Genomic DNA, 197,500 nt, shown 5'->3' with positions numbered 1-197,500 from the left:
TGTACTTGACTTACTATTTTAATAATTAAATTGGAGGTAATCGAATCTGCTACTTGTCGCAAAGGAAGATGCGTTGTAACTAAAGCCACTTTCATCTGTGGACAAGCCAGCATCATCACCACTATTTCCACATTATAAAATTGTGCAAAAAACTCAGTATGCCCACTGAATGGGATACCCGCACTATTAATATTGGCCTTATGAACAGGTGCAGTCACTAATGCAGAAAAATCTCCTCTGCCACATAAACGTGCCGCATGATTTAGTATTTCCACAACATAACCTGCATTATCAGGATTAAGGCATCCACTTTGCACAGGAGCAGGACAAGAAATAGACAGCACCGGTAAATTACCAGGCCTTGGCTCTACCACGTCCCCACTTTTATATGAAGTGAAACGAACATCTAGTTTTAATTCCTTTGCCCTAGCCTCCAAAACATCTCGATCTCCTAGAATTACTAATGGAAAATCATAACCTGCAAGAGCCAAACATAAGTCTGGACCAATACCTGCTGGTTCCCCACTACTAATAAGGAGCGGCTTCATGCTAATTCCTTATCAAGAATATTAACATATGCATCTGTTCGTATATGTTGCTGCCAATTTTGTACCGCTTCAGCAAATTTTCTTTGTTGTAAAAATTGCCTTACTTGTTGTACCTTAAACGCTTCTGAATCATCTTCTTGCTTACGCCCAAGAACTTGAATAAGGTGCCAGCCAAATTGCGATTTAACTGGAGGGCTTATTTCATTAATGGCTAACTTATCCATTGCTTTTTCAAATTCAGGGACTAATACTCCGGGTGTAACCCAACCCAAATCACCACCTTTCACAGCACTTGCGGAATCTAACGAATATTGTTTTGCCATCAGGGCAAAATCCTTTCCTGCTTTTATTTGCTGATAAATATTCTGAACCTGCTTCTTTGCATCCTCTGGAAGCATACTTGGATCAGGCTTTAAAAGAATGTGACGAACATGAGTCTTAGTAATAATATGGTGTTGATTTTCACCACCTATAGAAACCAGTTTTATAAGTTGAAAACCGTTTCCAGCGCGTAGAGGACCAACAACTTGGCCAACTTTCATTTTTACAACTTCTTTTGCAAATAGTTCTGGTAACTCAGCAAGATGCCGCTCGCCTAAATCACCACCCTCTAATGCAAACTCTCCACTTGAGTTCTCTATAGCAAGACGACTAAAATCATCTCCTTTCTTGATTTTTGTTAACAAAAGCTCTGCTTTGTTTTTAGCTTTTTTTACTTGTTCTGATGTAGGCTCTTCGCTCAAAGGAATGACTATATTTTGAATGCGGTATGTGAGTGTTGAACGATCGACAATTCCACCCTCAGCCTTTAAATATTGGTCGACTTGTTCGCTGGTAACCATTGCATCTCTACCAACTGCTTTTTGCTGCAAATGGCTTAAGAGTATTTCTTTACGAATATTTTCCCTATATTCATTCCAAGTCATACCCTGTCGGACAATTTCTTCACGTAGCTGAGTTAAGGTAGCATGATTCGCCGATGCAATTTTCTCAATTGCCTGATTTAATTCCGCATCATCTACAGCAAGTCCATTCTTTTTCGCCATTTGCAGTTGTAAGTCTACATCAATCAGATGCTGTAACACCTGTTTACGTAATACCGATTCTTCTGGTAGTTGCATTTTTTGTGCAAGAATTTGCTTTTTAGATAATTCAACTTGCTTATTTAGCTCACTCTCAGTAATAACACCATCATTGACAACGGCAACTACTTTATCCAGCATTTGTTTTGCTTGTGCAATACTTACAACTACAGAAAAGAAGATGCATATCAGTGCTATTTTCTTATACATAACTGAATCCTTATTTACTTTTTTCGAGCAATTTAGGTTATTTTTATCCAAAACTCAAGCAGATTTGTTCAATTTTTACCATTCCATTGTTTAACGACGAAATGGATCACTATATCCTGGGATATAGGTATTCAATACACTGCCTGGATCACTATTGGCTACTGATCCTAAGCCTTTTAATAAAATTTGCAAATAAATATTATTATTATATCGAGGTGAATAATTTGCGTCTAAGTTTTTAAATGTTCTTCCACCTAAAATTCGTACTGCCCAACAACAATTGTCATATTGCATTCCCAACAACGACATCATACTATAATCTTTACTAATATTGTGACTGTAAGCCCCTATCGCGCTCCACCTATCAGTTAATGGCCAAGAAATAGAACCCAAGACTTGATGCAAAGCATTATCAACTCCTAAATTATTTCTTACTGCAGTAACATCGCCATTCACTAAATAACTATACCCCAAATTAACAACTGCATTTGGCTTTGGCTGATAATGGATATTTAAATCTGCATTGTTCGTAGCAGAAGTAGCAGGATCCCAAACATAGTCGCCTAACAACTTCCAAGACGGGCCTAAAGAATACATGGCACGACTCGCAATAGGAGAAAACCCATAAAACGGTGATAATTGTCCTATTTCCAGAGGATTCGCGATGCATACACCAGAAGGGCTGCGACAAAGCTGTACTTTTCTATCCGAAAAGTACTTAACTTGTCCGATAGAAAAAACAGCTAACTCAGAGCCAGTTTCCTCAGATAACCACCGAGTAGTCAATGCATAACTTAGTTGATTCGCATCACCAATTCGATCAAAACCTGAAAAACGATTTGTTCTAAAAAGTTGATCAAAATTAAAAATCATGTTCGCAGTATCGTATATGGGCAGCTGGCTTTGATTATAAAAAGGTACATATAAATAAAATAAACTTGGCTCTAAGGTTTGTGTATAAGAGTCTCCACTCCAATTAAAATTACGCTCAAAAAACAAACCACCTTGAGTGCTGAAACGCGGAATAAAGCGATTGTAATCCGTATGCATATTGTTCCAATTATTTTGAACCTGATAATAGTTTTCTACAAATTCTACGGATGGAGTAACATATCCCCAATTAGTTCTTTGTGGTAATGAAAGCCCTGGATTAAGATGAAATCTAGGCCCTTGAGGCATTTCTATGGGAATACCTTGAGGCATTAATATCGGAACTTCTTGCGGTATTGATGTCGGCCAAAAAAACTGGTCATATTGTCCAGTCACATTTAAATTAGCCTGCAGTGGTAAATCATAATAATAGCCATGTGCATATAGTTGTGGGAGACGTTCATACTGATCTGCTATGGGCGTTTCATTAATTGGATGTAAGGTTTGAAAACTTTGTGCCATGCCTCTAAAAGTCCAATGCTCTGTGGCATAGGTTAAATCTGCTTGGCGTAATAATTGCCTCTCGGTAATAAGCGCCAAATTCGTACTAAAGTCCTGGAAATAGTAATCATCAGAAACCTGTTGAACATTCACATTTAATCGTAAATCAGGATTAAATTGCGTCGTATTACGAATTCCCCAAAACCAACGATTAGTTGACTCATTTCTGAACCAAGGGAACTCATCCACATGACTATTTAAAAAATTGCGGTACGCAGCATCATTTGGTAGAAAATCACCAGTAATGATACCCATACTTTTTGATGTTAAATATCGAAACTCACCTCCAATCATTACATTACGTTCTGTGTAAAGATGAGGGGTAAGAGTCAAATCATAATTAGGAGCGATATTCCAATAGTAAGGGACTCCAAAATCAAAACCACCGACATTAGAATATCCTGCCAAAGGCATTAGAAACCCCGACTTTCTTTCTTTAGTTGTTGGAAAGCTTAAATAAGGGACATAAAGAATAGGCCACTCACGGATCCGTAATTTAGCATTTCGAGCAATTCCTATCTTTTTTTTATTATCAATAACAATAGACTTAGCTTCAACATCCCACGCTTTGTCCTGTGGGGCGCAAGTTGTATAAGTAGCCTGACGTAATAGATAATCAGAATTGGCAAAACGCTGCATTAAACTTGCTCTTCCCCATGCAGGTAATATTGTCTCACGCTTATTGGTATTAAATCGATAAAGTACATCCTCTATTTGACCTGACTTATCTTGAGGATTAATTGATGCTTTGCGAGCAATCAATAGTTTATCCGGTTCAAGGTAATGCACATTGCCTAAAAACTCAATTTTTGTAATTTGATTGCTTTTAGGATCACGGAATACATAAGCTGTTTGTGCATTAACGATTCGCAGATTTTGTTGTACTTCTACATGACCGCTCAAAGTAGAAGGCTTATCTTGGTAAAAAGAAACGCGATCCGCCATGATCCGTATTTCATCAGATGAGGCAAGAGGCATAACAGTGATGGGTTGATAAGAACCATGACAAATGGGTGAGTTTTGATCCGTTTGCCAACCAAGACATTGAGCAAACTTGGCTCTTATCGCATTCGTTAAATCAACATCGCGGGCTATGACACATGCTTGTACTGGTTCATTAATTAAGGGAGCAGAATAGGCGAAAGTATGATAAAGTACCATAAACACAATAAGCACCATAGCCAGCATGCTCATCAAGAACCATTTGAATGAAATCTTGTTCACGAGTAATAAAATGCCTTATCATGCGCCAAAAAACATGTAACTAAATTGCTTTTGATCAGTCGGTGAGTTGTTTTTCATGTAAAACCTACCCCATTTATGGAAAAGAAGAGATCAAATTATAAGTTACAGCCAAAAATCGAGGGGAAAGTATACCATGCATACACGAGAAAACGCACTGAAAGAATGGCTGATTTACACGTTAAAAAATCAAGACTTTCACTTAGCATCTTTAGCAGGAGATGCCAGTTTTAGAAGATATTTTCGTCTTCACCATAATAACTTAACGTACGTGGTGATGGATGCCCCCCCAGGCAAAGAAGATCTTGAACCATTTATACACATTGCCCAAACGCTTAAGAAAGCTGGAATACTTACTCCTGAAATTCTTGCGGTAGATCTTGAGCAAGGATTTCTCTTATTAAGTGACTTAGGGGATCAACTTTTATTGAATGATCTGCGACCTGAAACTGCTAACAAGTACTATCATGAAGCTATAGAAACTTTAATTAAAATTCAATCTTGTTCTATTTACGATTCTAGGTTACTCCCTTTTGATAAGCCCCATATGCTTAAGGAAATGGATCTGTGCAATGAATGGTTTTTTAAAGCTTATCTTGCCTTGGATCTCAATCAAGATGAATTAAATCTAGTGCAAAAAACAATGGATTGGATTGCTACACAACTAGCTCAACAACCGCTTACTTTTATTCATCGAGACTACCATTCACGTAATTTAATGCTCATCAAGGAGCAAACTGAAATTGGATTGGCTGTTATTGATTTCCAAGATGCCATGTGCGGCCCATTAACTTATGATTTAGTTTCGTTACTCAAAGATTGTTATATTTCTTGGCCACGTAAACAAATCCTCGAATGGATGAGTTTCTTTTATACTCATCAGAGTGCAGCAGCCAATCATTACTCGTTATCTGAGTTCATTCGCGCCTTTGATCTTTGCGGATTGCAAAGACACTTAAAGGTTTTAGGAATCTTTTGTCGTTTATATTTACGCGATAATAAACCAGGATATCTTAAGGATTTGCCTTTAACATTAAAGTATGTTCTTGAATGTACAGAAATTTATGAAGAATTACATCCATTTTTTCACTTTCTACAAATGAGAGTTTATTTACCATGAAAACAGCAATGATACTCGCTGCCGGTCGAGGAGAACGATTAAAACCAATCACCGAGGTAATACCAAAAGCACTTTGCATCGTTAAAGGGAAACCTTTAATCGAGCATCATGTAATTAATTTGGCAAAAGCTGGATTTAAACGAATTGTAATCAATCATGCCTACCTTGGGGGAAAAATTCGACAATATTTAGGGAATGGGGAACATTGGAATGTTGAAATTTGTTATTCCGCAGAACCTCCAGGCGGGCTTGAAACAGGTGGTGGCATTGTAAATGCACTACCATTATTAGGCAATCAACCCTTCATTACAGTAAATGCAGACATCTATACCCATTTTGATTATTCTTTATTGCAACCAGAAAATGTTGATTCCATCCACGTCATTTTGGTTCCTAAAAATCCAGCACTTAATCATCATGGAGACTTTGGGATCATTAATGAAAACAAATTAAGCAACACTGCTCGTGAATACACTCTTGCAGGTATCTGCTGCTACCATCCCCAGATATTCACAAATTGCAAACAAGGTCGCTACTCCGTAACCCCATTAATTCGACATCGCGCCGAACAACATGAGGCCACTGCCCATGTTTATAAAGGGATATGGTTTGACATAGGCTCCCTATCAAGGTTATATGCAGCGAATCAGAATTAACTCAGTCTCGTGAGTCAGGTCTTTTAGAAGCGAGAAATAAGGCCTAACTCAAGCTGTATATATTGTTCAGCCCGTCACGCATGCCCAGGACCTTGTGGTTCCACCCCGGATTCTGGTTCTTCTTTTTTCCGAGATACAGCCTCTAGTTCCTCAGATTCGATAACTTTTTCAACTGCTTTTGCGGCAGCCGCTTTTCTGCGTTGTTCTTCCAATCGTTGCTCACCTGGATATTCACGTTGACGAGTAATAAGCTCCGTAGATACGTTGTTCTCTCGAACATAGTCTCGAAAGTCTTTTGCTGAGTCAGCCAGTAATTGTTCCACTTCCTCCACAGTAAGTTTTCGAATATGATTACCATCTTTATCAACATGAAACAAATAGCCATTTTCTGTGGCAATTTCATGTTTTTTTGCTAACCATGCGTTAAATAACTGATCTAAGTCGACTACTGTACTCTCATCTAGTGGCGCATCTGATCCGGGAACCGCATAACCACGAACAAAATGACCATCTTGACTAATTGCAAAGTCAAATCGAATTCCTTCATAATTTTTATCTGCTAAATTGCTTACTGCTTTTTCAGCAATACCTGTCTGCATATTCTTAAAGTTCGAAGTCTCAGGAAGATCACCAAGCCAAATATTCGCCCTTTGAGAAAACTTATATTCAACAAATTTCACAAACTCATCTACTGCTTTTTCTATTTCTTCGGCAGCCGCTTTTGCTTCGGGTGATTTATTATAGAATCTTGATTTTTGAACAATCTCATGAATTCGATCTCTTAAATAGTGAGCTAGTTCGGGAGATTTTTCTGCATTTTGCATTGCCTTTAATAGCTCTGCTTTGGGAGGTAATGTAAAATCTTTAGTAGTGCTTATTGAAGGTGCATTTGCGGACATAAATCATCTCTCTGGCGGATTCTATTATCGTATTGACCTAATTATAGCAAAATCATCTAAGTTACAGAATTTCTAGTTTTACTAGTCTGTTAAAAATTTGTAAAAATATAACCTATACTATAGGTTCACAAAAAGAAATTCGCTTTTTATAAAAGTTCGCTATTCTCTTCACTACCCTGAACATCACTGCCAATGGCTTAATGGGTTTGTTATATTTTCATGAAAGCGGAAACCCCATTTCTATTGTAGCATTAATTACAACAAAATGGGTCTTTCACTTTTGTAATGACGTCAACAAGCTCTTTAAATTAATAGCACTGGCCCGCCTTATATATTGGTATCAGATTTTAAATCCTGCATAAATGGTGATTTAATCTCATCAATTACCGATTTAAATGAACGATTTTTCATTGAATCAAAAGTAAATTCATCCACTAAAATCGCGTCCCAACGAGCAGCCTCCACTGCGAGCAAGGCATCCATTTCCTGTTGATTAATTTCACTCTTTGCAACTTTATCTTCTAATCGTGCTTTTAATTTACCAAATTTAACTCGTTTCAAGTCTCCCAGTTTTTGAGTAATTCCTTCTGTCTTGAGAATTAATTGCAAAGCATGCTCGACTCGATCAACCGGTTGTTGTGGGTCACCACTTAAATAAATCGAGTTTTTCACTCGATCCCGATATAGGTTATTCTGGGCTGCCAATTTTGCTAATCTATAATCCAGCTTATCACTTGGATAACGCATAGTTTGCCCCAATGGAAATGCCAAGAATCGTACTATAACTCCCAGAACTCTGGAGGGAAAATTATTACATAAATTAATCATCGCCTTTTGTGCATGATAAAAACAGTAGGAAACCGCCCATTGAGCATATAATTGATCATCGGGATGATCTCCATTGAGTTGTACGTTACGCAAAACGGCCATCGCCATATAGAGATAGGACATTCCATCAGCAAGACGAGCAGACAATCGTTCTTTACGCTTTAAATCACCACCTAATTTAATCAAAGACAAATCTGCAAGCCAAGCATAAGCATGACTTAAGCGGGCTAATCTCTTGTACTCACGTTTCATTTTTTGTTTCGGTACACTAATAAATAAGCCTCCTGTCCATGCAGAACATACGGTTTTAGCAAAATTTTGTAAAAAATATTGAATATGTTTCCAAATAATTTTTCTAAATGCTTCTTTATCCTGATTGGAAATAGCATAGAACTCATCACGAATATAAGGATGACATGCCATTGAACCTTGCCCAAAAATTAATAAATTCCGAGACATTATATTTGCCCCTTCCACGGTAATGGAAATTGGAACCCCTTGATAAAAATTAGTCAAGTAATTGCGAGGCCCCACAACAACCCCACGCCCTGCATGCACGTCCATAGCTGAATTCACGACAATTCGGGCCAGTTCAGTATTAAAGTACTTAGTAATTGCAGAAGCAACCGAAGGTTTTTTATGTTCATTTACAGCTGCTACTGTGAGTAAGCGGGTTGAATTAATCAAATAATTTAATCCAGCAATCTCTGCAAGTTTTTCGACGACTCCTTCAAACTGACCAATTTCCACGTTAAACTGGCAGCGAATACGCGCAAAAGCACTCGTTGCCAAATAACAAACAGAAGAAGAAGCGGCACCTAATGCAGGCAGAGAAATAGAGCGACCGATTGATAAACACTCAACCAGCATCTGCCATCCACTTCCTATTCTTTTTTGTCCTCCAATTACGGTAGATAGAGGCACAAAAATATCTTTTCCACGGATAGTACCATTCATAAACGGTTGATCCGCAGGTAAATGCCGATTTCCAATTTCCAGATTAGGAGTATCACGAGAAATGAGTAAACAAGTGATCCCCTCTACTCCTTCACCTTGCAATAAACCATTGGGATCCTTAACATTCACTGCTAAACCAATCAACGTAGCAATTGGAGCTAAAGTAATCCAGCGCTTATCTAAAGTAATGTTTAAGCCTAATACCATTTCGCCATCAACAGACTTGTGTACAACAATAGCATCAGACTGGATTGAGGTTGCATCACTACCTGCACCAGGTTCAGTTAAAGCAAAACAAGGAATATCAATGCCTTTTGCTAAACGTGGCAAATAATAAGTTTTTTGTTCTTCTGTCCCATAATAATTTATTAACTCTCCTGGACCTAACGAATTAGGTACCATTACCGTCACCGCCGCTACCCCAGACCGACTGGCAATTTTCATCACTACATCAGAATGCGTGCGCGCAGAAAAACCTTTGCCTCCGTACTCTTTAGGAATTACCAATCCTAAAAAGCCATTCTCTTTGATATAAGTCCAAACTTTTTTAGGTAAATCATGAGATTGACTGATTTCCCATTCATCTAACATACCACAGAGCGTTTGAGTTTCATTATCGAGGAATGCCTGCTCCTCTGTTGAAAGAGCGGTGCTTACATTAGATAATCTATCCCAATCTGGCTTTCCTGTAAAAATATCTTGTTCCAACCAAGTATCACCGGCATTAAGCGCTTCCTCTTCTGTTTTTGACAATTTAGGAATTGATTTTCCAGCTGTTTTATAAAGATAATCTGCAATAGCTGCACGCAAAGGTTCGAGATAAACTACAAGCAATGCCGTGATAATTATTAACCAAAGCAGAAAACCAATAATCCAAGGCAAACCAATAGCAAATGTTGCTATGACTAAATAAAAAACGCTGCCTAATTCCCAAACTAATGGATTCATTGCTCTATAGAGCACCACTAGCGTAAATATCAGGTAGAGCACAAAAAACAAAATGGCCATAATATCAATACCTTCCCTTGCTTTGGACGATAAAAGTGTAGTATATACTCTTTACTTTATAAGTAGCAATCGCGCATGAAACAACGCCTAATTTGGAATTTTGAATTTGCTCCGGAAAAAAACCTACCCTTAGCAACCTTTGTGGATATAAAAGATGAGCATCTAAAATGGGAAATTCGTTATTTTTGGCCAGAGAATAAATCAATAATTCTAAACACAATTGACCCGTCATTACGAAACATTACGCATTACCAACAAAAATATAAAGAAGACGATTATTATTTACTTCCAGGCCAAAACTATAATATTAAAAAGAGACGTAACCAATTACTTTATAAACCGCTACTCCAAAAAAAGATTCTGCTTTTGGTTTTGGCAGCAAAGTCCTTTTAAGTTCGCCTCAAAACTCGCCACATCAAACTGAATTAACCGACCCTCAGTTGCTGGAAATAACACAACTAATTGCAAAAGAAAGCATAGTGGTTTCTGTTAAAAAAGAAGCCTTGATTTACACCTTTCCAACTAAACCTAAAATAAAAATGGAACTTGCGCGTCTCGAGGTCCTTAACAAAATTTATTTTAGCGTATGTATTGAAGGAAGATCTCTTCATTTGGTAGAAACTATTTCCAAACACTTGCTAGGAGAACAAGTTTCCTGCGAATATGTAACTTTCCTAAAAAGTCTATTGAAATTATGCTAAGGACTCTATTTGATATCATCCTAAGTTTTGGAAAAATCGGACTCATATCCTTAGGAGGTGGTAACTCTATGTTAAAACTCATGGAGTATGAGGCTGTTGAGTACCGGCATTGGATAGGCCAAGAAGAATTTGTTGCGATGGTTGGCTCGACCTTTATTTTCCCTGGACTAACGGGGGTTAAATTATCTGCGCTTATAGGATATAAAGCAGCTGGAATCACTGGATTAATTATTGCCATCCTTAGTCTGAATTTACCAGGATTACTTATGGCTGTGGCCGGATACCATTGGTTGACCAGCCATAATGGCCCTGGGATGCGTAAAATCATGATTGGAGTACAATACGGGGCGCTTGCTTTACTCGCAGCAGCAAGCTACTCCGTTGCCCAAGGGGTTGTGGGTATGTATTTTTCCATTCCCATTGCTTTGTGCTGCATCCTATTTTTTCTTGCTTTAACCTTTTGGAATTTGTCACCATTTTATGGTTTCATATTATTTATTGGAGTTTGTTTTTTTCTAGTGCGCTGAATAGGATCTGTAAACGGAGCTAGGATTTTTAAAAATCAATGGAGTTACTTTTGGAAACGAAACTGGATAATCCGGAGTACTATATTAATAGAGAGTTTTCTATTATTGCTTTTAATCAGAGAGTCCTTATGTTGGCTAATGATGAGCGCGTTCCTTTGTTGGAAAGAATGCGCTTTCTCAGTATATGCAGCAGTAATCTCGATGAGTTTTTTGAAATTCGTGTTGCAGGCCTTAAAGAAAAAATTGCCATGTCTTCAGGAAAATTAACAATTGATGGTTTGCGTCCTGATGAAGCATTCAGTCAGATTAGTCAAAAAACTCATAAACTCATTGAACAACTTTACTCTATATTTAACAAGCAACTTCTTCCAGCGTTGAACAAAGAAAAGATTCACTTTCTTGAAACAGAGCAATGGACTGATGACATTCACTTGTGGGCAAAACATTATTTTAAACATGAAATTCAACCTATAATTAGCCCAATAGCTTTGGACTTAGCTCACCCCCTACCACAATTGATTAATAAAAGTTTAAACTTTATTATTTCTCTAAGTGGAAAAGACGCCTTTAATCGTAAAATTAACTATGCAGTAGTGCATGCACCTCGCTCCATTCCCAGAGTCATTCATTTACCTTCTGAACTATGCGGTGACGCCCATTATTTTGTATACCTCTCTTCTATTATTACCACACATGTGGATAGTTTATTCCCAGGAATGGAAATTAGTGGTTGTTATTCTTTTCGTCTTACGCGCAATAGTGACTTATTTTTGCGTGAAGAGGAAATTGATGATTTAGCCAAAGCGGTACAACGTGAAATTTTTTCACGCCATTATGGTCATGTAGTTCGACTTGAGATTGAAAAAAACTGTCCTGAAAAAATAGTTGATTTTTTACTGCAAAAATATCATCTTCGCCATGAAGACACTTATTATTGTGATGGTCCAGTAAATATTCAGCGTCAATTAACCGCCATTAACAGTATTAATAGACCTGAGCTGAATTATCCTCGTTTTACAGCTCAATATCCCCAATTTCCAAAAGCTGAACGTAATTTATTTAACGTACTTGACGAACAAGATATTTTATTACATCACCCCTACCAAAGCTTTGATGTAGTGATTGATTTTGTAAGACAAGCAGCAAATGACCCTAATGTTTTAGCAATTAGCCAAACTCTATATCGAACACGGTCGGAATCAGTTATGGTTGATGCTTTAGTTGATGCAGCTCATTCAGGTAAAGAGGTTACCGCAGTCATCGAATTGCGAGCTCGTTTTGATGAAGAGTCCAATCTGAAATTAGCAAACCGTTTGCATGCTGCAGGAATTCTGGTGCTTTATGGCGTTGTAGGATTTAAAACCCATGCCAAAATGACCTTAGTTGTTCGCAGAGCTCATGGAAAATTGAAACGTTATGTGCATTTAAGCACTGGAAACTATCATGAATACACTGCAAAACGATATACTGATTTTGGATTATTAACCTGTGAACCAACCATTGCTTCAGATACCCAAATTATTTTTCAACAATTAACCGGCTTAGGTAAAGTAGTTAAACTCAAATCATTAAGTCATTCCCCGTTTACGCTACAAAAAACTCTATTGCAATATATAGAACAATGCACTGCTACTGCCTTAAAAAAAGGAGATAGCGAAATCCTTCTTAAAGTAAATGGATTGGCAGATAAAACCATTATCCAGGCCTTATATAAGGCGTCCCAAGCCGGAGTCAAAATAAATTTGCTTGTACGCGGGGTTTGCTGTTTAAAACCAGGATTGCCGGGTGTCTCAGAAAATATACGTGTACTTTCCTACATAGGCCGATTTTTAGAACATCATCGAATATTTTATTTCCGAAGTGATGAGGAAGAATTTTATTTTTGTTCCAGTGCGGATCTCATGGAAAGGAATTTATATCATCGGATTGAAATTATGTTCCCCATTCTTGATGACAGTTGCAAAAAACGTATAAAGCAGGAGATTATTAAAAACTACCTTAAAGATAATAGCAACACCTGGGAGATGCAAAGCGATGGTAGTTATAAGTCCATCACTCAAGGAAATAACTGCGCCCAAGAAAAACTCATTGCGTTGTATCAAGATGAAGAAACTTCAATTTGATCATATGTCGCGCATCATCCATCGGGTGCTATATATCGTTGCTAATGCGTTCCACTCTTTGCTTGCAGCATAGGTAGAACTTAGTAGATGACCTGACACTATAGACACCAAGTTTTCTATCGAAAGCAAGTTAATTGGGCGTTTTTGCCTAATTGCAACGACGCGTTTGTTCCCAAAGGAATAGGGAAATTAATTGAGCCATGTCCTATACCGCTGATTTTGAACACTGGAATGTCGCTACTGTCCGCAAAACGCTGCAAAACAGGCTCGATGAGAGAGCTGCCATTAGGTTCGTAGCCCTCAAGAAAATCACCCAATAAAATCGCAGCAGCATTTGTAAAAATTGATGCTTGATTTAAATGCTCCAGCATGCGATCAACGCGATATCCTCGCTCTCCAACCTCTTCGAGTAAAACAATCTTATTTTTGGCATCAATTTGCCAATATGTGCCAATTCCTGATTGAATGATCGTTAAATTACCTCCGGTAATATGAGATTGAATAAACCCATTTTTTTGTGCGTGCGTGTTAAGTGGGATTAATCCATTGAAACTGACTGGTACGTCATCAAACAAAATTGACTTTACAGAAGCAATCGACTCCTGAGAAAACTTATCAGGCGCTGCAGCCCCATGAATGGTAGGCCATCCCCAATGCTGCTGTAAATAAAGATGAAGACAAGTCACATCACTCATACCAATAAATATTTTGTTATTTTTTGGAGGATGGGTATTAAGTAATTTCGAAATCAAACGCGCAGAACCATAGCCACCCCGTACACAAATTACCGCTTTAGTCTGTGTGTTTTGCAAGGCGTTTTTTAGGTGCTGCAAACGCATTTCATCCGTATTAGCGCATAATAAATCCTTGGCAAAAATATCTTCCTGCACCATACAGTTTAGTCCCCAAGATTCCAACAATTCTTTTAATTCAAATAACTGCTTGTCAGTACTACGAGAAGATGGCGCAATAATTTCAATCCAATCGCCAACACTTAAAACAGGTAGCTTTCTCATCTGGTCTCTTCTTTAAATAAATGTTTCTTTGCTTTATTTCACGCCTGTTCAATTAACCTCAATTCGGGATAGCGATGTTGTTAGATCCAGCGTCTATCTGGCTCTATACAGATCAAGAAGATACACGAGCATCATCTAGAACTTCGAGTCAGCATAACCACCTTTTTAGCCTGACCGTAATGTGGAATAATTTGCCTTCTTATCCTCGAACTCATTAAATTAATAAAGTTTTACTTGATTTTCCAGGTTCTTCACGCACTAAACGAGGTAGCAGATACCCAGGCAATAAATTTTGTAATTGTTTATAAATACCTTGTACCGTATTAAAAGGCAAATCAAAATGCGCTGCTCCTTTGACTTTATCTAGTACATGTAAATAATAGGGCAAGACACCAAATGAAAATAAGGTTTGACTCAAATCAGCTAAAACATGAGCATTGTCATTAATGCCCGCCAATAAAACTGTTTGATTTAACAAATGGCAATCTATAAGCCGTAGCTCATGAAGTACTGGTCGTACGGAATCATCAAGTTCTTGCGCATGATTACAATGTAATACAATAACCTTATTTAATTTAACCTTTTTTAATAATGAAAGTAAGTTCAAATCGATCCGTTCTGGAAAAACTACGGGAATACGTGTATGGATACGTAAAGTATGCAAATGAGGAATCTGCTCTAACTGCTCTATCAGCTCTCCAAGAACAACATCAGATGCTAATAAAGGATCACCCCCACTTAAAATCACCTCTGTGATACTCGTATCTTGGGCAATATAGTCACAAATATGTTTCAATCCTGCTCGCCCAGGGTTGTTAGCCTGATACGGAAAATGTCTGCGAAAACAATAACGACAGTTCACTGCACATACACCAGTCGTTGTTAATAAAACACGACCATGATATTTATGCATAAGTCCTCGCACTGAATTCTTACTATGCTCATCCAATGGATCACTACTGTATTCGTCACTCCCTTGGAGCTCATATCCAGAAGCCAAGACCTGAAGTAACAAGGGATCAAGAGGATTCCTTTTTTGCATACGGTTTGCAAATCCCAAAGGAATACGACTAGGAAATTGCTTTTCAGCATCTACATTCCCAGTTAATAAGGGTAACTCCAGATAAGTTAATAATTCATTAACTGAAGTAAATCCCTGGGCTAATTTTTTTTGCCAACTTAAAGAGGTATCTCGCATTAATAACACAGACTTGATAAACTGTGCGAACTTTAACTAAAACCAAACAAAATCTCAACTGTGGAGCACTAATGGCAATCTATAGCACCAATGAATTTAAAAACGGTTTAAAGGTAATGGTTGATGACGCACCTTGCACCATTCTTGATTGTGAATTCGTTAAGCCAGGAAAAGGTCAGGCATTTACTCGTATTAAAATTCGAAACTTAAAAACAGGCCGAGTTGTAGAACGTACTTTTAAATCGGGAGAATCCTTACCTTCTGCCGATGTTGCTGATGTAGAAATGCAATATCTCTATAACGATGGTGAACAATGGCATTTTATGGTTCCGGATAGTTTTGAACAATATGCGTTGAGCAAAGAAGTACTTGCTGATGCCGAACAATGGTTGAAAGAGCAAGACATTTGCATTGTCACTCTATGGAATAATGATCCCATACAGGTAACCCCACCTAACTTTGTTATTTTGGCAATCGTAGAAACAGATCCTGGTGTACGCGGAGATACTTCTGGAGGTGGTGGAAAACCCGCAAAACTAGAAACAGGGGCTGTAGTACGAGTACCTTTATTTGTACAAACAGGTGAGTTAATCAAAGTCGATACACGCAAAGGGGAATATGTATCTCGAGCTAAGGAATAATGATAGTTATTTTTAGAATCAACTTCAGGGTTAAAACATTTCCTAAACCAAACCCAAAGTGAGATTTTAAAATTCAAAACTCTTTTGGCCAATATTTTAAAATCTAATAGCCCACAAGCCTTATCAAATGTTGAATCTTCATAGTCCAACTATGAAGATCCACCGGTCTGTTTCTAATTCGCAGTCTACTTAATATTCGAGCAACAAACATGTGTGCAAGCATCTTATTGAAGAATATTAAGACATTTTAGCCAATATAGTAACATTTTAAACAGATCCTAATAAACTTGATAGGAATTATACATACCCCAATATCCTACATCCCCTAGATCATCATAGCCATAGTAATAGGCATCATTATCATTACTAAAATAATCAATATCCCAATAAGGGCTAGTATGATAATAACCAACAGAATAAGCATATTGTGGAGTATAAGTTGGGGTGTAATATACTCTTTCAGTAGCACAACCTGCTACTAACAGTAGGGACCCAACCATCATTAAAGCAAGAATCAATCTGTTCATAATCCATCCTAATTGTTGAAAAGATCCTGCTGATAATTACCAAAGATGCTCATGGTGTCATCTCTACCCAATAAACATCATTAGTTCCTGCCTCAAGCACATAAGTTACTGTGATAGCATTCAATCCTGACACTGGCTCATCAAAAGTTGAAGTCGGTGCAAAAATCTCGGCATCACGGTTAAAAAAAATGGCGTGCTTAAAACTAAAAAAACAATTAGTTTTTCCATCCTACCTCCTAGAGATTTTAATCCAATGCATGTAAGTTAATTATATATTATGATTAATTTTTATACAAAATGATGCGATTGATTTTTTGAAAGATTTTGAAAATACAGGAAATGACTTTCTGTACTCTGAGCCCGTAACTGAATTTACAATGGAGGTTTATGCAGAGCTTAAGGCTTCCTACCAGGTACATAGGCTTGCGCACCACTCTCCAAAACAACCCCCCTATCTGACACTATTGAATGGTTCAGGCAGGATAAGTCATTTCCTATATGTATAAATAATAGACTAAAAGACCCGTTGTGTGAATTTTTTGCTCAACCTTTATTTATTTTTAATTTTCGATAAGTGGTTAGCAGAAGCTTGCACTGTAGGCATTATGATCATTTCTTCAATATCTACGTGCAGAGGGCGAGTAATACAATACACTATTGCATCAGCTATGTCTTCCGCCAACAGAGGTTGAAAATCACTATAGAATTCCTTTGCTTTTTCCTTGTCTTTCCACCGCACCTCGCTAAACTCAGTTTCTACCGCCCCCGGAGCAATTTCAGTAACACGAACAGGACTACCAAGCATGTCTAATCTCATTGTCTTTGAAAGCGCATGTACTGCGTACTTGGTTGCACAATAAACATTGCCATTTGGATAACATTCATGGCCTGCAATTGATCCAATATTAACAACATGACCATACCCCCGTTCAAGCATACCAGGAATCAAAGCCCGACTCACATAAAGCAATCCTTTAATATTCGTATCAATCATAATATCCCAATGCTCTTCAATACCTTGTTGTACAGGAAGTGTATCTAAAGCCAATCCAGCATTATTAATTAAAATCTCAATCGACTGCCATTGGCTTGGCAAGGAATCAAGTTGTTTCTTGACTTGCTCATGCTCACGCACATCTAAAGGCAAAATGTAATGTTCCTTGCCATAACGGTGATGCAATTCCTTAGCTAATTGTTCGAGACGTTCTACGCGCCGCGCACATAATATGAGACGCGCACCATATTTAGCACACAACCGGGCACAAGCTTGGCCAATTCCACTTGAGGCACCAGTGATTAAAATAATTTTATCCATTAAATCATTCATCGTTTACACCTTTATTTTCAACAACAAAATTAATTAAAAAACTATTTACAATTCTACTCTCTTGGTGAAAGACCTTAATTTTCTATTTCACGGCTCGAAAATCAAGATATACTGACTCAAACGAGGTCATTAAATTATCTCAAGTTTTATCACTTAAATTCATAAAAAATACAATTTAGTATCCAGTCGCAAATATAAATAAACAGATTCTAATGAGGTAATTATTTAATTTGAACTTGCCAACAACTTTATGACTTCCTCATCTGTTGTTTGTGAAAAATCATTGTACCACAATCCTACAGCATAAAAATTAGCTGGTTTAAGTGGACAGATGATTGTCTCAACTAAAGGAGCTAGCTCATCACAAGTTGAACGTGCCGCAACAGGAACTGCAATAATAATTTTTGCAGGATGTTTCTGTCTCAAAGCTGCAATAGCCGCGCGCATTGTATAACCCGTGGCAATACCATCATCCACAAGAATTACCGTTTTTTCCATAACTTCTGGAACGTATTGCTTGCCACGATAAACGAACTCGCGACGTGATAATTCATCCTGTTCTGATTGTATCACTTGATTAATAGCGTCTTTGTTTAAATGGAGAGTACTTAAAACTTCTTCATTTAAAACGACGATACCTCCAGAAGCTATAGCGCCCATAGCAAATTCTTCATGGCCGGGGACACCTAATTTTCGTACAATAAAAACATCTAGCTTTAATGACAGTTTCTTTGCAATTTCATAAGCAACGGGGACCCCACCCCTAGGTAGCGCTAAAATAATTACATCAGTCCTTTTTGCGTAATCTTTTAACAAATCAGCCAGAACAATACCTGCTTGATAGCGATCACTATAGTTCATGCCAATTCTCCCAAACAATCCTTATTCTGAAGTTTAGCCTATTTGTTTTGCTGTGCTATATTTTAACAATTAGCTATTCTCACGGAGGAAATAGCCATGAATGTTACAGAAAAAATCATCAAAGCTCACTTGCTTGATGGTGAAATGAACGCTGGAAAAGAGATTGCACTAAAGATAGATCAAACTCTTTGTCAAGATGCAACAGGCACATTAGTCATGCTTGAATTAGAAGCAATTGAACTTGAACGTACGCAAGCTGAAATTTCGGTCCAATACGTCGATCACAACTTAATTCAAGAAGATAACAAAAATCCAGATGATCACCTCTTTCTTGCAAGTGCAGCAAAACGTTTTGGCCTCTACTTTAGTCGCCCTGGAAATGGAATTAGTCATGCAGTACACATGCAAAACTTCGGGAAACCAGGAAAAACTTTAACAGGTTCAGATAGCCATTCCTGTGCTGCTGGTTCACTAGGCATGATAGCTATTGGTTCTGGAGGGCTAGAGGTAGCCATGGCTATTGCAGGCTATCCGCTTTATATAAAAATGCCGAAAGTTCTTGGCGTCCATTTAACGGGAAAATTACCCAAATGGGTTAGTGCTAAAGATGTTATTCTGGAAATGTTGCGCCGATATGATGTTAAAGGAGGGGTAGGTTACATCATAGAATACTATGGTGAAGGATTAAAGCATTTAAGTGCTATGGATAGACACGTCATCGCCAATATGGGGGCTGAATTAGGAGCAACAACCACTGTATTTCCTTCAGATGAAATCACTAGAGAGTTTTTGCAAAGTCAAGATCGTGAAAAAGATTGGATAGAATTAAAAGCAGATAAAAATGCATCTTATGATAAAGATGAAGAAATTGATTTATCCAAGCTTGAACCCCTTATTGCAAAACCAACCAGCCCTGGAAATGTAGTGCCTGTTGCAGAAATTGCTGGAGAAGAAATTTATCAGGCTTATATAGGTTCATCGGCAAATCCAGGTTATCGTGATTTTGCGATTGCCGCAGAAATCGTAAAAGGTCGTACTGTACATCCGAATGTGTCCTTGGATATTAATCCAACTTCACGAACTATTTTAGAAGAGTTAGTTCGTGATGGACATTTAGGAAATTTAATTCATGCTGGTGCTCGCATTCATCAGGCTGGATGCAACGGCTGTATTGGTATGGGTCAAGCACCTGCAACAGAGAGAAACAGTTTACGCACTGTGCCAAGAAATTTTCCTGGGCGCTCAGGAACAGATGAAGATAAAGTTTTTTTATGCAGCCCTGAAACAGCAGCAGCCTCCTCCTTAACAGGTGTTATTACTGATCCCAGGACTTTAGACATGTCTTATCCTGAAATAAAATTACCCCATAAAAGAATACTCAATCCTGGATGTTTTGAAAGTCCATTGCCTTTAGAAGAGGCTAAATATATTAAATTGGTAAAAGGTCCTAATATTGTCACCTTGCCGGATTTTGATCCTTTCCCTACTTCATTGAAAATACCTGTATTACTTATAGTGGGAGATAATATATCAACCGATGAAATTTCTCCTGCTGGTGCCAAAGTGCTCCCCTACCGTAGCAATATTCCTAAAATCAGTGAATTTACTTATCAACATGTTGATTCAGACTATGCAAGTCGTACGAAAAAATATAAAAAAGGTCACGTTATTGTAGGCGGAGATAATTACGGTCAAGGCTCAAGCCGAGAGCATGCCGCTTTAGCACCTCGTTATTTAGGCTTAAGAGCTGTAGTTGCAAAAAGCTTTGCGCGTATACATTGGCAAAATTTAATTAATTTCGGTATCTTGCCTTTAGTATTTAAAAATACCAAAGATTACGATGAGATCCATTTAAATGATACGATTGAAATCAATGACTTTCCTAATATCTTAGATAAGGAGTCATTTAAGATAAAAATTAATGATAAAGAAATTGAAGTCGAACATACCCTTTCCAAACGTCAAATTGAATTACTTTTGAAAGGAGGTTTAATTAACTGGGTTAAAGAAGATTTGAAAAAGAAACAAAAAACAAAATAGCCTTCGTTCGTTTTAAGAATCGAACCCTGGGAAAAATGGTGTATGCGAGGCATAAAAAACGCAGGACGAGCCAACATACAAGTATTTTGCCGCGTCCCCCACAGCATATCTCTCTGGGTTCGCGGCCCATGATAATAATTAATCGAAAGAGAGTTGCGGTCCTAAAGGAACAATCTGTGTTGGATTAATCGTTTTATGACTGTAATAATAATGCTGCTTAATATGTAAAAAATCTACAGTTTCATGAATTCCGGGATGATGATACAGACGTTTTAAATAAGGTTGCAACGCGTGATAATCACTAATTCGTTGTTGATTTGTTTTAAAATGACCATAATAAACAACATCAAAACGTATTAATGTTGTAAACAAGCGCCAGTCCGCTTCTGTAAGTTGATCACCTAATAAATATTTTTGATGGCACAAACGTTTATCCAGCTCATCAAGTAAAGCAAATAGTTCGACGTACGCTTCTTCATATGCATTTTGCGTTGTTGCAAACCCACAACGATATACCCCATTATTAATTGAATTATAAATTCGGTCATTTAAGTAATCTATTTCTGGCCGCAAAGATTCAGGGTAAAAATCTTGTAAATCACCTGTTAAATGATTAAATGCATGATTAAACTGACGAATAATTTCTGCTGATTCATTACTAACAATCGTTTTTTCTTTTTTATCCCACAAAACAGGCACAGTAACTCTACCGGTATATTGACTGTTTGCTTTGGCATACAGCTCATACAAATAATTAAATCCATAAAGGATATCTCCAGTGGCACCCATCCCTTTTTTAAACTCCCAGCCCTTTTCAAGCATGTGCGGATGCACTATAGAGACCTCAATATAATCATCTAATTGTTTCAGCTTTCTAAAAATGAGTGTGCGGTGCGCCCATGGGCAGGCAAGTGATACGTACAAATGATAGCGTCCTTTTTCTGCCGCAAAACGAGCGTTTGATTCATTACTAATTGTAAAGTGGAATTGGGCAGGCTCTCGCCTGAACTTCCCACCAGTCTTTGACGTATCGTACCAAACATCATGCCAGTGCCCATCAATCATCAATCCCATAATTTGTCCTTATGAATTTTCCTTTAAGCAATTATAGATTATGTCCTATAGTTAAGAGTGAACCCAATTAAGGAATGTATGAATAACTCAACGAATCCTTTTCTTTTAGGAAATTTTGCTCCTGTTCTGGATGAATTAGACATAAAAAAATTAGAGGTCATTGGGGAAGTCCCTCACGATCTACTGGGAATATATATGCGTAATGGGCCTAATCCTGCATTCCCGCCTATTTCATACACTTATCCTTATGATGGAGATGGGATGATTCATGCGATCTATATTGCCCAGGGCCAAGCAGCCTATAAAAATCGATTTGTTGAAACGAAAGGATTAGCTAAAGAACGAAAAGCAGGAAAAGCACTTTATAGTAGGGTCTGTTGACAATTCACCTGCCGCCTACGTGCCGCGGCTTGTCCTCGGCATCCAGTAGATGGTCAAATTAAAAGCTGAACAACCTAATTGATTGATTAATGGAAGCACACTCATAATATAACGGCTCAGATACCAAGTATAAAACGAGTTTGCAATGCTTAGACTTATGCTCGATGACGAGCGTTGGTCAAAGCTGAGGGAGATCATGCTGCAGAACATACTATTGCAGATAAGGGTTATGATAGCGAAGAGGTTCGAGATACCATTCGAAAAAAATCATCCATTCCCGTGATTCAAGGAAAGAGCAATTCTAAAACTGGTAATGCAGATATGGATTGGGGTATTTATAAATACAGACATCGAGTTGAAAATTTTTTTGTCAGAATAAAACACGTTCGTGCAATCGCCACAAGAGTTGATAAATTAAAGCGAAACGATGCTTCTGTTGTTGCTATGGCATGCGCATTTTTATGGCTACCTATGTAGCGCAGCTTCCGGTATTATCTCAGTGTTTGTACAACAGTCAAGGAAGTACGATGAGTCTGGCTTATGTTTCTATTCTTGCGAGTCAGCATCATGGTACTCTTTACGTAGGCTCTACGTCAGACATCATTAAACGGACTTGGGAACACAAAAATAAAGTCAGTCCTGGTTTCACTGCTCAGTATAACGTACATATGATGTTCTATTATGAAGCATATGAATTATACGTTGAAGCAGCACGACGTGAAAAACGTTTCAAAAATTGGCCAAGACAATGGAAAATAAATTTAATAGAGAAACTAAACCCTCAATCGCGTGACCTGTATGAAGAAATGTGCCAATGATTTAGATCGAATGGATGCCGCGGACAAGAAGCGGCACATAGGCGGCAGGTGAATTGTCAACAGACCCTAGTGTTTTAAAGCCTAAACCCATAGATCCTTTATGGACTGATCCAGGGGATCAGCACATTGCGATTAAAAATGGAGCATTCATATCATTCGTCACCACAATACATACCTCGCACTCAATGAAGGCTCCTCCGCATACGAGATGAATAAGCACCTAGATACCCTTGGAGAATGGCAGCCTTATAAAAATCACCCCCCTATAGATGTATGCGCCCACACCCGCAGGGAGCCCGTAACCGGTGAATTATGGTTTGTCAATTATACATTAGCGCCACCTTATTTAACTTTTTATCGCTTTGATAAACAAGGTACATTAATTCAAAAAAGAGACATTGAAAAATCTTATTGCTCTATGGTGCATGATTTTATTTTAACCCCGAATTACGTACTTGTTTTTGACTGTCCTGTAGTCTTTGATCTACAACAAATTATGGGTGGTGGCGCTGTATTGAGCTGGAAACCAGAGCTTGGTGTGCGCATTGGCATCATGCAGCGATCAGTGGGGAAATGAAATGGTTTCATACTGAACCTTTTTTTGTTTTTCATTTTGCTAATGCATACGAGCAAGATCATAAAATCATAATCGACTATGTGAGGCATGAGAAAATAGCACTGCCAGCCCAAGAAAATCAATTAACTCCACCGCGATTAAATCGTATCTGCCTTAACTTAAAAACTGGAACAATAAAAAACAGTGCGTTAGATGAACGCCTTGTTGAATTTCCACGTATTAGAGAAGATTATGATACGTTGCCTCATCAATTTATTTATACACCATCAAAAACTGGGAATCATAAAGGAGCATTTAATACATTAATCAAGTATGATGTAATCCACCAAAAATCATGGACCCATGATTTCGGCACTCACGCAGAAATTGATGAAGCAGTTTTCGCGCCTACCTTATCCAATCAAGCAGAAGACGATGGCTATTTGCTTTTATTTGTGTATGATGCTGCCACAAATCAAAGTGAATTCCTTATTTTAGATGCCGAGAACTTTCAAGATGAACCACTGGCACGGATTAAAATGCCACGCCGTATTCCTCACGGATTACATGGTTCGTGGATGCCAGGAGCTTGGTAATTATCCATGGTAATCTGGAAATGATGATCCCTCATCTTATTAAAGGAATCAATCTTTCATTTTAATTTCCAGCACCCATGATATGATGCATATTATTTAAGTTATTTTTAATCGTTTCATGACAAAAATAATTTGCCTTGGGGGGATAACCGTCGATCGAAAATTAACCCCTACCCATCAATTACAATTGGGAACGTCGAACCCGGTTGCAGCGTTGTCCACATTTGGTGGCGTTGCGCATAATGTAGCTAAAAATCTTGCTCTGTTGACCAATAACATTCAATTATGCAGTGTCGTAGGTGACGATCCAGAAGGAATAGATATCCAAAAACATTTAAAAAGCCTAGGCATAGCAATCAAAAATATTCTTACTATCCCTCAGCAAAAAACCGCACATTACGACGTCCTTCTTGATCACGAGGGTGAATTATATATTGCTTTAGCAGACATGGAAATTTTGAGCATATACCTTTTCAGAAATTTACTCAACCCTGGGAAGAATGGTCTCATGGGGATATTGTATTTTTGGATACCAATTTACCAGAGCCTATTATTGAGCATGCCATAAACATAAGCCGTATCCAAAATATTAAGCTATGTATTGATCCCGTCTCTGTAATCAAAGCAAAAAAATTATCCTCCACTCTCGAACACGTTTTTTTATTAAAACCTGATCGTTTTGAAGCAGAGACATTAACGAATAGTTCCATTCACTCAATCCCTGATTGCATCAAAGCAGGAAAAATATTACTCGATAAAGGAGTGAAAAATTGCATAATTAGTTTAGGAAAATTTGGTTATGTACTCGTTAATGAAAAAATTCAACAACATTTTCCAACATTTTTTATTGAATCAGTAGTTGATGTCAGTGGAGCTGGTGATGCTTTTCTTGCTGGAGTTCTCTATGAGTTAAAACAAGGAACTCCCATAGTAGAGGCATGCCGCACTGGAGCAGCAATGGCTGCGCTAACGATACAATCACCCTACACTGTAAATGAGCAGATCAATCTTGAAATGCTTCAACAAATTCAATTCACATATAGACTAAGAGAAACAAATCATGCTGCAATTTTTTGATTATTCCCCCGAAGTTAAATTTGCTATGGAACATAAAAAACCGATATTAGCATTGGAATCTACTATCATTTCCCATGGAATGCCTTATCCTGAAAATTATGAAACAGCACAAGGAGTAGAACAAATTGTCCGTGAACAAAATGTAACTCCCGCAACAATTGCTGTGCTTGATGGAAAAATAAAAATCGGCTTAACAGCTCAAGAACTACAACTCTTTTCATGCAACAACGAATTATATAAAGCGAGTCGTCGTGATTTGTCATTTATAATAGCCAACGAATATTCTGCGGGTACTACTGTTGCTGCAACCTTATTTTGTGCGGCTAAAGCAGGTATTAAATTATTTGCTACAGGAGGAATAGGTGGCGTACATCGCGGCGATGCCCAGGATATTTCTGCTGACTTAATCGAAATTGCAAGAACGCCGATTGCAACAATTTGTGCAGGAGCAAAAGCAATTCTTGATTTACCCCGAACATTAGAGTTTTTAGAAACAATGAGTGTTCCGATCATTGGTTACCAAACTCAAGTTTTACCTGCTTTTTATAGTGACTCAACCCCTTATCAATTGCCAACATCAATAAATGATATTCCATCACTTGTTAAAATACTAAAAACCCATTGGTGCATAGATGCAGCCACTGGGGTATTAATCGCAAATCCAATTCCAGCAGAATTCAATATTCCCAGTAATGAGATTGAACCAATTATCATCAACGCGTTACAGCAAGCAGAGAGAAATAACATTAATGGAAAAGCGTTAACTCCATTTTTATTAGCTGAGGTTTCGAAGCTTACTCAAGGAAAAAGCTTACATGCAAATATTGGTTTGATTAAAAACAATGCTCTTCTTGGGGCTCAACTTGCGCATGCTTATTTTCACTCCTAAATGGTAACAAAAGAAAATAAGCTTCAACACTAAAGCTTATTTTCCTAGTAAAGATTTTCTTTGTCAGGAATTCAAAGAGGATTGCTGACAACTGTGTCGCTTTTCTTCGTAAAAATCAGGCCATGCATTAATAAATAACCTTAAATTAACATTGGGAACAAGTATTTTACCTCTAATATCCATCCGAGTAACTGGATCAGGAATAGGCTGAATATTGCTCCACACGGGAAGATCACTTTGTTTGGAGCGTACCCATTGTTCTATTGAGCTTTTCTCATAGGAATATCCACTAGGGCTTAAAACAGGATTTTCCATAATTCCAAATTGTATAGGATCTTGTATATCCTCTTCTACTTTCGCTAATTTAGCTAAATACTCATCGGGTTGAAGTGAGTTTGCAGCAACATAATTAATAATCGTTTTCAGCTTTGTATTGGGATAAAAGTCACTACCTTCTTGTAAAGTTGGCTCCTCTTCCAGTAAATGAACTCGTTCGTATGTAATACCATTCGAAACAAGCGTCACAGGATCTTTCATCAATTTTGCTTCTCCAGTTTTTTTAGTAGCAAGAGGGCATGAAAGAGCCATAAGTATTCCTTCTGGCAAAGAAATAATTGTTGATTCCAAAGGTGACGATCTGGACTTACCCGTAGTCACGTAAGTCGTGTATGCTGTTGTTTGTGTTTCTTCTCCCACTTTTGGATTTATTCTATTATCTGGCTCATAACCATTTTCGGATAAAAGATTTAATAACCCAGGAAGATGGGGTGTTGTATTTTCCTCTGTCAACTTGATGATACCACCTGCAGACTCAGCAATGGTCTCAAACAAGTCGCTTCCCGGACTTTCGTTATTACGTATCCATCCCCTGTCATTGGATAACAAGTAACGTTCAGGCGTATTCATTTTCCATTTGGATGATGATTTGTTATAACTTATTGATTGAACTGTGAGTAATCCTTCTACTCGACTCTCACGAATCAACCATAATTTACCCCCATTTGCTTCTAATTCATCGACCTTGGAAGAAAAGGAAGGCTGATTTTTGAGCAGTTTGACTTTACTCACAAGAATTTGATTTGTTTCTTTAGGCCCCATTTTACCATAGATGAAAATATCAGCTTCTTCTAGTTTAGATTGCATTTTCTCTCCCCATAAAATCTAAATAGCCTTCTTTGCTCAGAAGACTATCTATAAAAATTAAAAAGGTGATTTTACATTGATCACAAAGGATAAACAATGAGAAAAATGCACAATAATAACATTTGGAGTTTAATTAGGAATCATTTAGTAAGAAATCAATATACTTACTCCAGAAAATAATAAAGGATTATTTTCTTTAGTGAGTTAATCCAACTTCAGAAGCACGCAATTCCTCTGGATTCTCTGATGAGTGGATTCTTCCTTGCCACCAATATTTTAACTGTTGAAATCCATGGAGCGTCGCTTTGTATAAATCGGGAAGAACAGAAACAACAGCATCAAAAAAATCAGTAAAACCACCTTTATTAAAACCATAAATACAACGATTAAATTCAGCGCCTTTTTTACTTAAAGCAATGATATCGTCCTTTTTAGAAAAGAATTGATGTGGATTAAAGCCCAATTGAAACTTAGTATCATAATCTTTTAATTCCTGAGCAAAAATACCTTCGATATCATCTGCGATAAGATGTTCTACCTGGGCTTCTGTAAGAACAGGATACAGTGTTGCCATCATATGCCGCACCGTCTCGTTCTTGGTTAACTGCTCAATAGAACGATCTTTACGTTTGCCAGGGCCTTGTCCAAGGCTCCAATTACATGCCCCAACCAATAGAGTTAATGATTCATAGTATTCTGTATATGCTGTCGCACGTTGATTAATATAATAAACTGTAGCCCCCCAACCTATCCAACCCAGGAAACCAACTACAGGTAAAAATGACAACGCAGTCGCTACTACACCAAAAGCAATACTTCCTAAGATTTTTTGATCGGTACTATGGAGTTGTGCGGATTTATCTTTAAACAATGCGATGCATTTATTTAAAAACTCGATATGTGCGGAATTTGTAGAAAGAAAACTCTGTCCCTCTTTAATTTCAACAGCAAGTGCATTACCATTTGCGGCTTGAGCTGTTCTAGGAATCACAAAATAATTTTCTGATTCTCTTTGTAGCTTATAAGGATCAGTGTTTATACCAAGTACAGGTACTGAGGTAGAAACAGATTGTGCTTTAATCCCTAAAAATTCAAATACTGATGCCATTTTTGCTTTTATCCTTGATTAAAAAAATTCATTCTAAATTTTATTGAAATCAATGACAATATTTGTTTGCTCAAAATTTGCATTATAAAAAAAATAGTTACCCAGAAAGATTATTTTTTTAGAATCAAATGCTTAAGAAATATCAAAATGATTAAAAATCACATAGCTATATTTGCAAATAATCACGGATTCTTACATCTAGAGTTCCTATTTATTGACCAAAACCTTTAAAACATGTGGCTCCTAATGATTGCATGGCGCTGCATTGTATTATTGTAGTTGTAGCTGCCGCATTATTCATGATTTGGATTACAAAAGATCGGCCATCACTACAAGCGATATCCCAATATGCTGCACCCGACATATCAAGTCCTTGAAAAAAGGATCTAGTAGGAGTGCATGGCAATCCAGCTGAATTAATAATATTACCCAAAATCTGAACCTGTTGATCTGACGTTCTACTCGACAAAATATCACTCGCAATATTTGCATAGGTAGATGAAACTAATCCTAGTAGAGAAATTGTCATTATCAACTGTCTCATGCTGCATCCTTACGGTTAGTCACAACAAGATATTGGTCATAATGTTATTGTAGGATAGGATTAGATTTAAATACAAAAAACAATCAACAAGGAAAATTATTAAACTTTTCGAGTGTCAAAAATAATCAATATGAGCTATGTGCAACTTTCAAAGTTTATCCTGGAATATGGCGATAAGTAGAATTTAGTCAAAACACACGTAACTTAACGTCATTAGTGTATACTGGAGAGACATCAAATATCTCGATGTACCGTGAGGAAATTTTATGCCAGGACAGCCTTTTAAAATCCCCCTACCACTTATTTTGGGAAGTATGATTTTCTATCTTATATTGCTCCCCTTTATTCAATATCCTATAACCACATTACTTAAACCCATTCCAATTATTTTACTTCTGTTGTATACCTCGCAAACCACTTTAGAACAACCAATAAAGCGCTTACTAATTGGAGCATTGAGCTTTTCATTCATGGGTGACATAGTTTTAACATTACCCATAAAAGCTGCGCTCCAGGCAGGAATCTTAGCATTTATGGCCACACACTGTACTTATATTTCTCTCTTTTTAAAAGAAGGACAATTTCACAAGAAAAATTTCTTTTCGTTTTTACCGATACTTGTATTCGTTCTTATTGGCGGATATTTTCTTTGGCCCTATTTAGGCGAAATGAAAAAGCCGGTGTCACTTTATTTATTTCTTCTTACTTTTATGGTTTTTTGTTCTTTTCAAGTAAAGCAGCAATCACTTTTGATTCGTCTGGGTGCTTGTCTCTTTTTGCTCTCAGATTTCACACTGTCATTAGATCTATTTGTCCTGACACCCAGTAAGTCGTTCGCTGTTTTGATTATGTTTCTTTATTACTTGGCGCAATTCTTATTAGTGGTGGGAATTACTCAAGGAAGTTTTCAAAACATCAAACAACATCGCCCAACCTATTCATAAATGGAGAACAATTGTTTGAACATTAAATGCGTGCCGACAAAAAGCCGGTGACAGGCTTAGCCCCATTGCCATTGACTTAAGGGGCTAGGCAGTGTTGAGTCTGCATCTACCTAGATCCCTGCTGGCGCACACAGACATCAACTTAAGGAAAAACTGACGCCTGTGTGCTTTCGCAAGGACAACTACAAGCTATTTAGGTCAATCGACCTTCAGACTCCCAATCATTATCCCATTCTTTTATAAGAATCGTGACCAATGAAACGAGCCCCTGGCCCTTCACGAGTAATATCATTTGCTTGCTTATTAAGTATTGAGATTGTATCTATGATTTTTTGATCTTTATCAAAATGCCCACTGACACTTAAAACTGATTCACACATGGGGTAAACCACACTAAAAGATAATGCATTCCCCGTCATATAACCCGTAATAGGTCTTTTTTGATCAATTGCTTGAGGGCAAGTTTTAGAGGCTACTGCTGTGGTGAAATAGCCCTCAATTTTATTATCGGATAAAATATTGAGCTCCAAAATTGACCCTCTTTCGTTTTTAAAGGTAATACTCTTCTCAGTAGCAAAAGCAGATTGTGCGAACAGCGAATAAAGTGCTATTATGGCACAAATACATGATTTAAAATTCATGAAACACCTCTGTTGTTGTTTTTGTGTTCTTTATTGTAGACGCCGGCTATTTGACATGTTACTCGATGGCGGTCAATAAGCTCTCAGAGAAGTGCTATAGCTTAACAACTCATCCCGCCTGTCTATAGAGTCTATTTTGACACTGCATGTTCTTTATGCTTAATATACCTCTCCAAACAAAATGCATCAAAATCGCTCTCCGCGGTATTCGTGGTAAGCAAAAAGCTCAGGATGGGTGTGAAATGCGCAATTTGCTATTCATAGGATTGATTACTTTATTTTTAATTTCCTGCACTAAAAAAGAGAATAAATCGTTTAGTGGTTACATTGATGCAAATCTTGTTTATTTATCTGCCGATTTTGGCGGGCGTTTGACTCATTTGCCTGTATCAAAAGGGCAAATGGTTGAAAAAAATCAATTTCTATTCAAGCTTGAACAAACCAATGAACTTTATAATGTTAAAACAAGCCAATTAGGCACTAAAGAACTTCTTGCTCAACGACAACAAATTCTAACTCAACTCAATTATAATGAAATTAACTATCGCCGCATTGTAGACATGCGTCAACAAAATGCTGCAAGTCAAAATGATCTTGATGCAGCACAAAGAGATTTAAATATCTCCAAACAACAACTTGATGACATTAACACTAAAATCAAAAGTAATCAGGTAGATGTTGCAGATAAAAAATGGCTAGTGAGCCGTAAAGAAAACTTTGCACCAGAATATGGAATTATATTTGATACCTATTATACTCAAGGCGAATTTGTTCAAGCAGGTATCCCTGTTCTTTCATTAATCACCAAACAGAATATTAAAGCTATTTTTTTTGCTCCTGAGGAAAAGTTAAGTCAATTACGACTTAATGAACACATTCAAATTAAAACAGAGCAAGATCCTCATTTTGCTACAGGACATATTTCCTATATTTCTAATATTGCTGAATATACTCCCCCCATCATTTATTCCCGCGAAGAGCGTCAACGACTTGTTTTTCGAGTTGAAGTCCAGATTAATTCACCTGATTTAGAAAAAATACATCTAGGCCAGCCTGTAACTTTGGAGCTAGCCTGATGAGTGATCTCGCTATTGATGTTAAAGAGTTAACTAAAAAATTCGATGAAAAAACTGCGGTCGATCATATCTCTCTTCAAGTAGAAAAAGGTTCCATATTCGGTTTTCTTGGCTCTAATGGTAGTGGCAAGACCACAACCATTCGCATGATTTGTGGCCTCTTAACTCCTACAGATGGTGAAGGTTTTTGTCTTGGTTACAATATCCGTACGCAAAGTAACCAGATAAAGCAACATACTGGATACATGCCACAAAAATTCAGTTTTTATATCGGACTAACGGTTTATGAAAATCTTCGCTTTATTGCCGATATTTTCCAAATTAAAAACTCAGCCCAAGAAATAAATGACATGCTCAAAGATCTTGGGCTTGAAAAATACCGCAAAACCCAAGCAGGTCGGTTATCAGGAGGATGGAAACAACGTCTGGCCTTGGCTTGTAGCATACTCCATAGACCAAGACTACTTTTTTTAGATGAACCTACTGCTGGTGTTGATCCTAAAGCTCGCAAAGAATTTTGGGATTATTTGCATCTGCTTACTGCACGAGATGGGACTACAATTTTAGTAACTACCCACTATATGGATGAAGCTGAAAAATGCACCGATCTTGCCTATATCAATTTAGGAAAGCTACTCTATACAGGTACTACAAAAAACTTAATACCCTCATCAAAAGTCAAAACCATTAACTTAGATGCCGCTAGAAATGAGCAAAATTTATTAATTAAAAAAGTAACCCAAGCGTACCCTGAACTACTGGCTTCTATTGTAAATAATGAATTGCGAATTTCATCACGAAATCATCAAGAATTGAATAAGTTAATTCAAGAAAACCAAAATTTATCCTTTAAAGAGGTTACTCCATCTTTTGAGGAAGTTTTTATTGGGTTAATGCAATGAAGAACTATAAAAATCTTGTACAAGGAATATCAATTGCTCGCATCGCAGGCTTAATCCGTAAAGAATTTATTCTCATTACCCGCGATCGCGGTACCATCGCCATGTTGGTTATTCTACCCATTATGCTACTTATTCTCTTTGGTTTTGCTATTGAATTTGATCCCAAACATCTGCCCACTACCATTGTAAGTTATGATAATTCTCCTTTAACCCGCAGTTATGTCAGTGCCCTCGAAGCTTCAGGCTATTTTAAAGTAACTCATGAAGCATCTAGCGAAAATCAAAAAAATCAAGACCTTGCTAATGGAAAAATAAGCTTTGCCTTTACTATTCCACCTAATTTTACCCGCAAATACATACGTGATGAAAATCCTCAGCTATTAGTAGAAATTGATGGCTCTGATCCAGGCAGTAGCGCCAGTGCGCTTGGAAATGCATTGCCGATTTTGAATCAAACTCTAAATAGTTTTAATAAACAAGGTTTAGGTGCTCCAACACCGGGAAATTCGCAACGGAATGTGAATCTTACGATTCATCGACTTTATAATGAATCAAATACAAGCTCTTATAATATTGTTCCCGGTTTAATTGGCGTATTACTGACACTAACCATGGTCATGCTCACCTCAACGGCGATTACTTCAGAAAAAGAATCCGGTACGATGGAGATGCTACTCAGTACGCCATTAAAACCTACTGAGATTATTTTAGGTAAGGTGATTCCTTATATTGTTTTGGGTTATTTACAGCTCACAAGTATTTTAATTTTTGGCAAACTATTAATTAATATCCCTACTGAAGGAAGTTTACTTTTACTTTATGTTGCATCAGCACCATTTATTGTTGCCAATTTAATGGTGGGGATGATTTATTCCACAATCGCACGTACTCCTATGCAAGCAATGCAACTTAGTGTGTTTTATCAACTTCCGTCCATGTTTCTATCGGGTTATATTTTTTCTTTCTATGGCATGCCAGTATGGGCTCAAATGATAGGATATTGCATTCCAATGACTTATTTTATTCGTATTACACGTGGAATTTTACTCAAAGGTAATACTGTTAGCCAAATAATTCCTAATATTTTACCTATTTTATTTATTGCCTTGATCCTGGTGCTTTTGACAGGAAAAATATTTAGAACAAAACTCGATTAAATAAAGTGAAAGAATAATGAAACTAAAAATTATCGTGCTCTATTTCTTCACGACGTTGCTGGGAGCATGCTGCAAAAATTGTATCGCTCCTGAAAAAGTTAATTATCCTAAAAGCACTCGTAGTGGGATAAAGTATGCCAACGACGAAACTATTTTAAGTCAAATTGCATGGTGGAAAAAGTTAAAAGATCCTGAACTCGATCAACTAATACATCAGGCGCTTACTTCTAACTATCAGATTCAAAGTTCTTATGCAACGATTGAGCAAGCACAAGCTCAGCTTAAAGCAGCTCAATATGCATGGATTCCAACTCTTGATGGATCTGCAAGTGGCTTTGCTGGCAGGACGTGGAATTCACATATTACACCTCAAGGAAAATTGGCAAAAACTCCTTTATTTTCAAGCTTATCCAATTTGAGATTTAAAGAATACAATGCTGGTTTTGTACCGGGATATACGGTTAATCTATTGAGCAACATTAATAACATTAAAGCCGCCCAAGCTTCTTTAGACCTCCAAAAAGCTCAAACTCAGGCAACAAAACTAGGGATTATTAGTCAGATGAGTGGTGCTTATTTCATGCTCTTGAGTCAGCGTGAGCAATTAGCGATAGAAAGAGCACTGTGCCATGATTTAAAAAAACTACGCCAACTAGAGCAAGTTCGGTTTCAGAAAGGGGCGAGTAACCTTGAAACATTAACAAACCTTGATCAACAGCTTGCACAAGAAGAAACAAAAATTCCGCAAATCGAAAATGTGGTAGCACAAAGCGAGAACACCATTCATTTCTTATTGAATGGAAATCCTGGACCAGTTAGCACAAGCCGTACTTTGCTTTCGCTTAATTTAGATAACATCATTCCCAAACGCTTGCCCTCATCCGTTTTAAAAAACCGTCCAGACATTATGATTGCCTTAAACAATGTTAAAATCGCCTACTCACAAATTGGCGTGGCTTATTCAGTTTTTTTCCCAACAATTTCATTAACAGGCTTAGTTGGAGGCACTTCTGTTGATTTAACCCATCTTTTAAAATTAAGTACTAATATTTGGATTGCCCAGGCTGCAGCGTCAATGAAAATATTTAATGCCAGCTCCTATCAGAATATCAAATCCGCTAAAGCGAACTTCAAGGCGACTTACTATGATTATCTAGAAACACTACATGCTGCATTTGCTGATGTAGATAATGCGCTAATGACAGAGCAAAAAAGCAGATTATCTTATCTGCAAACACGTAGAGGATACTTAGCTGCCAAAAAAGGATATGCTATTGCATTAGCACAATACAAAGCAGGAGCAAAAGATTACCGCAATGTAGTGAATGCAAAGATAAATTTAGATCGCAGCAAGCTTAATTTAGTACAAGAAAAAGCCCAATTACTCGACGGTATGGTACAAGTTTATAACGCAGTTGCAGGTGGCTATGATGCCACCTAAGTAATTGCAAAGAAACAACAAACCTTAACTGCTAAAACTATTTCCTTAAACATGTTCGTCTAATGCTTTCTCAATAACCTTAATAACTTTTCCTGCATCTGGAGAAGTGGTCGAATAAAAATAATCAATCAGCTTACCCTTCCGGTCGATAAGATATTTATGGAAATTCCACTTTGGTGCGGTACCAAATCCCAACTCCTTTCTTGCCCAAAGATAAAATGGATGTGCATTTTTTCCTGAAACCACTTCCTTGGCCGTCATTGGAAAGCTAACACCATAATTTAATTGGCAAAAGTTAGAAATTTCTTGTTCTGTTCCTGGTTCTTGCCCACCAAAATCATTTGAAGGAACTCCTAGTATAACCAAACCCCGGTCTTTATATTTTTCATAGAGTTCCTCTAGGCGAGCATATTGCGGAGTAAATCCACATTTAGAAGCAGTATTAACTACCATTAAAACTTTTCCTTGAAAAGAGGAAAGAGGTAATGGCTCGTGTCCTCGTAAAGTATGAAATGAATAATCATACGCATTATCATAATGCGGCGTATCAGCTGAAGCGATATGGGTCATCATCCACCATCCTAGTATTATATATGGAAGCACTTTTCAACAAGCCCTACTGTTATTTAAGTCCAGAACTAAATCCGCCCGGAACATGAATTAATAATATACTATTGACCTTGTAAAGCAAGAATGAAAAAATTATCAACAATTTAGGATGGTCAATTTGCATTACCCAAGGAAACAAGAGACACTTTTATGTTATTTTATTCTAAACTGCATCAAGATTTCTTTTCAGCAGCCCCAGACTTTATCTCTATTTATCATTTAATCAATAAAGTTTATCATAAAGAATGCACTCATTTTATTGAATCATTATCCACTTTAGAAAAGTTACTCACCGAAAAGCGTTTACGAAAAGAAGAACCTATCTTACGTTTTTTAGTTGATACACATGGTGTTGCATGGTTTGCTCGAGAAAACCAACCAGGTATTAGTGCCCCTAAACATTTCCAAATGACTGGAGAATCTCAAAATAAGGCCAAATGTCTCACCGCTGGAAATATAAAATTTACCAATTCAAAATGTCGTGTTTTAAAAAGCATTAATCATAGAAGCGGTGATTTTCAACCTTCTTTTTATTCACTGCGTATATTTTTGGCCATACTTGTTTTAAATGAAACAATTTTACCTTTTAAATTACCCAGAGTCATTGTTGTAAAAGAATTAAATACTCAAGGTGAAGTGATATGCAAACACAGATGGCTCGTTGCAAAAATCAAAGAATGGGTAACCACTTTTAATCAAAATAAAGAACTGACTCACAGGCTAAAAAACCAATCCGTAGAAAGAAAAATAGTCCACTATGAGAGTACAAATGATGAATTGTGTTATCCAGTTTAAAGCGAAGGCAACGATACAATTGGGGGGGCTTGCTCTCTTTAAGTCATCTCTATCTGATGTATGATTTTTTGTTGTATTTCAGATGCATGTACTTCGTTCTCGTAATGAGTTCGAGGCCAAAAAAATCCCTTTAATCCATCGTGCTTGTTTCTTGGTACAATATGAATATGAAGATGAGGAACACTTTGGCTAATTGTATTATTTATGGCAATAAAGCTTCCAGCAGCGTCCATGGCATTTTCAACTGCTTTACCGATTTTTTGCGTTAATAAAAAAAGAGACGATACCAAAGATTCAGGTAATTCATAAAGTGTTTTAACATGTACTTTAGGTACTAATAAAGTATGGCCTGGAAATAATGGGCGAGAGTCCAAGAATGCAATAAAACTCTCGTCTTCAAAAACAAAAAACGCTTTTTCTTTTTTCGCAGCAATTAAATCAAAAATACATTCCTTTGCCATCTATATTCCTACTTTTGCGTAATTTAGAGAACACCGAACCATTTTATTTAACACTTCTTTTAACACAGCATTGCTGTTATTAGTTCAGATCCTGAGTTACTTTAATTATCTTTTAATAAATATCCTTATAGTAGTACTCAAGTGAAATCATCCGGGTAGGTGATTTCAATGCTACACTTTATTATCAGCTTTTTTAAAGATAAATTGGAATCAACAAAATGAAAAAATACTCTCTATTTTTATTACTGTATATGATTCAATATAAAAGCTTTGCTAACGGCCTAACTCTTGAAAGTTCAGCATTTCAAATGAACTCAATAATCCCTGTTCAATATACCTGCAAAGGAGCGGACCAATCACCCCCGTTAGCATGGCATAATGTACCTTCAAAAACAAAATCACTTGTATTACTCGTTGATGATCCAGATGCTCCTGGTGGGGTTTGGACCCATTGGATTTTATTTAATATTCCTCCAACGATACACCGATTAGATGCTGGAAGCCCAATTCCTCCTGGTGCTACAACTGCAAAAAACAGTTGGGGCGAATTAGGTTATCGTGGTCCCTGCCCACCTCTTGGGGCCCACACTTATCATTTTAAATTATACGCATTAAACACCGTAATAGACTTAAAGGATGACACAAGCCGAGATGCATTGTTGAATGCAATCACCGGACACGTTATTGCAAGCTCGGACCTGGTAGGAATTTACCAATCTTTTGAGTAAATCAGGGTAAAACAACCAAAGCCAACAACAAAATATAATGATACTGTTCTAGTTTTTAAGTAATTGAAACTCAGTCAATGTGGTATATGTGGATCGTTCGTGGCCTAGTTTACTTTCAATAAAATAAATCGTGTTAACAGTCATCAGCGGGATATGCCCTAATTTAATTTGCGGTAATAATTTCTGTTGCTCATGCTGAAAATTATGCACCCTGGCTAAAGTCATGTGACCACGAAAGGGTCGAGATTCAATGGGATAATTTAAACAGTGAAATGATTGAGTAATAGTACTTACAAATTGAGCTAAAAGATCATGTGGTTCGACAATCAAAGAAAGAACTTTAGGATGTCGTAACGAAGGGAACCATTCAACCGGCCCTAATTTTAATTGGAAGCATGGAATATTTTTTAATGCATTTGATACTTTTTTGCTCACTAAAACCAAATCTTTTAATCGAAATTGGCCTATAAAGTGCAGCGTTATATGCAAGTTATCAATATCAACCCAACGAATATAATCTTCTGGCACTTCTTGCTTTAGAGATTGCAAAATAGTCAGTAAATGCAGGCGCATTTCTTTTGAAGGTACAATTGCGAAAAAGACACGCATCGTATTCACTTTATCCATTAATAAATGTTTTGTCCCGGGTGGAGCTTAATTTATATTATATAATGGGCGTATGGGATAGAAAATAATGTCATTTTTTATATCGAACTAAGTCCCTGAATGCGAAGCATCTTTGCTTTCACTGGAAGAACAGTTTGATATGGAATAACGTTCGTGTCGTGGCGCCAATGCATGGAAATGGCTTGACATTGGACCTACGTTATATAGATAAAGCATAACCAAAATGATAGCATTACCCTTTTTATTCGAGAATGAATGAAATACCGTCCCGATATTGATGGGCTAAGAGCCATTGCTATTATACTGGTCCTAATTTATCACGGCGGCCTCCACTTTTTTCCTTCCGGATTTATAGGTGTTGATGTTTTTTTCGTTATATCTGGTTTTCTTATCACCAGTATTATTCATGAGTCACTCAATAATCATTCTTTTTCCTTTTTAAATTTTTACAATCGCCGGCTATGGCGATTACAACCTGTATTTGTTTGTTTACTCTTTTTGACAATGATATTAACTGCATTATTCTTTTTACCTGATGATTTAATGCAGTACAGCAAAAGCGCGCGTAAAACATCTCTATTTTTATCCAATTTATTTTTTGACAAAACCACTACGGGTTATTTTTCACCAGAGACACACCAGCTTCCGCTATTACACACCTGGTCTCTTTCCATAGAATGGCAATGTTACTTGCTTCTACCTTGCCTTATTTATGGTTTATATCGCTTTATACCTAAAAAATATTTGCCTGTTTCCGTATACACTCTTACTTTAATTGCTTTTCTCTATTCATTACATAATGCTAAATCCTTACCAGCTCATACCTATTATTTATTGCTAAGTAGAATCTATGAATTTTTAATTGGGGCGTGCATTGCGTTGATTCCAGCAATTACTCTTACATTGCATCGATATCTCTTAAATCTCCTTGGCGGTATTGCATTATTCTCGCTATTTTATATCGCAAATCTTAATCCAGTTTTAACCGGATACCCTGACGAACTTGCGCTTGCGGTGTGTCTTGCAACAGGAGTACTTATTGCTTTAGGAAGATTTTTTCCCGAGTGCTTTTTGACCAAATTACTTTCCACTAAACCTATAGTCTTTTTAGGATTATTATCTTACTCTCTATACATTTGGCATTGGGTTATTTTTTCACTCTTGAGATATCAAGGCATTGTAGAGACTCCTTTTATCCAACTTTTTTCCTATATACTTACCTTTGTATTAGCATACGTCTCTTGGAAATATATTGAACAACCTGCAAGACATTTAAGGCATACCCCTTTACCCTATACTTTGGTGTATTTGGTGTTTATTCCAATATTAGTTATTCATCTTGCTTCTTATTTTGTCAACATCAATAAGGGTTTCCCTAATCGCTTTGATGGCGAATTAGCTTCTATTTATCAACAACTCGAACAATACGAAAGTAAACTAAGACCTAAGTGCATCAGTGATAAGCAACAAGAAATCAATTGGCAATGTCTCGTTGGTTCTAAAAAAAGCGACAGTAAAAAAGCCTTAATGATTGGTGATTCCTTTTCCAATCATTATTGGGGATTTATGGATGTGATTGGAAAAAATGCAAACATCACCATATTAATGCAAGGCGTATCATCCTGCGTCACCTTACCAGGAATTTATCTTTATGACTGGTGGCATTTTAGAAATCAAATTTACCAATCCTGTTATGAACTCACACAAAAATATTATCAAATGATTGAAAAAAATCATTATGATTATGTGATTATTGGGCAACTATGGGAAAATTATTTATCTGCAAGTGTCATAAATCATTTAGGAGATAAACGTTCATTAGCATTAGGCCAAAAACGGCTAGAAACCGCATTAGATAATGCAATTGCAACAATTTTAAGATCCGGGGCAAAACCCGTATTAATTAAAGCGACAGCGCAGATGCAAAAGAACTTCCATGACTGTTTCTTTAAACATATAAAACTAAGAAAGCCTTATAATCCTGCTGAATGTAATTTTAATTTACTTACAACGGATCAAAGACTGAGCCAATTGTTTCAGAAAATGAAAAGTAAATACCCTCAACTAATCATTTTGGATCCTAAAAAAGTACAATGCATACAAGAAAAATGTAAAGCAGACATCAACGGGATCCCTGTTTATCGTGACGTAGGACATATAACTGATTATGCTTCATATCAGCTTGGCACCCTTTATTTGCAAAAATTTTCTAATCCATTGGGATAATGGATTATTATTTTATTTGGCCGCAATCCATTTCCACATGAGCTTCTTTTTAATGAATTCCACTAAAAATAAATAAGTTACTGTGGCCGTGATAAGAAATAGAAAATACGTGGGCGGTAAAGGAACAAATCCCAAAAATTTCGCAATTGGAGTAAAAGGTAACATCGCTGCAAAAAAAACAATAAATAATACCATGATGATTAAGGGAGTGCTTGGTTTACTTTTCCAAGGACTTTTCGCAGTACGAATTACAAACACAACCAACGTTTGAGTCGCTAATGACTCAACAAACCAACCGGTTTGAAAGAGAGGCTCTGTTGCAGCAAAAATCTTCAGCATGACAAAAAAAGTTATAAAATCAAAAATAGAGCTTATAGGGCCTATGTAAAACATAAACTTGCGGATAATTGTTATATCCCAATGTTTCGGTTTACGTGCAAAGCTAAGATCTACATTATCCGTTGGAATCACTATTTGAGAAATATCATAAAGAAGATTATTTAAAAGAATTTGCGTGGGTAACATCGGTAAAAATGGCAAAAGAAGAATTGCCCCTGCCATACTTAACATGTTACCAAAATTTGAGCTGGTTCCCATCATAAGATATTTCATCACGTTCCCAAATGATTTTCTCCCCTCAAGAATTCCACTTAGCAATACGCTTAAATGACGTTTCAATAAAATAATATCAGCCGCCTCACGTGCTACATCTACAGCACCGGCAACTGAAATTCCTACATCTGCGCTATGCAATGAAGGAACATCATTAATTCCATCTCCAATATAACCCACTACATGCCCACGTCCACGAAGGACACTAATAATTCGTTGTTTTTGCATCGGAGAAATGCGTGCAAATACATTTACTTTTTCTGCAATTTCGCCCAATGCCATATCACTAATATGCTCTAATTGATCTCCGGTCAAAATTTGACTGGAATCGATTCCTACTTGTTGACACACATGCTGTGTCACTAAGTCATTATCTCCCGTTAAAATTTTTATCGTGACACCTTCTCTAAATAATTTTCTGATCACTTCAGGAGTATCTTTAAGCGCTGGATCAAAAAAAGCAAGAAATCCAGCTAACACCATCCCCTTTTCATCGCTCGCAGCATAGGAAGACTTGGGCTCTATTTCACGATAAGCAACAGCCAAAGTTCGATACCCCTGCTTACTTAAAGATAAAAATGTAGTCTCAATTTTTTGACACCATAGTTCATCCAGTAGATGAATTTCATTCTCTATATGATAATGAGTACAATCTCGTATTACGTATTCTGGCGCACCTTTAATAATTAGAATATGAGTTCCTCCTTTATCCACTACAACGCTTGAGCGACGACGTTCAAAATCAAAAGGAATTTCATCGATTTTATGGTAAGGCTGCAGATCAGGATGATCGTGTTTTAAGATTGCAGCATCTAAAGGGTTAAGATTGATATTTTTTAATACAGCAAGATTAAATGGATTGGGGATTTCCGTGCCAAAAAGACTGTTTAAATAAGCCAATAACATTACATTTTCTGATTTATTACCAAAGGGATCTAAATGTTGTTCTAAAATCATTTCGCCACGAGTCAAAGTTCCTGTTTTATCGCTACACAGAATATCAATACTCCCAAAGTTCTGTATTGCAGACAAATTTTTGACGATTACTTTTTTTCTAGCCATATGCACAGCCCCCGCCGCAAGAGTCACGGTAGTAATCATCGGCAATAACTCGGGTGTAAGTCCAACTGCTAAAGCGACAGCAAATAAGAGTGATTCAAGTAAAGAGCGTTTCAGATAAATATTAACGGCAAATACAAAGATCACAAGAAAGAACACTACTTTCATGATGAACAAACCAAAGCGTGTAATGCCTTTTTCAAACTCAGTATGAGGCGCAACTTTAGCAAATACTTTTATGATATTGCCAAATTGTGTGTCTTGTCCGGTTGCTACTACAATCGCTGTTGCTGTGCCGCTAACTACCGACGAGCCTGAAAAAACAGCATTTGGAGCATCTTCTATATTTTGAGAAGTGTTATTTTCATAAATCGCCTCTTTTTCTACAGGCAAAGATTCGCCAGTAAGAGCGGCTTGTTGAACATGTAAATCTTTAGCTTTTAATAGTAAAGCATCCGCGGGTATCAAATCACCAGCGATAAGACGGATAATATCTCCTGGAACTAATTCACGACAGGGTATTTCGTTCCATTGTTGATCTCGTAATACATTTGCAGTCGAAGCAATATGTCGCTGTAGCTTTTTGATGGCAACAAGTGAACGATGGCTTTGGAAATAATCGAGGCCAATACTCATTATAACCATAATAATGATAATCATTGAACTAACAACATTTCCAGTAAAGGCCGACACCACGGCTGCAATCAACAAAATAGCAACAAGCGGATTAGTTGAATGTGAAATTGCTTCTAAAATAAGGAGACGATAAGGACGTTGAGCAATTTCATTAAATCCAGATAACGCTTGCCTTTTTTGTACCTCTAAATGAGTTAAACCATCCAATGAACTATTTAATTGAGTGAGTACCGCTTGCTTATCCAACGTAATTAACGACTGCAAATCCATATTATCATCCTATATTGTGCTGACTTGCATCAATTTGTATCGTTCATTTTATCATTTGAATACAATTTACAATTTGTTGAGCCAAGCATAGATTTTTGCGCTAAATAATCGCGGGGCGAGTGGTTCACAATGACCTCCTGTCCCTTCTTTAGCATCAAAAAGAATATATTCTTTTTTACACTGTAGCTGATCATAGAGTTTTTTTGCCTGTCCTAAGGTGATGTATTCTAAAGTATTATCACAAACCAGCATGGGACATTGAATCTTTTCAACTAAGCCCTTTAATGTGTAGGCACGTGTTTTATGGAGCATTTCCTCAATAGTTTTAGCACCAAACCGCCACTTCCTACTTTCTAACATGAATCGTAAATTGTCATCAGATTTCATAAGATGAATTAAAGCGTGCTCTAAAGAAGCATTTTTTAAATCTGGAAATTGTGTCCTAAACGAATTAAATTTTGTTTCTAGATTAGCACTCGCATCAAATATACCTGGATCCACAATACAAGCGGCAATTCGTGTTTCTTGGGTTACTGCACGCGCAGCGAGATAGCCACCAAAGCTCCGACCTATTAGGAAAATTTTACTGGGATCGATTTCAGGGCGGCTGATAATAAAATCAACAACGGCAGCAATCACTTGCTCCCAATTGGGAATAAAAGGTATTTTATTGAAACGCAATATACTGCCTTGACCAGGGCCTTCAAAAGTTAAGCAATGAAATCCTCGTTTTAATGCTTCAGTAGCAGTGCCATAGCATTCTTCTTTAGTACCATCCCCACCTCCAGTATCAATTAGAATGGGCCTGGGATGATTCGAAGAAGATTCATGCAGATAAAGATAACCAGGCAACTTAGCATTTGCAAAGGGAATTTCTACTACTTCTACAGGGGTTTCAAAAAACTCAAGCGCCTGATGGAATGATTGAATGCTGTATTGTAATGCGTGTTCAATCCGGGGATCCGTAGGCTCATCTTCTAGGAAAAAAAATGCGGTTCGGTAATAAGTACAAGCGCGTAAAAAAGCCAATTTCGCGTCAAAACAAAGTCCTTGGTTACGATACCTTTCAGCCAGATTATAATTCTTGTCAGCAAATGCAATCCAATGTGAATACCAGCTTTCTTTATTACCAGGTTCTATTTGACTTGCTATGGCAAGACACTCTCCTATTTCCGCTCCTTGGTAGGTAGTAGCTCCTAAGCTTCTGATTAACTGAGCATTAAATAGAGCCGGTTTCATGATATCATGCATGATAAAGTTTCCTTGTTCTTTTTAAAAATCAAACTTGCATTTAGATCAAATAATAGAACCGCTGAATTTTTATAGTAGTGATTAAAGCTAAAAAAGGGAAGTAGGTTTTAAGTCCATTGGATGAGAAATCTCCTTAGGCTTTTCAAGAAGTTGTTTTTTGTTTCCCTGCGCTAATAAGCCATGTTCTGCAATAATAGCATGGATCGGAATAGCGTTTTGGCGCCATTGGCCTACCTTTAAAGGTACGGCAGAAGACTTAGCGTCAAAAGAAGGTACCGCACTCATATTGGATTGCTTTCTTAGGAGCAGTTGACAGCGTATTTTATCGGTACAAAGCTGTTCATCCTCTTGAATTTCATGGCCTCTTTTTTGCGTCAGAAGCTCCACTTCAGATCTATAGAAAGGGGCAAGCATTCTAAGCTTAAGCACCAAGAGAAATGCTTTCCAAGGAGTTAATTTTTCATAACCATGATGGCTCGGATCTTGGGTTGTTTTTTCATATTCGCTGGGAGATAACATCTTAATGTGTCGTAAATTGGAGCGAAAATAAATGTGCCGATCGGGACCTAAAATAAATAAAGGCTGCGTTTGACGTTTACTGTAATCAATGGCGGGCAAAAAAGTTATTCCACCATATTCCAATGATCGTCGTCTTTCACCAGTTATCAGCAAACGTGCAATATCCCCTAAAGAGTTATCCATGCCATTAATTAGCAAGTTTCTATTTTCATCATTTCCATGATTAAAGTAAGTTCCATCGCCATAAGCTTTGCAATCTTCCCTAAGCATCTGGAAGTGGCCTTCTTCCGGATGAGGGGGCTGGAAGGAATTAGTAACCATCACCCCTTTTTCATTGTCTTCATTATGCATGTTATTGACAAGAATACTCCCCCATACCCCAAATTGCTGAGGCAATTGCTCTCTCATCTTCCCCAAACGGCTCAGATGACCACCCGCAAAATGATCGGAATAAAAATGCATGGCAAATAAATCACGAGCAACCGCCAAAGCATGGTAACGATGTCCTAATTCAGAAAGTATTTCCTTCTCATTTTTTTCTGGAAGCGCATATTTATTTGGATCTTTTTCAATCTTTTTCAATACATGAGTCAATGTACTACGAACATTTTTAGGGATTTGTTCATTCTCCTTGCCAATTTCACCTTGAGCAATTTTATGGCAGTAAAAAGCTATTTCAGCCATACGCAAAGCAGAATAATGTCCAACAATGTATCCACGAAGTGACCATGGTGAAAAATGATCTTCATTGCTCGATAACTTGGTACCATAATCTTTTACACTAATCGTATAAAGCAATTGTTTTAATAGACCAGGGATAAATCGTGATTCATCGATTGCGAAAATACGATGAATAGTCTGTTGGGTTACCGAAGGTGAGGCCAGATTATCATAGGCCTGTCTAAAAGCATGCGTTTCAATAGAAGTAACAGGCGCATTAAGTAATTGATCATTTTCTTCGAGGTTATCTCCACCTTTGTTCGGGATTCTCAATTCCGACCACCATCCTGGTTTAGTATAATAATCACCTGCCAAAGCAATCACGTCACCCGCACTTAATTCTAAGTCAAGAGGAACCGGAACATCATCAATTTTTTGCATGATTCTAAGCCGCAAATTATTGCTGCTACCGGTTGCTAAACTTTTACTGCCTTGCAAATAAGGATTTTTTAAAGTTTCGATGCGTATTTTATCACCCGCATCTTTATGCTCATTGGTTTCCATATAAAAACCGGATGGAGATAAAATTAAAGAGAGTATAACTGATAAAAATTAAGTGAATCTTATGCAAGTTTAAACACTTTTGAGAAACCTCTGTACTGGACAAAAAATTAAGGAATAAAGGGGAATACAGAAGGAAGGCAAGGTAACTCGCTGATATCAAACTAAATAAGTATACTTCGATTCGCGAAAAAGGAGTTATACATGAATGAAATCAGCGAGTTGAAGTTGATATTAAAGCAGCAATTAAATTGGCACAAGTCACGAATTGATTTTTTTGCTCAAGCATTAGTTGGCTTATTTATCTGTCGGACGATAAATTTCAGAGAAATTGCGGTAAGCATGCCATCTGAAACGGAGATTGATTCGCGCTATAAACGAATTTATCGTTTTTTTTCTGGTTATACATTTGATTTTACATCAATAGCGCGGTGGTTATTCTATTTGTTTTTTACAAATAACGAGAAACTGTATATTAGCATTGACCGAACGAATTGGTTTTTTGGTAAAGCGAAAATAAACATATTTATGCTTTCTGTCTGCTATGAAGGGATTGCTATCCCACTATTTTGGACTCTATTAAACAAAGCAGGCAACACGACAGCAAAGGAACAAATTGCTCTTATCTCGCGATTTATCAATCTCTTCGGCAAAGAACGTATACAAGGTGTTCTGGCTGATAGAGAATTTACTAATAAGACGCTCATTGGATGGCTGATTGAAGAGAATATTCCCTTTTATTTACGCATCAAAGGGAATATGGATATCTGTATTAGACGTAAAAAATTTAAAACCTCCGCCCAGCTATTTTCACATCTTCAGCCTTTTCAACAGCAGGTTTTTGGCATGAGAGTACATTTATTCGGACAACCGCTTTACTTGGCCGGGAGTAAAAATTCTCGGGAAGAGCTCTTGATTGTTGTAACAAACCAACATCCCAAAAATGCAATTGCATGTTATTTGCGCCGCTGGGAAATTGAATCTTTGTTTCAATCTTTAAAAGGACGTGGGTTTCGATTTGAGGAAACGCATGTGACTCAAATAATACGTATTGAAAAAATCATTGCCTTTCTTGCCATCGCCTTTGCATGGGCCCACAAAGTAGGTGAATGGCGAGCTATTAGAAAAGCCATTCCCATTAAAAAATCCGAAAGCAAAAACGGCCTCAGTATAGTTTCTTTCGATATGGATTGGATCTTATTAGAGATTTAATAACCAGACCAAACTACAAAAATAATAAAATCAAAGAGTTTAGACATATTATTAATCAATTAATTCCTGATCCAGCTTGGAGAACCACTCCATAGGGTTTTTTGTCCAGTACAGAGTTGAGAAACATCCATTTTGTCTTTGGATTCATCAACTCTTGTATCATTTCTCAATATTGGCTCTAAATAGCCACGGGTGATTCTGACATCACATAGACAATCCAAGGTTCGCTCGTTCCAATTTTATTGTAAAAATTTTGCGCGGTATTATTGCTAATCTGAGTTAGCCAATAAATCTTACTCCATTTTTGAAACTTGCTCATTTGCTTTAATTCATCCATAAGCATTTTTGCCACACCTTTGTTCCTATGAGCGGGGTTAACGTATAAATCATGTACATAACATTCTGGAGCGATACTCCAGGTACTTAAATGGAGTATTAATGTCAGAAATCCTACAGGAACATCTTGGGCGTCGCAGCAAACAATACACCTCATATGTCCATCATTTGAGAGCAGCTTACCCAAGGTATTATCCGTTACAGCAGGAAGCAAAAACACATGATAAAATTCTAAATATTCTTGCCACAGTCGTAACCAACTCCTTTTATCATTAGATTGTAATCCTCTAACCGTATATTGATTCATGAAACCTTCCTCTTACTGAAGCAAAAATATTCTATGAGCTCTTACCAATAAATGGAGCAAATAAGAAGCAACTCATTGCCAGGGTTTTTCACTTGATGTTTTTTAAACGCCGCAAAGTAAAAAATATCATGTGCACTAATGTAATGGCACGATCCCTCATAATTTAAAATGCCACACCCTTGTAAAACGATCCAAATTTCATTTTCTTGATGCGAATCCAATGGCGTTTCACACTGACTTAAGACCTCAAAATAAGTAGTATGAAAAGGAGCTGGCACACGAGATAAGGTGAAATTAATAGGATGCACATTGACACCAGGAGCTATGTTTTTGGAATTTGAAAAAAACATCGCCAGATCGCCTTTGCTTTTTTTTAAATCAAGCCATTGAGACATATTTTTGCTCCTCATGGTTATGAGATAATTTTCGCCCCCAATCTAATACAGTACTTTCGTTTTCTAGATCATAAATGGGTAATTGGGCAATGCTATTAATAATTTTTGCGCTTCTCCATGCCATAACACTTAAATTTGGTTCAGCAATTCCATGAGACTGAGCGGCAGAATTTTGGACATAAATGCGATTTTGTCTAGGGCCATCCCAGAGAATAGAAAAATCCTGATTGACACAAAACCTTCCATTCTCTAAGGGTATCTTGTCAGCAAGGGCAGAAAGATAAGAAGGAAAACTCCATTGATAACCCGTACAGAGAATCACAATGTCTGCGGGAATATATTTTCTTTCCATGGTAGATAGATCACGCAACAACAGCTGATGCCCATCAGCTTCCCTATTCATATGGATTAATTCATGTCGAGGCCAAAAATTAAAAAATCGCCCCTTATTTTCCAAAAACTCTAAACTATACAGTTTTTGATAAATCGCTTTTAATAAATGAAAAGAAATACCATCACTAGCAAGTAGTTGTTCCTGTAATAAAACGGTTTTTTCCTTCTTAGGTAGATGAAAAAAATACTCCATATAATTTGGTGTAAAAAACTCATTTACAAATGAGGATGTGTCCATGGGTAACAATTGACTTCGCCTTGAAATCCAATTCAATTCCAATGGCAGCTGATTTTCTTGAGACAAAATATGATGGACTATTTCAGCACCACTTTGTCCACCTCCAACAATAGCGACCCTTTTACCCTGCCAATGCATCGGTTTTAATAAAAAATCTTTATTATGCACTACAGTTTTATCCATATAATTCTTTACGCAAGTAGGGATTTTTGCCTGTAACCCATTACCCAATAAAAGATGCTTGCCTCGGATCGTTCTTCGGTTCGTACTCATCACGAAATGCGATTGATTAAAACTAATATCTTCAACCTGTTCTTTAAAAAATAAGTTAGGTAACGAATTACTTACCCAATTTAAATAGTGGCTAAACTCTGTTCTTAATATATTTTTAAATTGGGCATTAATAAAACGATACAATCTTTTATGCTTGGCTAAATAAGCAATAAACGAATACGGGTTAGTAGGATCAACCAGAGTAACGAGATCATTTAAATAACTGACTTGGATTTCTGCATGAGAAAAAAGCATTCCTGGATGCCAGACAAACTCTTCATTCTCATCAAAAAAAATACTGGAAATCGCTTCCGTTGTGGACAGTAACGCGGCAACACTTAAGTTAAATGGACCAATGCCCACGCCAAGTAAATCGGAAATTTTATTATGATGCGTTTGGTTCATAATTGGCTTCCTCCTTGAATATTCGAAACTCTTGATGAATGTGCTGGATTCTCAGTTTAAATTTTTGTAAAGAACGAGTTGGGGGAACAAAAAAATCATTCATCACCGGTAAATCCTCATATCCTAAACCACCCCAAAGTGTTTGTCCTAACTCGGGCATGTATGGATAGATAAATACAGTCAATCCTTTTAACCACCAAAAGTAATTACCTGATTTCTGATTCAATCCTTTACCTAATAAGAGCCAATCATCAATAGAATGAACTGCCATATGGGGTAAAAAGCAATTCGGTTGTAATGAATTTGCTTGAATCGCGAATAACTCATAAAGTTGTGTTTTTAAATATTCATCACAAAAGTAGGATTTCACATCAGCTAAGTGCTCTATTCCCTGAATGATGAATGTTTCAATCCAATCACTGGTTTTATTGTAATAAGAAACAAAATCATTGATCACAAAATTACCTGTTTGATGACGAACATCTAAAGAGGAAAGATAAAGTCGAATTATATCGCTAGAGAGTTTTTTTCTATGGATTGCATCCTCAACACCTATCATATGTTGCCGACTTGTTGAAAATTTGCTGCCTTCAAGATAGTAAAAATAATTAACAAGGTAATAATCAAAAGACTTATATTGCGGGCATCCGTGACTAATTCCCAATACACTACTTAAAAATGGCAAAGCATTATCAATACCAAAACTACAAATAGTAACTACATCTGCATCATGTGCAAATGCATTTTTATTGATGCCCATTAACTTCCCGGAAAGTTCTCCAAACATTAAAAAATAAGCAAATATAAAACCATAACTAAATAATGTCCTATCATGATTCGTATGAGTAGGATCAGATAATCCCCAATCGCAATGAGTTGTTAGACGAAACAAATTATTTTGTTGCATTCTATAGTTTTCGAACATCATTTCTATATATTCATTTATTCCTTTGGACCGCAAATCCACTTGATGAGGAAGGTGTAAAAAAATATTTTCTACCGCTTTTTGTGGGGTATTATTTTCTTGGATTATTTCTTCCGGACGAAAATGTGCGCCGCAATTTTCACAAAAATAACTTGTGGTGCTGTTAAAACAAACAGGACAGTTTCCATGCAACCAATAGCCTGTCAAATAACGTTTGTTCTCTTCATTCCAAGGGATATTTTCCTTTAATACGGATGTTGACTTATTATTTAAAAGTTGTTGAAAAATCTTCTCATGCCACTCTTGATAAGAAAAACTCCACTGTACTGCCAGAGGATTAATGAATTGGTCTACTTCGATATTCATTAACTTTAGATCTTCTGCGATTAATGGATGATAGTAGTTTCCTATTTCTTCTGGGCTTTTATTCTCTTCTTCAGCTTTCCCGGCTGCATAAGATTCATAGCTATCAGTACCAGAAATTATCCAGGCACAATGTCCACGAGTACGTAGGTATCGAGCAAGAATGTCAACACTTAGAAAAGGGCCCCCAATATGTCCTAAATGTAAGCGCCCATTCGGTGTAGGCACCGATGGAATAAGTAGATAATTTTTCTTATTTTCGCTCATTGATTTGCTCCGTAATTTTTATCCTTAAACGATCTGCCATAAGCTCAAGCGAGTTTTGCCAGCCAATTTGGGAAAGCGCAATGACTTGTTCCTTATTTCTCGCTAAAACAGCAGCCACGAGGTCCTCATTTTCTTGTTTAAATTCTGCCAGTACTTTTTTATTATTGTGGTGAAATCCCATACATAAAAAACGATAACGAGCAGAATGGTCATAAAGCATGTCTTGAATTTTAAGTAACCAAGGAGACTGGCAGGCTTTGATCAAAGTAAAAGTAAATTCTTTTTGAAACTCATTCCATTCTATTGGATCCAATGGATTTACTGCCTGAGAATCAAGATATTTGGCATAGCGATGCCAACAAGAAATCACTTCAGCTTCCCAGAATGCATCGCCATGCACCATTGACAATTCTAAGGCCCGAGCTTCAAGCTCCATTCTCAAAGCATAGAGATCATATAATTCTTCTAGAGACAGCAGAGGAACAGAAAAACCGCATAACTCTTCTAGATTAACGAACCCATTCGCAACTAATCGAGATAATGCCTCTCTTAACGGACTGTATCCCACATTATATCTTGTTTTTAACTGCTCCATTTGCAGCTTTTGACCTGGACTATAATAACCACTCACAAGATCTTGACGAAGTTTTTCTAAAACGATGCTTGCTTTTGATTGTTTTTCACGAATACGTATCATTTTTATTATGCTTCATTTAAAAACTGAGCATAGTATTAATTATTTTCGAAAATTTGTAAATATTCGAAAATTAAACCTATTAAAGAGAGACCGCATCAAGCAGCCAAGAGAATAAGAACAGATAGTGCAAAATAAAATCGGCACGTCGCGCATAAAGCGCGACACTTAGAGAGCCAGGGATTTTACAGTCAATAGAATTTCATAACCGTTTTAAAGAGTTTTATGCGCCTGTATCTTTTCAGGAGTCACATTTTCTGTAGCTGGCTTAATTTCTTTTGATTTAAAAAGAGAATATTGGGCATGTAGTGATAAATTTCTTTCTTGAATATGATTCAACTTCTTAACGCTCATGCGTTGCTTATCCATAATGAGTTCATCATTACCAGCTTGAGCTACATGAAACTGAATTTTGTGTGTGTTTTTTTGTACTAATTGTTGCTTTAAACGAGAGACTTCCTCTACTAGTGTCTGCACTTGCGATTGGGCGGTTTTATTAATACGGTGCAATTCAATCTTTTCTTCAATTCCTTGAATTACATTTTGCAATTTTTCTGTCTCTCGATCCACAACACTCGATTTACATAATTGATCCATTTTTTCCTTGTCTAATCCTTTCCAACGACGAATCAGGTTTTCAATTCCAGGACGCTCAACAAACCAATAAATACTAAATGCAGCTAAACCGACAACAACACCCACAGCAATAATTGGCCAAGCTGTAGCTGCTACTACCGGTAAAAATGCCCCGGCGATGGTCAAAGCAACAGCTTGGCCTGCAAAAAAACCACCACTAAAAAAAATAATTCCTGCAAGCCCTGCAGTTATCATTTTTCCGGCCTTTAGATAAGGATTTTCTAATGCTAACTTCAGTTGGGAGCGTGCTTCATTTAAGTCTTCATGTCTTTTTAATAACATTTTTGCAATCGCAAGGTCTTGTTCAAGTTCTTGCCATGTTTTAGAAGCCGATTTTGAAAGGCGCGCACGAATTAATTTTATTTGTTTAAATTCATCCAGCAAAACATCAAGCAACTTTGGCGCATCAGAAGATTTGACGCCCAAATTTTTAGAAATTTCAACTAAATCAAAACTGTAAAATACAATTACGGAGAGTATTGAAAATAACGTCCCTGCTACAAAAAAAACGAGAGTAGGGACAAAGGAAAACATCCCCATAATCGCGGTAACACCATCAAAACCTTCACAACCAAAATAAATGGTTCCCGCAAGAGCTAATAACCCTAATTTTGCTTTTGAAAGGGTGCTATTTTTTTTAGGCTTTTCTTTTTTCGTTAAAGAATTATTTAAGGATTCCTTTAGGTCTTTTAACAAGGATGTCTGTAACGATGCAATTAAAAAAAATACCTCATCACTCCCAGTGACCGAGTGCGATTGTTCAAGCCATTTCAATAAAGAAGCTCTATCAATTGCCGTTTTTTGTTTAAATATTTGAGTAAAATTTTTGTCGATCTGACTCAACTTGAAAATCAATTCTTGGCTTGTTGTACTTAACGAAATAGTCATCAACTCACCCCCTCAAGATTATTTACTCTGTCAAAGTTAAATTGACATGATACTGAGAAATTATTAACCAAATATTAAGTAATAGCCCCCTTAGAAAAACTAAGGTTGATTTAATTGAAAAAATACTGGGTTTATGCCCAAATACAATGTCAGTTTAAGCTATAATTTGGATGACTCATCAACGACTTGGATTTATACCAGCCAGCCTCTGGATATCAACAGAGATCCGGATTGATGTTGCTACAGAATATGTTCAAGACAGCTATTATATGCAGAGGTTAAGACTATTTTTCGGAGACTTTCAATGATCATTTTATATTCTTATCCGGAGCTTTTTGGTGTTCCTGACAATAATCCTTTCGGTCTAAAAGTCGATACTTTTCTTAGATTAACTAAAATAGATTATCAGCACGAGCACATCATTAATACCCAAAATGCACCAAGAAAACAATTACCATACATCGAAGATAATGGAACAATTATTGCTGACAGTAACGTTATTCTTAATTATCTTTCCCAAAAATACATTAGCTTAGATAAAAATTTAACTGAAAAACAAAGGAACACTCATTTTTTAATCACTAGAATGTTAGATAATCATTTGTATTGGGTTATGTCTTATTCTCGCTGGCAAGATGAACAATTTTGGCCTTTATTCAAAACGGCATTTTTAACTCAATTACCTGAATTATCAGAATCAACACTTGAAACAGTAAGGAAATACAATATTGAAAAATACTATTATCAGGGTATAGGGAGATATTCCAAAGAAGAAATATACCACTCTGGAATTGATGATTTACAATCAATTGATTTTCTTTTACAAAATAATCTGTATCTATTTGGAGACAAAATTCACTCTGTGGATGCTTGTTGTTATGCTTTTTTAGCCAATATTTTATATTTTAAAATTGAAACACCATTGAAGAATTTTATCCTACAAACACCACTGAAGGATTATATTGAGCGGATAAGAAACTTACTCGGTTATTAGCGCAGCACAATAGGCATCAGCACCATCCCGCTCTATTATTGAAATTCTTTTTACGGGATAGGGCAATGTGAGTTCCAAGGTACTAAAAATTTTAAGGACTTACCCTGCAAGCGTGTACAGTTTATAAACTGGCTCCCAAATATTAGCAGCAAGCTCCTTTTCTAATTCAGATTCCTTAATCCCCGCAAGATTTTCCAATATTGCCTGCGTCCCCACAGCTCTTGCCACATCAAGGCTGATTGACCGAAGATTCGCTAAGGGAGGTAACAGATTTGCCGTCTTATCATTCCTTGCTGGTGAGCAACCGGCAAGAGCGAGCGCAGCCGCTTTAATCATCCCATCAGAGACTCTTTTTGCTTGAGAAGAAATAATACCTAAAGCTAAACCTGGAAAAATATATGAGTTATTTGTTTGATCAATAAGAAACTTTTTTCCCTTAAAGGTCACCGGTTCGAAAGGACTCCCAGTTCCTACCAATGCACGACCATCCGTCCAATTAAATAGATCTTGTGGCACTGCCTCACTATGCCATGTAGGATTGGAGAGAGGAAAAATCACCGGGCGTTCTGTATATTTTGCCATCGTTCGGACTACTTCTTCAGTAAAAGCACCTTTCTGGGTGGAAACACCTATGAGTGCTGTAGGTTTTACATTGCGAACAACATCAAGCAAATCTATTTCCATGGGGTTACTAACTTGCCACTCTTCTACCTCAGAACGCTTACGCGCAAATAACTCCTGCTCCGGACTTAATCCCTTTCCCCCTTCCACAAGTAAGCCATATCGGTCTACGGCATAGATCCGTTTGCTCGCCTCTTGATCGCTCAAACCTCCATCTTTTAAAGCGGCATGAATCAATTGGGCGATACCATGACCTGTTCCTCCAAAACCGAGAAAAACGATTTTCTGATCTTTTAACGGAATCCCTGTTACATTAATTGCTGAAAGAAGAGTGCCTGTTGCCATAGCAGCAGTACCCTGGATATCATCATTAAAGGTACAAAGTTGATTACGATAACGTCCCAGCAAACGAGTTGCGTTTGCTCCAGCAAAATCTTCCCACTGCAAAAGTACATTGGGCCAACGACGTTTAACCGCAGAAACAAATGCATCAACAAACTCATCATATTCAGCCCCACGAATACGATGGTGCTTCCAACCCACGTAGAGAGGATCTGCCAATCTTTCTTCATTATCTGTACCTACATCCAAAAGAATCGGTAAACAATATTGTGGAGGAATACCAGCCAATGCCGTATAAAGGGCCATTTTACCAATGGGAATCCCCATACCACCAGCCCCCTGATCACCAAGACCAAGAATGCGTTCACCATCGCTTACGACGATACATTTAATTAAATCATAACGTGGATGAGAGATAATTTTCTCGATCAGATCTTTATTAGGATAACTTAGAAAAAGCCCCCGCGCTTTACGAAAAATCTCACTGAATTTTTGACAACCCTCTCCAACAGTTGGGGTATAGACAATAGGCAGCATTTCTTCAATATTGTGAACCATCAAGGAATAAAACAATGTTTCGTTATTATCTTGAAGATCACGCAAAAAACTATATTTCTCTAAGGGAGTCGGCAATTCGAGCAACCCTGCATGACGTCTTTTTTGTTGGTCTTCCAACGTACTCACTTGGGGTGGTAATAAACCGTGTAACGCAAATAGATCTCTTTCACTATTTGTAAATGCAGTCCCTTTGTTTAACCGAGAGTTATTCAGAAGATCATAACCTGTTAATTTAGTTTTGATGCTTCCATCTTCTAAGTATTGTGTTTCTTGAGTTAATTTACCCATTTTAAGATCCTTTTATATCATTCAATTTTTAACAAACTCAGAACTGCCTCATAAAACCAGCTTATACAGGCAAAGGGATGAATTCATCCTCATCTCCAGGTATTTTTCCAAATTTTCCTGTTTTCCAGTCAAACTTAGCTTGCTCGATTCGTTCTTTAGAACTGGCCACAAAATTCCACCACACGTAGCGTCGTGTTTCAAGCGCAGTGCCACCAAGAATAATAATATGAGTATCATCAGCAGCAGTTACTTTAATTTCCGTATCCGTTTTGAGAATAAGCATTTTGACACAAGGATAAGAAGTGTTATCAATGATGATTTTACCCTGCAAAATAAAAATCGCCCGTTCCTCAATCGTCTTAGGAATAATCAATGCCGCATTTGCCTTAAGCTGACACTCCACAAAAAGAGCATCATTTAACGTGAAAACAGGCGATTTTATCCCGTCCCATTCGCCAGCAACAACGCGAAGGCTCATATTTTTACTGTCATTATTGGTAGGAATAATACTTTTGTCATAATGTGTAAATGACGGGCTTACGTCTTCCTTAGTAAGTGGTAAGGCCAACCAACACTGAATACCAAAAAAAGGATGGGGATAAAAGCGATCTTGATGTGGTGTGCGTTCTGAATGGGCAATTCCTCTTCCAGCAGTCATCAAATTAACATCACCAGGAACAATAAGTTGATGGCTCCCAAGTGTGTCTCTATGCTCCAACCTTCCAGAAAATAAATAAGTCATCGTGGACAAACCAATATGCGGATGAGGTCGTACATCGAGGCCTTTACCCGACAGAAGTTCATTAGGACCTGCCTGATCCCAAAAAACAAATGGTCCCACTGTTCTTTTTTCTTTTGATGGCAGTACCCGTCCGACTTCAAACCCACCAAGATCAACTGTCCGTGGAATAAGTTCCATTTTTATCGGCTTCGTGCAGCTTTTAGTCTCACATACTGGGTCTTTTACATTAAAATAGCTCATCTTTTGCTACTCTCCCTAAATAATTTAGACCACAATATTGGGTTAATCCACCGCTACTAAATCACAATTTTCTATACCACTCATATCGATCCACTCACTAAGCATAGCTCAAAATAAGATACTACTGGGTTTAAAAAAGTTATGTGTTGCTTTATATTATCCTTTTTGAATGAACCTTTTTACGCAATAATGACGCTCATTTAATGCAAATAAATAGGACGGTTATGCAGCACTTAAGAAACAGATTATTATTTCTTATCTTTACTTTAATGAGCAACTCCCTTTTTTCTGCAGTTTCGACTCCTATCGAAATAATACTTGAACCTAATAAACCCACTATTTTAACCAATCCCAATACTAGAATAGCGATGCGATGTGAAATCCATGTTGCTTCAAACACAAACAATCTCAGAATCAATATCATCAGTGGACAAGGTGTATTCAATGGCACCACATTTAAACAAGGTGATTTTATGGTGTGGACCATTCAAAATTTGCAACAAATCTCATTTACCGCAGATACCGGTACCAAAGCCCAAGTCACTTATTCAGGATCGTATACCTTGAGAGCTGTGTGTATGTAATAATTATCAAAACTATAGCATCAGTTACTAGTTACGCCCTGCCAAGTAATACTCTATGGATGGAAATACGTGTTTTTATTGTTTCTAGGTGCTGCAGACAAATGCAATACCTCCCAGCTAAATGAAACATCAATGACAGGTCATTTCAAGCAACTCAATCTTTATTGATTTCTTTAAGTTCTTAATATTTTCTTAAAGTTTATTAATTATAATGTTTGACCATAGTGACAATATTTAATCCAAAACTATAATTAAAGTAGTATTTATTCTTATTAGAGAGAGCACAATGCCGAAATACGTAAAAGATGTAGAACTAACTCAAGATGGTATGCGTGCCATTTTTGAACGCATGGGACAAGATATTACCAGCGGTATCATTTACAATGGAAATCCTGACATACGAGTAGATGTACTAAATCAGCAAGGATTTATGCCCATATTAACAGGAGTGAGTCCTACACAGGAATCTGGCCACTGGATCATGTTAATTAAAGGACAAGGCAATAACTACTACCTTTTCGACCCTCTGGGTGAAGGTTCGGGAAACGGATATAAGAACATTCTATCTCGAAAACTCCCCGAAGACGCTACCCTTTCTGTGATACCCAATGGCGCTGGACTCAACATGGGCTTATGCGGCTATTGGGTTGCTTCTGCAGGGGTAAGAGCGCATACAGCATTAACAGGCGATAATCCGCCAACCCTGGAAAATTTAGGCCAAACCATCACTCAAGAAATGCAAAATGAACTCGATGGCAATGGCTATGGAGAAATTACTGGTTGGCTACGAGCTGTTGCCAACGAATTCCCCGTAGATGGTGGCGCACACACCGAGGCAGCTGCTTTAAGACGCGCTACAGAAAAAGAGTTACGCATAGAAATCCCGGCGCTTATTTTAACTGGAAAAACATCAACTCCTAAAGAAATACCCACACAGCCAACGGCATCACAAACCGCTCCTACATCTATTCTAAACAGCACTTTAATGGAAAATGATCTCGATGTCCGCAATGTTGTAGAATATGTCCATAATGAATATTTAAGACATCCCTACCCTGGACCACTAAAAAATCCCAAAGATCCCACTGAAGGACGACTTCCTCCAAACGAAGGACCTGATCGAACAACTCATGGCCTTGCTCATACGGTACGAACCATGGCTTGTGCTGAAGTAATGATCGAGGAAGCACGTAAAGCAAAATTCAGAGGAGAGGAACTAGGAACCGCGAAAAATGGTCAGAGCTTAGCTGATGTCACACCAGAAGAATTGAAAAAAATTCTCATCGCCCAAGCATTCTTTGTGGTAGGAAGAGATGATGAACGTTCAGGATATGATAAAACGTGTGACCGAGATTTTTATGACGAATATCATGAGCAAAGTGAAGCTGCTTTTAGGAAATACGTTGAAGACAATAAGCTCATTGGCAACATCTTCAAAGATCAAGAAGAAGTAGAACATTATGCTGAAATTCTTCGCGACAATCCCCATAATTGGGATGGGACCCCTGCACATATTTTAATCCATCAAGGGCATATGGTGGACTTAATGAGAGTCAAGTCGCCTCCCGAAGTAGTGGTAGAACGCGCCTACAATACACTTAAAAAGTCGGTAGGTTCTCTAGGAGCCGAAGTCGTTCTCAGAACGCACCGACAATTTTTCTTGGCTACTGGATCCGCAGTTCCCGCATTTAATCCTCAGGCAAAAGAAAACCTCAGAGCGGAAGAGCCTTACGAGAATATGGTTTCTCAAAAATACGTTATAGAAAAAGATAAAGTGATCAATACATTAGCTGAGGCACGACGCGTAGCTCCTTATTATAAGCTTAAGGACAATGAGCGTTTTGTAACGATAAGAGAACATACTGCGATTGAGGAAAATAATATTCATTCTGAGGAAGCTAGAAAATTATTTAAAGAAGGAGGTGCTTATGAAAATCCTTATAGTGGTGAAAAATATGTGATACAAAAGGGCAAAGATGTAAATTCCATGAGTGACATTCGCATTACAAAATCGAAAAGTCCCATGACAGAAGACGAACGCCCTGTAACTATAAAAGAATATTATAGCCTTCCTGAAATCCAAGAAAAATTTCCTGGTTATAATGTACAGTTAGCAGAGAGCCCCGCAACTGATTTTGCAAGAACATGTGAGCAGAAACCCTCCCTATGTCTAGGAGCCATCAAAGAAGCGCGCCAACAAGTAAAAATGGATGCAGTAAAAGAAGCGTTGCAAGCTCCTTCAAACAAGATCAGAAGACAACCTAATGTGGATGAAATTGCCGCAGCACGGATTATCCACCAAATCATGGCTAATCCTGAAGTGATTCAAAACGATCATGTTCTTTTAAATGGCCAAAAATTGGAAGAACAATTTTTCCGAGACTTGTTAGCTAAATGTGACATGGCCATTGTTGGATCCTTATTGGATGATACCGATATTAATAATATCGATAGGTTAATGCAGCATGAGAATGATACTGAATTTCATCCAACCGATCCGAAAGATCCTGCAAAAAAACTTGGAGAAACTTGGGATAAAGTAGTTAGACAAAAAGACAGCAGATATAGAGATCAGATAAAACATGATTTAGTTTATCTCATGCAAAATGACGGTTGGTACTACACCCGCGTCAATGCAATTGCCCAAAATAGAGATAAAGGATCAACATTTAAAGAGGTAGTGATTACTGCATTGCTGACTCCATTAACCAGTAAATCACTGGTAGATACCTACGGTAGAGCTTCTTCACCACAAACGTTGTACCGCGGTTTAGGTTTTTCTGAAGAGTATCAAAAGAAACTGATTAATCAAGCCAATGCGATCATTGCAAATTCGGCAAAACATCTCTTTACTGATTTGTCTGCGCAAGACTTTATGCAAATCAAATTAAATGACTTTAGTAATATCTCCGCCAAAACGAATGCAAGTAACTCTACAAATATTGAGGTCCCAAGAACAACCTTTGATTCGAATACCATCTTTGAAATCAATGATCCTGATCGTTTACTGCAAGCAAAACAGGTTGGTACTCATATGCCCGGAACTGAAGATGAGTTTTCATTTTATTTACCGGATGATGTTGCCTTAATCCCTACTAAAGTAACTCTTGATGGTAAAAATTCTAAAGGAATGGATCGATATATTATCACGTTTACAACGATTAAAAGTCCTGACTTTTCTCGACGACACGAAAGTGGTTATGCGGTTGAGACTCTTCTGAAGATGCAAGCAGCACCGTTGGCCTTGATCAAAGATATCGTTGAAAAAGCTCAAGAAGCACCTGATTTAGAACAAATATTTAATTTACAAATGCGAATCAGCAGACAGGCGCAATCATCCATTAACGGTAGGTATAAAACATTCCTTAATGAACAAGTAAGCCCTGCGTTGGAAAATTGCCTTAATGCACTCTTGGAAGGGAATAACCTCAGTAAGGCTCTTGCCTCCATCCCCAAATACGAGCAATGGGCAGATTTTACTACTCCAGAAGCCAGACAAATAAAAATACAAATGGTCGTCATTAAGGAAATGGTTGAAAGAAAATTACTACTCGAGCAAACGCTCGCTGGTGTGCATCAATGTGAGAGTTCTTTGGCGAAAAAAGACATTATTGCTGCGTTACAAGCACTTAATAGTATCCCGTCTGATAAAGAGATGAACCAAGTATCATCCATTAGTCACAACGTAAAAGAGCAAATCCAACGAGCAAAACAAGAGTTAATCGGAAATTTAGAGCCTTTACAACACGCCGTCATTACTCCTGTACTCACGAATCCTGAGCAAGTAAGGAAACGTTATGAAGCGCTTATAGCCAGCATAACACAGCGCATTACAACTCTAGATAAAGCAGAGCTCGATGATGTGACTTGTATTAAAAAGGAACTCGCTAATTTTAATGTCCTACAAGAAGAAATAAAATTGTTACGCAATGAAAAAGTTCGGCTGTATTCTGAGACCGGTACCGTTGACTTTGCTGATATCGAGAAATTAGAAGAGCAACTACGAACAATTCACAATAAATTATATGATGCCTATATCATCCAGATAGCAGAAGAAATCAACTTGCTTGAGGAAGAAAAACCTAAAAATCTGACTGCTGTGAAAGAAATGATTTCTAACTTTAATGAGCGACTTGCTGAAATAGAGCAATTGCATCAAGAAAAGATAAGAAAACATGGCACATCAAAAGACCCTCTTGATCTGTCCGATATTGATAAATTAAAAAATCAATTACAAACAATGAATCAATTTTTAGTGAAAGCAATGATCAATACAATGAGGACTTCTTTAAATCAATTAGAGGTAAAAACATTTGATGAGCAGACAAAAGAAGCGCAGCACAATTTTCAAATCCTCGAGAAGCTTGCAACTACATTAGATGATTCTGATGCCGCGCAAAAGCAAAAAGCAGATATAGTAAAATTAAATGAGTTTTTCGTAGAAAAACAAAAAGCTTATCCTGCAATGCTACAACTGCAATTCAAGAGTGAGGCTTTAATTATACGATTACGTGAATTATGTGATGCTCACCAGAATAATTTCGCAAAATCAAGAAAAACAAAAACTGAAGAACTTACTAAAAATCGTTGGATGTTTCAAGGGTTTACTGATTTCATACGCCTCACAACGGACGAACGGGTGACGTTAGCTAATAAAGAGAAAGTATTGGATAAATTTAAGGAAGATTTAAATAATGATAAGTATGACATACAGAAACTTATTAATAAATTAGCGAAGAAAAGTCCCGAGGAATTAGAAGAAGCAATTGGACTTTCTGCGGAACACGCTGAAAGAGTACATGCACTTTTAAATAGTCTAAGCCACAGCACAACATTTGTCGCTAAAATTGAAGAACGTTCAAAATTGCTCGACGCGGTCTTAGTTGAACTCGGTAAAATATCCATACAACCTGAGCCTACTCAAGTTGATCAAGAACCATCGCAACAAAATATCGTGGGATTTTAATCTCTGTCATTGCTTGCGCGTTTATGCGTTTAATCCGCATAAATTCGCAAGCAAAACCCCGACAATCTTTTCATCATTGCTTCCTAGATCTAGATAAAACTCAAGTAAACTTACACCTTGTCCACTTAAAGATCAATCACACCAAAATTATTATAATATATTTACATACTGTGTTAATATGCAGCACAACTGCAAACGCTATTCTTAAAGCAGCATCACAGAGAGAGCAATATGCCTAAGTATGTAAAAGGGGTAGAGTTAACCCAAGAGGGTATGCGTGCCATTTTTGAACGCATGGGACAAGACATTACCAGCGGTATTATTTATAATGGAAATCCTGACATACGAGTAGATGTACTAAATCAACAAGGATTGATGCCCATATTAACCGGGGTGAGTCCTACACAAGAATCTGGCCACTGGATCATGTTAATTAAAGGCCAAGGCAATCATTACTACCTTTTCGACCCTTTAGGTGAAGGTTCAGGAAAAGGATATAAAAACATTCTCGCTCGAAAACTCCCCGAAAACGCTACACTTTCTGTCATTCCCAATGACGCCGGATTCAACATGGGCTTATGTGGCTATTGGATTGCTTCTGCTGGAGTCAGAGCACATACAGCCTTAACGGGGGATAATCCCCCTGCTCTAGACAGTCTAGGCCAAATCATCACTCAAGAGATGCAAAATGAACTCGATGGCAATGGTTATGGGGAAATTACTGGTTGGTTACAGGCTGTTGCCAATAAATTTCCAGCAGGTGATGCTCAAACCGATGCTACTGCTTTAAGACACTCTACTGAAAAAGAGTTACATCTCAAAATCCTTGCGCAATCAACTATCACTGCGGGTGAAAACGTAGCTACAGAATCAACCTCAAAACCCGCTACAAGCACAGAGCCTTATCTTCCTCCTTGGAATGGTTTTTCCTTGTACACCGATAGCACAGTAAGAATGGCGGCGAAATATGTGTTTAATAATTATTTAGGAAAAAAATACACAGGCACCGTAGAAGCAACTCCCGCACAGATGGGAAAAAACGGAGACAAAATTGTAAATAGGCCTGTTCATGGCCTTGCTCATACTTTACGAACAATGGCTTATGCCGAAGTAATGGTTGAAGAAGCACGTAAAGCAAAACTCAGAGGGGAATCTTTAAAAACATTCAAAGACAAGCGTACTATAGCCGATGTTACCCATGATGAATTAAAAAAAATCATGATTGCCCAAGCATTTTTTGTTGCTGGGCGAGATGATGAAGAGTCGGAAAATAATTATGAGCGATATCATGAACAAAGTAGAGATGCATTTTTAAAATATGTAAGAGAAAACGAATCCCTTTTAATTCCACATATCTTCAACGACCAAGATGACGTGAATTTTTATGCAGATGTTATTGAAGATAAAGATCACAAGTGGGAGAACTCTCCAGCACACGTACTGGTCAACAAAGGTCATATGGTCGATCTCATGAGGGTAAAACAACCTACAGAATCTTATTTAGAAAGTTATTTTAAATCACTTCAACCCTGGATTGGGACCATAGGAACTGAGGCTGTTTTTGCCAAACAAAGAAAATTTTTCGATGCCACCTATGAAATGGTTAGCTCTTTTGACTGCAACAACCGTGAGCCACATTTGGTCACGAGTACTAATGAATTTCGCTATGTCATTGATAAAAATGGTAACCCAATTAGAGAAACTCCAAAGGAAGGAGAAAAAAAGGGTAAAATAAAATTTTTCCCTCCCACATACAAATTACAGGAACAAGAAAAATTTAAATTCGGAAAAGGAGGCTTGGGACGGTATGTCATTGGTGAAGATGGTCAGCCAATCCGAAATAAACCTAGAAAAGGCGAGACTCAAGGAACATTAGCATTTTTTCCTACTTCGTATCAGTTACAAGAAAACGAACGCTGGATGCGCGTGGATGAATACCTACAACTTGATGAAATACAGCGTCAATTCCCGGGCTCAGGAAAAAAACTCGAAAGAGGACTGCCAAAACTTAGTGAATATGCATACTTGCAACATACAAATTCCGATGAAAGAGCTCAATGTGAAAATGATGTCGATTTTTGTTTAGGGCAATTACAAACAGCGAACAATCAGTCAAAAATTTCGCCGATAAAGGGAGCCATTCAATTTAGTAATAAATTGGCCAGAAGAAACGCCAATGTTGATGAAATTGCAGCATCACGCATTATCCAACAAATTCTGGCTAATCCTGATGTGATTCACAACGATCACGTTTTTTTAAATGGTCAACGCCTTGATGAATCATTCTTCCGTGATTTATTAGCCAAATGTGATATGGCTATTGTAGGTTCATTGTTAAATAGCACCGACATAAAAAATATCGACCAGTTAATGAAACATGAAAAAGATACTGAATTCCATCCAACGGCCCCCAATGAGCCCCCAAAAAAACTTGGAGAGACCTGGGAAAATACAATCAGACAAGGTGGAGGAGTACTCCAGATCGAAACGGATTTAATTTTTTTAATGCAAAATGATGCCTGGTACTTCAGTCGTGTTAATGCAATTGCCCAAAACAGAGACAAGGGCTCAACATTTAAAGAAGTGCTAATTACTGCCTTAATGACTCCACTAACGAGAAAATCATTGGTGGATACAAATATCTCTCCACCACCAAAAACACTATTTCGCGGATTAAATCTGTCAGAAGAGTTTAAAAATAAATTAATCAATCAAACCCATAAGATCATAGCTAACACTACAGAACATCTCTTTACAGATCCCTCCGCAGAAACCTTTAAACAAATTAAGTTAAATGATTACAGCTCTATTTCCGCCAGAACAAACGCAAGCACATCCACAAATATTGCGGTTCCCAGAGATATGTTTGATTCAAACACCATCGTTGAAATGCTTGATCCCGACGGATTGCTGCAACCGAAACAAGTGGGAACTCATGTGGAAGGCTCCGAAAGTGAATATTCCATATATTTGCCAGAGGATATTGCCCTAATCCCAATTAAGCTTACCCTTGATGGTCAAACCACTACCGGAAATGATCGCCATATTTTCACCTGCGTGGCAGTACAAAGCCCCGATTTTTCGCCACGACATCAAAACGGCTTTGCACTTCTTCCTTTTATAAAAATACAAACCGCAACCGTAGCGAAAGTAATAGATGATGTAAACATAGAAGCCCAGGGAAACTTAAATGAAACGCTAAAATCACTGCGGCTTAAAATGGTAGAGCAATCTCATTTACCCATCAGGGGTGGCTTTTTAGATAGAGTTCTTCACTACTTTTCAGGAAAAAACGATCAAAAAATATCACTGGAACGAAAAAACTTTCTTAATCAAAAAGTGATCCCGGTATTACAGGAATGTCATATCGCACTTAGATTAAATAATACGGAAATGATGCAACGAGCTTTAACAAAATTTCCCTCAGATAAAGAATGGTCTCATTTTAAATCAGATACCGCAAAAGCAGCTAAAATGGAAATGGATAGTCTAAAACCGCTTATTGAAAAGAAAATTGCCCTTCAAAATCAACTGATTCCTTTAATGAAATGCCAAGATGCCTTAGAAAAACAACAAATCACTGAAGCTTTAAAAGCACTCGAAAGCATTCCCTCCGAGCATAACATGAGCAATATGCTATGGATAAGCAGCAACATAAAAGAGCAGATTCAACGTACGAAACAAGAAATATCTGCAAACTTGGCTCCAATGCAACATGTGGCCATGCCCCCCGTGCTCACTAATGCTGAGCAAGTGGGAAAACGTTATGAAGCACTTATAATCAGCATCACCAAGAGAATTGCAGATCAAAACATGGTAAAACTATCCAACTTAGTCAGAGTTAAGAAAGCGATCTCTGATTTTAACGTCCTACAAGAGGAAGTAAAATTGTTGCGTCATGAAAAAACGCTGCTGCAATCTCCAGACAAAGCAGTTGAGTTTGATGATATCGAAAAACTAGAAGAAGAACTACACATACTTCATAACAAATTATATGATGCTTATGCAGTCCACATAACAAATGAAATTGACCTACTGGAACAACAAAAACCTAAGAACCTAGCTGATGTAAAAAGGACTATCTCAATATTTAATGAAGTTCTCGCTGAAGTAAACCAATTACATCAAGAAAGTGTAAAAAAACACGAAACCTTCAAGGAACCTCTTAATCTATCAGATATCGATGGACTAAAAGGTCGATTGCAACAGGCGAATCAATCCTTAATTAAAATGTTAATAAGCAATATTAAAGTCTCTCTCAACCAAATGGAAATAATGACGTTTGACGAGCAGAAAAAAGAAGCCCAACAAAATTTACAACTGCTTGATAAACTCGCAAAAACGCTGGATGATTCGACTACAGCACAAGAACTAAAAATTGAGATCGGGAAACTAAATGAATTTTTTATGGAGAAACAAAAAGCCTACCCAGCAATGGCGCAATTGCAATTTAAGAGCGAGGCCTTAATTATACAGCTGCGTGAATTATGTGAAATGCGCCAGGTAACATCGAGAAAAAGAACTGAAGAACTTTCTAAAAATCGTTGGATGTTTCAAGGATTTACTGACTTCATAGGTCTAACCACAGACGAACGAGCAACCCTAGCGAAAAAAGGAAAAGAATTAGACCGATTTAAGAAAGGTTTAAATAATGATAAATATAATATAAAGGAATTGATCAATCACTTAGCAAAGAAAAATGCTGATGAATTAGAAGAAGCATTTGGAATCTCTACTGAAAATGCCGAGAAACTCCACGAACTGTTAAAACACCTAAACCGCAATACAACATTTGTCGCTAAAATTAAAGAGCGTACAAAATTAATCGATACTCTTTCAGTTGAGCTAAGTAATACATCCATGCAATTTGCCCTTACTCAAGCTAATCAAGAAATACCTGACGAGCAATTTTTGGATTTTGACTATTTAATTATATAACTTTGATGAAGTGTTGTTTAGGAGATGTTGTGATAAACCCACTGAGAACTCGCGCAAATGGCTTCTTGAAAGAAGCCGACTAAATTAATTCTTAATCAACTTAACGTTAGCTTAATAATATTAGGTTTATAATAAAAAGTGTCATTGTGGGTTTGATAGATAGAGAGTTTCAATTGACGATTCAAACATTTTTTGAGGAAAATCTAAATGCCTGAATATGTGAAAGGGGTAGAATTAACTCAAGATGGTATGCGTGCCATTTTTGACCGTATGGGGAAAAACATTACCAGCGGCATCATTTACAATGGAAATCCTGAAATACGAATGGATGTATTGGATCAACAAGGATTTATGCCTGTATTAACTGCTGTGAGCCCAATACAAGAATCCGGCCACTGGATCATGTTAATTAAAGGCAAAGGCAATCAATACTATCTTTTCGACCCCCTGGGTGAACATTCAGGAAAAGGATATCAAAACATCCTATCCCGAAAACTCCCTCAAGGCGCTACACTTTCTGTGATTCCCAATGGTACGGGTTTAAACATGGGATTATGTGGTTATTGGGTTGCTTCTGCAGGAGTAAGAGCACATGCAACGTTAACAGGTGATAATTCTCCAACATTAGAAAATCTAGGCCAGACCATCACTCAAGAAATGCAAAATGAACTCGCTGGAAATGGTTATAGACAAATTACTGCTTGGCTACGCGCTGTTGCCAATGAGTTTCCCGCCGGTGATGCAAAAAACGATGCAACCGCTTTAAGACTAGCCACTACTGGAAAAACCTCTGCGCTTGTAGAAACACCCACGCAATCTACTGTGACACAAGTAGTTTCTGAGTCTGCTTTAGAAAGTGCCTTATTGGAACATGATGAGGATGTCCGTAGTATTGTAAATTATGTCCATAAAGAATATTTAAGGCACGATTATCCTGGACCATTGGTAGATCCTAAAAATCCCAACGGAGAACGACTCAAGCCCAATGAAGGACCGGATAGAGGCACTCACGGCCTTGCACATACGGTACGCACCATGGCTTGTGCTGAAGTAATGGTTGAAGAAGCGCGTAAAGCAAAATTCAGAGGAGAAAAGTTAGGAACAGCAAAAAATGGTCAAACTTTAGCCGATGTTACACCAGAAGAACTCAAAAAAATACTCATCGCTCAAGCATTTTTTGTGGTTGGAAGAGATGATGAACGCTCAGGATATGATTCTAAGTATAAGAGAAACTTCTATGAGGAATATCACGAGAAAAGTGAACAAGCATTCAGAAAATGCGTTGAAGAGAATAAACTTATTGGTAAAATCTTTAAAGATCAAAAAGAAGTAGATCATTATGCCGCGATTATTCTGGACAAACCCCATAATTGGGATGGAACTCCAGCACATGTGTTAATCCATCAAGGTCACATGGTTGATTTAATGAGAGTCAAAGCACCTCAAGAAGTCGTACTCGAGCGTGCCTACTATACACTTAAAAACTCTTTAGGTTCACGAGGAGCCGAAGTTGTTCTTAAAACACATCGAGAATTTTTCTTGGCCACCGGAGCTGTTGTCCCTCAATTTAATCCGGAAGCTAAAGAAGATCCCAGCAGAGGCGGGCCGTATGAAAACCCTTATAATGGTGACAAATACGTTATCGAAGAAGGAAAAATTCCAGAGTCTAAGAACATCCGACGTGTAGATTCTAATTATCGACTGAAAGAAAATGAACGGTTCGTATCCATCAAGGAGTATTATGCTATTCCTGAGATACAGAAATCATTCCCTGGTTACAAAACCTATTTAAAGCCATCACCTTATTCATTTCCAACTGATTTTGCCAAAATATGTGAGCAGAATCCTACATCTTGCTTGGATGCCATCCGACAAGCACGATCAAAAATAGTCATGGGTGTGATTAAAGAAACGTTGCAGTCAGAGCCCGAGAAGGCAAAAAGAGTATCCAATAGAGACGAAATTGCTGCTGCGCGTATTATCCAACAAATTATGGCTAATCCTGATGTGATTCAAGACGATCACGTTTTTTTAAATGGTCAAAAACTCGAAGAGTCTTTTTTTCGTGACTTATTGACCAAATGTGATATGACTATTGTAGGCTCATTGTTAAATGATACCGATATCAATAATATTGATCAGTTAATGCAACATGAACAAGATACTGAATTTCATCCAACAGACCTTAATGAACCTGCCAAAAAACTTGGCGATACCTGGGAAAAAAATATTAGGAAAAAGGACAGTAGAGAGAAAAATCAAATCAAGCTTGATTTAATTAATCTCATGCAAAATAATAACTGGTATGCCAGCCGGGTCAATGCCATTGCCCAAAATAAAGATGAAAAATCTACCTTTAAAGAAGTCTTACTTGCTTCATTATTAACTCCACTCACCAATAAAGCACTGGTAGATACAAAAAACCAGGAACCCTCACCGCAAATCCTGTTCCGCGGCTTCAATATCCCCAAAGAATTTCAACAACAACTGATAAAGCAAGCAAACACCATAATTGCGAACACAGAGAACTATCTCTTTACGACCCTTTCTAGCCATGCATTTATGCAAATCAAGTTAGATGAAATTGCTTCTAAAACAAAGAGTTCAGAACCAATATTTGATTCAAATACGATTTTTGAAATCAATGATCCAGAACAATTACTTTCAGCAAAACAAGTTGGGGCTCATGAGTCTGTGACTAGAGATGATCCTTTTTATTTACCAGAACATGTAGCCCTGGTTCCGACTAAGGTAACCCTTGATGGCAAAACATCTACCGAGATGGACAGATATGTTGTTAGTTTTATTGCGGTAAAAAATCCTGATTTTGTACCAAACCATGAAGTTGGCTTCGCTGCTGCGCCTATTTTTAAAATGCAAAGCGCGAAAGTGATGGATGCAATAAATGCTGTCCAACCAGAAGATGAAGAAACTCATAAAAACTTAAATGAATCATTAAAATCACTACGACTTAAATTGGTAGAGCAATCTCACTTACCCATCAGAGGTGGATTTTTAGATAGGATTCTTCACTACTTCTCAGGAAAAGATGATCAGAAAATATCACTGGCACGAAAAAATTTTCTTAATGAAAAAGTCATTCCTGCATTACAAGAATGTCATATTGCACTTAGATTAAACAATATAGACATGATGCTACGAGCTCTGGAAAAATTTCCAGCAGATGAAAAATGGGCTGATTTTAAATCCGATGCGGCAAAAAATGCTAAAAAGGAAATGGATAACTTAAGACCACTTATTGAAAAGAAAATAGCGCTACAACGTCAACTTGCGCCATTAGTTAAATGTCAAGATGCATTGGAAAAACAGCAAGCTACCGAGGCTATAAAAGCGCTCGAAGGCATTCCTTTAGATAAGAATATACCCTCAATAAGTAAAGAATTAAGGGAGAAAATCCAACAAACAAAACACGTTGTGATCGACGATTTAGAGCCCTTACAACGCCCAATTATTACCTCCCCCCTCATTAATAGCGAGCGAGCAAAGATACATTACGAAACGCGTATATTGAGCATGGCTCAAAGAATTGCAACTCTAGAGACTGCCAAACTCGATGATCTGAACTACATTAAGAAGAAACTATCTTATTTTAATACCCTGCAAGAAGAAGTAAAAGTGCTGCGTAATGAAAGAGCTCTGATGCATATTGGAACCGGAAAAATTGATTTTACTGATGTCGAAAACCTAGAAAAACAACTACGAACGATTCATAGCAAGTTATATGATGCCTATGTAGTTGCAGTAGCAGAAGAAATTAACAATCTTGAAGAAGAGACACCGAAGAATCTGATAGCTGTCAAAGAAATGATTTCTAGTTTTAATGAGCGACTTGCCGAAGTGGAACAGTTACGTCATGAAAAGACAAGAAAACACGAAACATCAAAAGAACCTCTTAACCTATCCGATATTGATGCATTGAAGGATCGATTACAAAAGATAAATCAATTCTTAACTAAGGCATTGGTAAATAATATAAGAGTCTCTCTCAATCAAATGCAAGTAAAAACATTTGATGTGCAAGTAAAAGAGGCTCAACTCAATTTACAGCTTCTTGATAAGCTCGCAAAAACATTAGATGATTCGGATACAGCGCAAAACCATAAAGCTGAGATTGTAAAATTAAATGAGTTTTTTGTGGAGAAACAAAAAGCCTATCCTGCAATGGTGCAATTGCAATTCAAGAGCGAGGCTTTAATTATACGATTACGTGAATTATGCGAAGCCCATCAAAATCATTTAGCAGAATCAAGAAAAACAAAAACTGAAGAACTTACTAAAAATCGTTGGATACTCCAAGGACTTACAGATCTTGTAGGACTAACCACAGACCAACGAACGAACCTAAACCAAAAGGGGAAGGCATTAGATCAATTTAAAGAAGATTTAAATAATGACACGTATGACATTCAGAAACTTATCCATACATTAGCCCAAAAAAGTCCGAAGGAATTAGAAGAGGCAATTGGAATTTCGACGGAAAATGCTGAAAAAATACATGCTCTTTTAAAAAACCTAAACCACAGTACGACATTTGTCGCGAAAATTGAAGAACGTGCAAAATTGATCGACACTGTTTTAGTTGAGCTCGATAAAATATCCATACAACCTGAACTTACTCATGTGAGTGAAGAGCCACAAAATACGCTCAATCTTTGATCTGTTACTCCTGAACCTTCCGCTTTTGCGGAAGGCAGCGAAAATTCTAACTATTTGTAAGAACTCACCCCTCCACAATAACAGGGGGCTATTAAAGAGCCAGGATAAAATTTAGAGCAAAAGCTATTACCCGGAACGTTTGCCTAATTAAACTACAGCTACCGTACTCTTCTCATCAGATAAAGTCCCAATAATGCAAAAATGACCGTTGGCCCCAAAGCGGATAACTCTGGTGGTAATTGAAACACCGTACTTAGTGGGCCAAAAAAGCGATTTAAAATATGAAAACTAAACCCTACTGCGGCACCCACCAATAACTTCGACCCCATAGTAGTTGAGCGTAATGGACCAAAAATAAACGGAATAGAAAGAATCATCATAACCATAGTTGTAAATGGTTGAATAAGCCTTTGTAAAAAAGCAAACTGATAATTATGTACATTTTGATGATTCAGTTTTTGTTCCCTTATGTATCGATTCAATTCACGTAAGTTCATTTCATCAGGATCGATGCTGCTAATTGTCAAAATCTTAGGTTTTACCGATACATCCCAAGGAAATGAGGCAAAAGTTTGTGCTTTCGTCTGATCGTCAGCAAACTCTGTTTGTTGTACATCATAAGCTATCCATCCCGTTGGAGTATGTCGAACTTCACGAATAAAACGCGACATTGTCAAATGATGTTGATTATCAAAACGAAATTGATAAATATTATTCAGGACATTATTGGAAAGCACTATTCCTACTGAAATAAAATCATTGTTATAACGCAGCCAAAATCCTTTTGACGTGCGCAAGGTTTGACCACCACTAATCGCTGCCGTTTTATAATCATTTGCATAATGAGATAAGTATGGAACTAAGGTCTCGCCTAAAACTGTAACAAATACAATGAGCAATACGGACGCCTTTAATACTGCCCAGGTAATCTGGCCTATGGACATACCTGACGCCCGCATAATGACTAATTCACTATGATTCGCTAAGATACCTAAACCGATTAAAGTACCAAGAAGACTTGCCATTGGAAAAAATAAATAAACTTGATAAGGCATTTGCAGCATCACAAAAAAAGTAGCTTGCACAATCCCAAAATCGACTCGCCCCAAATCACTTATTTGATCAACAAATAAAATAAAAATTTGGAGACCAATCAGCATTAAAGTAACTAAACCAATGGATCCGAGAACGGTTTTCGCAATATAACGATCTAATATTTTCATAGTCATGCCAGTTTTGCCTGATTACGCCAGATCAGCCATAATCCAAATGCAATTATGCACAGGTGTACCCACCATAAACCTAACCATTGCGGCATTTTTCCAGACACCATAGCATCTCGAGCAATGAATAATAAGTTAGCATATATAATATAAATAATAATTGCCGGTAATAACTTGGCAAATTTACCTGATCGAGGATTAATACGGCTTAAAGGAACTGCGATTAAAGTCAAAGCAAACACCATAATGGGTACAGAAAAACGCCATTGTAACTCAGCTGCTTTAGCACGATCGGGATTATTGAATGGAAATAAATTGGCAGTACTTATAGTGCGAAAATCTTCAGATATTTTTACCACCGGATGAGGTAGTCGTGCTTTATACTGACCAAATTCAGCAATTTGATAATCAGCATGGCCAGGAACTCCCTGGTATTCCTTACCATTTTGGAGAATAATATAATCTTCACCTGTTTTTGGATCAGTTTCTGCAAAAGCTTGATCTGCCCATAATACATCCCAGCGTGTTTTCTCGTCTACTGTAGTTCGTTTTGCAAGAAACACTTGTTCGGCCTTAGTATGGTCTCGACTCATGGATTGCACATAAAATACCTCTTTGCCTTCGTTAATAGCATGAAAACGCCCCGGCATAATAGTTTGCACTAGGGTCTGTATTCCAGTGGAGCGTAATAATTTTGCACGCTCAATGTAAATTAAAGGACTTCCCCAAATCATCACGATAGCTACGATAAAAGCCACAACAGTAGCCATAATGAGGCTATGTTTTAACAATTTATGTGGGCCATAACCACAAGCACGTAATACGGTCATCTCGCTTTCAGCATACAAACGACCATAAGCAAGTAACATGGCGATGTAAAAACCCAAAGGGATAAGCAAACAAAGCAAAGTAGGTAACTCGAGCATCATCAGTTTCATGATGATAACCCCCGGAATACTGCCAGAGGCCGCTCGATTAAGATATTGAATCAACTGATTACTCAAAAAAATCAACACGAGTATGGATGTTAGCGAAATCAAAGTGATCAACACTTCTTTGGCCAAATAACGAAAAATAATCAATCATTGCCCCTATTTTAGTAATTCCCTCCTCCTTTAATGAAGGTCGTCCGATAAAGAGGTAACCACTCAAGTATCCTGTAACTTATCTCCTTAAGAAGGAAGGACATTGAGTCAGATCCTAGATTTTGCGTACCATCCATAGAATATACGGCAACTTCTTTTCTCCAGACTTATTGAGAGATTACCTAAAGATGAGATAACTTTATGCATTTTAACCCAGAAAAAGCGCTTGAATCTACTAAATTAACGTGAGTTCGACATAGAAATAACTTTAACGTGGCGAGGAGTAGCAGAATGCAATCCTATTCTGAGCCTTCTACATAATGCACCGAAAGTCATATTGACTACGTTTTCAATAAAAATATTTGGAATTGAGTTTAACCGTTATTTCTTCAGAAAACATGTGTGTTGGGACTAAGTGACTACACAGAAAGAATAACTGCAGCCCAAATATAATGAGTTGAGCTGCTCTTAAAGAAATAGCACATTAATGCTTTGTTTCAGCAGCTGTTTTTTTGGCTTCCTGCACAAAACCTAACATCGCTTTCTCAATAATTTGAAAAGATTTTTGGAGGTAATCCAAAGTTTTGTGTCCATTTTCAACAGCCAAATTAATATGTTTCTCTAATAGTTCCTCTGGCTTTTTAATACTTGCGATTTCTTCGGGTTTAAGATAATTAATACCTTGTAATGTTTTAACATTTAATTCAGCCATCGCTTGAAAAGGCTCTTGCATTTTCTTAGCTATTTCAGTCCATTTGTCAAAGTTTTGTTGATACATGATATTCTCCAATATGTTGCAATGCACAATTTTATATTAGACTATACACTGTTGATTTGTCAATGGGTTAAAACATATTTTTTTGCAATGCACCATAAAAAGGATCATTAAGACTTAACCTTTAAATATACTTTGCCATTGTTGCATCATTTTTTGCATTTGTTGATTCCAGGTTTCAGTTGCCTGGGCATAAGGATTATTTTGCAATGGCTTCTCCATGACTTGAAACATTTGCTCCATCATCTGTTTTAACGAGGCCTGCATAGGATGATTTGCTAATGATATAATTTGTCGTAAAATTTCAGGGGATAAAAATTGAGTGGTTCCCGCCTCCATCTCAACAATAATCTGCAATAAAATGGAGTTAGTTAAATCTTTTCCTGTGAGAGAGTCTTCTACTTTAAATAATACATTATCGATAACATAATGTTGCAACTCTTCAAGAGTAATATACTGGCTAGTCTCCGTATCATAGAGCCGACGATTTTTATATTTTTTAATTAAACGAGTCATATTTCTCTCATATAGCGAAAAAGATCTTAGTTGCATTTATTCATAAAGAAAATACTGAAATTCTAATACATATGAAGGCCACCATTGATACTCAAATTAGCCCCAGTTATATATCGACTTCTTTCGCTAATTAAAAATTCAACTGCCCAAGCGATTTCCTGAGTTTCGGCTAAGCGCTTTGCAGGAATTTGGTCAATAATTGCTTCGAGGATATCAGGTCTAATCCCCTTCATCAGTCGCGTATCAACATACCCTGGAGAAAGACTATTCACAGTAATATTTTTACCCATTAACTCTTGTGCTAAGCTTTTCGTAAATCCATAAACACCTGCTTTTGATGCTGCATAATTCGCTTGGGAAAATTGGCCTTTTTGCGCATTCACAGAAGAAACATTAACGATTCGACCGTATTCGTTTTGTCTCATGTTTTCAACTACATGGCGAGTCACATGAAACATTCCATCCAAATTAACAGTAAGCACTTCATCCCATTGCTCTTTAGTCATTTTAGTAAATACAGCATCTCGAGTAATTCCGGCATTATTAATCAATACATCAATATTGCCGTAGTCTTTAATAAGCGAAGAAATAACATTGCCACATTGCTCATAATCCGTCACATCCATATGGCGAAAATGAATATTCTTATACCCTTGTTCCTTTAATTCATTTTCCCATGCTTGGCCTTGCTTTTCCGAAATCAAATCAAGGGCAAAAACATGGGTATATAATGGATCTAATTCTTGGGCTATCGCAGTACCAATATCACCGGTACCACCAGTAATCAACGCCATATTATTTTTGTGCATACAATTCTCTATTCTTTAAAAAAGGACGGGCTAAAAATAACTGATATCCTGGCTTTTAAACCAGGACATTATCATTTACATATACTGACCACCATTAATATCCAAATTAGCTCCGGTGATAAAACCACTTTCAGGGGATACTAGAAAAGCGACGGCATCAGCAATTTCTTTAGGCTGACCCAAACGTCCAACGGGGATACTCGATATTATTGAATTTAGAACATCTTCTTTTAAAGACGAAAGCATAGGCGTTTCGATGTAACCTGGAGAAATCGTATTCACAGTAATGCCCTTACTTGCTACTTCTAACGCCAAGCTTTTGCTGAAACCATATAAAGCAGATTTAGTAGAGGCATAATTACATTGACCAAATTGTCCTTTTCGTCCATTGATAGAAGAAATACTTACGATACGACCATAACCTCGATCAATCATTATGGGAATAATATTACGAGTCATATTAAATACACTCGTTAAATTAGCCTCAATAACGCTATGCCAGTGTTCAGGAGTCATTTTTCGCAAACTACAATCATGAGTGATGCCTGCATTATTCACCAAAACATCAATACGCTGATAGCGTTCCATAACAAGAGAGATTAATTTTTCACAGTCTGCAAATTGAGCTATGTCTCCATAAACGATATCAAGATCAAAACCTAGCTTTTTTTGTTCTTCTTGCCATTGTTTCGCTTCTTCATGTTTCCCATTCTTAAAATAACATGCTACAACCTGGAAGTCGGAAGCCAATCGCTGGCAAATAGCGGTACCGATTCCTCCAGTTCCTCCAGTTACTATTGCTACGCCTTTCATCATAAACAACTCCCTGTTATTGCGATAATAAATAGTGTTATAGAAAATTTAAACTAAAAACCCATCACTTTTAAACGATTGAAATGATGGGTAAGAAAAATGGCAAATTAATTACTTGTAAACAGGAACATATCCCTTTATTTGTTGCGCAAATTGCTTTAAAACTTCAAGACCAGACTCTTCTGCCTGCCGACACCATTGCTGCAAGGCGTCAACTAACTCTTTTTGAGTAGATGCTGTTTTTAGCCAAATGTTTTGTAATGACTGCTTGTAGGCATAAACAACACGCAACTGTTCACGAGCTTCAAGCAAATTTGATAAACGAATTTTTGCTTTCGTAGTCAACAAGCAATTTTCACGCCTCAAAAGACTTCCGGCACGAGAAAAGAGCTTTTTATCTGCTTTACTTTCAACACCAGTACTTTTTTCTTGTTGAAGTATTGGTCTAATCACGCCTTTATAATAATTTGACATCACCTGGAATCGGTTAGAAACAACTGCTTTCACTGTATCTAAATCGATCTGTAACTTACCTGCGTCCATGGCAAGCTTAGGTGGCAATTTTTTAACCTTAGCCAAACCTAAAAAGGAAAGAATGCGAATATACATCCAACCTATATCAAACTCCCACCATTTTACTGAAAATTTTGCTGATGAAGCAAAAGTGTGGTGATTGTTATGCAACTCTTCTCCACCGATCCAAAAACCCCAAGGAAAAATATTTCTTGCCGCATCAAAGCATTCAAAGTTTCTATATCCCCAATGATGCCCAATACCGTTAATGACTCCAGCAGCAAAAACAGGTATCCACAACATTTGGATTGCCCAAATAGTAATTCCTGGCGCACCAAATAAAAACAAGTCCATTAAGAACATGAGCCAAATTCCTTTGGCAGAATGACATGAATAAACCTTGCGCTCTAGCCAGTCAGTAGGCGTGCCGTGAGAGTATTTAGCAACCATCTCTCTATCCTTACGCGCTGCTCTATAAAGCTCTGCACCCTCCCAAAATACTTTTTTAATACCAAAAACCACAGGACTATGGGGATCCCCTTCTACGTCTGCTGATGCATGATGTTTGCGATGAATAGCTACCCAATCTGCTGTAACCATTCCAGTAGTTAACCATAACCAACAACGAAAGAAATGGCTGACAATAGGATGTAAAGTCAACGCTCGATGTGTTTGATTTCGGTGAAGATACAACGTTACTGCTGCGATAGTAATTTGCGTCAAAATCAATGTCGCAATGACATATCCCCAAAAAGACAGGTTTAAATAACCAAAAACCATAATTACCCCACTAACATGCAAATTAAAAAAACTCTTCCCTTAGTTGAATCATCAATAAATGATCATACGTCCTTATATTATATATGATACTAAGAATAACACAATTTTGCGCTTTACATTGCAACATTTAATTAAGTAGCCGATAATTATAATAATCAAGATTAGGAATAATGATATGAATGAGAAATTTCCGTTTGCAAAAATTTTTGAGACCCTAGTCCCGTTCGTTATAGCCGGGATGGCAATTGCATTGTTCTTAGGCCTATTATTCATGTTCTCGTATGTTTTAATTTGGGGCATTATCATCGGCGGTACCCTGTGGGTCATAGCGACAATAAGACAAATTCTCTTTTCAAACACCAAAACGACCACAGATGTAGTCAAAAAAAGTGAAGGAAGGATTATTGAACACAATGACAAAAAATAATGCCAGAACTGCCCGAGGTTGAAACTACAAAAGAAGGAATTAAACCCCATCTACAAGGACAAATAATTAGCAATATTAGCGTTCATAATCCGAGGCTTAGGATACCTGTACCTAGTCACTTAAATGAACTGTGTGTTGGTAAAGAAATTATTGCAATTACTCGTAGAGCGAAATATATATTAATCCACCTATCTCAAGGGTATCTGCTCATTCATCTAGGAATGTCGGGGCACTTAAGAATGGCGGAAGGCGGTACCCCCCCTAAAAAGCACGATCATATTACCGTAGCTCTAACGAATAATCTTTTATTACGCTTTTATGATCCCAGACGATTTGGGCTATTTCTTTACATCGATAAAGATCCATACGAACACCCACTTCTCGCTCATTTAGGCAAAGAGCCTCTTTCAGATGAATTTAACGGCCATTATTTATTTCAAAAAGGAAAAAATAAAAATAAACCAATTAAATCATTCATCATGGATAATGAGGTTGTCGTAGGTGTAGGAAATATCTATGCCACAGAGAGTCTTTTTTTAGCTAAAATTCATCCAGGCACCCCCACGAAAATACTTTCTGAAGAAGCTCATCTCAACTTAGCCACGCACATTAAAGAAGTACTACAGCAAGCTATAGCGTGCGGAGGTACTACTTTAAAAGATTTTTATGCTTTCGACGGCAAACCCGGTTATTTTAGCATTTTACTTAAAGTATATGGCCGAAAAAATCAACCGTGTATGCAATGCCAGCATCCAATCGAGTCAGTTATTCTTGGAGGGCGTAACTCTACTTTTTGTCCTAAATGCCAAAACTGGGGCCTCTAACAAGAAAAACTAGACTCCATTCACCGTTGTCAAATAGGTTTTTTATAATACTAAAAAACGTTCTGGGCAATCCATTCAACTTGCGTTATATTAGCGCTAACTTACTTTATCCCAACGATAATGAAAATAAATCAATTTAGAACTGCCTGGGTTATTTGTGCTTTAATGTTTTATACGGCAGTAACTAGTATTCGCTGTATCTTTAAGTATTTTCTTAGTACATTAAACCGCTCGTGGACTGATAAGGCACTACACCATTGGGTTGATCAATTATTAAATGAAGTACAAGTTGAATATAAAGTTATCAATCCCTTAAATATTCAGCCACAAGCAGGAAAAGCGACCATTATAATGTGTAATCATTCGAGCGCCTATGATATCCCACTTGCTTTTAAGGCCTTTCCAAACCACTCCATTCGCATGCTTTCAAAAAAGGAGCTCGCAAAAATTCCTTTAATGGGCAAAGCAATGGCAGCAGCAGAGTTTCCTTTTATAGACAGAAAAAATAAATACCAGGCTATTAAGGATTTAGCTTTTGCCCAGCAACTCATGGAAAGTGGGATTGTCATGTGGATTGCTCCTGAAGGCACTCGTTCTAAAGATGGACAACTTGGCCATTTTAAAAAGGGAGGTTTTATTACAGCAATTCAATCTAAAGCCACAATTATTCCTATAGGAATCCGTGGAGCAAATAATATTCTACCCGCCCGGAGTTTTAATATCCATTTAAAGCAAAAGGCAGAAATTCATATAGGCAAACCAATAGATGCATCTCAATTTACTTTAGGAAATAAAGAGGAATTGATTAAACAAACTTTTATTACAATCAAAGAGTTAATTGGTGAAAGTAATACACCATAGTATGCACTGGCATTAAGTGAAAAGGCATAGTTACCCTGCAAATCCAGATGATCTGGTTCGATGTCACATCCCTTTGCTGTTGGAGGGAGAAGAATTACAGAAATATCCTTAATACCTTACCCCATACCCTCTTTGTTGGTTCACAATTGATGCGGCCAAGCCGATATTACGTGGATCAGATGCGGCAGTTAATACATTGCTTTGCTTATCCCACGTAATCGCTTGCATATCACCATAATATTGTCCTAATGGCATTAAGTGATATCCCATTGCTTTCAAACCTTCTTGAATTGCAGGGGGAAATGTATCCGGTTCAAACTGCAGAATATCAGGTAAATACTGATGGTGGAAGCGCATAGCAGAGACCATACTGATAGCTCCATATGCGTCTTTAAACACCAAGGATGCAATTAATATCATAGTAGGGATGCGGCTACCTCCTGGAGTGCCTAAAATCGCAACTCGTCCCGGTAACTCAAGGAAAGTAGGCGCCATACTTGAAACAGGTCTTTTGCCAGGCTCAATAGAATTTTTATCAGCCCCAACGATACCAAAAACATTTTCTTCGCCTACTTTACTTGAAAAATCATCCATTTCATCATTCAACAAGATGCCAGTACCTTCAGCAACAACGCTCGAGCCAAAAATGTAATTTATTGTCATCGTTGCAGCAACACGATTTCCTTCTGCATCAATAATCGCGATATGTGTTGTACTTGTAGAGCCGAGTGATTTAGTTGTGGCTTTTTTTGGTTGTTTTTGTAACACTGAGCTCGCAGTAGCTTTAGTTGGAGAAATTAAGGCGCTCAATTGTTTACCATTCTCTGCAGAAATTAACTTCTGAACAGGAATATTCACAAAATCAGGATCTCCTAGAAACTCTTCCCTTTGCCAATAAGCCAGTCGCATAGATTCAACCAGATAATGTATCCATTGCACTTTAGAAAATGAATCAAGAGAATAGTGCGACAATATATTCAACATCGTTAATAAAGCAATGCCGCCTGCCGAAGGTGGTGGCGCGGTAATAATAAGCATATTATGGTAAGCCCCTATTAAGGGTTCTCTGACCTTAATCCGATATTGGGCTAAATCAGCTAATGTCCAAATACCACCTGCCGCATTAACACCTTTAACTAATTGTTCCGCCACTTCACCCGTATAAAAGCCCAGCTCTCCGTTTTTAGCTATTAACCTTAATGTTTTCGCCAAATCTTTTTGTACTAAGCGCTCACCGATTAAATAAGGTTGTCCCTCTTTTAGAAAAATTGCTGCGGTAGCTGGATATTTCTTAATTTGATTCAATCTATCTTCATTCTTTAAGAACGTATAAAGCTGCTTATCCACTGCAAAACCCTCTTCTGCCAATCTAATAGCAGGGGCAAGAGTTTTTTCCAAAGATAATCGTCCATAGTTTTTTGCAATATATGCTAAAGCAGCAGGTTCACCAGGAATTGCTGCGGCCAATCCCCCATTAAGTGATAAACCCGGGATCACACTGCCATCGGGTGCCAGATACATGTCCTTTTTAGCAGCCATAGGTGCTGTTTCACGAGCATCAATAAAAATATTCTTATGTTCTTTCTCTTGATGCAACAACCAAAATCCTCCACCTCCCAGCCCAGAATGATAAGGTTCAACTACAGCCAACACCGCGGATACAGCTACAGCTGCGTCAAAAGCGTTCCCTCCCTGAGCTAGAACTTCAAGCCCTGCATTGGTAGCTAATGGATTAGCACTTGCAACCGCATAACCAGGAGGTTGTGCGTTATATTGCCCCGCAAAACTATTTGTAGAGGCGTAAAGTAAATTAGCACTGAGTACAAGACAAATGCTCTTATGAACTTTACGTAGCGTGATTTTCATTTTGTCTCTTTTTTAATTCTCTAACGACGCATGCGGGAACAAACTGAGAAATATCTCCATCTAAAAACGCAATTTCACGCACTAAAGTAGATGAAATAAACATTAAATTTTCTGATGGCGTTAAAAAGATAGTTTCTATTTTTTTTGATAATTTTCTATTCATTCCAGCCAATTGAAATTCATATTCAAAATCGGATACCGCTCGTAACCCCCGCAGAATAATTCCAGCATTTTGTTCTAATACAAAATCAATTAATAAGTTCTCAAAACCTAGAACACAAACTCCAGGCAAGTGTTCAAGAGACTCTTTTAATAGATTGATTCTCGTCTCCATAGGTAAAAAAGGACGTTTTGACCTATTGCTTGCTACACCCACCACAATTTCAGGGAAAATTTTAGCCGCTCGGCTGATAATATCAACATGTCCATTCGTAACAGGATCAAATGTACCAGGATAAATTGCTTTTAATTTCATTATGGTTAAGACTAATTGCATATAGCAACAGTCTAGCGTATTGTTAATCGAAAAACTACAAAAAAGGACTTGAGGTGATCAATGAATAATTTAAAAAAATTAACAATAATTCCTATTTGTCTATTAACCGCCTGTGCTCCTCCTCGGCCAGCAGCGGAATTACCTGAAAATAAGGTCATGCCAGTAGAGCAACGTAAAGAAAAAACCGAAACTATTTCCTCATGGGAAATTCGGGGTGCGATGGCTGCTAAAAGTAAATCTAAAGGGTGGTCAGCTACAATGAACTGGGTTCAAAATGGCCCCAATACGTATCAAATTCGTTTAATGGGTCCTTTAGGAGGCGGAACGGTACTAATCGACAAAAAAGGGAATACAATCACTTTCCAAGATGGCCCCAAAAAAATTACCTCACACAATGCTGACGAATTACTTGCCGAGCAAACTGGAATTAAACTCCCTGTAAACAATCTTTATTATTGGGTCAGGGGATTACCGGCACCCGGTTCTATTGCAGCAGAACATCGAGATCAATATAACCATCTAACCCAATTAAAACAAAGTGGATATACCATTAATTTTGCTAAGTACACTTCTGTCAAAGGCACTGATCTTCCAAGTATGATTCACCTACAAGGAAATGGAGTGATGGTTAAAGTGGTTATTCAAAATTGGACTGTATAAACTTTTTCAGTTATTTGCTAGTAGATGAGCCCTATCAAAGGCTCATCCTATATGTTATTCTTTGTCTGATGTCAATTCCTAGATTAGTTAAAAAATACAAAAAATTATTGCATTCAAAGTTGACATGTTTCAAAAACCACTGCAAAATACGCAACACATTTGTAGGGATGAACGTAGTTAATGCACGGAGTATTTTTAGAATCTACAAATTTTAGGGGTGTCGCCAAGCGGTAAGGCACAGGGTTTTGATCCCTGCATACCTAGGTTCGAATCCTAGCACCCCTGCCACTTTCTTGTTGATTCAAGTAAACAGACAGCAGAAGATAACCTGGAAGGATGCGTTCTTGTAATGCTCAAATAATAATAATATCTTTTTGGCTGTCTTCTGCTATGTGTTTAAGTTAAATGATTAACCTAGATCGAAGGCTTTATACACATGTCCACAATGATGATTTTTTCCGGAAATGCAAATCCGGAGTTAGCACAACAAATTTCTTCTCATTTAAAAATACCTATTGGCCAAGCAACTGTTGGTACTTTTAGTGATGGAGAAACAATGATTGAAATTTTAGAGAATGTCCGTGGTAGGGATGTTTTTATAATTCAATCCACCTGCGCCCCATCAAATAATAATTTAATGGAACTATTAACAATGGCGGATGCATTAAGAAGATCATCTGCAGCGCGAATTACAGCAGTGGTTCCATACTTTGGTTACGCGCGTCAAGATAGGCGTGTCCGCTCTGCGCGTGTTCCTATTACGGCAAAAGTCGTTGCTGACATGATGGCATCCGTAGGTATTTGCCGAGTTCTTACAGTTGATTTGCATGCTGATCAGATCCAAGGCTTCTTCTATATGCCCGTTGATAACGTCTATGCTACCCCGATACTTCTTGATGACATTACAAAACAAAATTTAAAAAATATAATGATCATTTCTCCCGATGTAGGTGGCGTTGTTAGAGCTCGAGCTGTGGCTAAACGACTTGATCATGCGGAGCTATGTATTATTGATAAACGCCGTAGTGGTCCAAATAAATCTGAAGTAATGCATATTATTGGTGATCCTACTAATAAAAGCTGTATTATTGTTGATGATATTGTTGATACTGCTGGTACTCTTTGCTCTGCGGCTCATGAACTCAAAAAAAATGGAGCTCACAGTGTAAGGGCATACATTACTCATCCTGTATTATCTGGACAAGCAATAAATAATATTAAAAACTCTTGTCTTGATGAAATAGTAGTAACTGATACCATCCCTCTATCTGCTGAGGCGCGAAAATGTGAAAAAATTCGTGTTGTCAGTTTATCTGAGATGCTTGCACAAGCCATTAAACGAGTCAATATAGAAGAATCCGTCAGTTCCATGTTTGCTGAATAAAGTAGCGTCTGTAGCCTTGAACCAGGCTACGGATTTCTCAAGCCTGTCATTAATACATAGCTAAAAATAAATCAAATATTATCATTTTTATAGTATAAACGATTATGCTTATGCGATAGTAAGCATTCACACAATTTGTTACTTTGTTAAAACAACCTAAGAGAGATTGAGTTTCGAGATCAACTCTAAATGTTTACAAAACGCCGACTCCTGTTGTTGCAGAAAGTGATACTCCTCTAAGATGCAGCAATTTTGCTTAACGGATCGGACAATAGAGCACAAGTGGCGACGATTCTCTGAATGCTACATACGTTATGTGAGGGCGATCAATACAACAATACAATGGATAAAAAAAGGAGCTTAAGAGCTCCTTATGAAACTTAAATATAAACTAATCACGAGTACCTACATACTTGTCATCAAAATAACGGCGCAATTTAGTTCTTAAGGTTCCTCGACTAATACCTAGCATTATTGCAGCTCGGGATTGATTATACTTGCAATGCTCCATAACAGCACGAAATAACGGGGTCTCAATTTCTTCGAGTACAAACTGGTATAAGTCAACAGGATCAGTTCCTTTAAGTTCTGAAAAGTATTTTTGCACTGAAAGAGTTACGCTTTCAGCCAGAGAAGCGGTGTTATCCACTACTTCATTACTGATTGTTGTCATTATTATTAGCTCCTCTTTTTAAAAAAAGTATATTACCGAATCAAGCCTCTTGAAACAAGAGCCAATGAAAAAATCCGCATTAAAAATCAATAATCAATATTAATTACAAATTTAAACAGTTCCAATTAGGTGTAGATTTGCTTTTGCAAGCTACACCTAACAAAACATTTTAATATTCCTCTAGAACTTCATCATTGAAGGGTCATAAGGTTTGCCATTAATTATAAATTTACCTTGCTCTAGAGAGACTTCGATGACGTAATCTGTACCTTGAACAATAATTAAACCAGATTGCTGTAATGCATTTAATTGCTTTTGAGTTTGCATATCAGCTAATTGTTCTGCAGTTGGTGCTGGCTGATTCGTTTTACCTGTAGTTTGATTCGCATTTTGACTGGCCTGCAATTGCTGTACTAAGGTTTGTTGTAAATCAGGCTCTTTAGCTAACTGCTGCATAATTGATTGTTTCAAGATTTCTTTTACTGCTTCAGCAGGAACTTGTAATTTAGCTTTACCCTCAATTTTTTGCATTAATTCGAAAGGATTAGAATTCTCTCCTTTAGGTAATGTAACATAAAGGTTTCCTTCAATCTTTCCTTGAGGAATTTTGAAGCTGAGTTGAGAGATTTCAAACTCTGCTCCCTTACTAAATAACTTTGGTAATTCAGGCAACAAAGCGAGCATTGCTTGTTGGCGTTGCACTTCATCACCATTTTGCATAGCCCGTGTTTGTTCATTGATCTTAGCTAATACATCAGCATCAAGATTTCTTAACGCGACTTCTAAATCTCCAGGACCATAATTTTGGCCATTGGCTAACATGGATTTTAAGCTGACATTAAAATGTGTATTGAAGAGGTGTTGCTCAATATCGCTATCAGATTTAATGACGAGCCCATTGATCTCAAACATCTTTTGATCTTTAACAAAAACATCAAAAATTGGTAAACTAAAGTTTGCATCACCCAAATACAATCCGGCAGAGGTTTCGTGCAAATCATAATCACTACTCACCTTGCTTAAAGTGATTTTCGTATCATCTTTAATTGCATTTAATCCAGCTAAAACAACATTACCTTTAACCTTTGTCACTCCCGAAGTCATGGTAGTACTGGAGTCCATCCCTAACCATTCAAAGTTACCAGAGCCATCTTTTGCAACTAATTTAAATGTAGGAACTTTAAAGTCAACCGTACTTTCATTAATGTAATTAACAAAGATACTTAAATCCAATTGTGGTTTTATTGAGTCTTGTGTGAATTGTGCATTAAACTGATCGTTATATTGGGGTGGGAATGGGAATAGCGCTTCTGCATATCCTAATCCAAAGCGTATATGATTATTAGCAAAAATAACCGGACCATGATGAATTGTTAATGGCATTTCAGTCCTGTAATCTTGGGCAGGAAGCGTTTGAGATTGGCCATTAGCATCTGTTACAACACGCTCAGGAACATGTAAACGCCATTTAATTTTAGCTTCGGAATTAAACATTCCTCTGTGGTAATTTTCAATTTCAGCATACAAGCCGTTTGATTGATCAATTACTTCAATAGTCTTTCTGATTGACTTTTCAGTAAGAACACCCATGCCATAATATCCGCCTAGAATTAGAACGGCCAGGATAATCACTAATCCTGCAATTTTTTTCATTCTGTTCTCCATGTTATTAATTCACTACAACAAACTGCAGTACGCAGTATAACAGCAAATAACATAGGAGTGCGATACGCTTATAAAAAAACAGTCCTAGTAAATTTTGCGGCAATCAATAAACTGGATTAACTATGCTTTATTGATTTGCAATTAGTTTCCTTAACCATAAAAGCCAATATTAGTGCAATCAAAGAACAAAGTGGCAATATTTTTAGACCCGCCTGAAAATCTGACAAGAGCAGCGTTTCAACATTATAAGCACGAGCTCCTGACACCATATCGACTAAGCGCCCGACTAAAGGTTGCAATAAAGCGCCAACAAAAATTGATATCATATTAGTGAATGCAATTGAAGTGCCAATAACATTCCTGTCGTGGATCTCAGTTGAAACCGCATAAGCAATAGCAACCCCTGTATTCGTGAGACCAAAAGCAAAAAACAGTAAATAAGCTGAGTTTTGACTCAAATTTGTGCTATATACAAATAAACTTGTGAAAATGATACCAAAAATTGCGGAAAGAATCATAAGTGGCTTGCGACGACCCATTCTATCTGAGAGCCACCCTGATAAAGGACCGCTAATCCCCCAGCCAATAAAAATTAGTCCTGTAGCGAAAGCCGCTGCATGCGCACCGAGTCCTCTGCCAAATTGCAAATAAGCAGGGCCTATGGCTTCTCCAATCACTGCCGTTGGACCAAATAAGAATCCGGCATAAAGCGCGTTATACCAAGTTTGTCTGCAAGATAATACGATTTTTAAACTCTGCAAGATGCTTAATTGATTTATGGAACGCAGCTCACTTCTATGTTCCCCGGGTTTATCTTGTACAAATTGATAGAGCAATGCTGCTAGAGCAATAAATAGGAATGCAATAATCAACATACTATGCCGCCATCCTACATTACTCACTAAAAAGGATACAGGGGCCTCTCCTGCTGCAGCACCTAACATACCTAATGCTTGGGTTAAACCTGCAAGTAAACCTAACATTGTAGGAGGAAACCAAGAGGTCGCTAATCGTAACGAACATACAAAAGCAAACGCAGCACTAAAGCCAATGAGCATTCTACCGATTGAGCCCATAAACAGACTTCCTGCTAACCCAAAAACACAGCAGCCAAAAGCAGTAACCAACGACATCACCGTAAGTAACCAGCGGATACTTAAACGATCGACAGTAAGACCTACAGGAATTTGCATCAAAATATAGGGTATATAAAATGAAGCGGTTAATATTCCGAAACCTGCTTCATTGATTCCAAAATCAATTTGCAAGTATCGGTGCATCACCCCAGGAGCGACACGAGCCATATAATCTGAGAAATAAAAAGCAGCAGCCAATCCCCAAACTAGCCAAGCAAATCCTAGATAACTCTTACGGTTATAAATTTCTACTTTAGATTCATGCATTTTGTTCATAAATTCTCTATTTTAATAAAAATTCTAATTCGCTTTGTTTCATCGAAGGGTTACTAACCGCATTGGTTTATCAAAAAGCAAAGCCCCGTATCAGGGCTATTTACATTTTCTACGAATGCTAGAACATCGACTGTAGTATAAATATCAATAAGCCCCAATATTTATACAAAAATGAGCAAAAAATTTGCAAAGCAAGGATCACATTATACTGCTGTTGTCATTTATTTCAACACATGGCTTGATTTCTTTTGTCAGAACCATTTCCTAAGACACAGTTATATACTAAGTGTTACTCTGCATAAAGATTATGGTTATAATGATTGTGCTTATTTAATTTTTTTAAGGCTTAAAATGAATGCTCTTAATCTTGCAATAAAAGAAGCCCTTCTTTCAGCAGGAAATTCGAAAGAAGTGAATAAAGCTTATCTTGAGTTTATTAAAGCTAATTTCATTATTCCAATTGAACAAAGCACTGATGAAGAACAACCTAAAGTGCTATTTTTGCAAGAAAACGGCCATGTTTTTTTGCCGGTATTTACTGAAATAAGTTATCTTAATTCGTGGGCTTTAGAAATAGCTGAAGAAATTAAGCTACTTAAGTTATCTGGAGTTGATTTACTTAAAGGACTCGGTGACGATGTCACTGTCTGCCTCAATATAGGCAGTGAAATATACAAAGAATTCAATCCTTCTGAAATTACTCGCATGCGTTCAATTGTATTAAAATTATTTAAAAAATAACTTTGTATCTACAATCCTAATCTTCCTACTTCTCTTTTTTAAAAGACAATTTCCTTCTCCCTGTCGGGAGAAGAGAAATGAGACTAATTACAAAACTACATAAATAGGCGAGTTATGTTTCTATAGCTATTCTTCTAAAATTAGGCGACCAATTCAAATAACTGGTATCCAACTAATGCAGACGCAGCTATAGCTCCACTAATTTCAATAACCAGTGATAAAAAGCTATGCTTATGACAATACACCTGGTCATTTGCAGCTACTTCATTAGCTACTGAAAGCACTTCTGGCGTTTCAGAATTTAACGCAAAAAGTGGTTGCTCTCCTTGCATGGCATCCCACCATCCTTCTAACCAATGCTCCGCTTGTTGACTCCCTCTATTGAAGGGATTATCTTCTTCGGCTACATTAGCAAGAGCGCATTCATACCCAAATGCGTAACTGTCTTCATAGCTTGGATGCTCAATGTTAAAACGTAATTTAATATGTGGTAGTAAGGCTGTTATGTCGTTCATGGTTGTACCCTCTATTTATGTATTCAGTATGCTTATTAATACTGTCAATAATTTCTACATTTAAAACAATTTTACGACTTTAAATTAACGCTTATTTACCAATTCAAAACATTTACTAATTTTTGACAATTTTTTATTTAGCTAAGAAATAATAGTTATTATTATATTTCTATAATAATAGATGCAACTTTTGTGCCAGTTTTTTTTGTCTCTTAAAAAAACAATAAAATTAGTAGAAGGACAACAAGGGGGATTAAAAATACATATGTGATGTAAATTTACTTTTTGCCGGCAAATTTTGCCATTAGGGTGCTAAACGATGGTATCGCCATTGCTCATCTTGCCGAAAATACTGAATTCTATCATGTAACCGATTATCCCTTCCTTGCCAAAACTCAATTTGGTCAGGAATAATCATATATCCTCCCCAATAAGCTGGGCGTACGATAGGTTGTTGTCCATGCCTTTCTATCAATTCATTTAAAGCATTTTCTAATGATTGCCTATCTTTAATCTCATGGCTTTGGGGTGAGACGATCGCGCTGAATTGGCTTTTAATTGGCCTGGATAAAAAATAGAGATCTGATTGCGTTTCTTCAACTTGTTTCACTTGCCCGCGAACCCTAACCTGCCTGGCCATTTGCGGCCAATAAAAATTAAGTGCAGCATGGGGGTTCATTTTAATTTGCACTGCTTTTACACTTTGATAATTTGTATAAAAAACGAAATTCCCATCATTCAACCCTTTTAACAATACAACTCTAGAATCGGGATAGCCTTGATTATCAACTGTAGATAAAACCATCGCGGTAGGATCATTTTTCTCATTCTTAAGCACATCGTCAAACCATTGCGTAAATTGTATTATGGGATCATCAGGGAGTGATTCTTCGCTTAAATTCAACTCGCCATATTCGCGTCGGATATCTGCAATGCTTCGAAAATTTGTCATGAAATACCACTTAACGTACCCAGGTATACATATACCTGACTTTTTGGTTCTCAATAAATAGCCTAGACAGCATGCACCCGTCCAGGCTATTTCCTTAATTATTTCCAGCCAGTTACTTCTGCTACTGCATCCCCTAAATCAGCTGGAGAACGCACTGTTCTCACACCAGCAGCCTCTAATGCAGCATATTTTTCAGCAGCTGTTCCTTTACCGCCTGAAATAATTGCCCCGGCATGTCCCATCCGTTTACCCGCTGGAGCAGTCACTCCTGCAATGTAAGAAACTACTGGCTTACTTACATGTGACTTAATGTAGTCAGCCGCTTCTTCTTCTGCTGAGCCGCCAATTTCACCGACCATGATAATGGCTTGTGTTTGAGGGTCTTGCTCAAATAAAGCTAAAGCGTCAATGAAATTAGTGCCAGGAATTGGATCTCCTCCAATACCAATACAAGTACTTTGCCCGAAACCTTTATCTGTAGTTTGTTTTACTGCTTCATAAGTTAATGTACCAGAGCGAGAGACAATTCCCACTTTTCCGGGCAAATGGATTGAGCCTGGCATAATGCCAATTTTACATTCTCCTGGAGTAATAATGCCGGGACAATTTGGGCCAATTAAGCGCGCCTGAGTATTATTTTCCAGATATACTTTTACCTGTAACATATCTAATACAGGTACACCTTCTGTGATACAAACGATTAATTGAATCCCAGCATCGGCAGCTTCTAAAATTGAATCTTTACAAAATGGAGCCGGAACATAAATCACACTAGCCTCCGCTTTTGTCTCTTGCACTGCTTCTCGCATCGTATTAAATACGGGCAATCCCAAATGCATCTGGCCACCTTTACCGGGTGTTACACCGCCAACCATTTGCGTACCATAAGCAATTGCTTGTTCTGAATGATAAGTTCCTTGCTTTCCAGTAAAACCTTGACACAGTACTTTAGTCTGTTTATTAACTAATACACTCATTGTTAACCTCGAAAATTAGTATAACGATTCATCGCAATTCTTTGAAAAGCTATATTTGCCACATTGAACTGTTTATTCCATCTATGCTCAAATCTAACTTTTCCACAGATTTTCTATTGTGATGAATGGTTATAAATTAGTAATTAAGCAACAGCCGCAACAATCTTCTTTGCAGCATCAGTTAAACTGGTTGCAGCAATTACATTTAAATCACTTTTGTTTAAAATATCAGCGCCAAGCTGTGCATTATTACCCTCAAGTCGCACAACTACAGGAATTTTCACATCAACTTCTTTCACTGCAGCAAGAATACCATCAGCGATGAGATCGCAGCGGACGATACCACCAAAGATATTAACCAAAATACCTTTGACTTTTTCATCAGATATAATAATTTTCAGTGCTTCGCTTACTCGTTCCTTGGTAGCACCACCCCCGACGTCCAGGAAGTTTGCCGGATCGCCCCCATGAAGCTTGATTACATCCATAGTCGCCATGGCAAGACCTGCACCATTGACCATACAACCAATAGAACCATCAAGTGGAATATAATTTAATTCCCAGTCACTCGCACGATTTTCTCGTTCATCTTCTTGTGATGCATCACGCAGGCTCTTCAATTGAGGTTGACGATACAATGCGTTACCATCAATATTAATTTTTCCATCCAAACAAATTAATTGCCCTGATTGGCTTACTACGAGTGGGTTTATTTCCAATAGGCTTAAATCGCACTCAACAAACATTTTGCCTAATCCCATCATTAAATGGGTAAACTGCTTGATTTGATCATCGTGCAAACCTAATTTAAATCCTGCTTCACGGCATTGAAAAGGCATAACACCCACTAGAGGATCTACAATTATTTTAAAAATTTTCTCAGGGGTCTTTTCAGCAACCTTCTCGATCTCAACTCCTCCCTCTGTAGATGCCATGATTACTACTCGACGGGTAGCGCGATCCACAACTGCGCCAAGATATAATTCTCTTCCAATATCACAGGTTTCTTCAATAAGCACTGCATTAACGGGTTGACCCTGGGCATCAGTTTGGTAAGTAACCAAACGAGTACCTAATAAGGATTTCACTGCAGCGGCTAATTCATCTTTATTGGCTACCACTTTGACTCCGCCAGCTTTCCCTCTTCCACCCGCATGAACTTGTGCTTTAACAACCCAGCGATTTGTTGCTAGTTGAGACGCTACTTGTAATGCATCATCGACATTATAAGCAACTTGGCCATTTGGAACTGGTAAATTATATTTTGCAAACAATTGTTTGGCTTGGTATTCATGTAAATTCATTGCAATTACCTTTCTAAAAAAAGCAAAATTCATCAACACATAAGTGTTAATGAAAACTTAAACATTAAGTAAAAGACGAGCGGGATCTTCCAATAGCTCTTTCACACTCACCAGAAATTGGACTGAATCTTTACCATCTATTAAACGATGATCGTAAGACAGTGCCACATACATCATAGGACGAATCACGATTTGTCCTTTTTCCACCACCGGTCTTTCCTCTATCTTGTGCATTCCCAAAATACCTGTTTGTGGCGGGTTAATGATTGGGGTAGCCAATAAAGAGCCAAACACGCCCCCATTTGTAATGGTAAATGTACCACCTTGCATATCTTCCATGGCTAATTTGCCTTGTCTGGCTTTTGTTGCAGCATCATTAATAGCGAGTTCAATATTAGCCATGCTCATTTGATCCGCATCACGAATTACGGGCACAACCAGTCCTCTATCTGTAGATACGGCAATACCTATATCATAAAACCCATGATAGACCACATCTTGCCCATCTATAGACGCATTTACAGCAGGAAAACGCTTTAATGATTCAACAACGGCTTTAGTGAAAAAAGACATAAAACCAAGTTTTACGCCATGCTTTTTCTCAAAACTATCTTTATATTGAGCACGCATGTCCATCACTGCTTTTAAATTGACTTCATTAAAAGTAGTCAGCATGGCTGCATTATGTTGTGCTGCTAATAGACGCTCTGCAATTTTTGCCCGTAATCGTGTCATTGGCACACGGCGCTCTTCACGTATCCCCATCTGTGCTGAGGTTGTTTGTTCTTTTTTACTTTCTGTAGGTTTGGTGGACTTTTCTCTGTTTGATTCTATGTAGGAAAGCACGTCTTCTTTCGTAATCCGACCATCTTTTCCACTACCTTGAATTTGTCCTGGCTGAAGATCATGTTCTGCCAGCATTCGTCTTACCACTGGACTTGTTGATTTATCTTCTTTGGCGCTAACCGTTTCCTTTGCAGAGTCAACCTGCTCCGCTTTCATTTCCTCTTTGGATTCAGCCTTCTTTTCTTCTTTAGATTCAGCTGCATCGCCTTCCTTTATTTTTGCGAGCAATTGTCCAGAATGTACTGTGTCTCCCTCTTGAAACATGATTTCACTTAATATCCCATCAACGGGAGCTGGAACTTCAAGAACGACTTTGTCTGTTTCTAGATCCAACAAATTTTCATCACGTGAAACTTTATCACCTACCTTTTTATGCCAAGCAGCTACTGTTGCATCAGCTACTGACTCAGGCAAAACAGGGACTTTGACTTCAATCGACATGGTTATACCTTCTTATTTTATTAGGGTTTATTTAAAATTCGACTTTCTTACCCAAAATTTCTTACTTTTCTATGCTATGCTGCTCGCACATTTTATGTATGCGAAACTTCATTCCCTTAAAAGCTAGAAACTTTGACCCAATCCAGCAAATTATAAAGATGCCCCTAGATTCATTAACAAATGTGTAGCCAGAGCAGGTAATGCCCTAACCCAGCTACGATAAATACAAATTTACCCCAATAAAGCTTGCTCAACTAAAGACTGCTGTTGCGCGGCATGCAAGGCGGGACTTCCTACAGCTGGCGCTGCAGCAGACTCTCTACCTGCATAATGCAATGTTTGATCCGCCTGCAAGCAATCTTTTATATTATGTTGAGAGGAATACCAAATCCCCTGGTTTTGCGGTTCTTCTTGACACCAGATTACTTCTTTTGCTTGAGGATATTTCTTAAGCTCCGTGATAAGTGCTTTCTTAGGGAATGGGTACAACTGCTCTATACGGACCAATGCAATATGGTTCAACTTCTTATCACGACGCATTTGTAAGAGATCATAATAGACTTTCCCACAGCACAGCACTATTCGAGTCACTTTTTTTGCATTTAAATCATCAATTTCAGGAATAATGGTATGGAATTTTCCTTTAAATAAATCCTCTAGAGGAGAGACTGCTAATTTATGACGTAATAAACTCTTTGGCGTCATCACAATTAAAGGTTTTCTGAAGTTACGAATGACCTGTCTTCGCAATAAATGAAAAATCTGTGCAGGGGTTGTTGGCGTACATACCTGTATGTTGTGCTGCGCACAAAGTTGCATATATCGCTCTAAACGAGCCGATGAATGCTCAGGACCTTGTCCTTCATATCCATGCGGTAATAACATGACTAAACCACATAAACGGCCCCACTTTTGCTCGCCTGAACTAATAAATTGGTCGATAACTACCTGAGCACCATTTGCAAAGTCACCAAACTGAGCTTCCCACAATACTAAAAAGTTAGGATCGGAAGAAGAATATCCATATTCAAAAGCCAAGACTGCTTCTTCAGACAGCACTGAATCAATTACAGAAAAAGGACGACTAAGTTCATTAGTTATGTGTTCCAAAGGAATAAAGGTATCACCAGTTTCTACATCATGTAATATAGCATGACGGTGCGCAAACGTGCCCCTTCCAGAATCTTGGCCTGAGAGGCGAACACCATAACCTTCCTCGACGAGGCTTGCATAAGCCATAGTTTCAGCATATCCCCAGTTCATGGGTAACTCACCGGCGGTCATTTTATCACGTTCATTTAATAAACGCTGTACCACTGGATGTAATGAAAAGCCTTTAGGAAGTTCATTTAATTGTTTCGCCAATTTCTGTAAATTGGTTTTAGAAATTGTAGTATCCGCTTTATCTGTCCATTTTGCATCAATGTAAGGCGTCCAATCCATTGCATGTTTGCCTTCATAATCGCCGTGTACCAAATCAACAACCGCTTTACCTTTATCTAAACTATCACGATACGAATCTATTAATTTTTCAGCATCCTTACTTGTTAATAAATCTTCTTTAATGAGGTGATCTGCATAGATTTCTCGAACAGGCCGCATTGATTTAATTTTTTTATACATTGCAGGTTGCGTTACGGCTGGTTCATCCGCTTCATTATGCCCATGTCTTCTATAACATACGAGATCAATAACGACATCACGTTTGAACTTCATCCTAAAATCAAATGCTAACTGTGTAGCAAAAACCACGGCTTCTGGATCATCGCCGTTTACATGAATCACGGGAGCCTGAACCATTTTAGCAACATCAGTACAGTATAAAGTTGAGCGTGCATCTAAAGGATTACTGGTTGTAAAACCTATTTGATTATTAATAACAATATGAACTGTACCTCCAGTGCAGTATCCTCGAGATTGAGAAAAATTAAACGTTTCCATTACGACACCTTGTCCAGCAAATGCAGCATCTCCATGGATAACGATTGGTACTACTTTTTCTTTTTGGTCTAGATCATTACGTCGTCTCTGGCGAGCACGTACGGATCCCTCTACTACAGGACCAATAATTTCTAAATGAGAAGGATTAAATGCCAATGCTAAATGAACTACAGAACCTGAGTTTGTTTTTATATCGGATGAAAAACCTAAATGATACTTTACATCACCTGTTCGTTCCGATTTAATTTTTCCTTCAAATTCTTGAAAAAGGGCATTAGGCTCTTTACCCAATACATTCACGAGAACATTTAACCGCCCTCGATGTGCCATACCAATAATCACTTCTTTTACATTATCTCTTCCGGCACATTGAATAATTTCCTTCATCATAGGAATTAAAGAATCCCCACCTTCAAGCGAAAATCGCTTTTGTCCAACATAACGAGTCCCCAAATATCGTTCCAATCCATCTGCGGCAATAAGATCTTTTAGGATTTCGATTTTTTTCGACGTATCTAAGGATGGACGTCCTCGCACCGACTCCATACGTTGTTGCAACCATTCTATTTCTTTTGTATCAGAAATATGCATGTATTCAATACCTATGCTGCCACAGTATGTTTCCCGCAACGCTTGATATATTTCATCCAACGTCATTTCAGGTCCATTAAATGTAGTTCCAGCAAAAAACTTTCGATTTTTATCGACATCGGACAAATGATGATAATCCAGCTCCAATGCGGGAACGGGTAAACGTTCCGCCATTTCTAGTGGATCTAACTTGGCAGCATGATGCCCCATTGATCGATATGCATTAATTAAGTGGGCAATCCGAAATTGTTGATTGTCAGTTGATTGAACAACAGGTATTGCTTTTTTATCTGCATTCTGCAAAAAATATTCGCGAACATCTCTATGAGAAAGCTCTTTTTCGGCATTGTCCACTTTAGGTAAAGCACTAAATACTGCTCGCCAATCAGCCGAAACCGAGTTAGGATCAGCGAGATAATCCTCATAAAGACTATCAATATAAGCCATACTTCCACCAGATAAATAGGAAGATGCCCATTCATTTTGCAGATTGGAACTGCTCATTTTTTCTCTCTCCAAAGGGGTATTGATCACTACCACCATTAAAATTGGCTATTCCACTCATCCACGTGGATAAAACGGCTATCCCTGCAAGCAGGGATTCGTCCTTATCCTAGTTCCGAGTCAAAAACCTAGAATAATAACTCTTATGCTAGAGATTCGAGTTATTTTGAAATTGCATTTCCATTTCAATCCAGCATAGGTTTCATAATTCTTTACCAGGTACCCAAAAATAAAACAATATATTAAGTTTCTTGTTTTAACATCTGTATGCGAATCTCTCCAATCGCCTTTGACGGATTGAGTCCCTTAGGACAAACATTCGTACAGTTCATAACAGTACGACAACGAAATACACTGAAAGGATCCTGCAATTTATCCAAACGATGTGTTGTTGCTTTATCTCGACTATCAGCTAAAAATCGTTTTGCCTGTAACAATCCAGCAGGTCCTACAAATTTTTCCGGATTCCACCAAAATGAAGGGCATGAACTCGTACAGCATGCACATAGAATACACTCATATAACCCATCAAGTTGTGCTCGTTCCTCTGGAGACTGTAATCGTTCTCGTGCGGGAGCAACTTCGTCATTTTGTAAATAGGGTTCTATTCGTTCATATTGTTGATAAAATTGGGACATATCAACAGCTAAGTCTCTAATCACTGGAAACCCTGGTAAAGGACGAATCACTACTTTATCTGTCTGTAATTGAGAGATATGAGTAATACATGCTAAGCCATTAGTTCCATTAATGTTCATGCCATCAGAACCACATACCCCTTCACGACAAGAGCGTCTGTACGTAATGGAAGGATCCTGTTCTGCCTTCAAACGCTCGAGCAAAGTAAGTAACATAGGATCACTTTTGGCTGGAATGTCCAGCTCATAATCTTTCATATATGGCTTAGCATCCACCTCTGGATTATAGCGATATATTGATAGGGTCAATTTTCTACTATCTGCCATGTAATGTATCCTCTTTAATAAACACGTTCTTTGGGCATAAAAGGCTCGACATGCTTAGGTGATGCATTAACTGGTCGAAAATCAATCGTCTCACCTTCCTCAAAATAAAGTGTATGTTTAATCCAGTTTTTATCATCTCTACTTGGATAATCTTCTCGACTATGTGCCCCCCGACTCTCAGTGCGTACCATAGCAGAGTGTGCCGTAGCATATGCAGTTGCCATTAAATTATCCAATTCCAACGCACTTACTCGTTCCGTATTAAATACTTTGCTTTTATCCGCTAATTTGGCATGTGCTAAACGCTCACGTAAAGCTTGAAGGCGTTTTAATCCAGAAGCCATAACATCGCCTGTACGGAACACACCAAAATCCTCTTGCATCACACGTTGCATCTCATCATGTATTACTGCAGGACTTTCACCCTCTTTTGAATTGTTCCACCGGTTATATCGTTCTAAAGACGGGGCCAGATCATCATCACTAATATAGGCCACATCAGGTAAGTGATTTGATTGCCATAATTCTTCAACATGTAAGCCCGCTGCTCGTCCAAATACAACCAAATCAAGTAAGGAATTACCACCAAGACGATTCGCTCCATGTACTGACACACAAGCACACTCCCCTACTGCGTACAAACCTTCGACTACATGTTCTTTACCTTTGGTTTTGGTAATAACTTGTCCATACATGTTGGTAGGGATACCACCCATACTATAATGACAAGTAGGTACGACAGGAATAGGCTCAACAATCGGATCGATACCCGCAAACTTCATCGATAATTCACGAATTCCGGGCAAGCGAGACTTAATAAGATCCGCGCCTAAATGATCTAATTTTAATTTAACATGATCAATGCCCTTAGGATCAAATCCTTTCCCAGCTCGAATCTCTAAAGCCATAGAACGTGCTACAACATCTCGGGAAGCCAAATCTTTAACTCGAGGAGCGTAACGCTCCATAAAACGTTCACCATCTTTGTTAATTAAATAACCACCTTCACCGCGACACCCTTCAGTGACCAAAACACCTGCCCCAGCGATTCCCGTAGGATGAAATTGCCACATCTCCATGTCTTGTAAAGGAATGCCGGCTCTTAATGCCATACCGTATCCATCGCCTGTATTAATAAATGCATTCGTAGTGGATTGATAAATACGACCAGCCCCACCAGTAGCCAAAATACATACTCGTGCTTGAAAAAAGACGACTTCTCCTGTTTCAATACACATTGCGGTTACACCAGAAATACGCCCATGAGCATTTTTGACTAAATCAAGAGCATACCACTCGCTAAATATGGACGCTTTTGCTTTTAGATTTTGTTGATAAAGAGTATGCAGTAAAGCATGCCCTGTTCTATCTGCCGCAGCGCATGTGCGTGCTGCTTGTTCACCACCAAAGTTTTTAGATTGCCCCCCAAATTGGCGTTGATAAATTCTACCATTATCCATGCGAGAGAAAGGCAAACCCATATGCTCCAGCTCATAGACAGCTTCAGGACCTGTTTTACAGAGATATTCAATCGAATCCTGATCACCAATATAATCGGCTCCCTTTACCGTATCATACATGTGCCAACGCCAATCGTCATCATGTGCGTTTCCTAATGCACAGGTAATGCCACCTTGCGCTGAAACAGTATGTGAGCGGGTTGGAAATACTTTTGATAAGAGTGCAACTTTTAAACCCGATTTAGCCATTTGCAGTGAAGCGCGCATTCCAGCCCCACCTGCACCTATAATTACTGCATCAAATTCATTACGTGCAATTGTCATGCTACCGCCCCCAAAGGATCATTAAGCCCCAGATAAATTGACTAAGGAGCCATAAAACAACTATCATTTGTACTGATACACGCAGAACAGTACATTTCATATAATCTGTAGTTACAGTCCAAAGACCTATCCAAGCATGTAAAGAAAGAGCAAATAAAGCAATTATGGATGCGATCTGAACCACGATATTAGAAAACAGAGCATGCCATTGAGCAAAACTCAATCCAGGATGTGATAATAAAAAACCGATTATAAAAATAGTGTACACAGCAAAATAAACCGCCGTTACTCGTTGAATTAACCAATCTTTTAACCCATTACCTGTCAAGCTAGTGACATTAGTTACCATATCCAGATTCCTAGAAAAATTGTCAAAATAACGGTAAGAGCAATGACTAAAATAGCCGAATTCCGGCCGGCATTCAGGTGCTCACCAAATCCTATATCCATCAAAAGATGCCGTATCCCTGCAAGCAGATGATAAATCATGGCCGTACCAAATGCCCAAACCACCATTTTATAACATGATTGAGATAATAAATTTTTCACGTGAAGAAATGTTTCTTCTGATTGTACTGATTGCCCCAGAATAAATAACATAATGGGCAACAATAAAAATAAAACTACCCCTGAAATCCGATGCAATATGGAAGCGATTGCCATTGGGGGGTATTTCAAACTCACCAAATCTAGATTAACCGGTCTTTTTTTATTCACTGTAGGTTTCTTCCTTAATTTAGAGAAAGTTATTAAATAAAGTACAAATGCGAGTATAGCACTCTGTTTTTATCACGCAAGATTAAGTCTCTATCGAATTTGAATAAAAGTAAACAGTATCTGTATTTTGGACAATTTTTATTAGTGTCTGTTGCGCCAGGATTAGCGTTTTGCAGAGCAAGATACTTTTCAGCCCAGAGAGAAAAACACGCCTAGGATGAATATGCGTCACAAAAAAATAGTGGTTTAGTTGTATTAAAATCACAACCTGTATTTTGTAGTACAACATCCGCTCAGCAAGCGAAAAATAAGAACTCTTATCTCTTAGGAGACGGGTTTGTATGGGGTTGTTTGTATGTATCTCGTGGTGACTCAGGAGGATATCCGTATTTGTCTGCATTTTGTTTCACAATTTGTAAATAGCGTTCCCCCCACTCACCAGGATCAAAGTTAGTAACTACCACATTGTAGGACAAGTTAATAATGGATTCAAAGGCCTTTCGTTGTGGCAGCAGATGTCCTCCAAAAGATACTTGAACTTCCGTATCAGTGGTAATACCTTCTTTTTTCAAACGTTCAACTAAAATGTAAATCATTTTTTCTATAGTCATATAGAGTCTATGCATCGACATGCCCGCATGATACATTTCTGAACTTTTAGAAGTAGCTAGTTTTGATCCAGAATCATGAATAGGATATACGAATTCATATTCATCTGTCCCCGGAATGAGCTCTGGCTTTATAATCACAGGAGGTGTAACACTATCAAGAAACGGAGACACAATATATAACTGAAAATCAGCCCAATGCCACCAAATTTGATAGACGCGCTCAACTAAAACTACAGGATCATTTAAGTCAGCTTCCATTTCTAATCGACGCATACCAATATCGATGCCGATCGTTGGAGTTTCAGGAGTATCAGTGCTATCAGCCATTTATTTGTCACATAAAAATCAAGCTATAAGACTATATTAGCTCAAATTTCGCCAAGGGGCACGCAAGTTAAAGTCGCATAAGTAAAAAAACTGTAAAAATCGTCATAAAGCAATCTTTTTTCTCGGTGGAAAAAATTTACGAAACATATTGATAATATTCAGGCTCTTGAGCACGACATTTAAAACAAGAACTTTTGCATTGCTCCTTTGCCTCACACCTACGTATCACTCCTTTACCGATCCATAGATTAAGCATCGGTTGCAATGCCTGGAAGTCCAAATGGAATTCTCTAATTAATTGTTGTGTACTTACTACACCTTTTCGTCGAATATAATCACGTATTTGCAGCAGCATTAGCCCTCCTCATACTTCGCTTTTTAGAAATAGGTATGACGATAATAAGAAATAGAACAAACAAAAATCCAATAATCCAAGAAATACTTAATCCTGAAGACTGAAGCCACTTCGCTGTTTGATAAAATAAAACTGCAGCCATATAAGCAACAACAAAAGACCAAATTACAGAAACCCACATTAACTTTCTATTTGCTTCTTGCCTAATTACTGCCATAGTTGACACACAAGGAATATAAAGAAGAACAAAAAGTAAATAAGCAAAGGCGCCGATTTGACCATCAAAACGTTGAGCCATAACTCCATATACAGATTGAGATACTGGACTATCTGCCGCACTTGCAAGGACAGGGTTTGCTAATGCAGAGCCTAATTGTGATAAATTCTCTGGAATAGACCAAAAAGCCGCTTTTATGCCTATCCAAAGATCAAAATGTGCTGCAGCCATCTCACCTACCTGACCTACTTGAGCATACAGCGAGTTCAAGGTACCCACTACTACCTCTTTGGCCAGCATTCCAGTTAACAATCCTACTGTTGCAGGCCAATTATCTTGATGTATACCCATAGGAGCAAAAAAAGGTGTAATCCATTGTGCCATCAAAGACAACAAGGATTGGGTGCTTGCCTCACCTGAATTAATCCCCCCATCGATGGTAATAGCATTTAACCCTCCCAGAAGCACACAAACAGGTAGAATTAATTTTCCTGCCCGCAGCACAAAAAAACGTAACCGCATCAATGTTTCTTTAATTAACCGTTTCAATGCAGGTTTATGATAAGCAGGTAACTCCAAAATCAATGGTGATGCATGTCCTTTTAACGTGGATTTTCGCAATATGAATCCAGTTAAGACCGCCATTAAGATGCCGATAATATATAAAGAAAAGACAATGTTTTGACCACCTGAAGGGAAAAATGCAGCAACAAATACCGCATAAATGGCCAAGCGAGCACTGCATGACATAAATGGGCTCATCATTACAGTTAATAATCTATCACGTTCTGAATCTAATGTACGTGCGGCCATAATGGCGGGTACGTTGCAGCCAAAACCCACGATCATCGGCACAAAAGATTTACCCGGCAACCCCAGAGCACGCATCGCTTTATCAACAACAAAAGCTGCTCTTGCCATATATCCTGACGTTTCCAATAATGACAAAAAGAAGAACATTGCGGCAATGACAGGAATAAATGTTAGTGTTGTATTAATTCCTTTGCCCACCCCATTGGCTAATAAGGCAATTAACCAATTCGGAGCATGGATTTGTTCTAATAGCCAAGCGCTTCCCTGTACAAATAGAGTATCTGTACTGATATCAAAAAAATCTTGAAATGCACCTCCAATATTGATTGCAAATAAGAACATTAAATACATCATGGCAAAAAATATAGGTAGCGCCCAAAAGCGATGCAATACAATTCTATCGACTTTTGCAGTAAAATGCTCGCTGGCATCACTGCGTTTTTTCTGAACAAGGGTGACAATTTCGTGTATTTTTTGATATCGAGCATCTGCTAATAAGATATCTAAATTAGCTTCCTCTGGATTCAATGACGCTAAGTTCTTAGACAACGCCTGGCCCAGGAGCAATACGTCTCCTTCTGCAATCCGACGCGCGTGATAAAAAGCACGCGACTGGCTATAACCCTCATCAATTAACTGGCGCTCCAATGCGATTAATGTTTCTTGTATGGGTTTGGACAAGGGAAGTGACCAAGGAATAAGGTTTTTTGGTAATTGCAGCAGCGCTTGTTTGAGTAAAGGAATACCTACCATTTTATGTGCTTGAATTGCAACTACAGGACAACCTAATTGTTGCGATAAGGCATTAATATCTATCGTTATGCCTCGTTGCAGAGCGATATCCATCATATTGAGTGCAAGTATTACGGGGGTACCTAACTCTAGAATTTGACTGGTTAGATATAAGTGTCGCTCAAGATGGCAGGCATCGATCACATTAATAATACAATCTGCTTGCATGGAAACAACTGCTTGGGCTGCAATTCGCTCATCCTGACTGACTCCATCAGCATTCGCGACTAATGAATAGACGCCAGGCAAATCAGTTATGCTGATGCGTTGTCCATCGAGCAAGAATTCACCTGTTTTCTTTTCAACGGTGACACCCGGCCAATTTCCTATACGTTGACTATCTCCAGTTAATGCATTAAACAAAGTGGTCTTACCACAATTAGGATTGCCAACGAGTAACACATGCGTCATACATACTCCAAAACCAATTGATTCGCCTCTTCTTTACGCAAAGTTAAAGCCGTTCCTCTGACCTCAATTTGTATAGGGCAACCTAAAGGAGCAATACGAACAACTGAAAATTCGGTACCGCACGTTACACCTAAAGACAAAAGCCTGCGTCGATACTGCATATCCGTTGAACCAAAACTTGTTAATCGTACTTTATCACCTTGGACTAGCTCTGTAATTTTTATCATGTGCGAACAAGAAAATAACGAAATATGCTAATTTTAGCACAAATGGAATCGAGAATCATTCTCAGTTAAGAAAAAAGTGATATATTTTTGACTTTGAAACGTAAAATTTTTGATCATACTGTTGGGGTGGCTGTAAAATAATAATCCAATGACAGTACTTTTACTTTAAGAATAATATCTTGTTAAGGGGCATGGCGCTAATCCATACTGAATGAACCGCATTACGATTCAGAGTCATCCGAAATCAATTCTTGTAACTCTCGCTTGGGATGACGTGCCAAGTAATCTACAGACTGCATTTCCAACAAACGACTCAGAGTTCGTTTAAAGGTCTCTACCATTTCACCCTCAACATATAACTGCTCTGCTGTGACTTCGGCAGATAAAATAATATTAATACCACGATCATACATCACATCAATAAAATGAATGAACATAATGGTTTGTAATGTATGATTTACTGTTAAAGCAGGCACGTCACTGACAAAGATAGTGTCAAACTTATCTGCTAACTCTAAATAATCTAATTGGCTACGCGGGAGGTTACACAAAATATCAAAAGCGAACCAAATTGATTTTATCCCGCACTTCAGATAAGGAATTGTCCGCTTTTGAATTGTAATAATCCCATGTTCTTGAAATTCACTGTTTAGTAACACAAATTGTTTTTCCATTGCTTGACTGGTGTGCTGATTTAGTGGACATAAATAAGCATCTAATAATGGCGCACGCCCAATTCGATAATCTCTTTGCTCATTCAAATACAGAACCTCACAATTTTCTTTAATAGCAGCAATAGCAGGTAAAAATCGTTTACGATGAACACCATCTCGATACAAATCATCTGGAGGTATATTTGATGAAATTACTAATATTACCCCATGCGCAACTAAAGCCTTGAGTAATTCAGCCAAAATCATCGCATAAGCTACATCATGAACCATGAATTCATCAAAGCAAAGTATCCGAGTATTTTTGGCAAGCTTTTTAGCAATCTGAAGTAGCGGATTTTTTTGTCCCTGTAACAATCTTAATTGTGCATCAACTTGTTGCATAAAATGATGGAAATGAAAACGCGCCTTCTTTTTTTCCTCAAGAAATTCATAAAAAAGATCGACCAAATAAGTTTTTCCTACTCCAACAGGACCATAAAGATATATACCCTTGACTCGAGATTTCCTCCAAGGGTAGAACCATGAGGAGTTTGATTTTTTTATTTCCTCAGTAAGTCGCTGAAAATGCTGCAATATATCTCTTTGTAAAGGATCATCAACAATTTCGCCCCGGGCTACTGCCGTTTCATATTGATTTATTAACGTCATTAGAGGACAACCTGAGCGGTTATATATTCACTCAACTTTGTTTTGAGCTCTATCAATTTTCCATGAAAAAAATGGCTTGTATTGGCAAAACGAATTACTGGAACTTCCGGATCTAATTGCGATGCAAAATCAAAAACTAATGCAGGAGGAACGACCTCATCCTCTTCACCTTGAACAATAACCCAGGGAAAAGGTGCCGGATTAAATTCATGATAATTATAATGATGTATGGGTGGCGCTATCGAGATTAATAAATGTGCATGAACTTGTGCTGCAGCTCGGTAAGTAACATAAGACCCAAAAGAGAAACCCGCAAAAATTAATTTCTTTTCCGGTTGCTCTTTTTGTAACTCACGAGCCAAAGCAAGCATATCCTCACTTTCACCTTGTCCAGCATCATAAGATCCTTCAGACTGCCCCACTCCTCTAAAATTAAAACGCAAAGAAGGAATACCTAAATCTTTGAAAACACGCGCTAGAGTGGTAACAACTTTATTGTTCATCGTGCCGCCCTGCAGGGAATGCGGGTGTCCTAAAAAAGCAATAAACCCACTATCCTTTTGATCAGGAACGGTCAAAACCGCTTCTAACTTACCGATAATACCTTGTAACAATAGGGGATGTTCACCAGGGATAGCTAATTTTTCAATGATTTGCATAAAAAACCTGTTTACATGACGTAGTTTATTTTTCGCAACTATAAGATCCGTTGACAATTTGGTTCTCAACGTCCCGAGACAAGCCGTGGGACGTCGAGTCTTGAAAGACGACTTATCAACAGAGTCCAGATGCTTGTTACCTGAAACAGGAATAATACCTCAGAATGACAAAGGAACAAAATAGGTCCCATATTTAACCCTACTTCTCAACGTACCGAATTTAAACTATGATACGTACTGCGTTGACCCCTTGGCAGCGACTTTAAATTTTTAACTTTTGGAGGACTTGATCCATGCGACAGGTACCTGTAGTACATTTAGCTTTCCCTAATCATGCTTACTCCAGTTTCTTAATGAAGGAGTAGCACAAATGAAAATTCATGATTTCAAACGTAAAAAGGAAGAACAACAAAAAATCGTCATGGTCACATGCTATGATTATCCTTCTGCCTGTATTGTTTCTGAATCTAATATAGATTGTGTACTTGTTGGTGACTCAGTAGCGATGGCTGTACATGGCCACGAAACAACCATTATGGCAACAATAGAGATGATGGTGCTGCATACCCAAGCCGTAGCTCGAGGTTTAACACAGCAATTTTTAATTAGCGATCTGCCGTTTTTAAGTCATAAAACTTCATTAGCTCAAACGGTAGAAAATGTGAAAAGTCTATTACGTTCAGGAGCACATGCTGTAAAAATCGAGGGGGCTGACGCAGATACCTGTCAAACCATTTCCTATCTAGTCAATGCAGGTGTTCCAGTTATGGGTCACATTGGTTTGACTCCTCAATCGATTCACCAATTGGGTGGCTATAAAATACAGGGAAGAAATCCAGAACAAGCAGAAACGCTGATTCAACAGGCACTTCGTTTAGAAGAGGCTGGATGTTTTGCTGTAGTAATTGAGTGCGTTCCACAACCATTAGCCCAAGCCATTACCCAGTCCTTACGCATACCCACTATTGGCATTGGGGCCGGTTCTGATACTGATGGTCAAGTTCTCGTTTGGCATGATATGTTGGGCTTACAAACTGATTTTAATCCCAAGTTTGTCAAACGATACATACAAGGTAAAGAAATGTTGCTGAATGCGTTAAATGCTTATGCACAGCAAGTACAACAGGTCAGTTTTCCAGCATCTGAACATGCATTTTAATGTACATGAGTTACCCCATAAAAATGCACCGCATTTTTGTATGGGGCCATTCAAAACAGTTCAATACAATCAACTCGATTTTTGTTGTATTGAACGCACATAATTAGGAGCATCATGATGCAAATTTTTCATAATCTTGAAGAGTGGATTGCATTTCGTAAAACCTTATCTACTGAATTAAGCCTAGGTTTTGCACCTACCATGGGTAATTTGCATGTAGGACATGCATCTTTATTTTTAACGAGTCAAAAAGAAAACAGCTACACTGTTTCCAGTTTATTTGTTAATCCCACACAATTTAATCAAGCTGAAGATTTTAAATTGTATCCCCGCACTTTAGAAGCAGATCTGAAGATGATGGAAGACTCAGGAGTCGATTTTTGTATTCTTCCGGATGATAAAGCAATGTATGTAGATGGATATAATTATCAAGTACATGAAAAACAACTGTGTCAATTAATGGAGGGGAAACATCGACCCGGACACTTTAACGGTGTTTTAACGGTTGTCATTAAATTATTTAATCTTATCAAACCACACCGGGCGTATTTTGGGGAAAAGGATTATCAACAATATCAACTGATCCACGGAATGGCTAAGGCCTTCTTTCTGGATGTAGAAATCAAAGTATGTCCAACCCTGCGTGAGTCCAGTGGCTTGGCCTATAGTTCACGCAATAATCGCCTTACCAAGGAGCAAAAAATTACAGCGGAAAAATTTGCGGCCTTATTTCAACAAAAAGATAAATCGTGCACCCAAATCATTGAAGAATTAACTCAAAAAAACATTGTTGTGGAGTATGTTGAAGAACATCAAGGTCGTCGATTTGCTGCGGTGCGAATTGGTGATATTCGCTTGATTGATAATTATTTAATCTAGAGATTGAGTGTAAAACTCAATCTCATGTTTGTAATTCATCTCCACTTTCGCCATCTTTGATGAAGAATGTGCGTTATCACTTTTCTTTTTTCTCTTCTTTTTGGTTAAGGTTCTCATCGTCCAGGCAAATCGCATCGATAGTCTCTGTACTTGTAATACACTGCCCTTTATTGCGCAGATCAAAATGCCATTGGTGTCTTGGACATACCCAACACCCTTGACTATCCAACCAACCTGAACTGAGATCTCCTCCCAAATGAGGGCACCAACGTAATATCGAATAACGTTTCCCCTCAAACTCTACTACAATTCGATCTTTATTATTTGCATGAAAGCGCTCAACCAAGTCACAAAACCGTCTAATTTCAATCGCATCCAAAGCCACAAATCCGTGTGTGACCACATCATAGAGATCGGGATTTCTTTTCAGCTTCACTCTAAAAGTCAGTACAAAATCAGGCCAATTCATCTCGTTACTTAAAACTTTATTGACTTGCCAAGCAGGAGCTTCAATTTTCCAATAATTATTGGGATCTAGAATCTCATTTGTTGTGGTAATCGTTTTATTGGTTAAATCGATGCGATACATGATATCCGAATAATCACTAATCCCCCAATATAAAATGGCATGAACCTTGACATTGACTAAATGTATATTCTTCATTTTTTCCTCAAGATCGTGTCTTAAATCGACAAACACTGCTTGAGGGTTAACTTTTTTATTCTCTATTTCCCTTTGTTGAAAGTAGTCTTTATATTCATTGGCATAGGATTTGATATAACTTTCATACTGGTTTTCCTCCACCCTATTTTCATCAAGGTGAATAAATTTCCCTAAATTTACATCCAGAATATCACCGGGCATGATTTCAGGCCATGTGGTATCTGTTGCTTTACAGTGCTTGTCCAAATAGCGAAGATATTCGGGAGCTTTGGGGAAAATATTAATTTTTTCAACATTAATATGCATTAACATTGGATCGAGAAAACAAGGAGGACCCGCAGAAGGAATATAAAACGCTGGATTTACGGTTTCAATTGCTCTTGCAACAATAGAAAACTTATTCATTTTCTTTTTCAAAGAAACTCTTTGATAATCTTTTAAAGGCATGTCATAGCAAACAGGATGCCATATAGCCCCAGAAAATTGAGCTGCAAAAACATCTATTTTTCCATGCATTTTTACAATTTTTTCTAATTTTTCATGTAGCTTACAATCATTTATATTTAAAAAACTTTTTGAATCCGCTTGAACAAGAATTGCGGAATCACAATCAAGCTCTGCATCAAGTACAAAGAGCCTCAGATTCCCATCTTTTAGTGTAAACTCTTCTTCATAATTTAAAGAAATAATGCCATCACATTGATAATTAATCGCTTCCAATTGCTCTTTAACAATACAACGATGAAAATTAGCCAATATGAATTTAAAATTTCTCTTTTTTATCATTTTTAGAAATTCAATATCAAAATGATCTTTGTGCTCATGGCTGACATAAATGTATTTATCTTTATGAGTTGATTCAAAATGATTTAAAACATATTCAAGCATATGGATATTTTTTGGAAATTGAAACCATGCTGAATCAAATGCGCCATAAGGTGAAAGCCACGGATCCATGATGATGACTGACAATTCAGATTCAACATAAAATCCTGCGTGGCCTAGGTAGGTTATCTTCATTTAAGATCTCTCAGTATTGTATTTACTAGGTTCTTCAATCCAGATTCAACTGACGTTTTAGCAAAAATACCAAGCTCTTCTCCCGCTAAAAATGGATCTCCCAATGAGTATTCAACATCCCCAATTTTTGGAGGTTTATGAATAGTGACTAGTTCTTTTTTCAATTCGTGACTTAACAAATTAGCTATTGTCTTTATTTTAATATTTTTTCCACTGCATACATTATAAGTTCGGGCAGCATGCTTAGAAGTTTCCATCGCTTTAATAAAAAATAAAATAACATCCTCTACATATACAAAATCTCTTGATTGCTCACCCGAACCATAAAAGGCACAGGGATTATCATTCAATAAATTATTTAAAAAGATTGAAATGACACCAGAATAAGGGCTATCTAATTTTTGTCTTGCTCCATAGACATTAAATAAACGTAATGCAGTGAAAGGAAATTTATATATTTCACTGATAAATCGACCATAATATTCACCTGAAAGTTTCGTATTTGCATAAATAGATATAGGCAACAAAGGAGCATCTTCTTTAATTGGGAAATGCGAACTATTACCATATACCGCACAAGAAGAAGCAAATACAATAGGAACAAATTTAGAAAATCGAGACAATTCACTCGCGGTTTTTAAAATATTCACCGTAGCAGATAAATTTATTTCATGAGCTTGCAAAATGTCTTCATTGCATAAAGGGACTGAAACCAAGGCGGCAAGATGAAAGCATCCATCTACCTGCTCCATTAGTTCTTTGACTAATTGGTAGTCACAGATATCCCCTTCAATAAAAACAACCTCCTCGGGAAGATTCTCTTTGCAGCCTGTTGAAAGATTATCGAGGACATATACCTTGGAAGATTTCACTAATTGGTCACACAGATGTGAACCAATAAACCCTGCACCTCCTGTAACAAGATAAGTATCCATATTATCCTCGTAGCATGATCACTTTATATTCAAGATCATTGAATCCTTCATTTAAAAAATACATTCCTAATACACAGACACAAGCTAAGGAACCAGTAAATCCATATCCGTAATAAAAAGGTCCCAAAGATACAGAGATTAAGCTAAATACTAAATTTAAAACAAAATAGCTAATGGAAACTACAAAAACATACCATCTTCTATCCATATAGTACAAAATATCAATAATAGCTAGAAGAAAAATTTGCAAACTTGTACCTATCACTGCAACATAAAGCAAATTGTAGTAAAGCAGCGAAATATTTAAAAAAGCCAAAATTTTTTCGCCAAACTGCAGCATAAGAATAATTACTAATGCTTGAATTTTAACTATAGAATAGATGAGTTCAAAAGCATAAGTAGCTACTTGATTACCCGCAATCTTTATATAAGACAAGGATTTCCCACTTCGTATTGCTTCATTAAAACGAAGATAATAATCCGAGAAATTGGTCTCTATTAGTAAAAGAAAAACGGCCATTCCTGGCAACAAACAAAGATAGGCAATAAAGATTGGGAGATCGTAAATTAATGAAGCTCTAAAAGGACCAATCACTGCATAACTCGTATTATCATTATACCAAAATATAAATTTATCTACCCATACGCCTAAGTTGAAAAATAAACCGTTAAAAATTAATATCTTATACATACTATTTTTTTCAGAAAATGAAAATCAATAATTGAATTGGTGGGATACTCTTTGTACAGCACGATGAGTAAATTAAGCAATAAAACGGTTTGTCCCACTAAAAAGCTGAACATAAAAGCATCAAGACCGTAATTACGTAACCCATACGCCAAAAGAACGATAATCGAGTAACTCAATAAAAACGCTTTGAGGATAATCGTATAATCTTTTACTGCGGTGAGAAGTGTAATCACAGCCCAAATATTTGATAGAACAACAAAACTACCCATTAATAGCAAGCGATAGGCAATATCTTGTTGCGAGAAAAAAAGTAATACAAAAAAGAATGAAAAAATACCAGCACCTAAAGAAATAATAAGTATTAATCCATTCAAGTTAGAAATAAGGTAGGTGGATCTATTTAAAAATAATTGATCCGCCGCATAACGAGAAAAACTATTACCTGCAGAACTACTAAAGATTAAACTCCCGGCAATTAAGTAAGTAATCGATATTTGAAATTGCGTAATTGCTTCTTGTTGCGCGGGTATCCTAGCAATAATAATTGACAGAGAAATAATACCTAGAATTGAGATCAGCCATGGTCCACCGCCAATAACTCCTGCAACCGTATAAGCAGCTATTGTCCGTGTAATACTTTCGTGATTTAAAATTTTTCGTAAAGAGAATCCAATTCCCGCCATTTGGTTGCTATCCTTTATTCATCGTACTTTCGTAGATTTCTTGATATTGTGCAATCATAACTGTTTCATTATAGTAGGTTTCTACGCGTTTAATCGCAGACTGACTCATTTCATTCCATAATTCAGGGTTATTTAATACGTCAAGAATCGCAACTTCCAAGTCTTTAGAATCAGAGACTCTCACTATCTTACCAGCGGGGCCTAAAGCAATGTCTTCTTCATTCATACCTAATACCATTTCTTTACAAGCCCCAACGTCAGTAGCCACTACAGGAACCCCAGCAGCAAAACTTTCCAAAAGCACATATGGCATACTTTCTCTAATAGCTGGTAAGACTAAAATCTTGATTTTTGGTAGAACATCTTCCATTTTTTGATGAGGGAAAAATTCAATAACATCTTGCAGCAATGTATTTTCGACTAGCTCAATACATTCTTGAGCATACACCGGATCCTGGTCAGTTGAACCAATGATCCAAACCTTTAAATCCGGCATTGCATTATGTAGATTAGGCACTGCTCTGATAAACCCCTTCACATCTTTCATAGGAACAATACGGCCAACAAAACAGATCGCTGTAAGTTTTTCCTCCAAAGGGCGTCTTAATTTCCTAAATCGATCGATATTAATCCCATTAGGTATAATGAGTGTCTTCTTTGGATCAGCACCATCATCTATCTGTATTTGCTGTGCATGACTAAATAAACTGACTATTGGATCAGCTACGTGATAAGTTAGCTGTGCCAATGTCTTAAAATAGCGATCCCATAAATTTCGTAAATAACTTGTTTCGGTCAACGCCCGATCAGGATCATCATGAAATACCTGGCTTAAAAAAATATCAATTTTACGTTCTTTAGTATAAATACCATGTTCGGTTAAAATTAGAGGATAGTTGAAATGTCGATGAATAAAAAAACCAAGTAATCCCGCATATCCCGTTGAAATAGAATGCACTGCTCTAACTTTAGGAAAATTGGTAAGAACATGGATCAACTTCCATAAAGGTTTATGGATATTTTTTACTGTCCAAAAATAATCAATAAATGAAGAATCTTCGCACTGTTCTGCGTATTTGTCTTCAATAAAATTCCAACTGAGCTTGCTATACAAAAACTGCGCATAATCAACTCCTGAAGGATCATTAAGAATATTACTGACATCAGCAATTTGATCTAAATTTTCAGCGGTTGGGCATTTAAACAGCTCATGCATTTCTCTCAGATATACAAATCCCTTTTCATTTCCAACTAACCTTTTTTTGGGCGAAGGCGGCTCATCTTCGTCAAAAAGATAATGGACTTGAAAATGAGTGACATTCTTGGGAATATTATAGCGAATCCCCTCTTGATAATTCTCAGGAGAGCCACCTAAAAATATTAGGGCAAATGTGTATTGAGGAAAATTTTCTATAATCTGATGTACCCAGGTGGAAACTCCTCCCAAAATAAATGGATAGGAACTCTCAAGGAGTAGGGCGATATCAACTTCATCAGCCTGTTCTGCTAAATAAGTACTCATTTTCCACACCAGAATTCAACCACTTTATTAATTTTTAAAATATAACGAAACGAAGTATCCAAACATAAAGATTCTTTCACTGTATTATAATCCCTTTTGTTGTATGCGAGCTCTGCTAAATATGGATAAATTTTACTTTTTGGGGCATTTAATTCTGAGGCCCTCGATAAATAACTAAGCCCTTCTTTTAATTGCTTATTTTCCATATTTATCCTTGCTAATAAGATTAACAAAGTTGTATCTTCTGGTAGTGATTCTAATGCAATATTGGCGTAAAAATTACTTTGTTCCAATAAGATGGAGCGAAATTCCTGATCAGCTAAGTTACGATACACCAATTCCCAATATAATAAAGCGAGCTGCTTGGCTAGAAAGGCTATTTTATCAGGATCTGCCGTTTCTTCAGATTTTTTTATAAATTGATTAATTTTCTTTTGCAAATAATTCTGTTGATTCTCAAGCATGGAAAAAGCGCAAATCCGCAATTCCTCTAAATCATCCGATACTAAAGAGCTATAAATGCGGTTCGTATCTCTCGGCAATCCTTTACTAACGCTATAAAGTGCTTTATTGCGCTCTTCGGTCGAATAATTCGAAGAATGCAATCTGACATCAGCCCAACTTGTTCCATGCGCTACTACTTCAACAGGATTTTTTCGCGCATATTCAACTTGAGGATATAAATTAATTATGTGGGGTTGAAAATCTTCACCAAACTTTTTAAGAAGGAAAACAGCAACAACAACTACAATATTTCCCAGAAATGGAATAAAAGTTCCAATACATATTAATAACAATGAAAATTCTTTTTTCCTTTTAACAAGATCTAACTGGATTAAGTTTATCAATAAAAAAGTAATTAATAGACTTATGCCTAAATTCAGAAAAAATACATTCAAGAACAAATCGGTAGTTGGACTTTGTCGAAAAAGAGCGGCGAACAATCCATGTAATGAATCCATCTGATTAACCAATGTCCTCTCCATTGATAAAATTTAAGAAATACTGCATCACATAAAAAGGAGTGTCTGCATAAAGCTGCATCGAACGTATTCTTATCTCTTCATTATTCACGGAGAAGCCTAAGTCCATATGCAAATAATTTTTAATTCTTGCTATATAGCCATAAATTCCTGCTGAAGAAGTAAAAGGCATTAAAGTAATTAATACATCATATTCACCCAATTCTAAAGACCAAAATGAGTCAAGAATTCGGTGCTGGTTTTTTAAATTATAGATGACATTATGAGCTCTTAATTTTTTCGAAACCATCACTGCAACAAGTGCACTATCAATTTCTAAAGTTTCTTTCAATGGGATTAGTCTTATTAATTGTTTTGCAAAATCAACGGAACAATCAGGATAGTTGCGTAAAAAATCAGTAACTTCAGAAGAAACAATAACTTCTTGACTGAAATAATGAGCCAAGATACTCAATATTCTGAGCGTCTCTTCGTTTAAATTCCAAAAAGGAATTTCTTTAATCACTAATATACCTATAAGTCCATTTTCTCTAGTGAGTAAAGGCACTGCCACCAAATAAAGACAGTCGCTTGCTTCTTCGATTTGATTAATACTTACAAAAGAAATTTCTCCTGACTCCATGCATCTCTTGATGAGTGGATCATGTGTCACTAATTCGCCCACTAAACCAATTTCAACAAAAGGTTCCGGATTTAACCATTCATTTTGATACAAAAAGATTCCACCTACATTGACTTGGCAAAATTGCGAAATAATTTGCAAAAAAGAATAGGCTACGTCGGGAGACAACAGTGTGTCTGCATTTAAATTTAACTTTTGTAATTCTCTAAACGCTAATCGTAGTGTCATAGGTTTAGAAATAATGTTTTGTTCAAGGTAATCAGAAGAAAGTCGCAACATATAATAAGAGCGAGACAAACTCTTTAAACGTTCTTCACTATAAGCCTGCAGTACATCTGTATTTTGTATTCTTCTTACCCAGCTCGAGCTAAATAAAGTGCAGATTAGCGTTAAGAATACTCCACTGAGCAAATAAGACTGGAAGTCAGTGAGTGACATATCCCCTGCTATAAGTTTGGTATTGGCATATATAGCAATTACCGCAATTGATAACAAGCTCGGACCAAAGCCATATTGAAATGCAATTATTACTGAAGCAATCCACGGCCAAGGAAAAATTTCTCTAATAAACAATGGATTATTTGGATTCGTTACATAACACAACCCTAAAATGAGGAGAGAGATACCAATGGCCTCCCCCCACATCCATACACTGTGCTCTCGCCAAATCCACAATTGCTTTAATAATGGTTTTATATTCATCAAGAGATCTTTAAGCTAAAAAGCATATTATCAATTAATCGCTGCGCAATTACCGCTAATCCTGAGCGACTAGTACCCATTTTACTCCCAACAGAACTCCAAATCATTTGTCCAGTGGGAACACTGAATATCTGCAATGAAACTCCTGCTATTGGTTCTCCATCTAGCCCCACTTTATAGTCCCATTCATTTACAGCACCCATTACTACATACTGTAAATGCCGTTCTCTCGCCCAACTTAAAACTGCATTAACGGAGGGAGTCGCATTAGGACAAACAATTAATTTATTACAGTTTGCATTAGAAGGATAGAATACTAATGTGTGTACGCCCTTTGAGCGAAGTACGCCCGTGGTAATATTCATTGCTCGATAGCCCGCTTGCGGCACTTCGGTATTATTAGCAAATACCGCAATCCCCCATCCAGCATTAGCGTTCACCGGAACAACTTGGGAGGAATTAATTTTTGTACATCCTACCATGACGAACAAGCTCATGAGGGCTAAAATTTTCAATCCATATTTCATTCTGACTCCTTCTCTAATAAGTCACTTTTAACATACAACCAAAATAATACAGCCTCAATGAATTTCGTGAAGCAAAATGCATTAAAGATATATTTGATAACTAATTTTTGCTAATTGGGACACTTGAATTCCTTGCCCCTGGTTCGATCCCCATTCATAATAAATTACCAAATGATCCCGACCAAACACCATGCCCGCTATGCCCAGATTGTATAATTTTCCAAGTCCTACTACAGAACTTTGGGAAATAGTAGCCGCAGCAAAAGGCCGCCACCGATGAGTATAATTTTCTATGTAATTTTCACCAAATGAAAAAGTCAAACCATATTCGGTAAAATTAGCAGGAATTAGAAAGTTCACATCAGGTATAACATTCTCTGGAACTAGTGTAAGTATATTCCCCCTAAGTAATTGGGTGGTTTTATTGTAATAATTAGTAACTACTCCATAAGGAGCCAGGGTCCAATCAGGATAGGAACTCCAAAGTTTATGCTCATGACGCAGGGTAAATTGAGTTCCCTTCGCAAGGTATTGCCCATCCTGTGTATAAAAAAAGTTTTGCCTTAAATTTCCTGAAATAAAATCTTGTTTGAAAAGGCGATAATAAAAATCAAAATTCACATTGTTTTTTGTACCGCCAACGAGCATACCTGCAGTATCATCCGCAGGTTGATGATAGCCTATTGTGGTGGTTAATTCCAAATTGCTTAGGGCAGTATAGGATCTTGTTACTTTAGCAGTGAAAAAAGAAGTCAGATTATCACGATAACCTAAATCAAAATCTAAATACCCTCGTCGCTGCTTCGTGTTTATTTTTACTCCCGCTCGCTCATCCTTGCTAGGAACGGTTCTTAATACCTGATTACTTGTCGTACTTATATTATTATTTTGATTCACTGTAACGGTATTTCCACCTGGTAAATTACGAGTAAACCATATTGAATTATATGGGGTTAAGCTTAGGCTAGGCATGTAAAAATAAGTGTAGGAGGTGTTTGTTCTTGGCCCCACCACATTTCCATACTGATAATATTCTTGGCTGACATATAAGTTATCTGAATTATTAAGCATTAAAGGAGTAAAAAAATTATCATATAAATCTTGATCTTTTCTGTATCGTTTTAATGCCAAATAAGCAGATGTTTGCGCGTAAGGTAATGCATCAATTTCGGTCGCAGCTTTTGTGCGATCTCTATAGGAAATTATCGCTTTTTTATCCCGTAATATCTTGCTCATTGCAGTATGATCATGCCGAATAAGAGCAATGCTTAAGCGTGCCCATAAAGGAGGCTCTATATTTTTAGCTTTATAATGTGAGTAGATTGCTTCTGCTAAAGCAATATTATTGTGTCCTAAAGCCCAGGTTAGCATCAATAATTCAACATCTTCATTTTCATATTTTTCCAGCATGGATAATGCTACAGCAGTTGGGTCGCCAAAAGCATTCAACATTGATAATTTGGTATAATCAATTAATTGAATATAAATTGGAGGTTCTTTTTGATTTTTAAGTAAATTCAAATAGATTGGCCAAGCATAGATGCTCACTTGTGTCGATTGGGTGTCATAAAAAGCATTTTCGAGAACATCTTTAAATAAAATGAGCCAATAAGGATTATTTTCATACTGTTTAAACTCATCATAAAATAAATTTAGAACAGCTTGAGTCATCAGTCGGTTATCAAACCGAGCGTAGGCTTGTGCATATGGCCCCCATAATGCATGGGTCTTAGGCAACTCGTGTTGCCATAAAGGTAATGCATGCTTAAGAAGTACCATATTATTCGTTTCAATTAAGAAATATAAAAAATCAGCAAATACATCCGGATCTCGTGGAAGATAGTGCATGGCTTCTAAATAAGTTTGCAAAACGGAATTTTCATTACCAAATTGCTTTTCATAGATAACCTTCGCATTCCAAAAAGCGCCTTCGTATCGTAGCAAATTAAGAATTGATGGTGGTAATCGTGCTTCATATTTTGGAAAATCGATACTCTGCTGTTTATTCATTAAAGAAAAAAATTCTGAAGCAAAATAATACTTATTAGGGTATCGTGTGATCGCTTGTTTGGCATATTGATACGCTAAATCCGGATTGCTTTTTCTCGTAATGTCAATAAGGATAGTCAAATTGTCACTATTTGTTTTTTTGTCCTTTAATAATTGTTGGCTCGCGTATAAGGCATCTTGAGGTTTATTAGCCAGGAACGAGATCTGTCTGTAGGCATCCCAAAATTTTAAGCTTTTAGGGGACTGATTTTGTCGTGCCTGAATCATCACTCGCTCTGCGTCAGAAATATTTCCTTGATTAACATAAATTTGTGCCATTTTTATAGCAATTTCTGGGAGCATGCCCTTCAAAGCGCTTAATTTTTTTAGTATCTGTAACTCTTGCCCGGGTTCATCTGTTATTTGGTAAACTGTAGCAAGTGTATTTAAATACATGGTTTTCGGTATCGTGTTTTTATTTTTTTCAACAATATCGATAAGTTCAGGGACTTCCCCTAAATGAAACAAGACATTAATGTATTCATTCCAATTAGCTTTCGATGTATTACCTCCTTTTATATCGGCTAAAAGAAATTCCGATAATATCTTATCTGCATGAAGTTTTCTTGCCAGATCTTTTCCTTTGAGTTCTGCATTTTTATCATTAAATTTTTTCCATAAATATACATACTGCTCCAAAGCAACATTAGGCTCCTGATTCCAAATCGCGACTTCTGCAAGCCTCTCTCGCCACAATTTATTTTGAGGTACTTGCTTTACTGCCGACATGGCAACTGCATACGCTTTTTGAGCGTTTCCGCTTTGTAGATAAACAGTATAGGCTAGCTCATAAATATTTTTCTCATATTTAATCATCTGCACACAGTGTTGCTCACTATCTGCTTTTTGAGGAAGCACAAATTCAAATAATGTTTTAGAATCTATAGATGGCACATGTGATCGGACATGTGATCGGGCATTTTCATGCGAACCATCGCTGTAAGTCCCAACTGAATAAATAAGAGAATGAAGGAAAATGAATGTAGGGTATTTTTTCCAACTCATTCTGTTGAACCTCGAAAATTGAGTTGTAATAGCTGATTAATATATTGCTCTGCAACTTTTTGTTGTCCAGCCCCAAGAGCTAATTTAGCTAAGTAGATTAAGGTATTTTTGTCTTTTCCTAATCCATCAATGTTTTTTTGGGCGAATTCCAAAGCTTTACTTTCGGTTCCTCCTGCTCTTAAACTATCCAATGCTTTGGTGTAATAGAGTCTCTTTTCATCTATTGATGTGCTTTTTTTCATCGCCATAAGAAAGTAATCCGCACTTCCCTGATAGTTTTTAACATACAAAGCAACTTTTCCTGCCTTAGCATAGAAAGCCACTGATTGATTTTCACCTTGTAGATTGATTTTTTGATATATGAGATCGGCTAAATCTGGTCGCTCAAAAGCAAGGGCGTTGTCAGCAAGCTCTAGCAATTCTTTCGAAGTCAAAAGCGGTGAATGGATTAGAATATTTTGTAGAGACCGTAACATCATCTCTTTTTCTTTACGCTGTGGATTGTTTTCTTTTAACTGAAATGCTTCAACAGTGAGAATTTCATAATATAACCAAAGAGCGCGCCATTCAAAATTGGTGTTAGGCCTATAGTTAATATATGGGGTAATTGTTTTTTTAGCCTCTTCAACCTGCCCTATTTGGAATTGTTGTTGAGCAAGACTCATCCTTAAATCAACATTCGTCGGATTATTTTCTACTGCATTTTTCAAATAACTTATAGATACGGCACTGGGCTTATCTGTTTTGAGCAGTGTGTCCATAAACAATTTTTGCGGAAAAAGAAAAATCAAAAAACCAATAAACAATAAGATAAAAAGCAGCATTTGCCACCAACTAAAAGGCTTTTTTCGTTTATTGGCATCTAACGGAGAGTTCATATCTCAAACCTTCGGTAAATTCATAACGTTTTTGATCCTCTTTTTGGGATTTAGGAGATACGATTTTTTTTCCATCCCATAATGCGCAATTGCTCACATTTGCAAAAGTAAATTTTGGTGGCAAATATCCCTCTAAGGTGAAATCAATTTGATTTTTCTTTCTCAAAAAGCGAGTAACTCTAGCTGTAGAATCAACTAAATAAGGGAGTGTAGGTGGTTGAGAAGAAAAACGGATAAATGATTGTCCACCAGGTCCTAAATGAATGTAACGATCGTCATTGTAAGAGCTGTATCCTATAACATTACTACTGCCTATCAGATCAGGATACCCCATTGACTCTGGAATTCGTATTTCTCTTAACGAATCACCAGTAATAAAAGACCAACCGTCTTCAGTTTTTGCAATCATTAGACTTTGAAAATCTTGAATTTTGTTAAAATAATCAGAAACATAAATATTCATTACTGGAGTGGACAGAGCCCACTTATAAATTTCATGTAACGCTTTTATGCCGGATGGTCTTTGGAGCGTATAAAAATGGAAATAAATATCAATCGGTTTTAAACGGCGCGGGTGATCGGTAAGTTTTAGCGCAGGAATAATATTAATTAAAGAATAAAATCTGGTATTCAGGGAAATTGTTTCATTGTCATTACCTATAGGTGCAAATACTTGAAAATACGATCCCTCAAAAAGGCCTAAAGCAGACACTCGTGTGAGAGATTTTTTTGATTTTGTAATTAATTTTCCCGGGTTTAAATTAGCTAAACCTAACTGATAAGTATATTCTAATGCTTTTTCAGGTATGTCTCCCTCTCCCGACCATAGGAAAACTTTACATTTTTTTCCTGGTGGCGACAAATTTTTATTGATGTATTCGACCGAGCCCACGATTTCTGTATATACATTAAATTTATAATTAGGAATTTTTATTGTATAAGGATTAGGCTTTGTTCCTTTATATTTCTCAGCTTTGGACCAAGTAAATGGATGGCTGTAGGTATGACTTGCTATTTCAACATTCGGAAGAGCAAAAATTTTTCGCGCAATTTTTTCTAACTGTGCTGATAATTGAGGATGAAGTCCATTGGGTGCAATTTCTCCTTGGATAATGGATACCGTTGTAGGAATAATATATCGTTTTAAAAACTCTTTACTCAATATTTCTCCCGTATAAGGGGCATTATACCATTCACCTCGGTTAGCAAAACCATCACCATCAATATGCACCATCATTAATCGATTACCATTTTCTGAGGTAAGATCCGGGGTTGGCCGTTCGGGAAGTTTCAATGCTTGTCTAAAAAACTTGAACGGATCAATAGTCCACAGAAAATAATCCCCAATATTTTGGAGTAACATGTTATTAGTTAAATAATATCCACCCCACGGAGTAATCGCAGCGACATCAAAAACGTTACCCATATCGTCTTCTGCCTTGAGTAGACTCTTTCCGTTTAAAACACGCAATGATAAGAAATCATCTCCAGTAACTACAGGAGCAATTTCATAACCCATTATAGGGGCTTTATATATAATTTTTACCTCATTTGCCGGCATAGGGTTGTAAGTTTCCATTACAGATAAACCAAACATTTTTACATGTTGATCTTTTGGAGGAAAACCGAAGCTGTTTAAAATGACCACAGGTATTTTTTTCTTTAACAAATCCTTGTACCAATTAGTCAATTCCATCTGTCTTCCAAGTAAATTCCCTCCTGGTGCTACCACGATGCCTGCATAATCTTTTGCAGAAAGATTGTGGGGTAAAGGATCTGCAATATTACGTAATTCAGTCACATATCCCATGTAATTCAGAGGCATACTTACCGCAAACGAAAGATAAGAGCCTATCTTCCCATCCACATTATTTGTTGTTCCTTGATAAAATAATAATATCTTGCGGGGTAATGGCTCGAAATCAAATAAATAAATCTGATTAAGAGCGCCATCCGTAATCCAAGGATTAAATCCTAAATCAGCGATTCTCTTAGCAGCTGCTTTTGCTTGATCTTCTTCATTAGGGGGTAAGTAATCAACAACAGTAACAGGAACTCCCATTTTCTTAACTGCATCAAGCTCTTTTAACAGGTTTTCTCTGTTCTTTTCAGGAACCTGAAAATATTTTTTTGTTAGGTTATCCCAGCCATTAAATAAAGATTCAGCGACAACTTGATCTACTAAAGATTTAATTTCGGGTAACACTTCAAAGCCACGATTTACTATAAGCCTCGCATTGGGATATTTGGATTTAATTGCTCGAATAGTAGTGATAATCCCTTCTTGTTGCTTTTTCATTTTTTGAGGGTCTTCTGATGCTATTCGATAAGAATCCAGCGTATCTAGAAAAAATCCTCGATACCCCTTTTCCCAAAGAGGAGTAATTATTTGATTAATAAAAAATGCCTGCCAAGCTGGATTTGACTGATCTAAAACCAAAGACTGCCAATTTTTGTTTTTCGCAATGACCCAACTTTTATCAATAGGCTTTTCATACTGATTCAAACTTATCGCTTCTCCGAGTGAAGCATAGGCATAAACGTTTCGCCCCCCCATTTCTAGCAACTGAGGATCTAAACCACTACCAGGTTCAATAACCACATTTTTAAAAAGCCTTAATTTGGCCAAAGGCGGATGAGATCCATAATAGAAGGCCAAGTTATAGTGTGAAGAGAACTCAGCGAGACTGGCACTTGAATAAATAAATAAAATCAACAAAACTTCAAAATGGAAGCGATTGAATAAATAAAGGAATTTTTTTTTAGTAATTTAATAAAGTCCATTGTCCTTAATCTCTGATTTTACTCCCGTAAGTTCAACCTGTATCTTTATTGCTGATCTTTATGGTGCTTCATTATGAGAAAAAAGTCTATTGAATCATAAAAATTCATTAAAATAATAACGTTAACACTCCAGTGTCCAGGACATTGGCCTTAAATTATTGAAGTTTCTTCTTCAAAATTTACATTCTATAACACCATCCACTTAGTTTTATCCATCAGAGCAAGCTCGCTCGATAAATCAGGTATTTAGATCTCACCATCCTCACGTCTTGCCTAAAGCTTAGGGGATGACGCTCTATTCAGTATCTATGCTAATTCTGGAATTGTTTCTTCTCTTTCTTTTACTACAGGCGGCACCCTAGATTGCTGATTTGAGAAGCGTGATACAGTAGATTGTGCAGGAATGCCAGCCCAATGGGTATTTTGAGGTAAACGCTCACCTTTCATCAATAAAGAAAGACTTCCTAATGTAGAATTCTCCTCCATTAGTGTATTATAAAGAATGATGGAGTCGGCTCCTACGTTACATCCAGAGTTAATTGTTAAATGAGAGACTTTAAATACGCGATCTTCATAAAGATGAGTTTGTATTCTTGCTCCGTCATTAATGCATACATCATCACCAATAGTAATTAAATCAAATTCTGCAAATCCTTCCGTACCCACATAAACTCGTTTGCCTGCTTTAGTTCCAAAGCAACGTTCAACACAAAGCGCAAAAGGAGTCCCTAACACTTTTTCAGTAAAGTGTGGGTTAATAAAATAGCTATACGAATATTCGATTACATCATTTTTCCAAATAAAAGGATCCCACAAAGGCTTAGTCAGGGGCTTTAATTTACCCAACATCATCCACTTCAAACCAATTAAGAGACTAATCAGACTGGCAATAAAAATAACTCGGCTGGAGGTAATACCAGTGCCGTAACCAACCAGGAGTGAGCAATAAGCATGTAATCTATAACATACAATAAATTGAATAAAATAATCAGTGAAAATGCTGTTGGTAAAATAATTCTGATAAACTCAATAAACAAGCGCAGACAATAAAGCTTGAGGGGAGGATTAAATCTCTCTTCCTCTGAAAATCCAACCACTATTTCCCGCCGAGGCAAAAAAACAGCAGGAGAGCCCAACCAGGAAGAATGAGGTTCTTTTGCTTGCTCACCAGGAGGAAGCACAGAAAGACACCCTAACAATGCACCATTACCAATTGATTGACCAGCAGGCAACAAGCTGACATTCCCCACAAACGCTTCCTGTCCAATAGAAACTGGAGCAAAAGAAATAAAACCGTTGTAGACATTAGGCCAAGCTAAAGCTACCGAACTGGCGGTAAAGCCCCCATCCTTAATGGTAAGAAGATCTGGCACAAGATGAGGAGTTTCCCCCATTTCCACATTTTTGCCCAATTTTGCTCCAAGCAACCGCAAAAGGACCGGTAGATACAAAGAGTCTGCCAAAACGTGTATTTCATTCACATCGAAAATTTTCATAAACGTCCAATGGCGGAGATAATACAAACTTTTTAAAGGATAATGTCCTGGCTTTACCTTATGCAAAATAATCTTCTTACACATTAGGGTACAAAGATAATAAGCGCTTAAAAATAAGATACTTCCTAAAGGGATAGCAAAAAATATGGTGGTAAAATAATGCCCCTGATCATAATAATAGCTAATGAATGAAATTGAGGGGATAAGACACAAATAATACACCATGATAGCAAAGACTATGCCTAAATAATGAAGAAGGCCAAAAAGGATATCATTCATCAGAGTTGGCGCTGCAACCTTCACTTTGCGTTGGGTAATATGATCGGCAGGAATCGCACTAGATACTGCTGGTGATCCTGAAAAATAAGACTTTTGCGGGAGTACTCCCCGATCAGGGAGCATCGACATATCATCCAAAACAGCATCACTTTCAATTGTTGTATTGATTCCAATTACCGAACGCGGGCCCACGTAGCAACGATCACCTATAGCGATGGTTCCTATTTTTAACCAACCATCTTCGACTATATAACCATTTAATTTACTATCACTACCTATCGATGTATTCTCTCCTACGCTGAGTAAATCAGGAGTCCCCACGTACATAGATCCTATATAACAATTTTTTCCTATTTTAGCGCCTAATAATCGATAATAGATATTAATTAAAGAGGAGCCCACTAAAAATTTGGGTAGAAACAAATTATGTTGCAATCGTCGTACTAACCACCAACGGAAATAAAACCAACCCCATAAGGGATATTTTCCTGGTTTTACTTGCCCTAATAACAGCCATTTCAAGCCTATGGTTATGAATAAAGAAAGAAAGGGCATCGCTAAAAATAAAGCGAAAAATAGAAGTTCTGACTCTTTTGAAATAATTGAATATTTAGAACTAACCCAACTATAACACAGAATCACTGCTAATAATTGCAAAGTCCCTAAACCATATTGCAAGAAACAACCAAAAACTTGCCCCAATCCACACAAATAATAGTTCCACGCCGGAGCCTTGTACTTTTCATTAATTTTATGTTTTTTATTGGAATTTGAATGATTCGTTACCTCATCCTTAAATTTCTGTTCTAGCTGCCTAATTGTAGGATTTTTGTATAAATCCAAAATTGATATATTTTGTAAAGTAGATATTTTGCGCAAATTAGAGATGACTTTAGCTGCATAAAGCGAATGTCCACCTAAATCATAGAAAAAATCATCATCGATTGAAATATTCGAGCAGTTTAAGGCATCTTCCCATACCAGTGCAATTTCTTTGGCAAGTGGAGAACTAGGTGTATTTTTTAATTTTTCGGTTTTCAGTTGTACCGGTTTTGGCAACGCTTTTTTATTTACTTTGCCACTTGCCAAAACCGGAAAGGTTTCTAAAATTTCGATTATTGATGGAATCATGTAATCAGGGAGACAAGATCTTAAAAAAGCCTTGAGCTTATTGGCATCAAATCGCGAATTTTTATCAAGGATTAAATAAGCAACTAAAGTAGGCTGTTCTATTATTTGCAAAGAGACTACTGCTTGTTTAATTCCAGCATAGCTCATAATGACTGCTTCAATTTCATTTAATTCAATACGAAATCCACGCAACTTGACTTGATCATCTACGCGCCCAGCAAAACGTAACTCACCCTGAACTGTTTTTGAGACCAGATCACCTGTTCGGTACAAGCGTTGTGCTTTATTTTTTGGATTCAACACAAATTTTTCTGCTGTATTCTCAGGTCGGTTGACATAACCACGAGCCAAAGCAACTCCAGCAATGCATAACTCGCCTTCCACGCCAGTCTCTACTTCCTGTAATTGCTCATCCAAAATAAGTACTTCATAGCCAGGTAAAGGTCTGCCTATGGTAATTTCCTTTTCAGGATGACATTCAGCATAAGTAGCAATCACTGTGGCTTCAGTAGGTCCGTAGGTATTAACGATCCGCAACCCATCTCTACTCCAGCGTTTGACCAAACTTGCAGGACAAGTTTCCCCACCTAAGATTAACAGCCGTAAACTTGGTAGTTGTTCTTCTAATGTAGCTAATAAAGTAGGTACCGTTGAAAAAACACTAACCCTATGTTGTTCTAAAAAGGAAATCAAACCCAACCCAGCGCGGATTTCTTTTGTAGTGCATGCAACCAGAGCAGCACCATTGGCAAAAGCCATCCAAAATTCTTCTAAAGAGGCATCAAAAGCCAAAGAAAAACCTTGATACACACGGTCGTTGCTGTCCATATTGTAAAGTTCACTCGCAACTTGGACGTAATGACAAATACTACGTTGGGTAATTTCTACCCCTTTTGGTTTTCCAGTAGAGCCTGAGGTATAAATGATGTAACACAAATCATCAGCACTTCGTTCACCATGGAGATTTAAGCGTGTTGTAGGTTGTTTCGAGATTTCCTCACTAAGCGTATCAAGCGTATAACAAACCGGCCAAACCAAATTTTTATTTGCTACTTGCAGCGATGTTGTTAAAACAGCACCAAATGCCAAATCAGAGAGAATATAGTTAATTCGTTCGTCAGGATAATCCACTTCGATAGGAACATACACTGCCCCTACTTTTAAAATAGCTAAGATGGCAATATAGCAGTCTACAGATCGCTCTAATAGGAGCCCAACAACATTCCCTTGGGTTATTTTTTCTCATACAAAAAATGAGCCAATTGATTTGCACGACATTCTAATTCTTGATAAGAAATAAAAGCATTATCACAAATTAAAGCAATGTTACTCGAATAATGATCAACGGAACGTTCAAAAAAATGATGCAATTGCATAGTGTTATAACCGGATGAAAAACTCAAAAGGGCTGCTCCTATTTATTGCGTCATTTTTTATAGTTCCTTGGTTTTAATGTTTGTTTGAATTGCATGAAGCACACAAAAACATATTCCAATCTCTATAATTTGTATCAATAGTATTAAGACTTACAGAAGTATTAAGACATACAGAAACGCACAGAAGCAAAATTGTTTTTGCGGATTATAATTCTTTGTCACATGACAATCGACCCTATTATAATAATTTTTTAATAATGTTCGATACCGTTCTTGTTAGCGACAGCAAAGAGATTTCATGCCTTTGCTGTCGAATCCACACTATTTAGCAAAAATTTCTTGCAAAAATTGGCTCATGGCTTGCCAAGAACGCTGCGCGGCAACTTCATTATAAATAGTGCCTAGTTGGGTATCATGTGCATTTGGATTAGTAAATGCGTGCTGGACATGTCCATACATATGCATTTGCCAATCCACATTGGCCTCCGTCATCTCGGTGCAAAATGCGTGTACCTGTTCAGGCTGGACCATAGGATCATCATAACCATGTAACGCTAAAATCTTCGCTTTAATGGGCTCTGATTTAAGAGTCCCTGGTTTATGTAATAACCCATGAAAACTCACCGCGCCCTTAAGATCCGCTCCAGAACGTGCCAATTCAAGCGCGCATAACCCCCCAAAACAAAAACCTATTATTGCCACTTGTTTACTATCCACTTTAGGGACACAACAAACAGCAGCTAAACCGGCCTTGATTCGCTGACGCAACAAAGATTGTTGTGACATTAAAGGACTCATTAAGGCTTGTTTTTCTTCTACAGTAGTGCCAAGTTTTCCTTGACCATACATATCTACTGCAAAACCAATATAGCCCATCTCTGCCAGCATTTTTGCTTTATCGCAGGCGAATTCGTTACGACCAGACCAATCGTGGACAACTAATACTGCAGGCCGAGTCCCAACAATAGATCGATCATATGCTAAAAATCCCAGAAGTTCCTGTTCCCCATCGCGATAAATATGATTTGAAGTATGCATATCCAGCTCCACTGAAGTAAGACGAAATAAATAAAACTAAATAGTAGATCGTAAGTTCATCATAAGAATAGCTATTCTGTTAAAAATCCGATAGCTATTAATGCAGAATAAATTTAACGTATTTTTAGTTTAAAGAGAGTGTAGTTTATATGAAACGCCGTTCTGAGATAAAGCATGAATATTTGTTTCAGGATTATAAGCTACTTCCCATTTTCGACTACAATTAAAATAAAATCTAACGGGGAATTAATCATGATCACTTCATCATTAACCCATGTACGAGATTTATTACATGCCCAATTGTGTTATCAAGCGTTTATTACACCTATTTTTCTTCCTTTGGAAAAACCTTATAGAGATTTTGCCAAACGCGCGTGTGAGTTTATTGAGGGGAAACGTACGGAAGTTATTCATCAAGAGTTTCCACGCCATTATGTATTACATCGCTTTGAGCCTCAAAGAGAGACAAACAACAGAAAAGTATTGATTGCTCATGGATGGATATCACGCGCAGCTTACATGGCTCGCTTAATCGACTCGTTATATCAACAAGGATATGAAGTATACGCTCTTGATTTTCCTGCGCATGGGGAGGCTAAAGGCTTGCAGTTGCCATGGACAGATGCCGTAGCCATTTTGAGAGATACGATTAATCAATATGGGCCGTTTTATGCTGTTATAGGACATTCGTTCGGTGGTTCCATGTTACTTAACACCTTGAATGTGTCAGGCCAACTTCCCGATTGGCAATTAAAATACAAACCCGAATGTGCCATTTTAATTGCATCACCAACGCAAATGCGAAGTCCTGTAAACCGCATCGCCAAAAAATTTAAGCTGAGTGGACATGGATATCTTCAACTAAGACAAGTTATGCGTCAACAGGCACAATTTGATCTAAAGCTGATACGATTAAACCATTTTATTTCGCAAAAGCCTCATATTCCTTTTTTGTGTATCCATGGGGAACTCGATAAAACGATCAGCATCAAAGAGTCTATAGAGTTCTGTGAGAAGTATCCTGATGCCAAACTATGCTTACTTCCAGAGGCTAATCATATCAGTGTATTAGTGGATAAGCGCGTGGAACAACTCGTTTGTGATTTTTTAGAAAGACCTCTGTGCCATTGACTTAAGAACGTACCCTTAATCGACATATCGCGGCTTGTCTGCGGGATAATAGTGACGAGGGATTTCTCGATCCCGCGTGCGAACCGCGGGACAAAGGAATAAGGGTCGATTCATTATGCCAACACCAGTGTAACTGAGCGCTTACGAATTACTGAAACGCTAATTTTCCATATACTGCTTCAGTTTTTTCATAGCATTCTTTTCTAATTGTCGAACACGTTCAGCAGATACACCGTATTTTTTAGCTAAATCATGTAAAGTCAATTTGTCTTCTGACAACCAACGTTGCTGCAAAATATCCTGACTGCGCTCATCTAATTGTTCCAATGCAAACATCAACTTTTCGCGCCCCAGATCACTGACGCTATCATTTTCCAATAATACAGAAGGATCCTCATTTGCATTAAATAAATAACGTTCAGGAGCTGTATAAAAATCATCATGATCATCTGCATCTGGAGCATCGTAAGGGGTGTCCATTGCATTCAAGCGTTGCTCCATAACAAGCACATCTTCACGACTTACGCCTAGATCATTCGCTACAGCAGTCACCTCTTCATGGCTCATCCAGCCTAAGCGGTTTTTCATTTGGCGAAGATTAAAAAATAGCTTACGCTGTGCTTTAGTTGTAGCGATTTTAACAATACGCCAATTGCGTAAAACAAACTCATGGATTTCTGCTTTAATCCAATGCACTGCAAAAGAAACGAGGCGTACACCCATCTTAGGGTCGAAACGTTTTACCGCCTTCATCAGGCCAACATTACCTTCTTGAATGAGATCATTCAAAGGTAGACCATATCCTAAATAACCACGAGCGACCCGCACAACATAACGCAAGTGAGCAAGCACTAAGCGTCTTGCGGCCTCTAAATCCCCTTCAGAATGAAAACGCTCAGCACAAGCAATTTCTTCCTCTAAAGAGAGCATAGGAATTTGATTGACCCTGTGAATATACGCATCAATACTGCCCACAGGTAAATTTATTCCGGTAAGTTGCAAATATTGGCTCATGCTTCTTCCTCTAAAATTTCGCTGTAAAACAAGTTTATAAAAGAACTCATATTTGAGGTTCTATGGAGGCCAACTGTCGCTTCACTGACAATCTTGCCCCCATCCACCCTAGTATAATTGCAAATAAAACAAGTAGCAAGATCTGACGCATTGACAGTCCTGCTAGCGGATAGTGCATTTGATAAACGACTGCCAATTGATTAAGAGCAGCACCTAAACTGAAGATAAAAATATTAACTAAAAAAATGGCAAAAATAGCGCCGATTGCTCCATACCAGATTCCAGAATATAAAAAAGGTCTCAGGATGAAAGGATCCTGGGCACCGATTAGCTTTAAAACCTGAATTTCTTCTTGTCGACTATGAATCGCCAAACGTAAGGTGGTACCAACGATCACAATTACAGCCATTGCCAATAAGGCAAGTAATGAATCAGCAAATGTAGCAGCAAAGCTCAAAAGCGCATGTAAACGGCTTATCCACTCCATATCAACTTTTGCATGTTCAACTTGGGTTATCGTTTGCAACTGTCGTGCCAATAAGTCCAAGTTAGCGGGGGAGTTAGCCACCAAATCAGGTATCACATCGATCACTGCAGGTAGAGGATTTTCAGGGAGATAGCGCATAATATCCTGCATCCCTTCTTGTCGTGTCAATTCCGACAACCCTTCTGCGGAAGATTTTAAGGTTACTTGTGCTACTCCTACCGTTTTACGCACTTCCTGGACTACAGTTTGTTGCTCTGCTTCAGATAAACCAGGTTTTAAATAAAGGGAAATATGGCCGCCACGCTGCCAGTTTGCTGTTAGATGAGCTAAGTTATCGGAAATGATCCAAAAAAGAGCAGGTAAAGCTAAGGTAATAGCAATCACAATAGATGTCATCAAGGTCGCTATAGGTCTACGACATAATAAATTTAAACTTTGTATTGCCGCTTGCAGATGATAAGCGAGGATTGTTCTCATTCGCTTTAACATATCCGGCCTCCTTTAAGCATCACAATTTGATGTTTCATGCCGGCAATTAATGCCAAATCATGGGTAGCAATTAAGATACTCACTCCCACTTGATTAAATTGTTCAAAAATCAACATAATTTCTGCTGAAAGTTTAGGATCAAGATTTCCAGTAGGTTCATCAGCTAATAATAATGCCGGCTTATGAACTACAGCACGGGCAATACCCACACGTTGTTGTTCTCCGCCAGATAAGTGAATAGGCAGCATTTTTTCCTTGCTAAGTAGACCCACCATATCTAGGGCTGCGTGTACTCTTTTGACTATCATAGGAGAAGCCATGCCTTGAATTTGCAAAGGCAAAGCTACATTATCAAAAACAGTCCGATCATTGAGTAAATAGGGTGATTGAAAAGTAATCCCTAATTGACTGCGATGAGCAGCTACCTCGCGTTTTTTTAAATGATTCAAACGTATGCCATTCATTGTTAATTGGCCAGAAGTGGGCCTTTCCAATAGAGCGATCAGTTTAAGCAACGTACTTTTTCCTGCTCCTGAATGCCCAGTGAGAAAAATCATCTCCCCTTTATGTAAGGTAAAGTTAACTTGGCTTAAAGCTTCAAAACCACCTGGATAACGTTTACTGACTTGGTCAAATGTGATCATTAAATAATGCACCAACAAATTGCGCAGCATCGAAGGGTTGAAGATCTTCTATTCCCTCACCAATCCCTATATAACGAAAGGGTATCCCTAGTTCATTAGCAATAGCAAACAAAATTCCGCCTTTAGCTGTACCGTCCAACTTGGTCATGGTAATGCCCGTTAATCCAACCGCGTCATTAAATTGCTTTGCCTGAACTAATGCATTTTGCCCTATAGTTGCATCTAATATCAACATTGTTTCATGAGGCGCTTCAGGGCAAAGTTTTTGTAATACCCTTTTTACTTTTTTCAATTCTTCCATTAAATTGCTTTGAGTATGTAATCGTCCTGCCGTATCTGCAATTAATACATCTATTTTTCGCGCTTTAGCGGCCTGCAGCGCATCAAAAATGACTGACGCACTATCAGCCCCTGTATGTTGGGCAATAACAGGAATATCATTTCGCTCCCCCCAAACAAGTAATTGTTCTACCGCGGCAGCTCTAAAGGTATCTCCCGCAGCTAACATCACTTTTTTACCCTGCTGTTGAAATTGTTTTGCTAATTTTCCTATGGTAGTTGTTTTGCCAGCTCCATTCACGCCAACCATTAAAATAACAAAAGGAGAATGATCTTCCGTTTCTAAAGTGAGCAATTGTTTTTTTTGATTTAAAATCGCTTGTAAATGAGATTTAAGTGCGTCATAAACCGCATCACCGTCAGATAATTGCTTGCGTGCTAATCCTTCTGCCAATTGCTTTAATACCATTTGTGTGGTTTCTATACCCAAATCAGCACTGATTAAAAGAGTTTCTAGCTCATCCAGCAAATCTTGGCTGATTTCTTTTTTTCCTAACAATAACCGGCCAATACCATCACCTAACTGATGACGCGTTTTACTTAAACTTTTCCTAAACCGAGCAAAAAATCCTTCTTTTACAGGCTCTTGCTCTTCCTCCACCTCCTTCACAGGGGCTTGCGGTAATAGCTCTTCTTTGTGCTGGGACTCATCAGCTTCTGAAGAGGTAGGAGTGTGACTGCGTTTGAACCATTTAATCATATAGTGTACAAATCCTAAAAAATGTGAAATTCTATCATCTTTTTTACTTTGAGGTTAAGTTGTGCGCAAAATACTCTTTACGCTACTCATGGTACTATCTTGCCAGACCTTTAGCCAAGTTCAAGAGTTTATCTTGAATAATGGATTAAAAATATTGGTCAAAGAAGATCACAGGGCTCCTATTGCCGTATCAATGATTTGGTACAAAGTAGGTTCTGCCGATGAACCCGGTGGAATTACAGGTGTTTCTCATGCTATAGAACATATGATGTTCAAAGGAACAGAAAAATACCCCTTAGGCATCTTTTCCAAGACGATTGCATCAATTGGAGGACAAGCCAACGCCTTTACCAACAATGATTACACTGCTTTTTTTGAAAAAGTAGATGCCTCGAAACTCGCTACTAGCTTTGAGTTAGAAGCAGATCGGATGAATCATTTAACTCTTGATACAAATGAATTTGCTAAAGAAATTAAAGTAATCCAAGAAGAACGACGCATGCGTACTGATGATAATCCGCAAGCCTTAGCCTTTGAGCGCTTTCTTGCAACTGCTCATTTCAGTGCCCCATATCATCATCCTGTTATAGGTTGGATGAGTGATCTAAAACAGATGAATGTTGAAGATGTAAGAGAATGGTACAAAAAATACTATGCTCCTAATAATGCTACTTTAGTTGTGGTGGGTGATGTTAATCCAGAACAAGTTCGTGTTTTAGCTGAAAACTATTTTGGTGCATTGCCTCGAAAAGCTATTCCTGAACGAAAAGTGCAAAAAGAACCTCCTATGCTAGGTAAAAAAAGCGTTCATGTTCAGGCATCAGCGAAATTACCTTTGCTGATGCTTGGCTATTCTGTTCCAAGTACAAGTACAGCGCATAAAGCATATGAACCTTATGCATTAGAAATAATTGCTGGAATATTAGATGCTGGTGAAAGCTCTCGCTTTGCTAAAAACCTAATTCGCGGCAATCATATTGCTGCCGGAGCAGATACCTATTATAACCCTTATACACGATACCAAACGCAATTTATTATCTATGGCACCCCAAGTCAAAATTATAAAGTAAGCGACTTGCAAAAAGCATTCCTTAATGAATTGGATGATCTGAAGAAAAAGCCAGTGAATCAAGAAGAATTGCAACGAATTAAAAATCAGATTATTGCGCAAAAAACGTTTGAAAAAGATTCAATTTTCGGACAAGCCTCAGAAATAGGTCTTTTAGAAACAATCGGTTTAGGTTGGCAGAAAGCAGGGGAATACACCAACGCAATTGAAGCGGTTACTCCAGAACAGATTCAGCAAACTGCACAGCATTATTTTCAAGAAAAAATAAAACAATTGCAATATTAGAACCTCAAAAACACAAGGTAACACCATGAGAATTTTTAGCGCATGCATTATGGCATTAATGATTAGTTTGTCACACACAGTGACAGCTAATACGTTTAAAACAGAGAAGTGGAAAACTAAAAATGGAGTCCAAGTGGTTTTCTACCAGGCGATGGAAGTGCCCATGTTGGATATCAGCTTAGCTTTTGCTGCAGGATCTGCAAATGACGGCCCTCAATATGGATTAGCTGCATTGACGAGCCAGATGATGAATCAAGGAAACGCAGGGAAGGAGGCAACTACCATTGCTGAAACTTTAGCGGATACTGGAGCTCAATATCATGTTGAAATTAATAGAGATATGGCTGTTTTACATCTTAAAACCCTAGTCAGCAAAGATCAGCTTATGCAAGCCAGTACCACTTTTACGCAGATTATCAATCATCCAGACTTTCCTGATGAAGCGTTCAGCAGAGAAAAAAAACAACAGTTACTGGCTATTGAACAACGCCAAGAGTCACCAGAAGAGGTGGCAAATCTTAATTTTTTCAAAACATTATATCAGCAACACCCCTATGCACACTCAGTCAATGGAACCTCTGAAACTGTTAAAGCAATCGATAAAAACCAGCTTATAGAGTTTTATAAGCGCTACTATGTAGGTAGCAATGCTGTTTTAGTCATGGTAGGCGCCATTACAAGTCAAACTGCTCATCAACTTGCAGATCAATTGACGCAAGAACTTCCCAAAGGTCAACCCGCCCCAGCAATCCCCAAAGCACAGCAACTGACTCAGGCTCAAGCAATCAATATCCCATTTCCATCATCACAAACGATCATCAGGCTTGGTCAAATCGGTATTGATCACCACAACCCGAATTATTTTCCTCTCATAGTTGGAAATTATATTTTAGGCGGAGGGCTTTTAGTTTCTCGACTCGCTATTGAAATCCGAGAAAAGCGCGGCTTAACTTACGGAATTGATAGTCAGTTTATACCCATGCCAGGAATAGGACCATTTCTAATTAGCTACTCTACCAAAAATCAACAAACCAAAAACTCCCTGGAGATTATTCAAAAAACTTTAGATAGCTACATCAATGATGGCCCTAGCAGTGAAGAAATGGAAGCAGCCAAACAATACCTCACAGGGAGTTTTCCACTTTCTTTATCCGGGAACAGGAGTATCGCCACTATTTTATTACGCATGGCGTTTTACCATTTACCGGATGATTTTCTGGATAATTACACAGCTCGTATTAATTCAGTCACCAGCGAGCAAGTAAAGGAAGCCTTTAAAAAGCAAGTTCATCCTGATAAATTTTTACTCATCACCGTAGGGCAATCATGAAACAGAGCGTGCGCATTATTGGTGGAATTTATCGAGGGAAAAAGCTGTGCTTTCCAGATGAAGAAGGATTACGCCCTACCCCGGATAGAGTGCGTGAAACATTATTTAACTGGCTAATGCACGATATTAGAGAAGCGCGCTGCCTGGATGCTTTTGCAGGCAGCGGAGCCCTGGGCTTGGAAGCATTTTCAAGAGGTGCGGGACATGTTGTTTTTCTAGAGCAATCCCCCAAGGCATTTACAAATCTACAAAAAGTCATTGATGCATTTAACAGCCCCAAGCTCAAATTATTAAGAGCGGACGCACTGTCCTACCTGAAACAAAGCCAAGAAGAATTTGACCTTATTTTTCTTGACCCACCCTTTGCGAAAGACTACCTGCCACAGTGTATTGCAGACATCACTCATAGCCAGATTATCAAAACAGGGGGGCTTGTGTATTTAGAATCAGCGGCTGCGATTCATCTTGATGAACGTTACTGGCGACAAGTTAAGCTAAAACAAGCAGGACAAGTAGCTTACGGATTATTTGAAAAGCTATAAATTTTTATTGTTCATTACCTAATAATTCTAAGCTTAGTCACGTGTCATGAAAACTGCTTATTTTATGGGTTTTGAGATAGTTTCTATTTAAATTCATATAATTCACCCTCGATAGGCTTGACAAGGAGGCTAGCTCCTGTTTCAATCAAACGAAGATTTCTAAACAATTAAAGAATTGAATGAACAATAAGCTTCTCATGCTGTTTATTGCCTCTGTCTTGCTTGTAGGATGCAAGACAACTGGTACGCTTTTTAAAAAGCCACCTGTCAATAATCCTAGTGATGATGCCACAATTAAGTTAGCGGAAGCTGCCGTATCTGTAAGTGATTCCATGCACGAAATGGCACGTGTTGAAAAGGTGATCATACCGCCTCATAAAGACAATACTCTGACCATACCTAATGCCTATAACCTACAGGCTAGAGCTAGCGTAGACTGGTCAGGTCCAATAGAGGAGCTTACGGCTCGTATTTCCAAATCGGCTCATTACAGATTTCGTGTACTAGGAAAAGCACCATCTATTCCTGTTTTAATTAGTATAAATATAAAAGATCAAAGTTTAGCTGAAATTTTGCGTGATATTGATTACCAAGCTGGTAAAAAAGCAGATATTCACGTTTACCCTAACAGTCAAGTAGTTGAATTACGCTATGGCAAAATTTATTCGTAGTATCACAGTTGTATTATCCGCATTGCTGCTGGCATGCACCTCTTCAAAATACATGGGTGATACTGGCTCATTGGCTGGTATACAAGCCATGGCTAATGTCAATAAAAACCAGAGAAATAAGAAGCTCAAAGGTAAATTTCGCCAAATGGCTATTAAAGAAACTGCATTAAGCCTTGGAGCACAAGGAGGCTTAGCATGGAGAGCGAAAGTTATTGATGAACACCTTATTAGACAATCTCGAAGACTGGACGCTATTTACGATTTTAATTCACTAACATTAGAACATAACATTTTACCTCCAGTCTTATTGGAAGGAAGAAATACGCTTAATCTTGCCGATACTCAGACCATCCGTATTTCTGATCGTACTTATAAAGTTGCAAAGCAAGCCCATTTTGTAACTACCCCCCCTACTTGGCGCCAATATTTATGGTTGGACTATGTAAAACCAGAATATCCCAACTATACTTTACTTCCCAAAACAAAAGTCGAAAAGAAAATATGGTGCATTTATGCTGCTAAGGGTTGGAGACAAGGGGTGGATCAGGCCAATACTATCCTTGAGGAAAACATAGCACGAATTAAAGAAGATTTTGGCGGGATGATTTTATATAGGAAATTATTAGCAATGAATATGGTCTCTCCTCCATATGTTTCTCATACGGATTTAGGAGTAACAGGTGATGCATCAGAAATTCATATTGATGATAGAGTATTAAGAATAACTGCATTACCCGCACTTAATGTAAATAGTGAACAATGGCGAGCAGCTGTTTCTAAAGACGAAAATGCTCTAGAACACTTCAAAAACATGGAAAAATTAGCAAATCGGTCTAAAATTATAATAACAGATAAGTCGTGGCAACCTATGATTGCCCCAGTAAATGACAAAAATAACATTCACTAATGAAAACATATGAGTAACAATATTCATTTAATGCCTGATGAGCCTACTCGTTTCACTCCATTATTTATGGATAGAATGTTGGAGCATACTGAACGATTGAATGCTTCGGACATTACGATTCAAACGGGTGAACCCATTTATGCGGAGGTTTATGGTAAATTACTCCGCATTACTAATCGACGTTTATCAAACACAGAACTTGGCGATTTAATTAATGCCATTTATGGACCCAATGCGACGACTCAGCTTCTTTCAGGTAAGGATATAGATACACACTATGAATTCCGCCCTAATCGAGGTGTTAGATATCGTTATAGGGTGAATGGGACTGCCTGTTTGGTAGAAGGACATGATGCAATCCAAATCACTTTAAGAACCATTCCAACTACGCCCCCAAGATTAGAATCGATGCATCTGCCAGAAAATGTTCTTCAAGCAATTGCGCCTCAAGAAGGAATTGTATTTATCACCGGAGCGACAGGTTCAGGTAAATCAACATTATTAGCCTCAATTATTCGACAGCTAATCGAGTTTGAAGACTCTCATCGTAAAGTATTGACCTATGAGTCTCCTATTGAATTCGTCTATGATGAAATCGAAACAATATCCTCCGTAGTGAGTCAATCCGAAATTCCAAGACACTTACCCAGTTTTGCGGATGGTGTACGCAATGCATTGCGTAGAAAGCCTCGCTTAATCATGGTAGGAGAGTGTCGGGATGCAGAAACGATCAGCGCCGCCTTAGAAGCAGCGCTTACTGGACATCCTGTGTATACAACTTTACATACTTCAGGAGTCGCAGAAACCATGCGTCGACTCGTCACCTCATTCTCTGGTGAAGAGCGTCTTGGTAGAACAATCGATATCTTAGAAACAATAAGATTATGTATATGGCAAAAATTAGTGCCTACTGTGGATGACAAGAGAGTTGCCTTACGAGAATATTTAGTATTTGATGAAGAAGTGCGCGATATTTTGCTTGAAGGGGATCCGAATGATGTCACATCTGCCACGCGTAAACTAGTTCGTCAAAAAGGCCAGCTGATGACTTGGGATGCAAAAGCTAAATTCGAACAAGGTATTATTAGTGAACGCGTATATAAATTAATTATTGCTGGTGCAAAAGAATACCAACAATAACTCCTTCATTAACGACCGCGTCTAATACTAACTACCTAAACACATAATGCGACCAACTTAAGAAAAACAGATTCCTATTGTTCTGCTGCCAGACTTACGGCTTTCTAGACTACACGTACTTAAACTCATCCCCTACTTTTATTCAAGTGTTGCTAAGTTGACTATAATTATTAGAGAGTGATGTTTTGTATATGGAATGATATGAGCGAGCCTATAATACTTTTAGATACCTCGTTAAGGGATGGAGGACATAGAACCAATTTTAATTTCACAGACACCGAATTAAAAGAAATTCTTCAACCACTTGATGACTCTGGCATCGAATACATTGAAATTGGCTATCGTAACGGCTCTTTAGTACCTATGGATATAGGTAGAGCGGGATGGTGTGCCAAAGAATATTTATTTCTTTGTAAGTCATTAATTAAACGAGCAAAAATAGCCGTAATGATTTATCCCAATAATGTAACCCAAAATGACTTAATTGAATTAAAAGAATGCGGTATTGATTTATTAAGGATTTGTATTCCAAAGGGTGAACTTGAATCCGCTCTGCCTAAAATAAAAATGGCTAGAAACGCAAATATGAATGTTGCAATTAATTTAACCCATAGCTCTTGCTATGAAGAAATTGAGCTTGATGAAGTAATGCAACAAATCAATCATTACAATCCAGATATCATTTATTTCGCTGATTCTAATGGCAGTTTATTGCCACAACAGGTTAAATCACTTTATGCAAGATACCTGAACATCTACCCAACTATCTCTTTCGGATTTCATGCTCATGATAATCTTGGTTTAGCTCAAGCCAATGCATTAGCAGCTCTAAGTGCCGGAGTACGTTTTATTGATGTGACACTTGCAGGAATGGGAAGAGGCATAGGAAATTTAAAAACAGAGTTTTTTGTAGCCTATTTACATTCAATTCAACTAAAAAAATACAATTTAGAAAATATATTAAAAGCAGCAAATTTTGTGCGTCATTCATTAAGAATTGGTCAAGAGCCTATTGAGATGAGTGAATTTTTGCGTGGAATCTCTAATCCATATTAGTTGCACAAATTAACGCCATCATTTTATATGAGATTAATTCTAGAATTATGGAGATTTCCTACGCATAGAAGGTTCTTCGGACATTGCACTTTCTAAATGATGCTTAAATTTACTACCCGGTTTATCTATGTAGCCTTGAGCTAATGCTTTTAAATCCGAATTTCCTGGATTTTTTGTGATAGCTTTTGCCAGTTCTTGAACTTTTTTACTTTTCATATCATCGCTAAAATCTTTATACCGCTCCTTGACCTCGTCTTTGTTCACTTTATCAAAGCCGCCTTTGCGATTTGCTTCTTGGCAAAGAAGTATTCCTTGAATGTTGGATCGAGCATTAGCAATCGAGCAGTTGTCGTACTTTTGTGGACTTTGTTGTATGTGAGAAACAGGTTCTTTACCTTTAGTGACCCGCTGAATATTACTCATTATGTCATCATGTGAGTGTCCTTTAAAGTGGCCATTCATCATCTTGTTGATAAACTCGGGGGTAATATCGCGCTTATCTACCTCATAGATTTGGGTTCCAAATTTACCTGATTTCTCAGCACCTTCTCCCCGGTTGGTAAACACTAAATACGTTTTATTCGGATCATGTGCCACTGGCGCAAAAGACAACCCCATAGCATGGCCTTTACAGCTTACAGGAACTGTTGTTACTTCTCCTGCTTGAATTCGTTTAGAGAGTTCCTTTCCCGCCTCAGGCGTTCCGGTAGGATTGCTACCTTGAAATTTAGATACATTATTTGTAAAGTTAAATGCATTCGCAATTTGTGTAAAGTCATCTTTAACCGGTTGGTTGGCACAAGATTTACTGTAGTCATTGACTGATTCTGTCATCAAACTATATGCAGGGCCTATGTGTGCCCGTTGAGATGGAGTACCATCTTTACTCGTCATTTCTATACCTAAGACTAAACCATACTCCTTGACTAGATGCAACTTTTTGGGATCTGAGGGCGTATAAGAAGAGGGAGCACTGATAGTGTGATTAGCCAGTGCTTCTCGTCCACGTTCACTGTCTATCGCAATATCAAATTCTGCTGTGGCTTGTTCATCATAGCGAGCGCCAGAATTAAGCAAGGTATTTGCCAGGCCAAATTGTTGATCTTGCAATGCCTTCACTAATGCGGTCTGACCGCGGGCATTTTTTGCAAGATTCAATGCGGTAGGAAGATCTTGATAGCCACAGTCCTGAGCAATACTTTTTAACGAAGTTTGTAATTGATCAGATTGCTGCTGTAATAGCAAGTCATTCTTTCTTTGCAAAAATGCAAATAATTCGAGCATAAATCGTTCTTGCTCTACTTTTGCATTTTGCTCTTTAAGCTTGTCATTAACAATATCAGTATGACTTGTTATCGTGCTATTTGGGGCGGATAATTCTGGCATAATATTTAAAGTTCCTCATATCTTATTTTGAAATCGGTGGTGGTGAACCGCCGCCGCCACCGCCTGGTGCGCCTGCATGTTGTGTCGATTCCACTGAGCCAGAAGATGGTCCAGGATTTTGGGCACCGGTGCTACTACCACCACTACTTCCGGCCTCTCCACCATCTTGTATACCTTCCCCACTCGTACCGCCACCGCCCCCAACGGCTTTACCCAGGGCTCCTTTAACTTTACCAACAGCCTTCATACCAATACCACCCATGGTCTTTTCCATAGAGCCTTGCGCTGATTGCGTCTCCTTACCCGCCTCTTGCACTTTACCCTTTACTTCCTCACCCCATTGTGCACTTTCTTGACCAATACTTTCAGGAGTACCTCCTATCCAACGCAAGACCTTATCTGGTAAATAAGTAATCAATGTAAATGACTTTTGAACGATCGTTAAATACAGTGACGTATAGATAAGTATGGAGAAGAAATAAGCATAAACACCACTCCAATCCGAATAATCACCTCCCCCGCCAACCGCTTTCCACACAGTACTTTGAGCATCAAGCGTATTTAGGGATTGTTTTTGCAACACTTGCACAAATCCAATCGCCTGATCGAACCCCGCATTCAAAATCCAAACACCTACATAAGTCAATGCGATGGCCGCAATATATCCAATAATCATCATCGCAGGTCTTAAAAATATATTGAGCAAGAGCATAATAGCGGCCTCGCCTTTACCAAAGGCATCATGTCCCTCAGGATGGGTAACCCCCAAAGCAACAATCGGCGCTGCAACCATCGCTTCAATCACAACTATCAACCAACCTAGTCCGCCAAACACAAATATCACATAGGGTAATACAGGAACATAATAGGCCGTGATAAAACCGATACTCACCATGATTCCTACCCAAGCAATGACCAGCGGCATGGCAAGAGTCAAGAGTGCGAATATAAATACACCAAATATAGGAATTAAAGCACTGCTAACTGCCAAACCCAACAAATACATCCATAAATTACCAGCAAAATTGATGTATTGGCTACCCATGTTAGCCAAAGCGATTACTGGGTTAATTCCTGGCTGGGCAATAATGTCAAGGCCTGCCTTAAAAATTTCTGCCAATCCTTTGAGTGGAGTCTCTAAGAAGGCTGCGATGACAACTCCAATAATCCCCCCGAACAAGTCAATGAAGAGGTTATATATAGTTACTATAATCAGATTATAAACAACCTCGCCTATGATTCGTCCAATACAGATTGTGTAAAATGGTTTTACACCACCGCAAGAAAATGATTGTCGTTGCAATTTGTAGGGTTGAGGATTTATATTAAAATTAGGGATTTGAGCAAAAGTGACTTGTCCCGCCCCTGGCTGACCAGGCGTTTGCATCTTCAATGAATTATTCAAAAATCCAAATATGGTTGATGAAGCATCCCCGCTCACTAACGGCAAGTTTTGTGAAGGAGTAGGTACCCCAGTTTTAGAAGTATCTGTAGTTATCAGAGATTCTAAATGAGTTACAGCCGTCGCATTTTGATTAAACCAAACACACAAAGTAGAAAAATCTTTACCTGAGCTTCCACCTCCTTGAGTACAGGTAGATGCGCCGGACTCTGGGTCAGTCACTTTAAATGGACTCGTTACCCAAGTAGAATTAAAGGCACTGTTATTCAAACCTGTATTGGAATCAACTTGGCCTGCATTAGCTGTTGAAGAACCTTGAATGGTTATCAGGTTAAAAAAGTAAGCACCAGCCATGAGCCATCCCTGACTTGTTGCCTTAGAGATGAAGGCAGTAGCAGCTTGTTCATCACTACTGGAGTTAATCATACGCGCCAAATTAATGGTGGGCATCATAATCCCATTATAATCATTAATCGCGTTCATTAACTCTAACCCTGTAAATAAAGTGCCGCCTGAAGTGCTTGGCAAAGGTCCCCAAGAAACGCATTTGTCTTGCTGGGAGGAACACGCATTCCCATTTTCTGTATAAGGTATGCCAAATTGCTGACTGGCCCAATCGGTAGCGGTCTTATTATTGCTGTTGTTATTGCTTGTAGACATTAGTGGATCATTACTAATGATTGACCGAGCGGTGCCAGACAAATCAGAGTACATTTGCTGAATAGCAATAGCACGAGACATTAATGTTAAGGTAACCTCTGAAGGAGATAGAGTCGTTTTGTTTATCGTAGTATTATTTGTATTATTTGAATTATTTGTCGGAGTTGAAGAGGCATTAGGATTGATTCCATTCAAATTGTAACTTGACAAACTACTGAAAGCCGGGTTTTTAGTAATACTTTCCCAACTGATACTACCGCAGATCCCATTCAAGAAAAAATAAGGGGAATTGGTGTCAAAATTAGGCATGTCAACAGTCCATGATTGACTTGCCGGATTTGGATTTTCAGTTTGCACTGTTACTGCATTGACTGTACTTAAAAAGTCAGGAACCGTCGTCTTACAAAACGTATCCATAGCAGAGCCTGAAGTAGCACTATTGCAAGGCCCAGTATTTTTTGATTGCTGATCGAGATAGGTTTGTCTCGTATTTTGGAGTTGAGTTTGTAAACCTAACATGCATACTTGTCCTGCAAGTATGGTTTCTGCACCCGTAGCAATACCATTAATTCCCGAGCCAGGATTTGACGTGAATTGTGAGGCAGGATTTATCTGCTGTGCTTGAATAATCACACCACCACGATTTAAATAACTGAGTGCGGCATCCCAAACTTTGTCTGCGGCTCCTATTCCTTGTACTACAACCCACATCACAAAAATCTGCATCATGCAATAACCGGATGCTTTGGGAATCAATAATGCCAAACCGATTGTAGAACGAATTGGAATCCAAATGGAGGACCACTTTTGGCCAAGCATTTGACCTTCATGAGCAGTGTTCATGGTGGCAACTATGAGCGTATATAAAATTACAATCCCGCCAAGCGCCAGAACCGCCGCATTGAATACGCCAAACATAGCGCCCATAATCTGGCTTCCGGTACCGCTTAAAACCCCATCAACAACACCGAATAAATTGCCCAGAAATACGACTGAATAATCACTGGCAGGAGGTGCAAAACTCAAAGAACCATCTGCTAAAACCAAACCAGGAACTAAAAAGAGAAGCAGAGACACTGCCAATTTAATCATTTCTTCTCCCCCAATAAACCTCTTCTATACCATTCATTAAAAGTACATCCAAGCTTTCGATTTTTAATTTGAAAGTACCAAAAATGATAGCGGAAGGCTAAAACCAATGCGATTAAAGTAACTACAAGACTCACGACAAAAGCCTTTATAGACCCCGAATAAAGCTGATAACCAGCATAACCCAAAATTAAAACTGCGAGAAACATCATAAACATACTTAGGCGAAATAATGCTTTTTGTTTGGACAGCAAAATTTCATCACTGAGCCCAAATTTCATTGTAGCATCAGTAAATGACTCTTCCGTTTCAATATTTTGATGAGGTACAAACAAGTGTTTAATCCCATTCCCCAAAGATACAGTAATTGCTTTTATTCGCTCCCAATCAAACCAAATGCGAATTTTAAATATTTGTGAGAATAAAGTTCCAATGCGTGAACGATGGTGTTTTTTCATATTTTTTACTTCTTTCTTTTACCCTTCATAATATACTATAGTAGTAAGTATAGAGTTCGTCCATTCCATATTTACAGTAAAGAAAGAGTAAAAAATGCCTGATTTAAGCCATGAAGCCTCAGCCAAGTACTGGTTTGAATATATTGATCCTATGATCTATAAAGTTATCACGTTTATGGAGAGCGTTGAAGACTGGACTCTGGATGGAAATCCAGAGTTTGAGAAAGCTATGGAGCAATTAGGCAAAGAACTTGATGACATAGAAAAAATCGATATGGGCCTCTTAGCAGAAGAAGAAAAATTTATCCGCATTGTGGGAAATATCAAATCCGGCAGGGGACTTCGTTTACTCCAAGCAATTGATACAGTTCACCCCGGTAGTGCTTCGCGTATTTTAATACATGCGGAAGAGACTAGCACTGGAAGCAATGATCCCGCGGGAGTTTTTCTTAAAAGAAACATTGTGTTTGAACGCTTAAGGTTGTTGTCGCGAGTTTTTTGTCAGTATCGTCTAAAACTTGTTTTACGTGCACTCGAAGGGGAAGAATAAATGAAATTACCATCTAAATTTGCATTGTTTAATCTGCTTTGCCTTACGACTTTTCCTGCCGCAGCAGATAATGCAACGGGCTTGTATAATTCGCAACAAATGTCCAGCAGCATGCAAGAAGTAGTTCAATATTTGCAAAATTGGGGGCAATACATAGGTTATGATATAACCCAGTCTCCGACCAACACAATTCAAAACTTTAGCCTTAGCCAAACCCTTCTTAACTTAACATCAACACAACTCGCACAAGTTTCTCTATTTTATACCTACTTAGGGTCAATTCCGTTTAATAGTTTTAACAGCAGCTCTTTAGGACAATTTGTACCTACTGATGCTGCAATTGCGGGAACGATAAATCCTTATGCTAATGCTACTTTCCAAGATTATTCGAGCCAATCTACAACTGGGATAGGTGTCAATCAACTCATTGATCAAACCGGTCAAGCATCAACGCAAGGAACTGCAAACAGTTCAAGTCAAATCTCCGATCCAGTATCTCAATCCGTATTAAACATTTTGGGCACACCCGATTACAGCTATTGTATGAGTTATGATGGAAGTACATGGGATCAAAACTGCAATTACCTTACTGAGACACTTGTTTCTAACAATGTCATAGGAACTATTCCTGATTCAACTACCTTTTTTTCTTACAATTACATTCAGCAATTTTTAGGACAACTTAACAGCAACTCATTAACAGCTCCTTTAATGTATACAACTCAAAGCGAAGAAACATCAGGAGGACAACAACAGCAAGGTGCAACACAAGGATTAACTGCAGATAACCAGGCACAACAAGCAGCCAATTTTATTCGCTATGTTTCTGGCAGTGTTGCTCCAATAAAATTACCTAACTGGAAAGATTATGATAATCTGTATGGTCAGGCCATAGCTACTTCTACTAACAGTACAGTTACACCTAACCAACAACATCAGGCTCAGGATACCCTATCTCGATATCTTGCAAGTTTACGTACTTATGCTGCTCAAAATTCCGTAGGAATCAGTAACTTGTATTACATTTTATCCAAAAGGTTACCCCAAACTCCAAAACAACCGCTTGCTAACTATGTTCAAATTCCTAGCTCTCCACCAACCAGCCAAGCTTTGAATGAATTTAATATGGCAACATGGAGAATTTTTAATCCTGCGAATGTGACTCAATCAGGCCAAACTGGTCAACCAGGTAATACTCAATGGATTAGTCAGATTAACAATGCGTCTTCTGTTACTGTAGAAAAAGAAATCGCCATTTTACTTGCTGAGATTAATTATCAAATGTACTTAGATCGCCAAGTCCACGAACGTCTGTTGCTAACCAACACTATCCTATTAATGCAAAGCCTTCGCTCAACTGCACCTTCTGCTGATTTTACACAACAGCAACAACAATAAATATTCGTAACTCTTTCCTGGGTAAATACTTTTTTGCCCAGGACATTTCACTCGTATTAATTTAACCTCAATAAAATTAATACGTTCTTAGCCAAAACATCAATAACCTCCCCACTTTGAATCTCATTAGCTTAATAAAAAAGGTGCAAAAAATGCCATATATGATATTATTTCAAGCAAAATCGTAACGTCCTGTTTTTAAGAAAAAAATGCAGCACTTTGCATTTAAAAATTAAACAATACATGTTTCGGAATTATCTGCAGACAAATAGGTATAACGACATCAACTGCAGAAAATCATGGAGTATCGGCTATAAGAATAATCATTAAGCCTCAAACCTAGAACTAGCAGTTGGCTCCTGGTGGCGAGTTAAAATTTCAGCAGGTTCAGTGCTTTTAGCTCGCACAATAGGACCCAGTCGCTATTTCCAAGTTAATCATTAACCTTTAAATTGGCGAGCCTATATGTCTAAAACTTACGTTTTTTATATTGACGGAATGACCTGCATCAATTGCAGCAACGGTATAAAACATTGCTTAAGAAATAAATTTGGCGACAAACTACAATACTTTCATGCAGCGATTACAACAGCTGATCCTAAAAAAACGATTGTAACCCTTGATAACGATGAAGATACACGTGCACATCAAATAATTTGGTCAGAATTAAAAGAAGAGATTGATGATATTGGATTTAGCTGTAGAGAATATGAATACACCCCTGAATCAACTGAAAAAATAACGAAGCAAAATGCGCCCCAAAAACAAGATCAACAAACATTTTCTTGGAACTCCCTCATTACAAAAATAAAAACGCTTTTAGCCTCACATTGGTTTCTTGGTGCCATAGGATGTATGGCAGGACTTGCTGTGCTTATTGCTTGCCTTGTTACAGGAGGCTCCCTTGCTGTTATGCTTCCAATAGCCATTTTCAGTACTTTAGCTACTTTGACATTAGGAGCAAATTCTTATTATCAAGCTTGGTCAAAATTAACTAAAACAGGTATCTTAACCATGGATAGTTTATTTGCCCTAAGTTCACTGTCCATTTTGGTTGTTTCCATTGCCTCATTGTTTGTCCCCTGGCTGCCCATGATGTTTGAAGCCGGACTACTCATCTATGGTTTTAGACACATAGGAATTGCCATAGAAGAAACAATCAAAGAAAAAATAAGCACCGTCCGCTTTCAAGATAGAGCACCTAAAATTGCAAGAAAACAAATTGCTCTTGATATTGAAGAAATCAACTTACAGCATATTCAAATCAATGATGTGCTTGTCATTCATCCCGGTGAAATTATTCCACTTGATGGTGTCTGTCTGAATGAAAGCATTGTTTACGATACAATTATTACAGGAGCAACCCTACCTCATTATTTTTCAGCTGAAAAAAAGGTTTTGGCAGGGATGCGTGTAGCAGAGAATACAAATCCGTTAAAAATCCGAGTTACTCATACGCATACAAACTCTTATCTAAAACGGCTTGATGATTCAATAGAGCAATCCGTATTAGAAAAAGCGCCCATTGAAATAAAGACAGAACAATTATTGGCTTACTTTATTCCTACAGTAATTGCATTAGCAGTTATCTCCGGAGTGATTATGGGGATTTTTTTTCCCGCTGCTGTAGCTATTCAATGTGCAATTTCTGTCTTAGTCAGTGCGTGTCCTTGTACTTTGGGTCTTATTACCCCCCTAGCAGTAAACACTGGCATGCATAAAGCGGCAGAAAATGGCGTGCAATTCAAAAGTGCAAAAACATTACAACAAACGGAACAAATCGATACTGTAATTTTTGACTTGAACGGCACGTTAACCACCGGGATCCCTAAAGTAAAAAATCTTTATTTATTGGATAACAGTAAATTATCAGAAGCAGAGTTTCTTTCCATTTGCGGATCTTTAGAAAAGAAATCAAGCCACCCCACAGGCAAAGCAATTTATTCTTTTGCTCATCAGGAAAGCAAACAAAAATTAGATGTAACGGAGCTTGATGAAACTTATCATTCTGGAGTAAGTGGAGTAGTGCAAGATAGCCACTATACTATTGGTAGCAAAGCGTTAATGTGCGAGAAAGGAATTTCAATACCGTCAGAGTTGAAACACCCACCGTTAGCAGCGGGAGATCAACTCGTTTATGTCGCTCGCAACCAAGAAATCATTGGGGTTATGGTGTTAACCGATCCTTTACGTAAAGATGCACATCATACCATTAATGCATTGAAGCACATGGGAAAAGAAATTCATTTATGCACCGGTGCTGATGAAGAAACTGCTTTTCGTTATGCAAAAGCTCTTGGTATAGAAAAAGTTTATGCCAACTGCATTGCAAGCTCTATGGAAAACAATCATAGATCAAAAACAGCCTATATTCAGGCTCTAAAAAAACAAGGGCGAAAAATCGCCATGATAGGCGATGCAGGAAATGATGCTGAAGCTATCGCAGCCTCTGATCTAGGCATTGCCATAGCCTCCGAGGGCAGTGATGAGTTAACCCAACAAGTAGCTGGCATCGTCATTCACAATGACACGTTACTACCTATTGCCTCAGCTTTTGCAATTTCACGACAAACCGTAGCTAATATCAATCAAAATTTAGCGATGAATTTGATTTATAATAGTGCTGCAATCCCTGCTGCAGCAATTTTTACTCTTAACCCCGTTGTCTGTGTCGCATTAATGATTACGCAAGCCTGTATTACCTTTATGAACGTTTATCGTTTCAAACAACAGCCGCTAGACCATTTGCAACAAAAAATAAAAGAAGATGCCCCAGAACTTTCATTCGAAGGATCTCATTCTAAAATGAATAAACATACGCCCAGACATAACAACGAATCAATTTGTATTCAAGAACCGTCTGCGTCCCAGAAACCATCAACGAGCAAATCCACAACCCATCCTTTTTGGAGCGGTTGTATGTCGAGCATCACCGCAAACAACACTTCCGATAACGTGGAAAAAAAACCTCAGCTGGTGGTATCTAATTAAATATCAATGCGTTTTTTATCATCTTAAGTAGTGAATCTGAGTTTATTGAATAAAAACAATATTCATAAACTCAGGTTCCAATTCAAACTGGAAATCCATGAAAAACTTCAGGGGTGTTGTCTCTACACTTTAGTGTTTTCAGAGTTGTCTAAAACCAAAGAAAGCTTTTCCAGAACCTCTGTAACAGAAATTAATTGCATAGGCTCATCACCATGCACATGTTGTCCCCATACCTTTTCGATACATTTGCTTCCTAAAATCTTTTCTGCTGCTTCAGGATAATGATTCACTACTAAATGTTGAAAAAGATACGGGCCGGAAATAAGAGGATTGGTTACAGCATGCAATGCGACAACAGGAGTATTCACTGCTGTAGCCATATGCGAAGGCCCTGTATCAGGACACAGGACAACTGTTGCTTTACTGATAAGCGCTAACAATTGTTTTGGCTTGGTTTTGCCCACAAGATTCATTGCAGGAATAACCTGGATAATTTGCTCTGCGAGACTTTTATCAAAATCACTGGGGCCACCGGTAATGACCACTTGCACATTCCAACGAGTTTTGGCTGTTTGTAAGACTTCGATATAACGCGCAACCGGCCAACTACGCTCTGGTTTACTCGCTGCAGGATTAATGACCAGAATGGGGCTCTCTTTGGGCAAATGATGTTCAGCCCATTGATAATCAGCAGGAGAAATAGGTAAATCCCAGCGAATCACACGTTCCTGTATCCCTAACGCTTGAGCAAATTTTAAAAACCCATCTAAAGTATGTTCCAATCCTGGCTGAATTCGTTCATTAACAAACAATCCATGGGCATCATTCGCTCTATGAGGATCATAGCCTATTTTACGTTTCGCTCGAATCAGTGGATAAAGTAAGTTTGTCCTAAGACTTGCTTGTGGTGCTAAAAGTACGTCAAAGCTACGACCTTTCATTTGCTTTTTAAAATACCAATAATCTTTAATACTTTTAGGCTTATCAATTAAAATGAACTCAATACCCTCCATCCCCTCCACTAAGTCAAAAGCAGGTTTGGAGATAATCCAAGTCAACTTGGTTTCTGGGAAACTAGCCTGTAAAGTTCTAATAAGAGGAACAGCCATTAGAACATCACCTAAGGCAGATAATCTTACAATACAAATCGAATTAATCATATAGGTGGTCAGTCTCTATCAGAGAACGGGCGTATCTAGCGGATTGTGATAAAGCGTTTCTGAGCAATGCCTTATGTTGGTTTTTAGAAAAATTCTCTCACAACCTACGTTCAACTCCAACCGTTCGAATATACATGGAACATAGAAGGCTAAACAACACAGCCATTAACTTAAGTGCCCCAGTCGATGTCCCGTAGCTTGTCCTCGAGATCTAATGGTGGTGAAGGATTTCTGAATCCCGCAAATAAATCGCGAGACTTGGGAGTAAAGAGAAATCCCTTGAGTCAATGGCAAGTGGGCCTAACCTATTATTTAATCATTCTGTAAAACAAATCGTGAACCACAATAAGGGCAAACTTCTACCCCTGTTTTTTCAATAGGTAAGTAAACCTTTGGATGCGCATTCCATAACACCATATCTTTTGTTGGGCAACTTAGTGGTAATTCATCACGATGTACTACATAATTCTTTTGAGTACTCGCGGGTATGGATTTAGTTTCTGACATAATGGTCCTTTAAAACGTTTTTTTAGAATTATCTAATATTTCCCTAATTTTCGCTAGAATCTGATCGTGAAAAGCTATATTTTGCGGATCGTAATATAATGCTTCTTCCCAATGCCTTAACCAGGTTAATTGACGCTTAGCTAATTGTCGTGTAGCAGCAATTCCTTTCTCACCCATTGTAGAATAATCATAAGCATCTTGCAGATATTCTAGAACTTGTCGATACCCTACACAACGCATCGCCGGCAAATTTATAGCTAATGGCCATTTTTGCTGTAACTGTACGACTTCTTCAATAAGCCCTGTCTCTAACATTTGCTTAAAACGTTGCGCAATCCGTTCATGTAACCAGGTTCGATTTTGGGGAAAAAGGATAAGATTGATAAAATGATGTACCTCTTTTTCTTTTTGCTGCTCAAAAAATGCAGATAAAGTTTTTCCGCTTAAATAGTATACCTCTAATGCGCGTTGAATTCGTTGCGTATCATTAGCGTGAACCCGTTTAGCCGTATCAGGATCAATGTGCATTAATTGTTGATGAAGTCTCTCCCAACCGTGCAAAGCAGCTTCATTTTCTAATTGCTCTCGTACAACAGGGCAGGCTTCCGGTAACACCGCCAAGCCTTTTTGCAGTGCATTAAAATACATCATAGTTCCCCCAACCAATAAAGGGATTTTACCCTTACGCGAGATCTCCTCACATAAAGATAACGCATCGCTGCAAAATTGAGCTGCGGAATAGGACTCTACTGGATCCTTAATATTAATTAAATGATGAGGAGCCAGCTCTAGCTCTTTAGAACTCGGTTTAGCAGTTCCAATATCCATTTCCCTATAAATCATTGCCGAATCGACACTAATAATTTCAAAAGGATAATGTGTTACTAACTCACAAGCTAAAGCAGTTTTCCCTGCCGCAGTAGGTCCCATTAAACAAAAAATCAAATTAGACATCTAATAAATTCCGACAATCTTCAACAGTTAGTGCTCTAAACAATCCAGCTTCTTTATTTTTCTCAGCATGTACCTTCAATAACAATTCATTTAACTCCATTTTCTCCTCGGAACTTAATAATCTAGGATCAAAAACTTGAGATTGAATCATGAGATCAGTCAACTTAGAAGAGTTTATTACCTCCAACCCGGTTAGGGCTTCTATAAATAAACGTAAATCCAAATAGGGCATACAAAGAGGAATACTCCGAATTAACACATCCTGATCACCCAAATGTTCCACATGTATTCCTAATTGATCTAAAGATTGAATTAAATCTGGCAGGTTTGAAACAATTTTGTAAGGAAAAGAACAACGAATTGGGACCAATAAAGGCCTACTTGCTAATGGGAAAGAAAATCCAGCCAGTTGTTGCCGTACTTTAAATTGCTGTAAAGCGGAAAGATTAACAACATAGGGCTGTTGATGGAGAAAGACCAAAATATAGTGGTTATTTAAAATAACCCACCTTTGCTCAACTGAGTTAACTTGCTCGCTTATTAGAGCGAGTTTGGGATAAGGCTCATAAATCTCTTTTGCTTGGTTGACTGCCATGTTTAAGTCACATACAGTTTCGTGATTTGTCTTTTTTTGGGTTTCTAATGCCGCAGCTAGTTGTGAGGTAAAAAAATCGAAAATTAGCCGGGGCTGCTGAAAACGCACTTCATGCTTGGTAGGATGTACATTCACATCAACTTCAGCATGATTTATTGTTAAATACAACACACATGCAGGAAAGCGACCAGGATGTAATAAGCCATCATAAGCCTGTTTTAATGCATGATGAATTAATTTATCTTTTACCATTCGTTCGTTGATATAAACCCATAAGCGATCACTTTGACTACGCTGAAATTTCATGCCACTTATCCAACCACGCAATTTCATTGAGCCGTGATCCACATCAAGATAAATTGCATCTTGAACAAACGCACTACCCAATATACGCGTCATTCGTGATAATAACGATTGTTCACTTATCACCGCTGGAAGATAGAATACCTGCTTGCCATTATGTTTTAGCGTTAACGCAATTTTAGGCGCGCTTAAAGCAAAACGTTTGACTACTGTTTCTATTGCCTGAAACTCGAGCTTTTCGCTTTTTAAAAAACGTTTTCGTACTGGTGCATTAAAGAATAAATCAACAACATCTACGGTTGTTCCTACTGCACGGGCACAAGGAGCACATGTTGTTTCTGTGCCGATTACTCGCAGCATCATCGCTGTTTCTTGCAGCGCAGGCTTAGAGCTGATGCTGACCTTAGCTATTGATGCAATACTGGCCAATGCTTCACCACGAAACCCCATGCTATCAATTGCATATAAATCATCAAGCGAATTAATTTTACTCGTAGCATGTGGCGCAATAGCCAAAGGCAAATCTTCAGCTACAATTCCTACACCATTATCGCTAATTTTAATTTGATTAAGGCCACCATAATTCACTTCAACAGTAATTGCCGTAGCCCCCGCATCAAAAGAGTTTTCGAGTAATTCTTTTACTACAGATGCGGGGCGCTCTATTACTTCTCCAGCAGCTATTTGATTTGCTATCAATGGTGGTAACTGTCGAATTCTCATGCCCATGCTGGAGGAATCACCAATTTCTGGCCTGGTCTAAGCCTACTAATGCCTCGCAAATTATTTGCTGATTGTAACGCCGCGACTGAGACACGATAACGAGCGGCTATCGCAGGCAAAGTTTCACCTGTTCTAACTAAATGAATCTTATTCGTTGCCATTGCTTCAATACGTGATCCATGTGGCGGATTCTCCCAGAAATATCCTTTAATCCCTTGAAAAATGGCTTGACTCAAACGAGCTTGATAAGCAGGGCTCGTGAGATTTCGCTCTTCAATAGGATTCGAAATAAATCCTGTTTCAACTAAAATTGAAGGGATATCGGGGGATTTTAAAACAACAAACCGAGCTTGTTCTACTTTTTGGTTGTGTAGAACAGTAAAATTACCCAATTGGTTTAAAACGCGTCCTCCCATTTGCAAACCGGCATTAATCGTAGCGGTTTGTGATAAATCAATTAATACAGAACGCACCACCCCATTCTGATCATCTAAATCACCTAAATTCACGCCACCTAATTCAGAATAGTTTTCCTTTTCAGCAAGCCAACGCGCAGCTTCACTCGTTGCTCCTCTTTGTGATAAAGCAAATACTGAAGCGCCATGAGAATGTGGATTATTAAATGCATCTGCGTGAATGGCAACAAAAATATCACCATTATGTCTTCGGGCTATATTCAAGCGTTGACGCAGGCCTACATAGTAATCTCCGGAACGCGTTAAAACGGCTCGCATACCAGGCTGCCTATCAATCAATTGCTTTAATTTTAAAGTAATTGCTAATACCACATCTTTCTCACGACTATTGTGCGGGCCACGAGCACCTGGGTCCTTACCACCATGACCTGCATCTAAAACCACAATTACATCACGCAATCGAGTAGGTTTATTACTGACCTTGATAGGTGCTTGATTTGCCAAGATGGGTTGTACTGGCGGTCGCGATGCGCTAACGTTTTGTTTTATAGGTTGTTGAAGCTGTTTTGTTGGCGTCTTTGGAATCATGGGCAAAACTTTTTTAGGAATATTCGCAGCAACCGGCGCGACAAAGCGACCGCTGTGTACTAAATCAACTCGTATTCCCCCATAAGTCCCATTAGGACGCCAGGGAGAGGAGCGTAGTAGTACTTTTTGATTTACTTCAAAAACTAATCGTAACGTTCTAGGCTCAGAATGTCCGCTACGCACTTTTCTCACTAAACCATTAATCAAACCCAATTGATTTAAATCCACGGCTAATTGAGTCTCTTTTAAATCCAATACTACTCGCTCGGGTTGACTTAATGAAAATAGCTTATGTGTAAAAGGTCCGGCGATTGTGAAATATAGGGATGTTTGGTTTCCTTGTTGTTTTAAAACAATCGCTTTAAGTTGAGCGCTCGATGTAACAATAGACCAAAGACATAATACAACAAAAATCCATAAGCGAACGATCATGTTTCTCCTGCCAGGCGAGCTAAAATTTTTTCACCAGCTGCGCTCAATGCTATTATTTGCACTTCACGTCCAGCCCCTTTCATGTTTAACTTAAAACGAATATCTATATAAGGCAATGCTGATCCAGCATTTTCTGCCCATTCAATACAGCAAATACTACCAGGTGTAAAATAATCTCGAAATCCTAAGTATTCTAATTCCTCTTCATGATGAATTCGATACAGATCAAAATGATGCACAAGCAGGTTATGACATGTATAACTTTCTACTAATGAAAAAGTAGGGCTTTTAATTGCAGATTGCACGCCCAAGCATTTTAACATGGCACGAATGATCGTGGTTTTTCCTGCACCCAGATCGCCACTAAAAGTCATGATTAAAGAAGGACAAAGACATGAAGCCAAACGAGATGCAAAACGTACGCTCGATTTTTCGTCTGGTAAATCCAGTATTAGCTCATTAGATTGATTTGTATTCATCATTCGGAATAGTTCAATACAGATGGGATAGCATCTAATAAATCACTAGCGAGTAACCCCGCTCCACCTAACTTTTCCCCTACACGATCTCCCGCAACTGCATGCACCCAAACACCATATTGTGCAGCTTGTGCCAGAGAAAAACCTTGGGCGCAAAAACCAGCAATAATACCACTCAACACATCACCCATACCCGCACTTGCCATCCCGGGATTTCCCCGTGGACAGACGAAAGTACTTTTTTCAGCTGTCTGGATCACTGTACCCGCACCTTTTAATATGACAACACCACCATAGTGTTGTTGAATTTTTTCTGCTGCTAGGTACCTATCCTTCTGAATCGAATCAGTAGAACAAGCTAGAAGGCTCGCAGCCTCTCCTGGATGAGGCGTTAAAATCCAATTATCGTCAGTTTGCGGATTGCTCGCTAATAATCTCAGTGCTGAGGCATCGATCACCATAGGTAATTGCGAAGTAATTGCTGTTAAAAACAGATCAATCGCCCAGTCACTTTCACCAAGCCCAGGCCCTATAACACAAACAGAAGCATTTGCTAAAAGTCGTTTTAAGTCTTTCGCTGTTTTAATACCGCTTACCATCGCTTCAGGAATTAAAGATAAAGCACTCGTTGCGTATTCAGGCCAAGTTGCCACAGTAACTGCTCCGGCGCCCGTTCTCAGTGTTGCTTTTGCAGCAAGACTAACAGCTCCAGGCATACCTGGTCCTCCTCCTATTATTAAAACATGACCATAAGTTCCTTTATGTGAGTTTTTTTTACGCTTAGCAAGAGGCAAAGATAGAGTAGTAGAATTTAACAAACGTGCCGCAGGGGCTAATTGATGCGTACAGGCCTCTAAACTTAATGAACAGCAATAAATATCTCCGCAATGATCCGGACCCTCTGCAGTATACATACCTAATTTTTGTGCGATGAATGTTAGAGTGGCATCAGCTTGAACACAAAATTTTCCACCTGCCCTGTATCGGCGTTAAGGCCTGATGGAATATCTAATGCAATCACCGGAAGACCGCTTGCATTGATCTGATGAATTGCGGATGCAATATTCCCATGCACGGGTCCTCTTAAACCTATTCCAAGCAGCGCATCAACAATTAACTCCGCCTCGCTATCTAAGGGTTCCTCTGCGGGTTGACAATCAACTCCTGCATTGATTGCCATCAAAGCTGCATGCTGAGCGGCAAGAGGCAAATCTGCCAAAGCCTTGCATTGATAGACAGTAACCATTAATCCATGTTCATGTGCTAATCGTGCAACAACATATCCATCACCAGCATTATTTCCCGAGCCGCAATACACAGCAAGATGTCGAATATGAGGATAAAGTTTTATTATATGCGAAAATGCCTCTTCACCAGCTCGAGACATAAGTGTATTTTCGTCCCATTGATACTGAGAAGTAGCCTGTTGTTCACAGGCTCTGATTTGCTCACAACGATAAAGAGCATTTTCTGACATGCTACTTCACTAATTTTAATGAAGGCTTACTTTTAGAAGATACTGAGCCTTCAGCATCTGAAGTTGACGAACCAGAAGATGCTGGAGGCGGTTCCTCTTCATCTTCAAGTGCAAAGGCGATACCTCTGCCATTTTCCTTGGCATAAATCTCCAATACGGCTCCTGGTGGAACAAAGATTTGCTCCGTTTTTCCTGAAAAGCGCGCGGTAAAAATTATCCGATCATTCTCCAACAATAAACCTCGAGTAGCTGCTGGAGAAATATTCAACACAATACGATCATGATTTACGTGCTCTCTTGGGACCTGTACACCTAAATATGCTGCATTTACCAGGATATAAGGCGTTAATTCGTTATCGACTATCCAATCGTAGGCAGCGCGAATTAAATAAGGTTTGTTTGATGTCATAGTCATATATTTATGCCGCTCGTAATTGTCGCTCAACATCAGTCAAACTTGTTTGAAACGACTCCCGTTTGAACAAGCGCTGCATGTAAGCAATTAGTCCTTTAAATTCTGGTGCAACATCTATCCCTAATCGAGGTAAGCGCCACAATAAGGGGGCTAATGCACAATCCAACAAAGAAAACTCATCACTGAGGAAATAAGGCTTATCTGCAAAAACTGGCTCAAGAGCTACTAAACTTTCAAACAAGTTCGTTCTTGCTTCGTCTACATTATTATTTCTTAAGATATTATTCATTAAATAATACCAATCATGCTCTATTCTGTGCATCATTTTTCGCGTTTCTGCACGAGCAACAGGGTAAACAGGTAATAATGGTGGATGAGGAAAACGCTCATCTAAATATTCCATAATAATACGTGGTTCATAAAGCACAAGCTCTCTATCAATTAATGTAGGAATTGTTCCATATGGATTAACTGATAAAAGATCAGCATTTGGTTCAGCCTGCTTGGCTGCAAGGATCTCTACATTAACCCCTTTTTCAGCCAACACGATACGAACTTGATGGCTGTAAACATCATCAGTATCAGAAAATAAAGACATTATAGTGCGCTTCGCAACAATTGCCATGAGCAACTCCTATCAATTCATAAAATATATACTAGTATGCTAAGAATAAGCAAAACCATTACTTTACCACATTTTTGCCTTTTTGGGCTACTTTATGCCGATTTTTCGCCAATAAACTATTTTTAAGCGCCAAATGACGAGAAATAAAATGACTAAAAACCCAATTACGAAAAATCCCATATGGTAACGTTCCGTTTGTGTAGGCTCACTTACATAGGTAAGGAAGGTCACCAAGTCTAATACACTCTCATCAAATTGTCCTGTTCGCATTTTATTGTGTAACGTATCTAGAATATTGGGCATCGCAACATCAGGAACAAGGGAATTATTCGTTCCAAAAGGTCTAGAATCATCGTTGTAAAAACTGATTAAATAATTGTAGAGCCATTCTGATCCTTTTGCTCTAGTAACTAATGATAAATCTGGGGGTACTATCCCAAACCATTGCTTTGCATCTTCAGGTGGCATAGCAATCTGAATTGGATCATTAATTTTTGCTTCTGTGAAAATAAGATTATTCTTTAAAAGACCTTCATCAATTTGCCCCGCAGAACGCATTAAGCCTAATCCTTTGGCCATGCGGTTATACCTTAAATATTTTAAAGAATGGCACCCGGAACAATAATTCATAAAAAGTTTAGCCCCTCTTTGTAAACGTTCCTTGTCTTGTATGTTGATTGAAAATGAAGTTGCATACACCTGATGCTGAGACCAGACTCCTATTATTAACAAGACTATAGAAAAAAGTGTCTGTGTACGCATCAGCACTCTCCTGAGCGAAGTGGCAATGGGTGAGTGAGCTCCATACGAGTATAAAAGGGCATAAAAATAAAATAAGCAAAATATAATAATGTAGCCAACCGAGCAACAAATAAACGTAAAGGAGTGACTGGAATCGTTCCCAAATAACCCAGTACGATAAAGGCAAGCACACCTAAAAAAAGCATTAGTTTGGACCATATCCCTTTATAACGCATGGAGCGTACTGGACTACAATCAAGCCAGGGCAAGAAAAATAATAATAAGAGTGCCCCCCCCATGCATATAATTCCAAGTAATTTATCGGGTATCGCACGTAAGATTGCATAAAAAGGAGACATATACCACATTGGAGCGATATGATCGGGAGTGACAAGCGGATTTGCAGGCACAAAATTATTATGCTCCAGGAAATATCCTCCCATTTCAGGAGCCCAAAATACTGCGGCAAAAAACAAAATAAGAAATGCAAGTACCGCGACTAAATCTTTAATAATGTAATACGGATGAAACGGAATTAAATCAAACTGCTTTTCTTCATCCAATTTATTTTTAAATTCAATTCCGTCTGGATTATTAGAGCCTACTTTATGTAAGGCAACAATATGTAAAAATACAAACAAAAACAGCAATAATGGTATAGCAATCACATGTAACGCAAAAAAACGCTGTAATGTTGCATTTCCCACTGCATAATCGCCTCTAAGCCAAACGACAAGGCTTTTACCTATATAAGGGATAGCGTCAACTAAGGAGGTAATGACTTCAGCCCCCCAATAAGACATCTGTCCCCAAGGTAAAAGGTAGCCAAAAAAGGCGCCAGCCAACAGTAAAACATATAAAAACATTCCCAAAAGCCAGACTAACTCTCTAGGTTTTTGATAAGAACCATAGAGCAAACCACGAAACATGTGTAAATAAATGACAATAAAAAACGCCGAAGCACCTGTTGAGTGCATATAACGTAATAACCAACCAAAGTTAACATCACGCATGATGTATTCAATCGAGGAAAATGCTTGCTCAACGCTAGGTGTGTAAAACATAGTAAGCCACAACCCAGTAATAAATTGATTTGCTAAAACTACGATCGCTAATGCGCCAAAAATATAAAAAAAATTCAAATTTTTAGGAACATAGTAAGCGCTGAAATACTTTCTCCAAGTACTTGCTAGAGGAAAACGTTCATCAATCCAATGAAAGAGTCTATTCATTTAATTAGTCTCTACCTTATTACAAATCATAAACAAATGATGCGGGCATAAAACATAAACGTGTATGGATTGATCTCCGCCTGTACGGGAATGACATACAACACCCCCCCTTAATTACATACCTCATGAACAGTTAATTACCTCAACTTAGAGAAAACTGCTCTCTTTTCTTCTGTAGCCCGAATTAGTGAAAGACATAATTCAGGAAGTGTGGCGCAAATTTCGTGATTACAACCGGATTTAATCCGAGCGGCACGTACTTAAGTCGATGCAATTATGTGAACAGTTATCATAAAAATTATGCTTTATCCTCACCAATTACAATAGTGTGTTTATCAATAAAATAATATGGAGGGACCTCTAAATTAATCGGTGCAGGAACATCTTTAAAGACTCTACCCGAAAGATCAAACGTAGAACCATGACAAGGACAAAAAAAACCACCTGGCCAGTTAGGCCCTAACTCAGTAAGATTTGGTTTGTATTTAGGTGAGCAACCTAAATGGGTACAAATTCCTATAAGCACTAGATATTCGGGATTAATAGAACGATATTCATTTTTTGCATAATGAGGTTGCTGAGGGGTCAATGAATGAGGGTCTCGGAGCAAAGAAGTGTTTTTAGTGATTTGTTGTAGCATTTCCGTAGTTCGCCTAATGATCCATACTGGCTTGCCACGCCATTCAACAACAGCTTGTTCTCCGGGTTCCAATTTGCTTAAATCGACCTGCACAGGGGCTCCGTCAGCTTGAGCTTTAGCACTAGGTAACCAAGAGGCAACAAAAGGAGTTAAGGCACATAGAGCCCCAATACCCCCTAATACACTGGTTGTTGCCACCAAAAACTGGCGTCGTTCAGTATCTACCACATCATTTTTATCCTGATTATGTTCAGGATCAGAGTTGTCATTCACCATATGCCGCCCGTTTTGTATCGCATCACCCGCTACACTCTATATCGTGACTGGGGTGTCCCGCTCCGTTAGTTTACGTGAACACTCTCCTTCTCCTCCCTTTACTTCCCTCTGTTCTGTTTCGAGCTGAGTCGATGTTGCCATATGTTTCACTAGATCTTGGATTAAAACAAAAAACCCCGCCAATGCGGGGTTTCTTTAACCAATAAACAATTAACGTTTTGAGTATTGAGTTGCACGACGAGCTTTGTGCAAACCGACTTTCTTTCTTTCAACGCGACGTGAATCACGCGTCAGTAAACCACGAGCACGAAGCTTTCTACGCACAGAATCTGGACTTGGCTCTGCATCTTCTGCCAATCCCTTTTCGTCATAAGAAACCAATGCTCTTGCAATTCCTAAACGTACAGCACCTGCCTGACCAGAGATTCCACCACCAGTTACTGTGATATAAATATCAAATTTATCGACAAGGTCAACAGTTTCCAGAGGCTGCATTACAACCATGCAAGAAGTTTCACGGCAGAAATACTCTTGTAAAGTACGACCGTTGACTTTGATGTCGCCTTTACCTGGGCGTAAAAACACGCGAGCTGTTGAACTTTTTCTACGACCAGTGCCGTAGTATTGCTTCACTTCAGCCATAATACTTATTCCTCAATATCAAGTTGTTTGGGTTGCTGTGCAGCATGTGGATGCTCATTGCCAACATATACTTTCAGCTTACGGTACATTTCTCTTCCCAAAGGATTCTTTGGTAGCATACCTTTAACAGCTAATTCGATAATCCTCACTGGATTTCTTGCTTGTAATTTCTCAAAACTATCTGATTTTATTCCACCTGGATATCCAGTGTGACGATAGTACATCTTATCTGTAAATTTACGACCAGTTACAATAACTTTTTCAGCATTTGTAACGATAATGTAATCGCCAGTATCAACATGGGGAGTATACTCAGCTTTATGCTTGCCACGTAAACGACGAGCAATTTCAGTTGCTAAGCGACCCAAAACTTTATCGCTGGCATCAACCACTAACCAGTCACGTTTGACTTCATGGCTTTTGGCACTAAATGTCTTCATTAAATGAACTCCGAACCGCCTAAATTGGTAATCTTCTATCATGGACGGGCGATTTTAACCAAAACAGAATCATCCTACAAGTATAAAGGACAAAAATTTATAAACAATTATTAAAATCCGTGTAAATAGGACAACTTTCACACCGGATCAATTAACAACTGGCGAACAATACTACCAGAAATTAAATGTTTTTCTATGATTTCATCAATATCAGCAAAAGATGAATAAGTATACCATACACCTTCGGGATAAATCACGATACAAGGACCCGAACTGCAGCGACCAAGACAGCCTGTTTTACTGATGCGAACTTTTCCTGGACCATGCATTTCCAGTTCTAAAAGCCGGGACTTTATATAATCAAAGTACTCTTCTCCGCCAGAGTTGGCGCAACATTGTTTGCCTACAGCCTTTTTGTTGGTACATAAAAAAATATGTTTCGAGTAATAGTTCAATGAATTATTTTCCTATAGATTCAATTTTGCTTTTTAGCTTCAAACCTGGCTTAAAAGTCACAACTCTTCTAGCCACTACGGGAATTTCCTCTCCAGTCTTTGGGTTCCTACCTGGCCTTTGTGGTTTATCTCTCAGTGTAAAATTACCAAATCCAGATAATTTTACATGATGTCCATGCTCAAGAGCATGTCGTAATTCTTCAAAAAAATTTTCGACCAGCTCTTTTGATGCCGGTTTGGACAGTTTCAATTCATCACACAAGGTCTCTGCCATTATAGCTTTGCTCAATGCATTCACGATTACTCCCTCAATATGATTGAAAATTTATTTTCTAACGTATTGATTATAGCATCAATTAAAGAATTAATCTCGGTATCAACCAAAGTACGACTTTCGTCTTGAATAGTTAGAGAAATAGCCAAGCTTTTCTTGCCTACGGGAACACCTTCCCCAGTATATACATCAAAGACATCAAAAGACTTTAGCCAATTTTCTTGTACAGTAGCTCTTACTACTGATTCGATTTGCATGACCTCGATTTCATTATCGACTAAAAATGATAAATCCCTGCGAATTTGAGGATATTTTGAAATCGGTTTATAACGTGGCGATTCGTGTCCTATTAAGGCCTCTAAGTTGATTTCAAAAAGAAGAACATCATGATTTAAATCTAAGGCATCGGCTAAGCGAGGATGTAAAGTTCCTATCCAGCCCGAAAAAACACCATTTATATTGATTTGAGCACACTGTCCAGGATGCAATGCTTCATGAACGCTGGCAACGAACTCTACTTGCTTCAGTTTTAATGAGGCGAATAAAGATTGCAGATCTCCTTTTAAGTCAAAAAAATCATACACTCGCGTTGCTTCACTCCAATTAACACTCCCTTGTTCTCCCATCAACAAACCTGCAACACAAGGACGCTCTTTTAGCTTCTCTTGCTGAACATCAAAAACCACTCCAATTTCAAAAAATTTAACCTCATTTTGTTGGCGATGTACGTTATAAATCAGTGATGCAATTAAACCAGGCCACATTCCAGCACGCATTTGCGATAACTCTGAAGAGATAGGATTCAGAAGTTGCATAAATTCTTTATGAGGATAAAGCTCATGTTGTAATTCGGGGTCAACAAAACTGTAACTGATCGTTTCATGGTATCCTTTACTTGCAAACCAGCGAGCAAGTATCGTTGCTATTTCTTCATTGCCACATGTTTTCCCTGCCTGCACCAATGTATATGTAGGTTCAGCATGTAAATTATCATATCCATAAAGACGAATTATTTCCTCAACCAAGTCTTCATCTCGCTGAATATCAAAACGATGAGAAGGAATACTCACCTCTAGAAAATTAATTTGCTCTCGTATCACCGTGATGCCTAAACCATCAAGAAAACGCTTTATTTCCGGTAAAGAAATATTGAGTCCGGTTAGCTTTTTTACTTTTTCCGTGTTGAAGGAAAAATGCACTTTGCTCGGCAAATGTTCTTGACTAGAGGCTTCAATAATGGGACCTGCTTCGCCACCAACAAGTTCTAAAATTAATGCGGTAGCTCTTTCTAGAGCTTTTATTTGCAGGTTAGGATCGACACCACGCTCAAAACGTTGCGATGAATCACTAAATAAACCAAATTTTCGAGCCACTCCTGCAATGACTGTGGGATTAAAAAAAGCACTTTCTAAAAATACATCAATGGTATGGGCCTGCACAGAGCTTGCTTCGCCACCCATGATACCCGCCATAGCCAAAGGCTTATCTTGATCTGCAATCACTAATACTTTTTCATTCAAAGTTAATTTTTGCCCGTCAAGCAACTCTAATTGTTCTTGCTGATTACTGTAGCGTACGTTTATTTCGCCGTTGATCGCACTCAAATCAAAAGCATGCATAGGTTGCCCCAATTCAAGCATGACATAATTCATTACATCCACAACAGGATGAACGCATCTAATGCCACTTCGTCGTAAACGTTCACTCATCCATAAAGGCGTGCTTGCTTGAGTATTTATCTTGCGAATCACACGACCACAATAACGTGAGCATGCTTCAGGACTGTTCAACTGTATGGGAAAGATATCATCAATACTGGGAGTAATCGTAGAAATCTCTTTTTCTAATAAGGGGAGTTTGTTCAATACAGCAACTTCACGTGCAACACCTAACACACTAAAACAATCTGCACGATTAGGCGTTAAATCAATATCTAATATATGGTCATCAAGAGTCAGATACTCACGCAAGTCCATTCCAACAGGCGCATCACTTTCTAACTCCATAATCCCATCAGATTGTTCCGCCATTCCCAATTCACTAACAGAGCAGAGCATTCCTTGTGAAAGCTCTCCACGTAACTTTGATTCTTTAATATTAAAACCACCGGGCAAGCGCGCCCCAACCGTGGCTAGAGCGACTTTTAGTCCGGCTCTTACATTCGAAGCACCACAAACGATTTGTAACGGTTTTCCTGTGCTGCCATTTACTTCGCATAAAGTCAATTTATCTGCATTAGGATGAGGCTTGGTGCTAAGAACTTCAGCAACGATTACTTGAGAAAACTCTCCGGCTACAGGACTTACAGCATCCACTTCCAAACCAGCCATAGTGAGTTGACTCGCCAATTCTTGTTCAGTTAATGAGAAATTAACCCATTCACGTAACCACAATTTACTTAATTTCATCTAAAGTCCTTACTGCATGATTGATTTTACTCGAGATATTTCAATTCGCCCCACGAATGCGCGGTGATCGAAGCATATGAACAATCCCTATGCCTCAAAATTGACTTAAAAAAGACAGGTCATTTTCAAACATCATACGCAAGTCATCTATTCCATAATACAGCATGGCTAATCGATCCATTCCCATACCAAATGCCCATCCCTGATATTCATCGGGTGAGATATTTACTGCTTTTAGAACATTAGGATGGACCATACCGCACCCTAAAACTTCTAACCATCCAGTAAATTTACAGGAACGACAACCTTCACCGCTGCATTGGGTACATTCAATATCAACCTCAGCTGAAGGTTCTGTAAAGGGAAAATACGATGGTCTAAACCTCAATGCTAATTGGCGACCAAAAAAATCAGCAAAAAAATCTTGCAGCAGACCTTTTAAACTCGCTAAAGTGGCATGTTTGTCTACCAGAAGCCCTTCAACCTGATGAAACATCGGCGTATGAGTCAGATCCGAGTCACAACGATAAACTCGTCCTGGGGCGATTAACCGAAACGGTGGCTTGCGTTGCTCCATTGTACGAATTTGTACTGGGGAAGTATGCGTCCGCAAGAGGCGACCGTCGCCAAAATAAAAAGTATCATGCATAGCACGGGCCGGATGATGCCCTGGAATATTGAGTGCCTCAAAATTATAAAATTCAGTTTCAATTTCGGGTCCATCAACAATATCAAATCCCATACGACTAAAAAATTCATTAATTCGATGCTTTACTTGGGTTACTGGATGTAAAGAACCATTCTCCTTCTTACGACCAGGAAGTGTTACATCAATCCGCTCATCTGACAATTTTTCTGCAAGTTGTTTTTGCTTCAGCTCAAGCATCTTCGTTTCAATCAAAGCGCTGATTTCACGTTTTACTTGATTCACTAGCTGACCTACCTTAGGTTTTTCTTCAGCAGATAAATGAGCAAGACTTTTTAAAATTTCAGTGAGCTTTCCTTTTTTGCCCAAAAAATCAACGCGAATTAACTCTAGTCCAGAGACATCCTGAGCATTTTTAATCGCTTCAGCAGCCTGTTCTTGTATGGTGATGATATCCTGCATAGTTGTACCCACAAGTAAAAAGGAGGCCTCAGCCTCCTCAAATAGTTCATTTTGCTAACAGTACCTTTATTTATGTATTGTTCTTGGATTATAGCGACCAAAAACAGAACACATTACAAAGGCTATTTTGCTAATGCAGTCTTAGCTTGTTCCGCAATTGCAGCAAAAGCTACTTTGTCATGAACGGCCAGATCAGCCAATACTTTTCTATCCAATTCAATTGATGCTTTTTTCAATCCATCAATTAAGCGGCTGTATGATAAACCGCATTCACGAGCTTGTGCATTAATACGGGTGATCCATAAGGCACGAAATTGACGTTTTTTCTGACGTCTATCTCGGTATGCGTATTGACCTGCTTTAATTACTGCTTGTTTGGCCATGCGATAGGTTCGACTACGAGCACCGTAATAACCTTTTGCTTGATCCATAACCTTCTTGTGACGCGCTTTGGCGATCACACCACGTTTAACTCTTGGCATTTTTCATTTCCCCCTTAACTACCGTGCAACATACGTTCAGCCAAACGTGCATCGCATGGCTTTAAAGTTCCAGCTTCGACACGTAAATGTCTTTTTTGCTTGGTAGACTTTTTAGTGAGGATATGATTTCTATAAGCACCGCGACGTTTAATCGCGCCACTTGCTGTTTTACGGAAACGTTTTGACGCTCCGCGATGTGACTTCAACTTCGGCATAACAATATACTCCGCATTTACTCAGCTTTTAGTTTTTTTGGGCGATAATACCATCAGTAGCTGTCTTCCTTCACGTTTTGCATGCTGTTCCACAATTGCAAACTCAGCTGTATCCTGCTGAATACGCTCTAGAATTTTCATGCCCAGCTCTTGATGAGCCATCTCACGACCACGAAAACGCAGTGTAATTTTGACTTTATCACCATGATTTAGGAAACGGATCAGGTTGCGTAGCTTGACCTGATAATCTCCATCTTCCGTTGTTGGACGGAATTTTAATTCTTTAACCTGAATTTGCTTCTGCTTCTTTCTAGCTTCAGCTTGTTTTTTACTCAGCTCAAAGAGAAACTTGCCATAATCCATAATACGGCATACAGGAGGTTTAGCTGTTGGAGAAATTTCCACCAAGTCCAATCCACCTTCTTCCGCTGCGCGCAGGGCTTCACGTGTGGAAACAATCCCAGCCTGATTACCATCGACATCAATTAAGCGTACCTCAGGTACATTGATCTGTTCATTAATTCGTGCGCGATCACTTTCACGCTTAGTTGGTGCACTAATGGTTTAACCCCCCCTGCTCATTAATTATTAATTGACCCTTTATGCATAATTTCTTGCATCAAGGTATCACAAATTGTATCTATTGTCATCACACCCAAGTCTGCACCCTCTCGTGTACGTACAGCAACTTGGCCTGATTCAACTTCTTTATCCCCTATTACTAATAGATAGGGGACTTTTTGTAATGTATGCTCGCGAATTTTAAAACCAATTTTCTCATTTCTCAAGTCAAAGTTGGCACGAATTCCTTTTTTTTGCAAAATTTGTGTTACTTTTTCAGCATACTCGCTCTGTTTCTCAGTAATTGTCATGATGACTGCTTGTACAGGCGACAACCACAAGGGTAATTTCCCTGCATAATGTTCGATCAAAATCCCCATAAAGCGTTCAAATGACCCTAAGATAGCACGATGCAACATGACTGGAGTTTGTTTGCTACCATCTTCGGCAATATAAATAGCATCCAAACGCCCTGGCATCGAAAAATCAACTTGTATCGTGCCACATTGCCAAATTCTACCTAAGCAATCAGATAGAGAGCATTCAATTTTGGGTCCATAAAAAGCCCCCTCACCTGGCGCATCGATCCACTCTATATTTCTGTCTTTCATCGCTTGTTTTAAGGCCGCTTCGGCTTTATCCCACACTTCATCACTGCCTACTCTTTTTTCGGGTCGTAATGCCAAGCGATATTTAATCTCAGTGAATCCAAAATCAGTATATACTGACTGAACAAGCTCTAACATCATAGCTACTTCAGATTGAATTTGGTCTTCCGTACAGAAGATATGAGCATCATCTTGAACCATATTACGAACTCGCATCAATCCATGCAAGGATCCTGATGGTTCGCATCTGTGGCAATTACCAAACTCTGAAAATCTTAGAGGTAAATCTCTATAACTTTTTAATCCTTGATTAAATACTTGAACGTGGCAAGGACAATTCATTGGCTTCACCGCATAGTGACGATTTTCTGTCTCAGTAACAAACATCTCATCTCTAAAATTTGCCCAATGTCCTGACTTTTCCCAAAGCACACGATCTACCAGCTGTGGTGTTCTAATTTCTTGATAACCGAAATCAGCTAAGCGATCACGCATATAACGCTCTAGTTCTTGATAAATAGTCCATCCTTTGGGATGCCAAAAAACCATTCCAGGGGCAATATCTTGAAAGTGAAACAACTCAAGACTTTTACCCAACTTGCGATGATCGCGTTTTTCAGCCTCTTCGAGGCGGAACAAATAATCCGCCAGTGCCTTTTTATCCGCCCAAGCAGTACCATAAATACGCTGTAACATTTCATTATTGGAGTCACCACGCCAATAAGCTCCAGCTAATTTAGTCAATTTGAACGCTTTTAAAAAACCCGTTGCAGGGACATGAGGACCACGACAGAGATCTTCAAAATCACCTTGTTTGTATAACGAGAGCACTTCATCTTTAGGAATATCAGCAATAATCTTCGCCTTGTATTCTTCACCAATGCTCTTAAAATACTGGATTGCTTCATCACGCGGTAATTCTCTACGCGTCACTGGGTGATTCGCTTTTGCCAACTCAACCATTTTAGCTTCAATTAATTCCAAATCCTCGGGAGTAAAGGCTCTTTGAAAAGCAAAATCATAATAAAAACCATCTTCAACCACTGGACCAATAGTTACTTGAGCTGAAGGAAAAATACTTTTAACAGCTTGTGCTAATAAATGAGCGGTAGAGTGACGAATAACCTCAAGACCTTCTTCTTGTTTTTCAGTAAGAATCACTAATGCACAATCATTTTTAATCAGATAAGAAGTATCAACTAATCGGTTATCAACACGGCCAGCCAAAGCGGCCTTAGCAAGCCCAGGACTTATACTATGAGCGACATCATATACAGTTAACGGCGCTTCAAACTGTTTTACACTCCCATCAGGCAATTTAATGTTTGGCATGATTTTATCCGTAAGCATCTAAAAAAAAACCCTGCATGGCAGGGCTTAAAACTTTTAATGGATTTAGCTTCAGGCATCACTTGGTAGAAGTGACAGCTTCTGAAATACTAATTCAGTTGCATGGTAGGCACGAGTGGGATCGAACCACCGACCACCACCATGTCAAGGTGGTGCTCTACCACTGAGCTACGTGCCTATAAACTGACCTGCATCGCTATTGTCAGGAAGTATATAATAAGGTTACGTTACAAAGCAAATGATTTCAATGATTTGTTCCTCGTTTTGCTCAAGAAACAATCAGCTCGCGTCTGTATAAAGGAACTTGCAGTAAAAACTCACTCACATTATGCTTCACAACGTCTTTAAAACATTTATTGTAAGCGAACACTTTTCTTTGGCGCTCCGTGCTCGTTCCCGAACTCATAATCGCTTGCAGTGTTGCAAAATAGGTTTGATAGTTAAGCTGCTCGATATACGGTTTTAATTTTTCGATCCACTCATTAATGTCTTCACGCATTAATTTGATTTTGCCCTCTGTGTTCATCACTAACTCCGCATCTAAACCATAGCGAATGGCTCTCCACTTGTTTTCCCGAGATAGCCAGTAAGGAGGATAGGCTACTGACTCAAGCCAGCTTCCATTATCAGCAAACCAATGAGCAAGAGTATGTATCAAAGCAACTAGAGCCAAAGTTTCTGCAAGTGTCGCGGTGCCATCACAGACACGAATTTCCAATGTTCCAAAATTTGGGCTTGGCCTTAGATCCCACCATAAATCTTTGAGCGACTTTATAGAGCCACATGATTTTAGTGTTTTATATAAATGCTCAAAATCTTGCCATGAGCGAACATGGTAAGGTTGGCCAGCTGTAGGAAGGGCTTCGTACGTAGTCGGACGACATGAAGCAAGCCCCGTATCTATTCCTTGCCAAAATGGTGAACTTGAAGAAAGAGCTAACAGATGGGGAAGAAAATACATAAAAAAATTATTAAACCGTATGCATTCTTCGCCACTCGACATCCCTAAATGGACATGTAGACCATAGACACTCATGCGGCGTGTAAGCCATTGATTACGATCAATTAAATCTAAATAACGAGCAGTTGGCGAAATCTCCCAATCCGCATATTTAGAAAATGGGTGAGAGCCTGTTGTTGAGAGTAATATTCCAAGTTTTTTTGATACGTGTTGAAGTTCAAATAATGTTGCATAAAGATCATCTTCAACTTCCTGAACAATCTCACATTTGTTCGTGTTTACTTCAATAGTGCTTAAGTAAAATTCTGGCTTAACTTTTTCAATATGAGACATCGCTGCAAGAATGTCTTCTGCTCTGGAACTCAGATTGTAAGTTTCTGCATCGATGAGCTGCAGTTCAATTTCTACGCCTAAAGTGAGGACGCCCCCACTATTAAAACAAATTTCTTCTTGATGGTCTGGTTGAGCAATATCTTCAGCTAATTTGGATAAGGATTCGTTGAGTTGACTTCGCATAATTAATCCTTCTTTATATTATTAGTGGATGCCATTGGCAAGTCACGCTCTTCGATATTTTTGAGGAGCTCTATATAGTTAGATTGAATAGTCAGGTACAATAGATAATTCCTTGAATATTCATATCTATTGATATAATTCGTATACAAATTATTTAAGGATACTAACGGTTAATATACTTTTTTTCAACCTTCAATCTTTGAAAGACCTCCATGAATAATATTTTAAAAGACCCTAATGAAAAAAAGAACAGCATGAGATGCAATCGGAACAACGCTCCAAAAGTATCATTCTTGCTTTACGTAAGATCATGCAACAAATGGATTTTCATTCCAGAAGGTTAAATAAATGCTATGGTTTAACCGTACCGCAAATTGTATGCCTGTATGAAATTTATGAAAATGGAATAATGACCATCTCCACTCTTTCTAAAAGAGTATATTTGTCAATGAGCACTTTAGTAGGAGTAATCGATCGATTGGAGGAAAAGGAATTTGTCCTTCGCACGCGAGATATTAAAGATCGCCGCATTATCTATATTGATATAACTGTAAAAGGCAGAGAATTTGTAGGAGCAGCCCCATACCTTCTCCACAATAGATTAAATGAAAACCTGCAAGCTTTAGACGAAAATGAGCAGATAACTCTTGCTAACTCCATTAATTTACTAGTGAGCTTATTAAAAGATATATAATAAAAAATTTATTCCCTCTACTCCAATGAATCTCTTTCTTTAAATCGATATATTTGAACCATATCATTTTAAACTCCCTCACCACCACCCATTTCAGAGAAAGGCCCGAGTGAAGGAACTCACTCAGGCACTTAGTGCAAGGTTAAGTGCTATGTTTCTACCACTTTCTCTTTTATTTGGACTTTATATGTGCACTTGTTCCATCATGCGTCACATATTTTCTTTGGACAGTGTGGAAACCATTTCATAGGTTTCAGGCGCACATTATAGTGATTTAGCCATCTTTGTCAACTTTTAATTTCTAAAAGAAATCAAAAGTTTCCAAATATTCTTTTTGTTTGCGAATAAATTTCATTTTGTTATACTATTGCTATTCTAAATTTATGGCCCCGCAAACCTATGGAAAAAAACCACCTAGCGAAACAATTCGCTGATCGTTTACGTGATGCCATGATTACAGCTGGGTACAACTCCCAACGATCTACCTCTGGAGTATGTATCCATAAACTTTCTGAAATTACAGGTTATTCACTACAAATATGTCGTAAGTATCTTCGTGGAGAAGCCATTCCTGAACCGATAAAACTAATAGACATTGCCGCAAAACTTCAAGTTTCTCCTGGTTGGTTATTATTTGGTGATCCTCTTCATGATCAAGAGATCTCGCAAGATAAAATTTCTATTAACAAAACTTTGCTTCACTATATCATCGCAAAATCATCGTATCTCTATAACAGTTCTTTATCAGAACCTGAAATATCTCGTTTTTTACTGGAACTAATTAATGATGTCAGCCTAATTAATGCCGATGAAAATCAATCTAAAAAAATTATTGATTTAGCGTTAGCCTCGGTAAAACATTTTTCTAAGCTTTAATATTTCTCCATTTGGCCCAATAGTGCTATTATTGCATTTTAAAAAAACACTAAATTCAAATGTTACTTCATTATTTATTTATCATAGGTATTTGCGTTGAAGCAATTACGGGAGCATTAGCTGCAGGACGAAAAAAAATGGATTTTTTTGGCGTTATGCTTATTGCAAGTATTGCTGCATTGGGCGGCGGAACGGTACGAGATACACTATTTAACACCTACCCCTTAACTTGGGTTATCCATCCTGAGTACCTCATATATACCTCTTTATGTGCTTTTCTAACTATATTTATTGCCCATTCCCTAATTCGGATTATTAAAATCTTTTTAATACTTGATGCATTAGGCTTATCTACTTTTGTCATTATTGGCACTCAAAAAGCGCTTCATCACGGGTTATCACCCAGTATTGCCATTATTAGTGGCATGATAACAGGGATCTGTGGGGGGATGTTACGCGATATTTTATGTAATGATATTCCCTTAGTATTGAGAAAAGAGCTTTATGCAGTAATTGCACTCGCTGGCGCATTACTTTTTATCACGCTTGAATATTTTAATATCCCGGAAAATATTAATGTAATTATCACATTTGCCAGTATTTTTACCGCGCGCCTATTAGCGATTTTCTTTCATATTGAAATACCTGTTTTCGATTATTCAGAGAGCATCAAAAAGCGCAAACGAAAATCATGATTTGGTAGCAAAGTAAATTTCAGGCCTCGGTCTTACGGACCGTCACCTAGGTTTTGTTGGCACAATTACGAATAGCTCATGAAGATTACTCGAATGGTAGGAATCGAGTTTAGGTGGTGAAAAAATTTTTCCAAGCAAGCACTGCATACATCACAAGATGAGCATGATTAGGGGGATTTTCTCTCAAGATGGGTCAATACACGGTCGATTCCTGATTGGTGACTGGGCACTTACCCAATGATACATTGTTACCGTATAAATGCCGTGCATCCTTGCTTACGTTTGAGATAAAGCGCAACAAACGTTACTTATACCTCTTTCACATCGACAATACTTATTTCTTCCGCAGGTACATCTGCATGCCCCATATGCTGCCCTGTTTTTACTTTGGCAATAGCGTCCACAACATCCATACCTTCAACTACTTCACCAAAAACACAATAGCCAAATCCTTGCATGTGATCACCACTGTAATTTAAAAATGGATTATCAACAACATTAATAAAAAATTGAGCTGTTGCCGAATGGGGATCCATGGTTCGAGCCATCGCAATAGAACCTCTCTTATTGGGTTTCGCATTTTTTGCTTCATTTTTGATAGGCTCTTGGGTTGCCTTTTGTTTCATATCTGAATCAAGCCCACCACCTTGAATCATAAACCCCGCAATAACACGATGAAAGATTGTGTTATTATAAAAGCCACTACGTACATAATTAAGAAAGTTCTCTGCTGTTGCCGGAGTATTCTCTGTATCTAACTGGATATGAATATCACCTTTAGATGTACTAATTACAATCATTATCGCTCCTGTTATTTTTAAGTTAATGCAAAATAGCATGTATTTAGGAATATAAAAATTTACAGTACTTTTATATCTCACCTGATCTTGAGAATGTTAACTTAGCTGCTTGAAATAACATTCGTTAACGCTACAAAAGGCATAGCTATATCGCACTCTCATTAATTATCAAATCACGCATTTTATCACAAACATCATGCATGACATGAACATTATGAATACTTGCTAATGCCGTAAATAAATTCGTTTTTTGCTTCGAAAGTTGATGCAAATAAGCACGTGAGTAATGGCGACATGTATAACAGGTACATTGTGCCATGATTGGCGACATATCATCAGCGAAGCATGCTTTTTTTATTTGAATTCGCTCGTTTTCATATTCACTGACAAAGCGCATCCAGTTACCTTCGCGCACAAGCTCCCCACAATACAAAGAACCATGGCGCGCATTACGAGTTGGCGCCACGCAATCAAACATATCGATTCCTTCTGCCACCACCTCTAAAAGATCCTGGGGGGACATTCCTACTCCCATGGTATAACGGGGCTTATTTTCAGGTAAGTAATCACGAACCCAGCGAATGACCTCCACTGTAGTAGCCATATTAAATCCTATAGTTTCGCCACCTATAGCAATACCTTCTGGATTCATTGAAGATACAAAATCGGCACTTTCACGGCGCAGATCTTTAAAAGTCCCACCTTGGATTATGCCAAAGAGGGCTTGCTCATACCCATATCGTGAATGGGGATATTGACGATGATAATCCATTGATTGTTTTAACCAGCGATGCGTACGCGTCATGATTTGACTCACTTCATCCCTGGTACAACTGTCTGGAGTACATTGGTCAAATGCCATAATTATATCTGCACCAATAATTTTCTGAGTCTCTAAGGACATTTCTGGAGTCATGTGAATCAAGCCCTGACTGCCAGGCAATTTAAAATGCGCCCCCTCTTCATCAATAGTACAAATTTCATTATTCTTGGATAAACTAAAAACCTGGAAACCACCACTATCGGTTAACATAGGGCCATGCCATCCCATAAAAGGATGCATCCCTCCTGCTTGTTCAATAACTTTCATTCCTGGAGCACATAACATATGATAAGTATTACCCCCTAAAATGATTTGGCTATGTGCCTCACGCAATTCAATCGGGGTCATATTGTTGACTCCCGCTCGCGTACCTACTGGCATAAAAACTGGAGTCATAAATTCACCATGAGCGGTAACAACCCGCGTCACGCGTGCCTGAGTAGCTGAGTGTTTGTGTAACACCTGGCAGGAGAAAGTTTTCATTTGATAAAAATAACTCAAAATATGCGATCATATCTAAGTCAAACTTAGATTACCAGCGTGAGGCATATTAAAAATTATGCAATTTATGATATCATGCGCAAAATTGATGAAAGCACGGCCTTATTCATCTACATTTGTAACCATTCACCACAGCTTCAAAGCATAGAAAAAATCTGCTTAGATACAGGCTACAGTGATGAAGTTACCCAAATTCTAATAAGGATTCCAATATGCCCGGCTCAAACTCTAATTTATTTATGATTGATCTTGAAGGCACTGAGCTTTCTGATATTGAACGAAAAATTTTGAAACACCCTAATGTGGGAGCAGTCATTCTTTTCACCCGTAACTTCGCTAATCCAGAGCAATTAGAAAAACTCACTTCGGAAATTCACGCAATTAATCCACATATTTTTATTGCTACCGATCATGAAGGTGGATTTATCCAGCGATTTTTACGCCACGGATTTCGCTCTTTACCCGCCGCTCGTGTGTATGGTGATGTATATGACCTATCTCCAGAAGCAGGGATTAAACTTGCAAAACAGTATGGGGAGCTCATGGCCAAGGACTTATTGACTTGTGGTGTTGATTTAAGCCTAGCACCCGTTCTTGATTTACACGACATAAGTCCTATTGTTGCACGCTTAGATCGCGCGTTTCATCAGGATCCTGATGCAGTTGTAGCCCTAGCAAACGCGTTTATTGAGGGAATGAATAATGTAGGAATGCCTGCTGTAGGCAAGCACTTTCCAGGACATGGGAGGATCAGTTCCGACTCACATACCACCATGCCAGTCTCTCTTACAACTTTTGATGAATTGAAAATTAAGGATTTAAAACCTTTTATTGAATTAATAAAAAGAGAGCGCTTAAGCGCGATCATGCCAGCTCATGTGACATATAAGGCGGTAGATGCCAATAAACCAGCTGGCTTTTCATCAATTTGGTTGCAAGAAATTTTACGCCATGACCTAGGATTTACTGGTTTGATTTTAAGCGACTGCTTGAGTATGACAGGCGCAGATATAGGTAATTTAATGACACGGGCTGAAGAAGCGCTTAATGCAGGTTGTGATATGTTGATTGTCTGCCATCAACCACGACATATATTATTGGAATTATTGCAAACCCTAACACTTCCTCAGTCGGAGGAATCTGCTGCTCGTATTTCACATTTCAAAAATCAAATGCTGCGATTTTCTCATTCTGAAAAAAATCAAGTGGTACCTTATCTATCGCACACGTTACTCGGGCAGCAGGAACATCTTGCAGATTGCACGAGTCAAAATTTGCAGTTTAATACTTCAAAAACAATTTAGTGCTTGTCTTGTAAAAGCACGAGCACATTCATTTAACGTGTTTGCCTGAAGAAGCTTAATGCTCGACATCAAGTAACGTTGCAAAACCCAATAAAAAATTACTCGTGATAAATACCTTATAGCTTAGAAATTTTCATGGAGAGCGCTTTTTCGTGTATGCCAAAACAAAAAGCATCCCATCAATGCTATAAATACAAAATACAGTGCACTCCAACCAGGCATTGAAATTCCTAACAACCGCCAATTGACCTCAGCACAGTCACCTGTTCCTAAAAACAGAGTTTTAACCACTGTCTGCCAAGGAAAATAACGAATTAAAACATCTAAGCCCGGCATACACGCAGGTGCCTTTCCCACCGGTAAAGACTGCAGCCATAATTGGCGTAACGAAAAATATAAGCCCGCACATGCGATGATGATTTGCAAGACACAAATAATATGAGCCTTTTTTAACGTGTAAAAACTTACGCCCAGAATCGCCAATAATAAAAAAACACAAATACGCTGCATCATGCATAATGGACAAGGCATCAATCCAACAACATATTCAAAATAGAAAGAGGCGAATAGTACAAATGCGGTCAATGCTGCATTGAATGTTTGAAATTTGCGATAAGTATTTTTTCTCATGATTTTGGCAACATATAGGATATGGCAGCTTTAAGATCATCTTCATTACATTTAATACAAGTGCCTTTTGCTGGCATAGCATTTAAACCTTTAAGTGAAGATGCAACTAAGTCATCCAACGTTCTCCCTGTCAATCTGGGCTTCCAATCTTGTTCATTTCTAAATCTAGGTGCTCCCGCCAGGCCATCCTTATGACAGACAACGCAGTATCGTTCATATATTTCTTGTCCAGGTTCTTCATCCCGCGTAGTTTTATTTTTTGATTTGACTTCATTTTGTACAGATACTTGGCCTATAGGTTGAATTCTTAATTGAATTTCCTGTTGCTGCGTTTCATTACTAGCATACAACATCAATGAAAAACAATACAATGAAATCAAAAATCGTAACCTCATGCCCCTACACCATCATGATAATAAGCAATGATAATACAGAGAAGTGATTTTTTTTTCCAGCCAATGAAATTAAAAGAATAGAAAAAATCATTCGGCATAAATGCATGAAATGTATTTATGCCGAATGCGCCTGACCTAAACCAGAACCATAATAGTGTGATCGCGTAAATCGATTTCACCATGGTCTACATCATCAACATCCATAATCTTCAGATCCATTGTTTCCAAATTCACATTCTTATCTCCTCTTTTGGCTCTGCTAAAAAAGCCACAATTAACAGAACCTGGTAAGCCAATAGTTGGTTTGTGTTCTGTTATAGCTCGTTCAAGCTCAAGCATTAATTTCAGACCGGTATGAGGATAAGGCTGGTAGAGATCTTCTGGGCGTAGTTCTTCCGAACCAACTGACAGTGGATTTTCATTCACGTTTTCTTCAATGTGTGGCGTATCAAGACCAGCAAAAATTTTGGTCGTATATTCTCCAATGGATTTTGCTTTTACCAAGGTGCAATTCATTTCTCTCATCTTCCAGGAGAGCTCATCAAACTGGAGTAAATCTAAACACTCACTTTTTACGACATCAATTTCTGAAAGCATATCGACAATTCTCTGATTTTGGAAAGGAGATAACTTCAGAACCAATTGATTTTCTAATAATGTCGACTCGACAAAATTCACTAAAGGTTTTGAGTTTTTATCTTGATGAAACTGCTTGGCAATAGGGCCGCCATGATCAACTATCAGTTCTTCGTATTCTCTTACAAGCTTGGTGTACTCCGATATACTTTGTGGGAGATAGACCTTTTTCATATAATCATAATAAGGTTTTGACCAGGAAAAAGATTCTGATTGCATACGATTCAGCATCTTATTATGTTCCAAATCCAACTGACGCAAACCATCCTGAATTCTATTATGCTCACTGACTGAATTATCGTAAGCATCTTTAGTGTATATTTGAACAGGAAGAATTGATGATAATACTGGAATCAAAGGGGTTTTTAATTTTTCTTTTAAATCCATGTGTGCTTTATAAGTAGTTGATAAATTGAACAGTCGAGTCAATTCCACTTCACGTGCGTCCCAAATCAAGCGGCTCTCAGAGCTTAATTTTTTCTGATCAATGGAACTGGGAAGATTATTAGCTATCAACCCGGTATAAATCGCACCAGCATCAAATAAATCGCCTTTAAGATAGCAAAAATTCATTAATTGAATGTACATGTCATAATAAAAAACCCGTAGCGTAGGATCTTCTTGCTGCATGACCGAGAAATTAATCAGGGCGGAGAGATTGTTAAAATAATGGGTCATCTTATCGAGATTTTGGAATTTTTTCCGTGAATCCCCAGGCTTATTTTCTTTGTGATAAATAATTTCTTCTGGAGAAATTTTTGTAAATAACAAGCGTGAATGATCCCTAATGGATTCACTTAAATTGTCTAAAAACTGCTGAACTTGTGATGTGATTTCAGTTCTGTCTTTTTTATTATGTTTATATATTTGATCGAAAAAATTATTAAGCTCATTTTCCATCTCTTGATACACATGACCATCTAAAATTTTTGGCATATTGATTTCTCTATAGAGTTTATAACTATACAATTAATGACAACAAATGACTTTTATCTTTCAAAAAGCGAAAATATTGTACTTATGGATTTTAATTAGATCAATGAGCAGATAAACTATTTTTACGAGGATAATTCGAAAATTTTTTTCAATAAGATGAAATTTATGTCATCAGCGACACTTGCAGCAATTGATTACTCTTAAAAATTCGACAACCCTTCGAAATGTAGGTTATATTTCTATGGGGATTATTGATTATTAATGGATGATACAAAAGGAAATGGACATGACAAAAAATGGTATGAACATGCCAAATACCCTCAGGCATAACTGGGGTTGGCTCCTAGGATTAGGTATATTGCTTGTTTTTCTAGGTTTTATTGGGTTAAGTATGGTGATTGGTTTAACCCTTGTAAGTATGTATTTTTTTGCCGCACTGTTAATTGTTTCTGCATTATCTCACTTTATAGATATTTTTAAACACCAAGATTGGCAGGGAATCTTCTGGCAAGCAATAATCGCATTTTTATACCTAATTGGTGCAGTGATTGTTTTTTATGATCCTTTTTTAGCCTCCACGCTCATTACCGCCTTATTAGCCATAGTCCTTATTATTATTGGCATCACACGAATCGTTTTAGCACTCTCGTTAAAAAGCACGCAAGGATGGGGTTGGTTGTTGTTCGCAGGGATTACAGCCATTATCCTTGGGCTATTAATCCTCATTCAATGGCCAATTAGTGGTCTCTGGGTTATAGGAATGTTTATTGCTATTGATATGATAATTAACGGCTGGACCTATATTTTTATAGCCCTTGGAGTACGTGCATCCTTATCATGAAAAGAGTATGATACTGCATTCGACCTGAATGCAGTATTAAAATGAATTCAAGAATAATACGTATAGCGACACGTCAAAGCCCACTCGCTTTATGGCAAGCAAATTATGTACGACAACTTTTATTAAACAAATGGCCAAAACTCAATATTGAATTATTGCCTATGACCACATCTGGAGATAAATTTCTCAAAGATAAGCTTTTGGCTGTTGGAGGAAAAGGCTTATTTGTCAAAGAATTAGAAGAAGCATTACTGGATCAAAGAGCAGATTTTGCCGTACATTCATCAAAAGACATGCCTGCAGAATTTCCCCACGGGTTGTGTCTGGCTGCAATTTGCAAAAGAGATAACCCTTTTGATGCCCTTGTCAGCCATCATTTCACCAGCCTACAGACACTACCTGAGCGCGCCATCATTGGTACAGCAAGCCTTAGAAGGCAATCACAACTATTAGCTTATAGGTCTGATTTAGGTGTGAAACCTTTGCGAGGCAATATCAACACACGACTCGAAAAGCTTCGGTCTGGAGAATATCAAGCGATCATCCTTGCTGCTTCTGGTCTTGAGCGCATGGGGTTCACTCATGTGATTACAGAGCAATTATCCCCAGAAATTATGTTACCTGCATGTGGGCAGGGGGCCTTAGCCATCGAATGCAGAGCAGATGATCAGGAAACCCTGGCGCTTGTTGCTGAATTAAATGATCCTATCTCATCGCTTTGTGTACACACAGAACGTCAAGTTAATGCCCAGTTAGGAGGAAATTGTCATATTCCATTAGCAGTTTTCTGCACGCCTATTGAAAAGAATCAACTTTTGCTGCAAGCAAAAATTCTAACAATTGATGGCTCTAAAACTATCGCAGACACCCAAATGGGATCTTTAGAACAGGCAGCAAATATGGCTGCTCGCTGTTCCCAATCCTTAATGGCACAAGGAGCAGCCCGTCTTCTTGCATCGGTTACACAATGAAGCGATCGCTAAAGGGTTTGCGCATTTTAAATACTCGGCCTCAAGCGCAAGCACATAAGCTCACCCAAAGTATCCGTGCTTCAGGAGGTATAGTTATTGAGCTCCCTGCCTTAGAAATTCAAGCATCAAATCGAGACTGGGTTTATTTGCTACCAGACTTAAACAACGTGACTCATGCTATTTTTATTAGCGCAAATGCGGTTCATTATTGTTTTACTCAATTAAAACAAATGGAAATAAACTGGCCTACTTCAATCCAGGTAATCGCCATTGGCCAGGGAACCGCAGCTTCGCTGCAACAATTTAACATCCTAGTGAGTGCTATCCCCGAATTTCCTAATAGTGAACATTTATTATCATTAGAGACGTTGCAACACCTTGAAAAGCAAAACGTGCTACTATTTAAAGGAAGCGAAGGCAGAACACTTATTGAAGAACAACTGATGCAAAAAGGAGCAAATCTAGTTATTCTAAAGGTATATCAAAGAGTTATGCCAAGACTAAGCCCTATATTCGTTCAATCGATATGGCGTGATGACTTAGTGGACATTATACTGTTAACAAGCGAACAGTCTCTGCTTAACCTTTTTAAACTATTTAATAAAGAGGCCCACGATTGGCTAAAAAATAAAACATGGCTAGTTATTAGTGAGCGTATCGCTCAAATTGCCTCTTCATTAGGAATACATAAGATTAATATAAGTCACCCTAATCAGGTGCTAAATACACTGCTTGACTACGTAAACAAGGATTAACTATGGCCAGTAGCAATGAAGAACAGATGCAAAAAATAAAAAAAACATCCAGTATGGAACAAAATAAACAGCCAAAGTCTCCCAACAATAATACTTTTGCTTCGAAAAAAAATTTCATCATACTTGCTGTAGCAATCATCATTGCCTTAGGAGCTTTAGCTCTTGCGACATATACGCTTTTTTTAAATAACCAATTGCAGAATCAATGGACTAATACAAGCACTAATCTTTCTGAAGAATTAAAACAATTAGAACAAAAACAAAATAAAATTCAAGAAATAACTGATGCAAAAACAAAAAATACTGAAGAAATTCAAACCCAGTTCCAAACACAGTTTGATGCACTAAGCAAACAATTACAAAATGCGATGAGTCAAAGATTTTATCAAAATCAAGATTGGCTTTTTCTTAAGGCTCGCTATTATCTTGAGTTAGCGCAAATTAATGCCCATTGGAGTAATAGCTCTGATGCAACAGTTGCACTATTGGAACAAGCCGATCAGTTATTAAAGCAATTTAACGAACCGAAGATCTTTGCGATAAGACAAGCAATAGCGAAAGACATAGCACAGATTCAAGCAATTCCTGCTGTAGATGTCGCCGGCTTACTCAGTCAATTAGATGCAGCCCAAAACAGCATTAATAATCTCAGCATTCCTTTGCCTGAAAACGAAAGCAAATCCACATTGGATCAATCACAAACATCATCCAATAACTCCTCCGCCTGGAGCACGCATTTACAAGAAAGCATGAATATTTTAGGTAAATTGGTGGTAATACGTCGTCATGATCAAGAGGTCAAACCACTTTTATCTCCTTTACTAGAGGCTGCACTTAAAGAAAATCTACGCCTCAACCTTCAAGAGGCTCAATGGGCTGTTCTTAATCATGACACGTTTGTTTATCAGCTTGTCCTTAAACAAGCAATTAACACGCTTAAAACAAATTTTAATGAAAACACACAAAATACAGCCTCCCTCATCAAAAAATTAACCGAATTACAGCAAATCAGTATTACTCAAAAAAGGCCTCCCGTGAGCTTAGCACTTCCCATGCTCAACGAGTTGATTGAAAGTAAAAAAGAAACAGCAACACCATCCACGAATAATGAACAAGGAGGGAGTCAGCCATGATGCGTGTTTTTTTTGCCTTCTTAATCTTGTTGGCCGCAGTAATTCTAGGCATTCAACTTAATAAAGATCCTGGTTATGTCTTAATTGCAATAAACCATTGGACCATAGAAACTACAGTTTGGGTTGCTATTTTCACCCTAATTGTTTTATTTATGATCCTTTATCTGGTTTTACGTATATGCCAGAAAATTACTCATACTCCCAGCAAATTAACTCGGTGGCATGCAAAAAAACGATTTAAAAAAGCACAAGCAATTACTCGAAAAGGCTTAATTGAATATAGCGAAGGTAATTGGCTAAAAGCAAAAAATCATTTAATCCAAGCGTTACCCAATTCAGATACTCCTTTACTTAATTATTTAACCGCGGCACGAGCAGCTCAAAATATGGGTGATAATCAATTACGTGATAATTTCTTACGAGAAGCACAGCAGTCCATGCCCGAAGCCAAAATTGCCGTTGAATTAACCCAAGCAGAATTGCAATTATCGAATCATCAATGGGAGCAAGCATTGGCAACATTAAAGCATTTACATGCCATAGCACCACGTCACTCCTATGTGTTAATGCTCATGATGCGACTCTATCAAGAAGTAAAGGATTGGCCTCAGCTCATCGCCCTTTTGCCAAATCTAAAAAAGTATAAAGTCATTAATCAACAACAGTTTGAGCTAATACAACAAGATGCTTATTTGCAAAGACTTGTTGATCTTGCGAAACAGAATAAATCCAGTGCTGTAAATTCTTTTTTTCAGAGTATCCCCAAAACTTTGGTGCATAATCCCGAAATTATTGCAGCATATACGCGTTTTCTATTAAAAAATAATGAATTCACCTCAGCAAAAAATCTATTATGCCACACACTACGTAAGGGCTTTAATTCACAGCTGATTGAGCTTTACGCCATGTTGCCTGCCGATGAACATCAACTGACTTTTGCAGAATCCCTATTGAAAAGAAATCCCAACTCAGCAGCTCTTTATTTATGTCTAGGCCAGCTGTGCATTAAGCTCCAACTTTGGGGAAAAGCAAAATATTACCTTGAAAAATCCAATGAGATAGAGCCTACCGCTTTAGCCTACGAGGCCAAAGGAAAGCTGCATGAAAAACTTGGAGAGGAAGCTCTTGCTTGCAATAGTTACAAGAAAGGCATAGAACTTATCACTAACAAAGTTGGTTGATTATTATGCCAGTATATCACGCATTCTCATCTATCATAGGAATATCACTTCGAACCATTTTTGAGGCTAGAGTTCTACGCGTAGGATTTACTGTTGCCGTGCGAATTGGTGTTTTATCATCCTGCTCTAAGTTAGGTCCTCCATCTATTGATTACCCTATTCCATTAAACACTCGTCCCAGAATATTAGGAGAATAAGTTACTTTCATCGGATAGCCAAGAAAGGTAACAGAAGCAGCTGTGGATGGCCCTTTCGTCCCCCCATACACTTGCAAAGCCACGATTTCTTTTTCTAAATGGGTGATCTGAGAAAGCAATAAACCTTTTGAGTATGAACCAAAGCTAAATCATCAAGCCGCGGCACTGAAATTGCAGCTGCCGCTGGCATCGAAGGAACAATAATTTTAAGAATGTCTCCAGTAATTTCATGAACATTTTTATAATGCACATTACTCATTGCATTTCTCTCGCTATTGTATTGAAGCGTCTCTAATAGTGCAGCATTATAGGTAAATTACCCATTACAAATAGTATGGGCTATTTTAGATTTATTTTTATTCTTTATTGTTAATTTTTAAACATATCTTGTTTCATGCTCTATACTAAGACAAGATTAAGGAATTATGAAAATGGATAGTACATTACTTGCAGGAAAAAAAGCCTTAATATTTGGGATTGCCAATGACAGCTCTATTGCTTTCGGTTGTGCCCGAGTATTGAAAAGGGTGGGCGCTGAGCTCGCAATCACTTATTTAAATGAAAAAGCAAAGCCTTTCGTCGATAAAATCGCAAACGATCTTAATCCTTCCATTTATTGTGAATGTGATGTCACCAAAGACGATGATTTAGACAATTTATTTTCGGCAATCGACAAAAAATGGGGAAAAATTGATATAGTCATTCATTCCATTGCTTATGCGCCAAAACAGGATTTACAAAAGCCTGTATATGAGAGTTCTAAAGAAGGATTTCTCATGGCCATGGATATTTCTTGCCACTCTTTTATTCGCATCGCCAACCGTGCCAAACCGCTCATGAACAATGGGGGTTCATTATTTGCTATGTCATTCTATGGCGCTGAAAAAGTAGTTGAAAATTATAATCTGATGGGGCCAGTCAAGGCAGCATTGGAGGCTTCTGTGCGTTACATGGCTGTAGAACTAGGTCCGCATCAAATTCGAGTAATCGCTCTTTCTCCCGGACCACTCAAAACACGCGCAGCTTCAGGGCTTGAAAAGTTTGATCATTTAATCCAGCATACAAAAGAAAAATCCCCACTTAAATCGTTGGTTGCTATCGATGATGTCGGTGCAATGGTTGCGTTTCTTGCCAGCAACTATGCAAAAAACATTACCGGCGATGTCATCTATATTGATAGCGGATATCATATTATTGGTTAATTTTTTTATGGTTCATTTTTGAACTAATGCGATACAAAATGCTGTAAAGCACTGGTACTAAAAACATAGTAAGAATAGTCCCTACAGTTAATCCAAACATAATGGTCACCGCCAGATAAACCCAAAAAACATCTTGCAATAATGGAATTACGCCAAGTATTGTAGTCACCGCAGCATTAACGACAGGTGCTAAACGATTTAATCCAGCAGAAATAACTGCATCATTAGGTTTCATGCCACTGGCAATATTTAAATTGACTTGATCCAATAACACTACTGAATTTTTAATCATCATACCGGACAAACTCATCGCTCCTAACAAAGCAATAAAACCAAAAGGAACTCCAGTAAGGAGCAAACCTAAAGTTATGCCAATCATCGCAAAAGGAATTACTGCAATAATGATAAGAGGCGGACGATAAGCATTAAATAGCATCACAATAATCAATAACATAATAATCACTACGGGAAAAAGCCCCGGTATCAATGCATCCGCAGATTCTTTGCTGCTCTTATACTCCCCATCCCAAGTAATGTATATCCAGAAGGTAATTTAATCTTCTCAAACTGAGGCAAAATACTATCACGTAACGTGTTTGCAGTAACTTGATAGGGTGAGCATTGTATTGTAATCGCTCTTTTGCGATCCCAACGCCAAATAATTGGATCTGTCCTGACAACCTTAATATCTTTTACTATTTGAGAATCTGGGATTGCCTTAGCTCTCCATTATGAATTAACTTGCAGTAAGGGCAAATCAACAGCCGCTGTGTTCTTCTCATTGATTGGTTGACGCAGGTTGATAGGAATCAGATTATCTTGCTCACGAAAAAGTCCCACAGTAATCCCATCACTAGCCCTTAGGAAAGATTGTACTAAATCAAGCCGCAAAATTCCCACCCATCTCGCTCGGTCTTGTTGATAGTCAGGGACAATTTGTAATATCGATTCCCGCCAGTCCGTTCGCACATCAATTGCATGGGGATTTGCTCTTAGAATTGCTACCGCTTGATCAGCAAGGCTTCTTAGAACAGTTACTTGCATTTGCTGGCCCACTAAATCGAGCAGCAATTTTCCAGTTATTAAAAGCACCAACGGCATATTTTCATGTATTGAGGATAATTTGTCTCATTCCATGTCGGTAATGTAGCAACTAAACGATCAACATCATGCAAACTTCTCATATTTACAATGAGCTGTGCATAAGAAGAATAAAGTATTTATATGCTTTTCAACATAGTTCAAAAACGATTTGATTTATAAGTGCTAAATTCTCTTTAGGGTCAGTTCTGCGCTGAATCTTTCTTGCATGAGGCCAGCCCCCTAAAGGAACAAGTTGGATTAAACAAGCCCTATTTTTGTGCGGATTTCGTTATAAAAAACCAGGATTATGACATGCATCACTACAGTCTGTTGCCGTGCGCTCTACCTGAATCGTCACATGTTGAATATTAAACTGGTGACGTAATTGTTTCACCCACTCAGCCCTTGATGAGTCAGAAAGTGGTTCATCAGGCATATGCAAATGAACAGACATCGCATTTTCCTGGGTACTAATCGCCCATATGTGTAAGTCATGAAAATCGTTCACTCCAGGTTTATTTAACAAGAATTCACTAACCTCGGTCCACGAAATATGCTCAGGAACACCATCAATAATTAATCTGAAGCTGCTTGTAAATAAAGACCAAGTTCCTTTAAGTATTATAATTGCGATGAGTAAACCCACTACAGGATCTATCCAAAGCCAACCAGTCCAATAGAGTAATGCGGCCGATAGTACAACACCTACTGAAACCAAAGCATCATAGAGCAAATGAAGATAAGCGCCTCTAATATTTAAATCTGAAGAACCACGTATAAATAATAATGCCGTAGTCGCATTAATCACAATACCAACAGCAGCAACGAGCATGACCGATACCGCCTGAACCTCTGTGGGAGAAAATAACTTGTATACTGCTTCTGTAGCAATAATGCCGCATGTAAAGACTAACAAAATTCCATTTGCCAAAGCAGAGAGTATCGATGTCTTTTTTAATCCATAAGTTGCTTTCATAGTGGGAGCACGCTTCATCAGAACAGTAGCAACCCATGCCAGCATCAGACCTAATACATCACCTAAATTATGGAAAGCATCTGCAAGCAAACTGGTTGAGTTAGCTACATAGGCAAAAACAATTTGCAGCACAACGAACAAACCATTGGCAATGATGGAAATAATAAACGCTTTATTATAAGTTACTACGTCTTTGTTATTCCCATGATGATGGTGATGATGATGCGATTCACTATGTGCGTGTATGCTCATGATGTGCCTTCATTATTTAAACTTTCAGAATAATAATTGATACCAATTTTAATTCGGTTGCGTTCCTTTTGTTTACGCCATGCATTTGTATCACGTAAAGAATAAACACAGCCACAGTACTCTTGCTTATAAAATTCTTCACGCTTAGCAATTTCATACATACGCTCTGAACCACCGTTTTTACGCCAATTGTAAGTCCAATACTCTAGATCAGGATATTTACTGGCAGCTCTAACCCCACAATCATTAATTTGATTCATATCTTTCCAACGCGAAATTCCTAAAGAACTACTAATCACAGGAAAACCATGTTCGTAAGCATATAAAGCCGTGCGTTCAAAACGCATATCAAAACACATAGTACAACGTTTTCCTCGTTCGGGTTCCCATTCCAAGCCTTTAGCGCGCGCGAACCAATTGTCCTTGTCATAATCTGCATCTATAAAAGGAATATTGTGCTTTTTTGCAAAACTAACATTTTCATTTTTTCTAATTTCATACTCTTGTACAGGATGAATATTAGGATTATAAAAAAATATAGTGAAATCAATCCCTGAAGCAATGAGCGCTTCCATTACCTCGCCCGAGCAAGGGGCGCAACATGAATGCAACAATAACTTATTTGCTTTATTCGGTAATTCCAATCGTTCTCTTTCTATCATTTTGTTACATCCAACAAATTTATAAAATGTTTACGATAATATACTAACTCTGCGATAGAGTCTTTAATATCGTCTAATGCGAGGTGTTTTGATTCTTTGACAACTCCATTTAATAATTCAGGCCGCCACCGTATTGCAAGCTCCTTTAGAGTACTGACATCCAAGTTTCGGTAATGAAAAAAAGAGGCCAAATCAGGCATATATTTATACAGAAATCGTCTGTCTTGGCATATGCTGTTACCACACATAGGTGACTTGCCCTTATCTAAATACTGTTTTAAAAATTCAATGGTTCGTTTTTCTGCTTGTGCTTCATTAACATCACTTTCAAGAACACGTTTGACTAAACCCGATTGACCATGTTGTTTTGTATTCCAAGAATCCATACCATCGAGCAGAACTTGAGGTTGAGATATAGCGAAAACAGGCCCTTCTGCAATAATATTTAAATGAGGATCAGTCACAACAGTGGCCAACTCAATAATTCTATCCTGCTCAGGGTTAAGCCCTGTCATTTCCAAATCTATCCAAATTAAGTTTTGATTATTTTTCATTTATTTTCCAAGAATTTAGTATCAATTCAACACATGCCACTCTTCTTTGATGAAGAACTTGTTTGATTGCTGCTCCCTCATAGCCCTCTGCTACTATTGTTTTAGTATTTACTTTAGCACACTCTGCTAACAAATGACCCCATAATTTACTCTGTCGATAATCAACAGTTTTACCACAACCTTCTGCATCAGCCTGACACGCAATTAACATATTATAAAAAAGCTGTGAACGACGAAATGCGTCACTCTGTTCTAAAATTTTCACAATGGTCGCTGCTTGTAATTCGAACAAACGATGAATATTTAAATGAAACCGCGAGACCATCACTGCTAACTTGCGATAGTCATTTGGAATTCGCAAACGAGTACACAATGCTTGAATTATAGTTACTCCACGTTCTTCATGGCCATGATGACTAGGCCAATTATCCATCGGCGATAAAGCTTTACCTAAATCATGGACTAAAGCTGCAAAGCGTACAACTGGATCATTTGTTAAAGCCACTGCTGCTTGCAAAACAAATAAACTATGAACGCCACTATCTACTTCATGATGATATCGATAAGGGTTAGGCATCCCAAATAATGCTTCAATTTCGGGCAAAATAACACCTAATGCACCACATGCTCTCAAAGTCCAAATAAACTGCTCTGGATTCTTTTCTTCTAAACTTTGTTGCCATTCTTGCCAAACACGTTCTGCAACCAAATGAGCTAATTCTCCTCTTTTAACCATGGTATACATAAGAGAGCGCGTTTCATCAGCCAGCTTAAAACCTAGATAATGAAAGCGTGCTGCAAAACGTGCAACGCGTAATACCCTTACAGGATCTTCAACAAACGCAGGAGAAACGTGGCGCAATAATCTACTTTCTAAATCCTTTTTCCCATTATACGGATCAATGAGTTGACCTTGCTCATCCATAGCAATTGCATTAATCGTTAAATCACGACGCGCTAAATCCTCTTCTAAGGTGACCTGTTTACTAAAATTACAAGAAAAACCATAATAACCGGGTGCTGATTTTCGTTCTGTTCGTGCTAAAGCATATTCCTCATTTGTTTCTGGATGTAAAAAAACAGGGAAATCACGTCCAACTTGCCTGAATTTTTTTTGCAATAGTTCCTCCGGACTGGCACCTACTACAACCCAATCGCGCTCTTTTACAGGCAGATTCAATAATTGATCACGAACAGCACCACCAACTAAGTATACTTTCATTAAATTAAATTTACCTTCATACTGTATGTTTATTTAGCCCTGATCCTATCTTCAAAATCGGGAAGCACATTATATTATAGATCCGAACCATGAGTAAAAGACGCATTAGTAAACAACAATCAACACGAATTGGAAAAATACAGCAAGACTATCATCAGCATAAGCAAAATGATGATGCGCTTATTGAAGGTTTAGTGATTACTCGATTTAGCAAACATGTTGAAGTAGAGGATAATCAAGGCAATCACCTACGTTGTTCCATCCGACCGAATTTGGAAACCTTAGTTGCCGGAGATAGAGTTATTTGGCAATTGGAAGGCAAAAATCAAGGCGTAGTAGTCAGCCTTTATCCTCGCACTAGTCTTTTAGCAAAACCAACTAGCACGGGAATAAAAAAACCTGTCGCTGCGAATATTACACAACTAGTCATTGTTATTGCCGCCAAACCAGAGACATCCTGGCCGTTACTCGATAGTTATTTGGTTATGGCTGAAACACTACAACTGCACGCCGTTATTTTATTAAATAAAACTGATTTGCCCTGTGAATCACTAAAAGATCGGCTTTTCGAACATTATGAAAATTTAAATTATCCCATTTTATTAATGAATCAACACTCTTCGACGGGGTTAGAACAATTAAAAAAAGTTCTTAATCATCAAGTTAGTGTTTTTGTAGGTCAATCAGGTGTTGGTAAATCATCGCTCATTGCCGGTATTTTACCCCATGAACAAAATATTGCAACTAAGGAGCTTTCCGAAATTTCAGAATTAGGGCAACATACTACCAGCAACTCACGCTATTATCACTTGCCTAGCGGTGGAGCATTGATAGATTCTCCAGGAGTAAGAGAGTTTAGTTTATGGCATATCGATATGGCTGAAATTGCACGTGGCTATATTGAATTCAGGCCTTATTTATCACAATGCAAATTTCGTAATTGCACCCATAAAGACACTCCTCATTGCGCCATTATTCATGCAGTAGCAAAAGGTTTAATTTCTATCAAACGTTACGAAAATTTTATTAAGCTTTGTGCTCAATATGATTCAATCAGATAACTCGACATAAACACATTGAAGTGCGTCCTTTATCGCTAGACAAATCTTTAGAAACATCATATCAAACTGATTTTAGGGGTAACTTAAATAGAAGATTTAATTTAATCATCAATGCAACGATAATTCTTTTAAGTATATTGCCCCATATAATCTAAAGATCGGCTACCACTTTTTGCCATTTCCTTTTGTGCCACAGTCAAAATAGGCTGTCCAATTTTAAGTAAATATTTACCGATTTTATCTGAAATTTTTGGTTCAAGACTAAGAGTTAGCAATTGATTTTTATATTCCGTTATTATGGTTCCTACATCTTTCTTTTCTTCTGGTAATTTAAACAATTTAGCAGTATCTAAATGATACAGTTGTGAAAAAAACTGTACTGTTCGTGTCTCTATTGGTATTTGACTTAATTGAGACAAGCGATCATTAATATATGAAGCGCAGTTATTGAGAAAATTGGTTTTAGCCGCTTTAAGATCACAAAGTTTTATTAGTCTTAATAAATTAACTTGGTGATGCTCACTTAGTCCCATTAGCAATTCATTAAATAAGATATTGACTCTGAATTGTTTCATTAAGTCATTTTGATCTTGAGCATATGTTTGGATAATATCCTCTAAAAAAAGATGAATACGTGTTTTCAAAGATTGATGATTTGTATTGAATAATCGCAATGCAGAAAATAGTAGTTCTGGCTCAAACCAATAAACACCAATCTCATTTAATCTATGGTTTTTAACAAGATCCAACCATTTAATGGTTTCTTCAGAGCGAGTCGCCCAGGTATACCAACTTTTATCGGCACTTACAGGAGCAATAATGTCCTTAATAATATCCGTATACGCTTCTGCTAGCGCATCAGGTTGGTTTGACTCAATCAAAGGCAGCAAAATAGTAAAAATATCCCCCAATTCAGGAAGGATCTCATTTGATTTATCCCATAAGCTGTAAGATTTTTTCGTAAACGCTGTAGAAACTTTAAACCTTGTGGTTAATAGAGAAACTAACAAACGACAACAATTATCTAAATCTCTAGGCTGATTGTTATTGGTTACAATTATTTGCTTCTCATTTTTAGATAATTCTTCGTAAACACTTTCCAATTCTTTACTTGAAGCTTTTAGTTCAGAATCAAAATGAAACAACCATTTACTTAGGGTTTGAATCGCTAACTCCATCTCAGAAAAGTTAGTCGCAGTATGAAGATCGATAAATACATCTAATAAATACTGCTCTGTCTCTTTATATTGGATTTTTGCACCATATAAAGAATTAACATCTGCTACCTCATAACCATACATGCGACGAAAAAAATTTCTAACATCATTTTTAAAGAGAGAAAAGTCTAATCCTTGCGATTTTAAAAAATAATACCGTTCAACTAACTCCAACAAATGTGGTAATAACCCTATTGGAATTTGTCCCTTATCGTTCAAATGGATGAAGACTTTTTTTCGCATCAAATCCCAAAAATTGTCAAAACTTCAGAATCAATTGTTACCTTCTTGGTCGTTTGTTTACATAACTTTAAACGAGTGAGTTCATCTATTGTGACCACGCTTAACGTTCGGTCAGTAATATTTCGATATGTCGATAAAGCAAATTGCCACCGCTCCAAATGCCTACAAAAACTTAATTTTCTATATAAAGTATTACCACCATAACCTAGATAGAAATTAAATAGATTTACTGTTTCAGTCAGTGGTGAAAAATCATTTAAATCTATTTCATTAGTTAGAGTAGGGATTAGAATTTTTAAATAATTTCGTTTGGCTATGGGTTCCAACTCACGAGCAAAATCAATCCAAATTTGGTTCACACGTGAAGGGTTAAGTGTATAATCATTTTCTGTATCAACAACTACACCCCAGCGACTTTTATAACAATCAAGCAGAAACTGAATGTCCTCTTTATTTAAATTATCGTCTGGTGATTTTTTAGAAAAATATATTGACAGATGATCACATAGTGATACATCACATAAAATAGGCTCTTCTACCTCTTCAACACTCCTAATAAAATCCAAAATGCGCTGGACTAACATGGCATGACCTGATTTAAATAAATTACCTTAAACTAAAGTTTAATAAAAATCAATTAAGAGTAACCCTAAGAGCTTAAAGCGATTTGAAAATACGTTGTTAAGACATAAAAAAAAGCGGCATAATAAGCCGCTTTAAGGAAAAGACCCTGGCGATGACCTACTTTCACATGAGGAAGCCTCACACTATCATTGGCGCATGTTCGTTTCACTTCTGAGTTCGAGATGGAATCAGGTGGTACCAAACCGCTATGGTCGCCAGGAAAACTGTTTTGAGTATCGTGCATTAGCCGCATGATACTCAGGTAAATAAAGAGAGTAACATTATATCTTATATTCAGCACAATCTGAAGTAACTCAGATTATATGGTCAAGACAATCAGCCAATTAGTACAAGTTAGCTTCACGCATTACTACGCTTCCACACCTTGCCTATCAACGTCGTAGTCTTCAACGGGCTTCAAGGGAAAACTCATCTTGAGGGAGGCTTCCCGCTTAGATGCTTTCAGCGGTTATCCCGTCCGAACTTAGCTACCCGGCAATGCCACTGGCGTGACAACCGGTACACCAGAGGTTCGTCCACTCCGGTCCTCTCGTACTAGGAGCAGCTCCTCTCAATTTTCCTACGCCCACGGCAGATAGGGACCGAACTGTCTCACGACGTTCTAAACCCAGCTCGCGTACCACTTTAAATGGCGAACAGCCATACCCTTGGGACCTGCTTCAGCCCCAGGATGTGATGAGCCGACATCGAGGTGCCAAACACCGCCGTCGATATGAACTCTTGGGCGGTATCAGCCTGTTATCCCCGGAGTACCTTTTATCCGTTGAGCGATGGCCCTTCCATACAGAACCACCGGATCACTAAGACCAACTTTCGTTCCTGCTCGAGCCGTCGCTCTCGCAGTCAAGCACCCTTATGCCTTTACACTCTTGGTACGATGTCCGACCGTACCGAGGGTACCTTTGTGCTCCTCCGTTACTCTTTGGGAGGAGACCGCCCCAGTCAAACTACCCATCATACACTGTCCTTATCCCAGATAATGGGACCAAGTTAGAACCTCAATAACAACAGGGTGGTATTTCAAGGTCGGCTCCATACCCACTAGCGTGGATACTTCATAGCCTCCCACCTATCCTACACAGTCATCATCAAAGTCCAGTGCAAAACTATAGTAAAGGTTCACGGGGTCTTTCCGTCTAGCCGCGGGTACACTGCATCTTCACAGCGATTTCAATTTCACTGAGTCTCGGGTGGAGACAGTGTGGCCATCGTTACGCCATTCGTGCAGGTCGGAACTTACCCGACAAGGAATTTCGCTACCTTAGGACCGTTATAGTTACGGCCGCCGTTTACCGGGGCTTCGATCAAGAGCTTCTCCGAAGATAACCCCATCAATTAACCTTCCGGCACCGGGCAGGCGTCACACCCTATACGTCTTCTTACGAATTTGCAGAGTGCTGTGTTTTTAATAAACAGTCGCAGCCACCTGGTCTCTGCGGCCCTCTTCAGCTCAGAAAGTAAATTCCTTCACCGAAAAGGGCGTACCTTCTCCCGAAGTTACGGTACCATTTTGCCTAGTTCCTTCACCCGAGTTCTCTCAAGCGCCTTAGTATTCTCTACCTGTCCACCTGTGTCGGTTTGCGGTACGGTTCTCTATAAGTTATGGCTAGCAGCTTTTCCTGGAAGCCGGGCATCAATGACTTCGCTGTACACCGAAGTGTCAGCACCATGTCGCACCTCAGAGTTATTAATGGTCCGGATTTGCCTAAACCATCCCCCTACATGCACATACCAGGACAACCATCGCCTGGCTCACCTAGCCTTCTTCGTCCCCACATCACCACTTATAAAAAGTCCAGGAATATTAACCTGGTTCCCATCGACTACGCTCTTCAGCCTCGCCTTAGGGGCCGACTCACCCTGCTCCGATTAACGTCGTGCAGGAAACCTGG

The 197,500-nt window shown here is 38.0% G+C and carries 168 protein-coding genes, 2 tRNA genes, 2 rRNA genes and 6 pseudogenes (2 of these 178 running past the window's edge); 60 read left to right on the top strand and 118 right to left on the bottom strand.

What is annotated here, in order from left to right; all coding sequences use genetic code 11:
• From pdxA to EL220_RS02160, 3 genes are all read right to left on the bottom strand, one after another.
• Nucleotides 1–548 carry the 5' portion of a 4-hydroxythreonine-4-phosphate dehydrogenase PdxA gene (pdxA, locus tag EL220_RS02170; RefSeq protein ID WP_027272652.1) on the bottom strand. It extends 427 nt beyond the left edge of the window, so 548 of the gene's 975 nt are visible here — the first part of the coding sequence; the start codon lies at nucleotides 546–548; its stop codon lies off the left edge, out of view.
• Complete coding sequence (locus EL220_RS02165) at nucleotides 545–1,840, bottom strand: peptidylprolyl isomerase (protein WP_027272653.1); 1,296 nt, start codon at nucleotides 1,838–1,840, stop codon at nucleotides 545–547. The genes pdxA and EL220_RS02165 overlap by 4 nt, the downstream gene beginning before the upstream one ends.
• 90 nt (nucleotides 1,841–1,930) lie before the next feature.
• Entirely contained in the window at nucleotides 1,931–4,465 is a 2,535-nt protein-coding gene (locus EL220_RS02160; protein WP_027272654.1) for an LPS-assembly protein LptD, read from the bottom strand.
• Nucleotides 4,466–4,649: 184 nt separating this feature from the next.
• Here EL220_RS02160 and EL220_RS02155 point away from each other — a divergent pair, with 184 nt between their 5' ends.
• On the top strand, nucleotides 4,650–5,633 hold the full coding sequence (locus tag EL220_RS02155) for an aminoglycoside phosphotransferase family protein (RefSeq protein ID WP_027272655.1): 984 nt from the start codon (nucleotides 4,650–4,652) through the stop codon (nucleotides 5,631–5,633).
• Nucleotides 5,630–6,289, top strand: coding sequence for a nucleotidyltransferase family protein (locus tag EL220_RS02150; protein WP_027272656.1), 660 nt, complete (start codon nucleotides 5,630–5,632; stop codon nucleotides 6,287–6,289). Before EL220_RS02155 ends, EL220_RS02150 begins: the two co-directional genes overlap by 4 nt.
• Before the next feature lie 74 nt (nucleotides 6,290–6,363).
• On the opposite strand, the gene EL220_RS02145 is transcribed toward EL220_RS02150, so the two are convergent.
• Both EL220_RS02145 and EL220_RS02140 read right to left on the bottom strand, forming a co-directional pair.
• The gene (locus tag EL220_RS02145; RefSeq protein WP_027272657.1) at nucleotides 6,364–7,188 is read right to left on the bottom strand and encodes a hypothetical protein; all 825 of its coding nucleotides are present in this window, start codon (nucleotides 7,186–7,188) and stop codon (nucleotides 6,364–6,366) included.
• Nucleotides 7,189–7,515: 327 nt separating this feature from the next.
• Nucleotides 7,516–9,981, bottom strand: a complete 2,466-nt coding sequence (locus EL220_RS02140) for an acyl-CoA dehydrogenase (protein ID WP_027272658.1) — start codon at nucleotides 9,979–9,981, stop codon at nucleotides 7,516–7,518.
• A 75-nt stretch (nucleotides 9,982–10,056) separates the two neighbouring features.
• On the opposite strand from EL220_RS02140, the pseudogene EL220_RS02135 reads away from it, so the two are divergent.
• The 3 genes and pseudogenes from EL220_RS02135 to ppk1 all read left to right on the top strand — a co-directional run bounded on the left by EL220_RS02135 (nucleotide 10,057) and on the right by ppk1 (nucleotide 13,332).
• A pseudogene (locus EL220_RS02135) lies at nucleotides 10,057–10,682 on the top strand (hypothetical protein).
• The gene (locus tag EL220_RS02130) at nucleotides 10,676–11,209 is read left to right on the top strand and encodes a chromate transporter (RefSeq protein WP_027272660.1); all 534 of its coding nucleotides are present in this window, start codon (nucleotides 10,676–10,678) and stop codon (nucleotides 11,207–11,209) included. The pseudogene EL220_RS02135 and the gene EL220_RS02130 overlap by 7 nt, the downstream one beginning before the upstream one ends.
• 50 nt (nucleotides 11,210–11,259) lie before the next feature.
• A complete protein-coding gene (gene ppk1 / locus EL220_RS02125; protein WP_027272661.1) occupies nucleotides 11,260–13,332 on the top strand; it encodes a polyphosphate kinase 1 in 2,073 nt (690 codons plus the stop codon).
• 116 nt (nucleotides 13,333–13,448) lie between these two features.
• Here the strand turns inward: ppk1 and EL220_RS02120 are convergent, their stop codons facing one another.
• Complete coding sequence (locus EL220_RS02120) at nucleotides 13,449–14,348, bottom strand: S66 peptidase family protein (protein WP_027272662.1); 900 nt, start codon at nucleotides 14,346–14,348, stop codon at nucleotides 13,449–13,451.
• 214 nt (nucleotides 14,349–14,562) lie between these two features.
• Nucleotides 14,563–15,546, bottom strand: a complete 984-nt coding sequence (epmB, locus tag EL220_RS02115; protein ID WP_027272663.1) for an EF-P beta-lysylation protein EpmB — start codon at nucleotides 15,544–15,546, stop codon at nucleotides 14,563–14,565.
• A 71-nt stretch (nucleotides 15,547–15,617) separates the two neighbouring features.
• Between epmB and efp the strand changes: the two genes are divergently transcribed.
• Nucleotides 15,618–16,187: an elongation factor P gene (gene efp, locus EL220_RS02110; protein WP_027272664.1), complete on the top strand. Its 570-nt coding sequence runs from the start codon at nucleotides 15,618–15,620 to the stop codon at nucleotides 16,185–16,187.
• A 278-nt stretch (nucleotides 16,188–16,465) separates the two neighbouring features.
• Here efp and EL220_RS02105 read toward each other — a convergent pair whose 3' ends face one another.
• The 3 genes from EL220_RS02105 to EL220_RS02095 form a co-directional block, all read right to left on the bottom strand.
• The gene (locus EL220_RS02105) at nucleotides 16,466–16,714 is read right to left on the bottom strand and encodes a hypothetical protein (protein WP_027272665.1); all 249 of its coding nucleotides are present in this window, start codon (nucleotides 16,712–16,714) and stop codon (nucleotides 16,466–16,468) included.
• 550 nt (nucleotides 16,715–17,264) lie between these two features.
• The gene (locus EL220_RS02100) at nucleotides 17,265–18,041 is read right to left on the bottom strand and encodes an SDR family NAD(P)-dependent oxidoreductase (protein ID WP_027272666.1); all 777 of its coding nucleotides are present in this window, start codon (nucleotides 18,039–18,041) and stop codon (nucleotides 17,265–17,267) included.
• Between the two features lie 225 nt (nucleotides 18,042–18,266).
• Entirely contained in the window at nucleotides 18,267–18,902 is a 636-nt protein-coding gene (locus EL220_RS02095; RefSeq protein WP_027272667.1) for a phosphoribosyltransferase, read from the bottom strand.
• A gap of 96 nt (nucleotides 18,903–18,998) precedes the next feature.
• On the opposite strand from EL220_RS02095, the gene EL220_RS02090 reads away from it, so the two are divergent.
• The gene (locus tag EL220_RS02090) at nucleotides 18,999–20,942 is read left to right on the top strand and encodes an aconitate hydratase (RefSeq protein WP_027272668.1); all 1,944 of its coding nucleotides are present in this window, start codon (nucleotides 18,999–19,001) and stop codon (nucleotides 20,940–20,942) included.
• A 138-nt stretch (nucleotides 20,943–21,080) separates the two neighbouring features.
• On the opposite strand, the gene EL220_RS02085 is transcribed toward EL220_RS02090, so the two are convergent.
• Nucleotides 21,081–22,016 (bottom strand): glutathione S-transferase family protein, encoded by a 936-nt coding sequence (locus EL220_RS02085; RefSeq protein ID WP_027272669.1) that lies wholly within the window; start codon nucleotides 22,014–22,016, stop codon nucleotides 21,081–21,083.
• Between the two features lie 78 nt (nucleotides 22,017–22,094).
• On the opposite strand from EL220_RS02085, the gene EL220_RS02080 reads away from it, so the two are divergent.
• The 7 genes and pseudogenes from EL220_RS02080 to EL220_RS02050 all read left to right on the top strand — a co-directional run bounded on the left by EL220_RS02080 (nucleotide 22,095) and on the right by EL220_RS02050 (nucleotide 26,333).
• Nucleotides 22,095–22,397, top strand: coding sequence for a carotenoid oxygenase family protein (locus EL220_RS02080; protein WP_027272670.1), 303 nt, complete (start codon nucleotides 22,095–22,097; stop codon nucleotides 22,395–22,397).
• A 201-nt stretch (nucleotides 22,398–22,598) separates the two neighbouring features.
• Nucleotides 22,599–22,874 (top strand): annotated as a pseudogene (locus EL220_RS02075) (transposase); the annotation flags it as partial.
• Between the two features lie 50 nt (nucleotides 22,875–22,924).
• Nucleotides 22,925–23,215 carry a GIY-YIG nuclease family protein gene (locus tag EL220_RS02070; RefSeq protein ID WP_128130968.1) on the top strand — a complete coding sequence of 97 codons (291 nt, stop codon included), beginning with the start codon at nucleotides 22,925–22,927 and terminating at the stop codon, nucleotides 23,213–23,215.
• A gap of 145 nt (nucleotides 23,216–23,360) precedes the next feature.
• Nucleotides 23,361–24,367 (top strand): annotated as a pseudogene (locus EL220_RS18475) (carotenoid oxygenase family protein).
• Nucleotides 24,368–24,485: 118 nt separating this feature from the next.
• Nucleotides 24,486–24,935 (top strand): PfkB family carbohydrate kinase, encoded by a 450-nt coding sequence (locus EL220_RS19450; RefSeq protein ID WP_269470998.1) that lies wholly within the window; start codon nucleotides 24,486–24,488, stop codon nucleotides 24,933–24,935.
• Complete coding sequence (locus EL220_RS19445; RefSeq protein ID WP_269470997.1) at nucleotides 24,893–25,444, top strand: PfkB family carbohydrate kinase; 552 nt, start codon at nucleotides 24,893–24,895, stop codon at nucleotides 25,442–25,444. The genes EL220_RS19450 and EL220_RS19445 overlap by 43 nt, the downstream gene beginning before the upstream one ends.
• Nucleotides 25,428–26,333 carry a pseudouridine-5'-phosphate glycosidase gene (locus EL220_RS02050; protein ID WP_027272674.1) on the top strand — a complete coding sequence of 302 codons (906 nt, stop codon included), beginning with the start codon at nucleotides 25,428–25,430 and terminating at the stop codon, nucleotides 26,331–26,333. Before EL220_RS19445 ends, EL220_RS02050 begins: the two co-directional genes overlap by 17 nt.
• Nucleotides 26,334–26,396: 63 nt before the next feature.
• Here EL220_RS02050 and EL220_RS02045 read toward each other — a convergent pair whose 3' ends face one another.
• The 3 genes from EL220_RS02045 to EL220_RS02035 form a co-directional block, all read right to left on the bottom strand.
• Complete coding sequence (locus tag EL220_RS02045; protein WP_027272675.1) at nucleotides 26,397–27,476, bottom strand: U-box domain-containing protein; 1,080 nt, start codon at nucleotides 27,474–27,476, stop codon at nucleotides 26,397–26,399.
• 196 nt (nucleotides 27,477–27,672) lie between these two features.
• A complete protein-coding gene (locus tag EL220_RS02040) occupies nucleotides 27,673–28,584 on the bottom strand; it encodes a hypothetical protein (RefSeq protein WP_027272676.1) in 912 nt (303 codons plus the stop codon).
• Between the two features lie 211 nt (nucleotides 28,585–28,795).
• Entirely contained in the window at nucleotides 28,796–29,128 is a 333-nt protein-coding gene (locus EL220_RS02035; protein WP_027272677.1) for a hypothetical protein, read from the bottom strand.
• A gap of 266 nt (nucleotides 29,129–29,394) precedes the next feature.
• Here EL220_RS02035 and EL220_RS02030 point away from each other — a divergent pair, with 266 nt between their 5' ends.
• Nucleotides 29,395–30,072 carry a lysoplasmalogenase gene (locus EL220_RS02030; protein WP_027272678.1) on the top strand — a complete coding sequence of 226 codons (678 nt, stop codon included), beginning with the start codon at nucleotides 29,395–29,397 and terminating at the stop codon, nucleotides 30,070–30,072.
• Nucleotides 30,073–30,296: 224 nt separating this feature from the next.
• Here the strand turns inward: EL220_RS02030 and EL220_RS02025 are convergent, their stop codons facing one another.
• Nucleotides 30,297–30,713 (bottom strand): avidin/streptavidin family protein, encoded by a 417-nt coding sequence (locus tag EL220_RS02025; protein ID WP_027272679.1) that lies wholly within the window; start codon nucleotides 30,711–30,713, stop codon nucleotides 30,297–30,299.
• Nucleotides 30,714–30,955: 242 nt separating this feature from the next.
• On the opposite strand from EL220_RS02025, the gene EL220_RS02020 reads away from it, so the two are divergent.
• Genes EL220_RS02020 through EL220_RS02005 form a run of 4 tightly spaced genes read left to right on the top strand, consistent with a single transcriptional unit; the run spans nucleotide 30,956 to nucleotide 35,289 of the window.
• Nucleotides 30,956–31,789 carry an HlyD family secretion protein gene (locus EL220_RS02020; RefSeq protein ID WP_027272680.1) on the top strand — a complete coding sequence of 278 codons (834 nt, stop codon included), beginning with the start codon at nucleotides 30,956–30,958 and terminating at the stop codon, nucleotides 31,787–31,789.
• Entirely contained in the window at nucleotides 31,789–32,691 is a 903-nt protein-coding gene (locus tag EL220_RS02015; protein ID WP_027272681.1) for an ABC transporter ATP-binding protein, read from the top strand. Before EL220_RS02020 ends, EL220_RS02015 begins: the two co-directional genes overlap by 1 nt.
• Nucleotides 32,688–33,848, top strand: a complete 1,161-nt coding sequence (locus EL220_RS02010) for an ABC transporter permease (protein ID WP_027272682.1) — start codon at nucleotides 32,688–32,690, stop codon at nucleotides 33,846–33,848. Before EL220_RS02015 ends, EL220_RS02010 begins: the two co-directional genes overlap by 4 nt.
• 16 nt (nucleotides 33,849–33,864) lie before the next feature.
• A complete protein-coding gene (locus tag EL220_RS02005) occupies nucleotides 33,865–35,289 on the top strand; it encodes a TolC family protein (RefSeq protein WP_187326709.1) in 1,425 nt (474 codons plus the stop codon).
• A gap of 45 nt (nucleotides 35,290–35,334) precedes the next feature.
• On the opposite strand, the gene EL220_RS02000 is transcribed toward EL220_RS02005, so the two are convergent.
• Nucleotides 35,335–35,862, bottom strand: coding sequence for a glutathione peroxidase (locus EL220_RS02000; protein ID WP_027272684.1), 528 nt, complete (start codon nucleotides 35,860–35,862; stop codon nucleotides 35,335–35,337).
• Nucleotides 35,863–36,048: 186 nt separating this feature from the next.
• Here EL220_RS02000 and EL220_RS01995 point away from each other — a divergent pair, with 186 nt between their 5' ends.
• Nucleotides 36,049–36,693: a hypothetical protein gene (locus EL220_RS01995; RefSeq protein WP_027272685.1), complete on the top strand. Its 645-nt coding sequence runs from the start codon at nucleotides 36,049–36,051 to the stop codon at nucleotides 36,691–36,693.
• Between the two features lie 38 nt (nucleotides 36,694–36,731).
• Here EL220_RS01995 and EL220_RS01990 read toward each other — a convergent pair whose 3' ends face one another.
• On the bottom strand, nucleotides 36,732–37,154 hold the full coding sequence (locus tag EL220_RS01990) for an HIT family protein (protein ID WP_027272686.1): 423 nt from the start codon (nucleotides 37,152–37,154) through the stop codon (nucleotides 36,732–36,734).
• A gap of 218 nt (nucleotides 37,155–37,372) precedes the next feature.
• On the opposite strand from EL220_RS01990, the gene EL220_RS01985 reads away from it, so the two are divergent.
• The gene (locus EL220_RS01985; protein ID WP_027272687.1) at nucleotides 37,373–37,882 is read left to right on the top strand and encodes a YbhB/YbcL family Raf kinase inhibitor-like protein; all 510 of its coding nucleotides are present in this window, start codon (nucleotides 37,373–37,375) and stop codon (nucleotides 37,880–37,882) included.
• 48 nt (nucleotides 37,883–37,930) lie between these two features.
• Here the strand turns inward: EL220_RS01985 and thpR are convergent, their stop codons facing one another.
• The gene (gene thpR / locus EL220_RS01980; RefSeq protein ID WP_232002579.1) at nucleotides 37,931–38,509 is read right to left on the bottom strand and encodes an RNA 2',3'-cyclic phosphodiesterase; all 579 of its coding nucleotides are present in this window, start codon (nucleotides 38,507–38,509) and stop codon (nucleotides 37,931–37,933) included.
• Nucleotides 38,510–38,764: 255 nt separating this feature from the next.
• Here thpR and EL220_RS01975 point away from each other — a divergent pair, with 255 nt between their 5' ends.
• On the top strand, nucleotides 38,765–40,735 hold the full coding sequence (locus EL220_RS01975) for an acyltransferase family protein (protein WP_027272689.1): 1,971 nt from the start codon (nucleotides 38,765–38,767) through the stop codon (nucleotides 40,733–40,735).
• A 12-nt stretch (nucleotides 40,736–40,747) separates the two neighbouring features.
• Here EL220_RS01975 and mgtA read toward each other — a convergent pair whose 3' ends face one another.
• The 3 genes from mgtA to EL220_RS01960 form a co-directional block, all read right to left on the bottom strand.
• Complete coding sequence (mgtA, locus tag EL220_RS01970; RefSeq protein ID WP_027272690.1) at nucleotides 40,748–43,312, bottom strand: magnesium-translocating P-type ATPase; 2,565 nt, start codon at nucleotides 43,310–43,312, stop codon at nucleotides 40,748–40,750.
• 66 nt (nucleotides 43,313–43,378) lie between these two features.
• Nucleotides 43,379–44,563 (bottom strand): alpha/beta hydrolase family protein, encoded by a 1,185-nt coding sequence (locus tag EL220_RS01965; RefSeq protein ID WP_027272691.1) that lies wholly within the window; start codon nucleotides 44,561–44,563, stop codon nucleotides 43,379–43,381.
• Between the two features lie 87 nt (nucleotides 44,564–44,650).
• Nucleotides 44,651–46,306 (bottom strand): hypothetical protein, encoded by a 1,656-nt coding sequence (locus EL220_RS01960; RefSeq protein WP_027272692.1) that lies wholly within the window; start codon nucleotides 46,304–46,306, stop codon nucleotides 44,651–44,653.
• A 201-nt stretch (nucleotides 46,307–46,507) separates the two neighbouring features.
• Between EL220_RS01960 and EL220_RS01955 the strand changes: the two genes are divergently transcribed.
• Nucleotides 46,508–47,515, top strand: coding sequence for an IS4 family transposase (locus EL220_RS01955; RefSeq protein ID WP_128130809.1), 1,008 nt, complete (start codon nucleotides 46,508–46,510; stop codon nucleotides 47,513–47,515).
• A gap of 178 nt (nucleotides 47,516–47,693) precedes the next feature.
• Here the strand turns inward: EL220_RS01955 and EL220_RS01950 are convergent, their stop codons facing one another.
• From EL220_RS01950 to EL220_RS01925, 6 genes are all read right to left on the bottom strand, one after another.
• Nucleotides 47,694–48,158, bottom strand: coding sequence for a GNAT family N-acetyltransferase (locus EL220_RS01950; RefSeq protein ID WP_027270965.1), 465 nt, complete (start codon nucleotides 48,156–48,158; stop codon nucleotides 47,694–47,696).
• Between the two features lie 41 nt (nucleotides 48,159–48,199).
• Nucleotides 48,200–48,553 (bottom strand): cupin domain-containing protein, encoded by a 354-nt coding sequence (locus EL220_RS01945; protein WP_232002578.1) that lies wholly within the window; start codon nucleotides 48,551–48,553, stop codon nucleotides 48,200–48,202.
• Complete coding sequence (locus EL220_RS01940) at nucleotides 48,537–49,862, bottom strand: lysine N(6)-hydroxylase/L-ornithine N(5)-oxygenase family protein (RefSeq protein WP_027270964.1); 1,326 nt, start codon at nucleotides 49,860–49,862, stop codon at nucleotides 48,537–48,539. Before EL220_RS01940 ends, EL220_RS01945 begins: the two co-directional genes overlap by 17 nt.
• Nucleotides 49,843–51,417, bottom strand: a complete 1,575-nt coding sequence (locus tag EL220_RS01935) for a methionine--tRNA ligase (protein ID WP_027270963.1) — start codon at nucleotides 51,415–51,417, stop codon at nucleotides 49,843–49,845. Before EL220_RS01935 ends, EL220_RS01940 begins: the two co-directional genes overlap by 20 nt.
• Entirely contained in the window at nucleotides 51,404–52,114 is a 711-nt protein-coding gene (locus tag EL220_RS01930) for a GntR family transcriptional regulator (protein WP_232002577.1), read from the bottom strand. Before EL220_RS01930 ends, EL220_RS01935 begins: the two co-directional genes overlap by 14 nt.
• Before the next feature lie 210 nt (nucleotides 52,115–52,324).
• Nucleotides 52,325–53,635: a hypothetical protein gene (locus EL220_RS01925; protein ID WP_027270962.1), complete on the bottom strand. Its 1,311-nt coding sequence runs from the start codon at nucleotides 53,633–53,635 to the stop codon at nucleotides 52,325–52,327.
• 304 nt (nucleotides 53,636–53,939) lie between these two features.
• Here EL220_RS01925 and EL220_RS01920 point away from each other — a divergent pair, with 304 nt between their 5' ends.
• Nucleotides 53,940–54,629, top strand: a complete 690-nt coding sequence (locus EL220_RS01920) for a glutathione S-transferase family protein (protein ID WP_027270961.1) — start codon at nucleotides 53,940–53,942, stop codon at nucleotides 54,627–54,629.
• A gap of 99 nt (nucleotides 54,630–54,728) precedes the next feature.
• Here EL220_RS01920 and EL220_RS01915 read toward each other — a convergent pair whose 3' ends face one another.
• Nucleotides 54,729–56,438 carry an NAD-dependent malic enzyme gene (locus EL220_RS01915; RefSeq protein WP_027270960.1) on the bottom strand — a complete coding sequence of 570 codons (1,710 nt, stop codon included), beginning with the start codon at nucleotides 56,436–56,438 and terminating at the stop codon, nucleotides 54,729–54,731.
• Nucleotides 56,439–56,499: 61 nt separating this feature from the next.
• Nucleotides 56,500–57,420 carry a pirin family protein gene (locus EL220_RS01910; protein WP_027270959.1) on the bottom strand — a complete coding sequence of 307 codons (921 nt, stop codon included), beginning with the start codon at nucleotides 57,418–57,420 and terminating at the stop codon, nucleotides 56,500–56,502.
• A 224-nt stretch (nucleotides 57,421–57,644) separates the two neighbouring features.
• Between EL220_RS01910 and EL220_RS01905 the strand changes: the two genes are divergently transcribed.
• From EL220_RS01905 to EL220_RS01890, 4 genes are all read left to right on the top strand, one after another.
• Nucleotides 57,645–58,004, top strand: a complete 360-nt coding sequence (locus EL220_RS01905) for a hypothetical protein (protein WP_027270958.1) — start codon at nucleotides 57,645–57,647, stop codon at nucleotides 58,002–58,004.
• Nucleotides 58,005–58,290: 286 nt separating this feature from the next.
• Entirely contained in the window at nucleotides 58,291–62,970 is a 4,680-nt protein-coding gene (locus tag EL220_RS01900) for a SidE phosphodiesterase domain-containing protein (RefSeq protein ID WP_027270957.1), read from the top strand.
• A 231-nt stretch (nucleotides 62,971–63,201) separates the two neighbouring features.
• Complete coding sequence (locus EL220_RS01895) at nucleotides 63,202–67,908, top strand: SidE phosphodiesterase domain-containing protein (RefSeq protein ID WP_027270956.1); 4,707 nt, start codon at nucleotides 63,202–63,204, stop codon at nucleotides 67,906–67,908.
• 207 nt (nucleotides 67,909–68,115) lie between these two features.
• On the top strand, nucleotides 68,116–72,585 hold the full coding sequence (locus EL220_RS01890; RefSeq protein ID WP_027270955.1) for a SidE phosphodiesterase domain-containing protein: 4,470 nt from the start codon (nucleotides 68,116–68,118) through the stop codon (nucleotides 72,583–72,585).
• Nucleotides 72,586–72,743: 158 nt separating this feature from the next.
• On the opposite strand, the gene lptG is transcribed toward EL220_RS01890, so the two are convergent.
• The 7 genes from lptG to EL220_RS01855 form a co-directional block, all read right to left on the bottom strand.
• On the bottom strand, nucleotides 72,744–73,814 hold the full coding sequence (lptG, locus tag EL220_RS01885; protein ID WP_027270954.1) for an LPS export ABC transporter permease LptG: 1,071 nt from the start codon (nucleotides 73,812–73,814) through the stop codon (nucleotides 72,744–72,746).
• Nucleotides 73,811–74,890 carry an LPS export ABC transporter permease LptF gene (gene lptF / locus EL220_RS01880; RefSeq protein ID WP_027270953.1) on the bottom strand — a complete coding sequence of 360 codons (1,080 nt, stop codon included), beginning with the start codon at nucleotides 74,888–74,890 and terminating at the stop codon, nucleotides 73,811–73,813. Before lptF ends, lptG begins: the two co-directional genes overlap by 4 nt.
• 487 nt (nucleotides 74,891–75,377) lie before the next feature.
• Nucleotides 75,378–75,671 (bottom strand): phasin family protein, encoded by a 294-nt coding sequence (locus EL220_RS01875; RefSeq protein ID WP_027270952.1) that lies wholly within the window; start codon nucleotides 75,669–75,671, stop codon nucleotides 75,378–75,380.
• Nucleotides 75,672–75,785: 114 nt separating this feature from the next.
• Nucleotides 75,786–76,184: a polyhydroxyalkanoate synthesis regulator DNA-binding domain-containing protein gene (locus EL220_RS01870; RefSeq protein ID WP_027270951.1), complete on the bottom strand. Its 399-nt coding sequence runs from the start codon at nucleotides 76,182–76,184 to the stop codon at nucleotides 75,786–75,788.
• A gap of 62 nt (nucleotides 76,185–76,246) precedes the next feature.
• Entirely contained in the window at nucleotides 76,247–76,993 is a 747-nt protein-coding gene (gene phbB, locus EL220_RS01865; protein ID WP_027270950.1) for an acetoacetyl-CoA reductase, read from the bottom strand.
• A gap of 75 nt (nucleotides 76,994–77,068) precedes the next feature.
• Nucleotides 77,069–77,809 (bottom strand): acetoacetyl-CoA reductase, encoded by a 741-nt coding sequence (gene phbB, locus EL220_RS01860; protein WP_027270949.1) that lies wholly within the window; start codon nucleotides 77,807–77,809, stop codon nucleotides 77,069–77,071.
• A 108-nt stretch (nucleotides 77,810–77,917) separates the two neighbouring features.
• Nucleotides 77,918–79,099 (bottom strand): DesA family fatty acid desaturase, encoded by a 1,182-nt coding sequence (locus EL220_RS01855; protein ID WP_027270948.1) that lies wholly within the window; start codon nucleotides 79,097–79,099, stop codon nucleotides 77,918–77,920.
• A 175-nt stretch (nucleotides 79,100–79,274) separates the two neighbouring features.
• Here EL220_RS01855 and EL220_RS01850 point away from each other — a divergent pair, with 175 nt between their 5' ends.
• The 3 genes from EL220_RS01850 (at nucleotide 79,275) to EL220_RS01840 (ending at nucleotide 81,211) form a co-directional block, all read left to right on the top strand.
• On the top strand, nucleotides 79,275–79,526 hold the full coding sequence (locus EL220_RS01850) for a hypothetical protein (protein ID WP_027270947.1): 252 nt from the start codon (nucleotides 79,275–79,277) through the stop codon (nucleotides 79,524–79,526).
• Nucleotides 79,526–80,350 (top strand): bifunctional DNA-formamidopyrimidine glycosylase/DNA-(apurinic or apyrimidinic site) lyase, encoded by an 825-nt coding sequence (gene mutM / locus EL220_RS01845; RefSeq protein WP_027270946.1) that lies wholly within the window; start codon nucleotides 79,526–79,528, stop codon nucleotides 80,348–80,350. The genes EL220_RS01850 and mutM overlap by 1 nt, the downstream gene beginning before the upstream one ends.
• 120 nt (nucleotides 80,351–80,470) lie before the next feature.
• Entirely contained in the window at nucleotides 80,471–81,211 is a 741-nt protein-coding gene (locus EL220_RS01840; protein WP_027270945.1) for a lysophospholipid acyltransferase family protein, read from the top strand.
• 108 nt (nucleotides 81,212–81,319) lie between these two features.
• Here the strand turns inward: EL220_RS01840 and ggt are convergent, their stop codons facing one another.
• Complete coding sequence (gene ggt / locus EL220_RS01835; protein ID WP_027270944.1) at nucleotides 81,320–83,077, bottom strand: gamma-glutamyltransferase; 1,758 nt, start codon at nucleotides 83,075–83,077, stop codon at nucleotides 81,320–81,322.
• Entirely contained in the window at nucleotides 83,058–83,573 is a 516-nt protein-coding gene (coaD, locus tag EL220_RS01830) for a pantetheine-phosphate adenylyltransferase (protein WP_027270943.1), read from the bottom strand. The genes ggt and coaD overlap by 20 nt, the downstream gene beginning before the upstream one ends.
• 60 nt (nucleotides 83,574–83,633) lie before the next feature.
• Here coaD and lolB point away from each other — a divergent pair, with 60 nt between their 5' ends.
• The 3 genes from lolB (at nucleotide 83,634) to EL220_RS01810 (ending at nucleotide 85,617) form a co-directional block, all read left to right on the top strand.
• On the top strand, nucleotides 83,634–84,233 hold the full coding sequence (gene lolB / locus EL220_RS01825) for a lipoprotein insertase outer membrane protein LolB (protein ID WP_027270942.1): 600 nt from the start codon (nucleotides 83,634–83,636) through the stop codon (nucleotides 84,231–84,233).
• A gap of 213 nt (nucleotides 84,234–84,446) precedes the next feature.
• Nucleotides 84,447–84,521: transfer RNA gene (locus tag EL220_RS01820), tRNA-Gln, on the top strand.
• Between the two features lie 148 nt (nucleotides 84,522–84,669).
• Nucleotides 84,670–85,617, top strand: coding sequence for a ribose-phosphate pyrophosphokinase (locus EL220_RS01810; protein ID WP_027270941.1), 948 nt, complete (start codon nucleotides 84,670–84,672; stop codon nucleotides 85,615–85,617).
• A 391-nt stretch (nucleotides 85,618–86,008) separates the two neighbouring features.
• On the opposite strand, the gene EL220_RS01805 is transcribed toward EL220_RS01810, so the two are convergent.
• The 3 genes from EL220_RS01805 to EL220_RS01795 form a co-directional block, all read right to left on the bottom strand.
• Nucleotides 86,009–86,290, bottom strand: a complete 282-nt coding sequence (locus tag EL220_RS01805; RefSeq protein ID WP_003633193.1) for a helix-turn-helix domain-containing protein — start codon at nucleotides 86,288–86,290, stop codon at nucleotides 86,009–86,011.
• A 180-nt stretch (nucleotides 86,291–86,470) separates the two neighbouring features.
• A complete protein-coding gene (locus tag EL220_RS01800; protein WP_027270940.1) occupies nucleotides 86,471–87,943 on the bottom strand; it encodes a YdgA family protein in 1,473 nt (490 codons plus the stop codon).
• A 128-nt stretch (nucleotides 87,944–88,071) separates the two neighbouring features.
• A complete protein-coding gene (locus EL220_RS01795) occupies nucleotides 88,072–89,367 on the bottom strand; it encodes an MFS transporter (protein ID WP_035906001.1) in 1,296 nt (431 codons plus the stop codon).
• 351 nt (nucleotides 89,368–89,718) lie between these two features.
• Between EL220_RS01795 and EL220_RS01790 the strand changes: the two genes are divergently transcribed.
• Entirely contained in the window at nucleotides 89,719–90,108 is a 390-nt protein-coding gene (locus tag EL220_RS01790; protein WP_027270938.1) for an SseB family protein, read from the top strand.
• Between the two features lie 140 nt (nucleotides 90,109–90,248).
• Here the strand turns inward: EL220_RS01790 and EL220_RS01785 are convergent, their stop codons facing one another.
• The 16 genes from EL220_RS01785 to EL220_RS01710 all read right to left on the bottom strand — a co-directional run bounded on the left by EL220_RS01785 (nucleotide 90,249) and on the right by EL220_RS01710 (nucleotide 107,379).
• Nucleotides 90,249–90,623: a hypothetical protein gene (locus EL220_RS01785; protein ID WP_027270937.1), complete on the bottom strand. Its 375-nt coding sequence runs from the start codon at nucleotides 90,621–90,623 to the stop codon at nucleotides 90,249–90,251.
• A 304-nt stretch (nucleotides 90,624–90,927) separates the two neighbouring features.
• Complete coding sequence (pdxH, locus tag EL220_RS01780) at nucleotides 90,928–91,575, bottom strand: pyridoxamine 5'-phosphate oxidase (protein WP_027270936.1); 648 nt, start codon at nucleotides 91,573–91,575, stop codon at nucleotides 90,928–90,930.
• Nucleotides 91,576–91,673: 98 nt separating this feature from the next.
• A complete protein-coding gene (gene sucD / locus EL220_RS01775) occupies nucleotides 91,674–92,552 on the bottom strand; it encodes a succinate--CoA ligase subunit alpha (RefSeq protein WP_027270935.1) in 879 nt (292 codons plus the stop codon).
• Between the two features lie 143 nt (nucleotides 92,553–92,695).
• Entirely contained in the window at nucleotides 92,696–93,856 is a 1,161-nt protein-coding gene (gene sucC / locus EL220_RS01770) for an ADP-forming succinate--CoA ligase subunit beta (RefSeq protein WP_027270934.1), read from the bottom strand.
• Nucleotides 93,857–93,913: 57 nt separating this feature from the next.
• On the bottom strand, nucleotides 93,914–95,143 hold the full coding sequence (gene odhB / locus EL220_RS01765) for a 2-oxoglutarate dehydrogenase complex dihydrolipoyllysine-residue succinyltransferase (protein WP_027270933.1): 1,230 nt from the start codon (nucleotides 95,141–95,143) through the stop codon (nucleotides 93,914–93,916).
• A gap of 231 nt (nucleotides 95,144–95,374) precedes the next feature.
• Nucleotides 95,375–98,179, bottom strand: a complete 2,805-nt coding sequence (locus EL220_RS01760; protein ID WP_027270932.1) for a 2-oxoglutarate dehydrogenase E1 component — start codon at nucleotides 98,177–98,179, stop codon at nucleotides 95,375–95,377.
• A 242-nt stretch (nucleotides 98,180–98,421) separates the two neighbouring features.
• Complete coding sequence (locus EL220_RS01755) at nucleotides 98,422–99,144, bottom strand: succinate dehydrogenase iron-sulfur subunit (RefSeq protein WP_027270931.1); 723 nt, start codon at nucleotides 99,142–99,144, stop codon at nucleotides 98,422–98,424.
• 14 nt (nucleotides 99,145–99,158) lie between these two features.
• Nucleotides 99,159–100,928: a succinate dehydrogenase flavoprotein subunit gene (gene sdhA / locus EL220_RS01750; RefSeq protein WP_027270930.1), complete on the bottom strand. Its 1,770-nt coding sequence runs from the start codon at nucleotides 100,926–100,928 to the stop codon at nucleotides 99,159–99,161.
• Between the two features lies 1 nt (nucleotide 100,929).
• Nucleotides 100,930–101,277, bottom strand: a complete 348-nt coding sequence (gene sdhD / locus EL220_RS01745) for a succinate dehydrogenase, hydrophobic membrane anchor protein (RefSeq protein ID WP_027270929.1) — start codon at nucleotides 101,275–101,277, stop codon at nucleotides 100,930–100,932.
• Nucleotides 101,271–101,645 (bottom strand): succinate dehydrogenase, cytochrome b556 subunit, encoded by a 375-nt coding sequence (gene sdhC, locus EL220_RS01740; RefSeq protein WP_027270928.1) that lies wholly within the window; start codon nucleotides 101,643–101,645, stop codon nucleotides 101,271–101,273. Before sdhC ends, sdhD begins: the two co-directional genes overlap by 7 nt.
• Nucleotides 101,646–101,962: 317 nt before the next feature.
• Nucleotides 101,963–102,583: a hypothetical protein gene (locus EL220_RS01735; protein ID WP_027270927.1), complete on the bottom strand. Its 621-nt coding sequence runs from the start codon at nucleotides 102,581–102,583 to the stop codon at nucleotides 101,963–101,965.
• Nucleotides 102,584–102,719: 136 nt separating this feature from the next.
• On the bottom strand, nucleotides 102,720–102,938 hold the full coding sequence (locus EL220_RS01730; protein ID WP_027270926.1) for a FeoC-like transcriptional regulator: 219 nt from the start codon (nucleotides 102,936–102,938) through the stop codon (nucleotides 102,720–102,722).
• Entirely contained in the window at nucleotides 102,919–105,171 is a 2,253-nt protein-coding gene (feoB, locus tag EL220_RS01725) for a Fe(2+) transporter permease subunit FeoB (RefSeq protein WP_027270925.1), read from the bottom strand. The genes EL220_RS01730 and feoB overlap by 20 nt, the downstream gene beginning before the upstream one ends.
• Complete coding sequence (locus EL220_RS01720; protein ID WP_035905999.1) at nucleotides 105,168–105,398, bottom strand: FeoA family protein; 231 nt, start codon at nucleotides 105,396–105,398, stop codon at nucleotides 105,168–105,170. Before EL220_RS01720 ends, feoB begins: the two co-directional genes overlap by 4 nt.
• A gap of 221 nt (nucleotides 105,399–105,619) precedes the next feature.
• On the bottom strand, nucleotides 105,620–106,720 hold the full coding sequence (gene zapE / locus EL220_RS01715; protein ID WP_027270923.1) for a cell division protein ZapE: 1,101 nt from the start codon (nucleotides 106,718–106,720) through the stop codon (nucleotides 105,620–105,622).
• Nucleotides 106,720–107,379, bottom strand: coding sequence for an alpha/beta hydrolase (locus tag EL220_RS01710; protein ID WP_027270922.1), 660 nt, complete (start codon nucleotides 107,377–107,379; stop codon nucleotides 106,720–106,722). The genes zapE and EL220_RS01710 overlap by 1 nt, the downstream gene beginning before the upstream one ends.
• A 370-nt stretch (nucleotides 107,380–107,749) precedes the next feature.
• Here EL220_RS01710 and panB point away from each other — a divergent pair, with 370 nt between their 5' ends.
• Entirely contained in the window at nucleotides 107,750–108,538 is a 789-nt protein-coding gene (panB, locus tag EL220_RS01705) for a 3-methyl-2-oxobutanoate hydroxymethyltransferase (protein WP_027270921.1), read from the top strand.
• 117 nt (nucleotides 108,539–108,655) lie between these two features.
• Nucleotides 108,656–109,417 (top strand): pantoate--beta-alanine ligase, encoded by a 762-nt coding sequence (gene panC / locus EL220_RS01700; RefSeq protein WP_027270920.1) that lies wholly within the window; start codon nucleotides 108,656–108,658, stop codon nucleotides 109,415–109,417.
• Between the two features lie 76 nt (nucleotides 109,418–109,493).
• Here panC and EL220_RS01695 read toward each other — a convergent pair whose 3' ends face one another.
• From EL220_RS01695 to EL220_RS01635, 14 genes and pseudogenes are all read right to left on the bottom strand, one after another.
• Entirely contained in the window at nucleotides 109,494–111,101 is a 1,608-nt protein-coding gene (locus EL220_RS01695; protein ID WP_027270919.1) for a Rieske (2Fe-2S) protein, read from the bottom strand.
• Nucleotides 111,098–112,036 (bottom strand): NAD-dependent epimerase/dehydratase family protein, encoded by a 939-nt coding sequence (locus tag EL220_RS01690; RefSeq protein WP_027270918.1) that lies wholly within the window; start codon nucleotides 112,034–112,036, stop codon nucleotides 111,098–111,100. The genes EL220_RS01695 and EL220_RS01690 overlap by 4 nt, the downstream gene beginning before the upstream one ends.
• Nucleotide 112,037: 1 nt before the next feature.
• Nucleotides 112,038–113,410: pseudogene (gene pelG / locus EL220_RS18470) on the bottom strand (exopolysaccharide Pel transporter PelG).
• A gap of 7 nt (nucleotides 113,411–113,417) precedes the next feature.
• Nucleotides 113,418–114,932 carry a GT4 family glycosyltransferase PelF gene (gene pelF / locus EL220_RS01675; protein WP_027270916.1) on the bottom strand — a complete coding sequence of 505 codons (1,515 nt, stop codon included), beginning with the start codon at nucleotides 114,930–114,932 and terminating at the stop codon, nucleotides 113,418–113,420.
• Complete coding sequence (locus EL220_RS01670) at nucleotides 114,929–115,906, bottom strand: tetratricopeptide repeat protein (protein WP_027270915.1); 978 nt, start codon at nucleotides 115,904–115,906, stop codon at nucleotides 114,929–114,931. The genes pelF and EL220_RS01670 overlap by 4 nt, the downstream gene beginning before the upstream one ends.
• Complete coding sequence (locus EL220_RS01665; protein WP_027270914.1) at nucleotides 115,899–117,239, bottom strand: PelD GGDEF domain-containing protein; 1,341 nt, start codon at nucleotides 117,237–117,239, stop codon at nucleotides 115,899–115,901. The genes EL220_RS01670 and EL220_RS01665 overlap by 8 nt, the downstream gene beginning before the upstream one ends.
• A complete protein-coding gene (locus EL220_RS01660) occupies nucleotides 117,239–117,766 on the bottom strand; it encodes a hypothetical protein (protein WP_051544727.1) in 528 nt (175 codons plus the stop codon). The genes EL220_RS01665 and EL220_RS01660 overlap by 1 nt, the downstream gene beginning before the upstream one ends.
• Nucleotides 117,767–117,847: 81 nt before the next feature.
• On the bottom strand, nucleotides 117,848–120,820 hold the full coding sequence (locus EL220_RS01655; protein WP_027270913.1) for a tetratricopeptide repeat protein: 2,973 nt from the start codon (nucleotides 120,818–120,820) through the stop codon (nucleotides 117,848–117,850).
• Nucleotides 120,817–121,698: a tetratricopeptide repeat protein gene (locus EL220_RS01650; protein ID WP_035905996.1), complete on the bottom strand. Its 882-nt coding sequence runs from the start codon at nucleotides 121,696–121,698 to the stop codon at nucleotides 120,817–120,819. The genes EL220_RS01655 and EL220_RS01650 overlap by 4 nt, the downstream gene beginning before the upstream one ends.
• Nucleotides 121,673–124,327 carry a bifunctional glycoside hydrolase 114/ polysaccharide deacetylase family protein gene (locus EL220_RS01645; RefSeq protein WP_128130805.1) on the bottom strand — a complete coding sequence of 885 codons (2,655 nt, stop codon included), beginning with the start codon at nucleotides 124,325–124,327 and terminating at the stop codon, nucleotides 121,673–121,675. The genes EL220_RS01650 and EL220_RS01645 overlap by 26 nt, the downstream gene beginning before the upstream one ends.
• 461 nt (nucleotides 124,328–124,788) lie before the next feature.
• The gene (locus EL220_RS18465; RefSeq protein ID WP_232002576.1) at nucleotides 124,789–125,334 is read right to left on the bottom strand and encodes a hypothetical protein; all 546 of its coding nucleotides are present in this window, start codon (nucleotides 125,332–125,334) and stop codon (nucleotides 124,789–124,791) included.
• Nucleotides 125,335–125,360: 26 nt separating this feature from the next.
• Nucleotides 125,361–128,564, bottom strand: a complete 3,204-nt coding sequence (locus tag EL220_RS01640) for a non-ribosomal peptide synthetase (protein WP_232002723.1) — start codon at nucleotides 128,562–128,564, stop codon at nucleotides 125,361–125,363.
• A gap of 56 nt (nucleotides 128,565–128,620) precedes the next feature.
• Entirely contained in the window at nucleotides 128,621–128,791 is a 171-nt protein-coding gene (locus EL220_RS18460; RefSeq protein ID WP_232002575.1) for a hypothetical protein, read from the bottom strand.
• A gap of 294 nt (nucleotides 128,792–129,085) precedes the next feature.
• Nucleotides 129,086–129,802 carry a dienelactone hydrolase family protein gene (locus EL220_RS01635; RefSeq protein ID WP_027270912.1) on the bottom strand — a complete coding sequence of 239 codons (717 nt, stop codon included), beginning with the start codon at nucleotides 129,800–129,802 and terminating at the stop codon, nucleotides 129,086–129,088.
• A gap of 252 nt (nucleotides 129,803–130,054) precedes the next feature.
• On the opposite strand from EL220_RS01635, the gene EL220_RS01630 reads away from it, so the two are divergent.
• Nucleotides 130,055–130,933 (top strand): alpha/beta hydrolase, encoded by an 879-nt coding sequence (locus EL220_RS01630; protein ID WP_027270911.1) that lies wholly within the window; start codon nucleotides 130,055–130,057, stop codon nucleotides 130,931–130,933.
• A gap of 159 nt (nucleotides 130,934–131,092) precedes the next feature.
• On the opposite strand, the gene rpoH is transcribed toward EL220_RS01630, so the two are convergent.
• The 4 genes from rpoH to ftsY are packed head-to-tail and all read right to left on the bottom strand — an operon-like array spanning nucleotide 131,093 to nucleotide 134,606.
• Nucleotides 131,093–131,947 carry an RNA polymerase sigma factor RpoH gene (gene rpoH / locus EL220_RS01625; protein ID WP_027270910.1) on the bottom strand — a complete coding sequence of 285 codons (855 nt, stop codon included), beginning with the start codon at nucleotides 131,945–131,947 and terminating at the stop codon, nucleotides 131,093–131,095.
• A 46-nt stretch (nucleotides 131,948–131,993) separates the two neighbouring features.
• Nucleotides 131,994–132,923: a permease-like cell division protein FtsX gene (gene ftsX, locus EL220_RS01620; protein WP_027270909.1), complete on the bottom strand. Its 930-nt coding sequence runs from the start codon at nucleotides 132,921–132,923 to the stop codon at nucleotides 131,994–131,996.
• Nucleotides 132,917–133,567: a cell division ATP-binding protein FtsE gene (gene ftsE / locus EL220_RS01615; RefSeq protein WP_027270908.1), complete on the bottom strand. Its 651-nt coding sequence runs from the start codon at nucleotides 133,565–133,567 to the stop codon at nucleotides 132,917–132,919. The genes ftsX and ftsE overlap by 7 nt, the downstream gene beginning before the upstream one ends.
• Nucleotides 133,554–134,606 carry a signal recognition particle-docking protein FtsY gene (gene ftsY / locus EL220_RS01610; RefSeq protein ID WP_027270907.1) on the bottom strand — a complete coding sequence of 351 codons (1,053 nt, stop codon included), beginning with the start codon at nucleotides 134,604–134,606 and terminating at the stop codon, nucleotides 133,554–133,556. The genes ftsE and ftsY overlap by 14 nt, the downstream gene beginning before the upstream one ends.
• Nucleotides 134,607–134,694: 88 nt before the next feature.
• Between ftsY and EL220_RS01605 the strand changes: the two are divergent.
• From EL220_RS01605 to EL220_RS01575, 7 genes and pseudogenes are all read left to right on the top strand, one after another.
• A pseudogene (locus tag EL220_RS01605) lies at nucleotides 134,695–135,989 on the top strand (M16 family metallopeptidase).
• Nucleotides 135,986–137,290 carry a M16 family metallopeptidase gene (locus EL220_RS01600; protein ID WP_027270905.1) on the top strand — a complete coding sequence of 435 codons (1,305 nt, stop codon included), beginning with the start codon at nucleotides 135,986–135,988 and terminating at the stop codon, nucleotides 137,288–137,290. The pseudogene EL220_RS01605 and the gene EL220_RS01600 overlap by 4 nt, the downstream one beginning before the upstream one ends.
• Nucleotides 137,287–137,832, top strand: coding sequence for a 16S rRNA (guanine(966)-N(2))-methyltransferase RsmD (gene rsmD, locus EL220_RS01595; protein ID WP_027270904.1), 546 nt, complete (start codon nucleotides 137,287–137,289; stop codon nucleotides 137,830–137,832). The genes EL220_RS01600 and rsmD overlap by 4 nt, the downstream gene beginning before the upstream one ends.
• 179 nt (nucleotides 137,833–138,011) lie before the next feature.
• A complete protein-coding gene (dotD, locus tag EL220_RS01590) occupies nucleotides 138,012–138,503 on the top strand; it encodes a type IVB secretion system lipoprotein DotD (protein WP_027270903.1) in 492 nt (163 codons plus the stop codon).
• Nucleotides 138,484–139,410, top strand: a complete 927-nt coding sequence (locus EL220_RS01585) for a type IV secretion system DotC family protein (RefSeq protein WP_027270902.1) — start codon at nucleotides 138,484–138,486, stop codon at nucleotides 139,408–139,410. The genes dotD and EL220_RS01585 overlap by 20 nt, the downstream gene beginning before the upstream one ends.
• 9 nt (nucleotides 139,411–139,419) lie before the next feature.
• Complete coding sequence (gene dotB / locus EL220_RS01580; RefSeq protein WP_027270901.1) at nucleotides 139,420–140,550, top strand: Dot/Icm type IV secretion system ATPase DotB; 1,131 nt, start codon at nucleotides 139,420–139,422, stop codon at nucleotides 140,548–140,550.
• 201 nt (nucleotides 140,551–140,751) lie between these two features.
• Entirely contained in the window at nucleotides 140,752–141,606 is an 855-nt protein-coding gene (locus EL220_RS01575) for a beta/alpha barrel domain-containing protein (protein WP_027270900.1), read from the top strand.
• A gap of 45 nt (nucleotides 141,607–141,651) precedes the next feature.
• Here EL220_RS01575 and ankD read toward each other — a convergent pair whose 3' ends face one another.
• From ankD to icmV, 3 genes are read right to left on the bottom strand one after another with little or no spacing between them, the layout of a single operon-like run.
• Nucleotides 141,652–142,992, bottom strand: coding sequence for a Dot/Icm T4SS effector AnkD/LegA15 (gene ankD / locus EL220_RS01570; protein WP_027270899.1), 1,341 nt, complete (start codon nucleotides 142,990–142,992; stop codon nucleotides 141,652–141,654).
• A 22-nt stretch (nucleotides 142,993–143,014) separates the two neighbouring features.
• Nucleotides 143,015–146,146: a type IVB secretion system protein DotA gene (dotA, locus tag EL220_RS01565; RefSeq protein ID WP_027270898.1), complete on the bottom strand. Its 3,132-nt coding sequence runs from the start codon at nucleotides 146,144–146,146 to the stop codon at nucleotides 143,015–143,017.
• Nucleotides 146,143–146,601 carry a type IVB secretion system protein IcmV gene (gene icmV / locus EL220_RS01560; RefSeq protein WP_027270897.1) on the bottom strand — a complete coding sequence of 153 codons (459 nt, stop codon included), beginning with the start codon at nucleotides 146,599–146,601 and terminating at the stop codon, nucleotides 146,143–146,145. Before icmV ends, dotA begins: the two co-directional genes overlap by 4 nt.
• A 94-nt stretch (nucleotides 146,602–146,695) precedes the next feature.
• Here icmV and icmW point away from each other — a divergent pair, with 94 nt between their 5' ends.
• The 3 genes from icmW (at nucleotide 146,696) to EL220_RS01545 (ending at nucleotide 151,540) form a co-directional block, all read left to right on the top strand.
• Complete coding sequence (gene icmW, locus EL220_RS01555; RefSeq protein WP_027270896.1) at nucleotides 146,696–147,151, top strand: type IVB secretion system protein IcmW; 456 nt, start codon at nucleotides 146,696–146,698, stop codon at nucleotides 147,149–147,151.
• The gene (gene icmX / locus EL220_RS01550; RefSeq protein WP_027270895.1) at nucleotides 147,152–148,549 is read left to right on the top strand and encodes a type IVB secretion system protein IcmX; all 1,398 of its coding nucleotides are present in this window, start codon (nucleotides 147,152–147,154) and stop codon (nucleotides 148,547–148,549) included.
• 465 nt (nucleotides 148,550–149,014) lie between these two features.
• Entirely contained in the window at nucleotides 149,015–151,540 is a 2,526-nt protein-coding gene (locus EL220_RS01545) for a heavy metal translocating P-type ATPase (RefSeq protein WP_027270894.1), read from the top strand.
• Between the two features lie 122 nt (nucleotides 151,541–151,662).
• On the opposite strand, the gene EL220_RS01540 is transcribed toward EL220_RS01545, so the two are convergent.
• The 24 genes and pseudogenes from EL220_RS01540 to EL220_RS01425 all read right to left on the bottom strand — a co-directional run bounded on the left by EL220_RS01540 (nucleotide 151,663) and on the right by EL220_RS01425 (nucleotide 173,123).
• Nucleotides 151,663–152,700: a glycosyltransferase family 9 protein gene (locus EL220_RS01540; protein ID WP_027270893.1), complete on the bottom strand. Its 1,038-nt coding sequence runs from the start codon at nucleotides 152,698–152,700 to the stop codon at nucleotides 151,663–151,665.
• A 312-nt stretch (nucleotides 152,701–153,012) separates the two neighbouring features.
• Nucleotides 153,013–153,207 (bottom strand): zinc-finger domain-containing protein, encoded by a 195-nt coding sequence (locus EL220_RS01535; RefSeq protein WP_027270892.1) that lies wholly within the window; start codon nucleotides 153,205–153,207, stop codon nucleotides 153,013–153,015.
• Nucleotides 153,208–153,216: 9 nt separating this feature from the next.
• Complete coding sequence (gene miaA, locus EL220_RS01530) at nucleotides 153,217–154,161, bottom strand: tRNA (adenosine(37)-N6)-dimethylallyltransferase MiaA (protein WP_027270891.1); 945 nt, start codon at nucleotides 154,159–154,161, stop codon at nucleotides 153,217–153,219.
• Nucleotides 154,154–155,788 carry a DNA mismatch repair endonuclease MutL gene (gene mutL / locus EL220_RS01525; protein WP_027270890.1) on the bottom strand — a complete coding sequence of 545 codons (1,635 nt, stop codon included), beginning with the start codon at nucleotides 155,786–155,788 and terminating at the stop codon, nucleotides 154,154–154,156. The genes miaA and mutL overlap by 8 nt, the downstream gene beginning before the upstream one ends.
• On the bottom strand, nucleotides 155,779–157,218 hold the full coding sequence (locus tag EL220_RS01520; protein ID WP_027270889.1) for an N-acetylmuramoyl-L-alanine amidase family protein: 1,440 nt from the start codon (nucleotides 157,216–157,218) through the stop codon (nucleotides 155,779–155,781). Before EL220_RS01520 ends, mutL begins: the two co-directional genes overlap by 10 nt.
• A complete protein-coding gene (gene tsaE / locus EL220_RS01515) occupies nucleotides 157,215–157,700 on the bottom strand; it encodes a tRNA (adenosine(37)-N6)-threonylcarbamoyltransferase complex ATPase subunit type 1 TsaE (RefSeq protein WP_027270888.1) in 486 nt (161 codons plus the stop codon). The genes EL220_RS01520 and tsaE overlap by 4 nt, the downstream gene beginning before the upstream one ends.
• A pseudogene (locus tag EL220_RS01510) lies at nucleotides 157,697–159,174 on the bottom strand (NAD(P)H-hydrate dehydratase). The gene tsaE and the pseudogene EL220_RS01510 overlap by 4 nt, the downstream one beginning before the upstream one ends.
• 1 nt (nucleotide 159,175) lies before the next feature.
• Nucleotides 159,176–159,589 (bottom strand): ClpXP protease specificity-enhancing factor, encoded by a 414-nt coding sequence (locus tag EL220_RS01505; RefSeq protein WP_027270886.1) that lies wholly within the window; start codon nucleotides 159,587–159,589, stop codon nucleotides 159,176–159,178.
• Between the two features lie 4 nt (nucleotides 159,590–159,593).
• The gene (locus EL220_RS01500) at nucleotides 159,594–160,214 is read right to left on the bottom strand and encodes a glutathione S-transferase N-terminal domain-containing protein (RefSeq protein WP_027270885.1); all 621 of its coding nucleotides are present in this window, start codon (nucleotides 160,212–160,214) and stop codon (nucleotides 159,594–159,596) included.
• Between the two features lie 87 nt (nucleotides 160,215–160,301).
• Nucleotides 160,302–160,976 (bottom strand): cytochrome c1, encoded by a 675-nt coding sequence (locus EL220_RS01495; RefSeq protein ID WP_027270884.1) that lies wholly within the window; start codon nucleotides 160,974–160,976, stop codon nucleotides 160,302–160,304.
• Nucleotides 160,976–162,187 carry a cytochrome b gene (locus tag EL220_RS01490; protein WP_027270883.1) on the bottom strand — a complete coding sequence of 404 codons (1,212 nt, stop codon included), beginning with the start codon at nucleotides 162,185–162,187 and terminating at the stop codon, nucleotides 160,976–160,978. Before EL220_RS01490 ends, EL220_RS01495 begins: the two co-directional genes overlap by 1 nt.
• 298 nt (nucleotides 162,188–162,485) lie before the next feature.
• Complete coding sequence (gene petA, locus EL220_RS01485) at nucleotides 162,486–163,103, bottom strand: ubiquinol-cytochrome c reductase iron-sulfur subunit (RefSeq protein ID WP_027270882.1); 618 nt, start codon at nucleotides 163,101–163,103, stop codon at nucleotides 162,486–162,488.
• A gap of 210 nt (nucleotides 163,104–163,313) precedes the next feature.
• Nucleotides 163,314–163,745: a 30S ribosomal protein S9 gene (gene rpsI / locus EL220_RS01480; protein WP_027270881.1), complete on the bottom strand. Its 432-nt coding sequence runs from the start codon at nucleotides 163,743–163,745 to the stop codon at nucleotides 163,314–163,316.
• A 5-nt stretch (nucleotides 163,746–163,750) separates the two neighbouring features.
• The gene (gene rplM, locus EL220_RS01475; RefSeq protein ID WP_027270880.1) at nucleotides 163,751–164,185 is read right to left on the bottom strand and encodes a 50S ribosomal protein L13; all 435 of its coding nucleotides are present in this window, start codon (nucleotides 164,183–164,185) and stop codon (nucleotides 163,751–163,753) included.
• Nucleotides 164,186–164,322: 137 nt separating this feature from the next.
• Nucleotides 164,323–164,640 carry a (2Fe-2S) ferredoxin domain-containing protein gene (locus tag EL220_RS01470; RefSeq protein ID WP_027270879.1) on the bottom strand — a complete coding sequence of 106 codons (318 nt, stop codon included), beginning with the start codon at nucleotides 164,638–164,640 and terminating at the stop codon, nucleotides 164,323–164,325.
• A 4-nt stretch (nucleotides 164,641–164,644) separates the two neighbouring features.
• Nucleotides 164,645–164,938 carry an integration host factor subunit alpha gene (locus EL220_RS01465; RefSeq protein WP_027270878.1) on the bottom strand — a complete coding sequence of 98 codons (294 nt, stop codon included), beginning with the start codon at nucleotides 164,936–164,938 and terminating at the stop codon, nucleotides 164,645–164,647.
• Between the two features lie 2 nt (nucleotides 164,939–164,940).
• On the bottom strand, nucleotides 164,941–167,322 hold the full coding sequence (pheT, locus tag EL220_RS01460; protein ID WP_027270877.1) for a phenylalanine--tRNA ligase subunit beta: 2,382 nt from the start codon (nucleotides 167,320–167,322) through the stop codon (nucleotides 164,941–164,943).
• A 94-nt stretch (nucleotides 167,323–167,416) separates the two neighbouring features.
• The gene (pheS, locus tag EL220_RS01455) at nucleotides 167,417–168,430 is read right to left on the bottom strand and encodes a phenylalanine--tRNA ligase subunit alpha (protein WP_027270876.1); all 1,014 of its coding nucleotides are present in this window, start codon (nucleotides 168,428–168,430) and stop codon (nucleotides 167,417–167,419) included.
• 122 nt (nucleotides 168,431–168,552) lie between these two features.
• Nucleotides 168,553–168,912 (bottom strand): 50S ribosomal protein L20, encoded by a 360-nt coding sequence (rplT, locus tag EL220_RS01450; protein WP_027270875.1) that lies wholly within the window; start codon nucleotides 168,910–168,912, stop codon nucleotides 168,553–168,555.
• Between the two features lie 14 nt (nucleotides 168,913–168,926).
• A complete protein-coding gene (rpmI, locus tag EL220_RS01445) occupies nucleotides 168,927–169,127 on the bottom strand; it encodes a 50S ribosomal protein L35 (RefSeq protein WP_027270874.1) in 201 nt (66 codons plus the stop codon).
• A gap of 21 nt (nucleotides 169,128–169,148) precedes the next feature.
• Complete coding sequence (gene infC, locus EL220_RS01440) at nucleotides 169,149–169,688, bottom strand: translation initiation factor IF-3 (RefSeq protein WP_035904588.1); 540 nt, start codon at nucleotides 169,686–169,688, stop codon at nucleotides 169,149–169,151.
• Nucleotides 169,689–169,708: 20 nt separating this feature from the next.
• The gene (gene thrS, locus EL220_RS01435) at nucleotides 169,709–171,628 is read right to left on the bottom strand and encodes a threonine--tRNA ligase (RefSeq protein WP_027270873.1); all 1,920 of its coding nucleotides are present in this window, start codon (nucleotides 171,626–171,628) and stop codon (nucleotides 169,709–169,711) included.
• 121 nt (nucleotides 171,629–171,749) lie between these two features.
• Nucleotides 171,750–171,824 (bottom strand) — tRNA-Val (locus tag EL220_RS01430).
• Between the two features lie 90 nt (nucleotides 171,825–171,914).
• On the bottom strand, nucleotides 171,915–173,123 hold the full coding sequence (locus EL220_RS01425; protein ID WP_027270872.1) for a carboxylate-amine ligase: 1,209 nt from the start codon (nucleotides 173,121–173,123) through the stop codon (nucleotides 171,915–171,917).
• Between the two features lie 259 nt (nucleotides 173,124–173,382).
• On the opposite strand from EL220_RS01425, the gene EL220_RS01420 reads away from it, so the two are divergent.
• The 3 genes from EL220_RS01420 to EL220_RS01410 all read left to right on the top strand — a co-directional run bounded on the left by EL220_RS01420 (nucleotide 173,383) and on the right by EL220_RS01410 (nucleotide 175,388).
• On the top strand, nucleotides 173,383–173,817 hold the full coding sequence (locus tag EL220_RS01420; RefSeq protein WP_128130803.1) for a MarR family winged helix-turn-helix transcriptional regulator: 435 nt from the start codon (nucleotides 173,383–173,385) through the stop codon (nucleotides 173,815–173,817).
• Between the two features lie 399 nt (nucleotides 173,818–174,216).
• On the top strand, nucleotides 174,217–174,693 hold the full coding sequence (locus EL220_RS01415; protein ID WP_027270870.1) for a helix-turn-helix domain-containing protein: 477 nt from the start codon (nucleotides 174,217–174,219) through the stop codon (nucleotides 174,691–174,693).
• 59 nt (nucleotides 174,694–174,752) lie between these two features.
• On the top strand, nucleotides 174,753–175,388 hold the full coding sequence (locus EL220_RS01410) for a trimeric intracellular cation channel family protein (RefSeq protein ID WP_027270869.1): 636 nt from the start codon (nucleotides 174,753–174,755) through the stop codon (nucleotides 175,386–175,388).
• Nucleotides 175,389–175,696: 308 nt separating this feature from the next.
• Here the strand turns inward: EL220_RS01410 and EL220_RS01405 are convergent, their stop codons facing one another.
• Nucleotides 175,697–176,188, bottom strand: coding sequence for a peptidylprolyl isomerase (locus EL220_RS01405; RefSeq protein ID WP_027270868.1), 492 nt, complete (start codon nucleotides 176,186–176,188; stop codon nucleotides 175,697–175,699).
• A gap of 145 nt (nucleotides 176,189–176,333) precedes the next feature.
• Nucleotides 176,334–177,494 carry a tRNA guanosine(34) transglycosylase Tgt gene (gene tgt, locus EL220_RS01400; RefSeq protein ID WP_027270867.1) on the bottom strand — a complete coding sequence of 387 codons (1,161 nt, stop codon included), beginning with the start codon at nucleotides 177,492–177,494 and terminating at the stop codon, nucleotides 176,334–176,336.
• A gap of 230 nt (nucleotides 177,495–177,724) precedes the next feature.
• Between tgt and nagZ the strand changes: the two genes are divergently transcribed.
• On the top strand, nucleotides 177,725–178,816 hold the full coding sequence (gene nagZ / locus EL220_RS01395; protein ID WP_027270866.1) for a beta-N-acetylhexosaminidase: 1,092 nt from the start codon (nucleotides 177,725–177,727) through the stop codon (nucleotides 178,814–178,816).
• A 123-nt stretch (nucleotides 178,817–178,939) separates the two neighbouring features.
• Here nagZ and EL220_RS01390 read toward each other — a convergent pair whose 3' ends face one another.
• From EL220_RS01390 to EL220_RS01380, 3 genes are all read right to left on the bottom strand, one after another.
• Nucleotides 178,940–179,446, bottom strand: coding sequence for a disulfide bond formation protein B (locus EL220_RS01390; RefSeq protein ID WP_027270865.1), 507 nt, complete (start codon nucleotides 179,444–179,446; stop codon nucleotides 178,940–178,942).
• Complete coding sequence (locus EL220_RS01385; RefSeq protein ID WP_027270864.1) at nucleotides 179,443–179,841, bottom strand: c-type cytochrome; 399 nt, start codon at nucleotides 179,839–179,841, stop codon at nucleotides 179,443–179,445. Before EL220_RS01385 ends, EL220_RS01390 begins: the two co-directional genes overlap by 4 nt.
• Before the next feature lie 135 nt (nucleotides 179,842–179,976).
• Nucleotides 179,977–181,413 (bottom strand): RasGEF domain-containing protein, encoded by a 1,437-nt coding sequence (locus EL220_RS01380; RefSeq protein ID WP_027270863.1) that lies wholly within the window; start codon nucleotides 181,411–181,413, stop codon nucleotides 179,977–179,979.
• A gap of 286 nt (nucleotides 181,414–181,699) precedes the next feature.
• Between EL220_RS01380 and EL220_RS01375 the strand changes: the two genes are divergently transcribed.
• The 6 genes from EL220_RS01375 to EL220_RS18455 are packed head-to-tail and all read left to right on the top strand — an operon-like array spanning nucleotide 181,700 to nucleotide 186,491.
• Nucleotides 181,700–182,254, top strand: a complete 555-nt coding sequence (locus tag EL220_RS01375) for an HdeD family acid-resistance protein (protein ID WP_035905992.1) — start codon at nucleotides 181,700–181,702, stop codon at nucleotides 182,252–182,254.
• A 41-nt stretch (nucleotides 182,255–182,295) separates the two neighbouring features.
• Complete coding sequence (hemC, locus tag EL220_RS01370; RefSeq protein ID WP_027270861.1) at nucleotides 182,296–183,225, top strand: hydroxymethylbilane synthase; 930 nt, start codon at nucleotides 182,296–182,298, stop codon at nucleotides 183,223–183,225.
• Nucleotides 183,222–183,980, top strand: a complete 759-nt coding sequence (locus tag EL220_RS01365) for a uroporphyrinogen-III synthase (protein WP_027270860.1) — start codon at nucleotides 183,222–183,224, stop codon at nucleotides 183,978–183,980. The genes hemC and EL220_RS01365 overlap by 4 nt, the downstream gene beginning before the upstream one ends.
• A 2-nt stretch (nucleotides 183,981–183,982) precedes the next feature.
• The gene (locus EL220_RS01360; protein WP_027270859.1) at nucleotides 183,983–185,113 is read left to right on the top strand and encodes a uroporphyrinogen-III C-methyltransferase; all 1,131 of its coding nucleotides are present in this window, start codon (nucleotides 183,983–183,985) and stop codon (nucleotides 185,111–185,113) included.
• Complete coding sequence (locus EL220_RS01355; protein WP_027270858.1) at nucleotides 185,110–186,294, top strand: heme biosynthesis HemY N-terminal domain-containing protein; 1,185 nt, start codon at nucleotides 185,110–185,112, stop codon at nucleotides 186,292–186,294. Before EL220_RS01360 ends, EL220_RS01355 begins: the two co-directional genes overlap by 4 nt.
• A 5-nt stretch (nucleotides 186,295–186,299) precedes the next feature.
• Nucleotides 186,300–186,491, top strand: a complete 192-nt coding sequence (locus EL220_RS18455; protein WP_232002574.1) for a hypothetical protein — start codon at nucleotides 186,300–186,302, stop codon at nucleotides 186,489–186,491.
• A gap of 94 nt (nucleotides 186,492–186,585) precedes the next feature.
• Here EL220_RS18455 and EL220_RS18450 read toward each other — a convergent pair whose 3' ends face one another.
• Nucleotides 186,586–186,750 carry a hypothetical protein gene (locus tag EL220_RS18450; RefSeq protein WP_232002573.1) on the bottom strand — a complete coding sequence of 55 codons (165 nt, stop codon included), beginning with the start codon at nucleotides 186,748–186,750 and terminating at the stop codon, nucleotides 186,586–186,588.
• A 172-nt stretch (nucleotides 186,751–186,922) separates the two neighbouring features.
• Here EL220_RS18450 and fabI point away from each other — a divergent pair, with 172 nt between their 5' ends.
• Nucleotides 186,923–187,693, top strand: a complete 771-nt coding sequence (gene fabI / locus EL220_RS01345; RefSeq protein WP_027270857.1) for an enoyl-ACP reductase FabI — start codon at nucleotides 186,923–186,925, stop codon at nucleotides 187,691–187,693.
• Here the strand turns inward: fabI and EL220_RS01340 are convergent.
• From EL220_RS01340 to EL220_RS01315, 6 genes are all read right to left on the bottom strand, one after another.
• On the bottom strand, nucleotides 187,683–188,180 hold the full coding sequence (locus EL220_RS01340) for an efflux RND transporter permease subunit (RefSeq protein WP_232002572.1): 498 nt from the start codon (nucleotides 188,178–188,180) through the stop codon (nucleotides 187,683–187,685). The two genes, fabI and EL220_RS01340, sit on opposite strands and share 11 nt — an antisense overlap.
• Nucleotides 188,181–188,422: 242 nt before the next feature.
• The gene (locus tag EL220_RS01335) at nucleotides 188,423–188,737 is read right to left on the bottom strand and encodes an efflux RND transporter permease subunit (RefSeq protein WP_128130802.1); all 315 of its coding nucleotides are present in this window, start codon (nucleotides 188,735–188,737) and stop codon (nucleotides 188,423–188,425) included.
• A 328-nt stretch (nucleotides 188,738–189,065) separates the two neighbouring features.
• Nucleotides 189,066–190,004, bottom strand: coding sequence for a cation diffusion facilitator family transporter (locus EL220_RS01330; protein ID WP_027270854.1), 939 nt, complete (start codon nucleotides 190,002–190,004; stop codon nucleotides 189,066–189,068).
• On the bottom strand, nucleotides 190,001–190,666 hold the full coding sequence (locus EL220_RS01325; RefSeq protein ID WP_027270853.1) for an epoxyqueuosine reductase QueH: 666 nt from the start codon (nucleotides 190,664–190,666) through the stop codon (nucleotides 190,001–190,003). The genes EL220_RS01330 and EL220_RS01325 overlap by 4 nt, the downstream gene beginning before the upstream one ends.
• The gene (gene orn, locus EL220_RS01320) at nucleotides 190,663–191,220 is read right to left on the bottom strand and encodes an oligoribonuclease (protein WP_027270852.1); all 558 of its coding nucleotides are present in this window, start codon (nucleotides 191,218–191,220) and stop codon (nucleotides 190,663–190,665) included. The genes EL220_RS01325 and orn overlap by 4 nt, the downstream gene beginning before the upstream one ends.
• Entirely contained in the window at nucleotides 191,210–192,442 is a 1,233-nt protein-coding gene (locus EL220_RS01315; RefSeq protein WP_027270851.1) for a multifunctional CCA addition/repair protein, read from the bottom strand. The genes orn and EL220_RS01315 overlap by 11 nt, the downstream gene beginning before the upstream one ends.
• Nucleotides 192,443–192,531: 89 nt before the next feature.
• Between EL220_RS01315 and rsgA the strand changes: the two genes are divergently transcribed.
• A complete protein-coding gene (gene rsgA, locus EL220_RS01310) occupies nucleotides 192,532–193,503 on the top strand; it encodes a small ribosomal subunit biogenesis GTPase RsgA (protein WP_027270850.1) in 972 nt (323 codons plus the stop codon).
• Nucleotides 193,504–193,631: 128 nt separating this feature from the next.
• Here the strand turns inward: rsgA and EL220_RS01305 are convergent, their stop codons facing one another.
• From EL220_RS01305 to EL220_RS01295, 4 genes are all read right to left on the bottom strand, one after another.
• Nucleotides 193,632–194,963, bottom strand: a complete 1,332-nt coding sequence (locus EL220_RS01305; protein ID WP_232002571.1) for a hypothetical protein — start codon at nucleotides 194,961–194,963, stop codon at nucleotides 193,632–193,634.
• On the bottom strand, nucleotides 194,963–195,547 hold the full coding sequence (locus tag EL220_RS18445) for a hypothetical protein (protein ID WP_232002570.1): 585 nt from the start codon (nucleotides 195,545–195,547) through the stop codon (nucleotides 194,963–194,965). The genes EL220_RS01305 and EL220_RS18445 overlap by 1 nt, the downstream gene beginning before the upstream one ends.
• A 144-nt stretch (nucleotides 195,548–195,691) precedes the next feature.
• Nucleotides 195,692–195,807, bottom strand: a 5S ribosomal RNA gene (gene rrf / locus EL220_RS01300).
• A gap of 103 nt (nucleotides 195,808–195,910) precedes the next feature.
• Nucleotides 195,911–197,500: ribosomal RNA gene (locus EL220_RS01295) — 23S ribosomal RNA — on the bottom strand (it continues 1,307 nt past the right edge of the window).

The sequence above is a fragment of the Legionella sainthelensi genome, from assembly GCF_900637685.1.
GTDB lineage: Bacteria > Pseudomonadota > Gammaproteobacteria > Legionellales > Legionellaceae > Legionella > Legionella sainthelensi.
This window is presented reverse-complemented; position numbering and strand designations above follow the sequence as displayed.

Bases quoted from the DNA above. Each gene is read 5' to 3' on its own strand.
- dotA (WP_027270898.1), bottom strand. From the start codon at position 146,146: ATGATTAAATTGGCAGTGTCTCTGCTTCTCTTTTTAGTTCCTGGTTTG.
- dotB (WP_027270901.1), top strand. From the start codon at position 139,420: ATGAGTAACAATATTCATTTAATGCCTGATGAGCCTACTCGTTTCACT.
- EL220_RS02090 (WP_027272668.1), top strand. From the start codon at position 18,999: ATGAATGTTACAGAAAAAATCATCAAAGCTCACTTGCTTGATGGTGAA.
- EL220_RS01790 (WP_027270938.1), top strand. From the start codon at position 89,719: ATGAATGCTCTTAATCTTGCAATAAAAGAAGCCCTTCTTTCAGCAGGA.
- EL220_RS01695 (WP_027270919.1), bottom strand. From the start codon at position 111,101: ATGAAGATAACCTACCTAGGCCACGCAGGATTTTATGTTGAATCTGAA.
- EL220_RS02155 (WP_027272655.1), top strand. From the start codon at position 4,650: ATGCATACACGAGAAAACGCACTGAAAGAATGGCTGATTTACACGTTA.
- coaD (WP_027270943.1), bottom strand. From the start codon at position 83,573: ATGCAATTAGTCTTAACCATAATGAAATTAAAAGCAATTTATCCTGGT.
- dotD (WP_027270903.1), top strand. From the start codon at position 138,012: ATGAACAATAAGCTTCTCATGCTGTTTATTGCCTCTGTCTTGCTTGTA.
- sdhD (WP_027270929.1), bottom strand. From the start codon at position 101,277: ATGGTAACTAATGTCACTAGCTTGACAGGTAATGGGTTAAAAGATTGG.
- panC (WP_027270920.1), top strand. From the start codon at position 108,656: ATGCAAATTTTTCATAATCTTGAAGAGTGGATTGCATTTCGTAAAACC.
- EL220_RS01660 (WP_051544727.1), bottom strand. From the start codon at position 117,766: ATGAAATATGGATTGAAAATTTTAGCCCTCATGAGCTTGTTCGTCATG.
- EL220_RS01920 (WP_027270961.1), top strand. From the start codon at position 53,940: ATGATCATTTTATATTCTTATCCGGAGCTTTTTGGTGTTCCTGACAAT.
- miaA (WP_027270891.1), bottom strand. From the start codon at position 154,161: ATGTCTAATTTGATTTTTTGTTTAATGGGACCTACTGCGGCAGGGAAA.
- rpmI (WP_027270874.1), bottom strand. From the start codon at position 169,127: ATGCCGAAGTTGAAGTCACATCGCGGAGCGTCAAAACGTTTCCGTAAA.
- icmV (WP_027270897.1), bottom strand. From the start codon at position 146,601: ATGAAAAAACACCATCGTTCACGCATTGGAACTTTATTCTCACAAATA.
- EL220_RS01960 (WP_027272692.1), bottom strand. From the start codon at position 46,306: ATGGAAACCAATGAGCATAAAGATGCGGGTGATAAAATACGCATCGAA.
- EL220_RS01335 (WP_128130802.1), bottom strand. From the start codon at position 188,737: ATGCAAGTAACTGTTCTAAGAAGCCTTGCTGATCAAGCGGTAGCAATT.
- EL220_RS01990 (WP_027272686.1), bottom strand. From the start codon at position 37,154: ATGGCAAAGGAATGTATTTTTGATTTAATTGCTGCGAAAAAAGAAAAA.
- EL220_RS02080 (WP_027272670.1), top strand. From the start codon at position 22,095: ATGAATAACTCAACGAATCCTTTTCTTTTAGGAAATTTTGCTCCTGTT.
- EL220_RS01965 (WP_027272691.1), bottom strand. From the start codon at position 44,563: ATGCATGATATCATGAAACCGGCTCTATTTAATGCTCAGTTAATCAGA.
- EL220_RS01755 (WP_027270931.1), bottom strand. From the start codon at position 99,144: ATGGCAGATAGTAGAAAATTGACCCTATCAATATATCGCTATAATCCA.
- EL220_RS01380 (WP_027270863.1), bottom strand. From the start codon at position 181,413: ATGCCAAAAATTTTAGATGGTCATGTGTATCAAGAGATGGAAAATGAG.
- hemC (WP_027270861.1), top strand. From the start codon at position 182,296: ATGAATTCAAGAATAATACGTATAGCGACACGTCAAAGCCCACTCGCT.
- epmB (WP_027272663.1), bottom strand. From the start codon at position 15,546: ATGCGAGATACCTCTTTAAGTTGGCAAAAAAAATTAGCCCAGGGATTT.
- rpsI (WP_027270881.1), bottom strand. From the start codon at position 163,745: ATGGCTGAAGTGAAGCAATACTACGGCACTGGTCGTAGAAAAAGTTCA.
- pheT (WP_027270877.1), bottom strand. From the start codon at position 167,322: ATGAAATTAAGTAAATTGTGGTTACGTGAATGGGTTAATTTCTCATTA.
- EL220_RS01520 (WP_027270889.1), bottom strand. From the start codon at position 157,218: ATGATCGTTCGCTTATGGATTTTTGTTGTATTATGTCTTTGGTCTATT.
- EL220_RS01895 (WP_027270956.1), top strand. From the start codon at position 63,202: ATGCCTAAGTATGTAAAAGGGGTAGAGTTAACCCAAGAGGGTATGCGT.
- EL220_RS01375 (WP_035905992.1), top strand. From the start codon at position 181,700: ATGACAAAAAATGGTATGAACATGCCAAATACCCTCAGGCATAACTGG.
- EL220_RS02145 (WP_027272657.1), bottom strand. From the start codon at position 7,188: ATGTCCGCAAATGCACCTTCAATAAGCACTACTAAAGATTTTACATTA.
- zapE (WP_027270923.1), bottom strand. From the start codon at position 106,720: ATGACGTTAATAAATCAATATGAAACGGCAGTAGCCCGGGGCGAAATT.
- EL220_RS01805 (WP_003633193.1), bottom strand. From the start codon at position 86,290: ATGACAACAATCAGTAATGAAGTAGTGGATAACACCGCTTCTCTGGCT.
- EL220_RS02150 (WP_027272656.1), top strand. From the start codon at position 5,630: ATGAAAACAGCAATGATACTCGCTGCCGGTCGAGGAGAACGATTAAAA.
- rplT (WP_027270875.1), bottom strand. From the start codon at position 168,912: ATGCCAAGAGTTAAACGTGGTGTGATCGCCAAAGCGCGTCACAAGAAG.
- EL220_RS02070 (WP_128130968.1), top strand. From the start codon at position 22,925: ATGAGTCTGGCTTATGTTTCTATTCTTGCGAGTCAGCATCATGGTACT.
- EL220_RS01635 (WP_027270912.1), bottom strand. From the start codon at position 129,802: ATGCATACTTCAAATCATATTTATCGCGATGGGGAACAGGAACTTCTG.
- EL220_RS02015 (WP_027272681.1), top strand. From the start codon at position 31,789: ATGAGTGATCTCGCTATTGATGTTAAAGAGTTAACTAAAAAATTCGAT.
- EL220_RS01650 (WP_035905996.1), bottom strand. From the start codon at position 121,698: ATGAACTCTCCGTTAGATGCCAATAAACGAAAAAAGCCTTTTAGTTGG.
- EL220_RS01950 (WP_027270965.1), bottom strand. From the start codon at position 48,158: ATGAATCAATATACGGTTAGAGGATTACAATCTAATGATAAAAGGAGT.
- EL220_RS02050 (WP_027272674.1), top strand. From the start codon at position 25,428: ATGCTGCAATTTTTTGATTATTCCCCCGAAGTTAAATTTGCTATGGAA.
- EL220_RS02005 (WP_187326709.1), top strand. From the start codon at position 33,865: ATGAAACTAAAAATTATCGTGCTCTATTTCTTCACGACGTTGCTGGGA.
- EL220_RS02010 (WP_027272682.1), top strand. From the start codon at position 32,688: ATGAAGAACTATAAAAATCTTGTACAAGGAATATCAATTGCTCGCATC.
- EL220_RS02105 (WP_027272665.1), bottom strand. From the start codon at position 16,714: ATGAACAGATTGATTCTTGCTTTAATGATGGTTGGGTCCCTACTGTTA.
- EL220_RS02040 (WP_027272676.1), bottom strand. From the start codon at position 28,584: ATGGCATCAGTATTTGAATTTTTAGGGATTAAAGCACAATCTGTTTCT.
- lptG (WP_027270954.1), bottom strand. From the start codon at position 73,814: ATGACTATGAAAATATTAGATCGTTATATTGCGAAAACCGTTCTCGGA.
- icmX (WP_027270895.1), top strand. From the start codon at position 147,152: ATGAAATTACCATCTAAATTTGCATTGTTTAATCTGCTTTGCCTTACG.
- panB (WP_027270921.1), top strand. From the start codon at position 107,750: ATGAAAATTCATGATTTCAAACGTAAAAAGGAAGAACAACAAAAAATC.
- EL220_RS01410 (WP_027270869.1), top strand. From the start codon at position 174,753: ATGTTACTTCATTATTTATTTATCATAGGTATTTGCGTTGAAGCAATT.
- EL220_RS02085 (WP_027272669.1), bottom strand. From the start codon at position 22,016: ATGGGATTGATGATTGATGGGCACTGGCATGATGTTTGGTACGATACG.
- EL220_RS02030 (WP_027272678.1), top strand. From the start codon at position 29,395: ATGCCAGGACAGCCTTTTAAAATCCCCCTACCACTTATTTTGGGAAGT.
- orn (WP_027270852.1), bottom strand. From the start codon at position 191,220: ATGAAAAATAATCAAAACTTAATTTGGATAGATTTGGAAATGACAGGG.
- sucC (WP_027270934.1), bottom strand. From the start codon at position 93,856: ATGAATTTACATGAATACCAAGCCAAACAATTGTTTGCAAAATATAAT.
- tsaE (WP_027270888.1), bottom strand. From the start codon at position 157,700: ATGATGAATACAAATCAATCTAATGAGCTAATACTGGATTTACCAGAC.
- EL220_RS01875 (WP_027270952.1), bottom strand. From the start codon at position 75,671: ATGTATCAACAAAACTTTGACAAATGGACTGAAATAGCTAAGAAAATG.
- EL220_RS01655 (WP_027270913.1), bottom strand. From the start codon at position 120,820: ATGAGTTGGAAAAAATACCCTACATTCATTTTCCTTCATTCTCTTATT.
- EL220_RS01760 (WP_027270932.1), bottom strand. From the start codon at position 98,179: ATGAGCAGTTCCAATCTGCAAAATGAATGGGCATCTTCCTATTTATCT.
- mutL (WP_027270890.1), bottom strand. From the start codon at position 155,788: ATGGGCATGAGAATTCGACAGTTACCACCATTGATAGCAAATCAAATA.
- fabI (WP_027270857.1), top strand. From the start codon at position 186,923: ATGGATAGTACATTACTTGCAGGAAAAAAAGCCTTAATATTTGGGATT.
- EL220_RS01940 (WP_027270964.1), bottom strand. From the start codon at position 49,862: ATGAACCAAACGCATCATAATAAAATTTCCGATTTACTTGGCGTGGGC.
- EL220_RS01315 (WP_027270851.1), bottom strand. From the start codon at position 192,442: ATGAAAGTATACTTAGTTGGTGGTGCTGTTCGTGATCAATTATTGAAT.
- thrS (WP_027270873.1), bottom strand. From the start codon at position 171,628: ATGCCAAACATTAAATTGCCTGATGGGAGTGTAAAACAGTTTGAAGCG.
- EL220_RS02140 (WP_027272658.1), bottom strand. From the start codon at position 9,981: ATGGCCATTTTGTTTTTTGTGCTCTACCTGATATTTACGCTAGTGGTG.
- thpR (WP_232002579.1), bottom strand. From the start codon at position 38,509: ATGGATAAAGTGAATACGATGCGTGTCTTTTTCGCAATTGTACCTTCA.
- EL220_RS01535 (WP_027270892.1), bottom strand. From the start codon at position 153,207: ATGTCAGAAACTAAATCCATACCCGCGAGTACTCAAAAGAATTATGTA.
- EL220_RS01500 (WP_027270885.1), bottom strand. From the start codon at position 160,214: ATGGCAATTGTTGCGAAGCGCACTATAATGTCTTTATTTTCTGATACT.
- EL220_RS01360 (WP_027270859.1), top strand. From the start codon at position 183,983: ATGGCCAGTAGCAATGAAGAACAGATGCAAAAAATAAAAAAAACATCC.
- EL220_RS02095 (WP_027272667.1), bottom strand. From the start codon at position 18,902: ATGAACTATAGTGATCGCTATCAAGCAGGTATTGTTCTGGCTGATTTG.
- ftsE (WP_027270908.1), bottom strand. From the start codon at position 133,567: ATGATCACATTTGACCAAGTCAGTAAACGTTATCCAGGTGGTTTTGAA.
- EL220_RS18455 (WP_232002574.1), top strand. From the start codon at position 186,300: ATGCCAGTATATCACGCATTCTCATCTATCATAGGAATATCACTTCGA.
- EL220_RS01420 (WP_128130803.1), top strand. From the start codon at position 173,383: ATGCAATCGGAACAACGCTCCAAAAGTATCATTCTTGCTTTACGTAAG.
- EL220_RS02000 (WP_027272684.1), bottom strand. From the start codon at position 35,862: ATGATGACCCATATCGCTTCAGCTGATACGCCGCATTATGATAATGCG.
- EL220_RS19450 (WP_269470998.1), top strand. From the start codon at position 24,486: ATGACAAAAATAATTTGCCTTGGGGGGATAACCGTCGATCGAAAATTA.
- EL220_RS01945 (WP_232002578.1), bottom strand. From the start codon at position 48,553: ATGTCTCAATGGCTTGATTTAAAAAAAAGCAAAGGCGATCTGGCGATG.
- EL220_RS01975 (WP_027272689.1), top strand. From the start codon at position 38,765: ATGAAATACCGTCCCGATATTGATGGGCTAAGAGCCATTGCTATTATA.
- EL220_RS02130 (WP_027272660.1), top strand. From the start codon at position 10,676: ATGCTAAGGACTCTATTTGATATCATCCTAAGTTTTGGAAAAATCGGA.
- pheS (WP_027270876.1), bottom strand. From the start codon at position 168,430: ATGCAGGATATCATCACCATACAAGAACAGGCTGCTGAAGCGATTAAA.
- EL220_RS01955 (WP_128130809.1), top strand. From the start codon at position 46,508: ATGAATGAAATCAGCGAGTTGAAGTTGATATTAAAGCAGCAATTAAAT.
- EL220_RS01330 (WP_027270854.1), bottom strand. From the start codon at position 190,004: ATGAGCATACACGCACATAGTGAATCGCATCATCATCACCATCATCAT.
- EL220_RS01925 (WP_027270962.1), bottom strand. From the start codon at position 53,635: ATGACTATTTCGTTAAGTACAACAAGCCAAGAATTGATTTTCAAGTTG.
- ankD (WP_027270899.1), bottom strand. From the start codon at position 142,992: ATGCCAGAATTATCCGCCCCAAATAGCACGATAACAAGTCATACTGAT.
- EL220_RS01505 (WP_027270886.1), bottom strand. From the start codon at position 159,589: ATGACTATGACATCAAACAAACCTTATTTAATTCGCGCTGCCTACGAT.
- EL220_RS01720 (WP_035905999.1), bottom strand. From the start codon at position 105,398: ATGATAAAAATTACAGAGCTAGTCCAAGGTGATAAAGTACGATTAACA.
- EL220_RS01365 (WP_027270860.1), top strand. From the start codon at position 183,222: ATGAAGCGATCGCTAAAGGGTTTGCGCATTTTAAATACTCGGCCTCAA.
- EL220_RS02035 (WP_027272677.1), bottom strand. From the start codon at position 29,128: ATGAGACAGTTGATAATGACAATTTCTCTACTAGGATTAGTTTCATCT.
- ftsX (WP_027270909.1), bottom strand. From the start codon at position 132,923: ATGTTAAAGCGAATGAGAACAATCCTCGCTTATCATCTGCAAGCGGCA.
- EL220_RS02100 (WP_027272666.1), bottom strand. From the start codon at position 18,041: ATGAATGATTTAATGGATAAAATTATTTTAATCACTGGTGCCTCAAGT.
- EL220_RS01810 (WP_027270941.1), top strand. From the start codon at position 84,670: ATGTCCACAATGATGATTTTTTCCGGAAATGCAAATCCGGAGTTAGCA.
- EL220_RS01575 (WP_027270900.1), top strand. From the start codon at position 140,752: ATGAGCGAGCCTATAATACTTTTAGATACCTCGTTAAGGGATGGAGGA.
- EL220_RS01495 (WP_027270884.1), bottom strand. From the start codon at position 160,976: ATGCGTACACAGACACTTTTTTCTATAGTCTTGTTAATAATAGGAGTC.
- nagZ (WP_027270866.1), top strand. From the start codon at position 177,725: ATGCCCGGCTCAAACTCTAATTTATTTATGATTGATCTTGAAGGCACT.
- EL220_RS02025 (WP_027272679.1), bottom strand. From the start codon at position 30,713: ATGAATTTTAAATCATGTATTTGTGCCATAATAGCACTTTATTCGCTG.
- sucD (WP_027270935.1), bottom strand. From the start codon at position 92,552: ATGAGTGTATTAGTTAATAAACAGACTAAAGTACTGTGTCAAGGTTTT.
- EL220_RS01915 (WP_027270960.1), bottom strand. From the start codon at position 56,438: ATGGGTAAATTAACTCAAGAAACACAATACTTAGAAGATGGAAGCATC.
- rplM (WP_027270880.1), bottom strand. From the start codon at position 164,185: ATGAAGACATTTAGTGCCAAAAGCCATGAAGTCAAACGTGACTGGTTA.
- EL220_RS02165 (WP_027272653.1), bottom strand. From the start codon at position 1,840: ATGTATAAGAAAATAGCACTGATATGCATCTTCTTTTCTGTAGTTGTA.
- EL220_RS01405 (WP_027270868.1), bottom strand. From the start codon at position 176,188: ATGATTGTAATTAGTACATCTAAAGGTGATATTCATATCCAGTTAGAT.
- EL220_RS01735 (WP_027270927.1), bottom strand. From the start codon at position 102,583: ATGGCTGATAGCACTGATACTCCTGAAACTCCAACGATCGGCATCGAT.
- EL220_RS01930 (WP_232002577.1), bottom strand. From the start codon at position 52,114: ATGATACGTATTCGTGAAAAACAATCAAAAGCAAGCATCGTTTTAGAA.
- pelF (WP_027270916.1), bottom strand. From the start codon at position 114,932: ATGAGTACTTATTTAGCAGAACAGGCTGATGAAGTTGATATCGCCCTA.
- mutM (WP_027270946.1), top strand. From the start codon at position 79,526: ATGCCAGAACTGCCCGAGGTTGAAACTACAAAAGAAGGAATTAAACCC.
- EL220_RS01415 (WP_027270870.1), top strand. From the start codon at position 174,217: ATGGAAAAAAACCACCTAGCGAAACAATTCGCTGATCGTTTACGTGAT.
- EL220_RS18465 (WP_232002576.1), bottom strand. From the start codon at position 125,334: ATGATGTTGGGTAAATTAAAGCCCCTGACTAAGCCTTTGTGGGATCCT.
- EL220_RS18450 (WP_232002573.1), bottom strand. From the start codon at position 186,750: ATGAGTAATGTGCATTATAAAAATGTTCATGAAATTACTGGAGACATT.
- EL220_RS01545 (WP_027270894.1), top strand. From the start codon at position 149,015: ATGTCTAAAACTTACGTTTTTTATATTGACGGAATGACCTGCATCAAT.
- lolB (WP_027270942.1), top strand. From the start codon at position 83,634: ATGAATAATTTAAAAAAATTAACAATAATTCCTATTTGTCTATTAACC.
- phbB (WP_027270949.1), bottom strand. From the start codon at position 77,809: ATGATGAAAGGCGTAGCAATAGTAACTGGAGGAACTGGAGGAATCGGT.
- rsgA (WP_027270850.1), top strand. From the start codon at position 192,532: ATGAGTAAAAGACGCATTAGTAAACAACAATCAACACGAATTGGAAAA.
- EL220_RS01390 (WP_027270865.1), bottom strand. From the start codon at position 179,446: ATGAGAAAAAATACTTATCGCAAATTTCAAACATTCAATGCAGCATTG.
- EL220_RS02045 (WP_027272675.1), bottom strand. From the start codon at position 27,476: ATGCAATCTAAACTAGAAGAAGCTGATATTTTCATCTATGGTAAAATG.
- EL220_RS02120 (WP_027272662.1), bottom strand. From the start codon at position 14,348: ATGAGAAAGCTACCTGTTTTAAGTGTTGGCGATTGGATTGAAATTATT.
- sdhA (WP_027270930.1), bottom strand. From the start codon at position 100,928: ATGACAATTGCACGTAATGAATTTGATGCAGTAATTATAGGTGCAGGT.
- EL220_RS01710 (WP_027270922.1), bottom strand. From the start codon at position 107,379: ATGCAAATCATTGAAAAATTAGCTATCCCTGGTGAACATCCCCTATTG.
- EL220_RS01855 (WP_027270948.1), bottom strand. From the start codon at position 79,099: ATGGTTTTTGGTTATTTAAACCTGTCTTTTTGGGGATATGTCATTGCG.
- EL220_RS01870 (WP_027270951.1), bottom strand. From the start codon at position 76,184: ATGACTCGTTTAATTAAAAAATATAAAAATCGTCGGCTCTATGATACG.
- EL220_RS01585 (WP_027270902.1), top strand. From the start codon at position 138,484: ATGGCAAAATTTATTCGTAGTATCACAGTTGTATTATCCGCATTGCTG.
- EL220_RS02160 (WP_027272654.1), bottom strand. From the start codon at position 4,465: ATGAGCATGCTGGCTATGGTGCTTATTGTGTTTATGGTACTTTATCAT.
- EL220_RS01800 (WP_027270940.1), bottom strand. From the start codon at position 87,943: ATGAAAAAAATTGCAGGATTAGTGATTATCCTGGCCGTTCTAATTCTA.
- ggt (WP_027270944.1), bottom strand. From the start codon at position 83,077: ATGAAAATCACGCTACGTAAAGTTCATAAGAGCATTTGTCTTGTACTC.
- odhB (WP_027270933.1), bottom strand. From the start codon at position 95,143: ATGTCGATTGAAGTCAAAGTCCCTGTTTTGCCTGAGTCAGTAGCTGAT.
- EL220_RS01355 (WP_027270858.1), top strand. From the start codon at position 185,110: ATGATGCGTGTTTTTTTTGCCTTCTTAATCTTGTTGGCCGCAGTAATT.
- EL220_RS01540 (WP_027270893.1), bottom strand. From the start codon at position 152,700: ATGATTAATTCGATTTGTATTGTAAGATTATCTGCCTTAGGTGATGTT.
- EL220_RS01900 (WP_027270957.1), top strand. From the start codon at position 58,291: ATGCCGAAATACGTAAAAGATGTAGAACTAACTCAAGATGGTATGCGT.
- EL220_RS01305 (WP_232002571.1), bottom strand. From the start codon at position 194,963: ATGCGAAAAAAAGTCTTCATCCATTTGAACGATAAGGGACAAATTCCA.
- EL220_RS01730 (WP_027270926.1), bottom strand. From the start codon at position 102,938: ATGCTGCTGCAAATACGTGATTATATTCGACGAAAAGGTGTAGTAAGT.
- pdxH (WP_027270936.1), bottom strand. From the start codon at position 91,575: ATGACAAATTTTCGAAGCATTGCAGATATCCGACGCGAATATGGCGAG.
- EL220_RS01840 (WP_027270945.1), top strand. From the start codon at position 80,471: ATGAAAATAAATCAATTTAGAACTGCCTGGGTTATTTGTGCTTTAATG.
- EL220_RS01385 (WP_027270864.1), bottom strand. From the start codon at position 179,841: ATGAGGTTACGATTTTTGATTTCATTGTATTGTTTTTCATTGATGTTG.
- EL220_RS01425 (WP_027270872.1), bottom strand. From the start codon at position 173,123: ATGCGAAGTCAACTCAACGAATCCTTATCCAAATTAGCTGAAGATATT.
- ftsY (WP_027270907.1), bottom strand. From the start codon at position 134,606: ATGATTAAATGGTTCAAACGCAGTCACACTCCTACCTCTTCAGAAGCT.
- EL220_RS01905 (WP_027270958.1), top strand. From the start codon at position 57,645: ATGCAGCACTTAAGAAACAGATTATTATTTCTTATCTTTACTTTAATG.
- EL220_RS01890 (WP_027270955.1), top strand. From the start codon at position 68,116: ATGCCTGAATATGTGAAAGGGGTAGAATTAACTCAAGATGGTATGCGT.
- EL220_RS01600 (WP_027270905.1), top strand. From the start codon at position 135,986: ATGAGAATTTTTAGCGCATGCATTATGGCATTAATGATTAGTTTGTCA.
- rsmD (WP_027270904.1), top strand. From the start codon at position 137,287: ATGAAACAGAGCGTGCGCATTATTGGTGGAATTTATCGAGGGAAAAAG.
- mgtA (WP_027272690.1), bottom strand. From the start codon at position 43,312: ATGGATTTGCAGTCGTTAATTACGTTGGATAAGCAAGCGGTACTCACT.
- EL220_RS01325 (WP_027270853.1), bottom strand. From the start codon at position 190,666: ATGATAGAAAGAGAACGATTGGAATTACCGAATAAAGCAAATAAGTTA.
- EL220_RS01795 (WP_035906001.1), bottom strand. From the start codon at position 89,367: ATGAACAAAATGCATGAATCTAAAGTAGAAATTTATAACCGTAAGAGT.
- EL220_RS01490 (WP_027270883.1), bottom strand. From the start codon at position 162,187: ATGAATAGACTCTTTCATTGGATTGATGAACGTTTTCCTCTAGCAAGT.
- feoB (WP_027270925.1), bottom strand. From the start codon at position 105,171: ATGACGCATGTGTTACTCGTTGGCAATCCTAATTGTGGTAAGACCACT.
- EL220_RS18445 (WP_232002570.1), bottom strand. From the start codon at position 195,547: ATGTTAGTCCAGCGCATTTTGGATTTTATTAGGAGTGTTGAAGAGGTA.
- EL220_RS01910 (WP_027270959.1), bottom strand. From the start codon at position 57,420: ATGAGCTATTTTAATGTAAAAGACCCAGTATGTGAGACTAAAAGCTGC.
- tgt (WP_027270867.1), bottom strand. From the start codon at position 177,494: ATGAAAACTTTCTCCTGCCAGGTGTTACACAAACACTCAGCTACTCAG.
- rpoH (WP_027270910.1), bottom strand. From the start codon at position 131,947: ATGAGCCAATATTTGCAACTTACCGGAATAAATTTACCTGTGGGCAGT.
- phbB (WP_027270950.1), bottom strand. From the start codon at position 76,993: ATGCACAAAAATAATATGGCGTTGATTACTGGTGGTACCGGTGATATT.
- EL220_RS01665 (WP_027270914.1), bottom strand. From the start codon at position 117,239: ATGAATATAAAACCATTATTAAAGCAATTGTGGATTTGGCGAGAGCAC.
- icmW (WP_027270896.1), top strand. From the start codon at position 146,696: ATGCCTGATTTAAGCCATGAAGCCTCAGCCAAGTACTGGTTTGAATAT.
- EL220_RS01985 (WP_027272687.1), top strand. From the start codon at position 37,373: ATGAAAAAATACTCTCTATTTTTATTACTGTATATGATTCAATATAAA.
- EL220_RS01690 (WP_027270918.1), bottom strand. From the start codon at position 112,036: ATGGATACTTATCTTGTTACAGGAGGTGCAGGGTTTATTGGTTCACAT.
- petA (WP_027270882.1), bottom strand. From the start codon at position 163,103: ATGGTGAATGACAACTCTGATCCTGAACATAATCAGGATAAAAATGAT.
- EL220_RS01935 (WP_027270963.1), bottom strand. From the start codon at position 51,417: ATGAGCGAAAATAAGAAAAATTATCTACTTATTCCATCGGTGCCTACA.
- EL220_RS01995 (WP_027272685.1), top strand. From the start codon at position 36,049: ATGTTATTTTATTCTAAACTGCATCAAGATTTCTTTTCAGCAGCCCCA.
- EL220_RS01850 (WP_027270947.1), top strand. From the start codon at position 79,275: ATGAATGAGAAATTTCCGTTTGCAAAAATTTTTGAGACCCTAGTCCCG.
- EL220_RS01630 (WP_027270911.1), top strand. From the start codon at position 130,055: ATGATCACTTCATCATTAACCCATGTACGAGATTTATTACATGCCCAA.
- EL220_RS02020 (WP_027272680.1), top strand. From the start codon at position 30,956: ATGCGCAATTTGCTATTCATAGGATTGATTACTTTATTTTTAATTTCC.
- efp (WP_027272664.1), top strand. From the start codon at position 15,618: ATGGCAATCTATAGCACCAATGAATTTAAAAACGGTTTAAAGGTAATG.
- EL220_RS01785 (WP_027270937.1), bottom strand. From the start codon at position 90,623: ATGAACGACATAACAGCCTTACTACCACATATTAAATTACGTTTTAAC.